Origin of the sequence: Nocardia vinacea (genome assembly GCF_035920345.1) — a bacterium.
Lineage (GTDB): Bacteria > Actinomycetota > Actinomycetes > Mycobacteriales > Mycobacteriaceae > Nocardia > Nocardia vinacea_A.
Window position 1 is genome coordinate 4,646,200 of the sequence record NZ_CP109149.1, and the last position, 230,686, is coordinate 4,876,885.

The following is a 230,686-nucleotide window of genomic DNA, read 5'->3' on the forward strand; positions in this document are numbered from 1 at the left end:
CGCCGTGTAAACGGTCGCTGGGGTCGGACGGCTGGGTGATCGGTAGTGATAGGCGTAGTGGGCCTGCTTCATCGATGACCTCTTCGGCGCGGGTGACCAGGAGTGCCTCGCCTTCGCGGATCATGCGGTGGCAGCCTGCCGAGGAGGCGGCGGTGACCGGGCCAGGGATGGCAAGGGCGGGTCGGCTGAGGCGGCGAGCCCATTTCACGGTATTGCGGGCGCCGCTGCGTAGTCCGGCTTCTATGACGAGGACGCCATCTGCCAGGGCAGCGATCAGACGATTGCGGGCCAGGAACTGATTCTTGTACGCACCCGTGCCCGGCGGGTATTCGCTGATTACCAAACCGGTTTCGGCGATCTCGGCCAACAGCCGCTCATGCTGGGCCGGATACGGCCGGTCGACACCACAAGCAAGAACGGCGATCGTCGGAGCACCGACGGCGAGAGCCGCGCGATGCGCCATACCGTCTATGCCGAATGCTGCACCGGAGACGATCGTCCAGCCCTGGGCAGCCAGATCACCGACGATCTCGCCGGTGACGTGCGCCCCATATCCGCTGCTGCACCGCGCCCCAACGACCGCGATCGCCCGCTCGCTCGACTCCGACAACGACCGCGGACCGCGCACCCACAGCACCAATGGGACCGCCCCGTCACGATCACGTCCGGGCTCGAGCTGGCGGAGCCCGAGCATCCGCCAGGCCGGCCACTCCGGATCATCCGGCGTCACCAACCGCCCTCCCAGCCGCTCCACCACCTCGAGATCCCGTGCCGCATTATCGATCTCCCGCCGCTGAGCGGTCGGCCCGAGTAACGACCCCGGCAGCTCACATTCCCGCACCGCCCGCGCCGCCTCCACCACCCCCACCGATTCGATCAACGACGACAACGCCGCACACGGCCCCTGCACAACCCGCGACAAATACGCCCAAGCCAACCTCCGCTCATCAGCATCCCCACTGGAAACCGTCGACTCCGAGCACCTCGAAGCCCAACCATCCAGATCCACAACCCCACGCCCCGAGCGGCGCGCACCACCACGCCCCGCCGCATCCAACCTGCTGACCACCAAGGCGACCGGATACGTAGACCGCAACGCACCCGCGGTTCCCGTCGTCCCACATGCCGAAGCACTGGATTCACCGCCTGCCCGTACTGCGCGCCCCGATGCAGCGTCCGAATCCCCTGTGGCACAGTGGTCGTCGCCCATCAAAGGGCTCGCTGCGGAATGCCCACCGCAAACGGCCTCAGTGTGGCCACCCGAGACACTATCCATCGACTCGGTAGCAGACCCGGCGGCGGCGGATTCCCCGCCTGCAGCAGCCTCTACGCGTTCCGGAGTAACGACCGCTTGCGTCGTGCAAGACCCGCAGCACACCGAAGTGCCAGCGGCGCCCACTGCGGGACAACCGCCACGAGCCGCCATGGCTGCGCAATCCGCGACGCTGCGCGGCGGCTCGCCCACACACCCGGGAGCGGAAGGACCATTGCCCATCAAGTCGTCCGCACGCCGGACGGCAGCAGAACCGCTACCCGCCGATTCGCTCGGACACCCATCACCCGCTGGCGCCACCGCGAAATCCACTGCGGCCGTGCCGATGTACGCCGTATCAGCGCGCCCCGAGGCGATTGCGCCGTCCACCTCTGGCACAGCGGCCCCCGTCGCGAAGATCGCACCGTCGATCGGGCGCTCGTCTTCGATTGCCCCGCTCACTGCGAGCCCCGTTGCCGGAAGTTCAAGGCGGCCAATACGTCTTGGGCGCTGGGTTGGTCGGCGTCGCGGAGGTCGGAGATGGTCCAGGCTACGCGCAGGGCGCGGTCGGCGCCGCGGGCGGAAAGCCGGCCCAGGCGGAGGGCGGCTTCGATGGGGGCGGTTGCTTCGTGGGGGAGTCGGAAGCGTTGGCGCAGGATGTGGCCGGGGACTTCGGCGTTGGTTGCCCAGCCGTAGTCCTTCCAACGCTGTATTGCGGCTTGCCTTGCGGCCGCGACTCTGCGGCGCACGACCTCGCTGCTCTCGGCTTCCTCGGCGGCGAACGATGCGCCGGAGTGGCCGTGCATCTGGACCCAGATATCTATGCGATCCATCAACGGTCCGGACAGCTTGCCCAGGTATCGGCGACGCGCGAGCGGGGCACAGATGCAGTCGACATCGCGGGCTGGGGCACATGGGCAGGGGTTCGCGGCCAAGACGAGTTGGAATCGGGCTGGGTAGCGAGCCACGCCGTCGCGGCGGGCGATGCGAACTTCGCCCTCTTCCAAGGGGGTTCGCATCGCTTCCAAGACCTTGGTCCCGATCTCCGCACATTCGTCGAGAAACAAGACCCCGCGATGGGCACGGCTGACGGCGCCCGGACGTGCGGTACCCGAACCCCCGCCGACCATGGCACTGGCCGAGGTCGAGTGATGCGGAGCGACGAAAGGCGGCATGGTGATCAACGGGTGGTCATCGGAGAGTGCGCCTGCGACGGAATGGATGGCTGTCACCTCGAGTGCTTCGGATTCTGTAAGCGGCGGCAGCAGCCCCGGAAGACGTTGCGCCAGCATGGTTTTTCCGATTCCAGGCGGCCCGGTGAGCAGCAGATGGTGTCCGCCGGCCGCGGCCACCTCCAATGCCCACCGCGCCTCCTCCTGACCGACCACCTCGCTCAGATCGCCACCGCAGCGGACGGTGTCGGGCAGCATGCCATCAGGCTCGACCAGACCGCCTTCACCACGCAACCAAGCGACGACAGTGCGCAGGGTCGTGGCCCCGAAAACCTCGATGCCATCCACCAGCCCGGCTTCGGCCAGCGCGGATTCCGGCACGATCACCCGCATCCAGCCCGCATTGCGTGCCGCGAGCACAGCGGGCAGGATGCCGCGCACCCGGCGGACGCGCCCGTCCAGCGCCAATTCCCCGAGCAGTACGGTCTTTCCGAGCCGATCGGAGGGGACCGCGCCCGCCGCGTCCAGTACCGCGATCGCGAGGGCCAAGTCGTAGACACTGCCGATCTTGGGCAGTGTCGCCGGGGACAGTGCCAGGATCACGCGGCCGTCGGGCCACTTCTCCCCGATATTCGCCACCGCGGCACGTACCCGGTCGCGGGATTCCTGCAGTGCGGTATCGGGCAGTCCGACCAGATGCACCGATGGCAACCCCTGCCCGATATCCGCCTCGATTTCGACCAGCTGGCCGTCCACCCCGCTGACCGCGACCGAATACGCCACCCCCAGCGCCATCAGAACACCGCTTTCAGGTGATCGATGACCGGTCGGTGGCCGCGGTGCAGCAGCACCGAGATGACATCGAAGCGGATATCGCGCCACGGGCCGTGCTGTTCGGCCAGCCACACCAGCGCCAACCGCCTGATCCGCTGCTGCTTATCGAAGGTGACCGCCTCGGCGGGCGCGCCGAATTTCGTTCCGGTTCGAGTTTTGACCTCGACGAACGCGGTAACGCGGCCGTCTCGGGCGATCAGATCCAGTTCGCCGTACTTGCACCGCCAATTCCTGCTGATGATCTCCATCCCGGCGGCCTGCAGGAATCGGGCCGCCAGTTCTTCCCCTTGTGCGCCGAGCGCCTGGTTGTCTGCCACCAGCTCAGCGTGCTCGGATCACACCCACACCCGATGACACCGAGCTGCGCAAACAGAAAACCTGTGGATACCCGCTCAGCTGTGGACAACCCGGGCATCCAACCCCCGTGCTCCGCCTAGTTGTCGGTGCCCAATGCTATTGGGCCAGCGGAAGATCAGCACCAACGCGATCGCGTCCGCGTTGATCAGCGCGCCTACTCGGGTAACCGCAGATCCGGCTTCTCCAGCTCCTCGATATTCACGTCCTTGAACGTGATCACCCGAACATGCTTCACGAAGCGTGCGGGTCGGTACATATCCCACACCCACGCATCGCTCATGCGCACCTCGAAGTACACCTCGCCGTCGGCGTTCTGCGGCCGCAATTCGACGGAGTTGGCCAGATAGAAGCGGCGCTCGGTCTCCACCACGTACGAGAACTGACCGACGATGTCCTTGTACTCCCGGTATAGCGAGAGCTCCATCTCGGTTTCGTATTTCTCCAGGTCCTCGGCACTCATCGGGTGGGACGTCCTCCTTCTCGCCGCACTGCGTCTGCTGACATCATCATCGCGCATGCGCCGCGTCGGTAGCCACTCGGCTATCCGGTTCGACGCCCTCCAGCAAAACCTCATCGGCCAGTTCCGCGTCGGCGTACTCCGCCGCGGCTACCGGCCGCAACCCCGCTGCCAAGCGCACATTGCGCCAGGATCGGCGGTGCTCACTGCTCGGTCCGAGCCGTTCCAGCGCGGCCGTGTGCTCGGGCGTGTTGTAGCCCTTGTGCGCGGCGAATCCGTAGCCGGGGAACCGCTCGTCCAGCTCGACCATCATCCGATCCCTGGTCACCTTGGCCAGGATGCTCGCGGCTGCGATGCAGGCCGCGGCCGCGTCACCACCGATGACGGGCAGCGACGGCACCGGAATCCCGGGCACCCGGAATCCGTCGGTCAGCACGTACCCCGGTGTCTGTCCGAGTCCGGCGACCGCGCGGCGCATGCCCTCGATATTGGCGACGTGGATGCCGATCGAGTCGATCTCCCAGGCCGGAATGACGACCACCTTCCAGGCCAGCGCCAACCGCGTGATGATCGGGTACAGCTGCTCGCGCACGGGTTCGGTGAGCTTCTTGGAATCGTCGAGTCCGGCCAGCCTGTCGTAGGCCTTGGGCGCGAGCAGGCAGGCGGCAACCACCAGCGGCCCCGCACACGGTCCGCGCCCGGCCTCGTCGACCCCGGCGACCGGGCCGAGTCCGCTGCGGATCAGCGCCGCCTCCAGCGTGCGCAACCCGCCGGCTCGACGCATGACGACACGCGGCGGCCACCCGTTGCCCGGAGTCGCGCCATTAGCCCTAGCCACTCGACCCTGCCCCACCATCCAATTATCCTGCGGCCCGCACCGATCAGTTCGTCTGGGGATCCTGTGCTTTCACCGGACCGATCCGGCTGGGCGGCCAGATCTTGAAGACCGTTTTGCCGCGCACATTGTCGATCGGGACGGTGCCCTGCAGGTTATCGCTGACGTGGGCGCGGGAATCGGCGGACTGGTTGCGGTTGTCGCCCATCACCCACAGGTTGCCCTCGGGCACCTTGACCGGGCCGAATACCCGGCCCGCCGGGTAGGTCGCATTCTGCTGACCCGGGTACCACGGGTAATCGTTCAGGACGTACGGCTCGTCCAGCGCCTTGCCGTCCACCATGACCCGCCCCTGCGCGTCACAGCACTGCACGGTCTGGCCGCCGACGGCGATCACCCGCTTCACCAGGTCGTTCTCATCCGGTGGCACGAGCCCGAAGAAGGAGAAGAAGTTCTGCACGCCGCGCACGGCGACATTGCTGGACCGGATCGACTGGTAGCGGGTATTCCAGGAAGGCGGGCCGACGAACACCACGACGTCACCGGGCTGCGGCTCGCCCCAGTAGTAGCTCGGCTTCTCCACGTAGATGCGGTCGCCGATGAGCAGCGTGTCTTCCATCGACTGGGACGGAATGACGTACGGCCGCCCGACAAAACTGACCATGAGTGCCGCGATGACCGCGGCGATGACAATGAGGACCGGCAGTTCCTGCCAGAAGGGGCGCTGCTTGCGCTTCGAGCGTCGTGAGCGGCGGCTCACGCCCTCGTCGTCCGAATCGGACACCGTCATCGACCCACTTTCGTCTGCCACGCGGAACAGATTAGCCCGGCACCGCGACTGACGTCCGATGCCGGGCTAGCTGAAGAACTTTCGTGCCGAGCGGGTGCCGCTACTCGGTCAGCGCTTTTCCTTGATCTTGGCGGCCTTGCCGCGCAGATCGCGCAGGTAGTAGAGCTTGGCGCGGCGGACATCACCGCGGGTCACGACATCGATGTGGTCGATGTTCGGGCTGTGCACCGGGAAGGTGCGCTCCACGCCGACACCGAACGACACCTTGCGGACGGTGAAGGTCTCGCGGATGCCACCGCCCTGACGCCGGATCACGACGCCCTTGAAGACCTGGATGCGCTCCTTCGAGCCTTCGATGACCTTCACGTGCACGTTGAGCGTGTCGCCCGGACGGAAGTCGGGGACGTCGCTGCGCAGCGACTTTTCGTCGACGAAGTCAAGGGTGTTCATTTCATCCTTCTGATGTTTGCGCGAGCAGAGGACCCTGGCGGCACTCGCGTGCTCGACCGGTTCATGCTCCGAATAAGGGGTGCTCCGTGGGCCGAATGCACCCAGGGCAACCTATGCATTGTGCCAGATCGGCGGGTCGCGGGAAAAATCGGGCCCGGCTCACCGGGTGGCCGCGCGATGTACGGCGGCCGCGAGGCGGTCGTTCTGCGGTGTGCTGAGTTCACCCACCCCGCCGGCTGCCATCCCCCTGAACCCGAAGGCCGCGCGCCGATGAGTGTAGCCATAGGCGACGGCGCCGTTTATCTCGTTGTCCATGATCGATTCCTCGCCCGTCGGACCGCAAGTGGCCTGGTCGGGCGCAGGGCCCACGACGCGAGGGTGAGCCCGGCGAAACCCAGTGGTCCGAGCCAGGCCTTCGGCTCGTCGCCGACGGCGATATGGGAGGCGGCCGCGCCGCCGTAGACGAAGGTCAGGCCCGCGTACGCCCATTCCTCGGCACGCGGGAAGCCCGGCGTCACGATCGCGGCGACCGCGGCGGCCTTGGCGACGCCCATGATGGTGGCGAAGTACATCGGGTATTCGAGTCGTCGGAAAACTTCGCGTACGTAGGAGATTCGCGCGAGATCCCAGTAGGACCCGACGACGGTTTCGGTCAACAGGATTCCGGTGGCGCCGAGGTAGGCCAGGCGAGAGGTCTTTCGTAGGTTCATATCTGTGTGACGGATGGCGACCCGACAAGGTAACGGGTTGTCACACTCACAGCCTCGGCGCCGTCATCTCTTCGAGCAACCTCGAGGAGATCCCTGTGGGCGAAAACGATTCTTTGGCAGACCGATTCGTGGCGCATCGTGCGCACTTGGTCGCCGTGGCCTATCGCATGCTCGGTTCGCTGAGCGAGGCCGATGATGCGGTACAGGATGCCTGGTTACGGCTGTCCCGGGTCGACACCGCCGAAATCGATAATCTCGGCGGTTGGCTGACCACTACCGTGGGGCGGGTCTGCCTGGATATGTTGCGGTCGCGCAAGTCCCGCCGCGAAGAGGCCTATCTGCCCGACCCGATCGTCACCGCCGATGACGCTACGCAGCCGGAACAGCAAGCGGTGCTTGCTGATTCGGTCGGGCTGGCACTGCTGGTCGTGCTGGACTCACTGAATCCCGCGGAGCGCGTGACCTTCGTGCTGCACGATATGTTCGCGGTGCCGTTCGACCAGATCGGGCCCATCATCGGCAGATCCGCGGCTGCGGCGAAGATGATGGCCAGCCGCGCCCGCCGCCGGATCCAGGGTCGAGCGCCGCGACCCGAACGGGATCTACCGCGTCAACGTCGCGTGGTCGAGGCCTTCCTCGCGGCCGCCCGCGGCGGTGAATTCGACGCACTGCTGGCCATTCTCGACCCCGATGTGGTGTTGCGCGCCGACGCCGGAGCCCGCTTCCCCGGCGGCATGCGCGTACTGCGCGGCGCCGCGACGGTGGCCGGTCAGCTCGATGCCTTCCAGCGCGCCGCCAATGCCTTCGCCTCGCAACCTGTCCTGGTCAACGGTGCGGCGGGGTTGCTCAATACTGCCAACGGCCGGACAGTCTCACTGATCGCCTTCACCATCGTCGACGACAAGATCGCCGCTATAGACCTGCTCTCCGACCCAGCCCGCCTCCCCCACGTCGCGCTGGACGCTTGATCACCATGCAATGGTGGAGGCAAACGTCGAGCGATCCTGCACCAGAGCGTTCTCGTGAGCTCGGGACACCGGGCTGACGTCTGCGGGGCGCTGCGGTTGCGCAGGGCTTGGGCGACGATCAATCGCGATGGGAGTGGTCGGACACTGAGGGCAGGTGCCAATGGGTGGGAGCGGGGGGTGCGGGGACGACGGTGCGGGCCAATTCGGCCTCCGCGGCCTCGCGGACGTGGACCACGTCGGGTTTTCCGGCGACCAGGTCTTGCACGAAGATCTTGGCGCGGATCACCGGGCGTCGGTAGCGACGTTCACGGACTATCGCCCGATACATGAGCCGTCGTCTGCCGGGGTAACGCCAACGAGCCCAGGGTGCGCCCGGTCTGCTCAGGCGGAATGCGCCGACGACGAGTAGGGGCAGGAAGAACATGCCGAACAGGCCGGTCCAGATCTTGCCCTTGGCGATGACGACTGCCGCCAAGCCCAGATTCACCACGGCGAAGCAGACGATGGAGATGCGGACTTCGGTGCTGGGGTCGCGGCGGAAGTCGTTGATGTCCAATAACCACAGCGGGTGGAATCCGAGCAGCAGCAGTCCGGTCACCGCGAGGGCGACGAAGACCGCATCGACCGAGGTTCGGCCCTGTTCCTCCCAGTACACATCGCGCAGGTAGAAGATCAGCGCGAATTCGTCGAGGGTCAGGGCCGCGCCGACACCGAAGCCGGCGGCGAGCAGGCTCGCGGTGAGTGTGGTGGCGCTCTGGTACATGGTGACCATCCCGATGCCGGACAGCAGCACCAGGATGACCCCGAACACCATGTGGTGGATGTGCACACCACCGGAGCGCACATTGCCCGGCCACCAGCGGATCTGCTTGCGGATCAACCGGACGCTGAGCCGGATCAGCAGGAAGCCGACGATGAACCCGAGGAGGAAGCACAGCAGCGGAAGGCGGCCGTGCCCGATCACATCGTCTTCGAGCCACCGTCGCATGGCCGCCTACAAACCTCCGCCCGTATCGTCCTACTGCCCGAAACCGGCCCGCCGCAGCGCATCCGCCATCGAACCACTCGGTGCGGGGGCGTTGCGCCGCTGGTTGCCCTGGTTGCGGCCCTGATTCTGCTGTCGACCCTGGCCCTGCTGCTTACCCTGTCCATTCTGCCGCTGTCCGCCGCGGTCCTGCCCGCCGCGACCTCCTTGGCCACGGCCGCGAGCGCCGTCGCCCTTGGTCGCCGTACCGGGCTCGTCGTCCAGCCGCAGCGACAGCCCGATGCGCTGGCGTGCGACGTCGACCTCGAGCACCTTCACCTTGACGACATCGCCGGACTTCACGACCTCGCGCGGATCCTTGACGAAGTTGTGCGACATGGCCGAGACGTGCACGAGTCCGTCCTGGTGCACGCCGATATCGACGAATGCACCGAATGCGGCCACATTGGTGACCACACCCTCGAGCACCATGCCCGGCTCCAGATCCGCGACCTTCTCCACGCCCGCCGCGAATTCGGCGGTCTTGAATTCCGGACGCGGGTCGCGACCCGGCTTCTCGAGTTCGGAGATGATGTCGGTGACGGTGGGGATACCGAACTTCTCATCGGTGAACTCGCCGGGCCGCAGCGAGCGCAAGGTCGTGGTGTTGCCGATCAGTTCCGCCATGCCGCGTCCGGTCGATTCCAGGATGCGCCGCACCACCGGATAGGCCTCGGGATGCACGGCGGAGGTGTCGAGCGGATCGTCGCCGCCGCGGATGCGCAGGAAGCCCGCGCACTGTTCGAAGGCCTTGGGGCCCAGGCGCGGCACGTCGAGCAGCGCGGTGCGGCTGCGGAACGGGCCGTGCTGATCACGGTACGCCACAATGCTTTCGGCGATCGAATTGGCGACACCGGACACCCGCGACAACAGCGGCACCGATGCGGTATTCACATCGACACCGACCGCGTTCACCGCATCCTCGACCACCGCGCCCAGCGAGCGGGCCAGCAGGGTTTCGGAGACATCGTGCTGGTACTGACCGACGCCGATGGACTTCGGGTCGATCTTCACCAGCTCGGCCAGCGGGTCCTGCAGACGACGGGCGATGGATACCGCACCGCGCAGCGAGACGTCCATATCCGGTAGTTCCTGCGAGGCGTACGCCGATGCGGAGTACACCGACGCGCCCGCCTCGGAGACCACGATCTTGGTCGGCTTGTTCTCCGGAATCCGCGAAATCAGCTCGGTGGCAAGGGCATCGGTCTCGCGCGAGGCGGTGCCGTTGCCGATGGCGATGAGCTCGACGCCGAACCGGGCGACCAGCGCGCCGAGTACGGCCAGGGACTTCTCGGTCTGGCCCTGCGGCTTGTGCGGGTAGATGACCTCGGTCGCGACGGCCTTGCCGGTGGCGTCGACGACGGCGACCTTCACACCGGTGCGGTAGCCCGGATCCAGGCCCATGGTGGTGCGGGTACCCGCAGGCGCGGCCAGCAGCAAGTCGCGCAGATTGGCGGCGAAGATGTCGACGGCGTCCTTCTCGGCGGCCTGACGCAGGCGCATGCGGGTATCGATGCCAAGGCTCACTTGGAGTTTCGTGCGCCACGCCCAGCGCACCGTGTCCAGCAGCCAAGTGTCGGCGGCCCGGCCGCGATCGGCGATATCGAACTTCACCGCGATGCGGCCCTCGTAGATCGACCGCTCGCCCGGTTCCAACTCCTCGGTGTCGGGTTCGAGCTGCAGCTGCAGGATCTCCTCCTTCTCACCGCGCAGCAGCGCGAGGATCCGGTGCGAGGGCAGCTTGCCGAACGGCTCGCTGAATTCGAAGTAGTCGGCGAACTTCGCGCCCGCCTCCTCCTTGCCCGGCCGCACGCTCGAGCTGACCTGGCCGCGGTTCCACATCAGCTCACGCAGCTCGCCGACCAGGTCGGCGTCCTCCGCGAAACGCTCGACCAGAATGGCGCGGGCGCCGTCGAGCTGTTCGGCGGTGTACTGCGCGGGATCGGTGGTCGGATCGCCGATCAGCGCATCGGCGACGGGCTCGTGACCGGCCTCGCGGGCGATCTGCGCCTTGGTGCGCCGCTTCGGCTTGTACGGCAGATAGATGTCCTCGAGGCGGGCCTTGGTCTCGGCCGTCATCAGCTGCCCGAGCAGCGCGTCGTCGAGTTTGCCCTGGCCCTTGATGGATTCGATGATCGCGCCGCGGCGCTCGTCGAGTTCACGCAGGTAGGTCAGGCGCTCGTCGAGCTGGCGAAGCTGGGCGTCATCGAGGCCACCGGTGACCTCTTTTCGGTACCGCGCGATGAAAGGCACCGTCGAACCCGCATCCAGCAGCTCGACGGCGGCCCGAACCTGGGTCTCGCGCACGCCGAGTTCATCGGCGATGCGCCGGCCCACACTGGCCAGAGCTGTGGTCGCGGCCGGTGCGGCGGCGGTCGTGTCGGTGTTCGTCGCTGAACTGGCGATCTCGGGCGCTGTCGTCACGCCCGAGAGACTACCGTTGTCGCCTGACAAACGGCCCATGCCCAGGTAAACCGGCATGCTCCCGCCTTCCCTGGCCTCGTGAGGACCTCGAAGACTACGGTCGCGGGCAGGCGGTCGAGCTGTTGGCAGAGTTTCGCCCGGCGAGTTACCGATGTGCTCACGAAATCAGTCGTCGCGGTCAGAAGATGCGAGCAGTTCTGCAGCCAACTCACGCATTTCGGCCTTGCGGATCTTGCCAGTGACGGTCATCGGAAACTCCTCGACGATGTGCACGTAGCGCGGGATCTTGAAATGCGCGAGTTTGCCGGTGCAGAAAGCGCGGATCGCGTCGGCGTCCAATGGTGTTGTGCCGTCCTTCATTCGGATCCAGGCCATCAGCTCCTCGCCGTATTTCGGGTCGGGGACCCCGATCACCTGAGCATCGAGGATGTCCGGGTGGGTGTAGAGGAATTCCTCGATCTCGCGCGGGTAGATGTTCTCGCCGCCGCGGATCACCATGTCCTTGATCCGGCCGGTGATCGCGAGATACCCGTCGTCGTCCATGACGCCGATATCGCCGGTGTGCATCCAGCGGGCGGCATCGATGGCCTCGGCGGTCTTCTCGGGTTCGGACCAGTAGCCGAGCATGACCGAATAGCCGCGGGTGCACAGCTCGCCGGGTGCGCCGCGCGGCACGGTCAAACCTGTTGCGGGGTCGACGATTTTGACCTCCAGATGTGGGCCGACCCGGCCGACGGTCGCGGTGCGGCGGTCGATGCCGTCGTCGCGACGAGTCTGGGTCGATACCGGGGAGGTTTCGGTCATGCCGTAGCAGATGCACACTTCGCTCATGCCCATGCGATCGATCACCCGCTTCATCACCTCGACCGGGCAGGGTGATCCGGCCATGATGCCGGTGCGCAGGCTGGAAAGGTCGACGTGTCTGCCCGAATCCAGTTCCGCGAGTATGGCGATGAACATCGTCGGTACGCCGTAGAGCGAGGTGCACCGCTCCGCGGCGACCGCATCCAGGGTTGCGACCGGGTCGAATGCGGGTGCCGGAATCACCACGGCCGCACCGTGGCTGGTGCTTGCCAGGTTGCCCATAACCATGCCGAAGCAGTGGTAGAAAGGCACCGGGACGCAGATCCGATCCTGTTCGGTATAGCCGCAGAGTTCACCGACGAAGTAGCCGTTGTTGAGAATGTTGTGGTGGCTCAACGTCGCCCCCTTGGGGAAACCCGTTGTGCCGGAGGTGTACTGGATATTGATCGGGTCGTCCATGGACAACGTTGCGGCGATCCGCGCAAGTCGTCCGGCGTCGATATCGGACTGCGCCATCGCATCCCATTCGGGAGTGCCGAGTACCAGGACCTGTTCCAGGCCAGGACAATTCGGCTGGACCTGCTCGATCATGGCGACGTAGTTCGAGGCCTTGAATTCCGGCGCGGCGATCAGCATGCGCACACCGGCTTGGCGCAGCACGTATTCCAGTTCGCTGGTGCGGTAGGCCGGATTGATATTGACCAGAATCGCACCGAGTTTCGCGGTCGCGTACTGGGTGAGAAACCATTCCGCACAATTCGGGGCCCAGATGCCGACCCGGTCGCCCTTGGCGATGCCGCGTTCGGCCAATCCGGTGGCAAGTGCGTCGATCGCGGCCGCGAGTTCGCGATAGGTCCAGCGGCGACCGGATGGACAGTCCACCAGGGCTTCTCGGTCCGCATAGGCGGCGGCCATGCGGTCGAAGTCATCGCCGATGGTGTCGCCGAGCAGCGGGGTTTCCGCAGTGCCGGATGTGTAACTCGCCAGTGCGGACATCACCGAACCCCCTGCTGCCGCAGGATGAAGCGCTGCACCTTGCCGCTGGGCGTCTTGGGCAGGGCGTCCACGAAATGTACCTTGCGTGGATACGCGTGCGCGGCGAACTTGCGTTTCACCAAGGTCTGCAATTCGGCCTCGAGTTCGGTATTCCCTTCGAAACCGTTGCGCAGCACCACGAATGCCTCGAGCACCTCGCCGCGCAAATCGTCGGGCATGCCGACCACCGCGGCCTCGACCACCCGCTCATCCAGCACCAGCACGCTCTCGACCTCGAACGGGCCGATGCGATAACCGGCCATGATGATCACATCGTCGTCGCGGGCCGAGAAATGGAAGAAACCGTCCGCATCCTGGGATCCGGCATCCCCGGTCAGATACCAACGACCGTCGGCGGTATAGCGTTGCGCGGTGCGTTCCGGGGCATCGAGGTAGCCGAGGAACCACAGCAGCGGACTGCGTTGGGTATCGATGGCGACTCGGCCCAGTTCGCCGACCGGCGCTTCGACGTCGGCGACGTCCGCGAGCACCGCGCAATGCCATCCGGGCATCGTCCGGCCCATCGAGCCCGCGGGTACGTCCACCCGCAGCGCGTCGTGCCAGGAATTGCAGATGAGCATGCCGTGCTCGGTCTGCCCGTAGTGGTCGCGCACCGCAACTCCGAGTGTTTCGACCGACCACGTCACCACATCCGGGGTGAGCGGTTCGCCCGCCGAGGACGCCCGCCGCAACCGGAGATCCGTTGGGGCGGTGGCACTATCGGCACGCAACGCGCGATACACCGTCGGCGCGGCGGTGAAGTTGGTTACGCCGAACCGCTCGAGCACCCGCCAGGTCAGCGGCGCAGAGAAGGCGGCATGCAGCAGCAGGCTGCGGATACCGGAGGCCAGCGGGCTCAGAATCGCCCAGTACAGCCCGTACGCCCAACCCGGATCCGCCGCATTCCAATAGACGTCCTCCGCTCGCACGTCCAGCGAAAACTCCTGGTACGCATGGAATGCCGCGAGTGCCCGCACCGGAATCGGCACGCCCTTCGGAGTGCCCGTCGTGCCGCTGGTGAACAACTGCACCAAAAGCCCATCCCCGCCGACCGCCACCGCGGCCGCGCGCGGGTCGTCGGCGGAGTAAGCGGCGAGCAGATCCGCAAACCGCAGCGGCGCCTCAGCGACTGCCCGGCCGTTCCCGGCAATGATGACGCGCCAGGGCGGATCGGCCGGGATGTCGTCGCCCGGCACCAACTTTGTCCCCTGATCCGCGTCGGCGATGACGATCGTCGTGCCGCTCGCCTCGAGCCGGAAGGCGATGGCCGGTGGGGCGAATGCGGTGAAGAGCGGGACGTGGACCGCGCCGCGACGCCAGATGCCCAGCAGTGCGACCACCAGGTCGGCGGATTTCGACATCAGGGTGGCGACGCGGTCGCCGGGTTCGACGCCCAGGTCGGCGAGGGCGACGGCGAAGCGCTGGGAGCGCTCGCGCAGCTCACCGTAGGTGAGGTCGGTCGAGGTCAGGTCGGGGTCGACGACGGTGAACGCGATGCGGTCGGCGGGGTGCCGGTCGCACAGCAGGTCCGCTGCGCTGACGTCGGGTCCGTCGTAGGTCTCCAGTAGCTCGCGCACGCGCGCGTTCAGGTCCGCGGTCATCTCGCCTCTCCTCATCGGTGATCCAGGCCACCTCGTCTCCAATAGGATGTGGGTCAGATCACGTTCGGCACTACCCCCGAAAAGGGGTGAGTCTTTTGACCCACACCACCGCGCTGCTGCGGCCGCGCGACGGCGATGCGCTGCGCGCCGAGATCCGCTGGGTGGCGAATAAGGCGGGCGTGCCGGTGGTTTTCGGCGGCGAGGTGCACGATGATGCGCTGCTGCTCACCGAATTCGTCGGCACCGTCACCAATGGCCTGCGCGGACTGACCGTGCTACGCACCTCCGGGCTGGGCGGCCGGGTGATGGATATGCGCCGCCCCGCCTCGGTCGCCGACTACCGCAATGCCGCCGAGATCACCCACCACTACGACGGTCCGGTCTCCGGCGAACGCATCCGCTCGGTGCTCGCGGTGCCCGTGGTGGTCGACGATCGCTCCCGCGCGGTGCTCTATGCCGCCAATCGTGGCGGCACACCGCTCGGCGACCGCACCGCCGATCTGGTCGTCGCGGCCAGCCGACGCCTGGCCACCGAAATCACCATCCGCGACGAGGTGGACCGCCGCCTGCGCCTGCTGGAAATGACCACTCCCGCGCCCGAGACCGCGCCCGCCGTCGCCGAGGAACTCCGCGAGATCAATGCCGAACTCCGCGGCGCGGCGCGCTCGGCCGAGGACGAACGCCTACGCGAACGCCTGCACTCGGTGTGTGAACGCCTCACCCGAGTCCTGGTCGGCGACCCACCCGCGGACGCTCCGCGCCTGTCCCGACGGGAACTCGACGTGCTGTCTCAGATCGCGCTCGGCTGCACCAATCAAGAAGCTGCCCAACGCCTTTCGCTCGGCCCGGAAACGGTCAAGAGCTATCTGCGCAACGCGATGACCAAACTCGACGCACACTCCCGCCACGAAGCCGTTGTCACCGCTCGGCGCTTCGGTCTGCTGCCTTGACTCGGGCCGTTGATCACCGGCCGCCGGTGCAAACCCCTTCGGGGGTGTACTGGCATGGGCGCTCGTTACGGCCCTTGTATTGCCCGTGATTGCTACTGCGGCCGCGCTGACCTGCGCCGTAGCCGCCCCGGCCGGCATCTGGATCATGCGTATCCCGATCTGCGGCAACTCTGGCTACGACGGGTTCCGGCGCCACCAGATCCGATAAGACCATCATGGCGCCACCGACGAGAGTCGAGGCCACCACTCGACGCACCATCCCGAACCGAGCCACTGTCACCATAGCCACCTACCGTTGTTCACCGTTGATTAATGTGCCGTTAATCAACGATACATTCGATAGGGCATCGAGTCTGTAGTTTCAGTCGTCAAGCAAGTCCGGGCGCCGTTCGCGCGTACGGGCAAGGGACTGTTCGCGTCGCCACGCGGCGACCTTGGCGTGATCACCGGACAGCAGAATCGGCGGCACTTCGAGGCCGCGCCAGGAGACGGGGCGCGTATAGCTCGGCCCCTCGAGCAGCCCGTCGGAGAACGAATCCTCTTGGTGGGATTGCTGATTGCCGAGTACACCGGGGAGTAGGCGGACCACTGCCTCGGCCATCACGAGGACTGCGGCTTCACCACCGATCAGAACGTAGTCGCCGATGCTGACCTCTTCGACACGGACCCGGCGGGCGGCATCGTCGAAGACGCGCTGATCGATGCCTTCGTAACGGCCGCAAGCGAATACGAGGTGCTGCTCGCTCGCCCAGCGTTGCGCGGTAGCTTGAGTGAAGGGTACTCCGGCGGGAGTCGGCACCACGAGCAGGGCGTCGTCGGGGCATACCTCGTCGAGGGCGGCACCCCAGACAGTCGGCTTCATGACCATGCCCGGCCCACCGCCGTAGGGTGAATCGTCGACGGACTTGTGCACGTCGTGCGTCCAGCGACGCAAATCGTGCACGTCGAGGGAGATCAGACCCTTGTCGATGGCCTTGCCCAGCAACGCCGTTCGCAGCGGCTCCAGATACTCCGGAAAAATCGTGACGACATCGAGTTTCATGCTGTCCTCTGTTTCCGGTGGATCGGCGATCCGCTACTCCGGATCGAGCAGACCCTCGGGCGGATCGATGACGACCAGTTGATCGGCCAGCGACACCGACGGGACGATCGCGGTGACGAACGGGATCAGGATCTCCCTGCCGTCGTCGGCGGCGCGCACCGAAAGCAGTTCTCCCGCAGCCGAATGCAGCACTTCGGTGACCTTGCCGACAAGTGTGCCATCGGTGAGCTGGACGGTCAGTCCCTCCAACTCGTGGTCGTAGAACTCGTCCGGATCCTCCGACGGCGGCAGCTCCGCACTGTCCACGACGAACAGCGTGCCGCGCAGCCCATCAGAGGCGGTACGGTCGGAGACCCCGACGAGTTGCACGAGAAGTCGGCCCGAATGCTCTCGGGCCGACTCCACGGTGAATTCACGAACTTCTTTGGATCGCGCCGCCCGCCCGCGCAGCCGCACACCGGGTGCGAAACGCGCGTCGGGGTCGTCGGTGCGTACCTCGACGACCAGTTCGCCGCGCACACCGTGCGATTTGGCGACCCGGCCTATAACGAGTTCCATTTAAGCGTCGGTATCGACCACGTCGACCCGGATGCCCCGGCCGCCGATTCCGGCGACGAGGGTGCGCAGCGCGGTCGCGGTACGACCGCCGCGACCGATCACCTTGCCCAGATCCTCGGGGTTGACGTGCACCTCGACGGTGCGTCCACGGCGGCCGGTGATCAGCTCGACCCGGACGTCATCCGGATTGGCGACAATGCCGCGAACCAGGTGTTCCACGGCATCGGCGACGACGGCGGACATTATTCGGCAGCCTCAGTCTCGGCGGCCTCGTCCTTCTTGGCGGCCTTCTTCTTGGGGGTGACGGCCTCGGCGACCGGCTCGTTATCGGCGGCGGCCAGCGCGGCGTTGAACAGGTCCAGCTTGGACGGCTTCGCGGGCTTCACCTTCAGGGTGCCCTCGGTACCCGGCAGGCCCTTGAACTTCTGCCAATCGCCGGTGATCTCCAGCAGCCGCTGCACGGCCTCGGTCGGCTGCGCGCCGACACCCAGCCAGTACTGCACGCGCTCGGAGTTGATCTCGATCAGCGACGGCTCTTCCTTCGGGTGGTACTTGCCGACGTTCTCGATGGCGCGGCCGTCACGACGGGTGCGGGCATCGGCGATGACCACGCGGTACTGCGGGTTACGGATCTTGCCGAGACGGGTGAGCTTGATGCGAACAGCCATGTGCTGATCTGCCTTTCAGTGGTTGGTCACGGCACAATTCAGCGACCCGCACGGTCTGCGAGCCCGGTTTTGCGCTTGGAGTGTGTGACCGCCGCGCGGTACGTAACCGGAGACGGGCTGACACTTGTCCAGGAAGGACGGTGCTCCATTGTGCCAGACCGGTCCCCCGCTCCTGAAATCGCGTCGTCTGTAAACGAACGGCCGCCCAGCTCGGATAGTCACAACATGGGGATCTTCAGGAGACGACGTCGCCGCAGGCGGGGTGAGGTTGCCGAACCCGCTACCGAAATCGGCGGTGACGCGGCCATGGAATTGCTGGCGCCCGGTCTCGCGCGGGCTGCTGTCGGCGGTATTCGCGGCGTGATCAGCGGGATCGTGAACCTGCTCAACTGACGATTACGCGGTTCGATAGCGCAGCAGCACGACGCCGGAGCGGAAGTTACGGCTCTCGGTCAGCAGCACCTCAGCGTAGATCCGCCGTGTCAACGGTGATCGGAACGGGGCCCGGAGCCACGACCGTCTCGCCCGCCGCAACGTATACCTCCTGACGGTATCCGCTCTCACCGAGCCGATAACCCCAGAAGCGAGCTGGCTTGTTTCCACGGTAGCCCGGACCATTGTCATCGCTGGCGATGCCGCGGTACCGAGAGAAAAACGCCGCGCCAGCTGATACAAGGACTCGTGGGGGTTTTTAGTGTGAGCGCCCATTTTCGAGCACGATTCGCGGGAACCCCGGATTCGGCCAGGAAATGGGCGCTCAGTTCAACCGCTCAGCGGACCAGCGGGGCGAGGGTGCGTCCGGCAAGATCCACGGCACCCGGTTCGTGGCCGTTCGTCACCATGTTGACGATGAGACCCTGCACGCCCTGGTCGAGCACCCTGGTCTGCAGCTGCTCGGCGACTTCGGCTGGGCTGCCGACGAATTGGCGGTCGGCGATGGTTTGCTTGCGCTCGTCCTCCGAAAGTGTGGACAGGTCGACGCCGATGCCGCGCAGTAGATCCTGCTGTTGTTTGCGTGCGCGGTCGCCGTCTTCATCGATCATCAGGAAACAGAGGTAGCTGACCTCCAAAGTCTCCGGGTCGCGGTCGATTTCGGCACAGCGCTGGTGCAGTGCCTCGATCTTGCGGGGCAGTTCGGAGGCATTGCAGATGATATTGATGTGGTCGGCGAAGCGGGCCGCCAGCGCGAAGGTCTTCTTCTCGCCGCCGCCACCGAGCAGAATAGGCAGGTCATTGCGCAGCCGCGGCTCATTCATGGCGTTCTCGGTGTGGTACCACTTGCCGTCGAAGGTCGAGTGTTCACCGCGCAGCATCGGGGTAATGATCCGCAGCGCCTCGTCGAGCCGCTGGAATCGTTCGGTGAAGGTGCCGAATTCGAAACCGTAGGACTGGTGTTCGAGCTCGAACCAGCCGGCGCCGATGCCGAGCACGGCCCGTCCACCGCTCACCAGATCCATGGTGGTGACGGTCTTGGCGAGCAGGGCGGGATTGCGATAAGTGTTGCCGGTTACCAACGCCGACAACTGAATTCGTTCGGTAGACGCGGCGATTCCGGACAGTGCTGTGTAGGCCTCGAGCATCGGCTCACTCGGCTCGCCGAGACCGGGCAGCTGGTAGAAGTGATCCATGACGAAGACCGTGTCGAAACCGGCGGCTTCGGCCTCCCTGGCCTGCGCGACCACGGTCGGAAAGAGTTCGCTGACGGGCTGGCCATAACTGAAGTTGGGCATCTGATAACCGAGGCGAATGGTCATAACCCGACCCTACGCGCGCCCGGTCCCCGCCCTCCCGACCTTGGCCGCATCAACCCGCTGACCTGGGAGTCTGCCGCACACCGACTGCCCACCTAGCGCAAGCTATGGCCCTGCGCGATGCGGTGGGTCAGCGGTGGCCGGTGACCGGATTGTGGGTCTTGACGAGGCGGCCACGAAGAATGACGTACTGGGGCTCGGTGAGCGCGGCCGGGTTGATGCGCGGATCTTCCTGGTAGACAACGAAATCCGCTGGCGCACCGGCCTCGATGCCCGGTCGGCCGAGCCATGTGCGGGCATTCCAGGAGGCAGCGCCGAGTGCGTCGTGGTTCGACAACCCCGCCCCGGACAGGGCGGCGATTTCGTCGGCAATGCGGCCGTGACGGATGGAACCGCCCGCATCGGTGCCCGCGAAGATCGGAACGCCCGCATCGTGCGCATTGGCGACGGTGCGGCGGACGCGCGCGTGCAGATCGCGCATATGTGCGGCGTAGATGGGGAATTTTCCTGCGCTGTCGGCGATTCCGGGGAAGGTGTCGATATTGATCAGCGTCGGGACCAGCGCGGTGCGGTGTTCGACCATCAACTCGATGGTGTCGTCGGTGAGGCCGGTCCCGTGTTCGAGGCAGTCGATGCCCGCGTTGATCAGGCCGGGCAGGGCGTCCTCGCCGAAGACGTGTGCCGTCACCCGCGCGCCGTTCGCGTGCGCGGCGTCGATCGCCTCCTTCAGGATCGAGTCACTCCACAGCGGCCGCAGATCGCCCACCGACCGGTCGATCCAGTCGCCGACGATCTTCACCCAGCCGTCGCCGAGCCGAGCCTGTTCGGCAACGATCTCCGGCAGATCGCGCTCATCGTCGAGTTCGATGCCGAGTTCCCGGATATACCGCCGCGGTCGGGCGATATGACGGCCCGCGCGAATGATCCGCGGTAGGTCCTCGTGCTCATCGATGAAGTGCGTATCGATCGGTGACCCCGCATCGCGCAGCAGCAGCGCACCTGCGTCCCGCTCGGTCTCGGCCTGGGTGATCGCGCCCTCGCGATCCTCGTGCCCTCCGCCGTACCGGATTCCGACGTGACAGTGCGCATCGACGAGTCCGGGCACGATCCACCCTGTGCCGCACAGTGTTTCGGCCCCCGCGACGGGCTCGAACGACACCAGCCCGTCCCGTACCCACAGGTCACGCACCTCGTCCTCAGGGAGAACTACACCCCGCAGATGCACACCAACCTCCTCGACCGTCGTCGGCACCTAACCTACTGCCCGCCCCCTTTGACGGTCACCCGCCCGCACGCGACAGTAGCTCCCAACCGACGTTCGTCAGCCGGGCATGGCGGACTGGCCGTTGCCTTGCGCCGCAACGCGTTGCGGAAGGCGGAGCCGCCTACTTCTTGGGGAAGTTCAGCTTCGACAAGTCGAAACCCTCGAGTCCAGGCGGCAGCTGGTCCAGCCCGGCGGGCATTCCGGACAGATCCGGCATGCCGGCGGGCATGCCGGGCATGCCGGGCAACCCACCGCGCATCTTCGGCGGTGTCGGTCCGCGGCCGCCCTTCTTCCCCTTCTTGCCCTTCTTCGCATTGCCGCGGCGCGAACCGGGCAGGCCCATCTGGCGGCCCATCATGGCCATCATCTTCTTGGCCTCGAAGAAGCGGTCGACGAGCTGGTTGACCTCGGAGACCTGCACGCCGGAGCCGTTGGCGATGCGCAGGCGGCGAGATGCGTTGATGATCTTCGGGTTCGCGCGTTCGGCCGGGGTCATACCGCGGATGATCGCCTGCACCCGGTCGAGCTGCTTATCGTCGACCTGGGCCAGCACATCCTTCATCTGGCCCGCACCGGGCAGCATGCCGAGCAGGTTGCCGATGGGGCCCATCTTGCGGATCGCGAGCATCTGATCGAGGAAGTCCTCGAGCGTCATCTCGCCGCTGCCGATCTTGCGGGCGGCTTCCTCGGCCTGCTGCTGGTCGTAAACCTGTTCGGCCTGCTCGATCAGGCTCAGCACGTCACCCATGCCGAGGATGCGCGAGGCCATCCGGTCCGGATGGAAGACGTCGAAGTCCTCGAGCTTCTCACCCGTGGAGGCGAACATGATCGGCGCACCGGTCACATTGCGGACCGACAGCGCGGCACCACCGCGGGCGTCACCGTCGAGCTTGGTGAGTACGACACCGGTGAAGCCGACGCCGTCGCGGAAGGACTCCGCGGTATTGACGGCGTCCTGACCGATCATCGCGTCGAGTACGAACAGCGTCTCGTCGGGCTTCACGGCATCGCGGATGCCAGCGGCCTGCGCCATCAGCTCGGCGTCGATACCGAGGCGACCGGCGGTGTCGACGATGACCACGTCGTATTGCTTGCTGCGCGCCTCCGCGACACCGGCCTCGGCTACCGCGACCGGATCGGCCGCCGAAATGCCCAGCGGATTCTGGCCGCCGCCGATGGAGGTGCCGGGATGTGGTGCGAAGACGGGCGCACCCGCACGCTCACCGACGACCTGGAGCTGGGTCACCGCGCCGGGGCGCTGGAGGTCGCAGGCCACCAGCAGCGGCTGATGTCCCTGTCCCTTGAGCCATTTCGCGAGCTTGCCCGCCAGGGTGGTCTTACCGGAACCCTGCAGACCGGCGAGCATGATCACCGTCGGCGGGTTCTTGGCGAGGGTCAGCCTGCGGGTTTCACCGCCGAGGATTCCGACGAGTTCCTCGTTGACAATCTTGACGACCTGCTGGGCCGGATTGAGGGCGGCGGAGACCTCCGCGCCCTTGGCCCGCTCCTTGATCTTCGCGATGAAACCGCGCACCACGGGCAGCGCGACGTCGGCTTCGAGCAGGGCGAGGCGGATCTCACGACAGGTGGCGTCGATGTCGGCCGGTGACAGACGCCCCTTACCGCGAAGATCCTTGAGGGCACCGGTAAGCCGGTCGGACAGGGATTCGAACACCGATCGCGCTCCTGATCTCGTGGGACGTCACTTGGTATCCCAGGGTAATGGGACTGCCCACCTGTTCGCGCAAGCGGTGCTCGCTTCGTGGCGTTATTCCAACCCGCGGCGGCGCGGCTTGGCGGTTTTGCGGTAGTCGTGGTTCTCCAGAGCGACCATGAAAACCGCCTCCCGACCGGTGAGACCGAGCTCGAGGGCCAGGTCGTCGAGCATGGCCCAGTCCGCGCCTGTCGGCATATCGCGGGTAGCAACGGTGGTGGCAATCGTCATAGCGGTCACAGCCTGCTGACCGGACAGTGTCCGGCCGGGCAGCCAGGAGACCACCCACCGATCACCGCCGACGCAGCGCGCCATATGCGTGGTCTCGTCACTCGTCATCATCGACGCCGAAACGACTTCAATTGCCACCGACCTGCTCCCCTCATGCTCGCGATAGCCAGACGCTCTGATAGTAGGGTGCGTCCGGCCCGCTGCATACGCTTTCAGCAAATCATGCGCAAATGTCAATCACCCTGGTCAGGGAGTCGAGCTCGTACCGGGTGGTCCGACTCCCTCCGGAGGCTTCGGAGCGGGCCGCGGGACCACGGCCAGAACCGCCTTTTCGACGGTTTCACGACGCTCCGGGATGTCCACGCCGAGGTCGAGACTGAAGGCGTCGACCACCGCGGAACCCATGGTCACCACCTTCGCCCAGCGCACATCGGCGCCGCATTCGGCAAACGCTGCGGCCAGACGGCTGAGCAGGCCGATCCGGTCCTCGGCACGCAATTCGAGGACCACCTGGCCTGGGGTCGCCGCCGCCGACCAGATCACCCGGGGCTGCGCCTGCGCGTACGGGCTCGGGCGAGTGCCGGTGGCCTCGTGCTCCCGCTTCGCCAACAGCGCGGACAGATCCAGATCGCCCGCGGTCGCCCGGATCAGCTCCTGCCGCAGCAGTCCGCCGTCCGGCGGATCGCCGAACTTCGGGGAGACCACAAAAGTATTGATGGCCGAGCTACCTTCGCTGCCGACGGTCGCCGAGAGCACCCGCAGCGAATGCAGGGCCAACACCCCGGCGGCATCCGAGAGCAGTCCCGGCGTATCCGGTGCGATCACGGTGACCGTGTAGGTGTACTTGCCCTCGCCGGGCCGCAGATCGACGTGCACGCCACCCGCCGCGGCCTTGGCCAGCAGTTCCGGTGCGATCGGCTCCGGCTCCGGCAGCTGATCCCCCGCCATGACCAGGCGGCAGCGCCGCACGAGTTCCCCGATCAGCGAGGCCTTCCAATCACCCCACACGCCGGGTCCGGTGGCCAGCGAATCGGCCTCGGCCAGGGTGTGCAGCAGTTCGAGCAGTTGCACGTCGCCGCCGAGGGCATCGACGACGAATTGCACGGTGGCGGGATCGGCCAGATCGCGGCGAGTCGCGGTGTCGGGCAATAACAGATGGTGGCGCACGATCGCGCTGAGCGTCCGCACATCCGATGGCCACAGGCCAAGACGCCGTCCGATATGGGTGGCCAGTTCGGCTCCGACAATGCTGTGGTCACCGACGCGCCCCTTGCCGATATCGTGCAGCAACGCACCGAGCATCAGCAGGTCGGGACGGGCGACGCGGGTGCTCAACGCGCTCGCGTAGGCCACCGTCTCCATCAGGTGCCGGTCCACGGTCCAGGTGTGCAGCGCATCGCGCGGCGGCAGGTCGCGCACCGCACCCCATTCGGGAAGGAGCCTGCCCCACAAGCCCGTTCGGTCCAGCGCCTCGACCGCATCGATGGCACCGCGACCCGCGCCCAGGAGAATCAACAGGTCGTTGAGCGCATCCTTGGGCCAGGGTTCGCGTAACTCCGGCGCATCCTCGGAGAGTCGATTGAGCGTGGTCGCGGACATCGGCAGCCCGGTCTGCGCCGACGCCGCCGCCACCCGCAGGATCAGTCCGGGATCGCGCTGCGGCCGCGCATCCCGCGCCAACACGACCTCCCCCGCGTGTTCGACCACGCCCTCATCGAGTGGTCGACGAACCGGCATGCGACGCAGTCGCGCGAGGCCACGGCGGGGCAGCGCATTGGCGGCGGTGCGCAGACCGACATCGACGGAGTAGCTCACCGTCCGCGCCGAATCGCTCAGCGTGCGAGCGAGATCGAAGCGGTCACCGATGCGCAAGGCCGCGCCGATCTCGTCGGCATCCTGGGCTCGCAGTTGATCGCGCGCCCGGCCGGCCACCCGATGCAGCTCCGTGCGAACATCCAGCAAACGGCGACGCGCGTGCTTCACCCCACCGCCCGGCACATCCGGCCCGAGACCCGGCATCGCATCCGTCAACTGGGCGATGGCCAGCGCGTCGAGCAGTTGGATATCGCGCAGTCCGCCGCGCCCGTTCTTCAGATCGGGTTCGGCGCGATGGGCGATCGCGCCGCTGCGCTGCCACCTGGTTTCGGCCTGTTCGAGCAATTCGTCGAAGCGCGAACGGATTCCGGTCCGCCATTCCCGGCGCACCCCGCCGATCAGCAGATTGCTCAACTCGATATCGCCAGCGATGTGCCTGGCCTCGAGCATGCCGAGGGCCGCGATTAGATCGTCGGAGGCCACGCGCAATGCCTGCGGCACGGTACGCACGCTGTGGTCGAGCTTGATATGCGCGTCCCACAGCGGATACCAGAGCTGATCGGCCACCTCGGCCACCCGCGCCGGATCGACGTCATCGTGCAGCAACACCAGATCCAGATCGGAATACGGCAGCATCTCCTTTCGCCCGAGTCCGCCGACGGCGACCACGGCGAGACCGCTGTCGCGGCCGATGCCGAGTTCGGTGCCCTTGGTGGTCAGCCACAGTTCGAACAGATCGACCAGCGCCGAACGCAGCGATTCCGCGTCCAGCCGCGGATTACGGGGCAGTCCGCCCTCGAGCAATTGATTACGTGCCCGGACCAGGTCGGTCGCGCCATTGGAGACGTTCGAGCCGACATTCTCGGTTACCTGTCTGCCGTCTCGCTCGTGACTACCCACAAACCACCGTCCATCCAAATGCGTACGGCCCCGCCCCGACCGGGCTATCCGGTGGGAGCGGGGCCGCCGCTCGATTTCGATTTTCCGTTTACAGAGCGTCGGTACCGCGTTCGCCCGTCCGCACCCGGATGATCGATTCCACCGGCGTCACCCAGACCTTGCCGTCACCGATCTTGCCGGTGCGGGAGGCCTCGACGATCACCTCGACGACCCTGTCGACCGTTGCATCGTCCACGACAACCTCGACCCGAACCTTCGGAACGAAATCCACGGAGTACTCGGCGCCGCGGTAGACCTCCGTGTGCCCCTTCTGGCGGCCGTAGCCCTGCACCTCGCTGACGGTCATGCCCAGCACACCAGCCTGCTCGAGCCCGGATTTGACGTCCTCGAGAGTGAACGGTTTGACGATTGCGGTGATCAGTTTCATGTCGTCATGCCTCCTTGACGGCGGTACGTGCCGTGCCACCCACAGCAGCGAAATCGTATGCCGTTTCAGCGTGCTCGGACTCGTCCATGCCCACCGACTCGGCTTCCTCGCTGGCGCGCAGCCCAATGGTGAACTTCACGATATAGGCAATGATCAGGGTCGCGATAAAGGAGAACGCAAGTACCGCACCGGCGCCGACGGCCTGACGCCACAGCTGGTCGAACCCGCCACCGTAGAACAGGCCGGTCTTGCCCGCACCCGCCTCCGGCGCGGCAACGAAGCCGACCATCAGGGTGCCGATGATGCCGCCGACGAGGTGCACGCCGACAACGTCGAGCGAGTCGTCGAAGCCGAACTTGAACTTCAGGCCGACCGCCAGCGCGCAGACCGCACCGGCGACAAAACCGATCGCCAGAGCGCCGAGCACGTTGACCGAGGAACAAGACGGGGTGATCGCGACCAGACCGGCCACCACACCCGAAGCCGCACCCAGCGAGGTGGGCTTGCCGTCGCGGAACTTCTCCACCAGCAGCCAGGCCAGCATCGCGGCGCAGGTCGCGAGGGTCGTGGTGATGAAGGTCGAACCGGCCAGACCACCGGAGGTGACCGCAGAACCGGCGTTGAACCCGAACCAGCCGAACCACAGCAGACCGGCGCCGAGCATCACGAACGGCAGGTTGTGCGGACGGAACGGAGTGCTCGGCCAACCCTTGCGCTTACCGAGCACCAGCACCAAGGCCAGGCCCGCCGCACCGGCATTGATATGGACCGCGGTACCACCGGCGAAGTCGACCGCGAGCAGTTTGTTCGCGATCCAGCCGCCTTCGTGCACGACATTGCCGTCGGCGTCCTTGACGTCGAAGTCGAAGACCCAGTGCGCGACCGGGAAGTAGACGACCGTCGCCCAGATACCGGCGAACAGCAGCCAGGAGCCGAACTTCAGGCGGTCGGCGACCGCACCCGAGATGAGGGCAACCGTGATGATCGCGAACATCAACTGGAACGCGACGAATACGGTCGCGGGGATGGTGCCCGCGAGCGGAATGTTCACGGCCTCGGTGGTGATGGTGCCCGCGGCGTCCTTGACCTCGGCAACCGAATTGCCGCCGATCAGACCCTTGAGACCAAAGAACTGCGCCGGATCACCGATCACGCCGAACTTGTTGTCGCCGAACGCCTCCGAGTATCCGTATAGCGACCACAGCACGCCGACCAGACCCATGGCGCTGATACTCATCATGATCATGTTGAGCACGTTCTTGGAGCGGACCATGCCGCCGTAGAAAAACGCCAGGCCAGGCGTCATCAACAACACGAGCGCTGAACTGGCCAGCATCCAGGCGGTGTCACCGGTGTCCGGTGCACCGGTAAGGGGAAAAGCCACCTTAATGTCCTCCTCATCTCGGGCCCAGCCGACTCCGGCAATTGGACCTGCACAGAAGGGTCCTCATTCGGTGTTTCATCCGTGATGATGCCGTGTTTCGCCTAAGTGAACGCGTGGTGCAGTTGTGTTGCTACCACGTTTCCTGGCGTACACAGACGTTTCATCGCGGGTGTGCGATATGTGTCGGAGCAAACCGACAGCTGTTTCCGAGGAGAAGGATTCGGCGGCCGTGGAACTAGCCGAGCAACGCGTCCACGAAGGCTCCGGGCTCGAAGGGAGCCAGGTCGTCGGCGCCCTCACCGAGGCCGACGAGTTTCACCGGAACGCCGAGTTCGTGCTGCACCTGGAAGACAATGCCGCCCTTGGCGGTTCCATCCAGTTTGGTGAGCACGACGCCAGTGATATCGACCACATCCGCGAAGACGCGCGCCTGCATGAGGCCGTTCTGTCCGACGGTCGCGTCCAGGACGAGCAGGACCTCGTCGACCGCGGCCTTCTTCTCCACGACGCGCTTGACCTTGCCGAGCTCGTCCATCAGACCGGTCTTGGTGTGCAGTCGGCCCGCGGTATCGATCATGACGACATCGACGCCGTCCTCGATGCCCGCGCTGACGGCGTCGAAGGCGACAGCGGCGGGATCCGCGCCCTCCTTGCCTCGGATGGTATCGGCACCGACCCGCTCACCCCAGGTCTGCAGCTGATCGGCGGCGGCGGCGCGGAAGGTGTCTGCGGCGCCGAGCAGGACCCGGCGGCCGTCGGCGACCAGTACGCGGGCGAGTTTGCCGGTCGTGGTGGTCTTTCCGGTGCCGTTTACGCCGACGACCAGCAGGATCGACGGGTGATCGTCGTGCGGTAGCGCGCGCACCGAGCGGTCGAGTTCGGGACGTAGCGCCTCGACCAGTACCTCGCGCAGCACGACGCGAGCCTGTTCGGTATTGCGGACACTACGCGTGGCCATCTCCTCGCGCAGGCGATCCACCACCGCGGCGGTGCTCGCGGTGCCGAGATCGGCCAGGACCAGGGTGTCCTCTACCTCTTCCCAGGAATCGTCGTCGAGGTCGCCGCCGCCGAGCAGGCCGAGCAGGCTCTTGCCGACAGCGTTCTGCGAGCGGGACAGGCGGCCGCGCAGGCGGACCAGGCGGCCGGCGGTCGGCTCGATTTCCTCGAGGGCGGGGGTGGTGGCCGCGTCGGCGGCGGTGGGTTCGGGCGCGGTTTCTACGGAGTTCTTGTCCGGGGTCGGCGCTGGTGCCTCGGCTGCGGGCGGGGCGGCGCTCGTGGGCGGGGCTGGTTTGGTGCCCGTCGGTGCGGCGGAGTCCGTCGGCGCGGCGGTGTCAGTGGCGGCGGTGTCGGTGGACGCGGCGGGGTCTGTCGGTGCGGCGGTTCCGGGGTCCGCAGCGGTAGTGGGGTCCGCAGGCGCGGTGTCCGAGGGCGCGATGGCATCGGCGCTGGTGAGCGGGGCCGTTCCGGGTTCGGTGGTTACCTCGTCCGATTCGACCGCAGTATCCGAATCGACCGTGGCCGTGGCGGATTCGGCCGTGGTGCCCGCGCCATCGGTTTCGACCGGTGCGGATTCCGCGGTATCGACATCACCCTCGGGCAGCGGCACATTGGTGATGCCGCGCTTCGGCGCGTCACGCGGAATCGCCGCGTCGTCGCCGACGTGGGGTTGTCCCTCGGTATCGGTTCGCTCGATTGGAGCGGGCTCCGGGCGTGTCGCGGTGGCCGTGCCGCCCTGGCTGAAGTTGAAGCCACCGGAGGCCGCGTATCCGCCGGACCGGTCGGTCAGTTCTTTCTCGGCGGCGGGTGGCGTCAGTGTGACGCGACGGCGCTTGTACAGGACGAATCCGGCGACAAACGCCACCACCAGCAGGGCGGCGACAGCGGCAATCAGGATCCAGGCTTCGGAGCTCACGCCGACCATCCTTGCAGAACCAGGTCCTTCGCCTTACCACAGCGTCCTGGACCCGACACACAACCCCCGAGATTTCTTGTCCTGCGGAACTTCTCGCGACGGGACAATAGTATCGGCGACGTGACCGATCGAAACGTGCTTGGGGGGCCGCTGGAAGAGTGCGGCGCCGATCCTCTCACCGGCTTCTACCGGGATGGCTGCTGCAGTACCGGGCCGGAGGATCTGGGCAGCCATACTGTGTGCACCGTCGTCACGGCCGAATTTCTCGAACACCAGGCGTCCATCGGCAACGATCTGAGTACGCCGCGCCCGGAGAACAACTTCCCGGGCCTACAGCCGGGAGACCGGTGGTGTGTGGTGGCCGTGCGCTGGTTGCACGCCCACGAGGACGGTGTCGCCGCGCCCGTGGTGCTGGCGGCCACCCATGAAAACGCCCTGGAAGTGATCTCGATGGACATCTTGCGCAAATACGCCGTCGACGTGCCGGACGACGTGAGCGACCTGCTCTAGCTCCCCCGCCGATTGCCGACCGTCGATGCCCAGAGCGTTCCGGGCAGACGGTCGCCTGGCGGAATCCGAACATTCTGTCGTGTCATCGCAGCGCGGCCGCCTCAGCCCGCGCCGCGCGGGTGGTTCGTTGGCGGTGTGCCTTCTGACGGCAGGCCGCCGAGCAGTATCGGGCCGGGCGACCGGTGCCGGTGGGGTGGATCTCGGTGCCGCAGATCGGACAGGTTTCGTTACGAGGGCCAGTTTCGTTACCGGACTTGGCCTCGGCATCGGGTTTCGTTACGGCGCGGATTCCGGGATTCGCACGCATGGCATCGAGCATGATCACGACAGCCCGAATCAGCGGTCCACCGGGGCGCTGACGTCGTTGAACCGCGACGCATCCGGTGAAAATGTCCAGCACATCGGCGATTTCGAGATCAGAGCGGACCGTGCCTTGGCGCTGCGCCGCCGTCAACAGCGCGCCGAGCGCCTGATGAAAGCGGTCGCCCGCGCCGCGTAGCAGTGCCTTCGGCCAACCGTCATCGGACTGGACGACATCGCACAGCGCCTGGCTGCCCGGGGCCGAGAAGACCACCTCGCTGCAGACCGCGAAGAACGCGCCGCCCGGATCCGGCGCGTCGAGATATTCGGCGGCCAGTGTCGCGAGTCGGTCGACGCGCTGCTGCATAACTGCTTCCAGCAGATCGGTTTTCGTGGGGAAATGCCGATAGACGGTGCCCGCGCCCACCCCGGCCCTGCGGGCCACCTCGGCCAGTGAGACCGAGGTGCCGTGTTCGGCGAAGGCGCGTTGCGCGGCCGCCAGCACCAGCGCGCGATTGCGGCGGGCATCGGCCCGCGCGGCGACCACGGATGGCGCCGGAGTGGACAGCGAAGCAGACATTTCGTTACGGCCTTCCGTTCCTGGACCTGGCCAAGCGGGTGAGCACACCCATATCGTCGGAATGCGGGTTATCCGACCCGATTATATCGAGCAGAGAAGGCGAGCATGTCCCTTCAGCAGAACCCCATCCTGGTCACCGGCGCGACCGGCAAGCAGGGCGGCGCGACCGCGCGCCGACTGCTGGCCGACGGTATCGCGGTGCGTGCACTGGTCCGCGATCCGCAGGCGCCCGCGGCCCGCGCATTGGCCGACGCCGGTGCGGAATTGGCAACCGGTGACTTCGACACTCCCGCAACCCTGGACGCCGCCGTCGCCGGAGCACGCGGCGTATTCCTCATGCCTCCAGCCGCATTCGGACCGAACGGTTGGCAGGCCGAGTTGGAGGCCACCCGCGGCATCGCGACGATCGACGCAGCCAAGCGCGCGGGGGTCGAACAAATCGTCTTCACCGGTGTTGCTTCGATGACCGATGACGCAGCCTGGGGCCAGGCCGGAAAGAGCAGCATCGAGGAGGCCGCCGCGGCCAGCGGTCTGCGCTACACCCTGTTGCGTCCGGTGCGCTTCATGGAGAATTACGTCCTGCGTGGCAGTCCGGTGGACGGCATCATCGACGGCGTGCACAAGCATCTGTTCCCGGCGGACCAGCCGCTGCAGATGATCGCGATCGACGATATCGCTGCCTTCGCCGCACTGGCCTTCGCCGACCCGGATAGCTTCCACGGCCGAACCCTCGAATTGGCCGGTGATGCAATAACTCCTGTCGCGGCCCTGGCGGCGATCAGCCGGGCCACCGGATATCCGGTGCGGTACCACGAGCTCACCGAGGCCGAAGCAGATGGCCTCGGCGAACAGATCGGCAACACCTGGCGGCTGCTGCGCGAGTCCCCGGGGTGGCACGCCGATATTCCGGCGCTCCGGGAACTCTACCCCGCCCTCACCACCCTCGAATCCTGGCTCAACACAACCGGTGCCGCCATGATCAAGTCCCAGCAGGACAGCGACCGGCTCGCACCCTCGCACTGACCGACGTCGTCGGGATCCGCACTGGGCGCGCACGAGAAGTGCGGGTCCCGAGGAGACCGCGAGGGTTAGGACTGGGGTTTTCCATTGGGGCAGGCGGCTCGGGTACGACGAGTGTCGGGGTGATCGGGACCCAGAACACGAAGCTGGTCCGCTAAGAGTTCTATGTATTCGGTTGCGGCGGTATCGGTATCGCCCGCCGAGGCGCGGGCGTGCGCCAGGTGGAAGCGGGTGCTGAGCGTGCGCGGATGGGACCTGCCGAATATTCGATATTCGTCGGTGAGCAATTGCTCGAAATCGCGCACAGCGGATTGCGGATCGCCGGATTCACAACGCCAGCGGGCCAATTCGTTGCGGTTCAGCAGCGTATCCGGATGATCGTCGCCGAGCACTCGGACGCGATCGGTGAGCAGCAGCTCGAGACGCTCGACCGCGATGGCCGGATCACCCTGCGCGCCAAGCCAACACGCCAGGTCGTGGCGGGTGCGGAAGGTGTTGGGGTGTTCCGGGCCGTGCACCCGGATGCGATTCACGAGTACATACTCGAATTCCGGCAGGGCCGTGGCGATATCGCCGCTCTCCGCCCGATAGTGCGCGAGATTCGCGCGGGTGCGCAGGGTGTCGGGGTGATCCGGTCCGAGTACGCGCTCCCGGTCGACGAGCAGATGCTCGAATTCGATGACCGCCGCGGCCGGATCACCGCTTTCACCGCGCCAATAGGCGAGATTGTGCAGGGTCGTCAGCGTGTCATGGTGATCGGCGCCGAGAATGCGCCGCCGGTCGTCCAACAGTTCCGCGTATTCGGCTATGGCGGTGGCATATTGGCCCGCCTCACCGCGCCACTTCGCCAGATTGTGTCGGGTGCGCAACGTATCGGGATGATCGGGACCGAGGATGCGCAGCCGCACCGGTAGCAGCTCCTCGAGGTCGGCGAGCGCTACGGCGGTATTGCCGCTCTCACCGCGCCAGAGCGCCAGGCGGTGCCAGGTGTGCAGGGTTTCCGGATGCAGGGGGCCGAGTACCTTGCGTTCATCGTCGAGCAGTTGTTCGTATTCGGTGACGGCCGCGCCGATCCGGCCGCTCTGGCCGAGGAAGAATGCGAGACAGTGCCGGGTACTGAGGGTTTCCGGGTGCCGCGGGCCGAGGATGGCCAGTTGGTCGCGCAGCAGCAGCCGGTACTCGGCGACGGCCGCTGCCGGGTCGCCGCTCTCCCCGCGCCAGTAGGCGACCGCGTGGCGGGTGCGCAAGGTGTCTGGATGATCGATCGGTAATACCCGCTGCCGGTCGGCCAGCAGCTGCTGGTACTCCAGCACCGCGGTGGCCGGATTACCGCTCTCCCCGCGCCAGAAGGCGAGTTCGTGGCGTGTACGCAGGGTATGCGGGTTATCGGCCCCGAGGACCCGGATCCTGGCCGGAAGCACCTGCTCGAATTCGGCGACGGCGGTGGGGTAGTGACCGATTTCGCCATACAGGTGGGCGAGGTTGTGGCGTGACTTCAGGGTGAGCGGATGATCCAGGCCGAGGATTCGGCGCTCGTCCTCGATCAGTTGCCGGAATTCGCCGATGGCCCTGCGGTGTTCGCCGCTTTCGCCGCGCCAATAGGCAATGCTGTTGCGAGTGCGCAGCGTATGCGGATGATCCGGACCGAGAATGCGGGTCCGATCGGTCAGCAGCTGCTGGAATTCGGCGATGGCGCGCACGTGATCGCCGCTCACACCGCGCCAGCGCGCAATATCGTTGCGAGTGATCAGGGTATGCGGATGATCGGGTCCGAGCACCCGTTCCTGTTCGGCGAGCAGTTGCTGGAATTCGGCGATGGCGCGCACGTGATCGCCGCTCTCGGCGTGCAATTGGGTCAGGTGGTGGCGGGTCTTGAAGAAGGCCGGATCGGCCGTGCCGGAGATGCGTTGCTGATCGACGAGTAGTTGGTGCAGCTCGATGATGGCGGCATCCAGGTCGCCACTCTCACCGCGCCAGTAAGCGAGTTCATAACGGGCGGTGAGAGTGTCGGGATGATCCGGTCCGAGAACACGCAGCCGGTCGGCGTGCAGCTGCTGGAAATCCGTGATGGCCTGGGCGGTTTCCCCCTGTTCGGCACGAAAATGCGCGAGGTCACCCCGGGTGCGCAGCGTCGCCGGGTCGTCGACGCCCAGCAGACGGGTCCGGTCGGCGACCAACTGCGCGAATTCGGCTACGGCGGTGGGGAAATCACCGCTCTCGCCATGCCAGCGGGCGAGATTGGTTCGAATGGTGAGGGTGCCCGGATCGTCCGCACCGAGCGCGCGTATCCGTTCGGCGAGCAGCTCCTCGTGTTCGGTGATGGCAGTGGCCAGATCGCCGCTTTCCCCGCGCCAGAAGGCGAGATTATTGCGGGCGGTGAGGGTGTCGGAGTGATCGGGGCCGGCCGCGGATTCGAACGACGGTATCCAGGCGGCCCACAGATCGCGATTATCCGCTGCTCTCGGGGTGGTCAACCGTTCCAGGAAAGCCATCGCGGCAGCCGAATCGCGGTAGCCGAGATAGTGGCGCACCGCCGATCGCCGCGCGTAATCGGTGATCTGCGGTGCGGGTGTCGACGAGCCCGCATCCAACTCGATCGCATCGGCCAGCGCCCGGTGCGCGTCGCGCCGCCACTCCGGCTGCCCAGCGACCATCAGGGAGCGCCGAAAGGCGTTGTGCGCCAATCCCAGCGTCTCTCCTTCGGTGCCCGGTCTGCCGCGGCTGACCAAAACCCCCAATCGGACAATCAGATCGCGAACCCGGTTGGTGCTCAACTCGATACCGAGGAATTCCATACCGCGTTCCAGCAACTCCAGCGGCAGCACCGGCCCGGCACCGGCGGCAACCAGAATGCCGAGCAATGCGTATACAGCTGCGCCCGTGGCGGAATCCGCGTTGTCGACGATGTCGCGGACCCGTCGCGACACGAGTGTATCGATGCCGATTCCCCGTTCCAGATCGGAAGAGGTTATATCGGAACGGATTTCCATCAGCAGGCGCGCCAACAGCCAACCGCCCGTCGGCGTCTGGTGCAGCAGACTGTCGATCCACTCGCGCCAATTCGTATGCGCGGTATGGCCGCGTGCCGCCGCGACGGTATTGGCGATATCCGGAGTCGTCGGCGCGGGCAGTTCGATGCGACACATATGGGCGAGTCGCGGCGAATTCTCGATGCCGGTGCCCTCACGGATCCCGACGATCAGATGGACGTGCGCGAGCTGCGGGCGACGGGTCAGCTCGGCGACCGCATACGACAGCAGCGCACGGCTGCCGCGCTTGGGCTGATCGAGTCCGTCGACCAGAATGTGCACCGACTTCGAGTTGCGCAGCCGCGCCAGCGGCTGCAGAATCCTGATCTCGAACAGATCGAGCCCACGACTGTCCTGCTCGGCCAGATCGAATTCGACCATGCGCGTCGCGGCCTTGAAACCGTCGAGCCTGCTGCCCAACTGCTGTGCCAGCTCGGCGGTGAACGATTCCATGGAGCTGGTGACATCGAGAAATATCGCGGCCGTGACGTATTCGGCCTTGATCGGCAGCGTATCCACCCAGCCCGGGCGAATCAGCGTGGCGAGCAGGGTCGACTTGCCGCAGCCCGCCGGACCGAGCACACCGCGCAGCCGTGCCTCGCCCGCGTCGACCACCTGGGTCAGCCGCTCCCGCAACGGCTCCGAGATGACCAGACCGTTGATCAACTGGTCGATGAAACCGGCCGCGGCGGTGCCGCTGACCGCGTCCTCACGGCGGGCGGCATTGGGTACCAGCCAGAGCCCGGGATCGCTACTGGCTGTGCGGATTCCGGAGGTGTAGGAGAACGACTGCGGCTCCAGCGCGGGACAATGGCGCAGCGGCTGCACCAGATCCGAGGGCAGCAGACTTTCGCCGCCGTGCGGTACCCCTTTGCCGAAGGTGGTGATGATCGTCCTGGTGAAACAGCCGAAGTAGGCGGGTCCGTTGCCGGTGGCGACCAGCAGTTCGACGCGTCCGTTCGGGCCGGAGGCCTCCGGCCAGCGCCGGGCGGCACCGCGCACACCCTCCCCCGTCTCGCAGGCGTCGATCAATACGATCAATCCGTCCAGCGTCGCGGCACTGTTCAGTCGCTCCTGGATTTCCTGCGTCAGGTGAAAGGCGTTGCGCAGCTTGGGCAACTGCGGTGAGTCATGGGCGAGCAGGTAGAAGTTCTCCGCGGCGGTGGTGATGCCGTGGCCGACGAAGCTGATCAGCAGTGTCGCTTGCCGATTCGACGCGGTGTCGAAGGCTTCGTCTACGGCGCAGACCAATTCGTCGATCGTCGGATCGAGCAGCGGGCCATCGGTGCCGGTGGCCGGTTGCCAGCCACCGAGTTCGCGCAGTTCGGTGTAGAGGCCGGTGGCGAGGTCGTCGGTGAAACCCAATCTGGGCAGCGCTGCGCACTCCGAGCCGACTACCAGCGCTACCCTCCCACCCATATTTCGCAACGTACTCGGCGGGCGTACGCGCCGGGCAACAACGCGGAATCGAAAAGGCCACGATCACAAGGGAATTCTGAAGGGGCCTCAGGTTCAGGCCGCGCCCACCGGGGTCAGGGTCTCTCCGCGCAGCCGCTGACTGATCACCTGGGTGATGCCGTCGCCGCGCATGCTGACGCCGTAGAGCGCGTCGGCGATCTCCATGGTCGGCTTCTGGTGGGTGATGACGATCAGCTGACTCTTCTCGCGCAGCTGCTCGAACAGGCCGATGAGGCGGCGCAGGTTGGTGTCGTCCAGCGCGGCCTCGACCTCGTCCATCACATAGAACGGCGAGGGGCGGGCGCGGAAGATGGCCACCAGCAGGGCAACCGCGGTCAGCGATTTCTCGCCACCGGACAGCAGTGACAATCGCTTGACCTTCTTGCCGGGCGGGCGGGCTTCCACCTCGATACCGGTGGTCAGCATGTCCGACGGATCGGTGAGCACCAGCCTGCCCTCGCCGCCCGGAAACAGTTTCGCGAAAACGCCGACGAATTCGCGCTCGACGTCCTCGTAGGCCTCGGTGAAGACCTGCAGGATGCGCGCGTCCACCTCAGCGACCACTTCCAGCAGATCCTTGCGGGCGCTCTTGACATCCTCGAGCTGAGTGGCGAGGAAGTTGTAGCGCTCCTCGAGCGCCGCGAACTCTTCCAGCGCAAGCGGATTCACCTTGCCGAGGGTGGCGAGGTCCTTCTCGGCGCGCTTGGCGCGGCGCTCCTGGGACTTGCGGTCGAACGGCATCGGCGCGGGCGCGATGACCTGCTCGCCGCGCTCCTTGGCCTGTTCGTACTCCTGCCACTCCAGATCCGATGGTGGCATCGGCACATCCGGACCGTATTCGGCGATCAGATCGGCCAGTGCGATGCCGAACTGTTCGGCGATGGTCGCCTCGATCTGCTCGATGCGCAGTGCCGCTTGGGCTTTGGCGACCTCGTCGCGGTGCACGGCGTCGGTGAGTTGGGCCAGCTGGGTGGTCAGCGCGCGGGCCCGCTCCTTGATCTGCTCTACCTGGGTGGCGCATTCGGTGCGGCGGCGCACGAGTTCGTCACGGCGCGCACCCGCTTGCGCCACCACGGATTCCAGTTCGGCGGCGACCTTGGCACCGGATTCGGCAACGGCGGCAGCGACTTCGGCGGCCTGCCTGCGCGCGGCCTGTGCGCGTTCGGCGCGGGCCCTGGTCTCCCGTTCCGCGCGTGCGGCCCGACGCAGCGAATCCGCTTTGCCGCGAACCGATTCCGCGCGTTCCTCAGAGGTGCGCACGGTCAGGCGGGCCTCGACTTCCAAGGAGCGCGCCTCGGCCAGCGCGGCGGCGGCCTCCTCACGATCGCGGCCGGCGGATTCGGTGCCCGCCGCACCCATGCCGTCGTCGTCGACCTCGGATTCGAGCTCGGTGCGGCGCAGCCGCTCTTCGAGATCGGCCAGCGCCGCCAGCGCCTCTTCCCGACCCGACTCGGTTTCCGCGCGCTGGCCGGTGAGCCGGTCGATATCGGATTGAGCGGTGCGCGCCACCTCGCCGAGCCTGCCCAGGCGGTCGTAGATCACGACCATGGCCTGATCGGATTCGTGCAGTGCGAGCAGTGCCTGGTCGACGGCATCCTTGCGGTCGGCTTGTTCGGCAAGTGCACCGGACAGGGCCGCCTCCAGCTCTTCGGCGCGGCGTTGCGCGGCGACCAGATCGACCTTGGCGGTATCGATATCGGCCTGGATCTCCAGCTGACTCGGTGCACGATCGGATCCGCCGAGCACCCAACCGGTTCCGGTGAGATCGCCGTCGCGGGTGACCACGCGCAGTTCCGGCCGGGCCCGGACCAGCTCGGTGGCGGCGGCGAGATCGTCGACCACGGCGACACCTGCGGTCAGCGCGGCAACGGCGCCGCGCACGTTGGCCGGTCCGTCGACCACGTCGACCAGCCAGCGCGCCCCGCCGGGCAGCACACCGTCGGACGTAGGCGGCGCGGCAACGGCATCGAAGACCAGCGCGGCCCGACCGCCGTCGGCCTCCTTCAACGCCCGCACCGCGGCGTGTGCGGAATCTCCGGTATCGGCGGCGACGGCATCGGCGAGCGGTCCGAGGGTCGCGGCGACCGCGGCCTCGAAACCACCGTGCACCCGAATCAGCCCGGAGAGCGGACCGAGTAGGCCCTGTGCGCGATTCTCGACCAGCCAGGCCGCGCCGTCCCTGCGCGCCAAACCCATACCCAATGCTTCGATGCGGGCGCTCAGCGAGGCCACTCGCTTACTGGCGTCGCGATCCTGTTCCCGCAGTTCCGTGACGCGCTGATCGGCCAGTGCGAGGGCCTGCACCGCATGCTCGTGCTGGGCGTCCAGACCGGTCTCACCGGCCTCGAGTTCACCGAGTTCGCCCTGGACCGTATCGAATTCGGCCTGGGCCGCCTCGCCACGCAGGCGGGCCTCGCCGATCGCGACCGTGAGCCGGGTGATCTCCGCATCCACCGACTGCGATCGGGTGCGCAGGGTGTCGACCTGACCGGACAGCCGGGCCAGTCCTTCACGACGGTCCGCGATGGCGCGCACCGCGGCCAGATGTGCCTGCTCGGCGGCCTTCGCTGCCTGCTCGCGTTCGGCGAGCGCCTCGCGCGCGGCCTCCAGGGTTTCGGCCGCAATCTCGACTGCCTCGCGCAGTTCGGCCTCCTCGGCCTCCACGCGTTCGGCCTCGGCCTCGAGTTGCTCCGGATCGCGGCCGCTGCCGACGGGCATTTCGGTGTGCAGGTTGCGGGCTCGGTCGCCCGCGATTCGGATGGTGGCATTGACGCGCTCGGCCAGCGCGGACAGCTGGAACCAGATCTGCGCGGCGGCTTCGGCGCTGGGGGTCAGCCGGGACAGCTGGAATTCCTGCTGTGCCAGTGCGGCATTCGCGGCGTCGAGTTCGGTCTGCACCGTGATCTGCTGTTCGCGCGCGTACGCCTCTTTGCTCTGCTGGCTCTCCAGCTCATTGCGCCGGGTGACCAGGTCATCGGCGGCCAGACGCAGGCGCGCGTCACGCAGGTCGGCCTGGACGGTCTGGGCGCGGCGAGCCACCTCGGCCTGCCTGCCGAGCGGTTTGAGCTGGCGGCGAAGTTCGGTGGTGAGGTCGGTGAGGCGGGCGAGGTTGGCCTGCATCGCCTCCAGTTTGCGGACCGCCTTCTCCTTGCGCTTGCGGTGCTTGAGCACACCGGCGGCCTCTTCGACGAAGGCGCGGCGGTCCTCGGGACGCGATTCCAGGATGGCCGAGAGTTGACCCTGTCCGACGATGACGTGCATTTCCCGGCCGATGCCGGAGTCGCTGAGCAGTTCCTGCACATCCATCAAGCGGCAGGAGCTGCCGTTGATCTCGTATTCGCCCGCGCCGTCGCGGAACATGCGCCGGGTGATGGAGACCTCGGCGTAGTCGATCGGCAGCGCACCGTCGGAGTTGTCGATGGTCAGCGTGACCTCGGCGCGACCGAGCGCCGCGCGTCCGGTGGTACCGGCGAAGATGACGTCCTGCATCTTGCCGCCGCGCAGCGCTTTCGCACCCTGTTCGCCCATCACCCAGGTGAGCGCATCGACGACATTCGACTTACCCGAGCCGTTCGGGCCGACCACACAGGTGATGCCCGGCTCGAAACGCAAGGTCGTCGCGGACGCGAAGGACTTGAAACCCTTCAACGTCAGACTCTTCAGGTGCAAATTCGACGACCCTTCCCTGCGCGGTGGTCTGAGGCGACCAGCCATGGTATCCGTCGAGCATCGGTTACCCCGTAAGCGGGCGGCCACCGCCCCCGTAGGTTATCGACTCCGCGCTCGTTGTCCCGCATTTCGGTGTGCTCCACATTTGCTGGCCGCGCGTCAGTTTCGCATCCCTTGTCCGTGTTCGCACCCCGGACGGGCGCTCCGACTCGACGGGACTGACCGGTTTGTCCTTGCGGTATCGCCGGACTGCCGGGGCGCATACGATCCACTCTGATTGGCCAGCGGACCGTTAGTTCGGGAGTGCAGAGCATGTCATCGGACAAGACCAGCAATGTGCTCGGTCCAGCCCGTCATGCAACAACACTGCGGCTCTCACGCATCGCGACGCTGGTCGCGGGCAGCTTGGTATTTCTGTATGCGTGTGAGGTCAGCCGGAAGAGCGATCTGTCCGATGTCTGGGTGCAGGTCGCCGTCGCCGCCGTACTCGCGCTTACCGGCTTGACCACGGCCTGGTTCGAGGTGAAGGCCGCCGACCACGCCGCCGCCCGCGCCCGCACCGACATCCGCGGCTTCCTCATCGAATCCGACGGCATAACGGTGCGGGCCCGCATCACCCGCGGCGGCGATCTCGTCTTCCACGGCCACGACACCAGCGGCACCTACCCTGCCTATGAATGGGATTGGGCCTTCCGCGCCACGACCTTCCCCGCCATCCGCACCGCCCTCGGTGGCGGCAGGGGCGACCTGCTCGACCTCCTGGAACACGCGGTTCCCGACCTGGACCGCCAAGACCGCTACGACCCCGGCGCCTGGCTGCACAACCAGGGCATCCCCGCCGCCTTTCGCGAACGTGGCGACACCTCCCACCGCATCACCCGCGAGCTACCGGTGGTTACTTCCGAAGCCCCTCGACGAGATTCGTCCCGCGAATCCACTGGGGAGCACAAGCTGTCGAGCAAGCGTCGCAACGCACCCGACCCCGCAGACGCGCCTCGACCCGGCCGATCAAGCCGCCGCGACCCATCCCCCGACCAAAGCGCTCCAGCCCGCACCCGACGCCGGGCCTCGAACTCCCAACGCTCCCAAGATCCTCCGAACTCAGCCGAACGCCACGACGAACCGCCGACCCGTCGCCGCGAGCAGCCGTCGAACACGCGCCGAAGAACGAGCGATCGGCGGGAGGCACAGTCGGACAGGCCTGCCGATAGACAACCGAGGGACCGTTGGGACAGCCCACAAAGCGACCATCGCGACTCACCACCGAGTGATCAATGGAACGCACCGCCAAGCGATCAGTGGGACGCACCACCAGCACGCCCCGCTCGACTATCGGGCGCACCCCGCTACGAACCATCGCCCGATCACCGGATCGATCCATCAACTGCACGCCGGGGCGCGCCACCGACCCCGCACCACGATCAGCCACCGTACGAACCAGGCACACCACACGCCCACCGCAGAACCCCAGCGGATCCCCGGCCGTCCGAGCCCTCGAGTGATCACTGGAATGAACCACCAGCCGCCCGATACCGGGAACAAATGGACTACCGCGAACGCACCGGCCGGACCCGGGACGAAAGTTCCGGCGCGCACCGGCACGTGCTATCCGGCGCACACCCCGGCGAACCGCAGCAGCGCGAATTGCGGGGGCGGCGGGACGAGTCGCCTGACCGGCGTCACCGCAGGTCATAGGCGGTAGCTGACACCCACCGGCCCGACATCGGACGAGCCGGACGCATCGAACATGCCCCGGAAACCCCTGCGGATCCAGGGCAGTTCGAGCCGTCGCTGGAGCGAACCGCCACCTCCGCCGACACGGGCAATCTGGTCGGCGTAACCACAGGTCAGCGGCCACGCGGCCGATTCCGCACCGCCTCCCGCATACGCCGCCACACATGGGTTGACATTCCACATTGGACGGTGCATGCTGGTTTCACCTTCCAATGTGGAATATGGATCTAGCCGTTAGGAACCGGACATGGAAATCTCGCCTGGTACTCGGGCCTCCGATGCGGAGCGCGAGAAGGTTGTACGCCTGCTCGGCAGGCATATGGCGGATGGTCGGATCGACCTTGCCGAATACGATCAGCGCGTCGCCCGCGTCTATGAGACCGGCGTTCGCGACGATCTGCAGCTGGTGCTCTCAGATCTGCCGAAGTTGCCGAAAGAGTCTGCCGGACAGAAGAATTCGATGAGCCGCTTCCCGATCTGGCAGCAGATCGAAGGTACCTCGTGGCTCGGGGTGAGCGTGCTGGTACTCGCCATCTGGGCCGTGATCTCGATCAGCGTCGGAGAATTCACCTACCCTTGGCCGATCTGGGTTATCGGCCCCTGGGGTGCAGTGCTGGCCTTCCGCATGCTGGCCGGTTTCGAATCGGGCCGATTCGGGCGTCAGACCAACTGACGTGTCGTCATCGCCGACGATCCAGTCCTACTCGGATCAGTGCTGGATGCACCGCAACGGTATCCAGCACTCCGACCGACACAGCATCGCCGACCCGACTTCCCGGCACACCCAAGATCGACCTGACGCGTTCTTTACGGCCGCGGCCTCGTAATTTGCTGCGGCATGGGTGTGCACCCCGTAGCGGACGCCGATGATGTTGGTACACACCGGGTTTGCGAATCGATCTTTGGTGGTATAACGGAATCGTGAGGGCTTCAAGGCATTTGGCCTCGCTCGTGAGTGTGCTAGTGGCCAGTTTCGCGATTTCTGTCCTGTCCGTTCGCCCTGCCTCGGCGGCGCCGCAAGTGGTCGGTGAGACGCCGCTGGACGGTTCGGTCTCGCAAGTGGACGTCTACTCTCCCGCGATGGATCGGGTGGTGAGCAACAGGGTGATTCGAGCCGCGGGTGGTCCCGCGCCGACGCTGTACCTGCTCACCGGAATCGGTGGCGGCACCGATGGCATCTCGTGGTGGGACGATACGGATGTCCGGCAGTTCTTCGCGGATAAACATGTCAACGTGGTGATGCCGATCGGCGGCGCGTACAGCTTGTACACCGACTGGCTCAACGACGACCCGGCGGTCGGCCGCAACCGGTGGCAGACGTACCTCTCGCGGGAACTTCCGACCGTTCTCGATATCCGGCTCGGCAGCACCGGCCGCAATGCGATCGCGGGTGTGTCGATGAGCGCGGGGTCGGCGGTGGATCTGGCGATTCAGGCGCCCGATGTGTACAGCGCGGTGGCGGCCTACAGCGGATGTCCGTGGACGTCGGATGCGCTCGGGGTGGCGATGGTCAGCGCGCAGGTCATCCGCGGTGGGGCCAACCCGGTGAATATGTGGGGTGAGCTGGGCCAAGGGATCTGGCGCAGGCACGACGCGTTCGCCAATGCGGGTGCGTTGGCGGGTAAGACGATCTATCTATCCGCCGCCACCGGCACGCCCGGCGCGATAGATGAAGGCGGACTGGGCTTCCCGCCGGTCGAGGCCATCGCCAGCTCGTGCACGGATGCGTTCGCCGACCGGCTCGGCGAGCTCGGACTCCCCGCCATCCATGTCAACCGCCCCGAAGGCTCACACACCTGGGGCCAGTTCGAAACCGACCTACACGATTCCTGGCCCCACCTGGCCCGAGCCCTGGGCGCGTAACCGAACCTCGCCCGTTGCGCTCTCCGGTTGCGGCGGGAGCTCGCAGGTGACACTACGGTGGGGTGCCATGGACACCGTCGCCGTGCTGGAGCGCGCCGATGTCGCGCCTGCCCGGATGCAGGGAACGGCGCGGGCTGTTCTCGTTGTGGCGTCGTGTCTCGTGCTGGTGCAGTTGGTGATCCGGTGCTGGGTGGCGGGGAGTGGGTTTTTCTACTGGGACGACCTCATCTTGGTGGGGCGGGTGGGTAGCCATTCGCTGTGGTCCACGGATCTGCTGCTGTACAACCACGATGGACATTTCATGCCGCTGGCATTCGCTACGGCCTGGGTGGTGACCGCGGTTGCGCCGCTGACGTGGGCCGGGCCGGTGGTGTCGTTGCTGCTGCTGCAACTGGCGGCGTCGGTGGCGGTGCTGCGGATGCTGGTGGTGGTTGTCGGGGTGCGGTGGGTGATTCTTGTGCCGCTGGGGTTCTATCTGTTCTGTCCGCTGACGCTTCCGGCATACGTATGGTGGGCCGCCGCGCTCAATGCGCTGCCGCTGCAATTCGCGCTCGCGTGGGTGATCGGTGATGCGGTGCGGCTGGTCGAGACGGGGCAGCGGCGGTATGCGGTATCGGGGGTCGTGGCGCTGGGGGTCGGGCTGCTCTTCTTCGAGAAATCGGTGATCGTTCCGTTCGTGGCATTCGCTGTCGCGGTCCTCGCTCGGCACGTCGATGGTCCGGGATCCGCGATGCGGGTGGTGGCGAGACGTGGGGCGGCGCTGTGGGGTGGATCCGGGGTGGTGATCGTCGGTTGGCTGGCCGGATATCTGACGGTGGTGGATGTTTCGGCGGTGCACACCAGTCCGGCGGAATTGCGTGACTTGCTGCCCGGCGCAACGTCGTTGGGGATTGTGCCGACACTGTTCGGCGGACCGTGGAGTTGGGAGCGCTGGTTGCCATCGACGCCATGGGCGGATCCGCCCAGCTGGGCGGTGGTGTCGGCGTGGGTCGCATTGTGCGCGCTGGTGCTGCTGTCGCTGCGTGCCCGGCTTCGTGTGGGGTCGGTGTGGCTGACGGCGGCAGCGTACGTACTCGTCGCCCAACTGCCGGTCGCGTTGGCCCGCAGCGGACCGAACACCGCCGCCGAACTGATGCAGTCCCTGCGCTATTTCGCCGATATCGCTGTGGTGTTGACCGCAGCGGGTGCGCTGATCTTGCGTGCTAGACCGCGCGACCATGCTCCGGCGTTGCTTCCGGGCTCGTACGGATTACTTCCCGGCTCGCGGATCACGGCCGTATCGAGTGCGGCCTTTCTGGTGAGCAGTCTTTGGACCACCGCGTCTTTTGTGCAGTCTTGGCGGGTCAACCCGACGAAAACGTATGTCACGAATGTGAAGTCGGCATTGGCGGATTCCGATGGGGTGCCGCTGTTAGAGCAGGAGGTGCCGTGGAATGTGTTGAATCCGACGGCATATCCGCAGAACCTGACCAGTCGCGTGCTCGCACCACTCACGAAGCCGACAACCTTTGGCGACTCGACTCCGCACTTGCGGATGATTACCGACACCGGTGAGATCGTCGAGGCGGCCGTTTGGTGGAACCGCAGCATCCTGTCCGGGCCAGAGCCCAACTGTGGCTATCGAATCCGCGGTCCGCAGCCGACCGATATTCCGCTCGACGGTCCGATGCTCGAACACGAATGGACCGCACAACTCAACTACCTCGCCAACGAAGACGGACGGATCACCGTCTCCTTCGAACACGGCGAGCCCGTGGCCGCGCCGGTCCGCAAGGGTGTGAATACCGTCTACATCCGCGTCGTCGGCAGCGGATCCCATCTCCGAATCAGCCCCCGCACAGCAGGACTCGACCTCTGCCTCGGCGTCGGGCCCGTCGGAGTCGCCTCCTACGACAACTGATTCCCCGGACACCGCTGAGCCGATCATCGGATACAACGCCGCCCCAGAGCGACATCAGTTGCTGAAGCCGCCTCGGCCGACGTTCGGGCGCGACCGCACCCGAGGACTACAGAATGGCAAAGGCGACAACCAGACCGAGCGCGAAATGCGCTGCGGCCACCACGAGAACCTCGGTGGTATAGACATCGGATTCCAGCGCCGCGCCGATATCGATGCCGAGTGCGCGCTCGATAACTCGCACCGAGATCACCTGCGCGATGATGCCGACCAAACCGTAGACGCTAGCGGCGATGAGCCCCTCGGAGAGTTTGCCCGCCGAGGCATAGGTCGCCAACACCACGATCAAGGCCATGCTGACCATGCCCGCGGCCGTGACGATGATGGCATTGGGTTTACCCGCGGCGACCAGCGCGCGCAGCTTACCGGGTGTGGTCAGATCGATGGCGTAGAAGCCGACGAGCATGAGGGCCAAGCCGACAATGGCGTAGAGAACGATGGCTCCAACGCCGGTGCCGAGCGAGTTCCAGTAACCCGATTCGAGGGCAACTGCGGTCATCGTGATCCTTCCGAGGTGAGGTCGCGTAGTTACTGCGTAATGCGGTGCGGGACAAAGGCCGAGCCGTCGTCGGTGATCAATCCGGCGGTTTCACGAATCCCGAGTCCAGCCGCGTTGTCGCCGACGATCCAGGCGCCGAGGACCGGGCGCATATCGTCGAATTCCGGTAGCGGGTCGAGCAATTGGTAGACAAAACCCTCTTCGCCGTAGACCCCGCCGGTGGCCGTCTCCAGGCCGGCGCCGACGATGGTCATATTCGCGCCCTCGCGCCCGAGCTTCGGCTTGCGAATGTATTCGGTGAGCTCATTGGGCTGATCGAGGTAGGCGGGCAATAGATTCGGATGCCCGGGATACATCTCCCACAGGATCGCGAGGATCGCCTTATTGCTCAGCAGGGTCTTCCACAGCGGCTCGACCCACATGGTCTGTGGCAGGCTCGCGACCACGCGCTTACCGAAATCGTCGTCGAGCACCCACTCCCACGGATAGAGCTTGAAGATCGCATCGATCGAACCCTCGGCCAGATCGACGAAACGCTCCAGCTCACTGTCGAATCCGACCTCCTCGATCGGTAGCGCGATGGTGTCGAACCCGGCCTCGGCCGCGGTCTCCTGCATATACGCGGTGGTGACATTGTCCTCGCCGGTTGCATCCGCACCGGACCAGGTGAAATGCAATTGCGCCGAGGGCAGGATGTCGCGCAGCTCGGTCCAGCGCTCGACCAGCTTCTCGTGCAGGGAATTCCACTGATCGCCGTCGGGATAGAGCGCGGTGAGCCAGTGCCACTGCACAATCGCCGCCTCCAGCAGTGAGGTCGGCGTATCGGCGTTGTACTCCAACAGTTTCGCCGGACGGCGCGCGTCATAGCGCAGATCGAAGCGCCCGTAGACGTACGGGTCATTGCGCTTCCAGGATTCCGCGATCGGCCCCCAACTCCATTCGGGCAGACCGAAATCCTTGTACCGCTCGGTGAGCACCACATGCTCGACGGCATTCAGACACATCGAATGCAGCAGTTCGACATCGGCCTCCAGCGCGAGGATCTCCGACATCTCGAACTCGTAATGCACCGATTCATCCCAGTACGGCCGGGGCAGACCGCTTGCGTCACGGCCGGGTGAGCCGTAGACCAGCCCTTGGCCCTCGATGATCTGCTGCCAGCCGGGCCGCGGCGTACCGCGCACGCGCCGCATTACGAACCCCCGCTGCTCTTGCTACTGGTCCCGAGACCGCCGCGGGTAACGGTGCTGCCGCTCTTGGTCGAGATCTGAGCGCCCTTGGGCTGCACCGTGGTTCCGCCGGTCGGCGGTTTGCCGACGGTGTTGTTGCCGCCGTAGTAATAGCGGTATTGCGTCCCGTTGTAGATGAAGATCCCATTGCTGCCGGTGTACGCCCCCGTCGTGCCGGATCCGACGGCGGTCGAGGCGGTCTGGCACTGGTCGTCGGCTGCGACGACCTCCTGACCGTTCTGATCGATCACGGTGCAATACGCGGTCACCTGATCGGGTTTGGTGAGTGCCCGATAGGCGAGGTAACCGCCGCCGACCAGACCCGCGACACCTACGATGGCGACTCCGCCGATGAGCACACGCTTGCGGGTGCGCTTTTTGTGCTCGGCGGCGGCGGTGGCGGCCCGCTGCGCATCCTCGGCGCGCTTACGTGCCTTGTCGCGCGCCCGCGCCTCGGCCACCGTTGGCGGGCGTGGCTGGGTGACACCGGGCTCTTGGCGCTGGACGCTGCCCGCGCGCGGTGGCGTTCCGAACCGACGGGGCTCGGTGCCCGGTGGAACCGGTTGCGGCGGCTCGGATTCGAAGCCCGCGTCGCCGGGAGCGGCGCTGGACTCGCCCGTCCCCGGTCCTGATTCCGGCGGGGCTTGTTCCGCCCCGGCGGGCGGCGGCCCAGCGGCGTGATCTGGTGCGGAAGTACCCGGGCCGGATTCCGGTGCACCCGACCGCGATCCAGCGGCGTCGGCACCGCGCGCACCCGACGCTGGATCGGCCCCGTGCTGATCCGCGTTATCGCCCGCGCCCGGACCCCCGGTACTCAACAATCACATCCCTCGGCCGTCGAAACCACTACCGCTCCTCGAATCCGGACAAATCTCCCCGCGCGGGCTCCCAGCTTTCCACAACAAGGTCGACCCGACCAGGAGTATCTCCAGAACGCAGAAGATCCAGCAACATTTCGCAGGCGGGTCGCGGACCTTCGGCCACCACATGCACCCGACCGTCACGGGCATTGGTGGCATGTCCGACCAGTCCGAGCGCCAGCGCCCGCGAGCGCGTCCACCAGCGGAAGCCGACGCCCTGCACGTAGCCGTGCACCCAGGCGCTGAGCCGAACCGATTCCGGCATCACGCGTCGATGGCGTCGATATCGAATGTCAGCGTGACCTTGGTGCCGGCCTTCAGCGTCCGGCCGACGGTGCAGACCTTGTCGATGGCGCGCTGCACAGTGACCAGCAGTCGCTCGCGGGCCTCCTCGTCCAATTCGCTGAGGTCCAGCTCGAATACCTCGTCGAGCTGCGGGTACACCTCGTTCTCGCGGTCGGCGTCGCCGGAGACGCGGATGGTCGCGTCGAAGGCGTCGCCGAGCTTGCGCGAGAGCGGGAAGTCCGCGCTCAGTCCGGAGCAGCCCGCCAGGGCGATCTTCAGCAGCTCACCCGGGGTGAAGGCCCCGGGTACGCCCTGCGATGCGATCAATACCTCGGCCCCGCGCGAGCTGCGGCCGGTGTACGCCCTGGTCCCGGTGCGCTCGACCCACAGTGCGGTCGGCTCGGTCGCGGCGGCGGTGGTGGTCGCGGATGCGGTGGTCTGGTCAGCCATGGTCACGATCCTGCCATTCTCGAAACGGAACTCTCACCCCCGCCAACGCCGCGCGACCGCGAGCCCTTCCGCGAATGGCCACCTCAACCGGTGATCTCCGAGACATCACTCCTGGAAGCGGTACCCCATTCCGGCCTCGGTCAGCAGATGCTTCGGATTCGAGGGATCGATCTCGAGCTTGCGCCGCAACTGCGCGAGATACACCCGCAGATAATGCGTTTCGGTGGCGTACGACGGCCCCCACACCTCACGCAGCAGTTCGCGCCGCCCGACGAGTTTGCCGCGATTGCGCACCAGCATCTCGAGCATGCCCCACTCGGTCGGGGTCAGGTGCACCGTTTCACCGTTCTTGGTGACCTTCTTCGCGCTGAGGTCGACGGTGAACGAGGACGTCACCACCACCGGATCGGAGGCATCGGTATCGGTCGCGCCACGCCGGACCGCCGCCCGCAGCCTGGCCAGCAGCTCATCCATGCCGAACGGCTTGGTGACATAATCGTCCGCGCCCGCGTCCAGCGCCTCCACCTTGTCGGTCGAATCGGTGCGCGCCGAGAGCACGATCACCGGGGCGGCGGTCCAGCCGCGCAGTCCGGCCAGCACCTCGATGCCGTCCATATCGGGCAGGCCCAGATCCAGGATGACCACATCGGGATGTTTATCGGCCGCCGCGCGCAATGCCGCCGCGCCGGTGCCCGCGGTAATCACCTCGTAGCCGCGCACCGACAAATTGATGCGCAGTGCGCGGACGATCTGCGGTTCGTCATCGACCACGAGCACCTTGGTCGACGGTGCTTCCTGCTTCTTGTCGGTCATCACGACTTCCTGTGCGGTCCGCGGTGTCAATGTGCTCATCATCGGCTGCTCACCTCGGTTTCATCGGCAGGCAGGTCCACGATCATCGTCAATCCTCCGCCCGGTGTCGGTTCGGCGTGCACGGTGCCGCCCATCGCCTCGACGAAACCGCGCACCACCGACAGGCCGAGCCCGACACCCGTGGTGTTGTCGCGATCGCCGAGCCGCTGGAACGGCTCGAATAATTGCTCCTCGGTGCCCGGTGGCACACCGGGACCGACGTCGACCACGGCGATCGACACCCGATCGCCGTCGTGTTCCGCGGTGACCCGCACGGGCGTATCGCGCGTCGAATGCCTCAGTGCGTTATCGATCAGATTGGCCAGCACCCGCTCGAGCAGGCCGCTGTCCGCACGCACCGAGACCTCGCCGACCTCCACCTTCACCCGATCCATTGCCGCGCGCCGCAGCCCGCGCGCGCCCATCCCGACGCTCACCAGCGCCTGGTGCACGACCTCGTCCATATACACCCGACGGAACTGCGGCTGCACCACACCGACCGCCAGCCGCGACGAGTCGAGCAGATTGCCGACCAGTGCGGTCAGCTGATCCACCGATTCCTCGATGGTTTCCAGCAATTCGACCGTGTCCTCGGGCGAGAACTCGATGTCGTCACTGCGCAGGCTGGAAACCGCGGCCTTGGCACCGGCCAGCGGCGTGCGCAGATCATGGCTCACCGCGGACAGCAGCGCCCGGCGCAACCGGTCGGCCTCGAGCAGGGCCGCGGCGGCGCTGGCCTCCTCGGCCAGCCGGGACTGGCGGACCAGCCCCGCGGCCTGATTGGCGACGGCGTTGAGCACCGGACGGTCGGTCGTGGCGAGGGGACGTCCGGCCAGCAGCAGCCAGCTCGTCGCATCGCCCGCCTGAATCGCGGTCTCGGCCTCGGACGCTCGCTGCGGCGGACTCGTGCCGACCGCAGCGATCACCTCGTCGCCGAACTGCATGCTGACCGCGCGCAGCCCGTAGGTCTCGCGCACCTGTTCCAGCAGCTTGGGCAGATCCGCACCGTGCAGCACAGCACCGGCGAACAGGGTCAGCAATTCGGCCTGCTGGGAGGCCCGGCGCGCCTGCCTGGTCTGTTTGGCGGCCACATCCACCAGCGCCGCGACCGCCACCGCGACGATCAGCAACACCACCACCGTGACGAAGCTGTCCGGTTCGGCAATGGTCAGGCTGTAGCGCGGATCGACGAAGAACCAGTTCAACAGCATGCCCGACAGCAGCGCCGAAAGCGCCGCAGGCACAACGCCACCGAGCAACGCCACGGCGACGACGCCGATGAAGAACACCGCGCTGAGCCCGCCGAGCTGCAGATATCCGTCCAGGAAGGCGGAGCAGACGGCCGAGACCACCACCGGAACCAGCACCGCCGCGAGCCATGCTCGGATCGGCTGGCGCGGCATCAGCGAATAGCGGCGCAGCCCACGGTTGGCCTCCTCGTGCGTGACCATGTGTACATCGATCTTGCCGGATGCCTGCACGACGGCGGAGCCGATGCCCTCGTCGAGCATGCGCGCCCAGCGTGAGCGCCGGGACGTGCCGAGCACCAACTGGGTCGCATTCACCTCGCGGGCGAATTCCAGCAGCGTATTCGGCACATCGTCACCGGTGACGGTATGCAGCGCGGCATCCAGACTCGCGGCGAATTCCCGCAGCCGGGTCAGCCGTTCCGTCGATACCCCGGCAAGTCCGTCGCCGCGCACCACGTGCAGCAAGACCAGGTCGGCGCTGGATTTGGTGGCGATGCGGCTGGCCCGGCGCACCACGGTCTCCGATTCGGGACCACCGGTCACCGCGACAACCACGCGTTCGCGCGCCTCCCACAGCTCGGTGATCTTGTGGTCGGCCCGGTATTTCGCCAGTGCGGCATCGACCTGGTCGGCCAGCCACAGCAGCGCCAATTCGCGCAGGGCGGTGAGATTGCCTGGCCGGAAGTAGTTGCGCAGCGCCGCGTCGACTTTGTCAGCGGCGTATACGTTTCCGTGAGAAAGCCTGCGCCGCAACGCCTCCGGCGTGATATCGACCAGTTCGACCTGGTCTGCGCTGCGCACCACGGCGTCGGGCACGGTTTCCTTCTGCTGGATGCCGGTGATCTGCTCGACGACATCGTTGAGGCTCTCGAGATGCTGCACATTGACCGTCGAGATCACGTCGATGCCCGCGGCCAGCAAATCCTCGACGTCCTGCCAGCGCTTGCCATGTTTGCTACCCGGCGCGTTGGTGTGCGCGAGCTCGTCGACCAGCACCACGGCCGGTACGCGGCGCAGCACCGCTTCCACATCGAGTTCAGGCAGCGTGGTCCCGCGATACGCCACCATGCGCGGCGGAATCCGATCGATGCCCGCGAGCAGTTCCGCGGTCTTGGCGCGGCCGTGTGTCTCCACTACCGCAGCTACCACGTCGCGGCCGCGTTCGAGTCGGCGATGGGCCTCGCCCAACATGGCGTAGGTCTTGCCGACCCCCGGTGCCGCACCGAGGTAGATGCGCAGTTGCCCGCGTTTCACTCGTCCATCATCGCGCGATACGGTGTGTCGCCGAAGATCCGTACCCGTTCTGTCGCGATCTCCGAATCCTGCCGCTGCCCCATTATCGACAGCGCGCGAATGATCAGCGCGCAACAGACGAATCCGATGAGCACCGCGACCGTGACAGCCGACATGACGATCCTTTCACCGACCAATAGGACCCCGGTCGCGCTGGCATCCCCCGCATGGCCGGTCGATGAATTTCTACTCCCGTATCGGCCGCCTATCTGGATCTTTACGGTGTGTTGACGGGTTGACCCCCTACCTTGACGGCATCCTTTCGCTCAGCGCCCGAGCCGTACCCGTAAACGAAGCGTCAATGCTCGTCAATGGGCCGCCAAGAACTCGTAAACAAGCTCCGCACCAGCTCGAATGACCGCTTGACTCGCCATGTCGCGCGCCGTACCTGGAGCGCCAATGGAGGTTGGGTAAATGTCTGTCGTGGTGTTCACGGTGCTCACCGTGGCGATCTTCGCGCTACTGGGCCTGATCCAGCGTGGGGTGGAAAAGCTGTGATCGCGAACCTGATCGGTCTGGTCCTCGCCGTCCTCATCGCCGTCTACCTGGTGGCGGCGCTGCTCTTCCCCGAGAGGTTCTAGTTGAACACGACCACCGCGGGGATCGCGTTCATCGCATCCCTGGTCATCGCGCTGGCCCTGGTGCATGTGCCGCTCGGCGACTACATGTTCCGGGTGTACAACGCCGAGAAGCACTCCCGCGCGGAGCGGGTCGTCTACAAGGCCATCGGTGTGCAACCCGAGGTCGAACAGACCTGGGGCGTCTACGCCCGCAGTGTGCTGGCGTTCTCCGCGGTCAGCATTCTGTTCTTGTTCTTCCTTCAGCTGATCCAGGGCAAGCTGCCACTGCATCTGCACGATCCGGCGACCGAGATGACCCCGGCGCTGGCTTGGAATACCGCGGTCAGCTTCGTGACGAATACGAACTGGCAGAACTACTCCGGTGAGTCGACCCAGGGTCACCTGGTGCAGATGGCCGGGCTCGCAGTGCAGAACTTCGTCTCCGCGGCCGTCGGCATCGCGGTGGCGGTCGCGCTGGTGCGCGGCTTCGCGCGCAGGCATACCGGCGATCTGGGCAACTTCTGGGTGGATCTGGTGCGCGGCACCATTCGCATCCTGCTGCCGCTGGCCTTCGTCTTCGCGATCATCCTCGTCGCCGGTGGCGCGATCCAGAACTTCCACCTGCACGATCAGGTCGCGCAGACGCTGAACGGCAGCGAGCAGACCATTACCGGCGGGCCGGTGGCCAGCCAGGAGGTGATCAAGGAACTCGGCACCAACGGTGGCGGCTTCTACAACGCGAACTCCGCGCACCCCATCGAGAATCCGACGACCTGGACCAACTGGGTCGAAATCTTCCTGCTGCTGGTGATCAGCTTCTCGCTGCCGCGCACCTTCGGTCGCATGGTCGGCAGTAAGAAGCAGGGCTACGCGATCGTCGCGGTAATGGGCACGATCGCGCTGATCAGCGTCACCTTGCAGAACCTCTTCCAACTGCAGCACCACGGCACGGTGCCGACCGCGATCGGCGCATCGCTCGAGGGTGTCGAAACCCGTTTCGGCGTGGCCGATTCCGCGACCTTCGCCACCGCGACCACGCTGACCTCCACCGGTGCGGTGGATTCGTTCCACGATTCCTACACCAGCCTCGGCGGCCTGATGACGATGTTCAATATGCAGCTCGGTGAGGTCGCGCCGGGCGGTACCGGCTCAGGTCTGTACGGCATGCTCATCCTCGCGGTGATCACCGTCTTCGTCGCGGGTCTGATGGTCGGTCGCACACCGGAATATCTGGGCAAGAAGATCACGCCACACGAAATCAAGCTCGCCGCCTCATATTTCCTGATCAGCCCGCTGATCGTGCTGGTGGGTACGGCCGCCGCGATGGCCATGCCGGGGCAGCGCGCGGGCATGCTCAACTCCGGACCACATGGGCTCTCGGAAGTGTTGTACGCCTTCACATCCGCGGCGAACAACAACGGTTCCGCCTTCGCCGGGCTGTCCGGCAATACCGAGTGGTACAACACCGCGCTGGGCCTGGCCATGGTGTTCGGCCGCTTCCTGCCGATCATTTTCGTACTGGCCCTCGCCGGTTCGCTGGCCCACCAGGGTCAGACCCCCGAATCGATCGGCACGCTGCCGACGCACCGGCCGCTGTTCGTCGGCATGGTCGTCGGCGTGACGGTGATCCTGGTCGCGCTGACCTTCCTGCCCGCACTCGCACTCGGGCCGCTCGCCGAAGGAATCCACTGATATGTCCACTACGACAGCCGAACCGGTCCAGCACAAACGTGGCGTCCGCAAGGGTGTGCTCGATCCGAAGATGCTGCTGACCTCCATTCCGGACGCGGTGCGAAAGCTGGACCCGCGCACCATGTGGCGCAATCCGGTGATGCTCATCGTCGAGATCGGCGCGGTCTGGTCGACGGTGCTGGCGCCGGCCGATCCGACGTTCTTCGCGTGGGCGATCGTCGTATGGCTCTGGCTCACCGTCATATTCGCCAATCTGGCCGAGGCGGTCGCCGAGGGACGCGGTAAGGCGCAAGCCGATACGCTGCGGAAAGCCAAGACCGACACCATGGCTCGGCGTCTGGTCGACTGGTCGCCTGGTGCGCGGATCGTCGAGGAGAGCGTCGGGGCTCCGGCGCTGCGGCGCGGCGATTACGTCATTGTCGAGGCGGGCCAGGTGATTCCGGGCGACGGCGATGTCGTGGAAGGCATTGCTTCGGTGGATGAATCGGCCATTACCGGCGAATCCGCGCCGGTCATTCGGGAGTCCGGCGGCGACCGCTCGGCGGTCACCGGGGGTACCACCGTGCTGTCCGATCGGATCATCGTCAAGATCACCCAGGAGCCGGGTGCGAGCTTCATCGACAAGATGATCGCGCTCGTCGAGGGCGCGTCGCGGCAGAAGACGCCGAACGAGATCGCGCTGAATATCCTGCTCGCCGCGCTGACCATCATCTTCGTCTTCGCGGTTGCGACACTGCAGCCGATGGCGATCTTCTCGAAGTCGAACAGTCCCGGGGTGGCTGATACTTCGGCGCTGGACGTGCACGGTGTCACCGGCATTGTGATGGTTTCGCTGCTGGTGTGCCTGATTCCGACCACCATCGGCGCGCTGCTGTCGGCCATCGGCATCGCGGGCATGGACCGCTTGGTGCAACGCAATGTGCTGGCCATGTCCGGCCGTGCGGTCGAGGCCGCCGGTGACGTGAACACCCTGCTGCTGGACAAGACCGGCACCATCACTCTGGGTAACCGGCAGGCCTCGGATTTCGTACCGATGCCCGGCATTCCCGATGACGAATTGGCCGATGCCGCACAGCTTTCCAGCCTCGCCGACGAAACCCCCGAGGGGCGCTCCATCGTGGTCTACGCCAAGCAGGCGTTCAACAAGCGCGAACGCACCCCGGGTGAGCTGACCGGTGCGACGTGGGTGGAATTCACCGCCCAGACCCGCATGTCGGGTGTGAATCTGCAGGACGGGCACCAGCTGCGCAAGGGTGCCGCAAGCGCCGTCACCGAATGGGTTCGCGCACAAGGTGGGGACGTACCCGGCGGTATCGGCGTGATCGTCGACGGGATCTCCGCATCCGGCGGCACACCGCTGGTCGTCGGCGAGGTCAACGACGGTAAGGCCCGGCTGCTCGGCGTCATTCACCTGAAAGACGTTGTGAAGCAAGGCATGCGGGAGCGTTTCGACGAAATGCGCCGGATGGGCATCCGCACGGTGATGATCACCGGCGATAACCCGTTGACCGCCAAGGCGATTGCCGATGAGGCCGGTGTCGACGACTTCCTCGCCGAGGCGACGCCCGAGGACAAACTGGCGCTGATCAAGCAGGAGCAGGGCGGCGGACGCCTGGTCGCGATGACCGGTGACGGCACCAATGACGCTCCGGCCCTCGCCCAGGCCGATGTGGGCGTCGCGATGAACACCGGCACCTCGGCAGCCAAGGAAGCCGGAAATATGGTCGATCTGGATTCGGATCCGACCAAGCTCATCGAAATCGTGGAGATCGGCAAACAGCTGCTCATCACCCGCGGTGCGCTGACCACCTTCTCGATCGCCAATGACATCGCCAAGTACTTCGCGATCATTCCCGCGCTGTTCGTCGCGCTGTTTCCGGGCCTCGACCTGCTGAACATCATGCGGCTGGCCAGTCCACAGTCGGCAATCCTATCGGCGGTCATCTTCAACGCGCTGGTCATCATCGCGCTGATCCCGCTGGCGCTGCGCGGTGTGCACTACCGGCCGAGCAATGCGTCGAAGCTGTTGAGCCGCAACCTGACGATCTACGGTCTCGGCGGCATCGTCGCACCGTTCATCGGCATCAAACTGATCGACCTCGTCGTCCAACTCCTCCCCGGGATGTCCTGATATGCGTATGTCAACTTGGATCCGGCAGCATCTGGCCGCGTTGCGTGCGTTGCTGGTGCTCACAGCGATCACCGGAATCGGCTATCCCGTCGCGGTTTTCGTGGTCGCCCAGATTCCTGGCCTGCACGATAAGGCGGACGGGTCGCTGATCACGGTGGACGGCAAGGCCGTCGGTTCCAGCCTGATCGGGCAGTCGTTCACCGATAAGGACGGCAAGGCGCTGGTGCAGTACTTCCAGAGCCGTCCGTCGGCGGCGGGCGACGGCTACGACCCGCTGTCCACCGCGGCGTCCAACCTCGGCCCGGAGAGCATCGTCGACACGCTCGACGCCGATCCGGCGAAGGTGGAGTTGAGCCTGCTGTCGACCGTGTGCGCGCGCAGCAAGGCGGTCGGCGACCGCGAGGGGGTCGACGGCAGCCGTCCGTTCTGCACCAAGGACGGTGTCGGCGCGGTGCTTTCGGTGATCGGACCACGCGACGCCGATGGCGAGGTTGCGCATCCGGTGCTGGTCGTGAGCGTCAACGAGGCGTGCCCTGCGAAGCCGTTCCTGTCCACCTACAACGGAATCCAGGTCGAATGCGCGAAGCCGGGCGAGGACTACTCGATCGGCCGGATCGTCCCGATCATCGGCGCTGCCTCGACCGACACACCGGTGCCGACCGATGCGGTCACCGCCAGCGGCAGTGGTCTGGACCCGCATATCTCACCGCAGTACGCGGCCATTCAGGTCGCGCGAATCACCAAGGCCCGCAATATCTCCGAGGATCAGGTGCGGCAGCTCGTCGACGCGCACACCGACGGCAGGACCCTCGGCTTCCTCGGTGAGCCGCGTGTGAATGTGGTCGAGCTGAATCTCGATCTCGACAAACGGTATCCGTTCCGCGGCTAGCGAACCGAGCGCTCGTTCCCGAACGGGAATGGGCGCTCGGCCGATTCGTTCAGTTGTCCTCGACGCAGGCGAAGCAATACGCCGACGCGGCGAGATACTGGTGGCAGTCCGGACCATGACCCGCATGCGTACTGCAGATGAAACGCGCCAGGTCCAGATCGAGATCCATCGGCTCGGCACTGCAATCACGGTGCTGAGTGCTCCACAGATCCCGGCGATCCAGTGATGTCTGCATTGTGCACCTCCAGCCTGTTGGTATTCAGTGGAGAAGCGAACCAATGTCCTTACATTGGTGGTGGATTACCCGATCCGGCGCCGTTCATCGCAGGATCTGCCAATCATCGGGCAGCCGCACCGTGGTGACCTGATCGCCCGCCGCCTCGAGATCCACGGTCGCCGAACCCAATCGCAGATCGCTCAGCGTGACCGTGCCCCACTGCGGCGGCAGTTGCGGTCTGACAGTGAGCGTGCGCGACGGCGCGGCGGGATCCAGTCCGAGGAACGAGCGCACCAGCAATAGCGGTGCCGCGCTGGCCCAGGCCTGCGGTGAACAGGAGGTGGGATACGGGACCGGAACCGCGAACTGATCGCGCGGAAATCCGCAGAACAGCTCGGGCAGCCGACCACCGAAAGATGCCGCCGCATCGAGTAATCCACCCGCCAGCCGGGTGGCGAGCTCGACCGCGCCCGGCACCTGCCGGTAGCGCAGCAGGCCCGCGACGGCGATCGCGGTATCGTGCGGCCAAACCGATCCGCAGTGATAGCTCATCGGGTTGTAGGCGCCCATCGACGAGGCGAGGGTGCGCAGCCCGAAGCCGGTGTCCATTTCGGGACCGGAGAGCCGCCTGACCATTTCGGCGGCGTGCTCGTCACTGGCGATGCCGGTCCAAAGACAGTGCGCCACATTGCTTGTCAGTGCATCGACTTGCCGTTTGCCGCCGTCGAGTGCGACCGCGTACCACCCCTGCTGCGGAAGCCAGAACTGTTCGGCGAATTTGCCGCGCAGTTCGGCGGCCCGCTCACGCAGCCGGGTCGCCGCACGCTGATCGTCGAAGGCCTCGGCCAACTCCGCCCGGGACAGCAATGCGGCATACGCATAGCCTTGCACCTCGCACAGCGCGATCGGCGCCTCCGCGAGATGTCCTGCGGCGTCGTTGATTCCGTCGAAACTGTCCTTCCAACCCTGATTGATCAGGCCGCGATCGGTGGCACGGCGGTATTCGACGAAGCCGTCACCGTCACGATCGCCGTAATCAGTGATCCACCGCACCGCGGCGTCGGCGGCGGGCAGCAGTTCCCTGATCACCTCCGAATCCGCACCCCATCGATGACATTCCGCCAGCAACATGATGAAAAGCGGTGTGGCATCGGCGGTTCCGTAATAGGTACTGCCGCCGAGTACATGCCCGCTCGCGGGGCCGCGCCGCATCTCGTGCATGATCCGCCCCGGCTCCTCCTCGGTGAGCGGATCGATGCGCTGCCCTTGCGATTCGGCCAGTTGCTGCAGTGTGCCCAGCGCGAGATCCACTTCCAAAGGCAGTGCCATCCACGCGGTGAGCAAACTGTCGCGACCGAACAGGGTCATGAACCAGGGCGCACCCGCTGCCACGAACGGGCGACCCTCGCCGGATTCGTCGTGAATCTGCAACGCCCCCAAGTCGCTTTCCGAGCGGCGAAGCACTTGGGTGAGCACCGGATCCGCGGAAGTGATCTTCGTCGCGGTGTGTCGCCATGCCGCCATCTTGCGGCTCGGTGCGCTGAGCCCATGGTGCTCTCCCGGCGCCAGCGGTGCCTGGACGCGCTGATTGCCGAGGGTCGGCTGGGCCACGATCTCGGTCTGCCAGCGTTCGCCGGGTAGCACGACGACCCGCCAGAGCAGTGTGCCGGGCAGAACAGCGGGCTCGACGGTCGCCGAAACCGTGAGCCCGCGCATCCGATCGGTGCGGTCGTGCAACAGCAACTCGCCTTCGGCCACGGTGACCTCGGCCCGGCTGTGTGCGACGCGGCCCTCCTTGACCGCGAACAGATCGACGAAATCCGCGTCGACATGCAATTCCAAGGTGACCGCAGTTGCCTCGCGGCCCATATTCTCCAGGGTCAGAATCTCGTGCATGCCATCGGCGATGAGGCGTTCGCGCACCAACAGCAGGCTGCTGTCGGCCTGTCCGGCCTGCGGTGGCCGGCGCAGCACGAATCTGGCGGCGAACGCCTCCGGGCTGAGCACCGACAGCGATTCGGCGGGTTTGCCGTCCACCAGCAGTTCCCAGCGGGAGATGACGCGGGCGTCGCGGAAGAACAACCCGTGCGGATGTCCCGGTTCGACATCGCCGAGCCGATTCGACAGGCAGAAGGTACCGCCCTCGACCAAGGTCACCGAATTACCGCAACCGCCGAGACCGGTCGGCTCACCGGAATTCAGCGGTGCGGGATTCGACGCGGCGCCGGCGTCTGCGGTCATACTCGTTCGCTGGCGGGAATACGGACCGGCACCGTCTCGTCGAGCAGCAGTGCCGCGCGCGCATGGCGCCGCGAACGCAGGAGCTGGTGATAGACCTGCTCATAGCCGCGCCCGAGCGTGCCCGCGCCGAAGTTCGCCTCGACGTGCGCACGGCACGCGGCCGGATCGTACGTGCTCACCTCGGCGATCGCGGCGGGCAACTCGGCGGGATCGTCACAGATCCGGCCGGTCACACCGTCGACGATGACCTCGGCAACCGCACCGCCGCGCAGTGCGACCACCGGTGTGCCGCAGACCATGGCCTCGATCATCACCATGCCGAACGGCTCCTCCCAGTCGATCGGGAACAGCAGGCAGCGCGCACCCGCGAGCAGTTTGCGCTTGGCCGAGGCATCCGCCATTCCGAAAAGGTGATCCCGCTCGGTGATCAGTGGGCGCACCTTTTTTTCGAAATACGCCCGCTCAGGGGCTTCACTGCACTTACCCGCGAGCACCAAGGGAATACCGGCCTCGTGCGCGGCTTCCACTGCCAGATGCGTCCCCTTGGTTGCGGTGAAACGGCCGAGAAACAGTGCGTAGTCGCCTTTTTCGGTTTGGTACGGCCACTGGTCGACATGCAGCGCATTGTGTACGCGACCAGCCCAATTCAGATCGGGCGCCAATTCGCGCTGCCGATCACTGATGGCGACCAGCGATACTTCCTGGCCCAATTCGCGGTAGTAGTGATAGCAGTCGCCCTCGTCGACCGGCCCGTGCACGGTCACCACTGTTGGTAAACCCAAGCCCATATACGCCGGGGCATTCAGTGGTCCGGCAAAGGTGTGGTCGTGCACCAGATCCAAGCCGGAGGTGGCGGCGACCTGTTCGATCGCCCTTCGCACCTTCAGAGCGTGCACGACCTCGGGAAACGGCTCGCCGAGCCGTTCGGGTAATGCGCGATCCCACACCGGAACGAATTTCGCCGTGGTGCCGGGTTCGCCGGCGCCGAACAATGTCACGTCGTGCCCGCGTGCGACCAATGCGTCGACCAAATCGGCGACTACGGCCTCGACTCCGCCATAGGCCTTCGGCGGTACGTCGAAGTAGGGCGGAACAACCATCGCAATGCGGAATCGTTCGCCGACGTGATCGGTAGACAGCAAATCCGAAGCGGCAATGGGCGCCGAATTCGGCGCGATCAGACCTGCGCTCATGACCATCCTTCCAGGGACAACCTTGTGCACATCCACCCAGCACTTCGGTGCGCTGGGCGCCGAACGTGTTGGCCGCCGCGGCGGAGGTGGAGACTGGTGCCTGCACCGCCGTCCATGAAGGCTTGGTTGGCCTGGTCACGCCGATTGGCATGAACAGGGGGGCCGCACACAGACGTACCTTATTTCTGGTTGTTCAAACCACGCAGTCGGTGTGAAATCTCAGCATTTGGGATGAAATGGCCTATTATCCGCCCTTGATATCAAGGGGGCTTACCCGACTTTTGACGGTTCCGAGATAGGTGAAGCGAGCAAACGAATCCGATATTTGATCGCCCTACCGTGCCGTTATACGCATACATATAATATGCGTATGTTCGATCCTATCACTCTTGCCGTCGGGGCCGGAATCGCCGGTGTCGGCTGGGCCGTCGGGCGGTTCGGCAGGCGCTCGCCCGCTGGAGCCGCGGTTGCCCGGTGCGGCTGTGGCCACGACCTGGCGCTGCACGATCCGGAGGCGGGCACCTGCCATGCCGAGCTGGTCCGCAAGACGTACGCCGGGCCCGTATGGGTGCAGTGCGGTTGCCGACGCTACACCGGTCCGGTCCCAGTCGAGGACTACTTCAGCAGACCGATCATGCCCTCGGACGACTGACTCACGACTCGGCCGCCGCAGCGGGCTGCATGCGCAGCGGCACCCCGATCCGATTCCACAGGTTGATCATCGCGGTGACCGCGACCAGACCGGCCCGCGCGCCCTCCTCGAAGTTCTTCTCCACCTCGGCCCAGATCTCATCGCTGACACCGTGTTCACCGAGGCTGGTGACCGCCTCCGCGTAGGCGAGGGCGGCTCGTTCGGCCTCGGTGAACTTCACCGACTCGCGCCAGGCATTGAGGTAGTAGATCCGCTGTTCGGTCTCGCCCGCCATGCGCGCGTCGGTGGTGTGCATATCGATGCAGAACAGGCAGCCGTTCATCTGGGAAACGCGGATCTTCACCAGCTCGCGCACCGTCGAATCCAGTGGCCCGCGGCGAATAGCCTGTTCTGCGGCATACCAGGCCTTGTAGATCTCGGGCGCCACCTCGGCCAGTTGCATGCGTGACATTGGTCGTCCTCTCTCGAAATCGCTTACCCGAGTAGGACGAGATAGCCGCCGAATCTGTGACAACGTCACGAAGACGGCAGGCAGCGGGCCCGATCGGGTAGCTCACCGCACGGCTCGTTGCCATGCTCGCGCAGCACATCCTTACCGGTCAGATCGGTCAGGAAGTGCAGGAAGCTCGCGCCGAGCGAATCGCCGGCGAGTTCGCCGAAGCTGTAGGCGTATTCGACGCCCCAAAACGGATAGCTGCGGTTGACGGCGGCGTCGCGACCCGGTGTTACGCCATTGATGGTGAGGGTCGTGGCTCCCGCCTTCACCGCCTCGGAGAACTCGCTGTAGCCGATCGCGCCCGGGATGTCGCCGACAGCCTTCTGCATATCCTTGGTGACCTGCACATCGCAATATCTGGCCGTCGCGGGCGCGCCATCCTTGATCGCGACACAGCTGACATGCGGCCGATCGGGGTGTGGACCTCCGAGTACCCTGCGCTCCAACGTATTTCGGGTGCCCGATCCCGGTATCCGATTGACCAGTACGACGGGCAGGTCGGCACCGCCGACATCGCGCCAGTTGGTGATGCGGCCCTGATACAGATCCTGGATCTGTGCGACAGAAAGGTTGATGACGCCGACATCCTTGTGCACGATCATGGTGAACAGCGACAGCGCCAGCGGACGGTCCAGCAGCGTTTGGTAGCCATCACCTTTCGGGCCGTCGCTGATCGTGAGCAGATCGGGATCGTCCTTGCCCTCCTCGGCGAGCCGGTCGAGGCCGCGTTCGGTGCCCTCGAAGCCGAAGGTGAATTCCGCTCCGGTGCAGCGCTTCCCGTACTGCGCGGCCGCATCGCGAATGACCGGTTCGAAGGCCGATGAACCGACCACCGTGAGTTTGCCCGCGGCACAATCCAATGGCGTCGGATCGGGCGCCAGCGCAGAGACCATGAGCTGGATGACGATCACCACGACCAGAAAGGCCGTGAGCGCCACCATCACTCGCGAAATGCCGGTGCGGCTCTGGGTTTCGATGATCCGCCCACCCTTGAGGCCGCCGCTCAGCACCGGAGCCGGATACTCCCCCGTGCCCTCCGAACGTTGCAGAATAGCCAGGATCTTGTAGTGATCACCGCGATTGAGCGGCACCCTCGGCAGGTCGATGGCACCGATATGTCCGTCCGTATCCTCGCGAACCGCGATACCCGAATCGCGCCCCAGCGAATCGGCCAGGCCCTCGTCGCTCAGCTCGGTCACCGCCATGCCGATGACCCGGCGCCGCGAAAAGTTCAGATGCAGGCCGACCTGTCCCGCCTCGGGCGCCTGGTAGTCGTGTGTGTCGATCGGTGTCGCACCGCTGTTTTCGATGCGGACCAGCACCACCGACAGATCCTTCAGTGGCGGACTGACACCTTCGTGCGCGGGCCGCAGCTGCGGCAGGACACCGGGAAAGACCGATTCGATCTCACCGGTGACCGGCGTATCCATCTGCACCCGATAGCCGAGTTCCTTGCGTCCGACGAAGACGAACTCCCATAGGAACGCGACGATCGGCACCGCGATACCGATGAGTGCGAGCACGATTTCGATCGGAAAACCACCCACCGGCGCCGCCACCCCCAAGAGATCTGTGTGTCAACCATTCTCGAACGTCATCGGGCATCCTCCCAGATCCCGCACGAGTGTTCGGCAACAGTTAACCGGGCGGTCAGCAGCTGCCGCCGAAACAGCCGAAATCGCCTCCGAACAGGTCGGCCCGCTCGTGCTGAAGCGACGATCAAACCACGTCCCCGGCTGCTGATTTGGTCCAGGCCAGCAGCTTCTCGGCTGGCCAGGTGTTGATAACCCGTTCCGCCACAACATCGTTCGCGACAGCGCGCTCGCAGCCGTAACCCAGCCAGTCCAACTGACCAGGGGCATGCGCATCGGTGTCGATCGAGAAATAGCATCCCATCTCGACCGCCATCCGCAGCAGTCGCGACGGCGGATCGAGCCGTTCGGGACGGCTGTTGATCTCCACCGCCGTGCCGTAACTCCGGCACGCCTCGAAGACGAGCTCGGCATCGAACGTCGACTCCGGCCGCAGACCCCGCTGCCCCGCGATCAGTCTGCCGGTGCAGTGGCCCAGCACATCCACGTTCGGATTCGCCACCGCGTACACCATGCGTTTGGTCATCGCCTCGCTGTCGGCGCGCAGGTGCGAATGTACGCTGGCCACAACGATATCGAGTTCGGCGAGCAGATCGCTCCGCTGATCCAGGGTCCCGTCATCGAGGATGTCCACCTCGATCCCGGTGAGAATCCGGAACGGCGCCACTCGTTCGTTCAGCTCCGCGACCACATCCAACTGCCGCCGCAACCGGTCCGCCGAAAGCCCGTTGGCGACCGTCAACCGCGGCGAATGATCGGTCAGCGCACAGTATTCGTGGCCGAGCGCGGCCGCGATGCCCATCATCTCCGCGATCGGACTGCCGCCGTCGGACCAGTCGGAGTGGGTGTGCAGATCGCCGCGCAACTGAGCCCGCATGGGTTTGCCAGGTGCCCCGATGGGCTGCGCGGCCTTGCGGAGTTCGCTCAAATACTCCGGTACCGCACCGGAATACGCCTGTTCGATGACGGCGGCGGTCTTCGGCCCGATCCCCGCGAGTTCTTGCCAGCTGTGCGCAGCGCGATGGGTCGCTTGCTCGTCCTCGGACAGCTGGTCAACGATATCGGCGGCCCGCCGGTACGCCTTCACCCGATGTGTTTGCGCCCGTGCGCGTTCCAGCCAGAAGCCGATCTCGCGCAGCGCCTCCACCGGCCCCGGAGCGTTCCCCGGATCCGGAGCGACGATCGAATCGTCTTCCGCCACAGCGGTTATCGAATCCGGCTGTACTTCACGAAGGCGACGCCGTCCTCGAACACCCGGCTGGTGATCACCCGGAAGCGGGCCGCCTCGGGCAGGCGCGAACCGGAACCGAACAGCGGGCGGCCACGGCCGAGTACGACCGGGTACAGCTTCAGGAAGATCTGATCGATCTCCGGCAGCAACTCCTGCGCCAATTCCCCGCCGCCGCACAGCCAGATCCCGAGCCCGTTGTCCCGCTTCAACTCTCGCACCGTGGCGAGCGGATCGGCCGAGATCAGCTCCACCGAAGGATCCGGACTCTCCGGCAGCGTCGTCGATGCGACGAATTGACGCAGATGCGAATACGGGCTGGACGTTCCGGTCCGCACGCCGAAGTCGTGGGTCTTACGACCCATCAGCACCGTGTCGAAGTAACGGTTGCGCTTATCGATGCCGAGGGCCTCCCGCACCTTCGTCGGCAGGGTCTCGGGGTACTGCGCGGTGATCGCCGGGCCGTGATCGCCACCGACCGGGAAGAAGTCGACCGACCCCTCCTCGGTGGCGATGAACCCGTCGATAGTCGAAGCGACGTAGTAGGTGAGCTTGCGCATAAGTCCTTCCTCCGCAGCCGGTCGGCTCCCGAGCCGCCTAGAAGAACGGTAGCTCGCCGACGCCGATTTTTTTCGAGCTACCTGCAAGCAGTCGCTAGGGGAATCGGCGACGGGCCTTCGGTTGGCAGCGCGGGCAGGAGTAGGAAGAACGATTCATGAACTTCTCCCGCAGAATGGGTGCACCGCAGCGACGGCACGGTTCGTCCTCGCGACCGTAGACCGCGAGCGAGCGTTCGAAGTAGCCGGATTGGCCGTTGACGTTGACATACAACGCATCGAACGAAGTGCCACCGGCCGCGAGCGCCTCCCCCATCACCGCGCCGACCTCGGTGAGCAGAGTGCGCACGGCGGGTCTGGTCAGCCCGGACGCGACCCGGTTGCCATGGATCTTCGCCCGCCACAAAGATTCGTCGGCATAGATATTGCCGACGCCGGAGATCACGGTCTGATCCAGCAGCACCCGCTTGATCTCGGTCTGTTTGGCACGCACCGCAGACACCACGACCTCCGGGTCGTAGCGCGGGTCCAGCGGATCCCGGGCGATATGGGCGACAGGTTGGGGCACCAGAGTCCCGTCGACCTCGACCAACGGTGCGAGCGCCCAGCCGCCGAACGTGCGCTGATCGACGAAGCGCAATTGCGCACCGTCGTCGAGGGTCGCGAGGATATGCGCGTGCTTCTCCACCGGAGCATCGGCCGGCTGCACCAACATCTGCCCGCTCATGCCGAGATGGACGACCAACGAGGTGTCCGGATCGTCGAAGGTGAGCCACAGATATTTGCCGCGCCGCTCGGCGGCGCCAACTCGCAGACCCTTCATCCGAGCCGTCAGATCGTCCGCACCTTCGAGATGGCGGCGCACCGACCTGGGATGGCTCACCGTCACGGATTCGACCACCCGCCCGACAACATGTGCGGCGAGTCCGCGCCGGACGACCTCGACCTCGGGAAGTTCGGGCATCAGCACTCCTATCGACCACGCGCGAGTCTTACGAGCGCCGTTCGCGGTGCCGCAGGCGCCGCAAATCAGATACTGTCGGTCAGCGCCCGATAGGCGGCGCCCGCGGCCTTCTGCTCGGCTTCCTTCTTGGAGCGGCCGATGCCCTGACCGTACGGACGACCGCCGATCACGGTGGTCGCGGTGAATTCCTTGTCGTGGTCGGGACCTGTCGAGGTGATCTCGTAGCTGGGTACGCCGAGGCCACGTTCGGCGGTGAGCTCCTGCAGGCTGGTCTTCCAGTCCAGTCCGGCGCCCATCCGCGGTCCGCGCTCGAGCAGGTCGGCGAACAGCCGCAGCACCACCTCGCGCGCGACATCGATACCGTGCTCGAGATGGACCGCGCCGAGCAGCGACTCCATGCCATCGGCGAGAATGCTCGGCTTATCCCGGCCGCCGGTGAGCTCTTCGCCCTTACCGAGCAGCAGGTGCACGCCGAGCCCGCCCGCGCCGAGCCCGCGCGCCACCTCGGCGAGCGCGTGCATATTCACCACGCTCGCCCGCAGCTTGGCCAGTTCGCCCTCGGACTTGTCCGGGTGCTCGTGGTAGAGCCGCTCGGTGATGCTCAGGCCGAGGACCGAGTCGCCGAGGAATTCCAGACGCTCGTTGGTCGGCAGCCCGCCGTTCTCGTATGCGTACGACCGGTGCGTCAACGCTAGCCGCAGCAGATCGGCCCGCAAGTCGACGCCGAGCGCCGCGAGCAGGCTCGCATGTTCACCGGACGCGCCGGATTCGTCCTTACTGGCGGTCACGTCGATACGACAGGTCGAACGATCAGACAGCAGCGGTGACCTGGCGGCCCTTGTAGGTGCCGCAGGAGGGGCACGCGATATGCGGCAGCGTCTTCTCGCCGCAGGCGCGGTTCGGGCACGTGATCAGGGTCGGCGCGGTGGCCTTCCACTGGCTGCGCCGCGACCTGGTGTTGGAACGGGACATCCGGCGCTTGGGAACGGCCACGACTACTTCTCCTCTTGTCCTATTGCTTGCCGGTACGGCAGCACTGTCTCGGTCTTAATGGTCTGTGTTGGTTGCACCCGAATCGGGGCTGCCATTGCCGGGCGACTCAGCGGCGAACTTCGCCAACCCGGCCCAGCGAGGGTCAAGTATCTCATGCCCATGGTCGGAACCCGCAATCGCCATCCGGACACCGCATTCCGGGCACAGGCCCGCGCAGTCCGGAGTGCACAGCGGCTGCAGCGGCAACTCCAGGCCGATCTGGTCCGTGATCACCGTTTCCAGGTCGATCGTGTCGTCCACGATGCGGTAGATCTCATCGTCCTCGGTGGTCTGCTCGGTGGCGCTGTCCGGATAGGCGAACAGTTCCGTGAGCCGAATCTCCGCCGTGCCGGTGAACGGTTCGAGGCAGCGCGAGCACTCCCCTGCCGTGGACGCGGCGACCGTCCCGGTGACGAGCACACCTTCGGACACCGCCTGCAACTGCAGATCGAGCTCCACCTCGGCGCCCACTGGAATGGCGATCAGGTCCAGCCCGATCCGCTCTTCGGTGGTGACCACGCGATGCAGCTCTTTCATCGTGCCGGGGCGACGGCCCAGGCTGATGACATCCAGCACGAAACCCGCGTCCGGCGTGCGGCGCGAGGCCGTACGAGGACGCGAAGCGGGACCGGAACCGGCGGACATCACGAACTCACTTCACATTCGAGGGGAAATGGGCAACCAGTCCACAATACGCGAGGGCACGGTGAAGACCCAAACCGTCTGGGTCGTTCCGACCGCGCCGCCCAGCGACGTTCGACAAACGGTGCGGTTGTCGAGGTGCCGCCCGGATGGAGCGGGCCGTGTGGGGTTCAGCGACGATAGTCGGCCGCGTAATCCGGAGCGCCCGCACCCGAGCGCAGTTGGTGACGCCCGCCGCGCACGGTCCGCAGAGTGGAGTTGAGGGTCTCCTCGAAGTCGGCGAGCCTGCTGTCGACGTAGTGGTCGCATTCGTCGCGCATCCGATCGGCCTCTTCGTTCGCACCGTCGATCAACCGGGCCGATTCGGCATGCGCGGCACGCACCACTTCGGTCTGCGTGACCAAGCGGTCGCGCTCGGCCTCGCCCTCGGCGACCGAACGGTCATAGGAGGCCTTGCCGGCCTCGATCATCCGCTCGGATTCGATGCGGGCCCGACCGGTGACAGCCTCGAATTCGGCATTGCCGTCGGCGACGATGCGGTCGGCCTCGGCCTGTGCCGTATTCACCAGGTGGTCGGCGTGCGCGCTGGCCTCGGCGACCATGCGGTCGGCGTGCGCCTTGGCGTCGGCGAGAATCCGGTCGGCCTCCTCGCGGGCCGATCCAATGGTCTGGTGCGCCTGGTCGTTGGCGGTGGTCACGGTCGTCTCGGCGGTGGTGCGAGCGTCGGAGACGATCTTGTCGCGATGATCGAGCACATCCTGGGCGTCGTCGAGTTCGCCGGGCAGTGCATCGCGTACGTCGTCGAGTAGTTCGAGCACGTCACCGCGCGGCACGATGCAGCTGCGGGTCGGCGGGATGCCGCGCGCTTCTTCGACGATGGCGACCAGCTCGTCGAGAGCTTCGAATACGCGATACATGCTCCTACCCCACTCTCGTGCAGACCTACGGCGAAACTTTCCGCCGTAGGCCCAGTGTGCCCCTCGTCACGGCTCGTGCCGAGTCATCCACCGGTGTGTCGTGTAGGTGTCTCGCACGCCACAAAAACAAGTGGAGGATATGTCTCCACTTGGTGTTACATTTATCGAGAAGGTCGCAACAAGATCTTCTTAAGTAGATCGCAGGCCCTGACCGGGACTGTGGGGTTAGAGGAGGCCGACCGGGCGGATTGCGATGACCATCGCGGTTGTCCGTACCGAAGGCTCGTGTGGGATCGGAAAGACAATGACCGTACTGGAACTACCGCGGACGGCGGTTCTGCCGACAAGCAGCCTGTACACGCCGTGGGTGGGGCCCTACCCCATACTGCAGCCGGGGACGGCTGCTCGGTTCGGCCAGTTGATGCAGTATCTGCGTGGCGACCGCGCACTGGCTCAGCTGATCCGATTCGCCCTGGTCGGCGGTTCCAGCAATGTCGCCTACGTACTGCTCTTCTTCGCGATGCACGGCGTCGGTCCCCTGGTCGCCAATATCGCGGGCTCGGCCGTGAGCACCGTGATCGCCAATGAAATGCACCGTCAGCTCACCTTCCACGCCGCAGGCCGGGTCGGCTGGTTCACCGCACAGTGGGAGGGCGGCGGGCTCGCGCTGGTCGGACTCGGGATCACCACCGCCGCGCTGGCCGCGCTCGAACTGTGGGCACCCGGCATGGGCGGTACGTTCCAGGCCGCGGCTGTCCTGGCCATCACCGCTGCGGTCGGCGGTATGCGCTTCCTCGCCCTGCGCGGCTTGGTCTTCTGAGCTTTCATCACGAGTCCGCCCCGGTTCTTCGGAACCGGGGCGGATTTCGTTGGGGGCGTTCAGCCTTTGCGTTCGGCCAGGCGATCGAGCAGGCGCTTGTGGACGGCGGGTGGGAGCATGTCGGTGACATCGCCGCCGTAGGTTGCGACTTCCTTGACCAGTGAGCTGGACAGGAAGCTGAAGGTCGGATTGGTGGCGATGAAGAAGGTGTCGACGCCGCTGAGCTTCTTGTTCATCTGCGCCATCTGCAGTTCGTAGCCGAAATCGGTGGCATCGCGCAGCCCCTTGACAATCGCGCCGATCCCCTCCTGCTTGGCGAAATCCACCAGCAGACCCTGCCAGGAATCCACCCGGACATTGGGCAGGTGCGCCGTGGCCTCGCGCAGCATCTCCATACGCTCCTCGACGCTGAACATGCCCTGCTTCTTGGGATTGACCATGACGGTCACCACGACCTCGTCGAATTGAGCCGCGGCCCGCGCGAAGACGTCGATATGTCCATTGGTCACCGGGTCGAACGAGCCCGGGCACAACGCTCCTGCCATGAACAGACGGTATCAGGAGGCCGGATCCTCACCTCGAATGCCGCGACGGCGGAGTTACTCCGGGGCGAATTCGGCTAGTTCGATGCGGGTTTCGCCGTACTTGCGCGCCTTGGCGGGGATATAGCCTGCGGGCCAGACGATCTCGGGTGAGCGGATGGAACGCTCCACCACGACGAGGGCGTTTGGTGCCAGCCAGTCGTGTTCGGCGAGGGCACGCAGGTCGGCGGTGACCGTCGCGGTGTCGACGTCGTAAGGCGGGTCGGAGAAGACCACATCGTATTTGCCCGCACCGCCGCCCGCCAGGACAGTGGCGACGGAGCCGATGCGGAGTTCGGCACCCGGCAGGCCGAGGTCCGCGATATTGCCGCGGACGATGGCTGCGGCTTTGCGGTCGGATTCGATAAGCAGGGCATGGGTGGCGCCGCGTGAGAGGGCTTCCAGACCCAGTGCACCGGATCCGGCGTAGAGGTCGAGTACACGGAGGCCGTCGAAATCGATGCGGGCGGCCAGGGCGCTGAACAGCGCCTCACGCACCCGATCGGAGGTGGGCCGGGTACCCGCGGGCGGGACACGTAGCCGCCGCCCGCCCGCGGTACCCGCGACGATCCGGGTCATTCGGCCGCGGACTCGCGCACCGTGAGTTCGACCAGCAGGTCACCGCCTTCGACCTGCTGCACCTTGCCGATCGCGACCCGGCCGACGATGCCGGCGCGCGGCGCGGTGATCGCGGCCTCCATCTTCATCGCCTCGATGGTGCCGACGGTATCGCCCGCCGCGATCGAATCGCCTTCGGACACAGCGAGTGTCACCACACCGGCGAACGGGGCGGCGATATGGCCCGCGTTGTTCTTATCGGCCTTCTCGGCGGCCGGGATATCGCTGGCGATGGAGCGGTCGCGCACGGCGACCGGGCGCAGTTGGCCGTTCATGATGCACATGACCGTGCGCATACCGCGCTCATCGGGTTCGGAGATGGCCTCCAGTCCGATGAGCAGGGTGACGCCCTTCTCCAGTTGCACACGGTGTTCATCGCCGCGGCGCAGTCCGTAGAAGAACTGGTTGGCCGACAGGCCCATGGTGTCGCCGTACTTTTCCCGGTGTGCGAGGAATTCGGTGGTGGGACCGGGGAAGAGCAGGCGGTTGAGCGTGGCGCGGCGCAGTTCGGAGGAACCGGCGAGTCCGGCCTCGTCCGCGGGGGTCAGCGGGGTCTCCGGCTTGGCCGGTCCGCGCCCGGCCAGTGCCCGGCTGCGGAACGGTTCGGGCCAGCCGCCCGCCGGATTGCCGAGTTCGCCACGGAGGAATCCGATTACCGAATCCGGAATGTCGTAGCGGCCCGGATCGGCGGCGAAGCTTTCGATATCGACGCCGGTGCCGACCAGTGCGAGCGCGAGGTCGCCGACCACCTTCGAGGACGGGGTGACCTTGACCAGGCGGCCCAGAAGTCGGTCCGCCGCAGCGTATTTCGCCTCGACCTCTTCGAAACGGTCACCGAGGCCGAGCGCGATGGCCTGCTGACGCAGATTCGACAGCTGACCGCCCGGGATTTCGTGGGTGTACACCCGGCCGGTCGGCGCGGGCAGCCCGGATTCGAACGGCGCGTAAACCTTTCGCAGCGCCTCCCAGTACGGCTCCAGATCGCAGACATTCTGCAGGTTGAGACCGGTGTCGAATTCGCTGTGCGCCGCGGCCGCGACGATCGCGGAAAGTGCTGGCTGACTGGTGGTTCCGGCCATGGCGGCACTCGCGCCGTCGACCGCGTCGGCACCGGCCTGCCAGGCGGCGAGGTAGGTGGCCAGCTGACCGCCGGGGGTGTCGTGGGTGTGCACGTGCACCGGCAGGTCGAAGTTGCTGCGCAGCGCGGAGACCAGGGTCGCGGCGGCCGGAGCGCGCAGCAGGCCCGCCATATCCTTGATGGCCAGCACATGCGCGCCCGCGTCGACGATCTGCTCGGCGAGCTTGAGGTAGTAGTCGAGGGTATAGAGGTTTTCGTCCGGGTTGGACAGGTCGCCGGTGTAGCTCATCGCGACTTCCGCGATGGCCGTACCGGTTTCGCGCACCGCATCGATGGCCGGACGCATCTGGTCGACATTGTTGAGCGCGTCGAAGATGCGGAAGATGTCGATGCCGGTGTCGGTCGCCTCCTGCACGAACGCGCGCGTCACCTGCTCCGGGTACGGCGTGTAACCGACGGTATTGCGTCCGCGCAGCAGCATCTGCAGGCAGATATTCGGCACGGCCTCGCGCAGTGCGGCCAGCCGCTCCCACGGGTCCTCGAACAGGAAGCGCAGTGCCACATCGTAAGTCGCGCCGCCCCAGGCCTCGATGGACAGCAGTTCCGGTGTCAGGCGCGCGACATGTCCGGCCACGCCGAGCAGACCATTGGTGCGCACCCGAGTGGCCAGCAGCGACTGGTGTGCGTCACGGAAGGTGGTGTCGGTGACGCCGACGGCCTTCTGCTCACGCAACGCCCGCGCGAAGCCGTCGGGGCCCAAGCGCAGCAGCCGCTGACGCGAACCGTCCGGCGGCGGCACGCTCAGATCGATGGCGGGCAGCTTGTCGTGCGGATACACCGTGGTCGGGCGCTCGCCGTGCGGCTTGTTCACGGTGATATCGGCGAGGTAGTTCAGGATCTTGGTGCCGCGGTCGGCCGAACCACGCAGGGTCAGCAACTGCGGGCGCTCATCGATGAACGAGGTGGTGACCCGGCCCGCCTTGAAGTCCGGATCGTCGAGCACCGCGAGCAAGAACGGGATATTGGTGGTGACGCCGCGGATACGGAATTCCGCGAGCGCGCGACTGGCCCTCGCCACGGCGGCGTGCCAATCGCGGCCGCGGCAGGTGAGCTTGACCAGCATCGAGTCGAAGTAGGCGCCGATCTCCGCGCCCAGGTTCGCGCCACCGTCGAGGCGGATGCCCGCACCGCCGGGGGTGCGGTAGGCGGTGATGCGGCCGGTGTCGGGTCGGAAGCCGTTGGCCGGATCCTCGGTGGTGATCCGGCACTGCAGGGCCGCACCGCGAATGGCGACCTCGTCCTGGCTCAGACCGAGCTGTTCGAGGGTCTCCCCCGCCGCGATGCGCAGCTGAGACTGCACCAGATCGACATCGGTGATCTCCTCGGTCACCGTGTGCTCGACCTGGATGCGCGGGTTCATCTCGATGAAGACGTGGTTGCCGCGCTCGTCGAGCAGGAATTCGACGGTGCCCGCGCAGCTGTAGCCGATCTGACGGGCGAAAGCGACCGCGTCGTTGCAAATACGTTCGCGCAGTGCGGGATCCAGGTTCGGTGCGGGCGCGAGCTCGATCACCTTCTGGTGGCGGCGCTGCACCGAACAGTCGCGCTCGAACAGGTGCATGACATTGCCGTGCTGGTCGGCCAGGATCTGCACCTCGATGTGGCGCGGGTTCACCACGGCCTGTTCCAGGAAGACAGTCGGATCACCGAAGGCCGACTCGGCCTCGCGGGACGCGGCCTCGATCGATTCGCGCAGTTGTGCGGGATCGGCAACCCGGCGCATGCCGCGGCCACCGCCGCCTGCGACGGCCTTCACGAAGATCGGATAGTCCAGGTCCGCGGATGCGGCCAGCAGTTCGTCCACATCGGCGGAGGGGGCGCTGGAGCGCAGCACCGGCAGACCCGCCGCCCGCGCCGCCTCGATCGCGCGGGCCTTATTACCAGCCAGTTCGAGCACTTCGGCCGACGGACCGATAAAGGTGATGCCCTCGCGGGCGCAGGCCGCGGCAAGGTCCGGGTTCTCGGACAGGAAGCCGTAACCGGGGTAGATGGCGTCGGCACCCGCGGACTTGGCCGCCGCGATGATCGCCTCGATCGAGAGGTACGCCCGGACCGGGTGTCCCTGTTCGCCGATCTGATAGGACTCCGCGGCCTTCAACCGGTGGACCGAGTTGCGGTCCTCGTACGGGAAGACTGCGACCGTCCCGATGCCGAGTTCGTAGGCCGCGCGGAAGGCGCGGATGGCGATCTCGCCACGGTTGGCAACCAAGACTTTCGAGAACATTGAACTAAGGTACCCGGCCCGGAATCGTGGCCTGACAGGGAAGTCCCCTTCGCGGAATCTTCACAACGAGTCCTAGCAGAGTTGCGAAGTTGTGTTCACCTCGCCGACACATCTCACCGTCCGTCGCGGTCACAAGTGCGGTCGGGTGCCAGCGGCGCCTCGAACGCACCTGGCGACAACTTCGCAAACCCGCTATGCATCGGGCACTGCGAAAATCCGATTGTGCGGCCGCCTATGCTGGTTGACGCAGCTGGTTCGCCGTGCGCAGACGAGATGGAGCCCCGACGTCGCGTTACGGAGTCGAGTTCGCGGATCGGGAAACCGGTGCGCGGATGAGAGGGAACCCGGTGAGAATCCGGGACTGTCCCGCAGCGGTATGCAGGAACGACCGCCGTCATCAAGCACTGGGCAACCACCCGGGAAGCGACGGCCAGTAGGTGAGCCCCTTACGGGGTCGGCCAGAAGGCCCGTGCCCGCAAGTCCGAAGACCTGCCAGCCGTGTCGGATACGCCGTATCCGGCGGCCACCGCCTCGTGGATTGGGCGCGCGGACCTCTGTGCGATTGTCGGGCTCCATCGGTGCACCGGCACGTCACTCGGTCTCCGCTAGCTCGTAGGGCGATGGTCTTCGATCTCAGCACTGGAGAAATTCGTGACTGTTACGCATAATCCGTTCACCGCGACGGTTCTCGGTCTCCCGCGGGTGGGGCCGCACCGTGAGCTCAAGCGCGCCACCGAGTCCTACTGGGCCGGACGCATCGACGCGCAGCGACTGCACGCGATAGCCCGCGACCTGCGGCGCGACCAGCTGACCAAATTACAAAGCGCCGGAATGGATTCCATCCCAGTCGGCACCTTCTCCTATTACGACCAGATGCTCGATACCGCCGTGCTGTTCGGCGCGCTGCCACCCCGGGTAGCCGGTATCGCCGATCCACTGGATCGCTATTTCGCAGCCGCACGCGGCACCGATACGGTCGAACCGTTGGAGATGACCAAGTGGTTCGATACCAATTACCACTATCTGGTGCCGGAAATCGGTCCGGAGACGGTGTTCTCGCTGGATCCTTCGAAGGTGCTGGATGAGTTGCGGGAGGCGCTCGCGCTCGGGGTGCCCGCGCGGACGGTGGTGGTCGGACCCATCACCTTCCTGAAGCTGGCGAAGGCGACCGGCGGTGCGGCGCTGGATCGCCTCGACGAGTTGGTGCCGCTCTATCAGGAGCTGTTGCGGCTGCTGGCCGTGGCGGGCGCGGAGTGGGTGCAACTCGACGAGCCGGTCTTGGTCACCGATCTATCCCTTGATGAGGTCGAACTCGTGCGGCGGACCTACGCCGAACTGTCGGCCGCGACGGATCGTCCCGCGCTACTGGTGGCCACTTACTTCGGCAAGCCAGGTGCTGCGTTGAGTGCCTTGGCCGAGACCGAAATCGAAGGCATCGCACTGGATTTCACCGTTGACGCCGATCTCTCCGGTGTGCCGGCGCTGGCGAACAAGCTGCTGGTGGCAGGTGTGGTCGACGGTCGAAATGTCTGGCGGACCGATCTGGAAAAGGCTTTGGCGACGCTCGGCACGCTGCTGGGGTGCGCGAAATCCGTTGCGGTGTCGAGTTCCTGCTCGCTGCTGCACGTGCCCTACACCCTGGCAAGCGAAACCGGCCTCGATGAGCGGCTGCGTTCGTGGTTGGCGTTCGGTGCGGAGAAGGTCGCCGAGGTGCGGTTGCTCGCGATCGGACTGAGTGCGGGGCCCGGGGCGATCGCCAACGAATTGGCTACGGTCCGTACCGCTCTCGCCACTAGGCGCACCGATCCTCGGTTGGACAATTCGCAGGTGCGGGCGCGGCTGGCCACGCTCGGCACGGATGCAACTCGGCGGGCACCCGCGGAACAGCGGCGGGCATTGCAAGCCGAGCGGCTGCGGTTGCCATCGCTGCCGACGACGACGATCGGTTCGTATCCGCAGACCTCGGCGATCCGGCTGGCGCGTGCGGCATTGCGCAAGGGTGAGATCGATCAGGCCGAGTACGTGCGGCGGATGCGGTCCGAGATCGCGGATGTCATTGCGTTGCAAGAGAAGCTGGGCCTGGATGTACTGGTGCACGGCGAGCCGGAGCGCAATGACATGGTGCAATACTTCGCCGAGCAGCTCGACGGATTCGCCGCCACCGACGCGGGCTGGGTGCAGTCCTACGGCACCCGTTGCGTGCGCCCGCCGATTCTGTTCGGCGATGTGGCGCGGCCCGCGCCGATGACCGTGGATTGGATCGGCTATGCGCAATCGTTGACCGATAAGCCGGTCAAGGGCATGCTGACCGGCCCGGTGACGATTCTGGCCTGGTCATTCGTCCGCGATGACCAACCCTTGGCGGATTCGGCACGTCAAGTGGCGCTGGCGATCCGGGACGAGACGGTCGATCTGCAGGCCGCGGGCATTCGGATCATCCAGGTCGACGAGCCCGCGCTGCGGGAGCTACTGCCGCTGCGCGCAGCCGATCAGGGCGAGTACTTGGAGTGGTCGGTCGGCGCGTTCCGGTTGGCGACCTCCGGGGTTTCGGATGCCACCCAGATTCACACCCATCTCTGCTATTCGGAATTCGGTGAGGTCATCGATGCGATCGCCGGATTGGATGCCGATGTGACCTCGATCGAGGCAGCGCGCTCGCATATGGAAGTGCTCGACGATCTGAATGCCGCAGGCTTCGATCTCGGCGTCGGACCGGGCGTGTACGACATCCACTCACCGCGGGTGCCGAGTGTGGAGGAGATCACCGCCTCCCTGCGCGCCGCACTGAAGGCCGTTCCCGCCGAACGGCTTTGGGTCAATCCGGACTGCGGATTGAAGACCCGTGGACCGGTAGAGGTCGAGGCGTCATTGCGCAATCTGGTCGCTGCCGCGGCAGCGGTGCGCTAGCGGGATCACGCGCTCGCCCTCTCCAACGGGAGGGCGGGCGCGCCCGCATGTGTGCGCACTGTCTGGCGAACCCAATTCCAACAGCATCGACGCCGCCCGGCGCGAAACCCCGACGTCGCGAACGCCCGCATCCGCACACGATTGCGCGAAAGAGCGCGCAGCCCGATAGCGCGGTTTGGTCACCGCGCTATCGGGCTGCGTATCAATGAGATTCGGCCCCGGGAAAAGGCCGGAGCCGACGACGCGGCGTGTACCTCTCACAACTCTCGCCATTGCGGACCATCGGCCGCAGGCGCGACCGTGCGCTCAGTCCCCGCCGCCAGGCCGTATGACATTCCGAGCAACGATCCATGCGTAACCCCTCCTCATACGTCGCCATCAGATATCACCCCCGATGTCCTATTCGACGCATGGCCGACCGATTCGGTTCCGCCGATTCCCTCGATTATTCGGCCGCCGGCTCGGTTCCGAAGGCGCGGTTGATGGCGGCCATATCGAAGTAGTCCCGCCAAGCGGTGATGGCGCCGTCGGCGACCTCGAAGACGCCCACTACCGGTAGCGGTGTGTCTTTGCCCAGGCCGCGCAGGATATCGGTGCGCTCGTTCATGACAATATTCCCGGCGGCGACCTGGTGGTGCACGTCGAATTCAATGGATTCGAAGGTGCTGAGGAAACCGGCGATGAAATCGCGGATGGCGGCGCGGCCGTTGATGGGTTCCATCGGAATATTGTGGTAGACGGCGTCTTCGGCGAAGAAGGCGCTGATCTGGTCCGGGTCGGGATCGGCCCAGCTGCGGCACATGGCGGTGACGATTTCGTCGGGGCTCGGCATTCGGTTCGCTCGCTTCCTTGCGCCGATACGATCGGGCACATCGGTCGATTCGATCGCACCGATTACACCAAACAATCGCTTGGTTGCGCCAGGATCAGCCGGCGACCAGCAGTTCGCGCTGCGGCACCCCGACGTATTCGGACAGCGGACGGATCAGGGCATTGGCGGCGGACTGCTCGACAATGTGGGCGGTCCAGCCGGTGATGCGGCTCAGCACGAAGATCGGCGTGAACATTTCGATGTCGAATCCCATCAGGTAGTAGGCGGGTCCGGCCGGGAAGTCGAGGTTGGGTTTGATGCCGGTGGCCTCGGCCATGGCCTGCTCCAATGCGGTGTACATGCGCAACCAGCGCTGGCCGCCGGTCACCTGCACGACTTGCTCCAGGGCTTCGCGCATTGTCGGCACCCGCGAGTCGCCGTTCTTGTACACGCGATGCCCGAACCCCATGACCTTCTGTTTGCCGGATAGCTCGGCGCGCAACCACTCGGCGGCCAGCTCGGACTCACCGATGTCCAGCATCGTGCGCATGACGGCTTCATTGGCACCGCCGTGCAGCGGACCCTTGAGCGCACCGATCGCAGCGGTGATCGCGCTATACATATCCGACCGGGTCGAGGTCACCACACGCGCGGCGAAGGTAGATGCGTTGAAACTGTGCTCCGCGTACAGGATCAGCGAAATCTCGAAGGCCCGCACAATGCGCGGATCCGGCACCTTGCCGAAGCACATGTTCAGAAAGTTCTCGGCGAAGCCCAGATGTGAGTGTGGCGCAATAGGATCCAGCCCGCGACGACGTCGCATGTCAGCGGCGACGACCGTGGGCAGCACCGCGGTAAGCCGTAGCGCCTTCGCCAACAGTGCCCGGTCGCCTTGTGCGGCATCGAGTTCCGCATCCTCCGCGCCGAGGTAGCTGACCACAGTCCGGACCACATCCATCGGATGACAGTTCTGCGGCATCTTATCGATGAGCGACAGGATCGAGCGATCGATGCGCCGCTGGGCGCGTTCACGTTGACACAACAGTTGGAGTTGGGCGGCGTCGGGCAGTTCGCCGTACCACAGCAGATAGGCGACCTCCTCGAAACCGCAGTGCCGGGCCAGATCCTGCACGGCATAGCCGCGATAGGTCAGCGAATTCGTTTCGGGCACAACCTTGGAGATGCTGGTGGTATCGACCACCACCCCGGCCAGGCCCTTCTTGATTTCAGTCATCGTTTACTCGCTCACTCCTGCGCCTCGCTGGCGCTCGGCTCCGTCGTGCGTGAAGCGCGCTGTGCTTATGGTTCGCTCGCGACGCTCGCTCACGGTGAAATCGAAGATTCCGGAATCGAAGTCGTTGTACTGCTGGTAGTCGAGCAATTCGTAGAGTCGCGCCCGGTGCTGCATCTCGCCGACCAGCTCGGATTGCGTTCCGGTGGCGGCGATTTCACGCAGGCCGCGCTCCACCGCGAACATCGCCAAGCGCAGCGTGGTCACCGGGTAGATCACGGCGTTGTAGCCGAGATCCGCCAGGGTCGGAGCTGATAGCAACTCCGACTTGCCGAACTCGGTCATATTCGCAAGCAGTGGAATATCCACTGCTGCACGGAACTTCGCGAATTCGGAGGCATCGGCGAGTGCCTCGGTGAATATGAGGTCGGCCCCCGCGTCGGCGTACGCCTTGGCTCGATCGATCGCCGCATCCAGCCCCTCGGTCCCGCGCGCATCGGTCCGCGCGCAGACGACGAAGTTCGGGTCCCGTCGGGCGGAGACCGCGGCACGCAACCGACGGACCATCTCGTCGACCGGAACCACGGCCTTGCCGTCGAGATGCCCACAGCGTTTGGGATTCACCTGATCCTCGATATGGCAACCCGCGAGCCCGGCATCCTCCAGCAGGGTCACCGTGCGCGCCGCATTCATCGGCTCGCCGAAGCCGGTATCGGCATCGATCAGCACCGGCAGATCGGTCACCCGCGCGATCTGCTGTCCCCGCGCGGTCACCTCGGTGAGGGTGGTCAAGCCGATATCCGGTAGTGCGAGTTCGGCCGATACCACCGCGCCGGAGACATAGACGCCCTCGAAGCCGAGCTCCTGAATCAGCTTGGCCACCAACGGGTTGAATGCTCCCGGCCAGCGCTGGATTTGTCCGGAGGCCAATCCGGCCCGAAGCGCCGCACGTTTATCGGCAGCGCTCGTGGCGGCGGCGAGCAGTCCTGTCATCGCGACCACCGTCCTAGGCTGAGCACATGAGTGCAGCATCGCGCAGCGATTCCATGAAGGGTGGCGGCCGGGAGACGGGTGGGCCCGAAGATCGTCCCCTGCGCTATCGGCTGATCACCGGCGTCGACGACGCCACCTTCTGCGAACGGATCAGCGGCCTGCTCGATCAGGGCTACCGACTGCACGGATCGCCCGCCGTCACCTTCAACGGCACCGATGTGATCGCCGCGCAGGCGCTGCTCTGGGGCGGAGAGTAGAGCGTCATCAGAAGATCCCCTCGCGCACTTGCGGTGCCCGCCCCATAACCTCGGGCGACACGGTGAACGTCAGCTGATCCAATTCCCCGGCGGCCAGCTCCGGCGTGCGCTGCACCGCGTCGAGGAAACGGTCCTGCTCCGCGGGTTCGATCACCCCCTCGGCAAGCGTGCGGAACTTCGCGATGTACTGCTCACGCGCGAACGGCCGCACACCCAGCGGATGCGCATCCGCCACAGCGAGCTCATCGACAATCGTCTCGCCACTCTTCAGCGTCACGACCGCCCGTGCCCCGAAGGCCTTTTCGTTCGGATCGGTGGCGTGGTAGCGGCGCGTCCATTCCGGATCCTCGACCGTCGAGATCTTGCGCCACAGCGCGACGGTATCCGCCCGACGTGCCCGCTCGGGTGCGTAGGACCGCTCGTGATGCCAACTGCCGTCCTGTAGCGCGACCGCGAATATATAAGGAACGGAATGGTCGAGAGTCTCGCGGCTGGCATGCGGATCGAACTTCTGCGGATCACCGGAGCCCGTGCCGATGACCACGTGCGTGTGGTGGCTGGTATGCAGCACGATGGTGGCGATCTGATCGAGATCGCCGATGCGCGCCCGCATTCGACGCGCGAGATCGATGGGCGCTTGGCTCTGGTACTCGGCCGAATGCTCTTTGGTGTAGCTGTCGAGAATGGCCCGCTTCGCCTCGCCCGGACTCGGCAGCGACACCTGATATTCCGCGTCCGGCCCACCGAGCAGCCAGGCGATTACGCCGTCCGCACCCTCCCAGATCGGTGCCGGAGCACCCTCGCCGCGCATGGCCCGGTCGACTGCCTCCACCGCCATTTTTCCCGCGAATGCGGGGGCATACGCCTTCCAACTGGAGATCTCCCCCTTGCGGGACTGCCGGGTGGCGGTGGTGGTGTGCAGCGTCTGCCCGATCGCCTGATAGATCGTCTCGGTGTCCAGGCCGAGGAGCGTCCCGATGCCGGCGGCGGCCGATGGACCGAGATGTGCGACGTGATCGATCTTGTGTTCGTGCAGGCAGATTCCGCGCACCAGGTCGATCTGGATCTCGTAACCGGTGGCCAAGCCGCGGATCAGCGCGGCGCCACCGCGACCGGTGTGCTGGGCGACGGCGAGGATCGGCGGAATATTGTCGCCCGGATGCGAGTACTCGGCGGCCAGGAAGGTGTCGTGAAAGTCGAGCTCGCGCACCGCGACTCCGTTCGTCCACGCGGCCCACTCCGGCGATACCCGGCGCTGCGGCGACAAGCCGAAAACGGTGGCGCCGGACCGATCGGACCGCGGCGCATGCGGCTGTGCGAGTGCCTGTGCCCGCGCATTCGTCACGGGGCGGCGGACCAGCGCGGCCGCCGCGACGGCGGCATTGTCGATGATCCGGTTCACGATCATCGCGCTGACCTCGGCGGTCACCTCGACCGGATCGGCGGCGACCTCGGCAATTCTGGTGGCCAAATGTTCTGCGCGCGGAAAGTCTGCGGCGGCGGCGCGGGCGCGTACGATGTGGGTTTTCATCCATCCTCCGGTTCCAGACGGGCCAGCGGCCCTACTTCGCACGCTACGCAGGATTGATCTTCGGCAAAATCCCTTGCAACAGCAGATTTCTGCGGGCGAGAATCCTCCATTTTGCGATGATTGCGAATTCCGAGGGCTACCATCTTGCGGTGCGCAAGATGTACGCGGGCGCCCGACTAAGACGGTTGCGCGAGGAACGGCGAATGACCCAGGCTGCACTGGCGAAATCCCTGGATCTATCGCCCAGCTACCTCAACCAGCTCGAGCGCGACCAGCGACCGCTCACCATTCCGGTGCTGCTGAAGCTCAACTCCACCTTCGACCTCGACGTGCAATTTTTCGCGGCCGACTCCGATGCCCGGCTGGTCTCGGATCTGCATGAGGTACTCGTCGATGCGGCGGGCGGTGACAGTGCGCCACTGACCGAGGTGGAGGAACTGGCGACGCGACTGCCGGAGGTGTCCCGAATCGTCGTCGCGATGCATCGGCGATTGCGCGCGGCAACAGATCAACTCGATCTGCTCTCCGCACGGGTGGCCGCGCCGACCGGCGGACCCGGCGTGCCCATGCCGTATGAGGATGTGCGGGATTTCTTCTACGACCATCACAATCACATCGGGCAACTCGATCATGCGGCCGAACAGCTCTTCGAAGAGTGCGGTCTGAGCATCGGGTCACTCGATCGGCAACTCGCCAGGGTGGCCGAGGAGCGCGCCGGGGTCACCGTGCTGGTGCGCGGTGACGGCGCGGATCCAACCATCCCGAAACGGCATTACGATCCGGACAGCCGCACGCTGACGCTGGCGCGGCGGCTGCGTCCCGGACAGCGCGCATTTCAAATCGCCACCACCCTCGGTTTTCTGCTGTACGGCAAGGATTTGGATGCCGTGCTTGCCGAAACACCGTCGCTCACCGGTGAATCCAGGACGTTGGCGCGCATCGGGTTGGCCAATTACTTCGCGGGCGCGCTGGTACTTCCGTACGGCCGCTTTCTGCGGTCCGCCGAGGAACTGCGCTACGACATCGATCTGCTCAGTCTGCGTTTCGAGGTCGGCTTCGAGACCATCTGCCACCGGTTGAGCACCCTGCAGCGGCAGGGGCAGCGCGGCGTTCCGTTCTTCCTGGTCCGCACCGACCGGGCCGGCAATATCTCGAAACGCCAGTCCGCCACGGCATTCCATTTCTCCCGGGTCGGCGGTAGTTGCCCGCTGTGGGTGGTGCACGAGGCCTTCGCCAATCCTGGTCGCATCCTGACCCAGATGGCGGCGATGCCAGATGGTCGCCGCTACCTCTGGATCGCCCGCACCGCGCTGGCGGGACCACACGGATTCAGCACGGCGACAAAGGATTTCGCTATCGGCCTGGGTTGCGATATCGAATACGCCGACCGACTTGTGTATTCGAACGGCCTACAAGTCGACAGTCCGGCCGCAGCGGTGCCGATCGGCGCGGGCTGCAAGGTCTGCGAGCGCCCCTCCTGCCCGCAGCGCGCCTTCCCCCAGATCGGCAGCCCCCTCGCAGTCACCGAGCACACCAGCACGGATCTGCCCTACCCACGAGTCCTGCGCTGATGCTGGACAATTGATCACCATGCGGGTGCGGGCAAACGTCAAGAATGCCTCTCCACCAGTGCATTCTCACGACTTCGCCAGGTACTCCAGGCGTTCGGCGTCCACGGCGGCGTGCATCATGGTGGCTAGGCCAGGGTGGTGGTGGAGGCCTGGGTCGGATTCGACTACTTGGCGGGCGAGGTCTTGGGCGGCGGTGATGACTTCGAGATCGTCGAGCAGGGAGAGCAGGCGCAGCGAGCGGGCGGTGCCGGATTGGGCGGCGCCGAGGACGTCGCCTTCGCGGCGTTGGCGCAGGTCGAGGACGGCGAGTTCGAAGCCGTCGGTGGTGGCGGCGACGGCGTCGAGGCGGGCCATGGCGGTGCCGGTGGGGCCCGCGTCGGTGATGAGCAGGCACAGGCCGGGGTGTTTGCCGCGGCCGATGCGGCCGCGCAACTGATGCAGCTGGCTGACACCGAAGCGGTCCGCGTCCACGATGACCATGACGGTCGCATTCGGGACGTCGACGCCGACCTCCACGACCGTTGTGCAGACGAGCACATCGATGTCGCCATCGTTGAATGCGCGCATCACCTGGTCTTTTTCATCGGTCGGGAGCCTGCCGTGCAGCAGGCCGACCCGGACGCTCGCGAGCGGACCGGTGCGCAGCATGTCGAAGACCTCGAGAGCGGCGGCCGTGGTCGGGCCTTCCTTCTCCTCGGCCTTACCGGACTTCTTGCCGTTGCGGGCCTTGCCGTTCTCCTCGTCGTCGCCGATGCGCGAGCACACCACATAGGCCTGCCGACCGGCGCCGACCTCCTCGAGAATGCGTTCCCAGGCCCGGTCGACCCAGTTCGGATGCTGTTTGCGCGGCACCACCTTCGACACGATCGGCGAGCGGCCGCGGGGCAGCTGGGTGAGGGTTGAGGTCTCCAGATCTCCGAGGGTGGTCATGGCGATGGTACGGGGAATCGGGGTCGCGGTCATGACGAGCAGATGCGGGCTGGTGCCGGATTTCGCCTTGGCGCGCAACGCATCCCGCTGCTCGACACCGAACCGATGTTGTTCGTCGACGATCACCATGCCGAGATCGAAGAACTCCACCGCGTCCTGGATGAGCGCGTGCGTGCCGATCACGATGCCCGCGTCGCCGGTCACCACATCCAGTAGCGCGGCCTTCTTCGCCGACGCCGACATCGAGCCGGTCACCAGTACCACCTTGGTCGCGTTGTCGGCGGCGCCGAGTTCACCGGCGGTGCCGAGATCGCCCAGCATGGCGCGCAGCGACCGATAGTGTTGGGCGGCTAGTACTTCCGTGGGCGCGAGCAGCGCGCATTGCTGGCCGGCATCGACCACCTGCAGCATGGCGTGCAGTGCGACGATGGTCTTGCCCGACCCCACCTCACCCTGCAATAGCCGGTGCATCGGATGACTGCGTGCGAGATCGTCGGAGATCTCCGCGATCACCTGCTGCTGCCCCTCGGTCAGTTCGAAAGGCAGGCGGGTGTCGAAAGCCGCTGCGATACCGTCGGATCGGGGCGGACACGGCCGGGCCACTCGTGCCTCCGCGTCGTGTCGCCGCTCGGCGAGGACCAGTTGTAGGGCCAGCGCCTCGTCGAAACGCAAACGCTCCCTGGCCTGTTCGATATCGGACTTGCGTTCGGGCAGGTGGATCAGGCGCAGTGCGTCGGAGATCTTCATCAACGCGCGGTCGTCGCGCAGATCGCTCGGCAGCGGATCGTCGATCGGGTCGAGCTGGTCGAGTACTTGCCGGACACAGGCGAGCAGATCCCAGCTCTGCACTTTCGCGGTCGCGGGGTATACCGGGATGTATTCCCGTTCGAAGAACGAGACATCCACTCCCCCTTTATCTTTCGCGCTCTGCGCCAATCCGCGCAAGGCGCCGCCGCCGCGCACCGAGGTGAGGTTCTCGATCGAATCCTCTTCCTTCTCGGGCAGGATCAGATAATCGGGATGTGAGAGGTTCCAGCGGTCCGGGCGCCACCAGTGCACGGTGCCCGACATCATGGCCCGGACTCCTTCGCGGACAAGGTAACTCACCTTGTCGCCGTTGAAGAAGGTGATATCGATGGGGGCGACCGAACCGGTGTCGAGGGCGACCTTGAGCAGTCGCCCCCTGCGGTTCTTCATCGGGCGCAGTTCGGTTTTCGTCACCCGGCCGATGACGGTAATGTGCGCGCCCTCCTCCGGTTGCTCCTGGGTGAGCGGCTGGCCCTGGGTGGCGTAGCGCAATGGGTAGTGCCGCAACAGATCCTCGACGGTGTGCATGTCGAAGGCATCGGCGAGCGGCTCGGCCGCCTTCACGCCGAGCAGGTGGTCCAGCCGATCGCTGAGTGTCGCCATATCCCTATTCCACCCCTATCTGCACCAGATCCGCTTGCTGCCCACCGGAATACACAATCACCTCGACGCCGGGGAAACCGTTCGCGATATGCGCGGCCAGTTCGTCCGCGAGTCCAGCAGGGGCCGCCACACCCATGAGCAAAGTGACCAGCTCACCGCCGAAGGCGAGCATCCGGTCGAGCAGGGTCCGGCCCGCGGTCGGCACATCCCGGCCGATCACCACGACATCGTGACCGACCAGCCCCAGCCCATCACCGGCCTCGCAGGTGCCGACCATGGTGAGCGCCCGTTCTGTCGCGGCGCGCAATGATCCCCATCGGGTCGCGGCCGCCGCTTCCGACATGGCGAACGCATCGTCCACCGCGATCCGGCCGCAATCGTGCACCGCCAGCGCCGCCAACCCCTGCACCATGGACCCGCTCGGCAACAACAACACGTCCCGATGCACGTCACGCGCCGCAACACCGACCGCAACCAACTCGTGCGCGGGCAGCGCGCCATTCGGCAGCACCAACACCTCCCGATTCGGCAGCCGGCGAATCGCCGCAAGCAGCGCCGCACCGGTCACCGGCCCGTCACCGCCGAGCACCACCGCACCCCCGGCCTCGAAAAGCGCCGCCGCGCCATCTCCCGATGCGACAGCCAGGACGGCGCGGTCCGCGGGACCGTCATGATCGGGTCCGATGGGCGGTGTTGCAACGGATCCGATGGTCGTGCGGGGAGCTTCGGCACGCGCGGGCGCATCAGGGTGTGCAACGCCTCCATGCTGTGCGGCGGCATCGGCGCGACCCGCACCATCGGCCGGGGCTACATCGCGGTGCCCAGCAGCATCAGTACGTGCGGGCTCGACCGCGCGTCCGACACCACCACGCTGCCCTGCGGCACCAGCGCGACCCGCAACGTCGGCGGGGGCTGTATCAGGGTGCCCGACGCCCTCAGCGTGGTCGGCAAAGTCGGCGTCCGGGATTTTGCCCGAGTGCGCGGCCGCACCCGAGTGCGCGGCCGCATCGGAGGGCGCAGGTGTTGGGCGGGCGGTGATGGTGAAGCTTTCGATGTGGATGGCGCTGAGGGTGCCGGTGGCGATACCTGCTTCTACGGCGGCGCCCGCGTCGGCGCAGTGGACGTGCGCGGACCAGGAGCCCGCACCGTCGCCGACGACCACCACCGAGTCGCCGAGGTCGGCGAGACGATCGCGGAGGCGGGCGATTCGTCGGTCGTCGGTGTCCGACAGGAGGTACATCACCTCGAAGTGGGGTTCGGCACTGTTCAGGGTTTCGGCACAGCTGCCGTGCGGTTCGGCGTCGGCCCGCGGTGCGGAATCGGCAGCCGGTGCGGCGGTGGCACGATCAACTCCTGCCTGGTCACCAGCGAATACGAAGTCGCCGCGCACGTACGCCGGCCGATCGGGTGTCTCGCCGAGGGTGACCGCGACCAGACTGTCGAGCAGCACGACCAACCCGCGCGCACCCGCATCGACCACCCCTGCCTCGCGCAGCACGCCGAGCTGGGCGGGCGTATCACCGAGCGCCTCGGCAGCACCGTCGGCCGCCGCCACCGCCACCTCGGCCAGGGCGGATTCCGGAGAGGCCGCAGCACATTCCGCTGCCCGCTCCAGGACGGTCAGGATGGTCCCCTCGACCGGCACACTCAGCGATTCCCGAACCAGCGCCGATGCCGTGGCCAGCGCGTAACGCAACGTCCGCGCGGTCAGCGGCCCCCCGCGCGCCGCCTCGGCAATTCCCCGCAGCACCTGCGACAGAATGATCCCGGAATTCCCGCGCGCCCCGAGCGTCGCCCCCCGCGCCATCGCCGCAGCCACATCGTGCGTCGAGAGCGAGTCACCTGGTTCGTGATACCCGCTCGCCACCCCTGCGCTGGAGGCATTCCGCGAACTCCCGTTCCCCGCAGTACCAGGCGGAGTCGGGCGATCGACACCGGTCGTGGCAATAGCTCGGTCCGCGAACTCCCCCGGCGACGTCGCAGGGGGGTGCGATATTGCGGCACCGCCGTCCGATTTCGCGCCATTGCGGACCGCCCCAGCATCTGCTGCATAACCGTCGGCCACGAAACCATCCGATCGCTCGGACCCGCGCGCCGATATCACCGCGGCATCCGCGGCCTGCATTGCCGCTCGCATGGTGGCGAGCATGTTCGTACCGGTATCGGCGTCGGCGATGGGGAAGACGTTGAGGGCGTTGATCTCCTCGCGACGCTGCTGTAGGCCTTCGAGGCAGATGCGGCCCCAATGCAGCAGGGCCGGGCCGTTCAGTTCATTCGGACCGGCAACGGCAGGCAGACCCGCGTCAGGGCCATCGCCCATCATGTCCCGCACTCCGGGCACCGCCACCTCTCTCCGCGATCGTTCACACCGCCGTGCCACCCGCACCCAAGCGACTGCTGGCAGATCGCTCGAAAGGTTCTGCCACCGTTGGCCAGGTTAGCTGGCGATACCGACAGTCGATCGGCGACACCGATCCACTACCATCGGGTGTGCCCACGGGTCGTCGGTTCATGACCCGGTTTGGCGGATCCGGGCGCCGCCAGCTACCCTTGCAGGGTTGCCTAGCGCGGCCGAGAGGGTTCGCGCTGGCCGACGTCAGTCGGCAGGGCATTAAGACATTGTTTCCGGACATGCTGCCGACGTGCGGCGGTCCCCACATGACATGAAGGAGTTCGCGACTATGGCTGCCGTCTGCGACGTCTGCGCCAAGGGCCCCGGCTTCGGGAAGTCGGTCTCGCACTCGCACCGGCGTACCAACCGTCGTTGGAACCCGAACATCCAGACCGTGCGCGCACAGGTCGCGCCGGGCAACACCCGCCGCATGAACGTGTGCACCTCCTGCCTGAAGGCGGGCAAGGTCGTTCGCGGCTGATTCACCCAGAGACCGACATACGCCCCGACACCACTAGGTGCTCGGGGCGTAGTCATCTGCGGACGCTGGTCATCGATGACCGCCCTCGGCAACGATGGTCTCCATGACCAGGCCCGCCTGGCGCATAGCCCCACTCGTCGCCGAATACGTCCACGGCCTCGCCGAATGCCATATCGCCTGCTGGCGTGAGGCCTATCGGGGCCTGGTCCCCGACCACATCCTGGATGCGTTCGAGGTCGACCGCCGCGCGGAGCAGTGGGAACGCGTCCGGGTCCGCAACCCGGGCAGCGCCTATGTCGCCCTCGTCGACGACGAGGTGATCGGCTTCTCGTGTGCGACCGCGTCACGCGACGAATCGCCGGTCACCCCAACCGAACTCAACGCCCTCTATGTCCGCGCCGCCTGGTACGGCACCGGCGTCGCCCACGATCTCATCCGCGCGGCCGTAGCACCCGACATCCCGTGCTCTCTCTGGGTCTTCGAGAAGAACCCACGCGCCCAGGCCTTTTACCGCAAACACGGCTTCGAACTCGACGGCACCAGCCGCATCGAGGCCTTCACCCCTGCCATCGAAGTCCGCATGGTCCGCCTCTGACCGGAAGACGACTCGGGGCGGGAAGCTAATGTGCTGGCCATGACTTCCACGCACACCGAGTACGTCACCGTCGTCGACGGCGTACTACAGATCACCATCTCGACCGCCGCGAACGGCACCTCCCTGGACTTCGCGGGCATCAATGCGGGCACCGAGGCATTGCGGTCGGCCGACCGCGAGATCGGAGCCGTCCTGCTGACGGGCGCCGGACCGAACTTCTCCGCGGGTGGCAATGTGCGCGGTTTCGCGGCGGCCGAGGATCGGGCCGGTCATATCTATGGCCTCGCGACGGATCTGCACGAATTCGTGCGCGCGCTCGACGAGACCATCGTGCCCGTCGTCGCCGGGGTGCAGGGGTGGGCGGCCGGAGCCGGGATGAGCCTGGTGTGCGCGGCGGATATCGCGATCGGCGGCCCGAGCACCAAGCTGCGCCCGGCGTATCCGGGCATCGCGTTGAGCCCGGACGGCGGCATGTCGTGGACGCTGCCGCGGATCGTCGGTGCTGGCCGCGCCCGCGAAATCCTGCTCACCGACGCGATTCTCGACGCCGAAACGGCGCTGCAGCTCGGCATCCTGAGTCGGCTCGTCGATGACGAGCAGGTACCGGCCGAGGCACTGGAGGTGGCCCGAACCCTCGCCACTGGACCGCGATCCGCCTACGCGAGCATCAAATCGCTACTGGCACGGTCGAATTCGTCGACGCTGAGCGACCAGCTCGACTACGAGCGCGATGCCATCAGCGCCGCGGCGAACAGCCCGGCCGGGCGCGAGGGCGTGGATGCCTTCGTCGAGAAGCGCAAGCCCGACTACCAGAACCGGTAGCTAACCGCGCACCTGGAGCACGAATTTCGCGACCGCGTCGGTGAACGAGTCATTGTCGTCACCGGCCGCGGTATGCGCCGCTCCGCCGATCTCGATCAGCTGCGCATGCGGCACCAATGCCTGGAATTCCGCGGCGCCTTCCGGCGTCACCACATCGGATTGCATGCCGCGCACCAGCAGCACGGGAATGGTGAGGGCGCGCGCGGCGGCTTCCAGCTGCGGGACCATTTCGCTCGCATCCTCGACGCGGTCGCCGAGCATATCCGGATCCCAATGCCAGTACCACCGGCCGTCGCGCTGGCGCAGATTGCGCAGCAGGCCGTCGGTGTTCTTGGGCCGTGGCCGATGCGGCATATATTCCGCGACCGCGTCGGCGGCCTGCTCGAGGCTGTCGAAGCCGTCGCGATGTTTGCCGAGGAAGTCGATCACCCGCGCGACACCGGCGGGTTCGGGTCGGGTGACGATGTCGACGAGCACCAGTGCGGTGATCGGCGCGCCGCCCGGATCCGCGGTGGTGAGCAGGCCGGTGATCCCGCCCATGCTCGCACCGACCACGACCGCGGGGGCAGCCAGCTGTTCGAGGACCGCCACCAGGTCCGCGACCATCGTGTGACGCCGGTAATCAGCGGTCGGCGACCATTCGCTGTCGCCGTGGCCGCGCGCGTCCAGCGTGACGACCCGCATGCCGGCGGCGGCCAGCTTCGCACCGGTCTGCTTCCACGAGTGTCTGGTCTGACCACCACCGTGCAGAAACAGGACGAGCGGGCCGTCCGCCGGGCCGAACTGGTCGGCGGCCAGCTCGATCCCATCCGAACCGCGCAGTCGCAGCCGGATCGGACCGAGAAGGTTGTTCGCATTACTCACGATCCGAGGATCGCACAGTTACCGCTGGGGCTCATGCGAGCCCCGGTTAATGGGACTTCAGCAGTCCCACTTGCCCTGCGCGCTGATGGTGTTCTGCAGCAGGCACGCGACCTTGGCATTCACCGAGGACGAGATGGTCGAGGAGCCATTGGAGGTGAATTCCTCGCCGACCGGAGCGGCGGTCTTCGGCGCGGAGGTCTCCGTGGCGGGCTCGAGCGGCAACCCGGCCGCATTCGCCGCCGCACTGCCGCCGGCCAGGGCCGCGCACAGGGCCAGCGTGGCGGTGGTGCCGCGCAGTGCGCCGCGAACGGTCTTGTTCTGCATGAAATTGTGCTCCTCTACTGTGTTTTAACCTCGACGCCCGAGATCTAGGGCAGGCGCCAGTCAACAGGCTCGGCACCCAATTCGTCGAGTAGTTCATTCACTCGTGAGAAGGGTCGCGAACCAAAAAAGCCGCGCGAGGCCGACAGTGGTGACGGGTGCACGGATTCGATATAGGGCACCTCGGCCGCGGCCAGCTGCGGTTTAAGTGTCTGCGCATCACGACCCCACAGGATCGCGACCAGCGGCTCGTCCCTGGCCACCAGCGCGCGAATCGCCTGATCGGTCACCGCCTCCCAGCCCTTGCCACGGTGCGAGGCGGGCTGTCCCGGCGAAACCGTCAGGACTCGGTTCAGCAGCAGTACGCCCTGATCCGACCACGGGCTCAAGTCGCCGTTGGACGGCGTCTGGTGGCCGAGGTCCTTGCTGTATTCGGCGAAGATATTGGCGAGGCTACGCGGCACCGGCGAAACATCGGGGGCGACAGAGAAACTCAGGCCCATCGGATGTCCGGCCGTCGGATACGGATCCTGGCCGACAATCAACACGCGCACCGCATCGAAGGGACGCTGAAAGGCGCGCAGCACATTCTCACCGGCCGGTAGATAACCACGGCCCGCCGCATTCTCCGCGCGCAGGAATTCGCCCATCGCCGAGATCTGCTCCGCAACCGGTTCGAGAGCCTTTGCCCAACCCGGATCCATGATTTCCGTCAGTGGTTTCGCGCCCATGACCGCACAACCTATCGTGGCTCGGGCTCGGATGCCGAGTCCACCCCGCTGAACGATTCCCAGCCCCCACTGCCCGGATGCCGCGCACCGTCGACGGTGACACCGTGACCTGCCAGCACCCGTCCGATCGGCACCCAACCGGGCGGCAGCTCCCGGTGCGCGGGCCAGGTTCCGGCGAACGCGTGATCCTCGCCGCCGGTCAGAATCCATTGCGCCGCATCGGCATCCAAACGCTGCGCGATCGTCGCCAGAGCCGGATCGCGCAATGTCTTCAAGTGGATATCGATGGCGACACCGGACGCCTCGGCGATATGGCCCAGATCCGCGAGCAATCCGTCCGAAATATCGGTGAGCGCGGTGGGTATCGCGGGCACTTCGGTGGCAGATCCGATGATGCCCTCCACTCCGAACTCCACCGCGTGCTGATCCGACACCCCGACGCGCTCCGAGCCGAGTACGCCTTCCGCTGGGGACACTCCCGGGTTGTCTACTCCGGCAGCGGAATCGGCGACTACAGCGAGCACAGCTGAATAGGGCGGCTGTGGGACCCGATGGGCCGCAAGCGCTTCGGCGGAGAATTCGTCTGCCGGATCGAATCCTGCGGTCAGCACTGCCAACCCCGCTGCGGACCAGCCGAGGCGACCGACCACCGCGACCGTATCCCCCACGCGTGCACCGGCTCTGGTGATCGGCGCGCGGCCGTCCAGATCACCGAAAGCGGTGACCGAGATGACCAGCTGCGGGCTGCGCACCACATCGCCGCCCGCGATGGAACCGCCCGCGCGACGCGCCTCGGCCCACATCCCGTCGGTGAGCGCATCCACCAGCTCGAGCGGCGTATCGGCCGGACAGCCGAACGCCACCACGAATGCGGTCGGCACGGCACCCATAGCGACCACGTCGGCGGCATTCTGCGCGATGGCCTTGCGCCCGATATCGCGCGGACCGGACCAGTCGAGCCGGAAATGTCGATCCTGGATCAGCATGTCGGTGGTGACCACGAAACGGCCGTCCGGCGCGGCCACCAGGGCGGCGTCGTCACCGGGGCCGAGCAGCACGCCGGGCGCCTGCACCCGCCCCGAGTTGATCCGCTCGATCAGCGCGAACTCCCCCAGCTCACGCACTGTCTTCGGCCGTGTGCTGTCGCTGATGACCTGGTCCCTTCCCGGCGTCGTGCTGGCTGAAATCGCCCCGAGGGTACCCTTTCCAAGGCAATCGTGTACGACCAGGCCGGTGCGCGGCATCCATCCCCCAGGTGACCGGGCCCCACCAGCGCGAACAGGAAGGGATCGGTGAGCATGGCGGCGGAATCGTCGGACCGCGATTCGTCGGAGGCGGAGTCGTCGAAGGCCGAGCTGTCTAACGGAACGGCCGATTCGGCTGCGGACAGCGCTGCGGCAGAACCCACACCCACCGTAGATCACAGCGAAGCCGAGAGCCCTTCCCCAGCCGCCGATGCCGAGCCCGAACCAGCTTCAACCAGCGCCGAGCCTGCGGACTCCGACAGCACCGAATCCGCCGAGCCCACTGCAGCTTCAACCGATGCCGAGCCCGCCGACTCCGCAACAGCCTCAACCAGGGCCGCCGACGCGGAGCCCGCAACAGCTTCAACCGATGCCGTCGACGCCGAGCCCGCAGCTTCCGACAGCACCGAATCCGCCGACGAGCCCGCGCCCGAATCCAGCGGCTACCCGCCCGCGCTGATCGCGACCGCAGTCGCACTCCCGGTCGTGCTGGTAGTCGCCGTTCTGGTCGCCGCAGTTCTCGCCCGACGCGCACCGATCGAACGCGAACCGCTGGTCCTCGGTCCGGTTCCCGCGCCCGCCGCGGACGGACCCGCATGCATCGCGCTGCTGCCCGCATTGCCGGTCGATCTCGGCGACTACTCCAAATCCACGCTGGTGGAACCGGCTCCCCCCGCGACCCGCGCCTGGCAGCGCAAGGACGGCGGCAACGCCATCGTGCTGCGCTGCGGTTTGGAACGACCGTTGGAGTTCAACCGCGCCTCACCGCTACAGATCGTCAATGGCGTGCAATGGTTCGAGGTCCGCGATGCGGCCGCCAAGGCGAGCACCTGGTTCGCCGTCGACCGCGCAACCTATATCGCGCTGACCGTTCCCGACGGCTCTGGACCGACTCCGCTACAAGGAGTTTCGGACACGATTACCGCCAACATACCGGCCCAGCCGATTGATCCCGGCCCACTACCGAACTGACGTTCTCACCCCGCGCCGTTGCGCCACACCCGCAGTACTGGGTGCGCACTTGCGACACCGCGGGTCCTGGCCGAAAGCCGAGCGTCGATCACCGCAACCCGGTACCCCGTGCGAGCGCCGTCTCGATCAGTGTGGAAACCAGTGCCCGGTAGTCGATTCCGGTCGCCTCCCACATCCGCGGATACATGGAAATCGAGGTGAAACCGGGCATCGTATTGATCTCGTTGATCACCGGCCCCTCCGCCGTAACGAAGAAGTCCACGCGCGCCAAACCTTGGCAGTCAAGCGCTTTGAACGCCCGTACCGCGAGTTCCCTGACGCTGTCGGACACTTCGTCGTCCAGTTTGGCCGGAACATCGAATTCGCAGACATCGTCCAGGTATTTGGTGTCGAAGTCGTAGAACTCCGGCGCCGCGGCATCGGCATCCGGCATCCGAATCTCGGCGACCACACTGGCCCCGACCCGCCCGTCCGGAAATTCCAGCACGCCACATTCGACTTCGCGGCCGACTATGCCCGCCTCCACGATCACCTTCGGATCGTGTTCACGCGCCGCCGCGATCGCCGCGTCCAACTCGCTCCAATCGGTGACCTTGGTGATGCCGATCGAGGAACCACCGCGCGCCGGTTTGACGAATACCGGCAGGCCCAGCAGCGCGCGATCATCCGCGTCGAGCGTGTCGGTCCCGCGCCGCAGCACCAGCTGCCGCCCGATCGGCAGCCCCTCCGCGGCGAGCAGCTTCTTGGTGAATTCCTTATCCATCCCCGCGGCGCTGGCCAGCACCCCCGGCCCGACATACGGCACCCCGGCCAATTCGAGCATGCCCTGCAACGTGCCGTCCTCACCGAACGGGCCGTGCAGGATCGGGAACACCACATCCACCGACCCCAGTGCCGCACTCGGATCATCGAGCGCGACCAACGAGCCGGACCGGCTCGGATCGGCGGCCAGCGTGAGCGCGGTGCCGCTGCTGTCCACAGCGGGCAGCGCGTTGTCCTTGAATCCGAGCGACGCCACCTCGGAACCACCGAGCACCCAGGCGCCGTCGATGGTGATGCCGATGGGCACGGCCTCGTACTTTTCCGGATCGAGGTTGCGCAGCACGCTGCCGGCCGACACACACGAGACGGCGTGCTCGTTACTGCGCCCGCCGAACACCACAGCAACCCTGATCCGGTTCGTCATGAACGGAACCGTACCCGTTATGGGTGCCGAACCAACCTCGTGCCTGTGCGCTTATAGCGTTCGCCCCTATTCCGGTTTGATCCGCCGACCCAGCAAATTGCCGACCGCCTCGCGCACCGAAACGCCCTCATGACATACCTGGTGCACCGACGTGGTCAGCGGCATCTCGACATTGTGCGCCGCGGCCAGCGCCCGCACCGATGTGCACGACTTCACACCCTCGGCGACCTGACCATGGGTGGCCTCCTGGGCCGCCTCCATGGACCCGCCGGCCCCGAGCACATGCCCGAACGACCGGTTTCGCGACAGTGGCGAGGTACAGGTGGCGACCAGATCGCCGACCCCGGCCAGTCCGGCCAACGTGACCGGCTCCGCGCCCAGTGCGACCCCGAGCCGGATGATCTCGGCCAGCCCTCGGGTGATCAGGCTGGCAATCGAGTTGTCGCCCAACCCCATTCCCGAGGCGATGCCGCAGGCGAGCGCGATGACGTTCTTACAGGCGCCACCGATCTCACAGCCGATCACATCGGTATTGGTGTAGGGCCGGAAGTAGCCGTTGGCGCAGGCCTGCTGCAGTGCGACGGCCCGCGCGGCATCGGTGCACGCGATCACGGTGGCCGCGGGCTGCTCGGCCGCGATCTCCTTGGCCAGGTTCGGACCGGACAGCACCGCGATGCGGCTCTCGTCGGCACCGGTCACCGCACCGATGACCTGACTCATCCGCAGCAGCGTGCCGGTCTCGATGCCCTTGGCCAGGCTCAGCAGCGCGGCATCCGGCCCGATCGAGTCCCGCCACGTCTCGAGATTCGCGCGCAGGGATTGGGACGGAACCGCGAGCACGACGATATCGGCGCCGTCGAGTGCCTCGGCGTGGTCATGGGTGGCCGTCAAGCTGGGTAATTGCACATCGGGCAGATAGAACGGATTGCGATGTTCCGTGGCCAAAGCCTTGGCCACCTCGGGCCGCCTGGCCCAGATCGTGACGTCGGTTCCCGCGTCCGCCAACACCTTCGCGAACGCGGTCCCCCATGATCCCGCGCCCAGCACTGCCGCCCTCGTCATCTGCCCAATATGCCACGGAACCACTCATGGAAGGATTAGCACCATGCGTCCGCATGCGTTGCACGCCGTGATCGCGGTGAAGAGCCTCGATCGGGCCAAGAGCCGGCTGGCCGATCGGCTGCGCCCGGAACACCGGGCCCGGCTGGTGCTCGCCATGCTCGCCGACACCGTGTCCGCTGCCGTCGCGGTTCCGCGGATCGCATCGGTCACCGTGGTGACCCCGGATCCGGTCGTCGCCGAGCTGGCACGCAGGCTCGGCGCGGTCGTACATCCCGAACCCCACCGCGAGGTCATCGACGCGACCGATCCGGACGGCCTGAACACCGCGCTCACCGACGCGGCCACCGCATTGCGACACCGGCACGGCCCGGTCGAACTGCTGGCCCTACAGGCGGATCTGCCCGCCTTGCGCCCCGACGAACTCTCGGACATGCTGACCACCGCGCCGGTCGGCGTTCGTTCGGTCATCGTCGACCACGCGGGCAGCGGCACGTCCGCGTTATTGGTCCGCGATACCGTCGCCCCGCTGGATCCACGCTTCGGTCCCGGCTCGGCGCGTCGACACATCGACGCGGGTGCGGTCGACCTGCACGGCGACTGGCCCGGATTGCGGCTCGACGTCGACACCGCCGACGATCTGGACCGCGCCATCGAACTCGGCGCGGGCGATTCGACAGGTGCTGTGCTGCACGACATCGGTTGGCCTATTCGCGTTCACGAGCGGGTACGCCGGGTGTGCTAGCGGGTCGCCACATCCGGCGTGATACGCACGGCAATGATGACGTCGGGCTGCACACGGCCCGGTTTGTAGGGGATGATCGTTGGCGTGAGTGAGCGAAGCAAGCTATTTCGGAACCAGCGTGCGTCGCGCATGTCGGTGCCGCGTGCCAGCGAGGCGCGGGCATGAGCGAAATCGAAACCGTCAAACAACAAGTGCTGCCGACCGCACTGCCCGCCGCGACAACACCGGCCGAGGATGCCGACGAACAGCGGTTGCCACGTGATCGCTACCTGAACCGCGAACTCAGTTGGCTCGACTTCAACACCCGAGTTCTCGCACTTGCCGAGGACGCATCGCTGCCATTGTTGGAGCGCGCGAAATTCCTGGCGATCTTCGCCTCCAATCTGGACGAGTTCTATATGGTCCGCGTCGCCGGCCTCAAACGCCGTGCGGAGACCGGACTTTCGGTGCGTTCGGCCGATGGCCGTTCGCCCACCGAACAATTGGAGCTGATCGCGGCGCGCGCCCAGGAGATCGCCGACCGGCACGCGCGCGTCTTCCTCGACTCGGTACTGCCTTCACTGACCGCCGAGGGTATCGCCGTCATCGACTGGTCCGATCTGGATGACGATGAGCGCCAGCGCCTCTCGGCCTACTTCCAGGATCAGGTTTTTCCGGTCCTCACCCCGCTCGCGGTGGATCCGGCACACCCGTTCCCCTACATCAGCGGCCTGAGTCTCAACCTCGCGGTGACGGTGAAGGATTCCTCCACCGGCGGCGAGCATTTCGCCCGCGTCAAGGTGCCCGACAACGTCGATCGCTTCGTTCGAGTGCGGCGCACCGATTCCGGGTCCCCGGTCGCGGCCTTCCTGCCGATGGAAGCACTGATCGCCGCGCACCTCGATCTGCTGTTCCCGGGTATGAAGGTGGTCGAACACCACTCTTTCCGGATCACCCGCAATGCCGACTTCGAGGTCGACGAGGATCGCGACGAGGATCTGCTGCAGGCGCTGGAGCGCGAACTCGCTCGCCGCCGCTTCGGTTCGCCGGTCCGACTAGAGGTCTCCGACGATATGACCGAGCACATGCTCGATCTGCTGCTGCGCGAACTCGAGGTCGATCCCGGCGATGTGATCCAGGTGCCCGGCCTGCTGGACCTGTCCTGCCTCTGGCAGGTGTACGGCGTGGACCGGCCCAATCTCAAGGACGCACCGTATGTGCCCGCGACGCCGCCCGCGTTCGGCGAGCGCGAAACCCCGCGCAATGTCTTCCAGGCGCTGCGCGAGGGCGATGTGCTGGTGCACCACCCCTACGACTCGTTCTCCACCAGCGTGCAGCGCTTCATCGAACAAGCCGCCGCCGACCCGCAGGTGCTCGCGATCAAACAGACCCTGTACCGGACCTCAGGTGACTCCCCGATCGTGAACGCGCTCATCGACGCGGCCGAGGCGGGTAAACAGGTCGTCGCGCTGGTCGAGATCAAGGCCCGCTTCGACGAACAGGCCAATATCAAATGGGCCCGCGCGCTGGAACAGGCGGGCGTGCACGTGGTCTACGGTCTCATCGGCCTCAAGACGCACTGCAAGACCTGCCTGGTGGTGCGTCGCGAGGGTTCGACCATCCGCCGCTACTGCCATATCGGCACCGGAAACTACAACCCGAAGACCGCGCGTCTGTACGAGGACGTCGGGTTGCTCACCGCCGCACCGGAAATCGGCGCCGATCTGACCGATCTGTTCAATTCGCTGACCGGTTACTCACGAAAGGCCAACTACCGCAACCTGCTTGTCGCGCCGCAGGGTGTGCGCGCCGGAATCATCGAGCGGATCCAGCGCGAGATCGAGCTGGCGAGTCAGGGCGTCCCGGCGCGAATCCGGATGAAGGCCAATGCAATTGTCGACGAGCAAGTCATCGACGCCCTCTACCGAGCTTCTCAGGCCGGTATACCGGTGCAGATCGTGGTGCGCGGCATCTGCGGTCTGCGACCCGGCGTCGAGGGGATGAGCGAGAACATCGAGGTTCGCTCGATTCTCGGTCGCTTCCTGGAACATTCGCGGATCATGCACTTCCAGGCCCAGGACCAATACTGGATCGGCAGCGCCGACATGATGCACCGGAATCTGGACCGGCGCGTGGAAGTCATGGCACAGGTGAAGGATCCGAAGCTGTGCGAGCAGCTGGGCTCGGTCTTCGATTCGGCGCTGTATCCGACGACGCGCTGCTGGGTACTCCAAGCCGATGGCAGCTGGCACGCCGCACCCGACGGCGCCGATCGCAACGGCGTCGAGGTACGTGACCACCAGCAATTCATGATGCGAGTGCGGAGACCGGAGCAGCCGTGAGCGAGCGGCAGCGAATGAACCATCTACACAGCGCACACTCGCGCACGACGGAGACCGAGCCCAGCGAGGCGCAGTCGTGAGCGAGCATCAGCGAGTGAATCGTCAACACAGCGCACACTCGCGCGCTACGGAGCCGAGGTCCAGCGAGGCGCAGTCGTGAGCGATACGACGGGATATGAGATGGACGGGGGACCGTTCTGGGATCCCCGGGTAACAGCCAACATTCACGCCGCCGGTGCGGTGCTGTGGCGCAGAGCGGCCGCTAAATCCGGCGCCATCGAGATCGCCGTGGTGCACCGCCCCAAGTACCAGGATTGGTCGCTGCCGAAAGGCAAACTCGATCCGGGCGAGACGCCGGTGCTCGCCGCCGTCCGCGAGGTCCGCGAGGAAACCGGCCTCGACTGCCGGCTCGGCCGCTACCTCGGGCACGTCACGTATCCGATTCCGGGTCATCGGAAACTCAAGCGGGTGGACTATTGGGCCGCCGAGGTTTCCGGCGGGGAATTCAGCGCCAATTCCGAGGTAGATGTGCTGTCCTGGTACACCTTGGACCGGGTGATGGACCAATTGTCGTATCCGATGGACCGGCAGGTGATGCGCGCCTTCACCCGCCTGCCCGCCGCCACCAGCACGCTGCTTGTGGTGCGGCACGCCAAGGCGGGCAGCAGGGACCGATTCGACGGTCCGGACGAGCAGCGCCCGCTGGAGCGAGCCGGTCGGGCCCAAGCCGATGCGTTGGTCTCGAATCTGCTGGCATTCGGTGCGTCCGAGATCTTTTCGGCCGATCCGCTGCGCTGCGTCCAGACGATGGAACCACTGGCGGAGAAACTCGGCACGACCATCGACATCGAACCGGATTTCTCCGAAACCGCTTATGCCGCAGCGCCGGACAAGGCTCGACAACGCGCCCTTTCACTCGTGTCGAATCGTGCGGTGCGCGTTCTGTGCAGTCAGGGCAAGGTAATTCCCGATCTGCTGCGGTGGTGGGCCGATCGGGACGGCATTGCGCTGCCGTCCGCGCGTAACCGCAAAGGCAGTGTGTGGGTGCTGTCGTTCGCCTCGGGTCGATTGGTCGCCGCCGACCACCTCGACCGGTCACTCTCGGACGCCATCGTCAAGTCCTGACGCCGCAGTAGGGTTCTGACGCCTGGAGGGGACCACAACCGTCATACGGTCACTTCTCGACACCAAATCCAGGCGCAGACAGCCGAAACGGCCCCGAGGCGAACCTCGGGGCCGTTTCGAGTCGGTTTGCCGGTGATTCCGCCTAGCGGAGCCGAATCACCCGGTGGCAGTGCACCTTCAGCGTCAGCGCGCGCGACGGGCCGGAGCCTTCTTGGCCGCGGTCTTCTTCGCGGGCGCCTTCTTCGCGACCGTCTTCTTGGCGGCGGTGGTGGTCTTCTTGGCCGCTGTCGTCGCCTTCTTGGCCGCTGTCGCCGCCTTCTTGGCGACGGTCTTCTTGGCAGGTGCCTTCTTCGCGGCCGTCTTGGTGGCAGTTGCCTTGCGCGCCGTCGTCTTTGCCGGGGCCTTCTTGGCCGCCGTCTTCTTCGCGGGCGCCTTGGTGGCGGTTGCCTTCTTGGCGGCGGTCTTCTTGGCCGCCGTCTTCTTTGCGGCCGCCTTCTTGGCTGCCACCGGTGCATTCGCTCCGCGCTTTACCGCAGGGCCGCTCGCGGTCAGCTTCTGCTTACCCGCGATGACGGCTTTGAACTGCGCGCCCGGACGGAACGCCGGCACCGAAGTGGGCTTAACCTTCACGGTTTCGCCGGTACGCGGGTTCCGTGCGACGCGAGCCGCACGCTTACGCTGTTCGAACACACCGAATCCGGTGATTGTGACGCTCTGACCCTTGTGCACCGCGCGCACGATGGTGTCGACCACATGCTCGACTGCCGCGGTGGCCGTGCGCCTGTCCGTACCCAACTTTTCGGTCAGAACGTCGATCAGTTCCGCCTTGTTCATTGAATCCTCCGCAGACTAATGGCCCGTCGTCGGACCGACTAGGTACCACGGTAAACCCACTTTGAGCAAGAGTCTATGTGCCACGCCAAAATTCATGTGGTTTAGCACACGTCCAGCTACCGCCCCAAGGTGAACTCAGCTATCGCTACCGGGTGATTACGCCTGCGAAATATGCGCCGGAAGGGTTGTGGGTTTCCAACTTGGCCTTGCCTTTTCGAACTCGCCGATGACGTCACTACGCCGCAGTGTCAGCCCGATGTCGTCCAATCCTTCGAGCAGACGCCACCGCGTGTAGTCATCAATATCGAACGGCAACACGACGGTTCCGGCCGTGACCGTGCGTGCCTCGAGGTCTACTACCAATTCGAGACCCGGCTGTTCCTCGAGCAACTTCCAGAGCATTTCGACATCGTTCTGTGACATCTGCGCGGCCAACAGTCCGCCCTTACCCGCATTGCCGCGGAAGATGTCGGCGAAGCGCGAGGAGATGACGACGCGAAAGCCGTAGTCCGACAGCGCCCATACCGCGTGTTCGCGCGAGGATCCGGTACCGAAGTCCGGACCGGCCACCAGCACACTGCCCCGGTTATAGGGTTCGGTGTTCAGAATGAAGTCCGGATCCGATCGCCATGCTGCGAACAGTCCGTCCTCGAATCCCGTTCGCGTCACCCGCTTCAGGTAGACGGCCGGAATGATCTGATCGGTGTCGACATTGGATCGGCGCAGCGGCACTCCGATCCCCTTGTGCACGGTGAAGGCATCCATTTGCTGATTCTCCTGGGTCATTAGACGATTTGGGCTGACCGTTTCGAGCGACCTGCAAGCAGCCGCTACGGCAGTCGTTTCGAGCGACCTGCAAGCAGTCGCTAGCGGCCGGAACACGAATCGGCGCGGACACAACGGCGTCCGCGCGCCGATCAGTCCAGATCCGCGGGCGAGGACAGGGTGCCGCGGACCGCCGTTGCGGCCGCTACGAGCGGGGAAACCAGGTGTGTACGGCCACCTTTGCCCTGCCGACCCTCGAAGTTACGGTTCGAAGTCGAAGCACAACGCTGGCCCGGCGCGAGCTGATCGGGATTCATTCCCAAGCACATCGAGCAGCCCGCCTGACGCCATTCGGCGCCCGCCGCGGTGAAAATCTCGCCCAGTCCTTCTTTTTCCGCCTGGGCGCGCACCCGCATAGATCCCGGTACAACCAACATTCGCACGCCGTCGGCGACGCGGCGTCCCTTCAAAATCCCGGCCACGGCACGCAAATCCTCGATGCGTCCGTTGGTGCACGAACCGACGAATACGGCGTCGACCGAAACATCACGAAGTGGAGTACCCGGCTCCAAATCCATGTATCGCAACGCTTTCTCCGCGGACTCACGTGCCGTCTCGTCGGTAATCTGCGCGGGATCGGGCACCTGCTCGCTCAGTGGCGCACCCTGGCCCGGGTTGGTGCCCCAGGTGACGAACGGAGTCAGCGCGGCGGCGTCGATGTGCACCTCGGCGTCGAAAACGGCGCCCTCATCGGTCTTCAGCGCCTCCCAGGCGGCCACTGCGGCATCCCAGTCGGCTCCCTGCGGCGCGTGCGGGCGGCCTTTGAGGAATTCATAGGTGGTTTCGTCAGGAGCGATCATGCCGGCCCGCGCGCCCGCCTCGATCGACATGTTGCAGATCGTCATTCGCGCCTCCATCGACATGGCGCGAATGGCCTCGCCGCGATACTCGAGCACGTAGCCCTGACCGCCGCCGGTACCGATCTGGGCGATGACGGCCAGAATCAGGTCCTTACTCGTGACACCGGGCGGCAATTGGCCGTCAACGGTGATCGCCATGGTCTTGAACGGGCGCAGCGAGAGCGTCTGCGTGGCAAGGACGTGCTCGACCTCACTGGTGCCGATGCCCATGGCCAGCGCGCCGAACGCGCCGTGCGTGGAGGTGTGGCTATCGCCGCACACCACCGTCGTCCCCGGCTGGGTCAAACCCAATTGCGGCCCGACGACGTGCACGATGCCCTGATCCAGGTCCCCCATCGGATGCAGGCGCACACCGAATTCCGCGCAATTGTGGCGCAGCGTCTCGACCTGGGTACGCGAAATGGGGTCGGCGATCGGCTTATCGATATCGATCGTCGGGACGTTGTGGTCCTCGGTCGCGATGGTGAGATCGGGACGGCGCACCGGACGGCCCGCGGCGCGGAGTCCGTCGAACGCCTGCGGGCTGGTCACCTCGTGCACGAGGTGCAGATCGATGTAGATCAGATCGGGTTCCCGCGAGGCGCCCTCGCCCGCTCCGTGGGCGACGACGTGCTGCTCCCACACCTTCTCGGCCAGTGTGCGGCGCTCGGCCATTCTCGATCACCTTTCCGACGAGCAACCGAGGTACGCGATCCGGGCTGAGGCGCGCTCACGGCTGCACAAGTTTTGGCTGTTCCGACGCGTCCGGAGCGAGCAGACCGTTAAGTGGCTTTCTCAGTATCCGAGACGCTAATATCGTTCTATGAGACAGCATAGCGGTATCGGCGTCCTCGACAAAGCGGTGTCTGTGTTATATGCCGTCGCGGAGCATCCATGTGGTCTCAACGAACTGTGCACCCGCACCGGACTACCCCGGGCCACCGCCCATCGCCTGGCTGTCGGGCTCGAGGTACACCGGCTGCTCGCCCGCGACAACAACGGTCTGTGGCGGCCCGGGCCGGCCCTCGCCGAACTCGCCGCCGGGGCCACCGATCCACTGCACGAGGCCGCTGCGGCCATTCTCCCGCGTTTGCGCGAGATCACCGGCGAGAGCGTCCAGATCTACTGCCGAGACGGCAATGCGCGGGTCTGCATCGCCGCCCTGGAACCGCCCGTCGGCCTGCGCGACACCGTGCCGATCGGGGCGCGCCTACCGCTCACCGCCGGTTCGGCGGCCAAGGTGCTGGTCGCCTGGGCGGATCCGGAACTGCAGCGCATCATCCTGGCCGATGCGGTATTCGGTGAGCGGGCGCTGGCAGAGGTCCGCAAGCGCGGCTGGGCCCAGAGCGCCGCCGAGCGGGCCAGCGGTGTGGCCAGCGTCTCCGCGCCCGTGCGTGACGCCGCGGGCCATGTCATCGCGGCGGTCTCGGTGTCGGGCCCGATCGATCGCATGGGCCGCCGACCGGGCGCCCGCTGGGCGGCCGACTTGGTCGCCGCCGCGGACGCCCTCCACAAGAGACTGTAACACGTTCCATTTTCGAGCCTCTAAAGTTGGTGCGCATGGGAGTAAACCAACGGGCGCAGATCGTCATGTCCGACGCCGAGATTTCCGAATTCCTGCAGCGCAGCCGCATCGCGACGCTGGCCACCATCGGCCCGAACGGTGCGCCGCACCTGACCGCGATGTGGTACGCGCTCATCGACGGCGAGATCTGGTTCGAGACCAAGGCCAAGTCACAAAAGGCAGTGAACCTGGGCCGCGACCCCCGCGTGACCTGCATGGTCGAGGCAGGCCAGACCTACGACCAGTTGCGCGGCGTCTCGATCGAAGGCCACGCCGAGATAATCGATGATCCGGACAAGCTGTTCGCCGTCGGCGTGAGCGTCTGGGAGCGCTACACCGGCCCCTACAGCGAAGAAGTCCGCCCGCTCGTCGAACAGATGCTCAACAAGCGCATAGCGGTCCGCGTAGTCCCGGATCGCCTCCGCAGCTGGGACCACCGCAAACTCGGCCTCCCCCAACTCCCCCTCGGCGGCACCACCGCCCAACCCCTCGACTGATCGCGCCACGCGGGCAAAATCCGCCTGACACGCCGGGTGCGGCACAGTAGCGTCAACCCTGTTCGACCCGAATCGGCAGCGCGGCGACGCCCGTGGCGCGCCACCCGGCCGCGACGACGAGGAGCAGACATGGCGGAAGCGGATAGTTCCAACGGCAAGGCGGCACCAAGCACCGAAGACGTCAAACGCAAGTTCAAGGAAGCCCTGGAGCGCAAAAACCAGCACCACGCCAAGTCGAACGACCACCTCGACGGGCGCTCCAAGGCAACCTCCCCCCACGGGAACGCCAGCCATAAGCGGGAGTTCCGCCGCAAGAGCGGATAAGAAGAACCCACACCACTCGAAAGGCCTTCCAGCCGAACCTCTGGAGGGCCTTTTGCATATCCCGAAGCTCTCCCCAACCAGACAACTCCGGTCACATGCGGGCATCGACCACAGTGCTCACGCCCGCGCCGCCAACAGCACCCTGACGGCTCAGTCACACAGCAACGACAAAGTGCCCACAGCAGCGAGGAAACAGAGCCCCACCTACCCAACGACCCACTGACCTGCTGTTCCGGGGCGAAGCCCCCGGCCAGACTCGGGTGTCCGGGGGCGAAGCCCTCCGGGTGGGGGTGTGGGGGTTTCACCCCCACAAGACAATGCGAAGCAGAAAAGGCCCATGCTCGCCATGAGCATGGGCCTTCCATTCTGCGTAGCCCCGACGGGATTCGAACCCGCGCTACCGCCTTGAGAGGGCGGCGTCCTAGGCCGCTAGACGACGGGGCCAGGACTCGATCTCCCACATTTCGGGTGGGTGATCTTTCCGGTTGATCTTTACGATCAGTGGAAGCTCGGTTAGCTTAGCCGACCGAAGCTCGGCGACCAAATCGCCGGATGCTGAACAACTTTCGGTCGCGCACCGAGAGACGAACAACATTCTCCGCTGGGGTACCAGGACTCGAACCTAGAATGGCTGAACCAGAATCAGCTGTGTTGCCAATTACACCATACCCCAATGACCAGGACGTTCGACCTCGTGTCCGGCTGACCCGAGGCCCTGTTCCGAGCCGAGAAGTAGAGTACCAAACCGCATACGGTCTACTACAAATCGCCTGGTCAACGTCCTGTTTTTCGGTCAAAGGCGGATTTTCAGGCCGACACCGTCCAGTCCCGCGCCGAGCGCAGCCGAGCCAGGCTCGTCTCGCGGCCGAGCAGCTCCAGCGATTCGTACAGCGGCGGGCTGATATGCGAACCCGTCACCGCCACTCGCACTGGTGCGAACGCCTTACGCGGTTTGAGCCCCAGATCATCGAGTAGCGCGGTTTTGAGCGCATCCTCGATAGCAGGAGTGGTCCAGGCCGTCAGCGGCTCCAGCGCGGCAATAGCGGCATCCAATACCGACGTCGCTTCGGAACCGAGGTTCTTCGACCCCGCCGCCGGATCAATCGCGAACTCTTCCGCGGGCGCGAACAAGAAACGCAGCAGATCCCACGCGTCGGACAACACCACGATCCGGGTTTGCACAAGTTCGGCGGCCGCGGCGAACAACTTGTCGTCGATGTCGGCGCCGATGTGGCCGTGTTCGGTGAGGAACTCGCGCAAGCGGTGCGCGAAATCACCCGGCTCCAGCAATCGGATGTGTTCGGCGTTGAGCGCGTCCGCCTTCTTCTGATCGAAACGAGCCGGATTCGAATTCACTTTCGAGATATCGAACGCCGCCACCATCTCGGCCATCGAGAAAACGTCGCGATCATCCGCGATGCCCCAGCCGAGTAGCGCCAGGTAATTCAGCAAACCCTCCGGGATGAATCCCCTATCCCGATGGACGAACAGATTCGACTCCGGATCGCGCTTGGACAACTTCTTGTTGCCCTGCCCCATCACGAACGGTAGATGGCCGAACTCCGGAGTGAACTCCGCTACACCGATCCGGCGCATCGCCGCATAGAGCGCGATTTGGCGGGGAGTGGACGAGAGAATGTCCTCACCGCGCAACACATGGGTGATCTTCATCAATGCGTCGTCGACCGGGTTAACCAGCGTATAGAGCGGATCGCCATTACCGCGAGTGAGTGCGAAATCGGGCACGGTACCCGCTTTGAAGGTGGTTTCGCCGCGCACGAGATCGTGCCAGGTGATGTCTTCGTCGGGCATTCGGAGCCGGATTACCGCAGGGCGTCCGGCGGCCCGATGGGCCTCGATCTCCTCGGGGGTGAGATCGCGGTCGTAGTTGTCGTAGCCGAGTTTCGGATCGCGGCCCGCGGCACGATGGCGCTCCTCGACTTCCTCGGGCGTGGAGAAGGATTCGTACGCTTCACCGGCCGCCAGCAAATTCCGCACGACTTCCATATGCAGTTCGCGTCGCTGCGATTGCCGATAGGGCGCGTAGGGCCCGCCGACCTCCGGCCCCTCGTCCCAGGTGAGGCCGAGCCAGCGCAGCGCATCCAGTATCGCACCGTATGATTCTTCGGAATCGCGTGCGGCATCGGTATCTTCGATGCGGAAGACGAACTTGCCGCCGGTGTGGCGGGCGTACGCCCAATTGAACAGCGCCGTCCGGACCAGGCCGACATGCGGCGTTCCGGTCGGTGACGGGCAGAAGCGGACCCGTACTTCAGTCATGGCTCTCTTTCGACTAGCGCTTGGCGGCAACAGGATTGGTGAGGGTTCCGATGCCCTCGACGGTCACGGAGACGTTCTGCCCGGCCTGTAGCGGGCCGACGCCCTCCGGGGTGCCGGTGAGGAGCACATCGCCGGGCAGCAGCGTCATCACCGTGGTCACCCACTCGATGACCTTCGGAATATCGTGCAGCAGAAGCGAAGTGCGGCTGCGCTGGCGGACCTCGCCGTCGACTTCGGTGACGATCTCCAGATCCGAAGGGTCGAGCGAGGTTTCGATCCACGGGCCGAGCGGGCAGAAGGTGTCGTAGCCCTTGCCCCGAGTCCACTGGCCGTCGTGCTTCTGCTGATCGCGCGCGGTCACATCGTTGGCGACGGTGTAGCCGAGCACCACGTCGAGTGCGCGGGCGGCGGGCACATCCTTGCACGGACGGCCGATGACGATCGCGAGTTCGCCCTCGTAGTCGACCTGGGATGAGCTGGGCGGCAATACGATCGACGCGTTCGGGCCGATGATCGAGGTGCTCGGCTTCATGAAGATCACCGGATCCGCCGGTGCGACCCCGCCCATTTCGGCCGCGTGCGCGGCGTAGTTCTTACCGATGCAGACCACTTTGCTGGCCAGAATCGGCGCGAGCAGGCGCACATCGGCCAGCGGCCAACTCCGCCCGGTGAATGTCGGAGTACCGAACGGATGTTCCGCGATCTCCTTGGCGACGCTCTCGCTCCCCTCCCCTTCGATGCTGACGAAAGCGACTCCATCGGGACTGGCGATTCGACCTAGACGCATGCACCGCAGTCTATCGACCGCCCTCGACCTGCTCGAACGCGCCCGACCGAGCGGTCCGGAACCGCGTGCGGCGGCGGGTTCGGCGGCTCGCGATGTGAGCAGTTCGATAGAACCACAGCGGAATCCACTTGCCCACTGGGTGTACGGTGAGACTCGATGTTCACCCAATGAGAATTCATTCCCATATTTTGAGATTCCGAGGTGAGGCCGATGGCTACGACCGTGACCCAGATGCGCGACATCCGACGGTGGTCCATGCTCGGCCTCGGCGTATTCGCGCAGGCCTCCAGCGCCGTCTTCATCCACGGGGTTCCGTTTCTTTTGCCCGCACTGACGGCCGATGGCATGCCACTGGCTACCGCGGGTCTGCTCGTGGCCATGCCGACCCTCGGCCTGGTATGCACGCTGATTGCCTGGGGATATGTCGTGGACCGGATCGGCGAGCACAAGGTACTGGTCGGCGGACCACTGCTGATGTTCGGCGCGGGCGTTGCGGCGGCTACCGTCACCGATCACATGCTGCTCGGCGCACTGCTGCTCCTGGGCGGCGTCGGCGCGGCGAGTACCAATGGCGCCAGCGGCCGGGTGATCGTCGGCTGGTTCCCGCCGCGGCGACGTGGACTGGCGATGGGCATTCGACAGACCGCACAGCCCATCGGCGTCGGCATCGGCGCGCTCAGCATTCCGGCCGTTGCGGCCGCGCATGGAGTCTCGGCGGCGATTCTGGTGCCCGCTGTGATGGCGGGTGTCGCCGCGCTGGGCTGCCTGATCGGGATCGTCGATCCGCCTCGACCCGCGGGCGCGGCGGCGGATCGAGCCAACCCGTATCGCGGCGATTCCACGCTATGGCGCATCCATGCGGTGTCGGTGCTGCTGTGCATTCCCCAAGGGACCGTATGGACTTTCGCATTATTGTGGTTGCATAGTGACGTTGGCTGGTCGCTGCCCGTAGCAGGCGCTCTGGTGACCGGAACCCAATTCCTCGGCGCCATAGGACGAATCGGCGCGGGCGCATGGTCCGATCGCGCCGGCAGCCGACTGGGACCGCTGCGCACCGTCGCCATCGCCGCCGTAATCTCCATGGCCGCCTTGGCTTTGGCCGCATGGACGCACGCATGGTGGGCCGCGATTCCACTGCTGATCGCCGCATCGGTCATCACGGTCTCCGATAACGGTTTGGCCTTCACGGCGGTCGCCGAGATCGCCGGACCGTTCTGGAGTGGACGTGGACTCGGCATCCAGAACACCGGCCAGAACCTCGCAATGGCCGCCATCCCACCGGTTTTCGGCGCACTGATCACCGCCAGCGGTTTCCCCGCCGCGTATATGTTGGCCGCTGTGCTGGCGATGGCCGCGGTTCCGCTCGTTCCCACCGATCGACGATCCGAATAACGGCCCCTTCGGAATTCGCGCCTGTTCCGGTCCGCCGGGGCGGGCGCGATGCGTGTGCGCCCGACAGTCAGGACCACCTCCGCATGGACTCGCTGATTCAGACGTCGCGCTGCACCGCGGGATCGAACCTGAATGGATTCCTACCTCGGATTGATGTCCGCCAATTACACAATGCCGAGCGCGGCATACTCACGAACCTTGCAGACCCCGGCCGGTCCGCCACATTGGGCGAGCTTGTCGGTGGAGCGTGCCGGACTGGACCTATCACCCGTTGTGCCGATGGCGGATGCTCTGGCCTGGGAGCGCCGCGCCAACTCGCACCTGCTGCCGTTTCGGTGCTGATCGAATGGCCGATGTCGTCGATCGTGTAACCGAGCAGCATCCACCACACCGACACTGCCGGGCCAGATCGCCTCGCACAACCCACGATGTAAACCCAACCTTGACAAGGCGTCGTGTGTCAAGTCAGGCTTTACATATGCCCGATGAACAGCAGCGCGTAGACCCGCAGGACGAGCGGGCGATGCTCGGAAAGTTGTTGTCCGCCAATGCGGAACTGGTCGTGGGTGTGCTACGCCCGGAGGAGGGCACGCCCAGCGTGCCGGTGCTCGCAGCGCTCACGGCGACCCGAAATCTCAGTCGACTCGTCGACGACATCCTGCACACCCTGGCCCGGCAGGCCCGCGAAGAAGGCCACACCTGGGCCGAAATCGGCGATCTCCTCGGCACCTCCCGCCAAGCGGCCTTCCAACGCTTCAGCGGCCCGATGCCCCCGATGGGCCCGTTCCCCACACCCCCGATTCCGCCCACACCCCCGATGCCGCCCAACCCTCCCGTTCCCCCGACACCACCCGGATTCCCCACCCCGCCAACCGGATTCCCCGCACCACCCCGCATGCCCATGCCACCCGGCCCACCCCCGATGCCCACCCCACCTGACATGCCGAAGCCCCCGACCCCGCCAACCCGTTGATCCCCGTCGAACCGAATTCCCTTACAAACAAAGGAGATAACTGTGTCCCAAGACCCCAACTCCGTCCCCCACCCGCCCGACGCGCCGGCACCGCCAAGCCCCGCAGCACCGCCCAACTTGCAGACGCCCAACCTTTCACCACCCGGTTGGCCGCCTCCGCCACCCGACTGGCAGACGGCGCCCAACCTTTCACCGCCACCCGGTCACCCAACACCTCCACCGCCCGGCCCCGCCCACGGTTGGCCGACCCCGCCGCCGCCCAACTGGGCAACACCTCCGATATTCCCTCCGGTGCCGCCAAGCCCACCGACCGCACCGAATTGGCCACCGCACTTGCACCCGCACGGCTGGGCGGCACCTGGCTCAGCGAGTTCTCCTACCGCACAGCACATTCCTAAAGATTGGCCTGCTCCTCCGCATTCGCCGAACACACCAACACCACCCGGCCCGACACCACCGCTTGGCGGCCCGACACCACCGCACGGCGGCCCGACACCACCGAGCCCCGCAGCATCGCCCGACTGGCAGACGGCGCCCACCCTTTCAACGCCACCCGGTCGGCCAACACCTCCGCCGCCCAGCCCCGCCCACGGTTGGCCAATGCCTAACTGGGCAAAACCTCCGGTGCCCCCAAGCCCACCGGCCGCACCGAATTGGCCTCCGCATCCGCACCACCCACACAGCTGGGCAGCACCTGGCTCAGCGAGTTCTCCTACCGCGCTGCTCCTTCCCGGCGGATGGCCCGCTCCGCCGCCACCTGGTCAGCACACTCCGCCGCCATCCCTTCGGGCGACAGGTGCGATGCCGTCCGATTTCGCTGCCGCACAGCACGTGCCGGGCCCGCCGATCGCTGCCATGCAACCTGGTCAGCCCATGTCGTTACCGGGTCCGATGCCGCCATCGCAGGCGAATCCAGTTGCAGCGATCGAACTTCCGCACGACCACGAGTCCAGTGCCGAGCCGCAGGAATCCGACGACGCAACCGGGCGGCCAGGATGACCGCACAATCACAATCCACCGCTGAGCAGCTGACCGAGTTAGGACCAGCCGTCGCCGAATCCGTCAGTGCGGCAGCCACTGTCGTCGAACAGCAGCATCGAGCGGTCGCCGGTGCGGTTTTCGATGCCATCGGGCCGATCGGCGAGCCCGCGGCGCGAGTCCACGACGTCATCGCGGGGCGCTGTCTTCGACTCGATTCGTGGCATTGCCACGGTGGTCGGCAGCGCACTTACCGAGCGCGAATAGGTCAGATCTCGACCAAAGCGGCCGGATCGAAACTCACCCGAATCGGTGGATCGGCTCGGATCGCCGCGGTGAATACTGTTCCTGCCGCAACCGTTGGATGGGCGTGAAAGGCGCCGTCCGCGAGCAGCATTCGGTGTATCCGGACCTCCGGATGGTGCTCGACTATCCAGTACTGGGGAATGTCGATGGCCGCGTACTCGCGAACCTTCCTGACCCGATCGGTGCGTTCACTGCCGTCGCCCGGCGCAATGATCTCCACGGCGAGCAGCACCTCCGTACCGGAAATCAGCCGGGGCGTTTCGGCGATAATCGCGGCCCGCGCAACATCTCTCGGGATCACCACGATATCGGGCTTGCGAATGCCGCTGGGCGTGTTGACTTCCCAACCACCGCCGATACATACGTGCACCGCGGCACCCCCGGCCGCGATATCGATGAGCCGCCCGAGCCGCTGCACCACGAAATCGTGACGCGCACCGCCCGCAACCGCGATCAACCAGCCGTCCTCGAGCTCGAAACCCTTACCGCCGTTCGGTAAACGGCGCAGATCCACATCGGTATACGGTCCGCGATGCTCACTCATCGGACTCCCGCGCGTTCCTGCGAAGCCGAAAGGCCCGCGCTCGAACGCGCTCGAGCGCGGGCCGTCAAGCAGAACATGTCAGACCGCCGCGGCGATCCGATCTCCGATCTCGACGGTCGAGGCCGCACCGGTGCGCGACGCGAGATCCTTGGCGACCGCCGCTTCGATGCGCGCGGCGCCTTCGGTGTTTCCGAGGTGGTTGAGCAGCAATGACACCGACAGAATCGCTGCGGTCGGATCAGCCTTGGACTGCCCCGCGATATCGGGGGCACTGCCGTGGACCGGCTCGAACATGCTCGGGTTGGTGCCGGAGGCGTCGATATTGCCGCTGGCCGCCAGGCCGATTCCGCCGCTGACCGCGGCCGCGAGGTCGGTGATGATGTCGCCGAAGAGGTTGTCGGTGACGATCACATCGAAGCGGCCCGGATCGTTGACCATGTGGATGGTGGCGGCATCGATGTGCTGGTAGGCGGTCTGCACCTCCGGGAACTCCGCCGCGACCTCGTTCACCGTCCGCTGCCACAGCGAACCGGCGAAGGTCAGCACATTGTTCTTGTGCACCAGCGTCAGGTGCTTGCGCCGGGCCTGCGCCTTGGCGAAGGCGTAGCGGACGACGCGCTCGATGCCGAAGCGGGTATTGGTGCTGACCTCGGTGGCGACCTCGTGCGGGGTCTCCACCCGGATCGCGCCGCCGGTGCCGGTGTAAGGGCCCTCGGTGCCCTCGCGCACGACTACGAAGTCGATATCCGGATTGCCCGCGAGCGGACTTGTCACGCCCGGGTACAGCTTCGACGGACGCAGGTTGACGTGATGATCCAGCGCGAACCGGGTGCGCAGCAGGAGTCCGCGCTCGAGCACACCGCTGGGCACCGACGGATCGCCGATCGCACCGAGCAGGATCGCATCGTGCTGCTTCAGCTCGGGCAGCACCGAATCCGGCAGGATCTCACCGGTCGCGTGGTAGCGCCGCGCGCCGAGGTCGTATTCGGTCTTCTCGACGCCCGGCTGCACCACGTCGAGCACCTTGAGCGCCTCCGCGATGACCTCGGGGCCGATCCCATCACCCGCGATAACAGCAAGCTTCATAACAACAAGGCTCCGTTCAGTATTGCCGACCGCCACCGTACTTCGTCCCACACCGCACGCCGCTGTCGGGCAGACAGCGCAGCCCGGCAGTCACCATGCGCGGCGTGACATGTCATGCCCGGCACAGGTGACGGCGCCGCGCACGGTCGACGTGCGCGGCGCCGGTAGTGGTCAGAACAGGTCGACCAGGACGATCTTGGCCGCACCGACGGATTCGGCGATCGCGGCCTGGACGTCGGCGGGGACTTCGCGGGCCACACGTAGAACCACGGTCGCGCCCTCCTTGTCGACATCCTGGCTAAGCTGTGCGGCGAGGATGTCGATCTCGGCCTCACCGAGCTTCGTGCCGATCCTGCCGAGCGCGCCCGGCTTGTCCTCGTAGTTCAGCACGGCAAGGTTCAGGCCTTCGGCGCGCATGTCGTAGTTGCGACCGTTGATGTTGACGATCTTCTGCACCTGCTGCGGCTCGGTCAGCGTGCCCGCCACATTCAGCGTGCTGCCGTCGCCGAAGACCGCGCGCAGGTCGACGACGCTGCGGTGGCTCGGGCTCTCCGAAACCTTGGTGACCTCGGCGGTAATGCCGCGGTCCTTGGCCAGCGCGGGGGCGTTGACGAAGGTGACCTGGTCCTCGACCAGCGCGGAGAAGATGCCGCGCAGCGCCGAAAGCTCCAGCACCGCAACATCTTGCGCGGCCAGCTCGCCGCGGACCTGCACCTCGACGCTGACCGGCAGCTCGTTGGACACCGCGCCGAGCAGGTGCCCCTGCTTACGCACGATCTCCAGCCACGGCGCGACCTCGTCGCCGACGGTGCCACCGGTGACGTTCACCGCGCCCGGCACGAATTCACCGGCCAGGGCCAGCAGTACGGACTTGGCGACATCGGTGCCCGCACGGTCCTGCGCCTCGGCGGTGGACGCACCCAGGTGCGGGGTCACCACGACCTGCGGCAGGTCGAACAGCGGGCTGTCGGTGCACGGCTCGGTGTCGAATACGTCCAGACCGGCGGCACGCACGTGACCGGACTTGATGGCGTCGGCGAGCGCCTGCTCGTCGACCAGCCCACCGCGGGCGGCGTTGACGATGATGACGCCCGGCTTGGTCTTGGCGATGGCTTCCTTGCCGATGATGCCCTTGGTCTCGGGGGTCTTCGGCAGGTGCACCGAGATCAGATCGGCGCGCTCGAGCAGCTCGTCCAGGGGCAGCAGTTCGATGCCGAGCTGGGCGGCGCGGGCCGGGGAGACGTAGGGGTCGTAGGCGATCACCTTGGTCTCGAAGGCGGCGAGACGCGCGGCGAACAGCTGGCCGATGCGACCGAGGCCGACCACACCGACGGTCTTGTCGAAGATCTCGACACCGTTGAACTTGCTGCGCGCCCAGGTGCGCTCGCGCAGGGTGGCATCGGCGGCCGGGATCTGGCGGGCGGCGGCCAGCAGCAGCGTGACAGCGTGCTCAGCCGCGGTGTGGATGTTGGAGGTGGGCGCGTTGACCACCATGACGCCGCGCTCGGTGGCCGCGGGCACATCGACATTGTCGAGGCCGACACCGGCGCGGGCGACGATCTTCAGGTTCTTCCCGGCCTCGAGCACCTCGGCGTCGACGGTGGTCGCCGAGCGCACGAGTAGGGCATCCGCCTCGGGCACCGCGGCCAGCAGCGCGGGACGGTCGGGGCCGTCGACCCAGCGGACCTCGACACCGTCACCGAGCGCGTCGACGGTCGACTGGGCGAGCTTGTCGGCGATCAGAACAACAGGACGGCCTGCTTGGCTCACTGTGGGGTACTCCTGGAAGGAAAGGGGGTCGGCAATTACCGCGCACCAGCTTAGTTGGCCGGAATCCGCCGCGGCCTACCCCCCGGTAGGCGGGTGCCTCAACATGAAGGAAGGCCCCGCACCAACGGTGCGAGGCCTTCCCTCGTCGTACGCCGTCACAGCGGCGTCCGCGCGGTCGAAATTATCGACCGAGACAGCGCTATCAGCCGCCGAACGAACCCGTCCACAGGGTGTTGAAAATGCCGTGCAGAGCAGCGCTACCGGTGGAGAACAGGCCGTCCAGAGCCGCGGAACCGGTGTCGATGATAACGGGGATCATGAAATTTCCTCTTCGTCGAAAACAAATCCAGTCGAACTGGCTGACACATGGCACATCGGGGCATGCACAAATCCGGTTACGGAATTCTGGCGGATTGTGACGCAGACTACATATCGCACTTCGTTGTGATCTGGACAACTGACCAAAAGATCTCTGATCAGGCCATACGTGCATGAATGCAGGTCGGGAGCGCTTTTTCGAAGATGTAATTAGGTCCGCAAAGGAAGCTTTCTAAGAAATCTCTGAGAAAATATGCGCCACCCTCCGAGATCTATCCGAGATAGGTGCAATGGAATGCTGGCAACTTTCGGACACAGCAGACCGCATTACCGCAATATCGCGAGTCAGCGGTATTAGTCGGCGCGATACATCAGATACGGGCGCGCCAAGATCAGCGCGACAGCAAGCATGGCGCTACCGAAATACACCGGGAGCAGATGGACGAACGCGGTGTAGTGGATGAAGAAGTGGATGACCAGCGCGCCGGCCGAACCGGCGACGGCGGCACCGAGCAGCGTCCACCACACCCAGGCCTCACCCTGTCGCCAACCCCACAGTCCGGGCAGCACGATCGCCACCGCCGTTGCCATCAACGCGCCGCCGAAGCCGGCCCGATCGTGGGCGATGAACGGCAGCAGGTGCGCGTTGGCGGCTTCCAGCGTGGCGGCATCGGTGTGCATGAACTCGAGATCCGTCGGCACGAACACGAAGGTGAGTCCGACGGTCGAGATGACAACGCCGCCGATGAATACGCCCACCCCGGTCGCGACCAGCAGCAGCTGGCCCACGAGCGCGCGCCGCCTGATCCACTCGGGACACTCCGGCGGCACCGTCCAATGCGCCGTGGTCGGCTTGCGCCACACCGCGAGCAGGAACATCGGGAACAGCACCGCCGCCGCTGTGACGTGCAGTGGCTCAACGAACCCGATCACCAGGAAGTAGAACAGCGTCGGAAATCCGATGAGCCCGGAGAGCAGATACGCGTTGCGAGCCCAGACGCGCCCCAGCCGTATGCCGCCCCAGGCCAGGCCGGTGTACAGCACGCCGATGGCGATCATATTGCCCGCCATGGTGATTCGATCATGCTGCAGGAAATGCACCAGGTGGTGGTTGATTTCGTGCAGTCCGTCCACGTCCGTGCCGAGGTAGTCGCGGTCATACCAGAGCAGTACGGGCCCCAAAGTGATTGCCGCCGCACCGATTCCGGCGACGATCATGCCGATGCCGACCAGCAGGCCCCAGCACCACGCGGGCCAGCGGCGGGGGTCCAGCGGAACGTCGCGCAGGGTCGGCGGCGGTGCGGTCGGTTGCGCGGCCTCGATGACGCGGTTGAACCAGCTGGGTCCGGCGGCGATCAGCACCGCGGGGGTCGCGAGCACGGTGGCGGTGGAGTCGGCCAGGGCCGTCACCGCTGCGGCGATATCGGGTTCGGTCAGGTAGTGCCGATCGGCGGGTTCGCCGACGATCACCTGATCGACGTGCGGCTCCAGTTCCGCGCCCACCTCGGGGTCGTCGACCAGCGCGATCACCCGGCACCGGCGATCCAGGACGGCGGCACGCACTGCCCGATATCGTCGCGGCCCACCGGCCCGACCTCGACGATTCCGGCGCCCTGCACCGGCAGCACCCGGATGGCGTCTCGCGCGACCTCGACCGGAACCCGCGCACCGAATCGATCGGCCCATTCGGCGGGCAACTCGGGATGGTCGAAAACGCGCTCGATCGCCCGCCCGCCGCCCGGCAGCGCGATCAAACCCGACAGCAACCGCAATGCCAATAGTTGCGCGCGATGCTCCCCGACCAGGGCATTCGCCATCGGGCGCAACGGGTGATAGGTCCAGTCCGGCATGACGGTCATCGTCACACACCCTCAGTCGTCGCGGCAGTACGAAAACGGTTGGTCCGCTTGGTCCCGGCCGAACTACGATCACCGACCATGTCCCTGCGCGCGATTCCGGCTTCGATGGACCCGTTTGTGGTCGGGTCGATCGATGCCGAGCTCGATCGGATCGAGCGCGCGCATCGGGTGTCGGTGCTGCTGGCCATCGAAAGCGGTAGCCGGGCTTGGGGATTCCCCTCGCCCGATTCCGATTACGACTGCCGGTTCGTCTATGTCGCGCATATGGACATCTACCTGTCGCCATGGCGGACAAGGGATGTCATCGAGACGCCGCTGGTCGACCTGCTCGATGTGAACGGCTGGGATCTGGCCAAGGCACTACGGCTGCTGGTGAACGGCAATGCGGTGCTGATCGAATGGTTGATGTCGCCGATCGTGTACCGCGGCGACGTCCGGTTCCGTACCGAATTGCGCGCGGTCGCAGCGGAAGTCGCCGATCGGAACCAAGTGGCCCGGCACTACCTGCATCTGGGCAGCAGGCAGTGGGCGCTGTTCGATCACCATCGGTCGCTGAAGAAGGTGTTCTATTCGCTGCGGCCCGCGATGGCCTTGCGTTGGCTGCGTGAGCATCCCGACGCGGTGGTGGCGCCTATGCATCTGCCATCGCTGCTGGAGCAGTGCGAGTTGCCCGGCGAGCTGGTTTCGGCGATTGCCGCGCTGACCGAGCTGAAGTCGCGCACCCGTGAAATGGGTAGCGGCGCAGTGCCGGTCCCGATCGCCGAGTTCATCGCGGCCGAATTCGACCGTGCGACAGACGCTTTCCCGAAGACTCCGAATCGAGATATGGATCGGGCTCGCGCGGTGACCGCCGCCTTCTTCCGCAAGGAAGTCCTGGCCGCTGGAAATGGGCGGTAGCGCGACCGGATCAGCTCCGCATCACACCTCGGCCACCGCGGCGGCGTAGGCGCGCGCCAACCGGTCGGTGGCGGTCGGTGCGTCCGGATCGGGACGCGGAATTCCGAGGTGCGACTCGCGCAGTTCGTCCATGAACTCGGCCCAGAGCTGCGGCCCGCCCTCCTCGAGGAGTTCGGCGCGTACGCGCAGGCGTTTCGTCGTCGGGCGATGCCGGAGCCCCCATGCGCCCAACTGCGCCATGATCGGCACCAGTTGGATCGCGGGCTCGGTGAGCCGGTACTCGGCCTTCTGACCGGGGCGGGTGTCCTCGCGACTGAGCAGTCCGGCCGCAACCAGGCGCTTGAGCCGGTCGGACAGGATATTGGACGCGATCCCCTCCTCCGATCCGGCCAGCAGCTCGCGGAAGTGGCGGCGATTGCCGAACATCACGTCGCGCAGGACCAGCAGCGTCCATCGATCGCCGATCACCTCGATGGTGGCGTTGATCGGGCAGCCCGAACGTCCCTCGTCGCGCATGCGGCACTCCCTCCGTCGAAGTTACTGCTTGCATTCTACAACCAGTTGCACTTAGGCTGTCCACAAGCGATTGCAAAATGCAAGCAGATCGGGAAAAGGGAGAATCATGGCCAAGTTGCGCGTACACAACATCGCGATATCGCTCGACGGCTACATCGCCGGACCGAATCAGGGACCCGAGAATCCGCTCGGCGAGGGCGGGCTGCGGCTGCACGATTGGGTGTGGGCCACGCGCTACGCACACCAGATGGACGGGGCGGACACCGGCGAGACCGGCGTGGACAACGATTTCCTGGTCGCGGGCGATGCCGGTATCGGCGCAACGATCATGGGGCGCAACATGTTCGGCCCGATCCGCGGCCCATGGGTCGATCACGAATGGCAGGGTTGGTGGGGCGACAACCCGCCCTACCACCACGACACCTTCGTGATGACCCATCACACGCGACCATCGCTGCCCATGACGGGTGGCACGACGTTCCATTTCGTGAACGAAACGCCGGAAGAGGTTCTGCGCCAAGCATTCAAGGCCGCGGACGGTCAGGATGCGCGGCTCGCGGGCGGCTCATCGGCAATCCGGCAGTTCCTGCGCGCCGGTCTGGTGGACGAGATGCATCTCGCGGTAGTCCCGATTCTGCTCGGCGCGGGCGAGCGGCTCTACGACGATCTCGGCACCCTGCCGGGCTATCAGATCAGCTCGGTGGTGCACTCCCCCGCGGTCACCCATGTCACCTTCACCAAGACCGCCTGAATATCCCCCGGAAACGACGAGAGGCCCGCACCCCTGCCGGGTGCGAGCCTCCTAAGTCACGCTTGATCAGATAGCGCGGACGTCCTGGGCCTGCGGACCCTTCTGGCCCTGGCCGATCTCGAACTCCACGCGCTGGCCCTCTTCGAGGGACCGGAAACCCGAGCCGGAAACGGCCGAGTAATGCACGAAGACGTCAGGGCCGCCTCCGTCTTGGGCGATAAAGCCGAAGCCCTTCTCGCTGTTGAACCACTTCACACTGCCTTGAGCCATGTTCTTTACTTCTTACTTCCTGTTGATGAGCCGAGCAGATCACTTCGATAAGCCCGATCTCTCGATCAACAATGCCATCATCCGACGAATTCGGCCACATCCAGCAGTGGTAACTGTGAGCAAGCCGACGTTGGCGCAGCGCTGTGGCCGCGGACGCAACACCGGTTGCGAAGGGCTGGCTATCCTGAGCGTAAAGCGTTCGCGGCGCATAGATCAGCCGGTCAGCGCACACTTTCGGCTATCCGCGCGAACACTGCCGGAATCCCAGCAACCACACTGGACACAGACGTAGGACCGAAGCTGAGAATTCGTAAAGAAAATACGTGACTTCGGGCTTGAATGTGCACTCAGTGGTCGGTTTTCAGTTATGCGACCGTGACCAAGTGTGCCACGAGATCGTCATATTGATGGAATTTCATGCCCGACTACTCCGCTGATTCGGCTCTGTTCAGGTAACGCACCTGCGCCGCCTTGGCCTCGTCGTATGCCGCGCGGCCCGCCAGATGCTCCGGCACACCGACCTCCCACCACGCGCCCGCATCGGTCCAGGCGGACGGCTGGGTGCGCACGACCACGACGGCCGGACGGGACTCGCTCAATGCCGCTGCCCTGGCCCGCGCGTATGCGCCGCGGAACTCGGTCAGGTCGGTCGCGGTGAACACCGCGCAGCCCAATGATCTTGCGTGACTTGCGAAGTCGACGCGGGGCGGTTGTGGGTGGTTGGTGCGGCAGTCGACGTAGAAGTTGTTGAAGGGGTCACCGCCCTGCCCCTCCTGAAGCCGGGCGATCACCGCGTAGCCGTCGTTATCGCAGACGACCGCGACGAACCGATGACCCGCGAAGGCCGCGGAGAACAGTTCGGAATTGAGCATCAGATAGGAGCCGTCGCCGAGCATGGTGGTGACCAGGCCGTGCACATGCGCCATGGCCGCGCCCCAAGCGCCCGCGAGTTCATAACCCATGCAGGAGAATCCGTACTCGACGTCCATGGTGGGCACGGTGCCGATGGCCCGCCAACCGCCGATCAGCTCGCCGGGCATACCGCCCGCGGCGGTCATGACGTAGTCGTCCGGTGCGCTCAATTCGTTGACGACGCCGACGATTTGGGCGTAACTCGGGGTGCCCGGTGTCGGCGCGCGCAGCTTGTCGATGTGCGCGTCCCAGGTGGTACGGAGTCCTTCCGCACCGTCGGACCATGCGGCATCCACCTGCCAATTGACAAGGAGCGCAGCCAACTCCGATACCGACGCGGCGGCGTCACCAACGACCGCGAGCGCGCCGTGCTTCACCGCGTCGAACCGGGCCGTGTTGATGGTGATCAACCGGACGTCGGGCGCGAAGACGGTCCAGGACGCCGTGGTGAAGTCCTGTAATCGGGTGCCGATGGCCAACACCAGATCCGCCTGTGCGGCAAGGGCATTGGCCGATGCGGAGCCGGTTACGCCGAGCGGGCCGGCATACAGCTGGTGGTCGTACGGTACGAGGGTGCGGCCAGCGGTCGTTTCTGTTATCGGAATCCCGTGCCGCTCCGCGAATTCCAGCACCAGCCGACCCGCACCCGAATAACGCACACCGCCGCCGAGGACCAGCAATGGACGCCGGGCCGATCGCAGTGCCCGTGCAGCCTCGGCCACCACCCGGGAGTCGGGGCGCGAACGCGTGATTCGGTGTACGACCGGCTCGAACAGGGCATCAGGGAAGTCGTAGGTCTCGGCTTGGACGTCCTGCGGCAGTGCCAGTGTCACCGGGCCTACATCGGCCGCGTCGGTCAGTACGCGGGCCGCCTGGGGCAGGGTTGCGATGAGTTGTTCCGGGCGGGTGATGCGGTCGAAGTAGCGGCTCACGGAGCGGAATGCGTCGTTGACGGTTATTGTCGGGTCGCCGAAGTGTTCGACCTGTTGCAGCACCGGATCCGGTGCGCGGCTGCTGAAGGTGTCCCCCGGAAGCAGCAGCAGCGGAAGACGATTCGCATGGGCGACACCGGCGGCCGTCACCATATTCAGCGCGCCGGGTCCGATCGAGGACGTCGCGATTCCGACCTGGCGGCGGTGCGTTGCCTTGGCCAGGCCGATGGCCGCCAGGGCCATCCCCTGCTCGGTATGCCCGCGCCAGACCGGGATTTCATCGCGACGCTCAGATAGTGCGGTACCGAGGCCGAGCACATTGCCGTGCCCGAATATCGCGAAAGCGGCCGGGAACAGCGGTACTTCGCGACCATCGAAGGTCTCCGAGTGCTGGGCGACCAGCCAGCCGACCAGTGCCTGCGCCGTTGTCAGCTTCACGGCGTCACCACACGCTGCAATTCGTGCTGCAGCGCGTCCAATTCGGCGCCACCGGCCATTTGCCGGGTCAGCTGCGGCAGGTCGATCTCCGACTTCTCGTATGAGCCGAGCATCGCGCCACGTTTGAGCAGCAGGAAGCGGTCGCCGACCGGATAGGCGTGGTGCGGGTTGTGGGTGATCAGGATGACCCCGAGCCCTCGATCCCGCGCCTGCACGACGTACTTCAGTACGACACCGGCCTGTTTCACGCCGAGCGCTGCGGTCGGTTCGTCGAGGATCAGCACTCTGGCCCCGTAGTGCACCGCCCTGGCGATCGCGATGCACTGGCGTTGCCCGCCCGACAGTGTGCCGACCGGCTGTTCCATATCGCGGATCTCGATCCCCATGTCCGCCAACGCCTCTCGTGCGATATCGCGGCCCTTACCTCGGTCGAGCAGACGCAGCGGACCGTATCCGACGGTCGGTTCGGAGCCGAGTACGAAGTTGCGCCAGACGCTCATCAGCGGCACCACCGCGAGATCCTGATAGACGGTCGCGATGCCGTGGTCCAAAGCCGCACGGGGCGAGGACAATCGAGTCGGCTGGCCGTCCAGCTTCAGTTCCCCGCGATCGTGCTGATGCACGCCGGCGAGAATCTTGATCAGCGTCGACTTGCCCGCACCGTTGTCGCCGAGGATGCAGGTGACCTGTCCCGCATTCACCACGGTCGACACGTCGCGCAGTGCGACGACACCGCCGTAGCTCTTGCCGATATCGATCGCTTCGATCAAGGGTGGCCCACCCGTCACCGGACCACCACCCCTCATCGAATCGCTACGCGATGCTGTGTTCATCGGCGTACCCTTTCGGCTCGCTTCTTGAATATGTTGTTGACCAACACCGCGGCCAGCAGCAGCACGCCGAGGAACAGCATGAACCAGTCGCTGTCCCATCCGGCGAAGACGATGCCCTGCCGCGCCATGCCGAAGATCAGCGCACCGATCGCGGCGCCGATCGCCGAACCGAATCCGCCGGTCAGCAGGCAGCCGCCGACTACGGCCGCGATGATGTAGTGCAGTTCCAGCCCGACGCCCTGATTCGCCTGCACGCTGGAGAACCGGAGAATGCTGCATGATCCGACGACCCATCCGGCGAAGGCGGTGGTCATGAAGAGCAGGATCTTCGTCCGATCGGCCGGGACGCCGACCGCCCGCGCGCTCGGCAGCGCACCGCCCACCGCGAAGACCCAGTTGCCGAACTTGGTGCGCACCAAGACAAGTGCCGCGATCGCGGTGAGCACCACCCACCACACGACCGACGCCTGCAGGTGTGTATCGCCGATGTCCAGTGTCGAGGCGAAGACCCAACCGGCCGAGTTGTATCCGTCGGCGCTGCGAATGCCCGACACCTGAACCGTTCCGGTGACCAAACGGGTCACGCCGAGGTTGAGGCCTTGCAGCGCAAGGAAAGTGCCGAGTGTGACGATGAAACTCGGTAGCCCCGTTCGCATTACGATCCAGCCATTGAAGGCACCGACCGTCAGCGCGAAGAGCAGCGAAACCAACAGCGCCAGCCAGACATTCCACCCCGCGTGCACCGCGAGCAATGCGGTGACCAGTGCGGTGGAAGCGGTCATGACACCGGCAGACAGGTCGAATTCGCCGCCGATCATCAGTAGCGCGACCGCGACCGCCATGATGCCGAGCGTGGACGAATCGTCCAGCCAGGTCGCGATGCCGAGCGGGCTGAGAAAGCGGTCGGTAATGATCGAGAAGAATACGAAGACGAGTGCCGCGCCGAGCAGTGCGCCGATCTCCGGTCGCACCACCATCCGCTGCAATAGCGACGGCCCGTCCGGCGGAGTGCTCGGAGTGACCTCGGAAGTCTTGGTGGCAATAGTCATTTCATCCACTCCCTCAGCGCATGCCCAGTGCCACGCGGGCCGCCACGGCTTCGACATTGTTCTTGTCGACGAAGGCGGGACCCGTCTGCACCGGTGCGCCACCACCGACCGAGTTCAGATTCGTCCGATACAGCTGCAGCAGGACAATCGGCAGATAGCCCTGCTCGTATTGCTGCTGGTCCACGGCGAACAGCAGCTTGCCCGCCCGAATCGCCTCGACCACATCGGTATTCAGGTCGAAGGTCGCGACTGTCGCGGACGATTGCGATTCCTTCACTCCGTCCACCGCGCGGGCGGCGACCTGTGAATTCAGCGTCAGCACGGCGTCGATGGACCTATCCGCCTCCAATGCGCCCTTGATGCGGGACTGGGCGTCGGTGGGATTGTTGATATCCACCTGCAGCGTGGTGCCGTTGCCGAAAGCCTTGGTCGCGCCGTCACAGCGCTGATTGGCACCGATATTGCCCGCCTCGTGGATCACGCACAGCAGCTTCTTGCGGCCGGCGTCGGCGAGGCGCTTACCCGCGGCCTGTCCGGCCAAGGTTTCGCTTTGCCCCACGTGGCCGATCGCACCGAACTTAGCGCTCTCGCTCTCGCCCGAGTTGATGGTCACCACCGGAATGCCCGCCGCGACCGCCTTTTCGATCGACGGCCGCAATGCCTCCGGATTCGCCATTGATACGACGAGACCGTCCACACCCTGTGCGACAGCGTTATCGATGAGTTTGGCCTGCTGGCCGGGATCGCCCGAGGAGTTGTATGCGACGCGGACGCCGAGATCCTTGCCCGCTGCCTCCGCGCCGTTCTTGACGACGTTCCAGAAGGCGTCACCGGGGCTGCCGTGGGTCACCACGGCGACGGAGCCCAACTTGCCCTGGGCAACCGGGGATTGGGTCGGTGCCGGAACATCCGCACCCGGACCGGTACACGCGGCGAGGAGGGTGGCCGCGGCCAGCCACGGCAGCACGCGGCGGGATCGCCGCCACCATGCCGTGCGTATTTCGAGCGACATCGTTGTCATCACTTCCCATCTAGATTCGGGCCCAAGGGGATCGGGGTGAGCCCAGCGCGGCACCTATGCCCGCAAGGTGGATCAGACTGCGGGCGGCGTCGCGGCTCGGCTGTGCTGCCGAATCGTCGGGGCGCAATGCCGTGTCCTGTTCGATGACATACCAGCCGCGGTAACCTGCGGCGTGCACGCTGCGCACCAGGGCCTCGATGTCGATATCGCCCTCGCCGAGCGGGACGTAGATGCCGCGGCGGACGGCATCGCTGTATTCCATTGCGCCGCTGCGCACTCGGTCGGCGATCGCGTGGCGCACATCCTTGAGATGGATATGTCCGACGCGATCCGGATAGCGCTGCGCGAGGCGCACCGGATCGGTGCCGCCGATGAGCAAGTGGCCGGTATCCAGGCAGAGGTCGAGATCGGAATCGACTAGGAACCTGTCGACTTCGGCTTCGCTCTCGACGTAGGTGCCGACGTGCGGATGCAGGGTGGTGCGCAGTCCGAATTCGGCGGCGACATCCCGGATGGCGGCGGCGGTTTCGATCAGGGTCCGCCACTCTTCGTCGGAAAGCGCTGGGCGAGTGTCGTATCCGGCCAGGCCGGTCGCGGCCGCGAGGACGATCACCTCCGCGCCCGTCGCGGCGAACAGCGCGGCGTTCTCGCGGGTGGTCTCGATTGCCCGCTCCGGGTGGCGGTGCAGCGGGAGGGCCAGGAAGCCACCGACCGAGGTGATGTCGAAATCATCCAGCAGCGAGCGCAATTCGGCTGGATTCCGCGGTAGGTAGCCGGGTGGGCCCAGTTCCGTCGCGGAGATGCCGAGGGCGGCCATCTCGGTGAGGACGGTCCGCGCATCGAGCACATGACCCCAGCCGGGGACTTCGCAGACTCCCCAGGAGATCGGCGCGGCCGCGATGCGCAGCGGATAGCGAGGTTGGGTCATCCGGGCTCTCCGACCTTCGTGTGTCGATCGACGTTTGGCGCTATTGGAGCGCTCCAACTATGTAACGTAGGTCATACTGTGTCAAGTACTGCATCGGTCGCTGTTTTATCGCTGCTACCTGCGAAAATTGACACTTCCAGCGGAAATGCCCGGCGCTCGCGGTGGGAAAAATGTCGGATTAGAGCGCTCTATTGATTAGGTCTGGCCGACCTTGTAACGTCCGACACTGCAGGAGCACGGTGGATGCGGAATGGAGGCGATATGGCGCGACCGACCATGGAGGACGTCGCCGCCCGCGCCGGGGTGTCCCGCGCGCTGGTCTCCCTCGTCATGCGCAACTCCCCCAAGGTCAGCGAACATCGTCGCCGCGCAGTGCTCGCGGCCGCGAAAGATCTCGGCTATCAGCCGCACATCATGGCTCGTTCGCTGGCCAGCCGGACCTCCAACATCATCGGCGTCATGGTCTCCGACCTGCGCAATGCGTTCTTCGCCGATGTGGTGGAGGGTATGGACGCGGCCGCGCAGGACGCGGGCGTGGAGTTGATCCTCAATACCGGACGCCGCAGTGCCGTCCGTGAACGCACCGCGCTGGAGAGCCTGCTGTCCTTCCACCCCGGCGGCATCATCCTGCTCTCACCCGTACTACCGGTGGCAGCCATCCGCGACGCCGCCCAGAAGTGCCCGATCGTGCTCATTTCGCGCAGCTCGACCATTGCCGACGTCGATACCGTCAATGACGATGGCGAGGTCGGCGCCGCACTCGCCGTGGATCATCTGGTCTCGCTCGGCCACCGCCGGATCGTGCATCTCGACGGCGGCGGGGCCTTCACCTCCGCCTTGCGCCGTCGTGGTTACCGTGCCGCGATGGCGCGAAATGGGTTGGAGCCCATGACTATCGCCAGCGAGCACACCGACTCGGCGGGTATCGCAGCGGTTCAAAAACTGCTGAATCTGTTCTCGCGCGACAACTTTCCCACCGCACTGGTGTGCGGCAACGACTTCAATGCCGTCGGCGCGATGTCGGCACTGGAAGAGGCCGGTCTTTCGGTACCGCACGATGTTTCGGTCGTCGGCTACGACAACACATCGCTCGCCGCGCTGCGACATGTTTCCCTGACCACTATCGATCAGCCGCGAATTCAGATGGGCCGCTTGGCAATCGAAGCGCTCGTCGAACGGCTGCGCGACGGTCGCACCGAACCGGTGCGCCGCCGTCTGGAACCGGCCTTGGTCGTGCGCGCGACGACCGCAGCACCCCGAAACTGAAGCATTACCCACCCGCTATTTCACCAGAAGGAGAGTCGATGACATCTGCACTCACCGTGGGCCTGGCCGGCGTCGGCCGCATCGGCACCTCCCATGCCGAAACGCTGAAACACCTGCCCGGTGTCGACACCGTCATCGTCGCGGACGCCGACGCCGAACGCGCCCACGTCGCCGCGGGAAAGCTCGGCCTTCAAGCCGTCTCCGATATCGATGCCCTACTCGCCGCACCCCTTGACGGCCTTGTGATCGCGACCGCCACCGACTCCCACCCCGAACTCATCACCCGCGCCGTCGACGCGGGCATCCCCGTCTTCTGCGAAAAGCCGGTAGCCGCCGACATCCAAGGCACCCTCTCCGTCATCACCCACATCCAAAACTCCACCGTCCCAGTCCAAATCGGCTTCCAGCGCCGCTTCGACGCCGGCTACCGCGCCGCGCGGGATGCCATCGCCTCCGGGGCACTCGGCTGGCTACACACCCTGCGCGCCACCACCCTCGACCCGGCACCCCCACCCGCCGAGTACATCCCCCGCTCCGGAGGTTTGTTCCGCGACTGCGGCGTCCACGATTTCGACATCATCCGCTGGGTGACGGGGCGCGAAGTAGTGGAGGTCTACGCAACCGGAGCCAACCGCGGCGAACAATTCTTTGCCGACGCGGGCGATGTGGACACGGCAGCGGTGCTGCTGCGCCTGGACGACGGCGCTCTTGCCACAGTCTCACTCGGCCGCTACAACGGCGCAGGCTACGACGTCCGCTTAGAAGCCCTCGGCTCCCGCGGCAATGCCATCGTCGGACTCGACGACCGGTCACCGTTGACTTCCGTCGAACCCGACTACGCCCCTTCGGGTTTGCCCGCCTATCCCGGATTCATGGAACGCTTCCGCCGGGCGTACACCGACGAACTCGCCGCGTTCCTCTCCGTGGTATCCGGCGAACTCGCCAACCCCTGCACACCCGCCGACGCACTCGAAGCGTTCTATATCGCTGAGGCATGCGAACTTTCACGCCACGAACGTCGACCAGTTGCCCTGACCGAAGTCCGCCGCTGACCAACCCGCCTCGGCACCAGCCGCACCAGGTCCCAGCCAACTGGACCGACGATCACGGGGAATCCATGGCGGCATCGCCCGAGTAGGACCGCCACCAGTTCCCCATGATCTTGATCCGGTGAGGCGCTCGGGCGGCGACTTCCTGCGGCAATACTGTCCTCGGCCCCGGTCGCGTGTAATTCGGTGCTTCTGCGACGGTGGCCGTCGCGGGCTCAGGGCTCAGGGCTCAGGGCTCAGGGCTCAGGGCTCAGGGCTCAGGGCTCAGGGCTCAGGGCTCAGGGCTCAGGGCCGAGAAAACCACATGCTCATGCCGAGCGGCCACCGCTATCCTCATCCCATGAGGAGGACTCCGCGGCAGAAGAAGCAGCTCAGCTATGCCAGAGACCGCCGAAACACGTACGGCGAGAACGACAAGGCCTCCCGCAAGAACCTCCCCCGCAAGCGCGCCCGAGCCCACCGCGCCAACCGCCACTTCGACGCCCGAACTCTGTTGAAGTCAATCGGCCCGGTAGACCCCGCCCTCGCCGACATTGCCGAACAAGAGGTCAGGAACCACCGCCGCCGCGCGTGCCGCAAATGGCCGGACACACCACTCGGCGAGTACGTGAAATGGAAACTGGCCAAACGCATTACACAAGCCGAGCGGTAGACGGCCCCCGCTTCGACCCGGCACGCTGCACCGCGACCACCTGATTCGAATCCTCATACAGGATCTCCCCTGGCGCATCGGAATCCAACCGCACCCACCCCACCCCATGCGCATCAAGGATCGCGAGATACCCCTCCACCCGCCCGATCATCCCCACAGCCGCCGCCTTGAACCACGACGCCGCTCCTGGATGAACAGCACGGTCGTAGATCCCAGGATCCACCTCACTCGGATCAACAAGGTTCGCGTTGTACCAATCATTGTTGCCCCGCCGAAACCGCTCCTGCTCCCCCGTCAACGCCCCCGTCCGCGCCAACCCATTGACCAGCCCGAACACCCCCGGATACCGCCCATGCCGGTTCGCTTCCGCAGCTTCGAACCGCACAAACCGACGCCCGCTCACAAACCTGTTGTACCGCAAAAGATGTCAGACCCTCCTGCAACACTTCTTGTAGTCAGCGCGACCACCCACTGACCTCTAGAAGCCGGGGGATCTCATGCCATTCGCCGCACTCACCACCATCTCGATCCTCTGCATCACGGCCGCAGTCACCGCCCTGACCGCATCTGTAGTCACCGACTCCCGCGCCACCAAAGCCACCCAAGCCGCCAAGTCCTGCTTCATCGGCGACAACCTCCCCACCGACGCCTACTTCACCACCCGCTCCCGCTCCACCCGCCTCTCCCAAATCTCCACCCGCCTAATGACTTCCGGTGTCCTCCTTCTTCTACTGGGAGTAGCCGCCCTCGCCCTGGCGGCCTGGCAGCACAAACACGCCAGCAACTAGGTCGAGCTCTCGGTATCACGCCCTGCCGCCGCGCACCCCGCGAGAGTGGTCCGACACCAGGAGCCGTTTTGGTCCAGACGTCGTTCGAGAAGTTGGTGCTGCCGAGCCGCTAAAGACGACGTCAGCGGATCGTCACGCGATGATGTCGCCCGTACGGGTCACATATCGGCAGCCACCCCAGCTTCCGGCTGGGACGGATCCGGCTGCTTCGGCGCCGCCGGTACCCATCCACGCAGCGGCTGAATCACCGCCCCGTAGAACGAGTCGGTCGCCGAGGTGACGCTAGTGATGAAGCTCGCCGCCGTCCCGGATCGCCGGTTGCCCATCGGGAAGGTCTGCTCGAGTGAGAAGGACACGATAGTGCCGACGCGACCGCCCGTAAGCACCTTGGCATCCGCGCGCACCTTTTCGAGGTGCTCACACGCTTCATTGCCTCGCTCCGAGAACACCGCTTCGACCTGAACATCGCCTGGTGCGTCCACGAGTTGCTTGAGCAACCACGACACCCGCCGACCAGACGTCCCTTCGTTCGGCGCGTCGAGGGTCGTACGGCAGCGAACCTTGTTGGTTCGAATGTCCGCGACCACGACCAGATCCCCTGCAGTGTCAGGAATCCGCAGCACAGCCTCGAATGTTCCGTCGGCAGCCAGCCGCTCTGTAACGGCTGCGCTTCGGGCGACCCGATCGGTGAGGTGTCGCCGGGACAGCACGTGCTTGACTGTCACACCGAGTTCAGAGGTGAGCCGCAGCGCCAGATGGCGCGACAGGGACACCCATGTATCGGCGACCGTCAATGCCTTCTGGTCACTCGCACGCAATGTGCCCGCCGTGACCGCGTCGCGAACAGCAACCCAGTGGCGCCCCATGTCGACGAACTCGACGGCACCCGACCGAGGATGGTCAAGGTATCGCAGGAACTCGCTCGAGATCCACACCTGCAAGTCGTCCTCGATACCACCGTGCGAGAGCAACATTCGCGCCTCATGCGCCACTTCTGCCCACGACAAATGACGCAGGGCGACCTTCGTCAGTTTGCGGCGGTCGACCTCTACGGGAAGTTCACCCGCGCTGGCCGGTACATCGTTCGACAGGCTGACCACCGCGTCGTACTTCTTCCGACGCGCCACGTCGAGGTAGCTCTCGAGTTGATCGCGCCTGAGCTTGCCGTTACCGGTCTTGACCTCGAGCAGACCAGTCCATATCCGACTTCCCCGAACCACCTTCAGCACCGCGTCCGGGATGACCTTCGATTCGCCCCGCTCGTACTGCACTTCGACGTATCCCTCGAAAGCGCCTACCGGAGCACCTATCCTCGCGCACAGCGCCCGAGCGAATGGACGCACGACCTGCATCGTGGCGATTAACGCCGAGGTAGCGCGCTTCTCCTGCTCCTCGCCCGCACCGACTCCGAACACTGAAAACAATCGAGCCGGCTGCCAGTTGTCGCCCTCAGCGAGCTTGAACTCTATCGGCTTGGCCTTCTTCGCCACCCGTTTGGCGGTTCGCACACCGCGAGTCCGCACAGTGGTATTCGGCTCGTTGTGTGGTGCGCGCTCGTGGATCGGCGCAGCGACGTCGACGGAAATGACATGCTGCGCGATAACCGGCTCCGGTTCGCTTGCCGGTGCCGCATCCAGCGGCGTAACGGACGGATCGGTATCCTCATCTTCATCGATATCGACACCGAAATCCGTTGCCAGGCCCGCTAATCCAGAATCCCAGCCTTGCCCTACCGCCCGCACCTTCCACTCGCTGCCCCGGCGGTACACCTCACCGAACACAAACGCCGACTCCGAAGTGGCATCAGCCGTGACGTAATCAGCCAGGATCTTGCCCGCTGCATCAACGACCCGGAGCGCAAGTTTGCCGAGGTCCCCGAATGTTCCACTGCCGACGCTACCGGCAAGCGCCACTGTGTGTACATTGTCCGGAACTGCAGATAAATCGATCGCGATCCTGGCCTGCGCGCCTTCCTCAGTCGCGCTCGTACCCAGGAATCGCACCGAACCGTCCGACGATTCCGGCTGGTTGTAGAAGACGAAATCACTGTCGGAGCCGACCTTTCCGCCGACGCCTAGCAGTAGCGCGGACGCATCGACTTCAATCTCCGACTCCACCCACCCGATCACGACATCGACCCGGACGACGTCCTCCGGCAACGGCATATTCTGGCCCTTGATCAGGATCGGAGACGTCACAGCGTTCACCCTTCGACATTCGGTACGCACAGTCACAGATAGAGCTGGGGTCAGCCGGTAACGATGCTGTCCCCCATTGCAATCGACGCTGCAGATCCGCGGCGATGCTGTGCTTTTCGGCCGGGGCGAACCACCTGTTACATGCGTCGGCGGACGCGGTGGCGACATGTCGATGAGCAGCGTGTGAGCGTGCGCCGCCCGCAAAAGGAACGGTTCCGGCGCTCGTACACGCACGCGTTGGCAGCGTTCCTGTCAGTCGTTTCGTGCGATCTCAAAACCTGTGCACCGCAATGGATGCCCTCGAAGCGTTCTACATCGCAGAGGCGTGTGAGTTGTCACGCACCGAGCGCCGCCCGGTCTCAGTGGCCGAAGTCCGGCGCTGATCGCTCCGTTGCATCGGGCTGCGCTACCTGCGACCCGACGCTCGTTGTCCTCCACAGGACCGTCGACCTTGTTATCGTGTCCGAGCACTCACCGTGCGTCCCACCGCCATGGCCGCGCAGGCAAGCAACTTAGTGCTTCGCCTGCGACGCCGCCGTGCGGCCTCCGAGCACGCGACCGCGGATCCAACTCATCGAATTTCTCACTAGGACAACGGAAGCCGCGGGAACGAGACTATTCGGCTGGGCGCATTCGGCTCATTTTCGTAATCGTCCCTCGCCATGCCCGACACCGCCCTTCCATCGAGCATCGCCAGGCTGTAGGCCGCGCAGCACTCCTGACGATTTGGGTCACGCCACCAGCAGTGCCCGAGCGCGCTCGTTGAAGTCTGCGACCAAGGGGTGCGGCCCGAATGACCTCATGCGCTGTTGAACGTCGCGGACCGCTTCCACCGAGCGAGACGACTTCACCTTGCTGGAGAGATCAACCGTCCGCACACCTGCCGCGTAGGCGGCATCAAGGTCGCGCTTCTGAATGTGCGTGACGGCCAACGCGGCATGAGACAACGCACCTCGCCGCGCACGATTCTGCGTGCGGGCGTGGGCGATCGACCGTCGGGCGTGTGGTGCGGCGTCCTCGGGTTGTCCGAGGTCTCGGAAGGCGTTGGCCCACTCGCCGCAGATGTACGCCTCATCGATGAACTTTGCCCACTCCGGCTCGTGATCGGGTTCCACGCGAGTGAACGCGTCCTCGGCGGCGTTGACCGCCTGCGCCGTCCCGACTTTGTCGCCTAGGACCGCCAGGGCGCGAGCTTCGAGCGTCCACAGGTCCGCGAGACATGCCGGGGAGTTCAGCTTCGAAAGCCCTTGGCGGCCCGCTTGGGCCAGTCGACGGCCCTCCTTGGGGTGGCCGAGCAGGGTCGCTTGATCGGCCATTCCGGCAAGCACGTGGGCGCCGAGCGCTGGGTCTCGCGATTCCTCGGCAAGGCGCAGTGCCTGGATCAAGTACCGCTGCGCGGTCCCGTGCTCGCCATTGTCGAACGCCATCCATCCGAGCAGATAGGTCTGTTCGGCAGCCGCTCCGCACAGTGCCAGTCGAACCTCGGCGGTGAATGTCCGGCGAAGCAGCGGGTAGACGTGCTCGTTCATGTACGCAGCCAGCACCAACCGACCCGAGCCGCCACCTTGGAAGATGTCCATCTCCTGGAAGGTGGCGAACATATTCTTGACCGCGGTGACGTCTTCGAGTCGCACCCGTTGCCGTTCGTCAGGCAACTGGTCAAGGGTGTTGAGCAGCCAGTCACGGGATGGTCCGATCGCCGCGACTATCGCAAACGGCGCGGTGACAAGCAACTTTCGCCGGTCCACGTCTGCCCTCCCAAGATCTGCGACGGCTTCTACCGTCTCGGCCAACGATGGGTTGTATGTGAGGGCGCGGTCAACAGACGGTGCGTCACCCAGACCGAGGTCATAGGTAGTCACGCGAAATCCGAACCGCACGGAGAACAGATCCGCGAGCATCGCCGGAACCGGCTGCCGTGGGGCTTCCCCGTCGTCCGTCCAGCGCCGCACGCTCGAGGCGTCCGGCCTGACATGAGGTTCGTTCCACTCGATCGCGAGGGCGCGCACGCGGCGCGCCAACTCCTTGTTGCTCCACCCGGAACGGGTGAGCCACTGCGAGAGCTGCGTGTTCGGAGCCTTCATCACATCACCCATTTGGTCAGCGACGGTGGGCTTTCCACCACCCTTCAACACCTCCGACGACCTTACTACCAGCACCGACACAGTGTGTGCTGGTTATACGCCCGAAGAGAACACTCTCAGGAGTTGTTTCAGGGCACCGGGCGCAACCCACAACCGTCGAGGTCCTGGAGGTCTGCACATGCCGAGCCGAGAGCTTCCAAAACGCAATCCGTACGTCGGGCCGCCAGCCATCTACAGCGGAGCACCGGCCGACATGGTCGAGCGGTTCGCGGACGCGATCCGCTCATGGGCGGGCCAGCCCATTCCCACAGAATCGTCTCGGTGCCGGGGTGTCGAGGCCCCCGGCACTGGGCGCACCAACGGCGGAGCAGCATGATGCGCCGAGATGTGTTGCGGACCACGCAAACCCAGGCCGGCCACAAGGTCGCGGTGTGGCAACTGGTCGGGAGTTCTGCGCGCATCCTGCGCGTGCAGTTCCCGCACGAGTCGTTCACCGCCTGCCGCTGGCCGTCCCGAATACAGCTTCCGGACGCGCAACCGGGAACGATCATGTTCGACGCCTACCCCGATCTGACCGACGCGCGACACATGCTTCCGAAACACAGCGATCTGTGGGACGCCCTGAAGCACGACTACTGGGCGGCGCTGCTGAATCCTGCCGACATCGGCCGCAGAACGCCGTGAGCTCGAGTCCGATGCCCGAGTTCCCCTGTCCACCAAACGCGGTCGCGCCCTCCGTAAAGGCACTGCTTGCCACGTTCCACGCGGACACCGCCGAGAAGCTGCAACAGGCACCTTCGGACAGCCGGCCGGTACTCCATCGGGCGGACGGTTCGTGGTGTGAGGTCGGCGAGGATGGCTGGCCGATATCCAGCGGCGACACCGACCAATACAACTATCGCCATCCTGCCGCTCTGAGCTGCTGCGGGCGGACTTCGTACACCTTGACATCGACGCCTTACACCGATCTGGAGGAAAGATCCAATGATTGCTGACGCTTTGATGAACTGGTTGACCCGGCGCCGCATGATTCCACATGTCGAGGTAGTCATTGTTCGAGATCCCGATGGGCCGACTGAAGCACAGGTATTCGTCAACGGAGTCGAGTACGAAGCAACCATATTCAACATCGACGCAGGTGCCGGATGGCACTGGAGCGACTGGAAGAGCATCCGAGACTCAAACCTCTCGGCTGCGTCTCCGATAACTCGAGCGAACTTGCTGACCGGGTACGCAAATCCGCCCGGCGGCCATTACATCGAGCGCGACAACAATATCGACTGGCTTGACGATCTCCCTCCAAACTCCGTGCAATAGACACGCTACCCCGGAGCGAGCTAGTTCTGGATTGAGCCACCAGGGCAGCGGGATACCTCGCACCTACTTATGGAGGATCGTGCGCACCAACGTGTCGATGGTCTTCAGCAGAGCATTTGGAGGCAGGGACAGATCGAGCGCGTGGCAATGGATGGTGATGTTGCAGGTCTTGATGGCGTGTTTGACTGCGGGCTCGTTGCCTTTGGCGTAGATCAAGTGGCCCTCTTTCAAACCGAGAACGGAGCAGTATGCCAGCATCTGGTAAAGATCGGCTTCGGGGAATCCCTTCGGCTTCTCGGCCTTGTACTTCGCGTCCACGACCGCCAGCGGGTCGCCATCAGCGTTGTACCAGACAAGGTCCGGGATGAACTTTATCCTCGACGACGTGTCCATGTAATGGTCTTCTTGCGTCTTTGGATGCCCCCCGAACTGGCGCATAGCCATGCTGATCGCACCAGTGACGAAGTCCTCGTAGATCTTCCACATATCGAATACGAAGCCCGAGACAGCGAGGGGTCCGCGCTGCTGGCCGAACGAACTGTTATCGAGGATAACTTCGGACAGCCGGAGAATATCGTGGTAGCGAAGGTTGAGTCGGTTCAATCCGTAGTCCGGTCTTCGTTCACGAGGTGAAACGATTGTTATCTCGTCCAGGATCGTTCGTATGCGACTGAGCTGCTGCCGCGCGCCGACGCCGATATCCGGCATGCCGAGCAGGCGCAAAGCGGCGAGTAAGATGACCCGATTTTCCGGAACATCCGCCGTGAAGTCGTCGTACTCGACGGCGATCGGGACCGGCAACCCGTAGTTTCTAGTGATCTGCTCCTGGAATCGAACCCGCCCACGTACCACCGACAGCGAGTCTGCAGTAGAGCGGTAACCGCGCAACAATCCACGCCCGAAAGCGTCGGATGCCAGGCGGACAAACGATTCCGCGACCGCCGGAAAGAGTCCGTCAGCCTTTGCGAGTCGAACGAACTCGTCTCGCCAGATCGCAGGATTTGAACTGTAGCCTATGAAGAACAGAATTCTATTCAGTTCGGCGATCTTCGGACGGATGTTGATCTGCACAGCACCCAGCCGGACCGAACCAACCTTTTGCCCAGGTTTAATTCTGTACTTCCCTTGTGAGATAGGAGTTATCCCAGCAATTTTGACTCGGCGAAGGGCTTCACACTGGTCGTCCGAAAGATCGATCGTTCCCGGCCGACCATGCTCGACAAGATCGACTGTGAGTGTCACGGTTGGGTGTCCGGTTCAGCGTCTTGGGAAGCCACACGCTCCTCAATCTTGGCCAAGCCATACATATCGTGCACGTCGACATCGGTGTCGTTGAAGTGATACTCCTCCATCAGCGGGAGAACGGTGGTGCGCCATGCAACATCCATCCCGATCTTGGAGGTGGCACCTGGGCGCATGAAGTAAGAAGGGCCGATCTTGAAGTCTTCATCGCCGATGGATTCGTTCAGCTCATCTACGATGTCAGCGATCACCTCGTTTTCTCCATGGTCCTTCAGCCAGTTCCGCAGTACGCTCCTCGTCGGTTCCTTCGACGGATGCAAATGCACAAAGGCGAAACGGCGTCGCATCGCCGAATCCACCAGCGCGACAGAGCGATCGGCTCGATTCATCGTTCCGATGATCAGCACATTCTTCGGCAGGCTGAACATTTCTATTTTGTCGGAGTAGAGCAGGTTTATACTCTCATCCCGATATTCCAGCAAGTAGTAGAGCTCGCCGAAGATCTTCGATAGATTGCCTCGGTTGACCTCGTCGATGATGAGGACGTACAGATTCCCTGGATCTTTCCGTGCTGTAGAGGCCAACTGACGTAGCGGACCCCGATGGATGTCGTAGGCGATCTGACCGTTCTCCGTCTCGACCGGACGGAACCCTTCGAAGAAGTCCTCGTACGAATACGACGGGTGGAACTGCACCATCTTGACGTGCTCGGCACCGGCCAGATGCTTCGCGATAGCCTTTGCGAGATAAGTCTTTCCGGTGCCCGGCGGACCATAGAAGATCAGTTGCGGTCGGTCCCGGAGCAGGTCGATGCACTCCTGCAGCCACTCTTTCGGCATGTACAACTGCGCGGCGAGCTCGTCGGTGGCGTCGGGGAAATCGAGCTCAATGTGGCCCTCGACATCGGTTTCAGGCTGATCCTCCACGATGGCCGCATGCCTAGGCCGCCAAGCGAACCCGAATGCTGCGCTCAATATGGAGATCAGCTCTGCGGCATTCTGGCGGTTGAGCTGAATCGACTGACTGCTCTTGGGTGGAGATTCGCGCTGTTCGGATCCGAAGGTCGACAAGTGGACCAGGGTTGCACCGTCGCCATCCTCGATCACCTTGTACTGACAGCTGACGGCGTCGTCGAGCTTGTGCGCCCGAACGTTCTGGGTACTGGGAACAATCTCGCGAATACGGGCCATCTGTCAGCTCTCCCCTAACGACCTTGCCGAACCCCAACCTTTGCCGCGATCGGAGCACCGGGCGTGTACCAATCACTGACTCTCTCCCACTCACAAGATCCGCGCAACGCACGCGCCAGTGATCCGGGTAGCAACCGAGTCAGAACAGCGTTCGAGTCACACGCATTCTCAGGGAGACGCGGGAAGCGATTCGCACTGTCGGCCATAGGGACAGCCGCCGCTTGACTCGGCGACAGCGCGCTCATAGCGGACGGCTGCGGTACGTCCCGCTACGGGCGGCGCCGCAGGTCCGGAGTTGGATTATCGGGCCGCATCGTGCAATCGACGCTGTCGTCGCGCACATGTCGATGTCGCATGCCGACGCGCAGATTTCCGACACGGTGGATCTACGAGCCGCCGCGTTCTCAGCGTCATCTGAGCCCGCCCGGCGTTTGGCGCGGCGCTGCCCACGACCGAATCAATTGTCGACACGGTTATGCCGATTCTCGGCTGACCACGGTCGCGCAAACGGTTGCGGCAATACACGCCGTGTCGCCACGGTAATGTCCAACCACGGAGCCGGGCGGTCAGGCTGGCAGGAGTCGGGCGATTACCTCGGCCAACTGCTTGACGTTGCGGCATTCGTGCATGGTGATCTGCTCGGCGTAGGTGTGGGCGGCGGAGTCGCCGGTGGACCATGAGCGGGACGGTTCGGGGTTGAGCCAGTAGGCGTGTTTGGCTCGGTTGGTCATTGCTTGCAAGGCAGTGAGATTCGGGTCGGTGCGGTTGGTGCGGGCGTCGCCGAGGATCAACAGGGAGGTGCGGGGGCCTAACGCGTCGAGGTAGTTGTCGACGAAGCCTTGGAAGGCCTCGCCGTAATTGCTGCTGCCGAAGCGGGCGACGTTGGAGTTGCGGATTATTCGGGCGGCGGTGCCGGGGGCGGGAGGTTCGCCCGGGGTGAAGAACCCGGTGATTTCGTCGCAGGTGTCGATGAAGCCGAAGCTACGGACCTTGCTGAATTGGTCTTGTAGCGCTTGGACGAGTTGCAGGGTGAATTCGGCGAAACCCGTTACTGAGCCGGATAAGTCGGCGAGTACGACGAGGTCGGGGCGGCCGTGTTTGCGGGCGCGTAGGACCGGGTCGATCGGCACGCCGCCGGTGGCCATGGAGCGGCGCAGGGTTCGGCGCATATCGATCTGGCCGCGGACTGCTTTGCGGCGGCGGGCGGCGAGGCGGGTGGCTAGTTTGCGGGCCAACGGGTTTACCAGGCGGCGCATTTCGGCGAGGTCCTGGGTGCGGGCGCCGAGGAAGTCGACCTGGTCGGTACTGGATTCGATGCCGCGGCGGGCGATGTATTCGGTGCCGCGGAGTTGGGCGGAGCGCAGGCGCGCCTCGGATTGGACGGCGGTGCGGAATTCGCGGAGGCGGCGGTCGGCTTCGATGGTGCGGACGGTGGTGTCGAGATCGGTGCCGATGCGCTCGACGATGCGATCGATAAGTTCTTCTGGCCGTAGGGATTTCATGGTCAGATAGGAGGACCAGCCCGCACCCGATGCGGTGGTGACCGGGCGCGAGGACTCTCCGGTGCCGACTCCCCCGTAGCCGCCCAGTGCGGTGAGGGCCTGCCGGGCGAGTTCGGTGACGGCGGTGCGGTCGTCTCGGGCGAGTGCGTCCACCAGGCGGTCGCGCAGATCGTCGATGGATTCGGAAGCCGACGGGGTTGCCGGTTGCTCGGCGGTGAGGAAGTAGAGATCGAAGAGCTGGTCGAAGACGGCGCGCTGGCCGTTGCGGCGCAGTAGGCAGGCGGCCATACCGGAGCGCAGGCGGTTGCGGTCGGATAGGCCGAGCGCGAGCATTGCCTCGGCGGCGTCGATGGTTTCGCTCGGGCCAGCCGAGATTCCGTGGTCGCGCAACAGTCCGACGAACTCGACAAGGCGATCGGTCATCGTGTCCGCGGGTTGCCGCCCAAGTGATGTCACCACTCGTCCCCCTCCCCCGGCAGCCACAGCCGGGATCCTTCGAGAGCGCCCGCAACAGATCCCGAGAAGGAATGTGTCAGTTGACGTACCGCTACACCGGGTGCCCGCACTTCTCGGCGCATATTCAGTGCGCCCGCCATCCCCCGATCGTCGGCCCCACATCGAACCGCCTCGACCAGCAGCCGAACCCGGGTTCGGCACCCGTCGAAGCTGCCCGCAACAGATCCCGAGTAGCAGCGCGGCGATCGGTGGGCGCAGCCTCCTCGGTGCCTCCGATATCCGTCTGCATGGCGCGGGTGTGCGGGCCGGATCGGGACAGGGGCGATCATGACGGTCTGCGTTCGCCGGGGTCGGCCGCGGGGAGTTCTAGGCGATCGATGGCTATGCGATGGTCGGATTGGTTTTTGAGGAGTACGCCGAGGGTGGATCGGACGACGGTGCCGGTGAGGTTTCGGGCGCCAAGAGCTACGAGAGTCCTTGCCCAGTCGACGGTTTCGGCGATCGAGGGAGGTTTGCGGAGGGAGAGTTCGCGGAGGGCGGCGACGGTTCTTACTACCGGCTCACCCAGGGTTTCGTCGAGCTCGGGAACCTTCATGCGGACGATCGCGCGCTCCAATTCCGCTGTCGGATAGTCGATGTGGAGGTAGAGGCAGCGGCGCTTCAGCGCTTCGGAGAGGTCGCGGTTGGCGTTCGAGGTGACGATGACGAAGGGCTTGCGGACGGCGGTCACGGTGCCGAGTTCGGGGATGCTGACCTGATAGTCGCCGAGGACCTCGAGGAGCAGTCCTTCGAGTTCGATATCGGCCTTGTCGAGTTCGTCGATGAGCAACACGGTCGGATGCGGATTCCGGATCGCGGCCAGTAGCGGGCGTTGCAGCAGGAATTCTTCGGTGAAGACGTGGTCGCGGGTGCTGTCCCAGCTCGCGTTGTCCGTGGCGGTGATGCGCAGCAATTGCTTGGCGTGATTCCACTCGTAGAGCGCGCGGGCCTCGTCGATGCCCTCGTAGCACTGCAGGCGCACGAGGTCGGAGGTGGTGGCGGTGGCGATCGCCTTGGCCAGCTCGGTCTTGCCGACCCCCGCCGGACCCTCGATCAGCAGGGGCTTGCCCAGGTGACCGGCGAGGAACACCGCGGTGGCGATGTCGGTGGAGGGCAGGTATCCGGCGTCGGTGAGCCGCCGCGTCACCTCGTCGACCGAGCCAAAGAACTTACTCATCGGTAACAGTCTAGAACCAGCGGATTTCCGCTCCATCCCTGAGGCCGACACCCACCGCCTGGGGGACTCGTCATACCAAAGGATGAATCTTCCTGAAATCGTGTTCGCACCATTGCCATTCGACCGGACGCGGCCGAGTGTGGACGTGCAAATCGTTGCGTCACCGGGCATCCCCTGCATCCGGCGAGTAACGACGGCGTCTTCGCGGACGCGCAGATAGAAAGGATCCACGGTGTTCTCGAGAACGACTCCCCGCCGATTGACCCGGGTGGCCATGGCCGGCGCCCTCGCCGCAGTCCCGTTTACCGCACTGGCCACTCCAGCCTCGGCCGCCCCGGCCACCAGCGAACCAGGCGTGACCGAGGTGCGGCACCCGCACAACAACGATTGGGATTGCGACCGCCCCGGCTTCTTCGACGACTGGAACCACAGTCCCGGCCGTTGGGACGACTGCGATCTCCCGGGCCGCTGGAACGACCCGTGGAGTTTCCCCCGCCACCTGTTCCCCCGCGGCACATTCGGCAGCAGCTGATCGAGAGAAACGGCCCGGCGTCACAGGCGCCGGGCCGTTGTCATAGATCGGGTACCAACCGCGATCAGTCGCATCCCGCAGGCCAACCGGGAACTCGTGCCGAGAAACGTTTGGCGGCAACCGACTTCGGAGCGACTCGCCTCGGGGATAGCCCCTACTCCAGTCCCATCCGGGCTCATACTTTCGACTGAAATTTCCCTGAATCCGATTGTGGCAGGAGATTTTTCGGCGCGTGCACGCAAGAGTGGAAGAATGACAATGACGCCTCGTCGGATGCTGGCCCAAGCGGCCGTGGCGGCCGCTCTTATCGCTGTTCCCCTGACCGCCACGGCAATTCCAGCATGGGCCGCACCGGAAACCGGTTCGGCCGGATCGGGACAGACGGTTGACTGCGAAAGTGCCGAGCACCGGGACGAGTGCGAGCAGGCGTGGCGGGACGAGCAGGCCCGGCGAGACAGGGAGGCCCGCGACTGGGCGAACAACCTGAACAATCCGGCCAACCCCATGAGCCCCTTGAACCCGAACAACCCGGCCAACCCGAATAGCCCGAACAACCCGCGGTACCAGTGGGAGCACAGCCTCAACAACCCGGCCAACCCCATGAGTCCGCTCAACCCCAACAATCCGGCCAACCCGAACAGCCCACTGAACCCCAACAACCAGCACAGACCGAACAACAGCTAGTGCCCCGCCAGATAGGTTGCCGCGCTATCAGGTCCGGCTCGCTCGTCGAGCGCAGTCGAAACGCTGCACGACACGCCCCGCGGCACCGCCACATGGTCGACGGATCTCGATACCGCACAAGCTATCTGGACGCGGCATGGCCCGTGCCGCGGTGGTCCGGCCTCAGACCGTCCGGACCACCGCACTGTCACCTGGACGATCCGGCCTCATCCAGGCCGGACCACCGCAACGGGAAGCCGGACACCAGGCCCGCTACAACGTGTCACGGCATCGGCACCCGGAAATGGTTGGGTTCGGCATCCGCCGGCACGTCGGTCGCCTGCGTGAACCGCTCCACCTCGGCACGCAATTCGACGAGATGCCGCGCATGCGCATCGAGCGCCTGATCCTCAGCGGAAACCGGAACCCACTGGCGCACCGGTCGCGCCTTACCGTTCTCGTCGACCGCGACGACGACCGCGAGACCGTGCGCGGCGAGCGCAGGTTCATCGGAGTGCGTATCCGTTGACGTCACATGCACGCTGACATGCATACTCCGCGGCCCGGTGTGAATCAGCCGCGCACTCACTTCGACGATGTGCCCGATGACAATCGGCCGATAGAACCGGATCCCGCCGAAGTACGACGTGATCACATGCTGCCCAACCCAATCGGCACCGCAGACATACGCGGCCTCATCGATCCACTGCATGGTGCGACCGCCGTGCACCTTGCCACCCCAGTTGATATCCGAAGGCGCGGCCAGGAATCGCAAAATCGACGTCGGCGCTGTACCCGTCGCTGTGTACTGCTGTGCGGCCATCGCCTCCTCGATCCGCTTCCGAACCGAAACCCGCGCCCGCGCCTGCCGATGCCGCTCCAGTTCCAGAATCGACGTCGGATTCCATTGCGGCACTTCAACGGTCCGCCGGTTGTCGTCGATCGCGACGAAGATCGTCAGGCACTGCGCCGTCTGCACCGGCTTGCGTCGCGTGGGATCGGTCGAATAGACGCTGACGAGAATATGCATGCTGGTGCGCCCGGTGTGCACGAGATTCGCATGCAGTTCGACCAATTCACCGACCACGATCGGACGGTCCAGGTGAATATTGCCGACGTAGGCGGTAACGCAGTAGCAACCGCTCCACTGAGCTGCCGCCGCATAGGCGACCTTGTCGATCCATTCGAGTAGCTTGCCGCCGTCGACCGAACCCGCGATGCCCGCATCGGCCGGTTTGACGAGAAATCGGTGGATGGCCTCGGCACGTCGACCGGCCGATGCCGGGCTCGGTACGGAAGTGGGGACAAGTGTGGTGGATGAGATGCTCACGACTCGCGATCTGTTCGGCAGACAATGGTTCCGACTGCGTTGTCCCCGAAGACGATAGGCAACCGCGCCGCTACGGGCGAGTAGCCGGCTCCGCCGATGCGGCGGTCAGTGGTCTCCGGCGCAAGCGAGTGTAGATGCGGCGACGTCTGGTTCGAGGTTTGGTGTTGATGAGGTTGATATCACCGCCGTAATGGGCCAGGACACGACGGTCCATGACCGCGCGCCAGATCGGCGGGATGGCGGCCAACAGGATCATGCTTGCGTAGCCGGCAGGTAGCTGTGGCGCCTGCTCAGAGCTGCGCAGGGTCTGGTAGCGGCGGCCCGGATTCGCGTGGTGGTCGCTGTGGCGTTGTAGATGGAACAGGAATAAGTTCGTGACCAAACGGTCACTGTTCCAGCTGTCACGCGGGGAACAACGCGCGTAGTTGCCATTTCGGCCGCGCTGGCGAAGCAGTCCGTAGTGCTCGACGTAGTTCACCGTCTCGAGCAGCCCCGCGCCGATCAACGCCTGCAATGCCAGAAACGGGATCACCGCAGGCCCGAAGAGGACGATCAGCGTGCCGAACAGTGCGGCACTCATCGACCAAGCCTGCAGCAGATGATTGTCCAAGCAGAGCCAGCGTTTTCCCTTGCGGGAAAGGCGTTCACGCTCCAAAGCCAGAGCCGAGCGGAAGCCGCCGAGCATACTGCGTGGCAGGAACTCCCACAGTGATTCGCCGAATCGGGCACTGGCCGGATCTTCCGGCGTCGCGACGCGCACGTGATGGCCGCGGTTGTGCTCGACGAAGAAGTGCCCATATCCCGATTGCGCCAGTGCGATTTTCGCCAGCCAGCGTTCGAGGTGCTCGACACGATGGCCGAGTTCGTGTGCGGCGTTGATTCCGATGCCCGACACGAAACCGAGTGTCACGGCCAAACCCAGCTTGTCGGAAATGCTCAGCGCCGGTCTGGCCCAGAGATATCCCGCGATCAACAGACCGATGAACTGTAGCGGCAGGAAAAGGTAAGTGCACCACCGATAGTAGCGATCGTTGGACAAGGCCTCGTAGTCCTCGTCGCGCGGATTGCTCCCATCGTTCCCTATCGCCGTGTCCAGCAGCGGGATCACCGCGAGCACAATGATCGGGCCGATCCACCAGAATATTTCGAGGCCCGTATGGACCACCAGTTGTGAAGGAAGTACCGAGCAACTCGGAGCGATCAACCCCAGTATCCACAGATACCGTTTGGGGTCGCGCCTTTCCGTATTCTCGAAGATCGACATAGGTGCCTCGAGCCTCCAACAGAACAGCACTGACAGGGGGTGGGGCCGCCGAAATCCGTTGCGGTAAAACTGTCGCTCCAGAATAGCTGTGCCCGCGCCGACTGCCAGCAATCTGTCGAAATCCACCTTCTGACCTAGCGAATTTCCTCAGCCGAGTTGGGTGCATCGTCACTGCGGCCGGGAGATCGAACGGCGGTACTCGATCAACCGGCGGCGGGTTTCGGCCTGGAACCGGCCCGCCGCCGGGCATTACGCACCGAAAATCACAGTGCTACGGCAGCGCCGCACAGTTGGTTGGGGCGGGCATGCCCGCGAGCCGATCGGTCAACCACTGCTGCGAGGACACCAGTGACGGGAAGAAGGCAATCACGTGGGTGCCAACGAGTCCGGATGCGGGGGGAATTTCGGAGTTCGATTCCAGCTGAACGGGCACTCCGCCACCACACCAACCGGCGGCCACTTCGCGCACCGGCACAAATGGCGCTCCCTGGTCGTTCATAGCCGAGGCGGCAAGTATCGGAACGGCCGGGGCGCGTGTGCCGATACGCTGCTCGGCGAATGCCGACTGCAACGCCGGGGACCGATCGATAACGGCGGTAAGCGGTTGTCCGCTGGTGGTCCACTCGGACGTGTTCCCATGCTCCTGGGCAAGTCCGACCGGGACCGCGCATTTGCCCTGGGATTCCTGCAGGATCGCCTTGCCGAGGTCGTTGAGTTCGGCGTCGAGCACCTGGCGAGTTTCCGGGTAGTTAGCGGCAATGCCGTTGAGTATCCAGGCGAATGACGGCGCGAAATCGGCACGGCCGTCGTTGAATCCGATGAAGTATTCGTCGTCCACCACCGGCCCACCGACGTAGGCGCCGCGCACATTCAGATCGGGTGCGTAGCTCGATTGCAGTTCGGCCGCACCGGCTGAGGCCATACCGCCCTGCGAATACCCGTAGAGAATGACCGGCGTGCCGGGGTTGAGGCCGGAGCCGGGCAATTGCAGCGCGGCGCGCGCGGAGTCCAGTACCGCGTAGGCTTGCGACTTCCGGTTGAGATAGTCGTGCACGTCGGGCGTGCCGAGGCCGTGATAGTCGGTCACCACTACCGCCATACCACGGTTGAGCAGCGACCGGATTGCCACCAGATCGTATTCGAAGATTATGTCCAACGGAGGCTGGAGCTGGACGATCTGTGTCATCAGCTTCGAGGACGCGCATTGATCGCCCTGGCCCTTGGTACCGCCCGCGTATGCGACCAGCGGCCGCTCGCCCGGGCCGGTCCACGGCACATTCGGCTGCAGATACGTGCCCACAACCGCCGTACGCGCATCGTGGGTATCACTGCTGACGTACATGAGGCGTGTCGCCACCGCGGGGACCATTCCCGGCTGCCCGGGCGCCGACATTGCCACCGCCGCCGGTTCCGCGCGAACGATAGTGCCCGGCCCGTCCGGTAACGATGGCGGTGGAAGGTAGAAATCAGCCTCCGCGACCGGTTGCTCCCCGGCCGGTTGCGTCCATGCGTGTGGAGCGGTGACGGTCCCGCCTCCGACAACGATGAGGGTTCCCGTCAAAGCTGCGGCCAATCCAAATATTCGGCTGCGCACGATTTCGATCCTTCCTGCGATTTTGGGGGTACCCATGGCATCTAGAATCGGATAGTGAGGGTATCGCCTGAAGTGGCGGTTTTCCGCAAATCCCGACGAGAATCGCCGATCTGCGACGGCCTCGAATCCCGTAAACACCGAGATCCATTTCGGCGTCGGTTCGAGACTCCTCGATTGCGATCTCCGTTCGAGGCTGATCTCGCTCAGGTACGCGGCAGCAGCAAATGCGCGGCCGACCCGCCGAAACAACAGTGGCCCACCCCGACGAATCGGGATGGGCCACTGTGGGTATTCGCGCGTATTACGCGGTTTCGGTGATCGGCCGGTCGACCCAGCTCATCAGGCCGCGCAGCTTGGCGCCGGTGACCTCGATCGGGTGCTCGGCGTTGGCCTTGCGCAGCGCCTCGAGCTCCTTGTTGCCGCCCTCGACGTTGGCGACGAGGCGCTTGACGAAGCTGCCGTCCTGGATGTCGCGCAGGATGTCCTGCATGCGCTTCTTGGTGTCGGCGTCGATGACCCGCGGACCCGACAGGTAGCCACCGAATTCGGCGGTGTCGGAGACCGAGTAGTTCATGCGGGCGATGCCGCCCTCGTACATCAGGTCGACGATGAGCTTGAGCTCGTGCAGCACCTCGAAGTACGCCATCTCCGGCGCGTAGCCCGCCTCGACCATGACCTCGAAACCGGTCTTCACGAGCTCTTCGGTACCACCGCAGAGCACGGCCTGCTCACCGAACAGGTCGGTCTCGGTCTCTTCCTTGAAGGTGGTCTTGATGACGCCCGCGCGGGTACCGCCGATGCCCTTGGCGTAGGACAGCGCCAGCGCCTGGCCCTCACCCTTCGGGTCCTGCTCGACCGCGATCAGGGCCGGAACGCCCTTGCCGTCGACGAATTGGCGACGCACCAGGTGACCCGGGCCCTTCGGCGCGACCATGCCGATGGTCACGTTGGCCGGGGGCTTGATCAGGCCGAAGTGGATGTTGAGGCCGTGGCCGAAGAACAGCGCGTCGCCGTCCTTCAGGTTGGGCTCGATGTCGTTGGTGAAGATCGACGCCTGGGCGGTGTCGGGGGCCAGCACCATGATCACGTCGGCCCACGCGGAAACCTCCGCCGGGGTGCCGACGGTCAGGCCCGCCTCTTCGGCCTTCGGCCGCGACTTCGAACCCTCAGCGAGGCCGACGCGGACCTCGACGCCGGAGTCGCGCAGGCTCAGCGAGTGCGCGTGGCCCTGGCTGCCGTAGCCGATGACAGCGACCTTGCGGCCCTGGATGATCGACAGGTCGGCGTCGTCGTCGTAGAACATCTCGACTGCCACTGTAGGTTCCCTTCTTGTTCTTCTTGTCGAAAGTTGTTTAGTTTCAAGCGGTTCAGCTGGCCAGCCCGCTTTTGGGGTGGCCCGAAACACAGCGCGGCGAGCGTCAGCGAGTCGCTGTGATCGACTTGGGCCCACGGCCCACGGCGACCACACCGGACTGCACGATCTCCCGGATGCCATACGGCTCGAGCATCCGCAACAGCGCGTCGAGCTTGGACCGGGTTCCGGTCGCCTCGACGGTGAGCGCGTCCGGCGAGACGTCGATCACCTTCGCCCGGAAGAGCGTAACCGCCTCGATGACCTGGGTCCGCACGCTGGCGTCCGCACGCACCTTCACCAGGATCAGTTCGCGGGCGACCGAGGTGTCGGCGTCCTGCTCCACGATCTTGATGACGTTGATCAGCTTGTTGAGCTGCTTGGTGACCTGCTCGAGCGGCAGATCCTCGACCGTGACGACGATGGTCATACGCGAGATCTCCGGGATCTCGGTGCCGCCGACCGCCAGCGATTCGATATTGAAGCCGCGGCGGGAGAACAGCGCCGCGACCCGTGCCAGCACGCCCGGCTTATCCTCGACCAGCACGCTGAGGGTGTGAGTCGTGCTCACTGTTCGGTCCCCTTGCTCTTGTCGTGCGACATCGCCTCGTGGATGACGGCGGGCTCGGCGGCCTGCTCGTCCTCGTCGAAGAGCGGGCGGATGCCGCGCGCGGCCATGATCTCGTCGTTGCTGGTGCCCGCGGCGACCATCGGCCACACCTGGGCGTCCTTGCCGACGATGAAGTCGATCACCACGGGACGGTCGTTGATGGACTGCGCCTCGCGGATCGCGGCCTCCACGTCTTCCTCACGCTCGACCCGGATGCCGTGGCAGCCCAAGGCTTCGGCGAGTTTGACGAAATCAGGGATGCGCAGGGTGTGCGTGCCCAGATCGGTGTTGGAGTAGCGCTCCTCGTAGAACAGGGTCTGCCACTGGCGGACCATGCCGAGATTGCCGTTGTTGATCAGCGCGACCTTGATCGGCACGCCCTCGACGGCGCAGGTGGCCAACTCCTGGTTGGTCATCTGGAAGCAGCCGTCACCGTCGACCGCCCACACCTCTTTGTCCGGCGCGCCCATCTTGGCGCCCATGGCGGCCGGGACGGCGTAGCCCATAGTGCCCAGACCACCGGAATTCAGCCAGGTGCGCGGCTTTTCGTACTTGATGAACTGCGCGGCCCACATCTGGTGCTGACCGACGCCCGCGCAGTAGATGGCGTCGGGTCCGGCCAGGCGGCCCAGCGCGTCGATGACGAATTCCGGCGACAGCGAGCCGTCACTCGGCGTCGTCCAGCCGAGCGGGTAGCTCTTGCGGATGCCGTCGAGGTACTGCCACCAGTCGGTGAGGTTCAGTTTCGGCGCGCCGGAGGGGTCGGCCTTCAAGGTTTCGATCAGTTCGACGATCACCTCGCGGCAGTCGCCGACGATCGGGACGTCTGCGTGCCGATTCTTACCGATCTCGGCCGGGTCGATATCGGCGTGGATGATCTTCGCGTCGGGCGCGAAGGAGTCCAGCTGACCGGTGACGCGGTCGTCGAAACGCGCGCCGAGGGTGATCAGCAGATCGGACTTCTGCAGGGCGGCGACGGCGCCGACGGTGCCGTGCATGCCCGGCATGCCCATGTTGAGCTGGTGGCTGTCCGGGAAGGCACCGCGCGCCATCAGGGTGGTGACCACCGGGATGCCGGTCAGTTCGGCCAGCTCCAGCAGCTGGGGCGAGGCGTCGGCCTTGATCACGCCGCCGCCGACGTAGAGCACCGGCTGCTTGGACTCCGAGATCATCCGCGCGGCCTCGCGCACCTGCTTACCGTGCGGTTTAGTCACCGGACGGTAGCCGGGCAGCCGCATCTCCGGCGGCCAGCTGAAGGTGGTCTGCGCCTGCAGCACATCCTTCGGGATATCGACGAGCACCGCGCCCGGACGACCAGACGAGGCCAGGTAGAAGGCCTCCGCGATCATGCGCGGGATGTCGATGCCATCGGTGATGAGGAAGTTGTGCTTGGTGATCGGCATGGTGATGCCGGAGATATCGGCTTCCTGGAATGCGTCGGTGCCGATCAGGCCGCGCCCGACCTGGCCGGTGATGGCGACGATCGGGACCGAGTCCATCTGCGCGTCGGCGATCGGGGTGACCAGGTTGGTCGCGCCCGGACCGGAGGTGGCCATGCAGACGCCGACCTTGCCGGTGGCCTGCGCATAACCGGTGGCCGCGTGCCCCGCGCCCTGCTCGTGCCGGACGAGGACGTGACGGACCTTGGTGGAATCGAAGAGCGGGTCGTAGACCGGGAGAATCGCGCCGCCGGGAATGCCGAATACCGTGTCGACGCCGAGCTCCTCGAGGGAGCGGACGACGGACTGCGCGCCGGTGACCCGCTCGGGCGGGACCTGGCGGCGGTTCGCCGCGTTCGTCGGACCGCCAGCGGGCGCGGCCTGCTGATTCGCCGAAGGCGCCGGCCTGCGGGCCGAGGGCCCGGGCCGTGCGGTTGGTGCACTCACCGTCTTCGTTCCTAACTGTTCGTACTAGACCCCGGACAACTGTGCTTGCACGTGGTGCCTTGCGAAGCGGCCACATGCCAGGACTTTTGTCCCGAACACAAAAAAGCCCCCGACAGCGCATGGCTGTTCGAGGGTGGCGCGTCGCAACGCGAGCTGACGTATTCGACTCAGGTAGTCAGGCTCAACGCTGGACGCGCCGGCCGATTACGAGCAACTCGTTTCGATTCACGCGCATGACGGTATGTGTGCGCGAGTCGATCAGTCAAACAGGTCTCATTATGTGAGACCCAGCGGGTGCTCGAGTCCGTTCACCATGATGCGAGGATGGTGGTGTGTCATCACCGCATCAGTCCGTGCCACCGGCTAAATCGTCCCACACGCCCGCGGCGGGATCGGAGACGGGTAGTTCGCCGGAACCGACCGAGCCGAAGCAGACGGCGCAGGTCATCCGCATTACGCAGATGGCCTACCTCGGTGTGGTCGTACTGCTGTTCTGTGTCTTCTTCGCCTTCGTCGGCTGGCCGATCGGACTGTGGTGGCTGCTACTGCTCCCGGTCGCGGCGGCGGTGTGGATCGAACGCACGCGCACCACGGTGTCCGAGGACGGGCTGGATCTGCGCACGGTTTTCGGTTCGCGGCACCTCGACTGGGCACAGGTCGCGGGGGTCGGCATTCCGAAGCGCGGGTTCGTGCGTGCCCATCTCACCGATGACACCGAAGTGAAGCTGCCCGCGGTGAGCTATGACCGGTTGCGTGATCTGATCCGCGCGTCGAACGGTCGGATTCCGGATCTGTTCGCGGCGGAGGCGGCGGCGCGGGAGGCGGAGTACGCGGCGCGCGAGGCCGAGACCGAGTCGGCCGACACCGGGAGCCACGAGGCCGAAACCGAGACGGCCGAAACCAACGAGCGCTCAGACGCGACGAAGACCGACACCGAGGCACCTGCCACCGAGACCGAGGCGAGGACGGCCGACACCGAGGCGCGCGGGGCCGAGACGAAGAAGGCCGGAACCAACGGTCGCGAAGCCGAGACGAACACCGAGGCCAAGCCACCTGCCACCGAGACCGAGGCGCGCGACTCCGATTCGTAGCGGTTTACCGGTGGCGGGGATATCGACCGACGCCGGTAAGCTCGCCGACGGATGCGCGATCTGGTGACCGCGCCGGTCGGACAATCCCCCGCCCGCACTCACCAGACCTGTGGATACCGACGGTGCCGGAACCGACACGATGACACCGTCCGCGCCGACGACCACCCTCGCGGCGACATCATCCCGAACCACAGACCGATGGCGATCTGCGCCGTCGACCGCCACGAAAGGCCCGCCCGCGCGCAGGAGTAACGTGGTCGGTCGCTGAATTTGCTCATCGAGCGAACTCCGCGCAGTCGCACATCAGCCCCCGCGACCTCCCGAGGATTTACATGCCACCGCTTCGTTCACGGACAACCACCATCGGCCGCAATGCCGCGGGCGCACGCGCACTCTGGCGCGCCACCGGTATGACCGACACCGACTTCGGTAAGCCGATCGTCGCCATCGCGAACTCCTACACGCAGTTCGTACCGGGCCACGTGCATCTGAAGAATGTCGGTGAGATCGTCGCGGACGCGGTGCGCGCCGCGGGTGGTGTACCGCGGGAGTTCCACACCATCGCGGTCGACGACGGCATCGCGATGGGCCACGGCGGCATGCTCTACTCGCTGCCCTCGCGCGAGATCATCGCCGATTCGGTCGAATACATGGCGAACGCGCACACCGCCGACGCGCTGGTGTGCATCTCCAACTGCGACAAGATCACACCCGGCATGCTCAATGCCGCTATGCGCCTGAATATCCCGGCCGTCTTCGTTTCCGGCGGTCCGATGGAGGCCGGTAAGGCCGTTGTCGTCGGCGGTGTCGCACAGGCACCGACCGATCTGATCACCGCGATCGCGGCCAGCGCCAATATGGACGTCAGCGAGGACGGCCTGTCCGAGGTCGAGCGCAGCGCTTGTCCGACCTGCGGCTCCTGCTCCGGCATGTTCACCGCGAATTCGATGAACTGCCTCACCGAGGCGCTCGGACTCGCCTTGCCCGGCAACGGATCCACGCTGGCCACCCATGCCGCCCGTCACGCCCTGTTCGAGCGGGCGGGCACCGTGATCGTCGATATCGCGAATCGCTGGTACCACGAGGACGATGCGTCGGTGCTGCCGCGGAACGTGGCCGATGCCAAGGCCTTCCGCAATGCGATGGCGCTGGACGTCGCGATGGGCGGTTCCACGAATACGGTGCTGCACACCCTCGCGGCCGCGCAGGAGGGTGAGATCGACTTCGAGTTGAGCACCATCGACGAGATTTCTCGCAAAGTGCCGTGCCTGTCGAAGGTCTCCCCCAACTCCGACTACCACATGGAGGATGTGCACCGCGCTGGTGGCATCCCGGCGATCCTCGGCGAGCTGCGCCGCGCCGGACTGCTGGAGACCGACGTCACCACGGTGCACACCAAGAGCTTCGACGAATGGCTCGACACCTGGGATATCCGCTCCGGCAAGGCATCCGATGAGGCGCTGGAACTGTTCCACGCCGCGCCCGGTGGCGTGCGCACCACTGAGCCCTTCTCCACGAACAACCGCTGGTCCGCGCTCGATACCGACGCCGAGGGCGGCTGCATCCGCGACAAGGCGCACGCCTACACGGTCGAGGGCGGCCTGGTTGTCCTGCGCGGCAATATCGCCCCCGCCGGCGCAATCCTGAAGACCGCTGGAATCGATGAGGAGCTGTTCTCCTTCCAAGGCCCGGCCGTCGTGGTCGAATCCCAGGAGGAGGCGGTCTCGACGATCCTCGGTAAGAAGATCAAGCCGGGCGATGTGATCGTGGTCCGCTACGAGGGCCCCAAGGGCGGGCCGGGCATGCAGGAAATGTTGCACCCCACCGCATTTCTGAAGGGTGCGGGACTCGGCAAGGTGTGCGCGCTGATCACCGACGGCCGCTTCTCCGGCGGGACCTCCGGCCTGTCGATCGGTCACATGTCGCCCGAGGCCGCGGCGGGCGGTGCCGTCGGACTCATCGAAGACGGCGATCAGATCCGCATCGATGTCGAAACCCGGACCCTCGAGGTGCTGGTCGACGACGCGATCATGGCCGAGCGCCGCGCGAAAATGGATGCCTCCGAACGGCCTTGGCAGCCGGTCGACCGCATCCGCCCGGTCACCACGGCCCTGCGCGCCTATGCCGCGCTCGCCACCTCCGCCGACAAGGGTGCCGTTCGCCAGGTGCCGTAGTCCCGTCACGAAAACCAACGGCGTCCCTCGTGGCCACATGGGGGACGCCGTTTCCGTTCCATCCCAACAGCATTGCGGCGCAACGCATGTGCCTGCGTGCCCTGGTCGGCGTTCGCCACATGCACTTTCGTCGAGCGGGCATACGCACCAGCGCGATGCGAGGGCGTACGCGTCTTTGCCCGCTGATGGATGACAGTCGGGGGTGTGACGGTGTCTATCGGCAGAAACGTGGCATCCCTTGTACCCCAAAAAATATCGCCCAAAAACGAACGGCGCCCTTCGATACCGAAGGGCGCCGGTTGTGTGGACGGGTTACTTGAACGGGCCGATCCCGGTCAGCGGGTTGCCACCGTGCAGCCAGTACCAGGTGCCGATGGCGGCGGCTATGGCGAGAATGAGGACTACGAAGGAGCCGTAGGCGGGGCGGGTGGCCCAGCCGCGGTTGCGGTCGAAGGACAGGCGGCCGGGTCCGGTCAGGAGCAGGACGACGGCGGTGCCCGCGAGGATGGACTCCAGTTCCACACCGCTCTTGACCGAGGACTTGTACTGGAAGCCGGGGGTCATGCCCTGCTTCCACAGCCACGCGTCGATGATCACCGCCAGCACCGCACCCGCGGCGAGCGGCGTGGCCAGGCCGAGGACCAGCAGTCCGCCGCCACCGACTTCACCGGCGATGACCAGGATGGTCGAGAGGGTGGCGTGGTCCCAGCCGCCCGACGCCATCATGTCGCGGGTGTTGTCCAGCCCCTGGCCGTGGAACCAGGTGGTGAGCTTCTGCAGGCCGTGGTAGATGAAGGTGCCGCCGACGACCAGGCGCAGCACGAACAGGCCGAGGTCGAGGGTGCCGCGGCGGGCCTCGCCAGTGCGGCGGCGCAGCGGGCGGCTCGGCTCGCCGCCGGACGCGTTCGGGGCGGGCGGGATGCTGGCGTAGGAATAGGCCGCGGCTTCGTTCGCCCTGGCCTGCTCACCGACCGAGGGGATCTCCGGATCGAGCCCGAGTTCCTCCTCGGTGCGCGGCACATCCTTGGCTAGATCAGGGCCGCTCGGGGCGGTATCGGAGGACATTCTGGGCAGCACGCCGGTGGGTGAATCGTAGGGACTGGTCACGCCACGACCGGTGGACGACACCGCCGACTGCTCCTCCGTGGGCGATGCCGCGCCCTCGGTTCTGGGCGCGGATGTGTCTTTGGGCTCTTCGGTCACGGTCGATACCCTATGCGGCCTTGCGCCCGCGTGGGCGGTCTCGAGGCGACGGCGTGTCCGTTTATCGACCCGAAGCGGCACATCGGCCGCGGTTTCCGTAACGTCTGAACCATGAGTTTGGTTGTCGCGGGGCGTATCGCCCTGAGCCTGGCGCTCGGCTCCGTCCTGCTGGTCGGCTGCGCTCGGTTCGACGATTCCGCCTCCAGCCCGTTCACACCCGAACCGACCTTCAACCCCGCCGAACCCAAATCACCGCAGCAGAACCCCTCGCAGCGCCCACGTCCGACCGGCCCGTGCATCGATCCGGATCCGAATGTGATCACGACCTGCCTGGATTCCACCGCGGGCATCATCTCGCTCGGCGAGGATGCGCTGGTCACCGAGCGGCGCACCGGACGCATCTACAAGACCGTCGCGGTGGATCCGAGCGATCCGCAGTCGCCGCCGATTCTGGTCGGTCAGGTGGATGTGGACGGCTCCGGTGACGGCGGCATCTCCGATATCGCCCTCTCGCCGACCTACCGCGAGGACGGACTCATCTACGCCTACATCACCACCGGATCCGATAACCGGGTGGTGCGCATCGCGGAGAACGGGCCGCCGAAGACCATTCTCACCGGAATTCCGAAGGGGTCGGTCGGCAATCACGGTGCGCTGGAATTCATTTCGCCGACCGAACTGTTGGTGCTGACCGGCGATGCGGGCAATCCCGGTCTGGCAAGTGCGCCGTCGTCGCTGGCGGGCAAGGTATTGCGGATCAAGTCGCCGTCACCGGGCGCCAATGCGGAGGTCGTGGCGTCGGGCCTCGGCACGGCGGGCGATCTGTGCGACGACGGTAAGGACAGCGTCTGGATCACCGATCGCACCCCGACCGAGGATCGTCTGCAGCGCCTCGGTCGGGACGGATCGATCACCACCGCGTGGACTTGGCCGGATCGGCCCGGCGTGGGTGGCTGCGCGGCCGGACCCGATGTGGTGGCGATCGCGATGTCGGGGGCGAAGGCGCTGGCGATCGCGAATCCGGATGCGAACACCCACGCGATCACCGCGGCGCCGACGTTCACCGTGCAGGACAAATACGGCAGGCTCGGCGGTGCGGCGGCCGGTGCGGACGGCACCATCTGGGCAACCACCGTCAACAATGACGATAACCACGGGCCGTTCGACGATCGGGTGATCAAGGTCCCGCCGCCGTCGCAGGGTACCGGGCCGGACTAACCGCGCCGATAACCAAGTGGGCGGGTCCTTCAGGACCCGCCCACTTCACGTTGGCATCGTTGGAAAACCGCCGGTGCGGACCGAACTCAGGCGCAGGCCTCGAGCACGAGCTCACGCACGCGAGCCGCGTCGGCTTGGCCGCGCGTCGCCTTCATGACGTCGCCGACGATCTTGCCGGCGGCCTGCACCTTGCCCGAGCGGATCTTCTCGGCGATATCGGGATTGGCCTCGAGCGCCTTCTGTACCTCCGCCTGCAGCGCGGTCTCGTCGCTGACCATGCCGAGGCCTTTGGTCTCGACGATCTTCGCCGGATCACCCTCGCCCGCCAGCACGAAGTCGACGACCTGCTTGGCGACCTTGTTGTTCACCGTCTTCGATTCGACGAGCTTGATCACCTCCGCCACCTGGGCGGGCGTGATCGGCAGTTCCTCCAGGGAAACCTCACGCTCCTTGGCCTTTTCGGTGAGGTAGGCGACCCACCACGAGCGGGCCTCGTTGACCGGAGCGCCCGCATCGACGGTCGCGATGATCAGGTCGAGCGCTCCTGCGTTCACCAGGTCGCGCATGACCTCGTCGGACAGCCCCCAGTCGGACTGGATGCGCCCGCGGCGCAGCCACGGGTACTCCGGGATCGTGCCGCGCAGCTGCTCTACCCAATCCTCCGCGGGCGCAACGGGTTCCAGGTCCGGCTCGGGAAAGTAACGGTAGTCCTCGGCGGTCTCCTTGCGGCGACCGGGCGAGGTGGTGCCGTCGCTCTCATGGAAGTGCCTGGTCTCCTGCACGATCGAACCGCCGTCGACGAGAATGGCGGCCTGGCGGCGCATTTCGAAGCGGACCGCGACCTCGACGCTCTTGAGCGAGTTGACGTTCTTGGTCTCGGTGCGGGTGCCGAATTCCGTTGCGCCGATGGGCATCAGCGAAACATTGGCATCGCAGCGCAGCGAGCCCTGCTCCATTTTGACGTCAGAGACCTGGAGCGACTTCAGAACTTCACGCAGCGCGGTCACGTAGGCGCGCGCCACTTCCGGTGCCCGCTCCCCAGCACCGGTGATCGGCTTGGTGACGATCTCGATGAGCGGCACGCCGGCCCGGTTGTAGTCCAGCAGCGAGTGACTCGCGCCGTGGATGCGGCCGGTCGAGCCGCCGATGTGGGTGGACTTGCCGGTGTCCTCCTCCATATGCGCGCGCTCGATCTCGACACGGAAGGTGCTGCCGTCGTCGAGGACCACGTCGAGGTGACCGTTGGTGGCGATCGGCTCGTCGTATTGGCTGATCTGGTAGTTCTTCGGCTGGTCCGGGTAAAAGTAGTTCTTGCGCGCGAACCGGCCCCACGGAGTGATCGCGCAATTCAGGGCCAGCCCGATCCGGATCGCCGACGCGACGGCCTGCTCGTTCACCACCGGCAGCGAGCCCGGCAGACCGAGGCACACCGGACACACCTGGGTGTTCGGCTCCGCGCCGAACTCGGTCGGACAACCGCAGAACATCTTGGTCGCGGTGTTCAGCTCGACGTGAACCTCCATCCCGAGCACCGGCTCGAACCGGTCGATGACATCGGCATAGTCCATCAAGTCGACGGTGGGTGCACTCATAGCGATCAGTCTATTGACCCGCCCGCCGCCCCCGCCAAGCGGTCAGCACCCGCCGTGTCTCTCGCGACCGCATCGGCCCGGTGACTGCAGAGCCGTCGCATAACCGGTGCGCTCCTCGCAGAAGGTGGAGCTTCTGCGAGGAGCGCACCGGTTATGCGGTAGCGCTCTGGCCGGGCGGTTCAGTCAGCGGGGTTGGGTGTGTTGGGTGAGCCAAGTGGTGGTGTAGGTGAGGACGTCGGGGGCGATGGTGGTTTCGATGGTGGTGTATTCGCTGGGGAGGCCGGAATTGGCGGGTTGCATGAAGTGGTTGAGGTCGGGGAAGACGTGGACGGTGGCGTCCGGATCGGCGCCTAGGCGGTCCCGCATCGGTTGTTCGTTCTGGGTGGCGAGGACCTGCATGTCTTTGGTGCCTAAGAAGGCCAGAACCGGGATGCGCAGGGCGGAGAGCGCGGCGGCCGGGTCGTAGGTGATGAAGGACGCCATGTACGTGGTGTTGTAGGCGTCGAGGGTTTCCGCGGAGGCGCGCTGGTTCGGCGGAAGGGATTCGTTGTGGCGGTAGGCGAGGTCCTTGGCGGCGGCCAGGTCACCGGAGCGGATCAGGTTGGTCCAGTCGGTGATGTAGGTGACCTGATCATCGATTCGGGACTGTGGTGCGCCTGCCACGCTGAGCAGTGCGCGGTTCTGCTCGATCAGCACCTCCCAGCCGGGTACAGAGGGGCCCGCCATCAGGATCGCGAAGGCGACTCCGCTGTCTGGGCGGGATGCCACCAGGGGCGCGAGATAGCCGCCCTCACTGTGGCCGAACAGTCCGACGCGGGCCGGGTCGATATCCGGGCGGGCGCGTAGGAAGCGCACGCCGGCGGCCGCGTCCTCAGCGAGATCGTTGTAAATGGCGTCGTCGAGATTGCCGCTGGTACCGCCGACGCCGCGGTCATCGGTACGCAGTACGGCATAACCCGCACGGGTGTAGGTGTCGGCCAGCAGCAGGAAAGGCTTGTGGCCCATGAGTTCTTCGTTGCGGTCCTGGGGGCCGCTGCCGGAGATCATCAGGATTGCCGGGAAGGGGCCGTTGCCCTCGGGCAGGGTCAGTGTGCCCGCGATGGTGATATCGCCGTTGCGGTAGGTGACGTCTTCGGAACGGTAGGGGTACGGCGGTTTCGGCTCCTGCGGATGCGCGGACGTCCCGATCTTGCCGGGCTCGAGCGTCAACGGCAGGCTCTGGCCAGCTTGCCGGAACTCACCGCTGATCCGGTTGGCCCCCTTGTCGAATTTGCCCTCGAACACCGCATCACCCGGAGTGTTCGGAATCGCGAACGCCACCCGATCCGGTTCGGCGGAAACACCTTTCAGCTCCGCGCCGTTCACACCTTGCGACGGGATGTCGATGGTGGCGCTGCCGTTATCGGCGAAACGCACCCCCACCGCCAACGGCGCGTCGGGCACCTCGATGGACCCGTGCCAATCCCCGGTCAACGACCGGGTCTGGCCCTTATCCGATGACGAACACCCCACCACCAACGCAACGATCAGGACCAGAACCGAGACGAACCATCGCCCAGTGCGCATGCCGCAACACTACCGATCCGCGCGCCCATATCGGGCGAACTCGGGCACACATTGCGGCCCCGGCATTACTGCCGTCCTCCGATAGCGCGGTCGCGCCGCCTCGAAGTATCCAGCAGCATCGTGGGCGATTGCCGCCCACGAGCGCATGACTGCCCAGCGACCCGACATGAGCCACGGCCGAGCCTGTTTCGAAGATCGAACGTCGGTCAGTTATTGCGATCAGCAATCCTGGGCTCGCACCGGCGTTCGGATCGCCAGACGCGAACCGAGAACGATGGGCGGCTATCCGCACCCCTGTGCGCGTGCCGAACCAGACGGATAGTCGCTGCCATTCGGCCCGGTCAGCATCGCCTCAGCAGGTGAATTGCCCTCCGCGCCAGCGGAATGCGGGGCGATCCGCACGCCGTGCGCACCGCCCCCGACAATCGCCTCTCTCCGCCTGGACAATGACCGTTCCAGCAGTCCAATCGCTCCCCGAGCCAGGGCACCGCAGGGGGCCGACCTTCACGCCCCGCGGGCGTATCGGACTGCGGCGGCGATCGCGTCCATATCGAGTTCGAGGGTGGGGTCGTCTTCTTGTGCCTCTTGGAATTCCAGCATTGCGTCCGACACACTGCCGCGGCGCGCGATGGCGAGGAGTTCACGGCGGACGTAGGCGCCGAGCGGGAGTTCGGCGGCGCGGGCGCGCCGGCCGAACATGCCGAGGGCGTCGGCGGGCAGATCGTAGACCTGGATGAGGGTTACCGCATCGGAGTCGAATTGCGGGGTCAGATCGCGGCCCTGGGCTTCCAGGAATTCCACGATCGTGTCCACGGAAGTTCGCCGATGCGCCATTGCGATCAGTTCCTGACGGACCTGAGCTTCGATCGATATGCCCGCGATGCGAGCACGGCGGCGGAATACGGCGACAGCATCGGTGGGCAGGTCGGATACCTGGAGTTGAGCCACGACGACCAGAGTAGCTGTGCACCAAGGAATTCGGCAGGTCTCGATTGCGCAACAACCGCCGGAATCAGCCGAAGAATGCCTCGGCTTCGCGGTAGCGCTCCTCGGGCACGCGCTTGAGCTGCTTGGTGGCCTCGGACAAGGGAACCAGATCGATGGAAGTGCCGTGCAGAGCAACCATTTGGCCGAATTGTCCGGCATGTACGGCTTCGGCGGCATGCAGACCGAACCGGGTCGCCAGCACCCGGTCGTACGGGGTCGGGCTGCCGCCGCGCTGGACGTGACCGAGCACGGTGGTGCGGACCTCTTTGCCGATTCGGCGTTCGATCTCGGTGCCCAGCTGCTGTGCGACACCGGTGAACCGTTCGTGGCCGAATTCGTCGATACCGCCCTCGCGCAGCGCGAATCCCGAATCGGGGGCCGGGTGCGCGCCCTCGGCAACCACGCAGATGAAGTGCTTATCGCCGCGCTGGAAGCGGCGCTTGATCGTCGAGCACACCGCGTCCACGTCGAAGGGCACCTCGGGAACCAGCGTGAGGTGCGCGCCGGCCGCCATGCCCGAGTTGATCGCGATCCAGCCCGCGTGGCGGCCCATCACCTCGACCAGCATGACGCGCTGATGCGATTCCGCGGTGGTGTGCAGCCGGTCGATGGCCTCGGAGGCGATGGACAGCGCGGTGTCGTGGCCGAAAGTGACATCGGTGCAGTCGATGTCGTTATCGATGGTTTTCGGGACCCCGACCACCGGGACGCCCTCGTCGGACAGCCAACTCGCGGCGGTGAGCGTGCCCTCGCCGCCGATCGGGATCAGTGCCTCGATCCCGTTGTCGTCGAGGGTGCGTTTGATCTGGTCCAGTCCGGCACGCAGTTTGTCGGGATTGGTGCGAGCGGTGCCGAGCATCGTGCCGCCCTTGGTGAGCAGGCGGTCGGTGCGATCGTCGTTCAGAATGGTGATCTTTCGGTCTTCGAGTAGACCACGCCAGCCGTCCTGGAAGCCGATGATCGCATCCCCATAGCGTCCGTTCGCGGTGCGAACGACGGCACGGATGACCGCGTTCAGTCCTGGACAGTCGCCGCCTCCGGTCAAGACTCCGATACGCATGGCGCATATCTTGCACCGCTTCGCGCGATCGCGCGGTCGCACCCCCGTGAACACCGCGTAACGGCTACGACTCAATACACATAGACGATGGCGTTCTCACCGCCGGTGCAGGTTGCGAATTGGTCACCGGCCGTGCAATTCATCTTGTAATCCCGATTCTTGATCGGGCTGTGCGCCATGACCGATCGATCGGTAATGCTGTTGTCACCGCCATTCGCGTACGCCTTGCGCACCTCCTCGGCGAAGGCGCAACTGGTGACGGTGGTGCCGATCGCGGACGAGGTGAAACGGCCGAGCGCCGGATACAGCTGAGCGCACGGTTTCGCACCGGCGGGCAGGTGTGCGGGCATGGTCGTGGTCGTCGGTTGGCCGGAATGTTCGCTTGCGTTGTGCACCTGCCAGCCGACAATCCCCCCGATCGCCAGGACCACAAGCAACGCGCCGATCCAGACGATGCGCATCGATCGACGCGCAGGAATGGGTGTCGGATCCGGTGGATATGGTGCGTCGGATTGGGGCATCGGCATGCCGACGGTTCTCGACAGTGCCTCGGTGGTCGCGTCGTGCGGTGGCATATCGCGGCGCATCGGATCCGATGAGTGTCGGCGCACGAGCGTCGGCTCGAGTCCGGTGATCTGCTGCGGTCCGCTCGCCGAGGCCGGACCGCCCGTCTGCCGCGGCCCGCTCGACTGCTGCTGGTCACCTGATTGGTGCGGCCCTCCCGACTGCTGTGAATCGCCCGCCTGCTGCACCCGGCCTAGCGACTGCGGACCAGCTGGCAGCTGCGACCCACCCGCCTGCAGCGGACCACCCGCCCGGGGCGGGCCACCTGCCTGCAGCGGGCCATTCGACTGCTGCGACGCACCAGACTGGTGCCCGCCTGTCAGCTGCGACCGGCCCAACTGTTGCGACCCACCTGCATGCTGTGGACCGGCCGACTGCGACCCGCCCGACTGCTGCGGCCGGCTCGGCGATTGGCGCGCGGCCGTCGATTCCGGTCCGAAGGTCGGGAAGATGATGGTCGCTGGGGCCGGTTGTGGGTGCTTGGAGATCTGGGCGGTGGGCAGGTCCGAGTTCGGCACGGAGGATGTGCCCGATACTGCGGCTCTGGCTGCCGAGGCGAGCGCACCGGCCGTTGGGTAGCGGTCGGCGGGTTCCTTGGCCATGCCGCGGGAGATGACCTCGTCCAGTGCGCCGGGCAGTCCGGCTCGTTTGCTGGTCGGGCGGGGTGGTGGTGCCGAAAGGTGGGCTCGGATGAGCGAACTCATTCCGTCGGCCGGAAAAGGTTGTGTGCCGGTGAGGCATTCGAACAGCACGCAGGCGAGGGAGTAGACGTCGGCGGTGCCGCTGATCGGGGCGGTGTCGAATCGTTCCGGCGCGATGTAGCTGTAGGAGCCGATGGCTTGGCCGGTCGCGGTGACGCTGGGGTCGCGCTCGGAGCGGGCGATGCCGAAGTCGGCCAGGTACGCGAAATCCGAAGGGGTGACCAGGACATTGGCGGGTTTGACGTCGCGATGCACCAAACCCTCGGCATGCGCGGCATCGAGGGCGGCCGCGACCTGTTCGATGATGCCGACCGAACGGGTGGGGCTCAGCGGGCCCTTGTCGCGCAGCACCGAGCGCAGATCGCTGCCGCGGACCAGCCGCATATCGATATAGAGCACTCCGTCGATCTCGCCCCAGTCATGAATCGGGATGACATGCGGTTCGGCCAGCCGTGCCGCAACCCGGGATTCGTGCCGGAACCGCTGCTGGAACCGTGGATCGCCGGCCAGCGCAACGGGCAGCAATTTTACCGCGACCACCCGGTCCTTGACCGTGTCGTACCCCTCGTAGACCTCCCCCATCCCGCCGCGGCCCAGCAACGCACGCAATTCGTAGGGTCCGAATCGCGTACCGGCCCGCGACTCCGTTTCGTCCACCCCGTTTACCTCCACCTTGCGGTCACGACCCGGCCGTGGTCCTGCGACCTCACCCGGTACGTCGGGATTCTCGGGTGCCGCCGTTACCCGGTCAAGTGTGCGCGCACGTCGCCTGACGGCGCTCAGGATCGACGGCCGATGCCGAGCGGACCGCGAACTCCTCGATCAGCGCCAGGCCGAGTCGCGCCGGTGGATATTTCGCGGAAGCTCCGCGCCCCCGATTGATCTACCCCGTTACCTCCACCTCACGGCCCGCGGCTGTGCGGCCGCACCCGATGAGTCCAGATTCGAGGTTGTGGCCGTTACCCGATCAAGGGTGCACGCACACCTGGCCGGACCACAGCCGGTTAGGAACAGCTGCCGCCGGAGAGTTCGTCGAGGTGCTGGGAGATGACCGTGGCCAACCGATCCAGGATGCTTATTCCGTCGGAGAGGGTGCCCGAATCGGGTTGGGTGGCAATGGCGACCGCGATCTGGCCAGCCGGGCCCTCGATCAGACCGAATTGGCGGACCAGATAGGCGCCGGAGGTGTCGGGACCCCAACCGCCCTTGAATTCCGCGCCCTTGAGGTCACCGAGGCCCCAGCGCTGACTCGACGTGATCTGTTCCATCAGACCGATCACGTCCGTGCTCTGCGGTAGGCATGGCAGCCGGGAGGCGAACCGAACCTGTTCGGTGAGCGCCCAATCCGCCTGGCCGAATGCGGAGACGTCCGAGCGCGTCTTGGTGGCGGGCACCGTGGTCTTGGTATCGCCACCCTCGCGCAGCACGGCCTCGACCGCTTTGGCCGCCTCTTGGCCGGTGCCGAGTGACTGCCAGAGCGTATCGGCCGCGGTGTTATCGGATTGGGTGATCGCCGCTGTCGCCGCGTAGCTCGAGCTCGCCGAACTCTTCCGCTGTGCAGCGATGACCAGCGGCACCTTCATCGTCGACCAGGCGGGTCCGCTGGTCCAATCGCCAAAGGTCACCATCTTCTGGCCGCCGACCGCCATGACCGCCATACCCAGCTTGCCGCGCGCACTCAACTGCAGTTCCTGGAAACCAGCGGCCAGCGTGCCCGGCACGGTGAACGATAGCTGCTGCTGGTCCGTATGTGCGGCGGCCGCGGTGATGCTGGGCTCCGCGGAGTGCTTGTCGGCGTCGGTGCCGCATCCGGCCACAACGAGGAGTCCGGCCAGCGCAGTGCCGGCTACCGCTTTCCGCAGGCGCCGGGATAGCTCAAAATACATACTTCGACACATTCTCGTTTCGAACTCGCCCAGGTTCCGATGTCAACACGGCATCCAGACACCGTACTTGGCATCGACACCGAGCGCCCACCGCAACCGCGGCGGCACCGCCGAACCCCGAACAGTGACAACGGCTTACAGCGTGGTCAACAGGCATGTACACCGTCAAGTGCCCGCTCGCTGCGGCTGGCCGTCCAGGACTGCGTACCGCCGCCCTCATCCGCGAACTCCTTGTGATCATCGCCTCAGAAAGTACTCGACGAACCCCGACACAACCCACTTTTCCTGGTACCAGGGGTACTGCACGTCTTGAAGGGATGGGCGTGTCGCCCTGGCGCACAGACTCGAACGCGGCGCAGGATAGTTCGATGGAGCTGACTTCGGTACACATCGATAAGCCGGACGATCTCAATGTCATCATCGGACAGGCCCACTTCATCAAGGCGGTCGAGGACCTGCACGAGGCATTGGTCGGGATCAGTCCGCATCTGCGTTTCGGGTTGGCATTTTGTGAGGCTTCCGGGCTGCGGCTGGTCCGGACCTCCGGCAATGACGACGAGCTGACCGAGCTCGCCACCAAGAATGCCGCCGCGGTCGGCGCGGGGCATTCGTTCATCGTTTTCCTGCGTGAGGGTTATCCGGTCAATGTGCTCAATGCGGTGCGGCAAGTCCCTGAGGTCTGTGGAATCTTCTGTGCCACAGCCAATCCGGTCGAGGTGTTGCTCGCCGTGACCGAATCGGGGCGCGGAATCATCGGAGTTGTCGACGGGGATACTCCGCTCGGCGTCGAAGGCCCCGGCGATAAGGAAGACCGCAGACAGCTGCTGCGCCAGATCGGTTACAAGTTGTAGCAGGACGCCGTCGGTCAGTGACCGGCGGCAGGGGTGGGATCGACCCGCAGGACACAGCGGGTGGTGGTGTAGATAGTCGGCATGCATTCGTTGCAGTGGATACATGCCGATCGGGTGCTCTGGTCGGCTTGGATTCGGAGCAGGAGGTCTGGTTCGCGTAGGAGGGCGCGGCCCATGGCGACGAAATCAAAGCCCTCGGCCATTGCCGTGCGCATTGTGTCGAGGTCGGTGATGCCGCCCAATAGGATCAATGGCATTGATAGTTCTCTGCGGAATTGACGGGCGCGTTCGAGTAGGTAGGCATCGCGGTACGGGTACTCGCGGAGGAATGCGCGGCCCATCAGGCGGAACCCCCAGCGTGCCGGAGCGGGAAGGACTTTCGCGAATTCCTTGCGCGGAGCGGCGCCGTGGAACAGGAGCATCGGATTGAGCAGGGAGCTGCCTGCGGTGAGTTCCAAGGCATCCAGTGCGCCGTCCGATTCCAGCCAGGCGGCCACCCGCAGTGACTCCGGGAGTGAAAGGCCGCCGCGCACACCGTCTTCCATATTCAGCTTCGCGGTGACGGCCAAGCGGCCGCCGACAGCTTCGCGCACCGCTACCGCGACCTCGCGCGCGAGCCGGGCACGGTTGGCCGGGGAACCGCCGTAACGATCCTTGCGCCGGTTCAGTAGCGGACTCAGGAAGGAACTCACCAAATAGTTGTGGCCGAAGTGGATTTCGACCGCATCGAAACCCGACTGCTCGGCGAGCCGCGCAGCATTCGCGTAATCGGCTATGACCGTGGCGATTTCGGACAAGTCCGGAACGTGCATCGGGCGCATACCGAGTGGGCTGAACATTCGGCTCGGCGCCAGTGCCGGTGCGCGATTGGATGCGGCATTGGCCACCGGTCCAGCATGGCCGATCTGGGCGCTGACGGCGGCACCTTCGGCGTGCACGGCGTCGGTGAGTTCGCGCAGTCCCGCAACGGCTTCCGGGCGCATCCAGATCTGGTGCCGGTCGGTGCGGCCACCCGGCGATATCGCGCAGTAGGCGACCGTCGTCATACCCACGCCGCCGGCGGCGATTTCGCGATGGAAGTCGATCAGTTCGTCGGTGACCAGTGCGTCCGGTGTTCGTCCCTCGAACGTCGCGGCCTTGATCACCCTGTTGCGCAATGTGATCGGGCCGAGTGTGGTCGGTGCGAATACTTCGTTCATCATTTCTCTCCTGGCGCGGTCAGTCCGGCGACCACGAAATCCCGCAGCGTGCGGACTGCCTCGTCCGACAGCTCACGCTCCTCGCTGCCGACACCACCGAACTGCACGATGATCAGGTCGAACGCCAATCCCCAGCGCCGCCGACTCTCGCGTTCGCTCAGCTCCGGCAGCAAGCCGACCCAGGCGTCCATGCGGAACCAGTGCCGACGCCACATCGTCGGGTGCCGACCGAGGACGAATTGGGCCAACAGCCGCAGGTGCAGCCGCCCGACAGGATCGGCCGCCAATCCGACGAACGGCTCGATCACCGCATCCACCAGCGCCGACACCGAACCGTGCGCGGTTGTCACCTCGGTCAGCCGTTCGGCCCACAATGACCCGAGCCGATCCTCCAGCAATGCCGCGACCAGCGCTTCCTTCGAACCGAAGTGATAGTGCACCGCAGCGGGATTTGCCCCGGCCGCCGCGCAGATCGCCCGCACCGAGACATCGTCGTACCGCTCGGTCAGCAAGAGACGCTCGGCCGCCAGCAATAGCCGCTCGCGCGTGCCCGCCGCGGCTGCCTGTTCCACCATGACTGAAGTCAACCACGTTCCCATCATCGATTCAATCATTGATTGAATCGATGATTGCCGACTGCGCGAGGCCTAGCATGGGAGCTACCTCCAGAGCTCCACGCGAGGAGAAGTGACCAGCTCAGGACGGGAGCATGATGAGCCAGCACGTCACCTACCGGAGAATCTATGAAGCGCCGATTCCGTCGGACGGCACCCGCGTGCTCGTCGATCGGGTCTGGCCGCGCGGGATCCGCAAGGAGGACGCGCACCTCGACGAGTGGATGCGCGATATCGCGCCGTCGACCGAACTGCGCAAGTGGTACGGACACCAGCCCGAGCGGTTCGTCGAGTTCCGTCGCCGATATCTGGCCGAGCTGCGCGATACTCAGCACCGCGCCGCCGTCGCGCAGCTACGCGACATCGCCCGCGAACATCCGGTGACGCTGTTGACCGCCACCCGCGACGTCGACCACAGCCAGGCCGCCGTCCTCGCGAACTGGATTGCGGCAGGGGCGAATTCGCCGGACTGATGCGTCGGGACCTAGCCGGCGTTACGGGCGGTGCCGCGGTGAGCGGGCACGCTGGTGGGATCCTCCGGCCACGCGTGCTTGGGGTAGCGACCGCGCAGGTCACTGCGAACCTGCGGCCAGCCGGTACGCCAGAACGACGCCAGATCCGCGGTAATCGCGACGGGGCGTTGGGCGGGTGAGAGCAGGTGCAGCACGATCGGCACTTGCCCATCGGCCAGCGACGGTGTCTGCGTCCAGCCGAAGACCTCCTGCGCCTTGACCGCGAGCACCGGCGGGTCAGTCGAGTAATCGAGACGGACGCGACTGCCGGATGGCACCGGCAGACGCTCCGGCGCGAGTTCGTCCATGCGCGCGGCATCGGGCCACGGCAGTAGGCGACGCAATGCCTGTCCCGCGTCGATACGTTCGAGGTCGGCGCGGCGGCGCGCCGTCGCGAGTTCGGGGCCGAGCCAGGCGTCGGCATCGGCCAGCAGTGATTCGTCGTCGACCCGCGGCCAGGGGGCACCTAGTGTGCGGTGCAGGAAGTCGAGGCGTTGACGGAGGGCGACCGCGTCGGAATCCCAGTGCAGCAGAGTGAGTCCGGTCGAATTCAGGCCGCGTCGCACTGCCGCGCTGAGCAATTGGCGATCAGGATCACGAATCTGTAACTCCGACAACACGATCGCGCCCAGTCGTTCGACCCGCCGGGCAACGACGTCATCGTCGACCCAATCCACCTCGTCCACAATCTCCAGCAGACTCGATCCCGCACGTCGGGCGAGCTTTTCGTCAGCGACCGCGGCCGACCGGATCCGCCCGTCGGAATGCCCCGGATCGCGTGTCGCCACCGCGACCGCCACCCATTCCGCATCACCCAATCCGGAACCCGGCGGCAGGGTCACCGCCGTACCACCCGCCATCAGATAGCTCGCCGAGCCAGGACTACGTCGCCGTGCCAGCCGCTCCGGATGTGCCAATGCGACAACGAAAGCCGGATCGTCGTCGCCATCCGTCGCGTCGACCAACCGCGACAGACGCTCGACCTCCCGCCGCCAGCGCGGCGGCCGCTCACGCCGCAACGCGCGCAGACCGGCCACGAGATCGACGCCGGGCACGAGGGTGTCATCGTCGAGGACCGCGACAACTTCCGCCGCCGCCCGGGTGCCGACCTCGGCGGCACCGTCGAGCAGCGCTCGTGCCAATCGGGGATGCAGTCCGACTCGTGCCATGTGTCGCCCGCGCTCGGTGACTTCCCCCGCTGCGGTCACGGCTCCCAACGCGCGCAACACATCTCGGCCAGCGGCCAATCCGCCCTGCGGCGGTGCGTCCCACCACGCGAGGCCATCGCCATCGGGTGTGCCCCAACACGCGAGCTCCAGTGCGAGACGCGTCAGATCCGCCGTGCGAATCTCCGGCACCGGATAGGCAGGCAGGGTGCCGTTCTCGTACTCCGGCCAGCAGCGCCATACCTTTCCCGGAGCCTCGCGCCCCGCGCGCCCAGCCCGCTGCTCGGCGACGGCAGCCGAAACCCGTACTGTCGCAAGGCCGGACAACCCACGTCCCCGATCGATGCGCGGCACCCGAGCCAGCCCCGAATCCACCACGGCGCGCACCCCGGGCACCGTCAAACTGGACTCGGCCACCGCGGTGGACAACACGACGCGCCGCCGCGAACCCGGCCGCAACGCGATATCCTGCCCGGCGGCGGAAAGCCTGCCGTGCAGCGGAACCAGATCCGCATCTACATCGGCCAAAAGATCCATGGTCCGGCGGATTTCGGCTGCTCCGGGTAGGAAGACCAGCACATCGCCGTCGGCCCCGACGAGCGCCGTCCGCGTGGCGCGGGCCACCTGCGCTTCGCTCCGTTCCCGCGGCAACGACGGGACATATGTCGTCTCCACTGGATAGGCCCGCCCCCGCACCGCCAACACCGGCGCACTACCCAGCAGCACCGAAAGACGTTCGGCCGCAACAGTTGCCGATGTGGCGAGCACCCGCAGATCCGGCCGCAAGCCGGCCCGCGCATCCAGTAGCAACGCCAACAGCAGGTCCGCGTCGAGGTGCCGCTCGTGACATTCGTCGAGGACAACGACATCCGCGCCCGCCAACTCGGGATCGCCCTGCAACCGCCGCACCAGCAACCCGGACGTCACAACCTCGATCCGGGTCCGGGCACCGACCCGCCGATCTCCCCGGACCGAATACCCGACCGTCTCCCCTACCGACTCACCCAACAGCGCGGCCATCCGCCCCGCCGCCGCTCGCGCCGCCAAACGCCGAGGCTCGGCCACCACCACCCGCCCGAGAGTCTCCAACGCCAGCGGCACCAATGTCGTCTTCCCGGTTCCCGGCGGCGCGACCAATACGGCGGCGCCACGCTCGGTCAATGTCGCGACAATGCGGTCGAGCGCGCCACGCACAGGCAGATCAGGAAGCTCGGGCAGTTTCATTGCCAACCAGTCTGCAGCCCGGCACGAAGAACCTGAACCTCACCCCGTGATGGCAATCTCCGGCGCGCGGGCGGTGCCGCGCTGACATCGGTGCAGACGACTCCGATCGGGAACCGGGAATTCTCAACGTGAGCACCTGCGCTAACGAGCACCCGCTGACCAAGTACGCGCCTACAACGTGTTGTGGGTGCCCTCAGCAGCCAGGCGACCACATTCGGCCGAGCTGGATCCCGTACCGACGCCCACGTCACCGCTCCGACGGCGCGTTTTGGCCCGCTTCTGATGAAATGCCTTGTGCGGCACTAATACCCACGCTCACGTAGGGTTCGCTACGATGGAGATGTGCGGATCGGAGTAGGGCTCTCCACCGCGCCCGGAGCGTGGCAGGCAGGAGCGGAAGCCGCAGCGCACGCCCGCGATCAGATCGCGGGCGATACGCCGTCGCTTGCTGTGCTGCTGGCATCACGAGCACATACCGACGATGCCTCGGCCGTACTCGCCGGAGTCCACCAGACGGTCCGGGTGCCCGCACTCGTCGGATGTGTGGCGCAGGCGATCGTAGCCGGCCGCCGTGAGATCGAGGACGAGCCCGCAGTGGTGGTATGGCTGGCATCCGGATTGCCCGCCGCCGAGACATTCCAGCTCGACTTCGTCCGCACTGCGACTGGGGGGCTACTCGCGGGCTACCACTTCGACCAGGCCACACGCGACTTCCATCTGCTGCTACCGGACCCGTTCTCATTCCCCGCCGACATTCTGCTCGAGCACCTGAACACCGATCTGCCCGGCATCACCGTGATGGGCGGGCTGGTCAGCGGCACGCAGGGGCCGGGCGGCTGCCGGCTGTTCCGCGACCACGATGTGGTGACCTCCGGCGCGGTCGGCGTGCGAGTTCCCGGACTGCACGGTGTCCCCATCGTTTCGCAGGGCTGCCGACCGATCGGCTATCCGTATATCGTCACCGGCGCGCGTGGCGCGCTGATCACCGAATTGGGCGGCCGACCGCCGATCGTGCGGTTGCGCGAGATCGTCGAGGTGCTGCCACCCGACCAGCAGGAACTGGTGACACACGGGTTGCAGATCGGCATCGTGGTCGACGAGCATCTGGCAGTACCCGGACAGGGCGATTTCCTGATACGTGGCCTGCTCGGTGCCGACCCGTCGAGCGGCGCGCTCGAGATCGGTGAGCTCGTCGAGGTCGGCACAACCGTGCAGTTCCAGGTCCGCGACGCGGTGGGGGCGGACGAAGATCTGCGGGCGGCCCTCGTCCGAGTGGGTTCGGACCTGCCAGGACACCCGGCGGGTGCGTTGCTGTTCACCTGCAACGGACGGGGTCGCCGGATGTTCGGGGTCGCGAACCACGACGCCGCCCTGATCGAGGACCTGCTCGACGGCATACCGCTCGCGGGCATCTTCGCCGCGGGCGAGATCGGTCCCATCGCCGGCCGCAATGCGTTGCACGGATTCACGGCATCGATGGCGGTATTCGTCGAATGAGGGTCGACCTGCGGGTCTACGCCGAGCTGAACGATTTCCTACGGCCCGACGAGCGCTACACGGTGCTGCGTCGACCGTTCCGTCCGCACCAGAGCGTGAAGGACGTCATCGAGGCGGCCGGTATCCCGCACACCGAGGTCGACCTGGTTCTGGTCAACGGGCAACCGGTCACCTTCGGCCAGCGCCCCGGCGACGGCGATCGGATCACCGCCTATCCCGTATTCGAGACCCTGAACATCGGCCGGGTTACCAGGGTGCGTCCACACCCACTGCGCGAGCCGCGCTTCGTCGCCGACGTCAATCTCGGCAGGCTCGCCAAGCTGATGCGGCTGATGGGCCTGGACGTGCACTTTCGGTGGGACGCCGACGACGCCGCACTCGCTGAGCTATCGGCGACCGAGCACCGGATCCTGCTCACCCGCGACCGTGGACTGCTGAAACGGCGCAACGTAACTCACGGCATGTACATCAGATCGGACCAGCCGGTCGATCAGATCGTCGAGGTGATCCGACGGCTGGATCTCGTCGAGCGCTTGGCGCCGTTCACCCGCTGCCAGCGCTGTGGTGGCGCTGTTGTCGCGGTCGACAAAGCCGAGGTCGAAGATCGGCTGCAACCGCTGACCCGCCGCCATTACGACACGTTTCGGAAGTGCCGCACCTGCGGGCGGATCTACTGGCAGGGCTCGCACCAGGTCCGACTCAGCGCCACGGTGGAGGCGATCCGCACCCGCCTGAACCAATCCTTTCTGTGTCAGTAGAAGTATTTCGGCTGGAACTTGCGATATGCCACCTCCGAGAAGTCCGGAGTCAGTGTTAACGCTAGGGAGGCGAGCGTCTCTAGGGGTGCCCGAGCTCGTCGTCCCGTTCTTCGAGCGTCTCCACGAGGGCCGAGGCGATGAGGGCCACGGCCCGATCATCGTCGTGGGCAAGTTGCTGCAGGGTATCCAGCGCGATGGTTCCCGGCATCTCGGCGAGTGCCTGGGTCAGTCGTATCCGCACCGCCGAGTTCGCTGGGTGTGCGGTGAACTCGTCGACCAGCGCTCTCATGATCCGGTCCGCCCACTTCGCGTCCCGCGCCAACATTCCCAAGAGCTCAGCCGCCTCGACATCGTTCGGACCCTCGACCACCGTGCCGACAAGTTCCGGCACAGCCCGGGTCACACCCCGCGCACCCAGTGCGAGAGCAGCATGTCTACGGACCGTCGCGTCCGCGTCCCCGAGCGCGTCCGTGAGCACCGCGGTCGCCTCGTCGCCCGGTAGCTCGGCGAGTGCCAGGACGGCGCGCCGCCGGACCACTACATCCTCCGAGACCATGCCGGATGCCACGCGGGCCACACCGTCACCGCCAGCCCGTGTGAGGGCCCACCGCAGGGCCCCGGCAACGTTCGGATCGGATTCGATGAGAACCGCCTCGGCAAGCAGCTCGGCGGGCACCGACACGTCCTCGGCCGAGGCCAGGACGGCCTGCTGCCGCCGGGCGGCACTCTGCGAACCGAGTCCGTGCAGGAGCTCGACGATACGCAAGACGTCTTGCCAGTCGGAGGGCTCGGCCGCATCGACCGTACGGAGCCGCTCGAGGAGTTCTCGCTCCCGGTTCAGTCGTTCCTCGGTCTTTCGGATGAGGTCGCCGACCAGTCCGGACGGGGTGAATCCGGGACCGTCGAGAGCGCGTCCGATCTGGCTCAGTGACAGTCCCAGGGATCGCAGCCCCTCCACATGGAAGATCCGCCGGATGTCTTCGGCAGAGTATTCCCGGTAGCCACCCACAGTGCGGCCCGTCGGTCGTACCAGCCCGAGGGAGTCGTAGTGCCTGAGCATCCGGGCGCTCACCCCCGAGCGGCGCGCCACCTCACCGATCAGCACGCAGTTGTCTCCTCCCGGTCCGGACCGAGCGCAACGACCCGTCTCGCCGCACCGACGGCGAGGTCGAATCCGGCATCCGGGTCACGCATGAGCCGTTCCGTGGCGCTCACATGCGCACGCACCGTCGGGTCATGACTTGCCATCGCCTTTCGGAGGACCGGCTCGACCACATCTCCGAGCGCGACGAAGGCACGGCTCAGACTCAGTCGGACCTCCCGGTCACCGCGGCCGAATTGCGAGGCCAGCTCCTCGGCCAGCCCTTTCTTCTCCCCGTCGGGCACGAGAACGACAGCAGCGCGCCATGCACTCCGCACGACCTCGTCGTCGGCGTCGTGCAGCAATGACCGCGTGATCGCGGGCCACGCGTCCCTGTCCCCGATCTTGGACAGCGTGTGCAGCGCTTGGCTCCGGGCCTGTGCGCGTTCGGAACGGAGTTCCGCGCGGAGTTTCGGAACCGTGATCTCCGATGGGAGACGGGTCAGCGCCCACGTGAGCATGTCGCGCACATAGAAGTCCGGCTCGATCGCGCACCGTTCTACGAGCGCATCGACGAAACCGGGCTCGGGATGCGTGCCGACTGCCAGAGCCGCCTCGAGCCGCGTCGACGAGTTCTCAGCCGCCAATGCGTCGAGCAGTCGCATGTCCTGTGGATTCCTGTGTGTCGAGTTAATGGGGACCACCTCCGACAGCCAGTGAAGGCCTTCACACGGTGACAATGTCAAGCGCACGGGCGACACGTCGTGGACATCGCTGTACGCCACCGTCTCATTGGTGGCCCGATGCACTCTTCTGCCGCTGGGCACTCGATCCCTGGACGGTGCAGCGGACGCGGGCAGCGGGGCAGCACGTCGGTGCGTTAGCAGTGGGGCGGCTCGGAGGTGCGTTATCGTCGGCTTCCTAAGGGACATGCCAGCTGCCCGACGGACAGTCTGCCCCGCCGTTCAAAGCTGATCTGCAGTGGGTATCAGGGAGGAATTGTGGACATTACCGAGCTGATCCTTGATGACCACCATGAGCAGCGGCGGCTGTTCGCAATCCTGGAGCAGATCGACAGCGCGGAGACCGGGGTGCTTTCCGCGATCTGGGACAGGCTGGCCGCCTTCCTCGAGCTACACGCGCAAGCGGAGGAGGAGATCTTCTACCCCGCGTTGCTGCAGGCGGGTATCGCGGCCCGGCGCGCAGGCGGGGTCGAGGACGAGACACTCGACGCTATCCACGACCACAACCAGATCAGGGACGCGATCGCCGAAGCGGCGCATCATCAGGTCGGCACCGATGGCTGGTACGCGGCCGTCGCGGCAGCGAACACGGCCAACAGCGATCACATGGCCGAGGAAGAACGCGAGGGCCTCACCGACTTTCGCCGGCTGGCCGGGCTGCCGCGCCGCCATCAGCTGGCAGTCGCGTTCGCCGCTTACGAGGCGCGCAACTACGCCGGCGTCCAGCCCGTGGACAAGGATCCCGTCAGCTACGTCCGCGAAGCAGAGAAGAAGGTGCGGACCGCTGCGAGCGGATCGCTGAGTGTCGGCACCCTGAAGCGGAACTGACCCGGAAGACAGTCAGTACCGCAACATTCCTCAACGCCGCATTCCGCGCTGACCGAACCGGCGAACGCGGGACGCCCGAACAGCAACGCGCCGAGGCCATCTCGGGCCGTTGCAGTGGCCGACTAGCACTCGCAAGAGTGGCCACTGTTCCCACTGGCCGGCGTGGCTGTGCGACTACTACTCCGCGAGGCGTTCACCGCAGCGGGCGGCGTTCATGAGGACCGGGACGACAGTCTCATGAGTCGGTCGTACCCGTTGGAGAGCTCTGCTGTCTCACCGGAGTCCGAGCGCTGCCGAACATCCTGCCCAAGGGCCCCAACCCTGAGCGGAGAGCACCCGCTCGGCGACGGCGATCTGCTGCTCACGGGTAGCTCTATCGGCAGTCTGCCCATACGCGGCACCGCCATATGCGGCCCAGGTACCCGGCGCGAACTGCAGTCCGCCCTGAAACCCGTTGCCAGTGTTGATACTCCAATTACCGCCCGACTCACACGCGGCGAGGCTGTCCCATTCCTGATCGGTAGCGGCGGAAGCTTGGCCAACATATGCCATGCCGGCCCCGCCGATGATCGCGCTGGTGGCGACGATCTTCTTGAGTGGGGTGCCCAGAGCGCTCATATCTCAGTTCCTTTCGAGTCAGCAAACCTATACAGGTGTCCAAGCATGAAAGGTGATAACTGGATCTTTTGGAGCCGTTCGAGTGTGTGCAGGACGCGGTGAGTTCGAGCGACAGTCCTCGATATCGTGTCCACATCGAAATACAAACCTATGCCGTGCGTGAAACTATTGGCAGCCGTCGGTCGGTCGAAAACCCGATCAATCGGCGACCACGTCCTCGCCGAGGAATCCACCCGACTGGTACCGCCACAGCTGCGCGTATGTTCCTTCCGCAGAAAGCAACTCCTCGTGTGCCCCCTCCTCGACGATTCGCCCGTGGTCGAGCACCACCAACCGGTCCATTCCGGCCACAGTGCTCAGCCGATGCGCGACGACCAGCGCCGTACGCCCGTGCATCAACTCCCAGAGCGCTTGCTGCACAAGCAATTCGCTTTCCGAGTCGAGAGCGCTGGTGGCCTCGTCCAAGAGCAGGATGGGCGCGTCCCGCAGGATGGCCCGAGCCAGCGCGACCCGCTGACGCTGGCCGCCGGACAGTTTCACGCCGCGCTCGCCGATGAGCGTTTCCATACCCTGCGGCAGCGCGTCCGCGAACTCGGTGACGTGCGCGGCCTTGGCGGCCCGCAGGATCTCCTCTTCCGTGGCCTCCGGGCGCGCGAACCGGATGTTCTCACTCAGGGTCCGGTGAAACATGGCCGGATCCTGTGGCACGTAGGCGATCAGACTGCGCAGATCCGCCTGCCGCAGCCGGGCCCCCGCATTCCCGCCGCTCAGACCCAACGCGATCAAGAGACCGATCACGTTGGTGAGCGCCACCAGCGGCGCCACCAGCGTATCTATCCGCAGGTTCGCGTAATCCCAGGAGCGCAACGACTTTCGCTGCGACGAGGCCACCCGCCGCTGATGCTCGGCCGCCTCCTGTGGTTCGGCAGCGAAGGCACGCACCACCTGCATATTGGCCAGGCTGTCGGCCAGATGCCCGGAAACCAGCGCAATGGCGGCCTCTCGGTCGTCCACCAGCTTCTGGCGGCGCTGGATCAAGGGCATGATGACCAGCGCGGTCACCACGATCATCCCCATCAGCGCGGCGACCAGCACGGGGTTGTAGCGCCACAACACAACCGAGGCGAACAGCAGCGGCACCAGTGCCGCCAGAATCTCGAAGGCGAGGGTGTCCACGAACTGTTCGAACCGAGCCGCGAAGCTGAGCGAGCGCTTCGTCAGCGAACCGGCGAAGTTGTTGTGGAAGAACGCCGCGTCCTTGGCGAGCAGCTCGTCCATGGCAAGCACATACAGGTGCTCGATTCCGTAGGCATCGACTCGGTTCAAGCAGTGAATCCCGATGCGCCACAGCAGTTCCGCGAGCAACAGGGCGCCACCGAAGGCGAGGGTATACGAGGCCAGAGCCCCGAAACTCGTATCCCCGGTTACCGCGACTCGACCGACCATCATCGCGACGATCAGCGGTGCGATGTACAGGTTGCAGATGTTGCCAAGTGCCGGCGCCAGCAGCGCCGGAATCGTTGTAGCCTTGCGAGAGTTCATTTCTCGGCCATAAAAACGCAGTACCAGCTTCACCGCCGTCGCGCGTGAACTCGCGTGAACTCATGCTCCCCTCGTCTCGAATTGAACGAGCGACTCAGGTGAGCAATGATCCCGCGTCCAGGCGGATTACAGCCAGCGAATATTCGCCAGGAAGGGTCGCACGACCGAAATGCGGAGCCCAAGAAGACCGAGACAGGGCTGCCGTAGGGCACAGCAGCTGTGAAGGTGGCGTCAAAATTGGCTGATACCAACATTTTCCGCGCGCTGTGATGTCAAATTTCAACTGCATCAATGGTGTAGAAGACCGATGCCACTAGTCAGGAGTGTGTGCGTGCCCCGTGAGATCGATTCCGCTGTCTTCCCGCACCTGGATGCGGACCTGGACCGTGTCCGTGACGTTCTCGGGCCCATACAGTTTCGTGGCAGACCCGAGCTGACCGCACTCACCGACGAGGGCCCGGACACGTCTCGTCGGATGGTGCGTCCGACGCTGACGTTGCTGTCGTACTACCTGCTCAACGATCCCGCGACCCCGGCCGACGACCGGGCGGTACGCGCCGCTGCCGGGGTGGAGTTGCTGCATCTGGGGTCGCTGTATCACGACGACGTCATCGATAACGCCGACCAGCGTCGCGGCCGCCCCAGCACCAACGCGGTGTGGGGTTCGCACCTCGCCGTGCTAGCCGGGGACTGCGTGACGACCTCGGGCACGCGCATGCTGGTCGAACTCGGCCATCGCGAGGTCTCCGCGGGGGCGATCGCGAGTGAGCAGATGTGCGCGGGCATGGTGATCGAGGCCGCCGATGAGTATGTGGCTACGCGCAGTGAGCAGTCCTACCTGGACGCGATCGACGGTAAGACGGCGGCGTTGTTGTCGTTTGCGTGCCGGGTCGGCGCGATGCAGGCCGGCCGCCCCGAGGATGTAGAAGAGGCGTTGGCCGAGTTCGGCCGACAGTTCGGGCTGGCCTACCAGTTGTATGACGACATCCTCGATTTGACCTCGACCGCCGAAGAAATGGGCAAGCCGGTCAACACGGATCTGTTCGAGGGCATCTACACATTGCCCGTGATTCGTGCGGCTGCCCGCGACCAACGTCTTGCCCGCCTGCTGGGCCAGCGAATGACGCGGGAGCAAGCCGCACGTGCCCGTGAGCTCGTAATCGACTCGGGCGCTGTGGAGGAAGCGCGGGCGATGGCCGATGATTTCATGGACCAGGCTGCCGGTCGACTTGCCGATGTACCCGTCAACCCACGCGTTCGCCACGCGATGATCGCCTACGCCCGGTCGGTACTCGATCGGCGAACTTCCCGCCCGGTCGTTTCCGGACCCTCGACGCCACCATCCCAGGCCGGCGGCGAGTCGGTCTCGCCGCAGGCCACGGAATGGCTGAGGAGCTGGATGGTGGACACCGGCCTGATCGACTCCTCGGCCGATTTCGACCACAACCACCGGTGGGTGGGAGTGTTCCGGTCTCCTGCGCAACAGCTCTTGGCCCCGGCGGACGCGGCCCGTGAACAGGCCTTCGTCGGTATGACCACGCTGCTGGCCGTGTGGGATGACCTGTTCGATGATCCGCAGCTGAGGGACCCGGAAGCTGTCACCGCGCTGAGGCGTGGGCTGGTGGCTGTGCTGCACCAGGATCCGCAGGTACCGCGGCGATCCGGCGCGATCGCGACGGCGTGGGCGAGTGTGTGGCCGCGAGTGCGCGAGGGCCGCACCATCGAATGGCAGGAGCGGTTCCTGGGAACCGTCGGAGAGTGGTTCGAAGCCTGCGAACGCGAAGCGCACCACCGCATCAACCACTACGTCCCCACCACGGCCGACTGGCTACCGCTGCGGAACTCGACCGGTGGGTTCGACATCGCTGCCGCCGTTTTGGAGGTACACCAGGATTGGGAAGTGCCGTCGACGCTGCGGAACCACCCGGTGATCCGCCGTCTCGAAGAACTCATCTCCTGGGTGGCCATGGTGGAGAACGATCTGGTGTCACTGGATCGGGACGAGGCCGACCATATCCCCTACAACCTGGTCAGGGCCATCCGTCAGGAAACCGGGTGCACCCGGAGTGAAGCCATCGAGCAGGCGCAGCGCCGGGTGACCGAGAAACACGCCCGGATCGACGCGGTGATCCGCTACCTCCCCGCTCTCCTCCGCGTATTGCCCGGTCTATCCGGCCGAAGGAAGGAGTACATCTCGCTCTACGAGAGCCTGAGGGATGTGGCGTTCACGGCGCGTCACGCCGATCGATACGCGCAAAGCTCGGCTTCCTCAGCGCCGCACTTGGAACGCTTGCGCCGTGATGTCTACTACTACCCCGCCGCTGATTCGGCTCCTAGCAGGCCGTAACCCCGTCTCACCAAAGAAGGTTGGTGAGACATCGATCAACGCGCGGTCGCGAGGTTGTCGGCCACGTGCGCGGAGCTCACCGTGCCGCGAATTGGCCTTCCCGGCACGGGTTTTCGTCGCTGCTTGGTAGCATGCGAACGGATGCCGGGCCACCGCATCGGCGGCAGGCAAGGGGCGATGATGGAAGTGGAGAACGTCCACCACTCATACGGCAGGCGGTCGGTGCTGCGTGGCATCGACATCATGCTGCCTGCCGGGACGCTGGTGGGCATCGTCGGTGAGAACGGGGTGGGGAAGTCGACGCTGTTGAAGGTCCTTTCCGGAGAGCTGCGACCGGACCGGGGAACGATCCGGCACCGTGGGCGGTTCGGCTACTGCCCGCAGCAGGTGGTCCTGAACGACGCCTTCACAGTTCGCCAACACCTGGACTTCTTCGCCGCCGCTTATGCCGTTCCGGATCTGCGGCGGGCCGAGGAGACCATGGAGATCCTCCGGTTCTCCGAGTACACCGGTGAGCGGGTCGCGACGCTGAGCGGCGGCACCCGGCAGAAGCTCAACCTGACGTTGGCGGTGATGCACGACCCGCAGGTTCTGCTGCTCGACGAGCCATACCAGGGTTTCGACTGGGAGACGTATCTGCGTTTCTGGGATCTCGTCACAGCGTTCCGTGACACCGGCCGGTCGGTTCTGGTCGTCTCCCATCTGGCCCACGACACCGACAAGCTGGATCAGGTGTGGCGGTTGCACGACGGGGTCCTACAAGACAGACAAGAGAAGGCTGGATGAGCAACGGCATTCGACTGTTCTTGATCGCCACCCGCTATGGCCTCATCGAGCACGCACGTAACCGGTTCGCCATGGTGTTGGTGGCCGCCTTCGTCCCTATATTGATCACTCTGGTGCGCGTGGCCGTCACCGACATCGAGGTACCGTTCCGGCTTCGAGACACCGGTCTCGTTCTGCGCGCAAACGGCAATGAGCTCGCTCAGATCAGCGGCGCCCTGATGGCGGTCTCCCTGATCATCGGGTTCATGATGTTCGCGGCGACGTTCAGCAGCGGAGCATTCGACCGGCGACTGTCGATGGCCGGATATCCCCGGGTCGCGCTCGGTCTGGCGAAGATCGCCTGCCTGGTGGTGGCCTCCGTGGTGGTCTGCGCGTACGCCACCGCTGTCATCTGCTGCTACTGGTCGCCTCGGCAGCCGGTCCTGCTCACTGCGGCGCTTTTCGGCGCGGCGATGACCTACGGGGCGCTGGGTGTCGCCCTCGGCGCGCTGCTGCGCCGCGAGGTGGAGGGCATGTTCGCCATCGCGATGATCAGCTGCTTCGACATGGCCGTGCAGAACCCCATCGCCAGCATCGGGGCAGACAGCGAGCTCGTGCGCTGGCTGCCCTCCTACGGGGCCATGCAGGCTTCGACCGCGGCCGGTTTCTCCGAGACCACGCCATTCGCGGGCTTCGCCGTGCAACTGGCCTGGTTCACCGCGAGCGTCCTCGTCGGACTGATCGCTTTCCATCTGCGCACCCGCTCATCTCTTCGGCCCATGTTGTGGATCCGCCTCCTCGGACCTCGTATCCCGGGACCGACGAAATCCGGACATCTGACGAAGCATTGAGGGTGTGTCCCGCCCCATCACCACGGTGGATCGGGCGGGGCACACCCTGGCTTTGTCAGGTGTGGGGGCTTACGGCGCGGTAGGAGCCGGTTCGGCCGCCTGGTAGTAGATCTCACGGCGCAAACGTTCCAAGTCCGGCGCTGCGGAAGCGGAGGTCGGCTCGTACCGATCGCTCTCACGTCCCCAGAGCGCCACATTCGTGATGTTCGCGTATATCTGCGCGTAATCCTTCCTCTTACCCGACAGGCCGGGAAGCACGCGGATGAGTCCGGGAATGTAGCGGATCACCGCCTCGAGCTGGGCGCGATGCTCCGCCACCTGGCGCTGCACCTGCTCGACGGCTTCGCTACGGGTGCAGCCGGTCTCGTGACGGACCGCCCGCACCAAGTTGTAGGGGACTTGGTCGGCCTCGTCCTGATCCAACCCCACCAGGTCGTTCTCCACGAAGGTCACCCAGAAGGCGAGTTCCTCGAACCGTCGGATCACGGGGTGGCTGCGCAGCTTCGACGGCAGTTCCCCGTCCTGGTACACCTCCATGCAGGCGAGGGCGATTTCGATCCCACTGGTCGCGATCCGCAGCGGCAGGTAGTCGGCCGTGGCGGGTACGTAGCCGTTGATGCGATGGTGCGCTTCACGTTCGGCCGCTTCGAACCACTCCTCGAGGCCGTCGAGGAACCGCTCCTGCCAGCGGGCGGTCCGGCCCTCACGCAGACGCGGCCACAAACTCGCCCAGGCCGTTGAGATCGCGCCGGGCCGTGACGGCGCCTGCGGGTCCTGGCGCACCATCGCCACCATGCCGCGCCTCAGCGCGGTGACGGCCTGCGGATCCTGCAGCTGCGGATCCTCGAAGAGGTCGTCCAACGCAAGGACCAGCACGGCCATACCGTAGGTCGTCTGTTCACGTGCCGCGTCCGCTGCCGGGGTCAAGGTCTGTGCCGGGACCTGGATCGCTCCTGTCCACCGGTGGTAGTCGGCCTCGGCAGGAGTGAGGGCAAGCCCGGTGTCCACCAGCCAGCTCCGCAACCATTGCGCGACGTGCGGCGGGAGCCCGGCGCCCTGAGCTCGGGGCGACTGCGTCGCACGCGGGGCGGCCGCGGTACCGGGAGTTCGCCGGTCGAGGATGGACCTGGCGTAGGCGATCATCGCGTCGCGGGCGCGTGGGTCGGCGGGCACATCGGCAAGTCGACCGGCAGCCTGGTCCAAGAATTCATCGGCCATCGCCCGCGCTTCGTCCACGGCGCCGGAGGCGATGACGAGCTCGTGGGCCCGCGCGGCTTGCTCACGCGTCATTGCTCTGCGTAGCAGTCGGACAAGGTTCCCGTCGCGGGCGGCCGCGCGAATCACGGGCAGCGTGTAGATGCCCTCGGGCAGATCCGCGTTGACGGGCTTGCCCATTTCTTCGGCGGTCGAGGTCAGGTCGAGAATGTCGTCACACAACTGGTAGGCCAGCCCGAAATATCGGCCGAACAGGGCCAACGCCTCTTCTGCAGCCTCTTGGCAGCCGGCCTGCACCGCGCCGACCCGGCATGCCAGCGAGAGCACCGCCGCCGTTTTACCGTCGATCGCGTCCAGGTAGGACTGCTCGCTGCGGGAGGCCACATAGAGGTCGGCGGCCTCGATCACCATGCCCGCGCACATCTGCTCACCCGCGATCGCCCCCGCGAGAACTTCCCGCCGGCCGAGTTCGGCCAACATGCGCACGCTCGCGAGCATCACCGAGTCCCCACCCAGTACCGCCATATGCGAACCCCACACCACGTTGGCACTGGGACGGCCGCGACGCTCGTACGCGTGATCGACGACGTCGTCGTGGTAGAGCGAGCCCAGATGCAGCAACTCGACGGCAGCGGCTGCGCGCACCACCCGATCGTCGGCCGGGGTCGCGGGATCGGTGAGCAGGTAGTACGACAACAGGGTCAAAGTGGGACGAACCAAACGGCGAGAGGTGTCCGGCCCATCGTCGGTGAGTGCGGTCAGTTCAGGCCTGCCCTCCAGTCGAACAGGTCCGAGAACGTCACGGACGCGGTCCAAGTCCGCATCCAGATGTGGGAAGACAGCCGAATCGATTTCACGTGACACGAGGGCACTCCTGACTGGTTACATCGGTCATCTGCAACACCATTGATCATTGGAATTGGACACCAACTTCGCACGGAAGATGTTGGTATCAGCCAATTTTGATGCCTCCCCAACGTGGGCGATGCCAAGTGGCGAGCGCCGTCGCCGGCGAGTGCCTCGGCGACGCGCTGGTTCGACAGGAGGTCGTGATGGCGGCTGGTCGGCGCGCATGATGAGCGCGGTGGTGCTGACGAGCACCCTCGTGTGTGGTCTCAGCTGGCATCGGCAGCCATCGCCGATCTCGAAGTGATGGCGGCCTCGAGGTCCACCTCATACCCGTAAGCCGTATCAGTACCGACCAAAGACAGTCTGCGAGTTCATGTTCGAGGCCTTCACGGCCTCCCGGCATGGACCCTGTTCCTTCGGCTGCCATGAGAGCTTCGCGAGGTCACCGACATCGCTTCCGAGACATGGTCGGCGGCATGCGGTTTCGGTTGCCGGCATGCGAGTCGACCGCGGCGACCATACCGTGGAATGCAGCTGTGGACCGTTGTGCCGTCGATCTTGCCGGGTGTTGCAGTAGCTGGTTGCGGTTGGCATTATTGGTCACCGTATGCCGTTGGTTTCTGATTCCGCGTCGCACAGCCTCGAGGGTTTGTCCGTTGGTGATGCGTTGGGTGCTCAGTTCTTCGTGCCCGGCAACTCCGTCGCTGATCTGCTCGCCGGGCGAGTGCCAGCGACCCCGTGGCAGTGGACCGACGACACCGAGATGGCCTGTTCGGTGTACTCGGAAGTCCGCGGCCGCGGCTGTGTCGACCGGGACGCGCTCGCAGGCGCTTTCGCCGATCGCTGCGAACCGTATCGTGGCTATGGCGGCGGCACAGTCGTTGTGCTGCACGAGATTCGCGACGGGCGCCCCTGGGAGGAAGCGGCCGCAGCTGCTTTCGACGGGCGCGGATCATGGGGAAACGGAGCTGCGATGCGGGTCGCCCCGCTCGGGGCGTACTTCGCTGGAGACCTGCGCCGAGCGGCAGCGCAAGCCGCGCTGTCCGCCGAGGTCACCCATCGGCACCCGGAAGCGATCGTGGGTGCCATGGCGGTCGCCGCCGCGGCGAGCCACGCTGCGGCGACTCGCGGAAAAGGCTGTGTACCAAGTGAATTGCTGCACGTGGTAGAGCCGTATCTGGTTGATGGTCGGACCGCGGACGGTGTCCGGCGAGCTCGAAAGCTACTCGGCCGATCGGTAGCCGAAGCAGCTTACGAGCTCGGCAACGGCGCACAAGTCAGCGCCCAGGACACGGTGCCGTTCACGCTGTGGGCAGCCGCCACCTTTCTCTGTGACTATCCGGCCGCCGTCACCGCGTGCATCGAGGCCGGCGGGGATGTGGACACGACGGCCGCGATCGTCGGTGGAATCGTGGCAGCACACACCGGGATCGGAAGCCGAGGCACGATACGCGGAATACCGGAACAGTGGTTGTCGGCACGTGAGCCCCTACCCGCATGGGCGACAGACTGACGCCGATCATCAGCGAGGCGAGCCAGCCGGGACACGTCGGCTGCTGCTGCCGCAGACGCAACACGCGATAATGCCGATGGGCTCCCGCATCGTCTACCTTCGCTACCAGCGCATGCGCTGAGTTGGTTTATGCCAGGCCGCCTCGGAGAGAGTTTCGAACCGTCCCATCCGGCAGTAGTTCCTCGTCTCCCTGTCGGCAACACCGACAACGAAGGACCAAGCATGCAAGCCATCATCGTTGGGAATCGTGACGCCGGTGTCGCCGGGATGACCCTGACTCACGACCTGCCTTACCCCCACGCCGCCGAGAACGACGTGATCGTGAAAGTACACGCCGCCGGGTTCACCCCTGGCGAGCTGGACTGGCCCGGCACCTGGACCGACCGCGCCGGCCGGGACCGGACCCCGAGCGTGCCTGGCCATGAGTTGTCGGGCGTGATCGTCGAGCTGGGGTACGGCACCACTGGTTTGACTGTCGGCCAGCGGGTCTTCGGTCTGGCCGACTGGACCCGCAACGGCACACTTGCCGAATACACCGCGGTGGAAGCCCGCAACCTCGCTCCCCTGCCCGCAGATATCGACTACATCGTGGCCGCCGCGCTGCCGATCTCGGGGCTGACCGCGTGGCAGGGCCTATTCGACCACGCCCGCCTCACCACCGGTCAGACCGTCCTGATCCACGGCGCCGCCGGCGGTGTCGGCTCGATCGCGGTGCAACTCGCCCGCGAGGCCGGGGCCCGAGTCATCGGCACCGGCCGGGCCCGCGACCGCGACCGCGCGCTCACGTTCGGCGTGCACACCTTCCTGGCCCTGGACACCGAGCCGCTGGAGCAGGCCGGCGAAGTCGATGTGGTATTCGACGTGATCGGCGGAGACGTCCTGGATCGCTCGACCACCCTGGTACGCGCCGGCGGAACCCTGGTCACCATCGCCATGCCACCCACGATCCAGCCCGACAACGGACGCGCCGTCTTCTTCGTCGTCGAGCCCGACCGGACCCAACTCACCGAGCTCGCCACGCGCCTGCGCGACGGCCGCATCAAGCCGGCCGTCGGTGCCGTCCGCCCACTCGCCGAAGCACCCGACGCCTTCAATCCCGGCAGGCACAGCCCCGGCAAGACGATCATCCGCGTCAGCGAAGAATGAACACACACCGCCGTTCAAGCTGATTGCGATCGGACGCCGAGTCGGAGACCTGGGCCCCGATCCCACGCCGATGCATTCCGACTGCAGAGAATACGAGACAGCAACAGCGCGCCGGCTGCAACCAGAGCGAGTAGCCGCTGGGGGCGCGGTCTCAGTCAAGCGCCGTCAGTGCTGAATCAAGCCGCCAACCGGGACGGGAGCGACGTGGCCGGTTGCTGGAAGGCGCTGAGCCAAGGCGAGGCCGATCTCCACGAGGGATGACCGGCGCAGGCAGGCGATGTCCGGGATCGGAGTCCAGACCGATTCAGCGGTCTCACCGTTGGGCTCAGGTCGGAGCTGACCGCCGGTGACACGGACCTGATAGAAAATGCCGACATTCTGGTGTTCGGCTCCGGCACGCGCGGCTGCCGCGGGTATCACCCTCGAATCCACGCCGAGCAGGCGTTCGACAATCCCGTGGCAACCAGTTTCTTCAGCGAGCTCCCGGGTCACCGCATCGAACGGATCCTCGGCGTGCTCGACCTGACCACCTGGGAGAGTCCAGCGGGTCTCGCCGCTCTGCGGTACGTGATGGGCGAGCAGCAACCGCCCGTTATCGATACAGACGGCGTACGCCGCCAGCCTGAAACTCATTCCCCAAAACACCCCGCCGGGGCACTTCGGGAGGACGCGGCACCGTCGGGGTCTGAGATACCGAAGACGTGGTAGGCGCGGGTCCGCGGCGGCGTCGTGCGCACCATAGAAACCAACAGCGCCCCGCTCGCCTCCAGCACTTGCAGCAGGCCGTCGGGCCCAGCCGCACGGTCTGCGTTCGCTGGGCCGCCGGCTCGTCGACTCTCCCAGCGGAACGGCACCTCGCCGTCCAAGGGCGGCGTTGTGGGGGCTAGTTGAACGGCAAGGTGGAGGTCTTCGGCAGTGACCCGGGCCCGGGGAGAGCCACTCTCAGCTGATCGGGACATCACCGAACCATACCCACAATCGAAGGGGCACACCGCAGTTGACTCATACGCTGTGCCTGCGCCCTGGGCGTGGCCGGTCCGGCCGACTGGTCGGGTTCGCCTGGTATCTGTTGACCGGCATATCCGCACATGCCGCTTGCGACGCGGTCAGCCGTGCCTACGCGGAAAGCACCCGTAGGAGTCCCATTCCGACCTTCCGGTCGAGCCACAACCATTGAGCGGCAGGCAATCTCGCGCGACGCCCGCACACGCCGATTACGAGGCATCGCGCCCACGATGTCAGGTCTTGTCGAACTCGGGTGCAGGCAACCGACGGCAAGAGGCGGGTGCGATCTTCGGTGCCGGCTAATGGCGAGGCAGCGCCGATCTTGTCTGCAGAGCGGCACGGCTATGCCGCTGGGCGAGTGGTCGCGCGCGAGAAGTGTTGGGCTCAGAGCATGCCGGATTAGCCGGTTGCATGCTGTCGCCGGAGCTGCGCGGCAATTCGGTCGATGAAATCCCGCTGATCTGCGGGTTTGAACGGCAGAATGTCGCCATGCGTATATTTGCCCGATTGTTGCAGTCTGCCGTCGCCGGCGCGCTGGTCGTGGCGGCCGGTCATTGCGTCGCGGCCGCGCCCGCCGCGAGCGACACCCATATTCAGTTGCCATGGCTGACTGCTGAGCCGGACGGCGTGCAGGCGCCGGGGGCAGCGCTGGCAGACGGAATCACCGGCACGGTGCTGTGGTCGCGACAGGCGAACACCCCGGTCCCGATAGCCAGCATCACGAAGGTGATGACGGCACTGGTCGTGATCAATGCCGGCGACCTCGACCGGACTATCACCGTGCCGCAAGAAATCATCGCCTACGGCGCCAAGTACGACGGAAGCAACGCAGGCCTGATACCCGGCGAGGTGCTCACCGCGCGACAGCTCCTGTACGCGATGATGCTGCCATCCGGCTGCGATGCCGCCTATACCCTTGCCGAGGCGTACGGGCCCGGCCAAGACGGCTTCATCGCCAAAATGAACGAGACCGCGCGTCAAATGGGCCTGGCGGGAACATATTTCACCGACCCCAGCGGGTTGCCCGCCCCCACCGACCACTCGACCTACTCCACACCGGCGGACCTGGTTGCGCTCGGCCTGCGGGCGATGAGCCTGCCGGTGTTCCGCGACATCGTCAGGTCGCGGAGCTATCACCTGCCCGCCGGCCCGGGCAACCGCGATCATCTCTGGCAGACCACGAACTCGCTGCTGCGTGACTATCCCGGCACTATCGGCATCAAAACCGGATCCACCGACGCTGCGGGAACGTGCCTGCTGTTCGAGTCGGTCAGGGCAGGAATACCGCTGATCGGTGTGGTCCTGCACAGCTCACCCGACAGCAACGTCGCCGCAAAGGAGGACGCCGAGCGCATGTTGAACTGGGCCTACAACCCGATCCTGAGCGCGCTGCCGATCAGTTAGCACCGAATGCGGCAGGCTGCCTGCGGATCCCGGTGCGCACCAGGACGATCCGCGGCCACAGGACGACCGTGTCCGCCAACCTGGCCACCGCCAGGTAGGCACGCATGCCGCGATCGGGGTGGTGAATAGCTCGCCGATCGCGGTCATCGTGAGGCATCGAGGCGCTGCTGACTGCTGCGGGGGACTCCGCCCACCTCGGCGATTTCGCACTCGTGACGATGCTTGGCTTGTTGGGGTTGCGGATCTTCGAAGCCTGTCACTCCGACATCGAAGACCTCGGCGAGGAACATGGCCACCGCGTACTACATGTGGTGGGCGAAGGCGCCGAAGTCGTTCTGGTGCCCTGCCTCCGGCAGTCGGCCGGGCAATCGACCGATCGCGTGGTGACCGGTTGTGCGGCTGCGGCCGATCCTGCTGAACACTCGCATCCGACGGATGGACCCGGCCGTTCATGTCGTACAACCCAGTTCGAGTTCGACCGCTGCGGGGTTTTGGCGGCGTGGCGATATAGCGTCGCCGTGCCCGATTTCAGCGGTGGACGTGTCGTCGCGATTATGTGGACGCATTTACTCCGTGGTCCAGTACGCGCACGGGCATCAAATGTGACGAAGTCCAACCGAGGAATGTGAAGCAGGTCATTGCCCGAGAAGGCGTGGTTGGGCATCGTCAGCAATTCGTTTTTGGAAAGAACCTGGTTGGAGATGCCTGAATGGCCGACCACGATTTTGCTTACGACCTCACGCTGGACGAGGCACGACGGCGCAGCGCCGTCGTCGCGGCGCTCGGTGACGACTGGGATCCGGTCGCGGTGCTCGCCGAGGAAGACCTGGCCTACGACATGCTGTACTCGAATCTCGACGATGAGCAGCAGCGGATCTATGAGGAACTCGTCCGGGCCGGGATCCTGCCGGATCGGGCCACGCGCCAGATTGCCGACTGATCTCACCACCGAGTCATGACTGGTGATCGTCGTGTTGCCTCCGGCGAGTCGTGACCTAGCTACTCCGGCTCTCGGCTGAGTTTCGTGGCAGTGGATCCGAAGCAATGCCGCCTATCGTGCGTTTCTCTACGGCCACGCGGCCGCACCCTGAGGTTCGACGGTCGGTGGCCGCAGTGATCTTGCGGGCCATCGCAACCACGGCGGGACTGGACTCACCCTTGCCGGACCCGGCGGCGGCTTCGACGGCGACCAGGACGGTGTGGCGGATAGCGTCATTCGAGTTCGCGTCCGGCCAGCCATAGTTGTTCGAAGTGCCCGATCGCGGCCCGGACGAATGTCGATTCGTCGATGCGGAATCCGCTCAGCTGTTGGGTGGTTCCGGTGGTGAAGGCGAGGAAGGCGACGGCGTCGTCGAAAATTTATCCGGTAGCGCGCCCGATGTACCTCGGCGAGCATCGCGGCGTAGAACTCGCTGTCGGACAACGGCTTCAGCGTCGCACTCGCGAGCGGCGCGCGACCGCTGAGGGCGGCACTGTCGATGCCGCGCGATCGGTCGGCTCGCATCCAGCGCTGCTTCCACTCCGAGCTATCGCCGCCGCACCCTTCGACGAACGCCTGTGTCTGCTCCCAGGATGGGAACCGGTGCCCATTGAGTATCGCGGACACGGTAGCGGAACTTGCATTGATCGCAGCGGCGAGCACTCGATATTTCGGACGGCCCGCGGCGCGGTGTAGTTCCCTGAGCGACAAGGCGAAGCTGTCGGTCGGCCGGTCCCGGTGTGACAAGCGGCCTGTACCGCAATGCGAGGTTTATCCATGCCCACCCGGACGACGCCACGCACGGGACCGACGAACATAGGTGGTTCAGTGTGCGGTGGCGGTCAGCACTGTACGTCCACATCAGGGGCATTCGCGGCGAAGGATACGTGCACGTGGTCGTAGTGATTTGCGGTCGGGCTCCCTCTGTCTTCCATGTACGACCAGCCGTTGCCGTCGTTGTATCGCTGCCGCCAGATCACGTAGGTCACACCGAAACGCTGCTGATTGGCCAGCACGAATTCGGCGATCGCATCGCCGTGTGCGGAATCAGATGTCATGAAATCGACTGCCAGGCCGGCGCCGTGATCGCCGTCGCCACGGCTCAAAGCACCGCCGATGTCGGTGATCCCGAACATCTTTCCGAGGAAGTTTCCCACCTGTGCAACATGCGGTCGGGTGCCGGCGAGTTCGGTCGAACACGGGACGCGTAGGTGTTTGATGTATTCCTCGGCCGACGGTGGTAGTTGCTCGGCCGCAGCTGCCGGTGCCGGCTGTGCCGTCGACGGCGCGGCGGCAGGGGCTGCTTGGACCGCGGCATGCTGAGCGGTCGGGCTCGCCACCCACAGCACGACCGCGACAATGGCAGCGATGCCACACGCAGCCACAACCACAGCTAGCGGAGTGCGCTTGCGGCCTACCGGACGTCTGCGGTGTTGACCAGGCATAATATTGATTACTGGCTATCGTTGGGGACACGTCACCGATACATTACGAAATGATCTCGGAAATGTCACGCGGACATGGCCAGGTGCCGCCGACGTGGAGGACCCATCACGGTGGTCCGTCCATCGGCTTCAGCCCGAACGCGATCACACCCGCCTGACCTCCAGACCCGATCCAGCACCCGGCTACCGTGCGGTGAATTCACTCTTCTGGCCGCCTATTGCGCGTTTCTTAACGGCCACGCGGTCGCACCCTGAGATTCGACGGTCGGTGGCCCAGTCGCGGGGTCCGGACAAAGACCCCGCGACCAGCTACCAGCTGCGCCGACCCCGCACCCGTCAGGCGGCGTCGAGGGCCGCGGTGATCTTGCGGGCCATCGCAACCACGGCGGGACTGGACTCACCCTTGCGGGACCCGGCGGCGGCTTCGACGGCGACCAGGACGGTGTCGCGGAAGTTGTCGGCCTCGTCCGGATGCTGGGTGCCGAGCAGGCTCATGGCCGCGGTCAGGCTCGGCAGCACCTGGTCGGCGAGTTCGGCGACGGACTTGCCCGGCAAGTGGATGTCCTTGGACTTGGCGGCGAGCACATGCCCGACCAGCCCGGTCGCCGAGGTCAGGGCAATGGAGCCGTGCGTGATGCCTTTGTGCGGCGCACCGGAGGCGGCCATCAGCGACACTGCGCCGTAGGCGGCGGTGCGCAGGGTGCTCTTGTCCTGGTCGGTCAGGGTGATAGTGATGGACATGTCGTGTACTCCTCGAAATCGGTTGTGGCACTGTGTCGGTGCCGGTCGTTTTGTTCGATGTACACACTTTCGCCATGCTGACTGACAGCGACCTGACACACACCTGACACCCCCACTGACACCGCGACCGGCATCAACACACCAGCCAACCCGCTGACGATCACACAGGCCGAGACCCGCTGTGGCTCAGGACATCCTGCAATTGCGACCCAGCCATAGCTGGCGGCGGATACGCAGCAAAGTAACGGGCACGGCCCACTGCCGCATTGCCGATCTCGCGAACGCACTGAAATCAGCGTAAGTCGTTTTGTGTCAAGCGGTCCGGTCGGTGCCCTGTGGTCTGTCGTCGTCCCGGCATAGCGGTAATGGGGTTGATCCCGGCAGCGTGTAATCGGGTTGTGTGACGACAGGTCGGGGCTGCCCATGATTTCCGGCGAGATCACCAGGTGTCTCGATGCCGCGTGGGGCTCGCCCCGACCGACCGCTCGACGATCCGCCTGTTCAGGCGGCGGTCGAGATCATGGCGGCCTCGGTTGTGGTGGTGCCGTGGGTGGCGATGTGCGGGTTCCAGGGTTGTCTGGTGGTGACCACGGCGTGGAGTTGGCGCAGGATCGCCGCGGCGATCACGGCCTGAGCCTGGGTGGGAGTGAGCGGGTTCGTCTCTCGGGTGGTCAGATGCCGGTAGCGGGCGGCATAGACGGGGTTGGCGCGTTGGGTGCCCCACACGCCTCGCCAGGCAGCCAGCCGCAGTCCTGGGCGCCCGGCTCCGGTGAGCCGGGCGCGGCCGGTGAAGCTCCCGGATTTCTTCTCCCGGGGTGCAAGACCGGCGTGTTTGACTACCGCTCGCGCGGTCCGAAACCGTGCGGGGTCGCCGGTTTCGGCCAGGATCGCTGCGGCCCCCACTGCGGACAGTCCGACGATCGAGGTGACCAGCTCGGTGAGCCGGAGCTCGTCGAGCACGCTAACCATGCGGGTTTCGGTGTCGGTCAGGCGTCGCTTAGTGTCTGCCCAGTCTTCGAGCAGCAGGTGCACTCGTTCCAGCGCACCGCGCCGGTGGGCGAGCACTCCGGCCGGATCATCCAGTGCCGCAAAGAGTTTGCTGGTGATCCGAAAGCACGGTCGCTTCGCGCCCGCGCGGGTGACCTCGCCGCGGACGAGGCGTTCGAGCCGGTCTCGGCCCAACCGGCGGGTGCGGGCGAAGTCGGCGCCGCCGCGGCCGCAGATCACTCGCAGTGCTGCCATCCAGGTCCGGGATTTGAACGGCTGCTGGGCGGCTTCGAGCGCGGTCGGCCACACGCATTCGAGCAGGGCCCGGATCTGCTGGACTTGCGCTACCAGCTCGACCAGCAGTCGTTCGCGACGGGCACCCAGATGCCGCAGCCGACCCCAGGTTTCATCGACCGGCTCAGGTGCATAGCAGCGCAATTGCGCGGTCAACCGCGCGATCAGCACCGCGTCTTTGTCGTCGGTTTTGTCGGTGGTGAGATCCTCAGCACGACGCGACCAAGCGGTCATCGCTGGCTGCACACACGAACAACATGTTCCGGTCGGCGGCCAGCTGTCCCAGCACTCGCCACCGATGTCCGGTCGGCTCACACGCCACCGTCGCCCCGGTGAATCCCGCGGCCCCGGCACGGGCGCCGGCCCAGTCCAAAGCAGCACCCATATCCCAGGCACGGCAACGGAACGTCTTGCGGGCCAGCACTTTCGAGTCATGGTCACAGACCACGACCATCTGTTTGCGGTCGGCCAGATCAATCCCGACGATCGCGTTCTCGGGCGGCACCAACGCCCGCAGCCCGCTCATACGCATGTTGCGGTTGCGATCACCCCGGGACACACCGCTACCGTTACTCATGCAACGTCCTCCTGCTCTTTGCGATGGGACACCAAGCCCGACAAGCGCATCAGGAGGACGTTCCCCACGTCCAGGAAACCGACGCACTAAACGTCTTTCTATGCCGCGTGCCGGTCGTGCGTGAACCACAGTGGTTGAGGCACAAGCGATCTCGTCGAACGTCTTTCTATGCCGATATGCGCGCACTGATGCCGCCCGAAGCAGCCAGGGGCGGCCGCTCGATCCTGTGGGCGGGAGCGTGCTGCGTGCTAGCGGGTGGCGCCGAACGGGATTGTGTTGCGTGCGTTGCGCAGGATCGATGGCAGTCGTGAGGCGTGTGTGATCGCGCGGAACTGCCAACTGTCTTCTGCGGGAACGATTCCTGCCGACTGCATGGCGTCGAGTAGGTCGAAGAGGGTCTCGCCCTCGTACATGCGGCCGTCGGGGGTGAAGTGGTAGCGGTCGACGGCGGTGCATTGGACGAAGGTCCCGACACCATGGATCGCGGGCGCGGACTCGTCGTAGGGGTAGAACCGCAATGGTCCGTCGTGGTGTCCACTGCCGATGTAGCGGATGACTATTCGGGTTTCGCCCTCCGGTGTGATGTCGATGTAGACCTGCCCGGGCAGCGGGTCGTAACGCCAGTCCGGGATGGCGTCGAAGAACGCGAAGTTGTATGTGACGAACTCCTCCTGGCCGACCATCACACGACCGAAGGTGGTCGGATCCTTGTATCGGAGGTCGTCGGTGTACAACTCATTGTTGCGCGACATGTCCCGTGCCAGCCAACTCCACCAGTACTTCTTCGCCCATTCCAACATCCAGGCGATATCGACACCGAAGGTCTTGTAGTGCTGGATCTTTCGTTCGAAGTCGACGAACCATTGACGGGTCATGGCATTGAGCTCGTCCTCGGTGAGCACCGGGACCCGGCCGCCTGCGCGGTTGCCTGCCAGAAACTGCGGTAGCGGCTGCCGCAGGCGCGGTTTCGCCAGTGCCTGCTCGAACAATGCTTCGTCGAACATGTGCCGGCTCCTTCTTCATCAGGTGAACCGCCAACAGGAAACGGCCAATTCTAGTTCATGATGGCATGGCATCATTCTAGAATCAACCGTTTCCAGTTGGCGTTCGGGAGTCGAAGTGACAGAAGAAGGACCAAGCGGCGGAGCCGATATGTCGTCGCCCCCTACTGCCAGGCAGTGGCGCGGCCAGTCCTTGGCCGACCGCTCGCTCGTCCGCCGGCGGCAGCTGTTGCAGGCCGGATACGAACTGCTCGGCGTCGGCGGAGTCGCCGATGTCACGGTGCGGGCGGTCTGCCGACATGCCGAGCTGAGCCCGCGCTATTTCTATGAAAGCTTCACCGACACAGACGAATTGATCGTCACCATCTACGACGAATGCAATAGCGAACTCGCGTCCACTATCGCCGCTGCGGTGCCGCGGGCAGATCTGGCGGAGTCTGTGCGGACCGCGATCGATGCCGCGGTCCAGTATTTCGAGACCGACATTCGTCGTGTCCGGGTTCTGCTGCGGGAACCGTTGACCAGCCAATTGCTCGCCACGCGGCGAGCGGCCGTGGCACCGGCTTTCCTGACCTCTATCATGGCGGCCGCTGGGATGACCGACTTGTCACCGCTCGGCGACGCCGAACTCGCCATGTCCGCCAGTGCGCTGTCCGGCGCGCTGGTATCGCTGATGCTCGACTACACCGACCAGCGTCTCGCTGTCACCGCCGCCCAGGTCGCCGACTATGCGACCCGACTCGTCCGGGCCACCGTGCTCGACCTGTCGTTGCCGAAACAGACCGCGGACCCACATGGCATCGGCTGCGACGAATGACGGATCGAGCCGCAAATCATCCGGTAGTGCCGCCCGCGCGGGCGATTCGGTCGAGCCACAACCATTGAGCGGCAGGCAATCTCGCCGGAACGCTCGCTCATGCCCAGAATGCTCTGGGAGCTCACAGTCTGAACAGCCGACCGACCATGTCGGTTAGGTCATCCTCGGACATCGCGGTGCCGACCTCGATAGCAGGCAATTGCAGGCGGGCGGTGTCCTTACGAAGACGGTCGGTGAACATCCGGTCGCGTTCGAGCAGGTTCCGTGCGGCGCGCTCCGGGTTGCCTGTTCTGCTGGGGATTTCCCAGCCGCGCCGGTCGAACGAGGCCCGGCGGAACTCGGGCGTGGGCAGCAGCCACACGCTGTGGTCAACGGTAGTGAGCAGGGGCTCGACCAACCGTGGCAGCAGGCGGAATCCCTCGGCGATGACACCGGTTTCGGTGGACAAACCCAATAGGTCCTCGGCGATGAAATCGAAACCTTCGCCTCGGAACCAGTGGAATGTTTCCAGCATTGTCTTCGGCGGCCGGTTCACCCAGCGTTCGTCCATATCCATCGCGAGAAAGCTGCTGAGCGCGGGAGCGTCCTCCGGCGTGCTGCGCGCGGCATGGTCGCGCATCGCGTCGTCGGTCGAGTACACCTGCAGGCCGTACCGCGCCGCGAGATTCCGGGCGATAGTCGTTTTGCCGGCGCCGCTGCCCCCACCGATCCACCAGACGTGTCGTAGCCGTGCTCGCAGCTCAGCCGCAGTGCTAGATCGGGTGCCCATTCGACCGAGTATCCACAACCGGATCTGCCCGAACCAAGCACCATCGCGGCCATCAGCTCATGCTGCTCATCGAGCGCTTCTATGACAGCATTCGGCAGCCGACTTCAGCCTGCCTGCCCAGGACGTGTGGGATAACAGCCGGACAGGTCGACCAGGTGGCGAAGTCGTCGAAGGTTTCCTGGGGAGTAGGCAGAATCTGCGTTTTCGGTGTCAGTAGATGTAGACCACCGCGTTTTCACCGCCGGTGCAGGTAACCAATTGTCCGTCGGCGACGCAGTTCATTGTGTAGCTCCGGCCGGTGACTGGACTTGCCGCCACTACCGAGCGCGATGAGCGCGAGACGTTCGTGGCGGCGGATTCGGCGTAGGCCTTGCGAACCGCTTCCGCGAAACCGCAGCTGGTGACCGAGGATCCGGTAGCCGACTGGGTGAAGCTGCCTGCGACGGGTTGGCCGTTCGTGCAGTTCGTCGCGCCCGCGGGCAGGGTGACCGAGGTGGGTGCGGCCTTGGTGGTCGAGGTCGACGGCGACGTGGTCGAACCGCCGGCGGTGCCGATGGCGGCCGTCGTGGTCACCTGCGCACCCGCCTGCACATTCGCATCCCCGGATTTACCGGAGCCGAGCACCTGCCAGCCGATGGCACCGCCGACCGCAAGCACCACGATGACGAAGACGGTAACCATGATCGGCAACATGACCGATCGATCCCGCTGATACGGATCCGCGGGATCCTGCGCGTAGTAATCATTTTCGTAGTCGGGTTCGGCATAGCCCTGCGGCGAATACTCGGCCGGTTGCGGCGACGGCCGGTACGGGTTGGGCGCCGCATGGGCGGGACCTCGCGGCGGCTCGAATGGCGGTGTGCCGGAGAAGGGTTCCGGCAACGGGACCCGGCGCGTTTCCGGAGCGGACGAATCCTGTTGCGCGCCATACTGTTCTGGATACTGCCGCGCCGGGTATCGAGCCTCCGGGTACCCCGCTTCGGGGTAATGCGACTCCGGATACCGCTGAGTCGTCGGAGCCGCCGGATCACCCGGGTACCGCGGTGACGGCAAGTGCTGTGGAAACTCCGGTGGCGACTCCTCGTACAAATGCGCATCCGGAAACGGCCGCACCGGCCGACCGGGCGACCCGAACGGCGGACCGGCGGGCTGCTGCGGCGGCAACGGCGTGAACTGCAGATCGGCGGGCGAGACCACCGTCGGCCCGGTCGGATGGATCACCGCCGGAATCGTTCCCGTCGACTCCGCGGGCGACGCCGGACTGCGGTGCACCACAGCCTGATCCGACGGCCCGCGCGACGGATCGGGCGGCCGCACGATCAAGGTCGGCGTATTCGCTGCGGGCGCGGTGCCGAGTGCGGCCCTGGCCGCGCGCGCCAGATCCGTCGCGGTCGGGAAACGATCGGCGGCCTCCTTGGCCATGCCGCGGGCGATCACCTCGTCCATCGCCGCGGGAACTCCCGGTCGCTGCACGCTCGGTCGCGGCGGCGCCTCGGTGAGGTGCGACCGGATCAGCAGACTCATGCTCCCGGCCGGGAACGGTGTTGCCCCGGTTAGGCATTCGTGCAGTACACAGGCGAGTGAGTAGATATCGGCGCGCCCGGTAACCGGTCCGGAATCGAATCGCTCGGGGGCCATGTAGGTGTAGGAGCCGATGGCCGTACCCGCCTGGGTGACCGCGCTGTCGCCCTCGATATGGGCGATGCCGAAGTCGACCAGGTAGGCGAAATCCGCCTCGGTGACCAGGATGTTGGCCGGTTTCACATCGCGGTGCACGAGACCGTCGGCGTGCGCGGCGTCCAAACCGGCCGCGATCTGCTCGATGATGCCGATCGCACGCTCGGCGCTCATCGGCCCCTGATTGCGCAGGATCTCACGCAGATCGGTGCCGGGCACCAGCCGCATATCGATGAACAGCACACCGTCGATCACGCCCCAGTCGTGGATCGGGATGATGTGCGGTTCGGCCAGCCGGGCCGCCGCCTGCGATTCGCGACGGAAGCGCACCTGGTAGACCGGGTCCCTGGCGAGTTCGTCGGACAGCAGTTTGACCGCGACCACGCGGTCCTTCACCGTGTCGTACGCCTCGTAGACCTCGCCCATACCCCCTTTGCCGAGCAGCGCTCTGAGCTCATACGGCCCGAACCGACTGCCGACTCTCCATCCAGGTCCGTCCACCCCGTCACTCCTCCACATCCCGGGCAAAGATCGCCCATCACCAGCTCCGGGTATGCGCGATCCGGCTGCCCGTCAGCCTGTGGATTGTCCTGGTGCGACCACCCCGTGGTCAAACGCAAACACGATCGCGGCAGCCCGATCCCGCAGCTCCAGTTTGCCGAATATATGTCCGACATGGCTCTTGACGGTGACTTCCGAGATCCCGAGATCTCGTGCGATCTCGGCATTGACGCGCCCACGCCCGATCAATTCGAGCACCTCGTACTCGCGTGCCGTGAGTTCGGAGAGTCGGCTGGCGTCGCGAGTGACGGCAGGGCGAACCGTACGGTATGCGGAGAGCACTCGACCGGTGACCGACGGGTCCAGCCAGGCCCCGCCGACGGCAACCGTGCGGACGGCCCGGATGAGATCCTCGGCGGGCGAATCCTTCAGGATGAATCCGGCCGCCCCGGCCCGCAGCGCACCCGACAGCAGCTGGTCGTCGTCGAAGGTGGTGAGCACCAGCACCGGCGGCGCACCGTCGCGCGCACGCAGCATGCGGGTCGCGTCGATGCCGCCGACGCGCTTCATGCGCAGATCCATCAGCACGACATCGGGTCGGTTGGCCGCGATCGCGGCGGGCACTTCATCGCCGTCGGCACATTCGATGACCACGAAACCGTCGCGCCGCCGCAGGATGCGCCGCAGCCCGCCGCGGACGAGTTCCTGATCGTCGACGACCAGCACGGTGACCGTCTTCTCGCCACCGGCCGCAGCCCCTGTCGTCACGCGCCCTCCCCCACCGCACCGTCGCGCCGCATGTCACGCACGGCACTCGCGGCCCCGTGGATCACGTCGGGCAGACCGCACGACATCGACCAGGCCCGCGCGCCGCTGAGCGGGAATTCGGCTCGCACCATCCAGCCGTCGTCGTAGGGACCGGTCTTGATGCGGCCACCGAGCAGTTCGGCGCGCTGGCGCATACCTGACAGTCCCATCCCGCCGCCCAGATCCGGCGGCAATCCCTTGGGCAGCGAATTGTTCACGATGAGCCGGGCCACCGACGAGTCCACCTCCAACAGCACGGTCGCGGTCGCGCCGGGCGCGTGTTTGATCACATTGGCCAGGGACTCCTGGCCGATCCGATAGAGCGCGAGCCCGACCGCTGCGGATACCGCGGACAGATCCTCGGTACGGGTGTATCGAACATCCAATCCTGCCCCGGCGAAATCACCGACCAGATCATCGATATCGCGGATGCCGGGCTCCGGAACGAGTTTGGACGGCCGGGCATCGAGCAGACCGATGGTTCGGCGGATATCGGCCATAGCCTGCCTGCCGAGTCGCTCGGCATCGACCAGTGCGTCTACCGCTTCGTCCACGTCGCGGTCGGTCTGCAGCGCGTGCCGGGCGGCGGTCAGATGCAGCAGGGTGATGCTCAGCGAATGCGCGATGACATCGTGCACCTCGCGGGCGATCCGGCTGCGCTCCGCGTCGGCGGCGCGTTCGGCCCGGATCTGCTGACTCTCGCGTTCCTGATAGAGGAATTTGCGCTGGTACTGCAGCATCACGCCGACCAGCCAGCCGAGCGCGATCCCGACGATGTACATCTGCAGGCCCTGCAATCGCTGACCCGACACGCTCCACATCAGGTGACCGGCGGCGTCGAAGGCCATCAACTCGAGCACCGCGACAACCGCGAACAAGGCGCTGAAACGTTTTCGCACGATGGCCGCGACCTCGCCCACCATCACCACCAGGATGAACGGCGAGAAGTCGGACGACACCGGCTGGGTGAGCATGATCGCCGTCGCGACCAGGCCGGAGACCGCGAGCAGAATCGGGCTCGGCGTCACACCGAAGAAGCAGAACAGCGGCACCGAGAGGAAGACCAGGACGAGCGCCAGAATCGGCAGCGCGGTCGGAAAATATTCGTGCCGCTGAACGACCGCGCCGACACCGACCACCAGCAGAGCCGCATCGGCGCTGATCATTACCGAGGGCGGGTAGTCGAACGGCAACTCTTCGAGATTGCGGCGCAAGACCGCGACCGGGTTGCGTACGAAGGCAACGAACCGATCCCGGACGCGCCCACTCTCGCGGAACGGTATCGCCGGTTGGGCGCCCGCCGACGACGCGATGGCGTGGGTCACATCCATCCTGTAAGGCTAACCGCCAGGTCGGGGCCGGTGCATCGTGCTCGGAGCGGGCCGCGGCTCCTACCGCGGTAGGAGATCGATTCGCGTCCCTGGCACGAAGACACCGTATTTCGTTGTCCGTAGCGTGAGATCTACCAAAACACGGAAGGGCATATGCCATGTCCGATCATTTCGAGCGACCTGCAAGCAATCGCTACGGCCATCATTTCGAGCGACACAACAGTCGCAATGGATGGGAAGATCATCACCGTCGAACCGAGATCGTGCGCACCGTGCTCACCCGCGCGGCTATCGATCCGGCCAGTCCCGACCTGTTCGCGGAGATCCCGGAACTGGACCGGTTGTTCGGCGGAGCGGAGGGCCTCTTGCTCGCGTTGCGATATCGGTGGAATATCCATCTCGACGCGAAATTGGACCAGGCGCTGGTGCAGGGCCAATCCGCGGTCGAGGCCTATCTCGAACTCGCCGCCGAACAACCGGTCCTGCGCGCCGTGCTCGACGCGCAATATCGCCGCCGAGTTCAGGCAACCGAGGCGATGGCGCGGTAGCGCGCCGGTGCGACACTGCGGTGCGACACAATCGACCGAGATCGAATAGTTGAGAAAGAGGGTGGGGGACCGCCATGTCGGACCAGGCCATGCTGGAACTGACGGATATCACCAAGGAATATCGCGTCGGCGAACAGGCGGTACGCGCACTGGACGGCATCAGCCTGCGCATCGAATCCGGTGAATTCACCTCGATCATCGGGCCGTCCGGCTCGGGTAAGAGCACGCTGTTGCATCTGCTCGGCGCACTCGATACCCCCGACTCCGGGTCGATCCGCTTTCGGGGTGAGGAGATCGGCGGCCTCGACGACGAGCGGCAGTCCGAATTCCGCCGCCACCGTGTCGGTTTCATCTTCCAGTTCTTCAATCTGCTGCCGACCCTCACCGCTTGGGAAAATGTCGCGATTCCGAAGCTGTTGGACGGCACCGGATTGCGTAAGGCCAAGCCGCGCGCACTGGAACTGCTCGACCTGGTCGGGCTGAGCGAGCGGGCAGCCCATCGGCCCGCCGAATTGTCCGGCGGTCAGATGCAGCGCGTCGCGGTGGCGCGGGCATTGATCATGGATCCGCCGCTCATCCTGGCCGACGAACCGACCGGCAATCTGGATTCCAAGACCGGTGCGTCCGTCCTGAAACTGCTCGGCGATATTGCGGGCAACGGAAATTCGGTGGTGATGGTGACCCACGATATGGGCGCCGTCGAATACTGCGACCGGGTGATCACGTTGCGCGACGGGCAGATCGGCTCCAATGACAAGGTCGATATCGCCACGCGGACGGTGCGCGCATGATCGGCGCGGCATGGGATCGGCTGCGGCTGTTCAATATCGGTGAACTGCTCGCCCACCGCGGCCGCACCCTCATGTCACTGACGGTGATGTCCATCTCGGCATCGCTGCTGGTCGCGGTGTTCAGCATCTCCGGTTCGGTCACCGGTTCGGTGGACCGGCTCACCCGCAGTCTCGGCGGCAAGGCGGTATTGGAGGTCACCGGGATCACCGACGCGGGATTCGATCAGCAGGAACTGCAACGCATCGCGACCACACCCGGCGTCGACAAGGCGGTGCCGATGTTGCGCGCGCAGGTCGGATCGGGCGCCGATAAGGCGCTGCTGATCGGCGCCGACACCAGCATTACCGCACTCGGCAGCGATCTGGGCGGGCCGATGGCCGCGCAGGCGAGCAAATTGCTCGGCGTGCCGAACGGTGTCCTGGTCGGATCCGGGATGGGACGCGCCGAGGGGGAACAGTTCGCGCTCGGTTCTGGAACCGTCACTGTCGCAGCGGTTCTCGACAAGAAGACCTCCAAGCAGCTCAACGGTGGCCACATCATTGCCGCCCCGCTCGGGCTCACGCAGAAACTCACCGACCGCGTCGGGCGGCTGGACTCGATTCAGATCATCGCGGCCGATGGCACCGATGTCGGCCAGTTGCGCGAGACGCTGACCAAGGTGGTCGACGGACGCGCCGTGGTCGCCGATCCCGGGCTGCGCACCGCACAGGCCGGTGGCGCCATCCAGATCGTGCGGTACTCGACGCTCATGGCCTCGGCGGCCGCCCTTATCGTCTCGGCATTCCTGATCTACAACGCGATGAGTATGGCGGTAGCCCAGCGCAGGCCGGTGTTGTCCATGCTGCGGGCGATCGGCGGCAAACGCGGGCCGATGGTGCGTGATCTGCTGGTCGAGGCGGCGCTGCTCGGCGTGCTCGGCGGGCTGGGTGGCGCGGTGGTCGGCGCCGCCATGGGTGGTGTCGCGATCGACAAACTTCCCACCGCCATCATGCAATCGGTGGAGGCGCGCACCGAATATATGGTGCCCGGGTACGCGATTCCGGTGGCGATCGGCGCCTGCGTGGTGGCCAGTGTGCTGGCGGCCGCCATCGCGGCGCGCCAGGTGTACAAGGTCGAACCGATCGAGGCGCTGGCGCCGGTGGGGGTGGCGCGCACCGATACGACGAGTGCGGCACTGCGCTGGACCTCGATCGTGCTCGGCGTCGGCCTCATCGTCGGCGCGATCGTCATTGCCGAGGCCGATCTGGGCCGCATGTCGCTGGCGTCGATCTCGATGTCGTTCGCCGGGGCGGTGACGCTGTGCTTCGCTGCCACCGGACCGATCGTGCGGGCCGCCGCGGCAATCGCCGGACGCTTCGGCGCGCCGGGCACGCTCGGGGCCACCACCGTCGAACGCGCACCGCGGCGGGTCTGGGCCACCGCGATGACGGTGATGATCGGCGTAGCCGCCACCGTCGCGATGGGCGGGGGCTCGCGCAATATGGTCGATTCGGCCACCGCCTCCTTCGCGGGCTTCAGCGACACCGATCTGTTCGTCAGCACCAGCTCGATGGAGCAGTTCCCGACGGGTCCGTTGCTGCCCAATGGATTACGCGAGAAGATCGCCGAGGTGCCCGGGGTCGAGGAGGTCGGGCCCGCGCAGATGGCCTTCGCCACCCTCGGCACCGGGCGGGTGATGTTGCAGGGGTATCCGAGCGACGCGGACGAATCCGAGACCGGCTCGGTAAGTCGAGAAGTCATGGTCCACTTGGCCGCCGGGGACGGCGTGGCGATATCTCGGGATGTCGCGCGATCGCTCGGCGTCGACGCAGGGGCCGAATTGACCCTGCCGACCCCGACCGGCAACCACACCGTGCGGGTGCTGGACGTGATTCCGTATATCTCGGCCATCTCGGGTGTGGTCGTGATGAATCTCGACCAGATGCGCGCGTGGTATCAGCGACCGGGAGAAACCGTGCTCGCGGTGCATTTCCAACCGGGCGTGGACAAGTCGGCGGTGCAGGCTGCCGTGCGGCGCGTGGTGCCCGCGGATATCCACGTCGACACCGGCGCGCAGGCGGTCGTCGCCATCTCCTCCAGCCTGCGGCAGGGTTCGGCGATCAGCTACGCCATTCTGTGGATCGTGGTGTTGGTGGCCACCGTGGCACTGCTGAACACCCTGATGCTCTCGGTCCTGGAACGCCGCCGCGAACTCGGCGTACTGCGGGCCATGGGCACCAGCCGCAAATTCCTGCTGCGCTCGGTGCTCGCCGAGGCCGTCGGCATCGGATTCATCGGCGCGGCAATAGGTCTCGCGGTCGGCGCGGCGATCCAGTATCTGGCGACCGTCGCCGTCGGGCGCGCGCTGACAATCGACATCACGTACCAGCCGAGCCCGATGCTGCTGGTATACGGCACCGTCGCACTGGCATTGGCGCTGCTCGGATCGATCCCGCCCGCGTTGCGTGCGGCCCGGATGCCGATCGTGGAGGCGTTGGCGGTCGACTGAGTTCGATCGGGCTGCCGCATCACATGCGACAGCCCGATTGGTTTGTTCGGCAAGCGATTACAGCGGTGCTGCGTCCCACCATGCGGTGAGTGCGTCCTGGGCCGTGGGGGTCGGCGGGACGGTTTGTACCCCTCCGGCGGTGCCGTGGTTGCTCACGTACACCAGGAAATTCGAGCGGACCGGGTCGGATTCGAAACTCACTACCAGTTTGGCTGTGTGGTAGAACGGCTGGAGCGGGCCCGGCGGATCCTCGACGACCCAGCGGTGGGTGTTGACCGGGATTCCGCTTTTCTTACCGGCTGTTGCGACATTCGCGGGTAGTGCCTGGACCACGGCTCGGGCGTCGGCGGCGGAGGCGTATTCGAGGATGGTGTAGCTCATCTGCGTGGCGGCCAGGGTTTCGCGATGGCACTCCCATGCGGTGATCCAGGGGCTGGATTTCAAGAGTTCGTCCTCGATCCCCAGCGGCTCTCCGGCCTCCGAGGCCATGCAACGCGCATCTTGATAGGCCTCGCCGAAATCGTCTTTGCCCTGCGGCACCAGATTCGGAAAAAGCCTGCGGCTCTTGGCAAGTGCGTCGGACGGAGCTGCCGCTGTCATGGAGGTAACGGGTGGCGGCACGGCGGCATCGGGCGGGCCTTCCGACTCCCAGCCGACGACCACGAGCGTGCCCATTACGGCGATCACCGCGACCACGATGCCGACGACGATCCAGCCGACCAGCACGGCCGTACTCCGGCCATGGTCCGGAGTCGATTGCGGGCCAACGGCATTCGGCCCGAATGAGGGTGGCGCGGCACCGGGCGGCATCGCGGACGGCGGCTGCTGCGTCGGCTGGCCCTGTATCGACGGCCCCTGAGTCGGCTGGCCCGGAATCGGCGAGCCCTGCACCGCTGGGGCCTGCATTGGTTGGCCCTGTACCGGCGCGCCCTGCATCGGTTGGCCCTGCGCCTGCGGTGGCCCCTGCTGAGGCGGAGCTGCCTGCTGCGGTGCCGCCGGATACGCCGCAGCTTGCGGTGGCCCCTGCGTGGCCGGTACACCAGGCTGAGGTGGAGCCGCCGGATACGCCCCAGCCTGTGGTGGCCCCTGCGTGGCCGGTACACCAGGCTGAGGTGGAGCCGCCGGATACGCCCCAGCCTGTGGTGGCCCCTGCGTGGCCGGTACACCAGGCTGAGGTGGAGCCGCCGGATACGCCCCAGCCTGTGGTGGCCCCTGCGTGGCCGGTACACCAGGCTGCGGCGCAGGTGCCGCCGGATATCCCGTCGGCACCCCCGGCTGCTGCGCCTGTGGATAGGCCTGCGGCGCACCATATCCAGCGGGCCCGACCGCCTGCGCGGACTGCGCCGAGGCGGCCTGATCCGCACCGAATCCTGGTGCGGGCGGGGCGGATCCAACCGCCTGCCCCGGGTACACCGGTGGAAAGCCGGGATTCCCCTGCACGGCGGCAACCGGCGGCGCGGTCAATGCCTTGCGGGCCGCGGCGGCGAACTCGGCACATGTCGCGTACCGATGTTCGGGACGTTTGGCCATCGCCTTGGCAAGCACCCCGTCCAGCGCGGGATTCAAACCCTGGCGTCGAGTCGCCAATGGCGCGGCGACATGTTGCAGATGCCCACGGATGATGTCGTTCGGATCGGGCGCGTCGAATGGCGCCATGCCGGTGAACAGCCAGTACAGCGCGCACGCCAACGAGTACTGATCGGTGCGGTTGTCCAGCTTGGCGCCGGTCATCTGCTCCGGCGAGGCATAGGACAGGGTGGCACTGAACATGCCTGTCTGGGTCAGGTGCGTGGAGTCCTCACGCAACCGGGCGATACCGAAGTCGGTCAGGAATACCCGCTCGCCCTGCCCACCGCTGGAACGAGCCAGCAGGAAGTTGGCAGGCTTCACATCCCGATGCAGCACACCCATGCCGTGCGCGTAATCCAGTGCCGCCGCGACACCCTCGATGATCTGCACCGCCCGCTCCGGCGGCAGTGTCATCGGGTCGACGGTCGCCGCGTCGACGCCGTCGATGTACTGCATGGAGATCCAGAGCTGATTGTCCTCGGAGCCGCGGTCGTAGACGGCGACGATATTCGGGTGGTCCAGATGCGCGGCCAGATCGGCCTCCCGATCGAAGCGCGCACGCACCTCGGCGTCGGTGAACAGCTCCCGATTCAGCAGCTTCAGCGCCGTCTGCTTACCGAGGCGAGGGTGTCTGGCCAGGTATACCGAGCCCATGCCCCCCTGGCCGAGCAGCCGCTCCACGGTGAACCCGGCGAACACCTCACCGCTGTTCAGCAACGCGACCCCCTTCAGGTGACTGCGGCCCTCGGACATCGGTCGTCCGAGCGCGTAAACAGAGTTGTGAGCCTACCGGGTAGCCCCTTGGCCACGCTGTTTCGAATTCTCCGGGAAAATCGGCGAAACTATCAACAGGGCGTCAGCACCGTGTCGGCTCCTGGCATGACTCGGTGCTGATCGCGCGACGTCCGGTCACCGACCGGACGGGTGTGACGAGGATGTTTTTCGCACCGCCGATGGAACAACGGGTGTCAGGTTGTGGTGGTGGGGAGAACGCGGCGATGAGGTCTACAAGAACGATGGTGAATTATCGGGTGGCGCTGCGCGGCGCGGCACTCACGGTTTTGGTCACACTCACCTCCTGTTCCCTCTTACCCAGCACCCACGACGCACCCGCGGAACCGACGCTCCCCGTCGAACGGCCCGGTTCCTGGCATCCCGGCTGGTCGATCTCGCGGCCCGATTCGCTGGCCGCCGATTTCACCCAGCTGCAGCCCAATCTGCTCGGGCAGGTCGGGATGGCGATCATGCCGGTCGGCGGCGGCCGGATGACCATCTTCGGCGACTGGACCAGCGGCGTCGCCTGGTCCACCATCAAGGTGCCGCTGGCCATCGCGGCGCTGCGGCACGATCCGACCGGCGTCGTCGAATACGCGCACGAGGCGATCACCGTCTCGGATAACGATGCGGCAGAAGCGCTCTGGGAATCACTCGGCGACGGCGAAGAGGCCGCGCGGGCGGTCCAAGGGGTCCTCGACGAGGCCGGTGACGCGCTGACCAATGTGTACGGACCGAAGACCAGTCTGGACTACAACGCATTCGGCGCGACCGAATGGACACTCGCGAATCAGGTGCGCTTCGCCTCACAGCTGCCCTGCCTCCCCGAGTCCGCCACGGTGGTCGAGCTGATGGAACAGATCACGCCGGAACAGCGCTGGGGCCTCGGCACCATCGAGGGCACCGAATTCAAGGGCGGCTGGGGGCCCGACGACGAAACCGGCGTCTACACGGTCCGCCAGTTCGGCATCGTGCCGACCCGATCCGGCGGTGTCGCGGTCGCGCTTGCGGCACAGGCGGATTCGGGCACCTTCGAGGATGCGACCGCCCTGCTCGATCGGCTGGCCCGGCTGCTGTCGCGACACCTCGACGATCTCAACGGCGGTAAGTGCCAGCAGCAGCCGCGCTAGCCCGGAGTGACCAGACCTGATTCGTAGGCGAGTACGACCGCCTGCGCGCGGTCACGCAGATTCAACTTCGAAAATACCTTGGAGACATGGGTTTTCACGGTCTGCTCGGCGACGAACAGCGCGGTGGCGATCTCGGTATTGGACATGCCCTTGGCGATCAACTCCAGCACCTCGCGTTCACGCGGAGTCAGTGACGCCAGCGCGGGTGTGGGTTTGACGCGGCTCGCGGTGCGTCGGCGGGTGACATCGGCGATCAGGCGGCGGGTGACCGTCGGGGCGAGCAGAGCCTGGCCGTCGGCGACCACGCGCACCGCGCGCACCAACTCCTCGGCGGGCGCGTCCTTGAGCAGGAATCCGCTGGCGCCGATGCTCAACGCCTCGTAGACGTAATCGTCGATATCGAAGGTGGTCAGCATGAGCACCCGCACCGGCGGGTCGAAACCGGCGGCGAGGATGGCACGCGCGGCGTCGAGTCCGTTCATCTCCGGCATGCGCACATCCATCAGCACCACATCCGGGCGCAGCCGCTTGGCCTCGGCGACGGCGACCTTTCCGTCCGGCGCGTCACCGACCACGCTGATATCGGATTGGGCGGCGAGCAGGGCGCCGAAACCCTGACGCACCATGGCCTGGTCGTCGGCGATCAGAACGGTAATTGCCACCAACAGAGCCTATCCGCCTACTCAGGCCAGACAAGTTGGGTGCCACCTGCGTCGCGTTCAGGCGCACGGCAAGTTTGGGCGTACCCGACGAGATAGCCATGTCCATTCGAAATCAATTGCCCTGCGGAAATTTTCAGGAAGCAGGATGCTCAGATGTCTTCGGCGGCAGTCACCGTGGTGATCATCGCCGAGTCCAGCGCAGCGCCGGACGCCGGAGCGATCGGCAGCCGGGCCCGGACCTCGAAACCGCCGTCCGCACGCGGACCCGCCGCTACCTCGCCGCCCACCGCGAGTGCACGTGCACGCATGCCCGCGATGCCGTGACCACCGTTACCGACCGGGCGGGCCACGGTGGCGCTCAGGGCATTGCCGACGCACAGCTGCAGCGCGTCGGCGCCGATCACGATCGCTACCTGCACGGGTGCGCCCGGGGCATGCCGGGAGGCGTTGGACAGCGACTCCTGGACGATCCGGTACAGCGCGAGGCCGACCGTATCCGGGACCGGATCCAGCAGTCCGTCGACGGTCCAGTCGATGCGCACACCGGCGCGGCGGGCGCCCTCGAACAGGCCGAGCACATCGGCGGCCTTCGGTTGCGGTGCGTGTTCGGGCAGTTGACCGTCGCTGCGCAGCACACCGAGCATGCCGCGGATCTCGTTCAATGCCTCGCGGGCGGTCGCACCGATGGATTCGAATTCCGCGCGAGCGGCGGGAGTCACGCCCTCGACCCGATAGGGCGCGGTCTGGGCCTGCACCACGACGAGGGACATGTGGTGGGCTACGACATCGTGCAGGTCGCGGGCGATGCGAGCCTTCTCCTCGAGGATGGCGCGCCGGGCGCGCTCCAGTTCGTTCTCCTCCTCCTGGGCCAGCAACTGTTTGCGCGACTGCATCAGCCAGCGCACCAGCATCGCGAACAGCACGACGGCGGCGAAGGCGATCGGCCAGGCCCACGCGCCGCCGGAGATGTCACCGTCGCTGGTCATCGTGGTTGCCAGCAGCAGCGAGGTCGCACCCCAGGCGACCGCGACGATCGGGACCGCGGCGCGCAGGGCCACCGCGAACAGCAGCGCGAACAGGCACAGGATGTGCACGACCTGGATCGGGATCTCATTGTCCGGCTGATTCGGGATGGCCAGGGCGATGAGCAGGGCCGAGCCCGCTGATATCGCCCAGCCCAGCGACGGGTTGAGCCGGATCAGCAGGATAGGGAACGCGGCGAGTGCGGCGATGAACGGCTGCACCGCGACCGGTACGTCATGGGTGAGATGCAGGGTCGGCCACGCGACGGCGTAGAAGATCACCGCGAGCAGCACGGTGAACGCGTCGAACCACATCCGCGCGTTCATCCCCTTGATCCAGCTACGACGTTTTTCCCTCATGGCTACGACAGTAGGAAGCCCGAGCGGTCGGGTCCTCATACCCACGGGTGAATTCCGGTCCAGTACCGGAGTGGGAGGACTCGCGTGCGCTCCCCCGGCGGCACGGGCCGGGAAACCGCTCCGCGGCGTGAGGTGGCGTTGCGGGATGGATTCCTACAGTCGAGCACCATGAGCACACCGACCATCGATGCCGGCGCCCGAACTCAATCCATCGCACGACGCTGTGCCGCACTGACAGCGGCCGCACTGACCACCATGGCGGCCACCATCATGCTGGCGCCCGCGGCGCATGCCGTCACCGTCGAGCGGCCGGCGGAGAATGCGTCGGCCGGCGCCGCTGTGGTCGGCCTGACCTCGGGCGAGCCGGGGTCGGTCGACGTGATTCCCGCCGATTTCGCGGAGCGGTTCGGTTATCGGCCTGCTGTTGTCGATGGGCTGCTGGCCAATCCGGGTGGGGAGTGCTCGTCGCCGGTGACGTTGCCCGGCGAGTTCGAGACCGCTTGTAAGGCACATGATTTGGGGTATGACCTGCTGCGCTATGCGGACGCGCAGGGTCAGCCGCTGGGCGGGTGGGCCAGGCAGGCGCTGGATGCGACGCTGGCTGTGCATATGCACGAGGCGTGCGTGGCTCGGGAGGACGGGTTCTCGCGGGCTCGGTGCAATGCGATGGCGAGCATCGCGAATACGTTCGTCGACCTGAATTCGCGGCGACAGGACTATGGCGTGCCGGTTGTCGAATCTGCGTTCGAGGCAGAAGATTCCGGGAATAGCGGGTGGATCGTCGGTGGCGGTCTGGTCGGGCTCGGGGCGGCCGGGTTCCTGCCGTCCGTCAGGCGGCGGCTTGCCGATGCGCGGGATCGACGTCGTTCTTCGGTACGAGCTTCGAATCGCATTGGTGCTCTGGGGGTTCAGGCATGAGCACGTTGACCGCGACCAGACCGGTTTCTACCCGGAACGATGCGGGCAGCCCGAGCATTTCACCTGGACCAGGGAATAGATGGAAGACGCTCGTCACCAAAGGGTTTCGCTATGCTGTGCGGCCGCGAATTGGCACGACGCTCGGAATCGGTATCGGCACCTCGATATCCCTGGCCCCCAGCCTGCTTCCACGCACACCGAGCGCCCAGGCGATATTGACCGGGCTGCTTGCCGCAGTTGCGCTGGCCGTCGCGGGAGTTCTTCGCTTTGCGTCGCGGCACTGGGATTTCGATATCAATCGTCGAATGGATCGATTCCGCACGCTGTTGCTCGGTTCGGCCGTGCTCGCGGTCGTCGGCATGGTCGTGCAGGCAACCCACTGGCAGAACCGGTTGCGTACGGCGATGGATACGGCGTTGATCGGTCCGGATTATTGGCTGCGCTGGGCGCTCGTATCCGTAGCGATTGTGGGCGTTGTCGCCGGAGTCTTCCGCGCGACCGGATGGTTCGCCCGAAAGCTGGGTTTGGCGCGCAGTATCACGGTCGGCATGGCGGCCGTGTCGGTGCTCTACCTCGTCGGGGTACCCGCGGTTGTCGATTGGCGACGCAGTGCCTATGCCGCCACCAATGCGACGATCGACCCCTCACTGGTGCAACCGGTTTCGTATGTTCGGTCCGGGAGCGCCGAATCTGCGGTCAGCTGGCCTTCATTAGGCGCGGAGGGACGCAAGTTCGTCACCGGATCGCCCGCCGGACCGATCCGGGTGTACGTCGGACTCGACTCCGCACCCGATCTCGATTCCCGTGTGGCCCTGGCCATTCGAGAGCTGGAACGGTCCGGCGGATTCGAGCGGTCGAATATCGTACTCGCGGTGCCGACCGGGTCCGGATGGATCGATGCGAATGCGGTTCGCGGGTTCTTCGAACGCTTCGGCGGTGACGTCGCACTCGTCGGGATGCAGTATTCCTACGCCCCCAGTTGGGTGACCTTCGTCTTCGGGCGCGACGATGCGGTCGCGTATGCGCGAGCGCTGTTCGATGCCGTGGAGCGCCGCGTCGACACGCTCGACCACAAGCCCGAGCTCTACGTCTACGGGCAGAGTCTCGGCGCGCTCGGTGGGAGTTCTATATTCGCCGACGACACCGACCAGGACCGTCGGACCTGCGCGGCGCTCTGGGCGGGTCCGCCCGCCGGTCAGGTTCATCGGGCGGGCGCGACGGTATTGGCCAACAGCTCGGATCCGGTGGTGCATTGGTCGCCGTCGCTGCTGTGGCGCGCACCCGAGCTCCGCGACGTTCGAGTGGATGCCCCTGTGCCACAATGGCTTCCGGTGATCAGCTTCCTGCAGACCAGCGCGGATCTGCTCGCTGCACTGAACGCGCCGCCGGGCCACGGTCACCGCTACGGCACCGATCAGGGCACCGCCATGGGCGCGTGCTGACCCGCGACTCTCCTGCTGAGAGGCTTGATCAGCTATAGAACATGTTCTAATTTGCTAACCATGCCCTTTGTCATCGATGCCACCGTCGAAATCGACGCCCCCGCGGAACTGGTGTGGCAGGTGATCACCGACCTGCCCCGCTATGGCGAGTGGAACCCCTTCTGCATCGAATGCCGCAGCACCCTCGTCCCCGGCGAACCGATCGATATGCTGGTCGCGCTCTCCGGCTCCAGCCCGCGCCGCCAGCGCGAATGGATGGTCTCGCACACCCCGGGCACCGAACTCAGCTACTCGATGAAGCCGGTCCCCCTCGGCGCCCTGCACAGCCTGCGCTCACACCGAGTCACCGCACTCGGCCCCGACCGAACCCGCTACGAATCCCACTTCGAACTCGGCGGCTGGCTGCGCCCCCTGGTAGTAGCCGCCCTCGGCAAAAGCCTCCAACGCGGCTTCGCCGGCATGACCGAAGGCATCCAGAAGCAAGCCGAATCTCTCCGCGCCCACTGATCGCCCACCTCCCGTACCAGAATCCCAGCGCGGCTGCCGCACACCTGTCCTCGAGCGTCATCTCGCCGCCGATCTTGCGGGCGGCTTATCTTCGGGTAAGCGTGCTCGCGATCACCCAGGTCAGGGCGCGAGGTGCGCGAGCGCCGCTTCGAGGGTGGCGTCGGCATAGGAGTCGGTAAGACCGGGAAGGCCTAGGGACCAGCGGGATTGGATCGGACCGAGGAGCAGATCGGTCGCGAAGTCCGAATCGAGATCGGAGCGCAACTGTCCGGCTCGAACGGCAGCGGCCAAGCGTTCGGCGATGGCGGCACGCTGTGGGAGCAGGAGTCGCTCACGGTAGGCGCTGGCCAGTTCCTGATCCTGTTGGATCTCGATATACATCGCCCGCAGGAAGGCCTCGAAACTCGGGTCGGTGAGCTCGGCGATCGCGCCGCGGAGCAGTTCACGCAGGTCCGCGCGGATGTCGCCGGTATCGGGAAGCACGAGACCATCCGGGCCCGAATAGAGTTCGAGCATCGCGTCCAAGACGACGGCCCCCTTCGATGGCCACCAACGGTAGATCGTCTGCTTGCCGACCCCGGCGCGGGATGCGATGGCCTCGACGCTCAACTTCGCGTAGGGCAGCTCACGGATCAGTTCGGTGGCGGCGCCGAGAATCGCAGCGCGGGCACGTTCGCTGCGCCTCGCTGCGCTGGGTGTTTCGGCCATGACGAGACTGTACCAAAAACGAGACGAACCGTCTCGTCTTGACAAGACGGAATCAGATTGGCATGGTCGTCAAACGAGACGGAGCGTCTCGCGACGAAAGGATCGACAATGACCAGAACCTGGTTCATCACCGGTGCGAACCGCGGGCTGGGGCGAGCGTTCACGCTCGCCGCGCTCGCCGGTGGCGACCGCGTTGTCGCGACCGCTCGCGACCCACGATCTATGGCCGATATCGACGACGGCCGATTGACGGTGCTGCCCTTGGATGTTCGCGACCGCGACCGCGCGATCGCCACGGTGGACAAGGCATTCGCGATCGCGGGCAGCATCGATGTGATCGTGAACAACGCCGGATACGGTTTGGTCGGTGCGGTCGAGGAACTGACCGAAGCCGAGATCCGCGCCCAGATGGATACCAATTTCTATGGCGCACTGTGGGTTTCGCAGGCCGCAGTGCCGCATCTGCGCAATCAGGGCGCCGGGCATATCGTGCAGATCTCGACCGTCGGCGCGGTCGGCAGCCTGCCGCTTTTCAGCATGTACAACGCGAGCAAATGGGCGCTAGAGGGTTTCGGCGCGTCACTCGCGGATGAGTTGCGGCCCTTCGGAATTCACGTCACGCTGGCACAGCTCGGCGGTTTCGATACCGATTGGGCGAAGTCGAGCATGAAGTTCGCGACGGCGCTCCCGGCGTACAAAGAACTGCGCACCGGCATCCTGGGCATGCCGGACTCCCCGGACCCGACCGCCCCACCGCCGGAAACAGATGCCGAGCCCGAGTGGGTGGAAGCCGCCCCGGAAGTCGCTGCGGCGGAACTGATCGCGCTCGTGAATATGCCGAACCCGCCGGTGCGCAAGGTAATCGGCCCCGGCGCGCACCAAATGGTCGCGATGGCATTGGATCAGCGGCGCCAGGACTACCTCACCGACCCAGAGTTCGTCTGGCCCGCGTAAGGATGTCCTGAGCGCCCGATCCTGTCGAGTTCACGCGGAGTCCCGCATGATCGAAACCGGAATGGGCGCTCAGGTCAAAACTTCTCAGGCGACCGGACCCCGCGCGGCCTCATACGCCGCACCGACGCGATACAGCCGATCATCGGCAAGGGCGGGAGCCATGATCTGCAGACCCACCGGCATCCCGTCGTCCTTGCTCAATCCGGACGGCACCGACATCGCCGGATGTCCCGCCAGGTTCGTGGGCAGGGTGCACAGGTCGGAGAGGTACATCGCCAGCGGATCGTCGACCTTCTCACCCAGCTTCCACGGGGTGAACGGGCTGGTCGGGGAGACCAGGACGTCGACCTGCTCATAGGCCTTGTCGAAGTCGCGAGCGATCAGCGTGCGCACCTTGAGCGCCTGACCGTAGTAGGCGTCGTAGTATCCGGCCGACAGCGCGTAGGTGCCGATCATGATGCGGCGCTTGACTTCCGGGCCGAATCCGGCGGCGCGGGTCGCGGCCATGACCTGCTCCGCGCTGTGGTTGCCGTCGTCGTCGACGCGCAGTCCGTAGCGCATGGCGTCGAAGCGCGCCAGGTTCGAGGACACCTCGCTCGGCAGGATCAGATAGTACGAGGCGAGCGCGTATTCGAAGTGCGGACAAGACACTTCGACAACCTCGGCGCCCAAATCCTTCAGTACGCCGACCGCCGCATCGAAGGATGCGATGACGCCCGGCTGATAGCTGTCGGAGTGCAACTCCTTCACCACACCGACTTTCACGCCGCGCAGATCGCCGGTGGCGCCCTGGCGTGCCGCAGCGACCACCGGCGGCACCGGCACATTGCGGGAGGTGGAGTCGCGCGGGTCGTATCCGGCGACGACCTCGTGCAGCAGCGCGGTATCGAGCACCGTGCGCCCACACGGACCACCCTGATCCAGCGAAGACGCGCACGCGACCAGACCGAACCGGGAGACGGTGCCATAGGTCGGCTTGGTGCCGACGGTCGCGGTCACCGCGGCGGGCTGCCGAATCGACCCACCGGTATCGGTGCCGATCGCCAGCGGCGCCTGATGCGAAGCCAGTGCGGCCGCCGATCCACCACCCGAACCACCCGGAATCCTGGTGGTATCCCACGGATTCCGAGTCGGACCGAAGGCCGAGTTCTCGGTGGAGGAGCCCATCGCGAACTCGTCCATATTCGTCTTGCCGAGGATCGGGATGCCCGCGGCGCGCAACCGGCTGGTCAGCGTCGCGTCGTACGGTGCGACCCAGCCCTCGAGAATCTTCGAGGCACATGTGGTCGGCATATCCGTGGTCGTGAAAACATCCTTGAGCGCCAACGGAACTCCGGCCAGCGGCGAGGCGGGCGCATCGCCCGCGGCGAGCGCGGCATCCACCGCGGCGGCCGCGCGGAGCGCCTCGTTACCGGCCACGTGCAGGAATGCGTGGTACTCGCCGTCGACGGCGGCGATCCGATCCAGATGCGCCTGGGTGACCTCCACCGAGGTCACCTCGCGGCCGTGGATCTCGGCCGCCAACTCGGCGGCAGACAGCGCGGTCAGGTCGCGCCCACCCGTCGCCCGACCGCCACCCCCCACGGAATCACTACGCGATGCTGAACTCATTCGCCCTCTCCCAGGATCTGCGGAACCAGGAACCGCTGGTCCTCGACCGCGGGGGCACCCGAGAGCGCCTCGCCCGGGGTGAGGCACGGGACGACCTGATCCGGACGCGTCACATTGGTCGCCGGATTCGGCGACGCGGTCGCCGGTACATCGGCGGCGGCGACCTCGGAGATGGTCCGCACGTGACTCAGGATCGAATCCAACTGACCGGCGAACTGATCCAGTTCGGATTCGGACAGGGCGAGCCTGGACAGCCGGGCGAAGTGTGCGACCTCGTCGCGGGAGATGGCGGGCACCGCGGACCCCTTTCGGCATGATTGAGCTTGGTGAACGGCCACCGAACAGCCTAGCGACTCCCCACTCCACAACTTTCACAGGAGCCGCGCATGCAACGACACACCCCACCGGCTAGCGTGACACGCCGCTTCCGCGCGAATTCGCGCTGTGGCATCCGTCACTGGCCGCACTTCGAGTCGATAACCGGGACTTGTGGGTGTAAGTATTGCGTGACCCGGGTATTCGTTTCAGAGCCTCGGCCGCCAAGGAAAGGAACGCGCGTGTCTTACCTGCTCCGCGTGCAACTTCCGGATCGACCGGGAAGCCTCGGTGCGCTCGCGCTCGCACTGGGCTCTGTCGGCGCCGACATCCTCTCCCTCGACGTGGTCGAGCGGGGCGCGGGATTCGCGGTCGACGATCTCGTGGTCGAGGTGCCGCAGGGTGCGCTACCCGACACATTGATCACCGCCGCCGAATCGATCGGCGATGTGCACGTGGACTCCATCCGCCCGTACTCCGGTGTACTTGACACCCATCGCGAACTCGAGCTGATCGATCAGGTCGCGAGTGCGCGCGACGATCGGCTACAGGTGCTCGTCGACGGAGTGCCGCGAGTGCTGCGCGTCGGCTGGAGCACCATCATCGATATGGGGCCGCAGGGCGCCCACCGCGTCGTCGGCAGCCAGAGTGCGCCGCAGACGCAGGCGGGTTCGGCGCCGTGGATGCCGTTGGAGAAGCCCGCCGTCCTGGATCCCGAGGGCGACTGGGTGCCGCAGATCTGGCGCGATATGGATACGAAGCTGGCCGCGGCGCCGCTCGGAAATACCGGCAAGGTGCTGCTGCTCGGACGCCCCGGTGGGCCCGACTTCCGCCCGTCCGAGGTGGCGCGGCTCGGTTACCTCGCGGGGATCGTCGCGACCGTACTGGGCTGAGGACGCCCGAATTTCTGACCGCGCCGGTTGCCGTTCGGCCGATACCGGTCGGCGCTGTCGGATAATCAGGCTGGGAGATCCAGTCGTAGCACTGACAGCCACTCACCCGCATCGGTCTTCCAATCCCGTTCCGGCGCAGGGACGAAACCGAATCGGTCATAGATCCGCCGCGCGTCGACCATGGCGGGCATCGTGGTAAGCACCACGGCGGCAAAGGATTCGGCCTGTGCGGTCTCGATGACGGTGCGCACCAACGCCGTTCCCGCACCGAGCCCCCGCGCCGACTTCGACACGGCGAGCATCCGGAATTCCAACTCCCCCGGTCGGGCAATCTCGGCGTATGGCGTTCCCGGCCGAGCCACCGCCAGCGAACCGACCACCCGATCGTCGTGCACCGCGACCAGCACCTGCGCCGCACCCGCGCGATGGGTGATATCGGCGAGTTCGGTGACATACGGGCTGCCGGGACGCACGAAGCCCTCGCCGACATAGACCTCGACCGTCAGGTCACCGACGGCGTCGTATTCGTCCGGGCGAGCGTCGCGAACGACAACCTGGGAGTCCTGCACATCCATACCGGCATACTCCCACCGCTCGAGCGGCCACTCCCAAACAACCCGGTCGGTCGACCGGACTCGCCGCGGAGGCCGTTCGACTCGATGCAGGACCACCGCGGAGACACGTCCCCGACCGACGAGACTCGCCACGCAGGCCCGCCGACCCGACACAGGACCACCGCCGCGACACGACCCCGACCGACGAGACTCGCCACGCAGGTCCGCGGCCGAGACACATCAGTCGGGCCGCCACGCAGTGGCATGTCGTAGACCGCAGGCACGGACTCAGGTCACCCGGCTGCGCTCCGGCACATGACAGCCAGCGGAGGATGGACGTGTCACTGACCCCGCTGTGCGCGACGACATCGACGTCGGTCAGGAACCGAGCCCCGGACGCGCGCCCGGGTGCGAGATCTGCCAGCGTTCCGGTTTGCCGGATGGGTAGACCACCGGGATCAGATCCCCGATGGCAGGCCAGTTGTTCACGTCCCACACCAGGCGGCCGTACACCACGGTGCCGGGCACCGACGGGCCGGTCAGATTGCCGGTAATGGTCACGTACTGCTCGCCGGTCGCGTCGGGCCGCGGACTCACCCCGGTGACGTACAGCGTCCCCGACTCCGGATTCGACAGCCGGAAACCATTGCGCCCACGCAGGTAGAGCATGACCATCGCCACCACCGCGCCGACCATGATCACCAGCATCGCGAACTGCACCATGGCACCCATGCTATTGGTCCGGGCAGGCAAGTCGGGGCGCTGCTCGTGCCGCGTCCAGATAGCTCCTGCCGTATCGGGCATTGGTTCGAGGGTCCGTCGAACGCAGTCGAATGGTGGTCGCCCACGCCGCATTGACTGCCAAATGACTACGCTCGGCGAGCAGCCGGAGCGGGTGGCGCAGCAAGATCTGGACGAGGCACTAGATGCCGCGGCAACCGACGCCAGCGCAGCACGCTCACCAATACCGCGGACCGCACCAGGCCACCAATGCTCGGTCCGGGCACCTAGACCGCAGCAGTGCTCGGAACCGCAGCACCGGACGCGCACCGGCGGCGACCGATGGCCTCATGTGACCGATGCAGCTGACTACAGCGAGGCGAGTTCGCTGGTGCCGTGATCGGTGCGGCGGATCTGCCAGACCGCGGTGCGGGTGCGCTGGGAGCGACCGTTCGCGCGATCGATCAGCGACCGATTGTTCGTGGTGAAGATCAGTTGGGCGCCACGGGAATTGGTCTCCGGATTCTGGAAGAGCTGGATCAGCCGATCGGTCTCCTCGACCGGCAGGTGCGCGCCGATATCGTCGATCGCGAGCACCCGGCCGGAGTCCAGTGCGTCGAGCATGGTCGGGAGCAAACGCAGCATCGAGAGGGTTGCGGCGGATTCGTCGGTGATGTCGAAGGCGGAGTCGATGCCGGCGTGCACCAGTCCGAGGCCGACGCCGCGACGCTCGACCATCCGGGTGTAGAGGGCATCGCGCGCGGCCTTCAGATTGCTCAGCTCGCGTTCGAGCATGACCTCGGTGATGCCGTTCTCCCGCAGCAACTGGTCAGCATGCGCCGGTGAGGTCGCACACAACTCCACCTGTTTGCCGGTCCCCGCGATATCGGCGTCGAGTTCGCGCAGATAGTCTGCGTACATCGGGTCCGGCTCGGCGATCAGCAGATCGGTAATGCCGAGTTCGGCGGTGCGCAGCAGCATGAGCAGCCGCACCGCATGGTCCGGTGCCGCGGACAGATGACTGCCGAGCCGATGCGCGACCGCCGTCGCATCCGTCGCGCCGTGCTGCACCTCGAGCATCGCGGAGAACCACCGATACGCGGGCACCAGCGCCTCGGCATACATCTGCCCGGCGAGACTGAGCAGCAACGCATTCGGCCGCACCAGCGGCAACAATGCGGCGATACCGTAGCGGGCGGCCTCGAACATCGGACCGATCTTGATCTGTTCACCATTGCGCTCGAACACAATTCGCTTGCGCGAGCGCGGATGCGTATAGAGCCATTCGGCCGTCACATCCGCGTTGTCCAGGCGGAACCCATAGGTGTACGGCACACCCTCCGCGACGAAGCTCGCCACGAATTCCGAAGGGCGATCCGGGAATCCGCGGTGCGGTACGCGCACCGGTCCCGCGTAGGGATCCCAGCCGGTCACCGAATGCAACACCGCATCGCGCATCTGCCCCAGCGCATCGATCAGGCTCGTCTTGCCCGCGGCACTCGCACCGTGCACCGCCGTCACCGGCACCGCGACCGGTCCGCTCCCCCGGCTCAAACGCAAGTCCTGCCGTTCGGCCAGCGATCTGTGATTCGTCACCTGAAAACTGCGCAGCATCCCGCCATCCTGTCGGTTCGCCCGGCGCACCGCGACACCGCACCCGCTTCACAGGCCTGGACAGACGTCGCTCAGCAGGCTTCCGCCGGACAAATGCGCACGTCACGCGTTATCATGCAGGCGCCGCGGCTACCCGCTGGCATCTGCCGGAAATGTATTGATGAGGGATTCAACGATGGAACTGACGATTAGTCGTCTAGTGGCCCGCAGCTCCGTCGCGGCCGCGCTCGCACTCGGCCCGCTGGTCGTGCTCGGACCGCCGCAAGCTGCCGCCGAGGCACCCTGTCCGGACGGCACCGCCCGGATCTTCTTCCACGACGAGACCAACACCTGCCAGAGTGGCGGCACCTACAGCTTCGACGGCTCGCCCGCGCTCGTGAAGGTGTGCTCGGTGGGCAAGGTCCAGGTCATCGTCGACACCACCATCCAGAAGAGCCGGACCAAGACCAGGAACGCGCATCTCGATCTCAGCAACGGTAAGTGCGGGCGGATCGAGGTCGGTGGCCAGCTCGACTCCACCGTGAGCATCAGCCCCTCCTAGCGCCGGGGCCGAATAGCAACGCACTGTCACCGAACTCGTGCCAGAGATATCCGGTATCGAGTGCGGTTGCATACGCCTCGTGGACGCCGGCCTCGCCCGCGACCGCAACGAGTAGCTCCAGATGCGATGCGCCGGGTGCGTGCCAGCCGGTAATGATGCCATCGACCACCCGGGCGGGGTGTTGCGGACCGAGGACCAGTTCGGTCCACCCCCGGGCCGGATGCACGATTCCGTTGTGATCGGCGGTGGTCTCCAATGCTCGCGTCACCGTGGTGCCTACCGCGATGATGCGGCCACCCGCCGCCTTGGTGTCGTTCACCAGACGTGCGGTCGACGCCGGCACCGCGAACCGCTCCGGGCTCGGAGGTTCGCCCCCCTCGGGTGAGGAGACCCCGGTGTGCAGGGTGATCGGCGCGATCGCGACGCCTGAAGTCACCAGATCGAGCACCAGCCTTTGCGTGAACGGCCGTGCCGCACTCGGCATTTCGGCACTGCCCGGGATCCGACCGAAGACGGTCGTGTAGTACGAAGGCGACCAGCGTTGTGGCACATACGAGTAGGTGATCGGATAGCCGTGGGTCGCCAGCAGCCAGGTGGGATCGGCGCTGAGTTCAGCGATCCAGAGTCGGCGGGCACCCGGCAGCCAGGGTTCACGCAGGGTGGCGGTGGCACCCTGCGGCAGCTGAATCTCGTTGCCCGGGTGTAGGTCACGTGGATAGGGCGTGCGTTCGCGGGTGCGCACCTCCACGACCCACAGTCCGTCGCAACCGCCGAAGGTGTCCGGTGGCCCGCTCGCCCCGTCGACGGGCGCGTTGAGCCAGGTGGACAAATGCAGCGTGACCGGCAAGCCGTCTAGGGTGCCGTCGACCGCCGCGGCCAGTGTCGCCGAATTGTTCACCACCACAAGGTCACCAGCGTGCAAATGCTGTGGCAGTTCACGGAAGGTGTTGTGGGTGAGGCGATCCGCCGCCACCAGCATCCGTACCTCGTCGCGAGCCAGTCCGCGCGCCTCCGGCGGAGCGGCGGCATTGCGCTCGGGTGGCAGAACATCGGGCCATTCATTCAACGCGGTTGTCATCTACCGACCCCCGCGGCGAAATCGGCGGCGGTATAACGGTCGTTCTTGGGTCGCTGCTCGATCAAGCGCAGCAGCGCGGGCACGACGGTCTCGGGCTCGGGACGATCGGAGATATCATCGCCGGGAAATGCCGCCTGATGCATTTCGGTGCGCATATCGCCGGGATCGAAGGAGTAGATCGACAGCTCCGGATGTTCGGCGGACAGGATGGCGGTGAGTTGATCCAGGGCAGCCTTCGACGAGCCGTAGCCGCCCCAGTCCGGGTATGGTTCGACGCCCGCATCGGAGCTGATATTCACCGCGACACCATCCGGATCGAGCAGTGGCAGCGCGAACTGCAGAACCGCGAGCGGGGCAATGACATTGGTCCGATACACCAGCTCGAGCTGATCGAGCGGATAGTTCGCCAGTCGCGGCATCGGACTGGGCCCGAGCCTGCTCGCATTGTTCACGAGCAGGTCGAGATGTCCGAATTCGCCCGCGACCTCGGCCAGCTCGGCGCGGTGCGCCGGATCGGTGATATCGCCCGGCACCGCGAAAAAGGCTTCGCCGAGTTCGGCCCTCGCCCGGGCCAGCCGGTCGCCCCGGCGGGCGGTGCCGATCACTCGCCAGCCGCGCCCGATGAGCGAACGCGCGAGAGCCAGACCGAATCCCGCCGAAGCACCGGTGATCAGAGCGGTAGAGCGGTGAGTCATATCGAATCTCCTGATAGTTACCTACCAGTCGATCGTCATACCTGAAGCCAGGTTCAGGTCAAGGAGTATTCGCCGACGGCATATCTACTCCTCGGCTTCGGCGTCCTCCGCGGCCGTCTCCGGCGTGACCGCCGCCGGACCCTGCTCGAGCAGCTTGCGGAATCCGTCCTCGTCGAGGATCGGCACACCGAGTTCCTCCGCCTTGTCGGCCTTGGAGCCCGGCGAATCACCGATCACCACGAATGCCGTCTTCTTCGAGACCGAACCCGCGGCCTTACCGCCGCGCACCAGGATCGCCTCCTTGGCGCCGTCGCGGGAAAACCCTTCCAACGACCCGGTTACCACGATCGATAGACCCTCGAGGGTGCGCTCGATGGACTCGTCGCGCTCATCGGCCATCCGCACGCCCGCGGCACGCCACTTGTCGACGATCGCGCGATGCCAATCGACGGTGAACCATTCGGCGACCGCGGCGGCAATGGTCGGGCCGACACCGTCGGCGGCGGCCAGTTTCTCGACCGCGGCATCCTGGATCCGATCGAGACTGCCGAATTCCCTGGCCAGCACCCGCGCCGCAGTAGGCCCGACATGCCGGATGGACAACCCGACCAGCACCCGCCACAGCGGCCGATTCTTGGCGGTCTGCAAGTTCTCCAGCAGTCGCTTGCCGTTGGCGGACAGGCCGCCGTCCTTGTTGGCGAACAGCGTGGTGGTGAGCAGTCGGGCCTCGTCGAGGTCGAACAGATCGCCCTCGTCGGTGATCGCGCTCGACTTCAGCAGATCATTGGCGGCTTCGTAGCCCAGCGATTCGATATCGAACGCACCGCGACCGGCCACATGGAACACCCGCTCGCGCAGTTGCGCCGGGCAGAACTGTTGGTTGGGACAGCGGATATCGGCGTCGCCCTCCTTCTGCGGTGCCAGCTCGGTGCCGCATTCCGGACAGTGCGTCGGCATGACGAATTCGCGCTCGTCGCCGGTGCGTGCGTCGACCACCGGGCCGAGCACCTCCGGAATCACGTCACCGGCCTTGCGGATGGTGACGGTGTCACCGATGAGCACGCCCTTGCGCTTGACCTCGGATGCATTGTGCAGGGTGGCCATGGCGACCGTGGAGCCCGCGATGGAGATCGGTTCCATCACCGCGAACGGGGTGACCCGGCCGGTGCGCCCGACGTTCACCTCGATATTCAGCAGTTTGGTTGTGGCCTCTTCGGGCGGGTACTTGTAGGCGATCGCCCAGCGCGGGGCGCGCGAGGTCGAGCCGAGCCTGCGCTGCAGCGCCATCTCGTCGACCTTGATCACCTGTCCGTCGATTTCGTGCTCGATATCGTGACGGTGCTCGCCCCAATAGTTGACGCGCTCGATCACCGCATCGATGCCCTGCACCAGTTTGGTGTGCTCGGAGACCGGCAGACCCCATGCGGCAAGTGCGCGGTAGGCCTCGTGCTGTGAGGTCGGGGTGTAGCCCTCGATGCGTCCGAAACCGTGGCAGATCATCCGCAGCCGCCGCCGCGCGGTGACCGCCGGATCCTTCTGGCGCAGCGAACCCGCCGCGGTATTGCGCGGATTCGCATACGGCGGTTTGCCCTCGGCCACGATCGCCGCGTTGAGGGTCTCGAAATCCTCCAGCCGGAAGTAGACCTCGCCGCGCACCTCGAGCAGCTCCGGGATCGGGAACTCCGCGGTCGCGGTCAGCTCGCCCGGAATGTCCTCGATGGTGCGCGCGTTGAGCGTGACGTCCTCACCGGTGCGGCCGTCGCCGCGGGTCGCGCCGCGCACCAGCCGCCCCTTCTCGTACACCAGGTTCAGCGCGACACCATCGATCTTCACCTCGCACAGATAGTGCAGATTCGACCCGGTCTCGGCCTCGACCCGGCCGGCCCAGGTGCGCAGCTCGTCGAAGTCGAAGACATTGTCCAGCGACAGCATTCGCTCGAGGTGGTCCACGGCGGTGAAATCCGTCGCGAATCCGCCGCCGACCAGCTGGGTCGGCGAATCGGGCGTGCGCAGATCCGGATGTGCGTCCTCGAGCGCCTGCAGTTGCCGCAGCAGCTTGTCGAACTCACCGTCGGAGATGATGGGCGCGTCCCGCACGTAATACCGGAACTGGTGCTCCCGAACCTCGTCCGCAAGCCGCTGCCACTCCACCCGCTGCTCCGCCGTTGCCGGCTCAACCGCAATGTCGCTGTCACTCACCCAACGCACATTAGTCGAGCCCACCGACAAGTCACCGCCACATTCCCGCACGTCGCGGCGGACTATCAGGGCAGCGGATCCTGTCCGAGGTGACGTTGCCCGTCGATAGCGCCCGCCCGCACCGCCGCGAATCCGTAGCCGATCATCTCCGTCTCGTACGGGCCTGCCACCGCCCCTCTGCTGCGGCGGCGGCACGACAAACTCGACTGGCGCGACGCCGAGGTAGGTGCGCTCCGGACCGGTGATCGCGGTGAAGACGCCGAACATATTGTCGTCGAACAGATCCCGTGTGCGGTCGGTGAGCGGCACCGCGCCGTACAGCTGGCGCACCCCGGTGTCGACGATCCGCGCATACACCCGCACCAGATGTGGCGGCAGCAACCGAGCCAGGGCATCCCTGCCGTGGCTTGTCGATACGGAGCCGATAGCCCTGTCGACGGGCGGTCCGCGCCGAATCGCGGTACCTGGTGTCAGGAGAAGTCGAGAGACTCCGGCTCTTCGGCGTAGGCGCGGGCTACTTCGGTGGAGAGCCGGAGGGCTCGGCGGGCCCATTCGAGTGGGGCATCGGCCAGGCCGCAGGCGGGGGCGACCAGGATCTGGGTCGCCAGGACAGTGCGGCGCAGGCCGAGGCGGTCGATGAGGCGGACGCCGGGTTCGGCGATATCACGCCAGGTCGGAGGTTTGCCGGGCGGCGTGGTCGGAACGAGGCCGAGAGCAAGTTGCTTTCCCGCGTCGAGGGTTTCGCCGATATCGTCGAGTGCACGGGTGGTAATGGTGTCCATGTCGAAGCCGATGGCGGTGGCCGCGCTGCTGCGGAGGAAGGATAGGGCGGGCTCGTCGGCGCAGGTGTGGACCAGGACCGGGACGGCCTGGGCGGTGATGACCGCGTCCAGCACCGCGAGTGCCTCCGGTTCGGGGACCGCGCGCACCGTGTTGAGCACGCTGACGCCGCGGAGGAAGCCGTTCAGCACATCGGTCAGTGATGGTTCATCCAGTTGCAGAACGACTTCCGCGCCGAGACGTTTGCGCACCTCGTCCACGTGCTGGGCGAGACCTTCGGCCAGGGATTCCGAAAGATCGCGCACCGCACCGGAATCGGTGAGGACCCGGTGTCCGACGGGGAGTTCGAGTTGGGCCGCGAGGGTCAGCGGTCCGGTGGCCTGTAGTTTGACCGTGCCTACCGAACCCGTTGTCGCCCATGCCTCTTCGAGTGCGTCCAGATCCGACCTGAGCAGATCGCGCGCCCGCCGCGAGACGGCGCCGGGCCGGGCTGCCAGCCGATACCCCCGCGTGGTGGTGTCGAATCGCATATCCACCAGAAGTGCAGAGACGCGGCCGATCATGTCCGAACCCACACCGCGCCCGGGCAATTCGACCAGATGCGGCAGATCCGGCAACTCACCGATAATGGTGGCCGCGGCCTCCCGCGGATCCGTACCCGGCCACGATCCGACACCAGTTGCGATCCCGCCGCGAATCCGCACCGGTTCCTGAGCCTCGATTTCGCCCGCTTCCTTGGCAATTTCGCTCACGACTGCGCCTCGCCGACGCTCGGCTCCGTCGTGCGCAATCGCGCACTGTACCGATGGCTCACTCGCTGACGCTCGCTCACTGCGTTGCCCCTATGCGGGGTATGCACCCCATTTGTGTGGTGGATCCCGGTCTGCGCCGGGACGAAGCGATCTCGATTGCCACGCCGCTCGATGTCGGCGTCACTCACTGCCTTGTGCTCGCGCCCGCGCTGCTCACAGAATCCGACGCATCGCGCGCGGTACCGGTGATGGTGCCGCTGCCGATCACCTGATCTCCCAACGTATCCGGGCGATACAGCACGACGGCCTGGCCGCGGGCCACACCGGTCAGCGGCTCGCGCAGGCGCACGATCAGCCCGTCGTCGACGGCCTCGGCCACGGCTGGTGCGGTACCGCCGTGCGCGCGCACCTGCGCCACGCACTCGATCGGACCCTCCGGCATGGCACCGGACGTCCAGATGGCACGGTCGGCCTGGATGGTCCACACCTGCAGTTCCTCGGCCGAACCGACGCGGACGGTGCCGGAGTCGGGATCGATCTCGGTGACATAGCGCGGCTTACCATCGGCGGCCGGACCTGAGAGCCCGAGCCCCTTGCGCTGACCGATCGTGAACCCGTGCACGCCTTCGTGATTCGCGAGCACCTGCCCGTCGGCGTCGACAACCGCACCCGGCCGAATGCCGATCTTCGCGCCGAGGAAGGCCCTGGTGTCACCGGACGGGATGAAGCAGATGTCATGGCTGTCGGGCTTATTCGCCACCGCGAGCCCGCGCTCGGCCGCCTCGGCGCGGATGTGCGGCTTAGCGGTGTCCCCCACCGGGAACATGGCCCGCGCCAGCTGCTGCGCGGTCAGCACCGCGAGCACATAGGACTGGTCCTTGTCGGCATCGACGGCACGGCGCAGCACACCGTCCTCGAGCCGGGCGTAATGGCCGGTGACCACGGCGTCGAAGCCGAGGGCCACCGCACGGTCGGCGAGGGCGGAGAACTTGATCTTCTCATTGCAGCGCAGGCACGGATTCGGGGTTTCACCCGCGGCGTAGGCGGCGACGAAATCGTCGATCACGTCTTCCTTGAAGCGGTCCGCGAAATCCCAGACATAGAAGGGGATTCCGAGCACATCGGCGGCCCGCCGGGCATCGCCCGCATCCTCCTTCGAGCAGCAACCGCGCGAACCGGTGCGCAGGGTACCCGGTGTCGCGGACAGCGCCAGATGTACGCCGACCACCTCGTGACCAGCGTCGACGGCACGTGCCGCCGCCACGGCCGAATCCACACCACCACTCATCGCGGCGAGTACCCGCATCAGACACCTCCCTTCGCACCGGCCAGACCCGCGGCCATGGCCCTTTCCACAATCTGGGGCAAGACATTCAGCACCGCGTCCACATCGGCGCGAGTCGAGGTGTGCCCCAACGAAAAGCGCAGTGAACCGCGGGCCTGCCACGGCTGCACGCCCATCGCGATCAACACGTGACTCGGGGTGGCCACACCCGCATTGCAGGCCGACCCGGTAGAGCATTCGATCCCCGCCGCGTCCAGCAGCATCAGCAGCGAATCACCTTCGCAGCCGGGGAAAGTGAAGTGCACATTGCCCGGCAACCGACGCACACCATCCGGACCGCTCAGCACCGCATCCGGGACCGCATCGCGGATGCCCTTGATCAACGCGTCCCGCAGCGCGATCAATTCCATTGTGCGCGTCGGCAACTCGGTCACCGTGTGGTTCAGTGCGGTGGCGAGTCCGACGGCCGCGGCAGTATCCGAAGTCCCGGAACGCAGATCGCGCTCATGCCCGCCGCCGTGCAAGAGCGGCACACACGGCACCTGCCTGCCGAGCAGCAGCACGCCGACACCATGCGGCCCGCCGACCTTGTGCCCGGCGAAACTCGCCGCCGAAAGCCCACTCGCCGCGAAATCGATCGGCAGCTGCGCGGCGGCCTGGATCGCGTCACTGTGCATGGGTACGCCGAATTCCTGTGCCACCGCGGCCAATTCGATGATCGGCGCAATGGTGCCGACCTCGTTGTTGGCCCACATGATGGTCACCAGCGCGACCTCGTCGACATGTTCGGCCAGCGCCGCGCGCAGCACCCGCAGCGACACCACACCGTCGGAGTCGACCGGCAGCCAGGTCACCTGCGCGCCCTCGTGCTGCTCCAGCCACTCGACGGCATCGATGACGGCGTGATGTTCGGTCGAACCCGCGATAATCCTGGTCCGGCGCGGTTCGGCATCATGGCGGGCCCAGTAGATGCCCTTGATCGCCAGATTGTCGCTCTCGGTCCCGCCGGAGGTGAAAATCACCTCCGATGGCCGGGCGCCCAGATCGGCGGCGATCGACTCGCGTGCCTCCTCCAGCATCCGCCGGGCCGCACGTCCCGAACCGTGCAGTGACGAGGCATTGCCCGCCATCCCGAGGGCAGCCGTCATCGCCTCGATCGCGGCAGGCACCATCGGAGTGGTCGCCGCATGATCGAGGTAGACCGTCTGGGGCGCCCCGTGGACCGGACCCGCAAAAGCCGACTTCATGACCGTCAAAGCCTATCCCACCGTTGACCTGCACATCTTCGGGGTATCCCGCCGCTTTCGCCGATTTGTCCGCGACTCACCCATGATGCGCAACCCGATGACCACCTTCCGGTATTCCCCGCCCCGGCGCGTCCTCGATGGTCAGCGCCTGGTCCCACGGCAAATCCGAGCGAGGGGATTCGCTTCCTGAGTAGTCTTTGGGTCGTCGATCGATGCTTCGGAACCCAGCCGCCGGTGTGGAAACGGGAACCCATGGTCACTCATCGCAGGAGGCCGATTGTCACGATCGTTGCGGTCGCCGCGTCGATCACATTGCTGATCGCAGCGTGTACGTCCGATCGGTCCACGACATCGGGCGGTGGTAACACCGGTCCCCATGCCGCCCCGGTCGCGTACCGGGAGCCGGTCGAGCTGACGAGCAAGGACGGCGTGCTCGAAGTGCGGCTGTCGGCGCATCAGGGCACTGTCGCCCTCGACACGGTCTCGAAACCGGCTTCGAATTTCCTGGTCTTCGGTTATGAGCTCATCCGAGGCACCGCCTCGGACGGCTCGGTCAAGGGGGACAACGGCTACCCGGCGCCGACGCTGCATGTCGATCCGGGCGAACGCTTGATCGTGCACTTCGACAATGATCTCCAGGGGCTGACGATCAGGGACTATTACAACCCGGCCTTCACCCCTGTCGGCGGGGATGTACCGATCTACCCGCCTGCCCTCACCGCCTCGCCCCTCAACCTGCACACCCACGGACTGCACGTGAGCCCCGACGGCAACGCCGACAATGTCCTGCTCGACATCCCCGCGGGCAAGGGCAACGTCTTCGACTATGCGGTGCCGAAGAGCATGCCGAATGGCATGTACTGGTACCACAGCCATCGCCACACGGTCACGGCGCAGCAGACCTACAGGGGGCTGGCGGGTCTGCTGGAAATCGGGCGGCCCGACGGCAACCTGCCGCTGGTGACGCGGAACCACATCCCGATCCGCGATATGGCGCTGCAGTACAACTTCGTCTTCGACCGCAAGGGCCGCGGCCACCAGCTGAACGACCCGAACTGGCCGCAGTATGTGAGCACACTGCGGCCGCCGGAGGGAGCGCAGCTCGCCGACGGCACCTACCGGCCGAGCCTGGCCCCGGTGAACTTCGCGGAGACGACCGAGGGCTCCCGGTACGTCACCAATTGGCACAGCGGGCCGCTGTCGCCTGCCAACCATCGGGGGCAGACCCAATTCGTACCGAGCAACCTGCAGAGCTTCACCAGCGAACCGGCGACCCAGCCGCCCATCGCGGTACCGGCGGACCCGACGCTGCCCGACAATCAGCGCGATGTGCAGTTCACGATCAACGGACAGTTCCAGCCCTCGTTGCAGTTGAGCCCGGGGCAGACCGAGATCTGGGTCCTCGCGAATATCAGCGACTTCGCCTACATGCCGGTCACGCTGACCGAGACCGCGACGGGCAGCCATCCGAAGTTCGCGATCGTCGGCCAGGACGGCGTTCCCTTCTCGGAGGTCCACCCGCCGGTCGACGGCGACGGCACCCGTCTCGTCATCCCGCCGGGGTCGCGGTACGCGATCGCGGTGACAATGCCGACAACCGGTGATCTCGTACTCGAGATGCCACCCCTGCCGCGCGCCCGCCCGGTCACGAATCCCGGTGTGCTCTATACGAATAACGGCACCGACAACCCTCCGGCCGTAGTGGGCACACTCGGTGTCGACCCCTCGTTCATCAGCTACGAGGACGGCTTCTTCATCTTCCCCACCCAGAAGCTCATTCAGGTGCGGCCCGACGACGGCACGGGCAAGACCACCCCGTTCGTGCCCGGCCAGCAGCTCGACGCGTACACCTCGTTCGTGGACACGTCG

The 230,686-nt window shown here is 65.8% G+C and carries 201 protein-coding genes, 2 tRNA genes, 2 pseudogenes and 1 riboswitch (2 of these 206 running past the window's edge); of the genes and pseudogenes, 70 read left to right on the forward strand and 135 right to left on the reverse strand.

Annotated features, from left to right (window positions below):
- The 9 genes from dprA to OIE68_RS21380 all read right to left on the reverse strand — a co-directional run.
- Positions 1-937 carry the 5' portion of a DNA-processing protein DprA gene (gene dprA / locus OIE68_RS21340; RefSeq protein WP_327101116.1) on the reverse strand. It extends 182 nt beyond the left edge of the window, so 937 of the gene's 1,119 nt are visible here — the first part of the coding sequence; it begins with the start codon at positions 935-937; the stop codon falls past the left edge of the window.
- A gap of 773 nt (positions 938-1,710) precedes the next feature.
- Positions 1,711-3,219, reverse strand: a complete 1,509-nt coding sequence (locus OIE68_RS21345; protein WP_327101117.1) for a YifB family Mg chelatase-like AAA ATPase — start codon at positions 3,217-3,219, stop codon at positions 1,711-1,713.
- Positions 3,219-3,575, reverse strand: a complete 357-nt coding sequence (locus OIE68_RS21350) for a YraN family protein (protein ID WP_327101118.1) — start codon at positions 3,573-3,575, stop codon at positions 3,219-3,221. The genes OIE68_RS21345 and OIE68_RS21350 overlap by 1 nt, the downstream gene beginning before the upstream one ends.
- Before the next feature lie 194 nt (positions 3,576-3,769).
- On the reverse strand, positions 3,770-4,075 hold the full coding sequence (locus OIE68_RS21355) for a DUF2469 domain-containing protein (protein ID WP_011210678.1): 306 nt from the start codon (positions 4,073-4,075) through the stop codon (positions 3,770-3,772).
- A 46-nt stretch (positions 4,076-4,121) separates the two neighbouring features.
- Positions 4,122-4,928 carry a ribonuclease HII gene (locus OIE68_RS21360; RefSeq protein WP_327101120.1) on the reverse strand — a complete coding sequence of 269 codons (807 nt, stop codon included), beginning with the start codon at positions 4,926-4,928 and terminating at the stop codon, positions 4,122-4,124.
- A gap of 25 nt (positions 4,929-4,953) precedes the next feature.
- Positions 4,954-5,697 (reverse strand): signal peptidase I, encoded by a 744-nt coding sequence (gene lepB, locus OIE68_RS21365; RefSeq protein WP_040693263.1) that lies wholly within the window; start codon positions 5,695-5,697, stop codon positions 4,954-4,956.
- Positions 5,698-5,805: 108 nt separating this feature from the next.
- On the reverse strand, positions 5,806-6,147 hold the full coding sequence (gene rplS, locus OIE68_RS21370) for a 50S ribosomal protein L19 (RefSeq protein ID WP_011210681.1): 342 nt from the start codon (positions 6,145-6,147) through the stop codon (positions 5,806-5,808).
- Between the two features lie 159 nt (positions 6,148-6,306).
- Positions 6,307-6,462 carry a hypothetical protein gene (locus OIE68_RS21375; RefSeq protein ID WP_327101121.1) on the reverse strand — a complete coding sequence of 52 codons (156 nt, stop codon included), beginning with the start codon at positions 6,460-6,462 and terminating at the stop codon, positions 6,307-6,309.
- Positions 6,447-6,857, reverse strand: coding sequence for a DoxX family protein (locus OIE68_RS21380; RefSeq protein ID WP_327101122.1), 411 nt, complete (start codon positions 6,855-6,857; stop codon positions 6,447-6,449). Before OIE68_RS21380 ends, OIE68_RS21375 begins: the two co-directional genes overlap by 16 nt.
- A gap of 95 nt (positions 6,858-6,952) precedes the next feature.
- Here OIE68_RS21380 and OIE68_RS21385 point away from each other — a divergent pair, with 95 nt between their 5' ends.
- On the forward strand, positions 6,953-7,825 hold the full coding sequence (locus OIE68_RS21385; protein WP_327101123.1) for a sigma-70 family RNA polymerase sigma factor: 873 nt from the start codon (positions 6,953-6,955) through the stop codon (positions 7,823-7,825).
- Between the two features lie 118 nt (positions 7,826-7,943).
- Here the strand turns inward: OIE68_RS21385 and OIE68_RS21390 are convergent, their stop codons facing one another.
- From OIE68_RS21390 to OIE68_RS21405, 4 genes are all read right to left on the reverse strand, one after another.
- Positions 7,944-8,813 carry a hypothetical protein gene (locus OIE68_RS21390; protein ID WP_327101124.1) on the reverse strand — a complete coding sequence of 290 codons (870 nt, stop codon included), beginning with the start codon at positions 8,811-8,813 and terminating at the stop codon, positions 7,944-7,946.
- 30 nt (positions 8,814-8,843) lie between these two features.
- Positions 8,844-11,255: a Tex family protein gene (locus OIE68_RS21395; RefSeq protein WP_419150780.1), complete on the reverse strand. Its 2,412-nt coding sequence runs from the start codon at positions 11,253-11,255 to the stop codon at positions 8,844-8,846.
- Positions 11,256-11,438: 183 nt separating this feature from the next.
- On the reverse strand, positions 11,439-13,073 hold the full coding sequence (locus tag OIE68_RS21400) for an AMP-binding protein (protein WP_327101125.1): 1,635 nt from the start codon (positions 13,071-13,073) through the stop codon (positions 11,439-11,441).
- Positions 13,073-14,713 carry an AMP-binding protein gene (locus tag OIE68_RS21405; RefSeq protein WP_327101126.1) on the reverse strand — a complete coding sequence of 547 codons (1,641 nt, stop codon included), beginning with the start codon at positions 14,711-14,713 and terminating at the stop codon, positions 13,073-13,075. The genes OIE68_RS21400 and OIE68_RS21405 overlap by 1 nt, the downstream gene beginning before the upstream one ends.
- 95 nt (positions 14,714-14,808) lie before the next feature.
- Between OIE68_RS21405 and OIE68_RS21410 the strand changes: the two genes are divergently transcribed.
- Positions 14,809-15,663, forward strand: coding sequence for a helix-turn-helix transcriptional regulator (locus OIE68_RS21410; protein ID WP_327101127.1), 855 nt, complete (start codon positions 14,809-14,811; stop codon positions 15,661-15,663).
- 361 nt (positions 15,664-16,024) lie between these two features.
- Here OIE68_RS21410 and trmD read toward each other — a convergent pair whose 3' ends face one another.
- From trmD to rpsP, 4 genes are read right to left on the reverse strand one after another with little or no spacing between them, the layout of a single operon-like run.
- On the reverse strand, positions 16,025-16,705 hold the full coding sequence (trmD, locus tag OIE68_RS21415; RefSeq protein WP_327101128.1) for a tRNA (guanosine(37)-N1)-methyltransferase TrmD: 681 nt from the start codon (positions 16,703-16,705) through the stop codon (positions 16,025-16,027).
- Positions 16,706-16,738: 33 nt separating this feature from the next.
- Positions 16,739-17,263: a ribosome maturation factor RimM gene (rimM, locus tag OIE68_RS21420; protein ID WP_327101129.1), complete on the reverse strand. Its 525-nt coding sequence runs from the start codon at positions 17,261-17,263 to the stop codon at positions 16,739-16,741.
- Complete coding sequence (locus OIE68_RS21425) at positions 17,264-17,506, reverse strand: RNA-binding protein (protein WP_327101130.1); 243 nt, start codon at positions 17,504-17,506, stop codon at positions 17,264-17,266.
- Positions 17,506-17,931: a 30S ribosomal protein S16 gene (gene rpsP / locus OIE68_RS21430; protein WP_327101131.1), complete on the reverse strand. Its 426-nt coding sequence runs from the start codon at positions 17,929-17,931 to the stop codon at positions 17,506-17,508. The genes OIE68_RS21425 and rpsP overlap by 1 nt, the downstream gene beginning before the upstream one ends.
- Before the next feature lie 225 nt (positions 17,932-18,156).
- On the opposite strand from rpsP, the gene OIE68_RS21435 reads away from it, so the two are divergent.
- A complete protein-coding gene (locus OIE68_RS21435; RefSeq protein WP_327101132.1) occupies positions 18,157-18,324 on the forward strand; it encodes a hypothetical protein in 168 nt (55 codons plus the stop codon).
- Between the two features lie 377 nt (positions 18,325-18,701).
- Here the strand turns inward: OIE68_RS21435 and OIE68_RS21440 are convergent, their stop codons facing one another.
- The 8 genes from OIE68_RS21440 to ftsY all read right to left on the reverse strand — a co-directional run bounded on the left by OIE68_RS21440 (position 18,702) and on the right by ftsY (position 29,329).
- Complete coding sequence (locus tag OIE68_RS21440) at positions 18,702-19,685, reverse strand: LLM class F420-dependent oxidoreductase (RefSeq protein ID WP_327101133.1); 984 nt, start codon at positions 19,683-19,685, stop codon at positions 18,702-18,704.
- Positions 19,686-19,812: 127 nt separating this feature from the next.
- Positions 19,813-20,907: an amidohydrolase family protein gene (locus OIE68_RS21445; RefSeq protein ID WP_327101134.1), complete on the reverse strand. Its 1,095-nt coding sequence runs from the start codon at positions 20,905-20,907 to the stop codon at positions 19,813-19,815.
- Between the two features lie 160 nt (positions 20,908-21,067).
- Entirely contained in the window at positions 21,068-22,621 is a 1,554-nt protein-coding gene (ffh, locus tag OIE68_RS21450; protein ID WP_327101135.1) for a signal recognition particle protein, read from the reverse strand.
- Positions 22,622-22,714: 93 nt separating this feature from the next.
- Positions 22,715-23,029 carry a hypothetical protein gene (locus OIE68_RS21455; RefSeq protein ID WP_327101136.1) on the reverse strand — a complete coding sequence of 105 codons (315 nt, stop codon included), beginning with the start codon at positions 23,027-23,029 and terminating at the stop codon, positions 22,715-22,717.
- Between the two features lie 108 nt (positions 23,030-23,137).
- A complete protein-coding gene (locus tag OIE68_RS21460; RefSeq protein WP_419150781.1) occupies positions 23,138-25,531 on the reverse strand; it encodes a [protein-PII] uridylyltransferase in 2,394 nt (797 codons plus the stop codon).
- 163 nt (positions 25,532-25,694) lie between these two features.
- On the reverse strand, positions 25,695-26,033 hold the full coding sequence (locus tag OIE68_RS21465) for a P-II family nitrogen regulator (protein ID WP_327101138.1): 339 nt from the start codon (positions 26,031-26,033) through the stop codon (positions 25,695-25,697).
- Between the two features lie 4 nt (positions 26,034-26,037).
- The gene (locus OIE68_RS21470; protein ID WP_327101139.1) at positions 26,038-27,417 is read right to left on the reverse strand and encodes an ammonium transporter; all 1,380 of its coding nucleotides are present in this window, start codon (positions 27,415-27,417) and stop codon (positions 26,038-26,040) included.
- 235 nt (positions 27,418-27,652) lie between these two features.
- Complete coding sequence (gene ftsY / locus OIE68_RS21475; RefSeq protein WP_327101140.1) at positions 27,653-29,329, reverse strand: signal recognition particle-docking protein FtsY; 1,677 nt, start codon at positions 29,327-29,329, stop codon at positions 27,653-27,655.
- A 120-nt stretch (positions 29,330-29,449) separates the two neighbouring features.
- Here ftsY and OIE68_RS21480 point away from each other — a divergent pair, with 120 nt between their 5' ends.
- On the forward strand, positions 29,450-29,839 hold the full coding sequence (locus OIE68_RS21480) for a DUF2237 family protein (protein WP_014987060.1): 390 nt from the start codon (positions 29,450-29,452) through the stop codon (positions 29,837-29,839).
- Positions 29,840-29,921: 82 nt separating this feature from the next.
- Here the strand turns inward: OIE68_RS21480 and OIE68_RS21485 are convergent, their stop codons facing one another.
- Positions 29,922-30,719 (reverse strand): TetR/AcrR family transcriptional regulator, encoded by a 798-nt coding sequence (locus OIE68_RS21485; protein ID WP_327101141.1) that lies wholly within the window; start codon positions 30,717-30,719, stop codon positions 29,922-29,924.
- Between the two features lie 105 nt (positions 30,720-30,824).
- Between OIE68_RS21485 and OIE68_RS21490 the strand changes: the two genes are divergently transcribed.
- Positions 30,825-31,742 (forward strand): NmrA family NAD(P)-binding protein, encoded by a 918-nt coding sequence (locus OIE68_RS21490; protein ID WP_327101142.1) that lies wholly within the window; start codon positions 30,825-30,827, stop codon positions 31,740-31,742.
- 65 nt (positions 31,743-31,807) lie between these two features.
- Here the strand turns inward: OIE68_RS21490 and OIE68_RS21495 are convergent, their stop codons facing one another.
- Complete coding sequence (locus OIE68_RS21495; RefSeq protein ID WP_327101143.1) at positions 31,808-36,187, reverse strand: tetratricopeptide repeat protein; 4,380 nt, start codon at positions 36,185-36,187, stop codon at positions 31,808-31,810.
- 93 nt (positions 36,188-36,280) lie between these two features.
- Complete coding sequence (smc, locus tag OIE68_RS21500; protein ID WP_327101144.1) at positions 36,281-39,895, reverse strand: chromosome segregation protein SMC; 3,615 nt, start codon at positions 39,893-39,895, stop codon at positions 36,281-36,283.
- A 312-nt stretch (positions 39,896-40,207) separates the two neighbouring features.
- Here smc and OIE68_RS21505 point away from each other — a divergent pair, with 312 nt between their 5' ends.
- Positions 40,208-41,590, forward strand: a complete 1,383-nt coding sequence (locus OIE68_RS21505) for a hypothetical protein (protein ID WP_327101145.1) — start codon at positions 40,208-40,210, stop codon at positions 41,588-41,590.
- Here OIE68_RS21505 and OIE68_RS21510 read toward each other — a convergent pair.
- Entirely contained in the window at positions 41,585-41,824 is a 240-nt protein-coding gene (locus OIE68_RS21510; RefSeq protein WP_327101146.1) for a hypothetical protein, read from the reverse strand. The genes OIE68_RS21505 and OIE68_RS21510 overlap by 6 nt on opposite strands.
- A gap of 52 nt (positions 41,825-41,876) precedes the next feature.
- Here OIE68_RS21510 and OIE68_RS21515 point away from each other — a divergent pair, with 52 nt between their 5' ends.
- From OIE68_RS21515 to OIE68_RS21525, 3 genes are all read left to right on the forward strand, one after another.
- Positions 41,877-42,302 carry a DUF1707 domain-containing protein gene (locus OIE68_RS21515; protein ID WP_327101147.1) on the forward strand — a complete coding sequence of 142 codons (426 nt, stop codon included), beginning with the start codon at positions 41,877-41,879 and terminating at the stop codon, positions 42,300-42,302.
- A 248-nt stretch (positions 42,303-42,550) separates the two neighbouring features.
- Complete coding sequence (locus OIE68_RS21520) at positions 42,551-43,492, forward strand: alpha/beta hydrolase (protein ID WP_419150728.1); 942 nt, start codon at positions 42,551-42,553, stop codon at positions 43,490-43,492.
- A 67-nt stretch (positions 43,493-43,559) separates the two neighbouring features.
- Positions 43,560-45,392, forward strand: coding sequence for a hypothetical protein (locus OIE68_RS21525; RefSeq protein WP_327101149.1), 1,833 nt, complete (start codon positions 43,560-43,562; stop codon positions 45,390-45,392).
- Between the two features lie 106 nt (positions 45,393-45,498).
- On the opposite strand, the gene OIE68_RS21530 is transcribed toward OIE68_RS21525, so the two are convergent.
- The 8 genes from OIE68_RS21530 to OIE68_RS21565 all read right to left on the reverse strand — a co-directional run bounded on the left by OIE68_RS21530 (position 45,499) and on the right by OIE68_RS21565 (position 52,283).
- Entirely contained in the window at positions 45,499-45,948 is a 450-nt protein-coding gene (locus OIE68_RS21530; RefSeq protein WP_327101150.1) for a DUF350 domain-containing protein, read from the reverse strand.
- 29 nt (positions 45,949-45,977) lie between these two features.
- Complete coding sequence (locus tag OIE68_RS21535; RefSeq protein WP_327101151.1) at positions 45,978-47,141, reverse strand: glutathionylspermidine synthase family protein; 1,164 nt, start codon at positions 47,139-47,141, stop codon at positions 45,978-45,980.
- The gene (locus OIE68_RS21540; protein ID WP_327101152.1) at positions 47,141-47,995 is read right to left on the reverse strand and encodes a hypothetical protein; all 855 of its coding nucleotides are present in this window, start codon (positions 47,993-47,995) and stop codon (positions 47,141-47,143) included. Before OIE68_RS21540 ends, OIE68_RS21535 begins: the two co-directional genes overlap by 1 nt.
- 28 nt (positions 47,996-48,023) lie before the next feature.
- A complete protein-coding gene (locus OIE68_RS21545; RefSeq protein ID WP_327101153.1) occupies positions 48,024-48,302 on the reverse strand; it encodes an acylphosphatase in 279 nt (92 codons plus the stop codon).
- On the reverse strand, positions 48,302-48,772 hold the full coding sequence (locus OIE68_RS21550; RefSeq protein ID WP_327101154.1) for an OsmC family protein: 471 nt from the start codon (positions 48,770-48,772) through the stop codon (positions 48,302-48,304). The genes OIE68_RS21545 and OIE68_RS21550 overlap by 1 nt, the downstream gene beginning before the upstream one ends.
- A gap of 105 nt (positions 48,773-48,877) precedes the next feature.
- Positions 48,878-49,585 carry a response regulator gene (locus OIE68_RS21555; RefSeq protein WP_040693437.1) on the reverse strand — a complete coding sequence of 236 codons (708 nt, stop codon included), beginning with the start codon at positions 49,583-49,585 and terminating at the stop codon, positions 48,878-48,880.
- 38 nt (positions 49,586-49,623) lie between these two features.
- On the reverse strand, positions 49,624-52,128 hold the full coding sequence (locus OIE68_RS21560; RefSeq protein ID WP_327101155.1) for a sensor histidine kinase KdpD: 2,505 nt from the start codon (positions 52,126-52,128) through the stop codon (positions 49,624-49,626).
- Complete coding sequence (locus tag OIE68_RS21565) at positions 52,125-52,283, reverse strand: hypothetical protein (protein ID WP_327101156.1); 159 nt, start codon at positions 52,281-52,283, stop codon at positions 52,125-52,127. The genes OIE68_RS21560 and OIE68_RS21565 overlap by 4 nt, the downstream gene beginning before the upstream one ends.
- A 195-nt stretch (positions 52,284-52,478) precedes the next feature.
- Between OIE68_RS21565 and OIE68_RS21570 the strand changes: the two genes are divergently transcribed.
- Genes OIE68_RS21570 through OIE68_RS21585 form a run of 4 tightly spaced genes read left to right on the forward strand, consistent with a single transcriptional unit; the run spans position 52,479 to position 57,439 of the window.
- Positions 52,479-52,748 (forward strand): potassium-transporting ATPase subunit F, encoded by a 270-nt coding sequence (locus tag OIE68_RS21570; RefSeq protein ID WP_327101157.1) that lies wholly within the window; start codon positions 52,479-52,481, stop codon positions 52,746-52,748.
- On the forward strand, positions 52,749-54,419 hold the full coding sequence (gene kdpA / locus OIE68_RS21575) for a potassium-transporting ATPase subunit KdpA (protein WP_327101158.1): 1,671 nt from the start codon (positions 52,749-52,751) through the stop codon (positions 54,417-54,419).
- 1 nt (position 54,420) lies between these two features.
- Positions 54,421-56,550 (forward strand): potassium-transporting ATPase subunit KdpB, encoded by a 2,130-nt coding sequence (gene kdpB / locus OIE68_RS21580; protein WP_327101159.1) that lies wholly within the window; start codon positions 54,421-54,423, stop codon positions 56,548-56,550.
- 1 nt (position 56,551) lies between these two features.
- Complete coding sequence (locus OIE68_RS21585; protein WP_327101160.1) at positions 56,552-57,439, forward strand: potassium-transporting ATPase subunit C; 888 nt, start codon at positions 56,552-56,554, stop codon at positions 57,437-57,439.
- Positions 57,440-57,488: 49 nt separating this feature from the next.
- Here the strand turns inward: OIE68_RS21585 and OIE68_RS21590 are convergent, their stop codons facing one another.
- The 3 genes from OIE68_RS21590 to OIE68_RS21600 form a co-directional block, all read right to left on the reverse strand.
- Positions 57,489-57,674, reverse strand: a complete 186-nt coding sequence (locus OIE68_RS21590) for a hypothetical protein (protein WP_040693417.1) — start codon at positions 57,672-57,674, stop codon at positions 57,489-57,491.
- Positions 57,675-57,758: 84 nt separating this feature from the next.
- The gene (locus OIE68_RS21595; protein ID WP_327101161.1) at positions 57,759-59,897 is read right to left on the reverse strand and encodes a glycogen debranching N-terminal domain-containing protein; all 2,139 of its coding nucleotides are present in this window, start codon (positions 59,895-59,897) and stop codon (positions 57,759-57,761) included.
- Positions 59,894-61,090: a glycosyltransferase family 4 protein gene (locus OIE68_RS21600; protein ID WP_419150729.1), complete on the reverse strand. Its 1,197-nt coding sequence runs from the start codon at positions 61,088-61,090 to the stop codon at positions 59,894-59,896. Before OIE68_RS21600 ends, OIE68_RS21595 begins: the two co-directional genes overlap by 4 nt.
- A 370-nt stretch (positions 61,091-61,460) precedes the next feature.
- Between OIE68_RS21600 and OIE68_RS21605 the strand changes: the two genes are divergently transcribed.
- Complete coding sequence (locus OIE68_RS21605) at positions 61,461-61,742, forward strand: hypothetical protein (protein WP_327101162.1); 282 nt, start codon at positions 61,461-61,463, stop codon at positions 61,740-61,742.
- A gap of 1 nt (position 61,743) precedes the next feature.
- On the opposite strand, the gene OIE68_RS21610 is transcribed toward OIE68_RS21605, so the two are convergent.
- From OIE68_RS21610 to OIE68_RS21650, 9 genes are all read right to left on the reverse strand, one after another.
- Positions 61,744-62,193 carry a carboxymuconolactone decarboxylase family protein gene (locus OIE68_RS21610; protein WP_327101163.1) on the reverse strand — a complete coding sequence of 150 codons (450 nt, stop codon included), beginning with the start codon at positions 62,191-62,193 and terminating at the stop codon, positions 61,744-61,746.
- Between the two features lie 65 nt (positions 62,194-62,258).
- On the reverse strand, positions 62,259-63,785 hold the full coding sequence (locus tag OIE68_RS21615) for a PstS family phosphate ABC transporter substrate-binding protein (RefSeq protein WP_327101164.1): 1,527 nt from the start codon (positions 63,783-63,785) through the stop codon (positions 62,259-62,261).
- A 172-nt stretch (positions 63,786-63,957) separates the two neighbouring features.
- Positions 63,958-65,031 carry a PHP domain-containing protein gene (locus tag OIE68_RS21620; protein ID WP_327101165.1) on the reverse strand — a complete coding sequence of 358 codons (1,074 nt, stop codon included), beginning with the start codon at positions 65,029-65,031 and terminating at the stop codon, positions 63,958-63,960.
- 5 nt (positions 65,032-65,036) lie between these two features.
- On the reverse strand, positions 65,037-65,618 hold the full coding sequence (locus tag OIE68_RS21625; protein WP_327101166.1) for a dihydrofolate reductase family protein: 582 nt from the start codon (positions 65,616-65,618) through the stop codon (positions 65,037-65,039).
- A gap of 94 nt (positions 65,619-65,712) precedes the next feature.
- Complete coding sequence (gene mutM, locus OIE68_RS21630; RefSeq protein WP_327101167.1) at positions 65,713-66,579, reverse strand: bifunctional DNA-formamidopyrimidine glycosylase/DNA-(apurinic or apyrimidinic site) lyase; 867 nt, start codon at positions 66,577-66,579, stop codon at positions 65,713-65,715.
- Positions 66,580-66,644: 65 nt separating this feature from the next.
- On the reverse strand, positions 66,645-67,367 hold the full coding sequence (rnc, locus tag OIE68_RS21635; protein ID WP_327101168.1) for a ribonuclease III: 723 nt from the start codon (positions 67,365-67,367) through the stop codon (positions 66,645-66,647).
- 22 nt (positions 67,368-67,389) lie between these two features.
- Positions 67,390-67,572 (reverse strand): 50S ribosomal protein L32, encoded by a 183-nt coding sequence (rpmF, locus tag OIE68_RS21640; protein WP_014987105.1) that lies wholly within the window; start codon positions 67,570-67,572, stop codon positions 67,390-67,392.
- Between the two features lie 54 nt (positions 67,573-67,626).
- Positions 67,627-68,256: a DUF177 domain-containing protein gene (locus tag OIE68_RS21645; RefSeq protein ID WP_327101169.1), complete on the reverse strand. Its 630-nt coding sequence runs from the start codon at positions 68,254-68,256 to the stop codon at positions 67,627-67,629.
- A 167-nt stretch (positions 68,257-68,423) separates the two neighbouring features.
- On the reverse strand, positions 68,424-69,170 hold the full coding sequence (locus tag OIE68_RS21650) for a DivIVA domain-containing protein (RefSeq protein WP_040693429.1): 747 nt from the start codon (positions 69,168-69,170) through the stop codon (positions 68,424-68,426).
- Between the two features lie 304 nt (positions 69,171-69,474).
- Here OIE68_RS21650 and OIE68_RS21655 point away from each other — a divergent pair, with 304 nt between their 5' ends.
- Positions 69,475-69,990, forward strand: a complete 516-nt coding sequence (locus tag OIE68_RS21655) for a GtrA family protein (RefSeq protein WP_327101170.1) — start codon at positions 69,475-69,477, stop codon at positions 69,988-69,990.
- Positions 69,991-70,049: 59 nt separating this feature from the next.
- Here OIE68_RS21655 and coaD read toward each other — a convergent pair whose 3' ends face one another.
- From coaD to OIE68_RS21670, 3 genes are read right to left on the reverse strand one after another with little or no spacing between them, the layout of a single operon-like run.
- Entirely contained in the window at positions 70,050-70,535 is a 486-nt protein-coding gene (gene coaD, locus OIE68_RS21660) for a pantetheine-phosphate adenylyltransferase (RefSeq protein ID WP_327101171.1), read from the reverse strand.
- 54 nt (positions 70,536-70,589) lie between these two features.
- The gene (gene rsmD / locus OIE68_RS21665) at positions 70,590-71,150 is read right to left on the reverse strand and encodes a 16S rRNA (guanine(966)-N(2))-methyltransferase RsmD (RefSeq protein ID WP_327101172.1); all 561 of its coding nucleotides are present in this window, start codon (positions 71,148-71,150) and stop codon (positions 70,590-70,592) included.
- Positions 71,147-74,551: a pyruvate carboxylase gene (locus OIE68_RS21670; RefSeq protein ID WP_327101173.1), complete on the reverse strand. Its 3,405-nt coding sequence runs from the start codon at positions 74,549-74,551 to the stop codon at positions 71,147-71,149. Before OIE68_RS21670 ends, rsmD begins: the two co-directional genes overlap by 4 nt.
- 305 nt (positions 74,552-74,856) lie before the next feature.
- Positions 74,857-75,063, forward strand: a riboswitch (cobalamin riboswitch).
- A gap of 139 nt (positions 75,064-75,202) precedes the next feature.
- On the opposite strand from OIE68_RS21670, the gene metE reads away from it, so the two are divergent.
- On the forward strand, positions 75,203-77,458 hold the full coding sequence (gene metE / locus OIE68_RS21675) for a 5-methyltetrahydropteroyltriglutamate--homocysteine S-methyltransferase (protein ID WP_327101174.1): 2,256 nt from the start codon (positions 75,203-75,205) through the stop codon (positions 77,456-77,458).
- Between the two features lie 445 nt (positions 77,459-77,903).
- Here metE and OIE68_RS21680 read toward each other — a convergent pair whose 3' ends face one another.
- From OIE68_RS21680 to prpB, 3 genes are all read right to left on the reverse strand, one after another.
- Positions 77,904-78,290 (reverse strand): nuclear transport factor 2 family protein, encoded by a 387-nt coding sequence (locus OIE68_RS21680; RefSeq protein WP_040693478.1) that lies wholly within the window; start codon positions 78,288-78,290, stop codon positions 77,904-77,906.
- Between the two features lie 94 nt (positions 78,291-78,384).
- A complete protein-coding gene (locus OIE68_RS21685; RefSeq protein WP_327101175.1) occupies positions 78,385-79,503 on the reverse strand; it encodes a bifunctional 2-methylcitrate synthase/citrate synthase in 1,119 nt (372 codons plus the stop codon).
- 3 nt (positions 79,504-79,506) lie between these two features.
- The gene (prpB, locus tag OIE68_RS21690) at positions 79,507-80,493 is read right to left on the reverse strand and encodes a methylisocitrate lyase (RefSeq protein WP_327101176.1); all 987 of its coding nucleotides are present in this window, start codon (positions 80,491-80,493) and stop codon (positions 79,507-79,509) included.
- Between the two features lie 26 nt (positions 80,494-80,519).
- Here prpB and OIE68_RS21695 point away from each other — a divergent pair, with 26 nt between their 5' ends.
- Positions 80,520-80,750, forward strand: a complete 231-nt coding sequence (locus tag OIE68_RS21695) for a DUF1737 domain-containing protein (RefSeq protein ID WP_327101177.1) — start codon at positions 80,520-80,522, stop codon at positions 80,748-80,750.
- Between the two features lie 7 nt (positions 80,751-80,757).
- Here the strand turns inward: OIE68_RS21695 and OIE68_RS21700 are convergent, their stop codons facing one another.
- Complete coding sequence (locus tag OIE68_RS21700; RefSeq protein ID WP_327101178.1) at positions 80,758-82,281, reverse strand: MmgE/PrpD family protein; 1,524 nt, start codon at positions 82,279-82,281, stop codon at positions 80,758-80,760.
- Positions 82,282-82,430: 149 nt separating this feature from the next.
- Here OIE68_RS21700 and OIE68_RS21705 point away from each other — a divergent pair, with 149 nt between their 5' ends.
- Positions 82,431-83,852 (forward strand): short-chain fatty acyl-CoA regulator family protein, encoded by a 1,422-nt coding sequence (locus OIE68_RS21705; RefSeq protein ID WP_327101179.1) that lies wholly within the window; start codon positions 82,431-82,433, stop codon positions 83,850-83,852.
- A 66-nt stretch (positions 83,853-83,918) separates the two neighbouring features.
- On the opposite strand, the gene recG is transcribed toward OIE68_RS21705, so the two are convergent.
- Positions 83,919-86,192 carry an ATP-dependent DNA helicase RecG gene (gene recG / locus OIE68_RS21710; protein ID WP_327101180.1) on the reverse strand — a complete coding sequence of 758 codons (2,274 nt, stop codon included), beginning with the start codon at positions 86,190-86,192 and terminating at the stop codon, positions 83,919-83,921.
- A 4-nt stretch (positions 86,193-86,196) separates the two neighbouring features.
- Positions 86,197-88,512: a DAK2 domain-containing protein gene (locus OIE68_RS21715; protein ID WP_327101750.1), complete on the reverse strand. Its 2,316-nt coding sequence runs from the start codon at positions 88,510-88,512 to the stop codon at positions 86,197-86,199.
- A 361-nt stretch (positions 88,513-88,873) separates the two neighbouring features.
- Here OIE68_RS21715 and rpmB point away from each other — a divergent pair, with 361 nt between their 5' ends.
- The 3 genes from rpmB to OIE68_RS21730 all read left to right on the forward strand — a co-directional run bounded on the left by rpmB (position 88,874) and on the right by OIE68_RS21730 (position 90,482).
- Positions 88,874-89,065, forward strand: a complete 192-nt coding sequence (gene rpmB / locus OIE68_RS21720; RefSeq protein WP_011210730.1) for a 50S ribosomal protein L28 — start codon at positions 88,874-88,876, stop codon at positions 89,063-89,065.
- A 103-nt stretch (positions 89,066-89,168) separates the two neighbouring features.
- Positions 89,169-89,660 (forward strand): GNAT family N-acetyltransferase, encoded by a 492-nt coding sequence (locus OIE68_RS21725; RefSeq protein ID WP_327101181.1) that lies wholly within the window; start codon positions 89,169-89,171, stop codon positions 89,658-89,660.
- 39 nt (positions 89,661-89,699) lie between these two features.
- The gene (locus OIE68_RS21730) at positions 89,700-90,482 is read left to right on the forward strand and encodes an enoyl-CoA hydratase/isomerase family protein (RefSeq protein WP_327101182.1); all 783 of its coding nucleotides are present in this window, start codon (positions 89,700-89,702) and stop codon (positions 90,480-90,482) included.
- Here OIE68_RS21730 and OIE68_RS21735 read toward each other — a convergent pair whose 3' ends face one another.
- The 4 genes from OIE68_RS21735 to thiL are packed head-to-tail and all read right to left on the reverse strand — an operon-like array spanning position 90,483 to position 93,522.
- Positions 90,483-91,346 carry an alpha/beta hydrolase gene (locus tag OIE68_RS21735; RefSeq protein ID WP_327101183.1) on the reverse strand — a complete coding sequence of 288 codons (864 nt, stop codon included), beginning with the start codon at positions 91,344-91,346 and terminating at the stop codon, positions 90,483-90,485. It abuts the gene before it with no gap.
- Between the two features lie 57 nt (positions 91,347-91,403).
- Entirely contained in the window at positions 91,404-91,670 is a 267-nt protein-coding gene (locus tag OIE68_RS21740; RefSeq protein WP_040693471.1) for a hypothetical protein, read from the reverse strand.
- 44 nt (positions 91,671-91,714) lie between these two features.
- Positions 91,715-92,398 (reverse strand): uracil-DNA glycosylase, encoded by a 684-nt coding sequence (locus OIE68_RS21745; RefSeq protein ID WP_327101184.1) that lies wholly within the window; start codon positions 92,396-92,398, stop codon positions 91,715-91,717.
- 11 nt (positions 92,399-92,409) lie between these two features.
- Complete coding sequence (gene thiL, locus OIE68_RS21750) at positions 92,410-93,522, reverse strand: thiamine-phosphate kinase (protein WP_327101185.1); 1,113 nt, start codon at positions 93,520-93,522, stop codon at positions 92,410-92,412.
- A 174-nt stretch (positions 93,523-93,696) separates the two neighbouring features.
- On the opposite strand from thiL, the gene OIE68_RS21755 reads away from it, so the two are divergent.
- A complete protein-coding gene (locus OIE68_RS21755) occupies positions 93,697-94,614 on the forward strand; it encodes a DUF3515 domain-containing protein (RefSeq protein WP_327101186.1) in 918 nt (305 codons plus the stop codon).
- A gap of 88 nt (positions 94,615-94,702) precedes the next feature.
- On the opposite strand, the gene OIE68_RS21760 is transcribed toward OIE68_RS21755, so the two are convergent.
- Entirely contained in the window at positions 94,703-95,800 is a 1,098-nt protein-coding gene (locus OIE68_RS21760) for a D-alanine--D-alanine ligase family protein (RefSeq protein WP_327101187.1), read from the reverse strand.
- Between the two features lie 66 nt (positions 95,801-95,866).
- Positions 95,867-96,862, reverse strand: coding sequence for an NAD(P)H-dependent glycerol-3-phosphate dehydrogenase (locus OIE68_RS21765; RefSeq protein ID WP_327101188.1), 996 nt, complete (start codon positions 96,860-96,862; stop codon positions 95,867-95,869).
- A 43-nt stretch (positions 96,863-96,905) separates the two neighbouring features.
- On the opposite strand from OIE68_RS21765, the gene cofC reads away from it, so the two are divergent.
- The 3 genes from cofC (at position 96,906) to OIE68_RS21780 (ending at position 101,050) form a co-directional block, all read left to right on the forward strand.
- Positions 96,906-97,604: a 2-phospho-L-lactate guanylyltransferase gene (gene cofC, locus OIE68_RS21770; protein WP_327101189.1), complete on the forward strand. Its 699-nt coding sequence runs from the start codon at positions 96,906-96,908 to the stop codon at positions 97,602-97,604.
- A gap of 161 nt (positions 97,605-97,765) precedes the next feature.
- On the forward strand, positions 97,766-99,925 hold the full coding sequence (locus tag OIE68_RS21775; RefSeq protein WP_327101190.1) for an RNA degradosome polyphosphate kinase: 2,160 nt from the start codon (positions 97,766-97,768) through the stop codon (positions 99,923-99,925).
- Positions 99,926-100,105: 180 nt separating this feature from the next.
- Positions 100,106-101,050, forward strand: a complete 945-nt coding sequence (locus OIE68_RS21780) for a bifunctional NUDIX hydrolase/histidine phosphatase family protein (protein WP_327101751.1) — start codon at positions 100,106-100,108, stop codon at positions 101,048-101,050.
- 183 nt (positions 101,051-101,233) lie between these two features.
- Here the strand turns inward: OIE68_RS21780 and OIE68_RS21785 are convergent, their stop codons facing one another.
- The 3 genes from OIE68_RS21785 to leuC form a co-directional block, all read right to left on the reverse strand.
- Positions 101,234-101,884, reverse strand: a complete 651-nt coding sequence (locus tag OIE68_RS21785) for an HU family DNA-binding protein (protein WP_327101191.1) — start codon at positions 101,882-101,884, stop codon at positions 101,234-101,236.
- A 156-nt stretch (positions 101,885-102,040) separates the two neighbouring features.
- Positions 102,041-102,649, reverse strand: a complete 609-nt coding sequence (gene leuD, locus OIE68_RS21790) for a 3-isopropylmalate dehydratase small subunit (protein ID WP_327101192.1) — start codon at positions 102,647-102,649, stop codon at positions 102,041-102,043.
- A 152-nt stretch (positions 102,650-102,801) separates the two neighbouring features.
- Positions 102,802-104,223 (reverse strand): 3-isopropylmalate dehydratase large subunit, encoded by a 1,422-nt coding sequence (gene leuC / locus OIE68_RS21795; RefSeq protein ID WP_327101193.1) that lies wholly within the window; start codon positions 104,221-104,223, stop codon positions 102,802-102,804.
- Positions 104,224-104,371: 148 nt separating this feature from the next.
- Here leuC and OIE68_RS21800 point away from each other — a divergent pair, with 148 nt between their 5' ends.
- From OIE68_RS21800 to OIE68_RS21810, 3 genes are all read left to right on the forward strand, one after another.
- Entirely contained in the window at positions 104,372-105,073 is a 702-nt protein-coding gene (locus OIE68_RS21800; protein ID WP_063042901.1) for an IclR family transcriptional regulator, read from the forward strand.
- 35 nt (positions 105,074-105,108) lie between these two features.
- Positions 105,109-105,609, forward strand: a complete 501-nt coding sequence (locus OIE68_RS21805) for a pyridoxamine 5'-phosphate oxidase family protein (protein ID WP_327101194.1) — start codon at positions 105,109-105,111, stop codon at positions 105,607-105,609.
- Between the two features lie 129 nt (positions 105,610-105,738).
- Positions 105,739-105,933, forward strand: a complete 195-nt coding sequence (locus OIE68_RS21810; RefSeq protein WP_063042903.1) for a DUF5302 domain-containing protein — start codon at positions 105,739-105,741, stop codon at positions 105,931-105,933.
- A gap of 371 nt (positions 105,934-106,304) precedes the next feature.
- On the opposite strand, the gene OIE68_RS21815 is transcribed toward OIE68_RS21810, so the two are convergent.
- The 4 genes from OIE68_RS21815 to OIE68_RS21830 all read right to left on the reverse strand — a co-directional run bounded on the left by OIE68_RS21815 (position 106,305) and on the right by OIE68_RS21830 (position 109,000).
- Positions 106,305-106,377: transfer RNA gene (locus tag OIE68_RS21815), tRNA-Glu, on the reverse strand.
- A gap of 157 nt (positions 106,378-106,534) precedes the next feature.
- Positions 106,535-106,606, reverse strand: a tRNA-Gln gene (locus tag OIE68_RS21820).
- 134 nt (positions 106,607-106,740) lie between these two features.
- Positions 106,741-108,213 carry a glutamate--tRNA ligase gene (gltX, locus tag OIE68_RS21825; RefSeq protein WP_327101195.1) on the reverse strand — a complete coding sequence of 491 codons (1,473 nt, stop codon included), beginning with the start codon at positions 108,211-108,213 and terminating at the stop codon, positions 106,741-106,743.
- A 13-nt stretch (positions 108,214-108,226) separates the two neighbouring features.
- The gene (locus OIE68_RS21830; protein WP_327101196.1) at positions 108,227-109,000 is read right to left on the reverse strand and encodes a fumarylacetoacetate hydrolase family protein; all 774 of its coding nucleotides are present in this window, start codon (positions 108,998-109,000) and stop codon (positions 108,227-108,229) included.
- A gap of 210 nt (positions 109,001-109,210) precedes the next feature.
- On the opposite strand from OIE68_RS21830, the gene OIE68_RS21835 reads away from it, so the two are divergent.
- From OIE68_RS21835 to OIE68_RS21850, 4 genes are all read left to right on the forward strand, one after another.
- Positions 109,211-110,392: an MFS transporter gene (locus OIE68_RS21835; RefSeq protein ID WP_327101197.1), complete on the forward strand. Its 1,182-nt coding sequence runs from the start codon at positions 109,211-109,213 to the stop codon at positions 110,390-110,392.
- 478 nt (positions 110,393-110,870) lie between these two features.
- Positions 110,871-111,365 (forward strand): hypothetical protein, encoded by a 495-nt coding sequence (locus OIE68_RS21840; protein ID WP_327101198.1) that lies wholly within the window; start codon positions 110,871-110,873, stop codon positions 111,363-111,365.
- 146 nt (positions 111,366-111,511) lie between these two features.
- Positions 111,512-111,763: a hypothetical protein gene (locus tag OIE68_RS21845; RefSeq protein WP_327101199.1), complete on the forward strand. Its 252-nt coding sequence runs from the start codon at positions 111,512-111,514 to the stop codon at positions 111,761-111,763.
- A gap of 3 nt (positions 111,764-111,766) precedes the next feature.
- Positions 111,767-111,973, forward strand: a complete 207-nt coding sequence (locus OIE68_RS21850) for a hypothetical protein (RefSeq protein WP_327101200.1) — start codon at positions 111,767-111,769, stop codon at positions 111,971-111,973.
- 429 nt (positions 111,974-112,402) lie between these two features.
- Here the strand turns inward: OIE68_RS21850 and OIE68_RS21855 are convergent, their stop codons facing one another.
- The 5 genes and pseudogenes from OIE68_RS21855 to OIE68_RS21875 form a co-directional block, all read right to left on the reverse strand.
- Positions 112,403-112,570 carry a hypothetical protein gene (locus OIE68_RS21855; RefSeq protein WP_327101201.1) on the reverse strand — a complete coding sequence of 56 codons (168 nt, stop codon included), beginning with the start codon at positions 112,568-112,570 and terminating at the stop codon, positions 112,403-112,405.
- 41 nt (positions 112,571-112,611) lie between these two features.
- Complete coding sequence (locus OIE68_RS21860; protein ID WP_327101202.1) at positions 112,612-113,193, reverse strand: Uma2 family endonuclease; 582 nt, start codon at positions 113,191-113,193, stop codon at positions 112,612-112,614.
- 78 nt (positions 113,194-113,271) lie between these two features.
- Complete coding sequence (locus OIE68_RS21865; RefSeq protein WP_327101203.1) at positions 113,272-114,279, reverse strand: 3-isopropylmalate dehydrogenase; 1,008 nt, start codon at positions 114,277-114,279, stop codon at positions 113,272-113,274.
- A 171-nt stretch (positions 114,280-114,450) separates the two neighbouring features.
- The gene (gene serA, locus OIE68_RS21870; protein WP_327101204.1) at positions 114,451-116,049 is read right to left on the reverse strand and encodes a phosphoglycerate dehydrogenase; all 1,599 of its coding nucleotides are present in this window, start codon (positions 116,047-116,049) and stop codon (positions 114,451-114,453) included.
- A gap of 672 nt (positions 116,050-116,721) precedes the next feature.
- A pseudogene (locus OIE68_RS21875) lies at positions 116,722-118,217 on the reverse strand (hypothetical protein).
- 87 nt (positions 118,218-118,304) lie between these two features.
- On the opposite strand from OIE68_RS21875, the gene OIE68_RS21880 reads away from it, so the two are divergent.
- Positions 118,305-119,123: a nucleotidyltransferase domain-containing protein gene (locus tag OIE68_RS21880; RefSeq protein WP_327101205.1), complete on the forward strand. Its 819-nt coding sequence runs from the start codon at positions 118,305-118,307 to the stop codon at positions 119,121-119,123.
- A gap of 21 nt (positions 119,124-119,144) precedes the next feature.
- Here OIE68_RS21880 and OIE68_RS21885 read toward each other — a convergent pair whose 3' ends face one another.
- Positions 119,145-119,639 (reverse strand): helix-turn-helix domain-containing protein, encoded by a 495-nt coding sequence (locus OIE68_RS21885; RefSeq protein WP_327101206.1) that lies wholly within the window; start codon positions 119,637-119,639, stop codon positions 119,145-119,147.
- A gap of 106 nt (positions 119,640-119,745) precedes the next feature.
- On the opposite strand from OIE68_RS21885, the gene OIE68_RS21890 reads away from it, so the two are divergent.
- Positions 119,746-120,390, forward strand: coding sequence for a dihydrofolate reductase family protein (locus tag OIE68_RS21890; protein ID WP_327101207.1), 645 nt, complete (start codon positions 119,746-119,748; stop codon positions 120,388-120,390).
- A gap of 66 nt (positions 120,391-120,456) precedes the next feature.
- Here OIE68_RS21890 and OIE68_RS21895 read toward each other — a convergent pair whose 3' ends face one another.
- The 6 genes from OIE68_RS21895 to OIE68_RS21920 form a co-directional block, all read right to left on the reverse strand.
- On the reverse strand, positions 120,457-120,660 hold the full coding sequence (locus OIE68_RS21895; RefSeq protein ID WP_040693519.1) for a cold-shock protein: 204 nt from the start codon (positions 120,658-120,660) through the stop codon (positions 120,457-120,459).
- Positions 120,661-121,085: 425 nt separating this feature from the next.
- Positions 121,086-122,942 (reverse strand): 3D-(3,5/4)-trihydroxycyclohexane-1,2-dione acylhydrolase (decyclizing), encoded by a 1,857-nt coding sequence (gene iolD / locus OIE68_RS21900; RefSeq protein WP_327101208.1) that lies wholly within the window; start codon positions 122,940-122,942, stop codon positions 121,086-121,088.
- Positions 122,939-123,775, reverse strand: coding sequence for an ATP-binding cassette domain-containing protein (locus OIE68_RS21905; protein WP_327101209.1), 837 nt, complete (start codon positions 123,773-123,775; stop codon positions 122,939-122,941). Before OIE68_RS21905 ends, iolD begins: the two co-directional genes overlap by 4 nt.
- Positions 123,772-124,824 carry an ABC transporter permease gene (locus OIE68_RS21910; RefSeq protein ID WP_327101210.1) on the reverse strand — a complete coding sequence of 351 codons (1,053 nt, stop codon included), beginning with the start codon at positions 124,822-124,824 and terminating at the stop codon, positions 123,772-123,774. The genes OIE68_RS21905 and OIE68_RS21910 overlap by 4 nt, the downstream gene beginning before the upstream one ends.
- A 13-nt stretch (positions 124,825-124,837) precedes the next feature.
- Complete coding sequence (locus OIE68_RS21915) at positions 124,838-125,845, reverse strand: sugar ABC transporter substrate-binding protein (RefSeq protein WP_327101211.1); 1,008 nt, start codon at positions 125,843-125,845, stop codon at positions 124,838-124,840.
- Positions 125,846-125,855: 10 nt separating this feature from the next.
- A complete protein-coding gene (locus OIE68_RS21920) occupies positions 125,856-126,773 on the reverse strand; it encodes a TIM barrel protein (RefSeq protein WP_327101212.1) in 918 nt (305 codons plus the stop codon).
- A 261-nt stretch (positions 126,774-127,034) separates the two neighbouring features.
- On the opposite strand from OIE68_RS21920, the gene OIE68_RS21925 reads away from it, so the two are divergent.
- From OIE68_RS21925 to OIE68_RS21940, 4 genes are all read left to right on the forward strand, one after another.
- Positions 127,035-128,039, forward strand: coding sequence for a LacI family DNA-binding transcriptional regulator (locus tag OIE68_RS21925; RefSeq protein ID WP_327101213.1), 1,005 nt, complete (start codon positions 127,035-127,037; stop codon positions 128,037-128,039).
- Between the two features lie 38 nt (positions 128,040-128,077).
- Entirely contained in the window at positions 128,078-129,091 is a 1,014-nt protein-coding gene (locus OIE68_RS21930; protein WP_327101214.1) for a Gfo/Idh/MocA family oxidoreductase, read from the forward strand.
- A gap of 337 nt (positions 129,092-129,428) precedes the next feature.
- Positions 129,429-129,740 (forward strand): hypothetical protein, encoded by a 312-nt coding sequence (locus tag OIE68_RS21935; protein ID WP_327101215.1) that lies wholly within the window; start codon positions 129,429-129,431, stop codon positions 129,738-129,740.
- Between the two features lie 497 nt (positions 129,741-130,237).
- Positions 130,238-130,528: a hypothetical protein gene (locus OIE68_RS21940; RefSeq protein ID WP_327101216.1), complete on the forward strand. Its 291-nt coding sequence runs from the start codon at positions 130,238-130,240 to the stop codon at positions 130,526-130,528.
- 158 nt (positions 130,529-130,686) lie between these two features.
- Here OIE68_RS21940 and OIE68_RS21945 read toward each other — a convergent pair whose 3' ends face one another.
- Positions 130,687-132,726 carry a TerD family protein gene (locus tag OIE68_RS21945; RefSeq protein ID WP_327101217.1) on the reverse strand — a complete coding sequence of 680 codons (2,040 nt, stop codon included), beginning with the start codon at positions 132,724-132,726 and terminating at the stop codon, positions 130,687-130,689.
- A 731-nt stretch (positions 132,727-133,457) separates the two neighbouring features.
- The gene (locus OIE68_RS21950; RefSeq protein WP_327101218.1) at positions 133,458-134,885 is read right to left on the reverse strand and encodes a hypothetical protein; all 1,428 of its coding nucleotides are present in this window, start codon (positions 134,883-134,885) and stop codon (positions 133,458-133,460) included.
- A 297-nt stretch (positions 134,886-135,182) separates the two neighbouring features.
- On the opposite strand from OIE68_RS21950, the gene OIE68_RS21955 reads away from it, so the two are divergent.
- Both OIE68_RS21955 and OIE68_RS21960 read left to right on the forward strand, forming a co-directional pair.
- Positions 135,183-135,494, forward strand: coding sequence for a hypothetical protein (locus OIE68_RS21955; protein ID WP_327101219.1), 312 nt, complete (start codon positions 135,183-135,185; stop codon positions 135,492-135,494).
- Positions 135,495-135,794: 300 nt separating this feature from the next.
- Positions 135,795-136,127, forward strand: coding sequence for a hypothetical protein (locus tag OIE68_RS21960; RefSeq protein WP_327101220.1), 333 nt, complete (start codon positions 135,795-135,797; stop codon positions 136,125-136,127).
- Between the two features lie 63 nt (positions 136,128-136,190).
- Here OIE68_RS21960 and OIE68_RS21965 read toward each other — a convergent pair whose 3' ends face one another.
- The 4 genes from OIE68_RS21965 to OIE68_RS21980 form a co-directional block, all read right to left on the reverse strand.
- Positions 136,191-137,369, reverse strand: coding sequence for an McrC family protein (locus tag OIE68_RS21965; protein WP_327101221.1), 1,179 nt, complete (start codon positions 137,367-137,369; stop codon positions 136,191-136,193).
- Entirely contained in the window at positions 137,366-138,559 is a 1,194-nt protein-coding gene (locus OIE68_RS21970) for an McrB family protein (protein WP_327101222.1), read from the reverse strand. The genes OIE68_RS21965 and OIE68_RS21970 overlap by 4 nt, the downstream gene beginning before the upstream one ends.
- Positions 138,560-139,125: 566 nt before the next feature.
- The gene (locus OIE68_RS21975) at positions 139,126-140,484 is read right to left on the reverse strand and encodes a vWA domain-containing protein (protein WP_327101223.1); all 1,359 of its coding nucleotides are present in this window, start codon (positions 140,482-140,484) and stop codon (positions 139,126-139,128) included.
- 358 nt (positions 140,485-140,842) lie between these two features.
- On the reverse strand, positions 140,843-141,733 hold the full coding sequence (locus OIE68_RS21980; protein ID WP_327101224.1) for a MoxR family ATPase: 891 nt from the start codon (positions 141,731-141,733) through the stop codon (positions 140,843-140,845).
- Positions 141,734-141,965: 232 nt separating this feature from the next.
- Here OIE68_RS21980 and OIE68_RS21985 point away from each other — a divergent pair, with 232 nt between their 5' ends.
- Entirely contained in the window at positions 141,966-142,265 is a 300-nt protein-coding gene (locus OIE68_RS21985; RefSeq protein WP_327101225.1) for a hypothetical protein, read from the forward strand.
- A gap of 273 nt (positions 142,266-142,538) precedes the next feature.
- Entirely contained in the window at positions 142,539-142,949 is a 411-nt protein-coding gene (locus OIE68_RS21990; RefSeq protein WP_327101226.1) for a hypothetical protein, read from the forward strand.
- Positions 142,950-143,211: 262 nt separating this feature from the next.
- Here the strand turns inward: OIE68_RS21990 and OIE68_RS21995 are convergent, their stop codons facing one another.
- The 6 genes from OIE68_RS21995 to OIE68_RS22020 all read right to left on the reverse strand — a co-directional run bounded on the left by OIE68_RS21995 (position 143,212) and on the right by OIE68_RS22020 (position 150,963).
- Positions 143,212-144,183, reverse strand: coding sequence for an acyl-CoA thioesterase (locus OIE68_RS21995; protein ID WP_419150782.1), 972 nt, complete (start codon positions 144,181-144,183; stop codon positions 143,212-143,214).
- A gap of 145 nt (positions 144,184-144,328) precedes the next feature.
- The gene (locus tag OIE68_RS22000) at positions 144,329-145,522 is read right to left on the reverse strand and encodes an alkane 1-monooxygenase (protein ID WP_327101228.1); all 1,194 of its coding nucleotides are present in this window, start codon (positions 145,520-145,522) and stop codon (positions 144,329-144,331) included.
- A 271-nt stretch (positions 145,523-145,793) separates the two neighbouring features.
- Positions 145,794-146,879, reverse strand: a complete 1,086-nt coding sequence (locus tag OIE68_RS22005) for a lipase family protein (protein ID WP_327101229.1) — start codon at positions 146,877-146,879, stop codon at positions 145,794-145,796.
- Between the two features lie 538 nt (positions 146,880-147,417).
- Positions 147,418-148,419: a ketol-acid reductoisomerase gene (ilvC, locus tag OIE68_RS22010; RefSeq protein WP_174555227.1), complete on the reverse strand. Its 1,002-nt coding sequence runs from the start codon at positions 148,417-148,419 to the stop codon at positions 147,418-147,420.
- Positions 148,420-148,534: 115 nt separating this feature from the next.
- Entirely contained in the window at positions 148,535-149,038 is a 504-nt protein-coding gene (ilvN, locus tag OIE68_RS22015) for an acetolactate synthase small subunit (protein ID WP_062984804.1), read from the reverse strand.
- Complete coding sequence (locus OIE68_RS22020; RefSeq protein ID WP_327101230.1) at positions 149,035-150,963, reverse strand: acetolactate synthase large subunit; 1,929 nt, start codon at positions 150,961-150,963, stop codon at positions 149,035-149,037. Before OIE68_RS22020 ends, ilvN begins: the two co-directional genes overlap by 4 nt.
- Positions 150,964-151,295: 332 nt before the next feature.
- On the opposite strand from OIE68_RS22020, the gene OIE68_RS22025 reads away from it, so the two are divergent.
- Both OIE68_RS22025 and ilvD read left to right on the forward strand, forming a co-directional pair.
- The gene (locus OIE68_RS22025; RefSeq protein WP_327101231.1) at positions 151,296-152,054 is read left to right on the forward strand and encodes a PH domain-containing protein; all 759 of its coding nucleotides are present in this window, start codon (positions 151,296-151,298) and stop codon (positions 152,052-152,054) included.
- Between the two features lie 332 nt (positions 152,055-152,386).
- Entirely contained in the window at positions 152,387-154,228 is a 1,842-nt protein-coding gene (ilvD, locus tag OIE68_RS22030; protein WP_327101232.1) for a dihydroxy-acid dehydratase, read from the forward strand.
- Between the two features lie 312 nt (positions 154,229-154,540).
- Here ilvD and OIE68_RS22035 read toward each other — a convergent pair whose 3' ends face one another.
- Positions 154,541-155,431 (reverse strand): DoxX family protein, encoded by an 891-nt coding sequence (locus tag OIE68_RS22035; RefSeq protein WP_327101233.1) that lies wholly within the window; start codon positions 155,429-155,431, stop codon positions 154,541-154,543.
- 111 nt (positions 155,432-155,542) lie between these two features.
- Between OIE68_RS22035 and OIE68_RS22040 the strand changes: the two genes are divergently transcribed.
- The gene (locus tag OIE68_RS22040) at positions 155,543-156,649 is read left to right on the forward strand and encodes a PQQ-dependent sugar dehydrogenase (protein ID WP_327101234.1); all 1,107 of its coding nucleotides are present in this window, start codon (positions 155,543-155,545) and stop codon (positions 156,647-156,649) included.
- 86 nt (positions 156,650-156,735) lie between these two features.
- Here the strand turns inward: OIE68_RS22040 and gatB are convergent, their stop codons facing one another.
- The 6 genes from gatB to OIE68_RS22070 form a co-directional block, all read right to left on the reverse strand.
- A complete protein-coding gene (gene gatB / locus OIE68_RS22045) occupies positions 156,736-158,241 on the reverse strand; it encodes an Asp-tRNA(Asn)/Glu-tRNA(Gln) amidotransferase subunit GatB (RefSeq protein WP_327101235.1) in 1,506 nt (501 codons plus the stop codon).
- A gap of 183 nt (positions 158,242-158,424) precedes the next feature.
- Entirely contained in the window at positions 158,425-159,807 is a 1,383-nt protein-coding gene (locus OIE68_RS22050; protein ID WP_327101236.1) for an alpha/beta hydrolase family protein, read from the reverse strand.
- Positions 159,808-160,311: 504 nt separating this feature from the next.
- Positions 160,312-160,755 carry a hypothetical protein gene (locus tag OIE68_RS22055; protein ID WP_327101237.1) on the reverse strand — a complete coding sequence of 148 codons (444 nt, stop codon included), beginning with the start codon at positions 160,753-160,755 and terminating at the stop codon, positions 160,312-160,314.
- Positions 160,756-160,819: 64 nt separating this feature from the next.
- Positions 160,820-161,854 (reverse strand): ATP-dependent 6-phosphofructokinase, encoded by a 1,035-nt coding sequence (locus tag OIE68_RS22060; RefSeq protein WP_327101238.1) that lies wholly within the window; start codon positions 161,852-161,854, stop codon positions 160,820-160,822.
- A 71-nt stretch (positions 161,855-161,925) separates the two neighbouring features.
- Complete coding sequence (locus OIE68_RS22065; protein WP_327101239.1) at positions 161,926-163,776, reverse strand: serine/threonine-protein kinase; 1,851 nt, start codon at positions 163,774-163,776, stop codon at positions 161,926-161,928.
- A gap of 347 nt (positions 163,777-164,123) precedes the next feature.
- Positions 164,124-165,005, reverse strand: a complete 882-nt coding sequence (locus tag OIE68_RS22070) for a serine hydrolase (RefSeq protein WP_327101240.1) — start codon at positions 165,003-165,005, stop codon at positions 164,124-164,126.
- A gap of 368 nt (positions 165,006-165,373) precedes the next feature.
- Here OIE68_RS22070 and OIE68_RS22075 point away from each other — a divergent pair, with 368 nt between their 5' ends.
- The gene (locus OIE68_RS22075) at positions 165,374-165,856 is read left to right on the forward strand and encodes an adenosine-specific kinase (RefSeq protein ID WP_327101241.1); all 483 of its coding nucleotides are present in this window, start codon (positions 165,374-165,376) and stop codon (positions 165,854-165,856) included.
- A 14-nt stretch (positions 165,857-165,870) separates the two neighbouring features.
- Here OIE68_RS22075 and OIE68_RS22080 read toward each other — a convergent pair whose 3' ends face one another.
- A complete protein-coding gene (locus OIE68_RS22080; RefSeq protein ID WP_327101242.1) occupies positions 165,871-167,055 on the reverse strand; it encodes an NADH:flavin oxidoreductase in 1,185 nt (394 codons plus the stop codon).
- Positions 167,055-167,630 carry a TetR family transcriptional regulator gene (locus OIE68_RS22085; RefSeq protein WP_327101243.1) on the reverse strand — a complete coding sequence of 192 codons (576 nt, stop codon included), beginning with the start codon at positions 167,628-167,630 and terminating at the stop codon, positions 167,055-167,057. Before OIE68_RS22085 ends, OIE68_RS22080 begins: the two co-directional genes overlap by 1 nt.
- Before the next feature lie 134 nt (positions 167,631-167,764).
- Between OIE68_RS22085 and OIE68_RS22090 the strand changes: the two genes are divergently transcribed.
- On the forward strand, positions 167,765-168,142 hold the full coding sequence (locus OIE68_RS22090; RefSeq protein WP_419150730.1) for a DUF488 domain-containing protein: 378 nt from the start codon (positions 167,765-167,767) through the stop codon (positions 168,140-168,142).
- An 11-nt stretch (positions 168,143-168,153) separates the two neighbouring features.
- Here OIE68_RS22090 and hrpB read toward each other — a convergent pair whose 3' ends face one another.
- A complete protein-coding gene (hrpB, locus tag OIE68_RS22095) occupies positions 168,154-170,571 on the reverse strand; it encodes an ATP-dependent helicase HrpB (protein ID WP_327101244.1) in 2,418 nt (805 codons plus the stop codon).
- A 342-nt stretch (positions 170,572-170,913) separates the two neighbouring features.
- On the opposite strand from hrpB, the gene OIE68_RS22100 reads away from it, so the two are divergent.
- Positions 170,914-172,068: an FIST signal transduction protein gene (locus OIE68_RS22100; protein WP_327101245.1), complete on the forward strand. Its 1,155-nt coding sequence runs from the start codon at positions 170,914-170,916 to the stop codon at positions 172,066-172,068.
- On the forward strand, positions 172,065-172,826 hold the full coding sequence (locus tag OIE68_RS22105) for a Mut7-C RNAse domain-containing protein (RefSeq protein ID WP_327101246.1): 762 nt from the start codon (positions 172,065-172,067) through the stop codon (positions 172,824-172,826). Before OIE68_RS22100 ends, OIE68_RS22105 begins: the two co-directional genes overlap by 4 nt.
- 79 nt (positions 172,827-172,905) lie before the next feature.
- Here OIE68_RS22105 and OIE68_RS22110 read toward each other — a convergent pair whose 3' ends face one another.
- Positions 172,906-173,931, reverse strand: a complete 1,026-nt coding sequence (locus tag OIE68_RS22110) for a MerR family transcriptional regulator (protein WP_327101247.1) — start codon at positions 173,929-173,931, stop codon at positions 172,906-172,908.
- The gene (locus OIE68_RS22115) at positions 173,925-174,572 is read right to left on the reverse strand and encodes a HEAT repeat domain-containing protein (RefSeq protein ID WP_327101248.1); all 648 of its coding nucleotides are present in this window, start codon (positions 174,570-174,572) and stop codon (positions 173,925-173,927) included. Before OIE68_RS22115 ends, OIE68_RS22110 begins: the two co-directional genes overlap by 7 nt.
- 336 nt (positions 174,573-174,908) lie before the next feature.
- Here OIE68_RS22115 and OIE68_RS22120 point away from each other — a divergent pair, with 336 nt between their 5' ends.
- The gene (locus OIE68_RS22120; RefSeq protein ID WP_327101249.1) at positions 174,909-175,478 is read left to right on the forward strand and encodes a hemerythrin domain-containing protein; all 570 of its coding nucleotides are present in this window, start codon (positions 174,909-174,911) and stop codon (positions 175,476-175,478) included.
- A gap of 279 nt (positions 175,479-175,757) precedes the next feature.
- Here OIE68_RS22120 and OIE68_RS22125 read toward each other — a convergent pair.
- Both OIE68_RS22125 and OIE68_RS22130 read right to left on the reverse strand, forming a co-directional pair.
- Positions 175,758-176,096: pseudogene (locus OIE68_RS22125) on the reverse strand (transglycosylase family protein); the annotation flags it as partial.
- Between the two features lie 198 nt (positions 176,097-176,294).
- Positions 176,295-177,638 carry an ABC transporter ATP-binding protein/permease gene (locus tag OIE68_RS22130; RefSeq protein WP_327101250.1) on the reverse strand — a complete coding sequence of 448 codons (1,344 nt, stop codon included), beginning with the start codon at positions 177,636-177,638 and terminating at the stop codon, positions 176,295-176,297.
- A 331-nt stretch (positions 177,639-177,969) separates the two neighbouring features.
- Here OIE68_RS22130 and OIE68_RS22135 point away from each other — a divergent pair, with 331 nt between their 5' ends.
- From OIE68_RS22135 to OIE68_RS22145, 3 genes are all read left to right on the forward strand, one after another.
- Positions 177,970-179,985 carry a polyprenyl synthetase family protein gene (locus OIE68_RS22135; protein WP_327101251.1) on the forward strand — a complete coding sequence of 672 codons (2,016 nt, stop codon included), beginning with the start codon at positions 177,970-177,972 and terminating at the stop codon, positions 179,983-179,985.
- A 141-nt stretch (positions 179,986-180,126) separates the two neighbouring features.
- Positions 180,127-180,771, forward strand: coding sequence for an ABC transporter ATP-binding protein (locus tag OIE68_RS22140; protein ID WP_327101252.1), 645 nt, complete (start codon positions 180,127-180,129; stop codon positions 180,769-180,771).
- Positions 180,768-181,601, forward strand: coding sequence for a hypothetical protein (locus OIE68_RS22145; protein ID WP_327101253.1), 834 nt, complete (start codon positions 180,768-180,770; stop codon positions 181,599-181,601). Before OIE68_RS22140 ends, OIE68_RS22145 begins: the two co-directional genes overlap by 4 nt.
- 69 nt (positions 181,602-181,670) lie before the next feature.
- On the opposite strand, the gene OIE68_RS22150 is transcribed toward OIE68_RS22145, so the two are convergent.
- A complete protein-coding gene (locus tag OIE68_RS22150; protein ID WP_327101254.1) occupies positions 181,671-183,680 on the reverse strand; it encodes a polyprenyl synthetase family protein in 2,010 nt (669 codons plus the stop codon).
- Between the two features lie 592 nt (positions 183,681-184,272).
- Between OIE68_RS22150 and OIE68_RS22155 the strand changes: the two genes are divergently transcribed.
- Together OIE68_RS22155 and OIE68_RS22160 are read left to right on the forward strand one after the other, a co-directional pair.
- Positions 184,273-185,178: an ADP-ribosylglycohydrolase family protein gene (locus OIE68_RS22155; RefSeq protein WP_327101255.1), complete on the forward strand. Its 906-nt coding sequence runs from the start codon at positions 184,273-184,275 to the stop codon at positions 185,176-185,178.
- Between the two features lie 222 nt (positions 185,179-185,400).
- Entirely contained in the window at positions 185,401-186,324 is a 924-nt protein-coding gene (locus tag OIE68_RS22160; protein WP_327101256.1) for an NADP-dependent oxidoreductase, read from the forward strand.
- A 165-nt stretch (positions 186,325-186,489) separates the two neighbouring features.
- On the opposite strand, the gene OIE68_RS22165 is transcribed toward OIE68_RS22160, so the two are convergent.
- Positions 186,490-186,957 (reverse strand): NUDIX hydrolase, encoded by a 468-nt coding sequence (locus OIE68_RS22165; protein ID WP_327101257.1) that lies wholly within the window; start codon positions 186,955-186,957, stop codon positions 186,490-186,492.
- Between the two features lie 861 nt (positions 186,958-187,818).
- Here OIE68_RS22165 and OIE68_RS22170 point away from each other — a divergent pair.
- From OIE68_RS22170 to OIE68_RS22180, 3 genes are all read left to right on the forward strand, one after another.
- The gene (locus OIE68_RS22170; protein ID WP_327101258.1) at positions 187,819-188,733 is read left to right on the forward strand and encodes a D-alanyl-D-alanine carboxypeptidase family protein; all 915 of its coding nucleotides are present in this window, start codon (positions 187,819-187,821) and stop codon (positions 188,731-188,733) included.
- Positions 188,734-188,951: 218 nt separating this feature from the next.
- The gene (locus OIE68_RS22175) at positions 188,952-189,362 is read left to right on the forward strand and encodes a hypothetical protein (RefSeq protein ID WP_327101259.1); all 411 of its coding nucleotides are present in this window, start codon (positions 188,952-188,954) and stop codon (positions 189,360-189,362) included.
- 80 nt (positions 189,363-189,442) lie between these two features.
- Positions 189,443-189,673, forward strand: coding sequence for a DUF6400 family protein (locus OIE68_RS22180; RefSeq protein ID WP_327101260.1), 231 nt, complete (start codon positions 189,443-189,445; stop codon positions 189,671-189,673).
- Between the two features lie 881 nt (positions 189,674-190,554).
- Here the strand turns inward: OIE68_RS22180 and OIE68_RS22185 are convergent.
- The 5 genes from OIE68_RS22185 to OIE68_RS22205 form a co-directional block, all read right to left on the reverse strand.
- Positions 190,555-191,157 carry a hypothetical protein gene (locus OIE68_RS22185; protein ID WP_327101261.1) on the reverse strand — a complete coding sequence of 201 codons (603 nt, stop codon included), beginning with the start codon at positions 191,155-191,157 and terminating at the stop codon, positions 190,555-190,557.
- A 336-nt stretch (positions 191,158-191,493) separates the two neighbouring features.
- Positions 191,494-191,898, reverse strand: a complete 405-nt coding sequence (locus tag OIE68_RS22190; protein ID WP_327101262.1) for a hypothetical protein — start codon at positions 191,896-191,898, stop codon at positions 191,494-191,496.
- 501 nt (positions 191,899-192,399) lie between these two features.
- A complete protein-coding gene (locus OIE68_RS22195) occupies positions 192,400-193,413 on the reverse strand; it encodes a transposase (protein ID WP_327101263.1) in 1,014 nt (337 codons plus the stop codon).
- Complete coding sequence (locus OIE68_RS22200) at positions 193,388-193,756, reverse strand: hypothetical protein (RefSeq protein WP_327101264.1); 369 nt, start codon at positions 193,754-193,756, stop codon at positions 193,388-193,390. The genes OIE68_RS22195 and OIE68_RS22200 overlap by 26 nt, the downstream gene beginning before the upstream one ends.
- A 248-nt stretch (positions 193,757-194,004) precedes the next feature.
- Positions 194,005-194,760: a nuclear transport factor 2 family protein gene (locus tag OIE68_RS22205; protein WP_327101265.1), complete on the reverse strand. Its 756-nt coding sequence runs from the start codon at positions 194,758-194,760 to the stop codon at positions 194,005-194,007.
- Between the two features lie 148 nt (positions 194,761-194,908).
- Here OIE68_RS22205 and OIE68_RS22210 point away from each other — a divergent pair, with 148 nt between their 5' ends.
- A complete protein-coding gene (locus OIE68_RS22210; protein ID WP_327101266.1) occupies positions 194,909-195,574 on the forward strand; it encodes a TetR/AcrR family transcriptional regulator in 666 nt (221 codons plus the stop codon).
- Positions 195,575-195,695: 121 nt separating this feature from the next.
- Here OIE68_RS22210 and OIE68_RS22215 read toward each other — a convergent pair whose 3' ends face one another.
- The 4 genes from OIE68_RS22215 to OIE68_RS22230 all read right to left on the reverse strand — a co-directional run bounded on the left by OIE68_RS22215 (position 195,696) and on the right by OIE68_RS22230 (position 200,659).
- A complete protein-coding gene (locus tag OIE68_RS22215; RefSeq protein ID WP_327101267.1) occupies positions 195,696-196,343 on the reverse strand; it encodes an AAA family ATPase in 648 nt (215 codons plus the stop codon).
- Between the two features lie 210 nt (positions 196,344-196,553).
- Positions 196,554-198,521 carry a serine/threonine-protein kinase gene (locus OIE68_RS22220; RefSeq protein WP_327101268.1) on the reverse strand — a complete coding sequence of 656 codons (1,968 nt, stop codon included), beginning with the start codon at positions 198,519-198,521 and terminating at the stop codon, positions 196,554-196,556.
- Between the two features lie 72 nt (positions 198,522-198,593).
- Positions 198,594-199,247, reverse strand: coding sequence for a response regulator transcription factor (locus OIE68_RS22225; RefSeq protein WP_327101753.1), 654 nt, complete (start codon positions 199,245-199,247; stop codon positions 198,594-198,596).
- Positions 199,248-199,285: 38 nt separating this feature from the next.
- Positions 199,286-200,659 carry a sensor histidine kinase gene (locus OIE68_RS22230; protein ID WP_327101269.1) on the reverse strand — a complete coding sequence of 458 codons (1,374 nt, stop codon included), beginning with the start codon at positions 200,657-200,659 and terminating at the stop codon, positions 199,286-199,288.
- A 158-nt stretch (positions 200,660-200,817) separates the two neighbouring features.
- Between OIE68_RS22230 and OIE68_RS22235 the strand changes: the two genes are divergently transcribed.
- The 3 genes from OIE68_RS22235 to OIE68_RS22245 all read left to right on the forward strand — a co-directional run bounded on the left by OIE68_RS22235 (position 200,818) and on the right by OIE68_RS22245 (position 204,487).
- Complete coding sequence (locus tag OIE68_RS22235; RefSeq protein ID WP_327101270.1) at positions 200,818-201,207, forward strand: hypothetical protein; 390 nt, start codon at positions 200,818-200,820, stop codon at positions 201,205-201,207.
- Between the two features lie 74 nt (positions 201,208-201,281).
- A complete protein-coding gene (locus OIE68_RS22240) occupies positions 201,282-201,998 on the forward strand; it encodes an ABC transporter ATP-binding protein (RefSeq protein ID WP_327101271.1) in 717 nt (238 codons plus the stop codon).
- The gene (locus OIE68_RS22245) at positions 201,995-204,487 is read left to right on the forward strand and encodes an ABC transporter permease (protein ID WP_327101272.1); all 2,493 of its coding nucleotides are present in this window, start codon (positions 201,995-201,997) and stop codon (positions 204,485-204,487) included. Before OIE68_RS22240 ends, OIE68_RS22245 begins: the two co-directional genes overlap by 4 nt.
- 57 nt (positions 204,488-204,544) lie before the next feature.
- Here OIE68_RS22245 and OIE68_RS22250 read toward each other — a convergent pair whose 3' ends face one another.
- Complete coding sequence (locus OIE68_RS22250; RefSeq protein ID WP_327101273.1) at positions 204,545-206,809, reverse strand: serine/threonine-protein kinase; 2,265 nt, start codon at positions 206,807-206,809, stop codon at positions 204,545-204,547.
- A 245-nt stretch (positions 206,810-207,054) separates the two neighbouring features.
- Between OIE68_RS22250 and OIE68_RS22255 the strand changes: the two genes are divergently transcribed.
- The gene (locus OIE68_RS22255) at positions 207,055-207,960 is read left to right on the forward strand and encodes a hypothetical protein (protein WP_327101274.1); all 906 of its coding nucleotides are present in this window, start codon (positions 207,055-207,057) and stop codon (positions 207,958-207,960) included.
- Here OIE68_RS22255 and OIE68_RS22260 read toward each other — a convergent pair.
- Both OIE68_RS22260 and OIE68_RS22265 read right to left on the reverse strand, forming a co-directional pair.
- Entirely contained in the window at positions 207,957-208,622 is a 666-nt protein-coding gene (locus tag OIE68_RS22260) for a response regulator transcription factor (protein ID WP_327101275.1), read from the reverse strand. The two genes, OIE68_RS22255 and OIE68_RS22260, sit on opposite strands and share 4 nt — an antisense overlap.
- A gap of 149 nt (positions 208,623-208,771) precedes the next feature.
- On the reverse strand, positions 208,772-210,004 hold the full coding sequence (locus OIE68_RS22265) for a sensor histidine kinase (RefSeq protein WP_419150731.1): 1,233 nt from the start codon (positions 210,002-210,004) through the stop codon (positions 208,772-208,774).
- A 168-nt stretch (positions 210,005-210,172) separates the two neighbouring features.
- Between OIE68_RS22265 and OIE68_RS22270 the strand changes: the two genes are divergently transcribed.
- The 3 genes from OIE68_RS22270 to OIE68_RS22280 all read left to right on the forward strand — a co-directional run bounded on the left by OIE68_RS22270 (position 210,173) and on the right by OIE68_RS22280 (position 212,871).
- Complete coding sequence (locus tag OIE68_RS22270; protein WP_327101276.1) at positions 210,173-210,922, forward strand: hypothetical protein; 750 nt, start codon at positions 210,173-210,175, stop codon at positions 210,920-210,922.
- Between the two features lie 116 nt (positions 210,923-211,038).
- Positions 211,039-212,364: an alpha/beta-hydrolase family protein gene (locus OIE68_RS22275; protein ID WP_327101277.1), complete on the forward strand. Its 1,326-nt coding sequence runs from the start codon at positions 211,039-211,041 to the stop codon at positions 212,362-212,364.
- A gap of 60 nt (positions 212,365-212,424) precedes the next feature.
- On the forward strand, positions 212,425-212,871 hold the full coding sequence (locus OIE68_RS22280; RefSeq protein WP_327101278.1) for an SRPBCC domain-containing protein: 447 nt from the start codon (positions 212,425-212,427) through the stop codon (positions 212,869-212,871).
- Between the two features lie 120 nt (positions 212,872-212,991).
- Here the strand turns inward: OIE68_RS22280 and OIE68_RS22285 are convergent, their stop codons facing one another.
- Positions 212,992-213,579 (reverse strand): TetR/AcrR family transcriptional regulator, encoded by a 588-nt coding sequence (locus OIE68_RS22285; protein WP_327101279.1) that lies wholly within the window; start codon positions 213,577-213,579, stop codon positions 212,992-212,994.
- A 108-nt stretch (positions 213,580-213,687) separates the two neighbouring features.
- Between OIE68_RS22285 and OIE68_RS22290 the strand changes: the two genes are divergently transcribed.
- Positions 213,688-214,533 carry an SDR family NAD(P)-dependent oxidoreductase gene (locus tag OIE68_RS22290; protein WP_327101280.1) on the forward strand — a complete coding sequence of 282 codons (846 nt, stop codon included), beginning with the start codon at positions 213,688-213,690 and terminating at the stop codon, positions 214,531-214,533.
- A gap of 84 nt (positions 214,534-214,617) precedes the next feature.
- Here OIE68_RS22290 and gatA read toward each other — a convergent pair whose 3' ends face one another.
- Positions 214,618-216,144 carry an Asp-tRNA(Asn)/Glu-tRNA(Gln) amidotransferase subunit GatA gene (gene gatA, locus OIE68_RS22295; RefSeq protein ID WP_327101281.1) on the reverse strand — a complete coding sequence of 509 codons (1,527 nt, stop codon included), beginning with the start codon at positions 216,142-216,144 and terminating at the stop codon, positions 214,618-214,620.
- Entirely contained in the window at positions 216,141-216,440 is a 300-nt protein-coding gene (gene gatC / locus OIE68_RS22300; RefSeq protein ID WP_327101282.1) for an Asp-tRNA(Asn)/Glu-tRNA(Gln) amidotransferase subunit GatC, read from the reverse strand. Before gatC ends, gatA begins: the two co-directional genes overlap by 4 nt.
- Positions 216,441-216,701: 261 nt before the next feature.
- Here gatC and OIE68_RS22305 point away from each other — a divergent pair, with 261 nt between their 5' ends.
- Positions 216,702-217,352, forward strand: coding sequence for an amino acid-binding protein (locus OIE68_RS22305; protein WP_327101283.1), 651 nt, complete (start codon positions 216,702-216,704; stop codon positions 217,350-217,352).
- 65 nt (positions 217,353-217,417) lie between these two features.
- Here the strand turns inward: OIE68_RS22305 and OIE68_RS22310 are convergent, their stop codons facing one another.
- The 3 genes from OIE68_RS22310 to OIE68_RS22320 form a co-directional block, all read right to left on the reverse strand.
- Complete coding sequence (locus OIE68_RS22310; protein ID WP_327101284.1) at positions 217,418-217,927, reverse strand: GNAT family N-acetyltransferase; 510 nt, start codon at positions 217,925-217,927, stop codon at positions 217,418-217,420.
- A gap of 357 nt (positions 217,928-218,284) precedes the next feature.
- Complete coding sequence (locus tag OIE68_RS22315; protein ID WP_327101285.1) at positions 218,285-218,629, reverse strand: hypothetical protein; 345 nt, start codon at positions 218,627-218,629, stop codon at positions 218,285-218,287.
- 366 nt (positions 218,630-218,995) lie between these two features.
- Complete coding sequence (locus tag OIE68_RS22320; protein ID WP_327101286.1) at positions 218,996-220,240, reverse strand: ATP-binding protein; 1,245 nt, start codon at positions 220,238-220,240, stop codon at positions 218,996-218,998.
- A gap of 175 nt (positions 220,241-220,415) precedes the next feature.
- Between OIE68_RS22320 and OIE68_RS22325 the strand changes: the two genes are divergently transcribed.
- Positions 220,416-220,781, forward strand: coding sequence for a hypothetical protein (locus OIE68_RS22325; RefSeq protein WP_040693724.1), 366 nt, complete (start codon positions 220,416-220,418; stop codon positions 220,779-220,781).
- On the opposite strand, the gene OIE68_RS22330 is transcribed toward OIE68_RS22325, so the two are convergent.
- The 6 genes from OIE68_RS22330 to OIE68_RS22355 form a co-directional block, all read right to left on the reverse strand.
- Complete coding sequence (locus OIE68_RS22330; protein ID WP_327101287.1) at positions 220,768-221,859, reverse strand: S-adenosylmethionine:tRNA ribosyltransferase-isomerase; 1,092 nt, start codon at positions 221,857-221,859, stop codon at positions 220,768-220,770. The two genes, OIE68_RS22325 and OIE68_RS22330, sit on opposite strands and share 14 nt — an antisense overlap.
- On the reverse strand, positions 221,856-222,554 hold the full coding sequence (locus OIE68_RS22335; RefSeq protein WP_327101288.1) for an SDR family oxidoreductase: 699 nt from the start codon (positions 222,552-222,554) through the stop codon (positions 221,856-221,858). The genes OIE68_RS22330 and OIE68_RS22335 overlap by 4 nt, the downstream gene beginning before the upstream one ends.
- A gap of 84 nt (positions 222,555-222,638) precedes the next feature.
- Positions 222,639-224,738, reverse strand: a complete 2,100-nt coding sequence (gene ligA / locus OIE68_RS22340) for an NAD-dependent DNA ligase LigA (protein ID WP_419150783.1) — start codon at positions 224,736-224,738, stop codon at positions 222,639-222,641.
- Positions 224,739-225,223: 485 nt separating this feature from the next.
- Positions 225,224-226,276, reverse strand: coding sequence for a methionine synthase (locus tag OIE68_RS22345; protein WP_327101756.1), 1,053 nt, complete (start codon positions 226,274-226,276; stop codon positions 225,224-225,226).
- Positions 226,277-226,469: 193 nt separating this feature from the next.
- On the reverse strand, positions 226,470-227,591 hold the full coding sequence (gene mnmA, locus OIE68_RS22350; RefSeq protein ID WP_327101289.1) for a tRNA 2-thiouridine(34) synthase MnmA: 1,122 nt from the start codon (positions 227,589-227,591) through the stop codon (positions 226,470-226,472).
- Positions 227,591-228,817: a cysteine desulfurase family protein gene (locus tag OIE68_RS22355; RefSeq protein WP_327101290.1), complete on the reverse strand. Its 1,227-nt coding sequence runs from the start codon at positions 228,815-228,817 to the stop codon at positions 227,591-227,593. The genes mnmA and OIE68_RS22355 overlap by 1 nt, the downstream gene beginning before the upstream one ends.
- 252 nt (positions 228,818-229,069) lie before the next feature.
- On the opposite strand from OIE68_RS22355, the gene OIE68_RS22360 reads away from it, so the two are divergent.
- On the forward strand, positions 229,070-230,686 hold the 5' portion of the coding sequence (locus tag OIE68_RS22360) for a multicopper oxidase domain-containing protein (RefSeq protein WP_327101291.1). The gene runs 1,524 nt beyond the window's last position; only the first 1,617 of its 3,141 coding nucleotides appear in the window; the start codon lies at positions 229,070-229,072; its stop codon lies off the right edge, out of view.

What these genes read in the sequence shown, in the direction of transcription:
- OIE68_RS21345 (WP_327101117.1), bottom strand. Translation starts at nt 3,219, where the DNA reads ATGGCGCTGGGGGTGGCGTATTCGGTCGCGGTCAGCGGGGTGGACGGC.
- OIE68_RS21355 (WP_011210678.1), bottom strand. Translation starts at nt 4,075, where the DNA reads ATGAGTGCCGAGGACCTGGAGAAATACGAAACCGAGATGGAGCTCTCG.
- OIE68_RS21360 (WP_327101120.1), bottom strand. Translation starts at nt 4,928, where the DNA reads ATGGTGGGGCAGGGTCGAGTGGCTAGGGCTAATGGCGCGACTCCGGGC.
- lepB (WP_040693263.1), bottom strand. Translation starts at nt 5,697, where the DNA reads ATGACGGTGTCCGATTCGGACGACGAGGGCGTGAGCCGCCGCTCACGA.
- rplS (WP_011210681.1), bottom strand. Translation starts at nt 6,147, where the DNA reads ATGAACACCCTTGACTTCGTCGACGAAAAGTCGCTGCGCAGCGACGTC.
- OIE68_RS21375 (WP_327101121.1), bottom strand. Translation starts at nt 6,462, where the DNA reads ATGGACAACGAGATAAACGGCGCCGTCGCCTATGGCTACACTCATCGG.
- OIE68_RS21380 (WP_327101122.1), bottom strand. Translation starts at nt 6,857, where the DNA reads ATGAACCTACGAAAGACCTCTCGCCTGGCCTACCTCGGCGCCACCGGA.
- OIE68_RS21390 (WP_327101124.1), bottom strand. Translation starts at nt 8,813, where the DNA reads ATGCGACGGTGGCTCGAAGACGATGTGATCGGGCACGGCCGCCTTCCG.
- OIE68_RS21400 (WP_327101125.1), bottom strand. Translation starts at nt 13,073, where the DNA reads ATGTCCGCACTGGCGAGTTACACATCCGGCACTGCGGAAACCCCGCTG.
- OIE68_RS21405 (WP_327101126.1), bottom strand. Translation starts at nt 14,713, where the DNA reads ATGACCGCGGACCTGAACGCGCGCGTGCGCGAGCTACTGGAGACCTAC.
- trmD (WP_327101128.1), bottom strand. Translation starts at nt 16,705, where the DNA reads ATGAAACTCGATGTCGTCACGATTTTTCCGGAGTATCTGGAGCCGCTG.
- rimM (WP_327101129.1), bottom strand. Translation starts at nt 17,263, where the DNA reads ATGGAACTCGTTATAGGCCGGGTCGCCAAATCGCACGGTGTGCGCGGC.
- OIE68_RS21425 (WP_327101130.1), bottom strand. Translation starts at nt 17,506, where the DNA reads ATGTCCGCCGTCGTCGCCGATGCCGTGGAACACCTGGTTCGCGGCATT.
- rpsP (WP_327101131.1), bottom strand. Translation starts at nt 17,931, where the DNA reads ATGGCTGTTCGCATCAAGCTCACCCGTCTCGGCAAGATCCGTAACCCG.
- OIE68_RS21435 (WP_327101132.1), top strand. Translation starts at nt 18,157, where the DNA reads ATGGGGATCTTCAGGAGACGACGTCGCCGCAGGCGGGGTGAGGTTGCC.
- OIE68_RS21440 (WP_327101133.1), bottom strand. Translation starts at nt 19,685, where the DNA reads ATGACCATTCGCCTCGGTTATCAGATGCCCAACTTCAGTTATGGCCAG.
- OIE68_RS21465 (WP_327101138.1), bottom strand. Translation starts at nt 26,033, where the DNA reads ATGAAACTGATCACCGCAATCGTCAAACCGTTCACTCTCGAGGACGTC.
- OIE68_RS21485 (WP_327101141.1), bottom strand. Translation starts at nt 30,719, where the DNA reads ATGTCTGCTTCGCTGTCCACTCCGGCGCCATCCGTGGTCGCCGCGCGG.
- OIE68_RS21490 (WP_327101142.1), top strand. Translation starts at nt 30,825, where the DNA reads ATGTCCCTTCAGCAGAACCCCATCCTGGTCACCGGCGCGACCGGCAAG.
- OIE68_RS21495 (WP_327101143.1), bottom strand. Translation starts at nt 36,187, where the DNA reads ATGGGTGGGAGGGTAGCGCTGGTAGTCGGCTCGGAGTGCGCAGCGCTG.
- OIE68_RS21505 (WP_327101145.1), top strand. Translation starts at nt 40,208, where the DNA reads ATGTCATCGGACAAGACCAGCAATGTGCTCGGTCCAGCCCGTCATGCA.
- OIE68_RS21510 (WP_327101146.1), bottom strand. Translation starts at nt 41,824, where the DNA reads ATGCACCGTCCAATGTGGAATGTCAACCCATGTGTGGCGGCGTATGCG.
- OIE68_RS21515 (WP_327101147.1), top strand. Translation starts at nt 41,877, where the DNA reads ATGGAAATCTCGCCTGGTACTCGGGCCTCCGATGCGGAGCGCGAGAAG.
- OIE68_RS21525 (WP_327101149.1), top strand. Translation starts at nt 43,560, where the DNA reads ATGGACACCGTCGCCGTGCTGGAGCGCGCCGATGTCGCGCCTGCCCGG.
- OIE68_RS21530 (WP_327101150.1), bottom strand. Translation starts at nt 45,948, where the DNA reads ATGACCGCAGTTGCCCTCGAATCGGGTTACTGGAACTCGCTCGGCACC.
- OIE68_RS21535 (WP_327101151.1), bottom strand. Translation starts at nt 47,141, where the DNA reads ATGCGGCGCGTGCGCGGTACGCCGCGGCCCGGCTGGCAGCAGATCATC.
- OIE68_RS21545 (WP_327101153.1), bottom strand. Translation starts at nt 48,302, where the DNA reads ATGCCGGAATCGGTTCGGCTCAGCGCCTGGGTGCACGGCTACGTGCAG.
- OIE68_RS21550 (WP_327101154.1), bottom strand. Translation starts at nt 48,772, where the DNA reads ATGGCTGACCAGACCACCGCATCCGCGACCACCACCGCCGCCGCGACC.
- OIE68_RS21555 (WP_040693437.1), bottom strand. Translation starts at nt 49,585, where the DNA reads ATGACCGACAAGAAGCAGGAAGCACCGTCGACCAAGGTGCTCGTGGTC.
- OIE68_RS21565 (WP_327101156.1), bottom strand. Translation starts at nt 52,283, where the DNA reads ATGTCGGCTGTCACGGTCGCGGTGCTCATCGGATTCGTCTGTTGCGCG.
- OIE68_RS21570 (WP_327101157.1), top strand. Translation starts at nt 52,479, where the DNA reads ATGGGCCGCCAAGAACTCGTAAACAAGCTCCGCACCAGCTCGAATGAC.
- kdpB (WP_327101159.1), top strand. Translation starts at nt 54,421, where the DNA reads ATGTCCACTACGACAGCCGAACCGGTCCAGCACAAACGTGGCGTCCGC.
- OIE68_RS21585 (WP_327101160.1), top strand. Translation starts at nt 56,552, where the DNA reads ATGCGTATGTCAACTTGGATCCGGCAGCATCTGGCCGCGTTGCGTGCG.
- OIE68_RS21590 (WP_040693417.1), bottom strand. Translation starts at nt 57,674, where the DNA reads ATGCAGACATCACTGGATCGCCGGGATCTGTGGAGCACTCAGCACCGT.
- OIE68_RS21595 (WP_327101161.1), bottom strand. Translation starts at nt 59,897, where the DNA reads ATGACCGCAGACGCCGGCGCCGCGTCGAATCCCGCACCGCTGAATTCC.
- OIE68_RS21600 (WP_419150729.1), bottom strand. Translation starts at nt 61,090, where the DNA reads ATGAGCGCAGGTCTGATCGCGCCGAATTCGGCGCCCATTGCCGCTTCG.
- OIE68_RS21605 (WP_327101162.1), top strand. Translation starts at nt 61,461, where the DNA reads ATGTTCGATCCTATCACTCTTGCCGTCGGGGCCGGAATCGCCGGTGTC.
- OIE68_RS21610 (WP_327101163.1), bottom strand. Translation starts at nt 62,193, where the DNA reads ATGTCACGCATGCAACTGGCCGAGGTGGCGCCCGAGATCTACAAGGCC.
- OIE68_RS21625 (WP_327101166.1), bottom strand. Translation starts at nt 65,618, where the DNA reads ATGCGCAAGCTCACCTACTACGTCGCTTCGACTATCGACGGGTTCATC.
- mutM (WP_327101167.1), bottom strand. Translation starts at nt 66,579, where the DNA reads ATGCCCGAACTTCCCGAGGTCGAGGTCGTCCGGCGCGGACTCGCCGCA.
- OIE68_RS21645 (WP_327101169.1), bottom strand. Translation starts at nt 68,256, where the DNA reads ATGTCCGCCGGTTCCGGTCCCGCTTCGCGTCCTCGTACGGCCTCGCGC.
- OIE68_RS21650 (WP_040693429.1), bottom strand. Translation starts at nt 69,170, where the DNA reads ATGTATCGCGTATTCGAAGCTCTCGACGAGCTGGTCGCCATCGTCGAA.
- OIE68_RS21655 (WP_327101170.1), top strand. Translation starts at nt 69,475, where the DNA reads ATGACCGTACTGGAACTACCGCGGACGGCGGTTCTGCCGACAAGCAGC.
- coaD (WP_327101171.1), bottom strand. Translation starts at nt 70,535, where the DNA reads ATGGCAGGAGCGTTGTGCCCGGGCTCGTTCGACCCGGTGACCAATGGA.
- rsmD (WP_327101172.1), bottom strand. Translation starts at nt 71,150, where the DNA reads ATGACCCGGATCGTCGCGGGTACCGCGGGCGGGCGGCGGCTACGTGTC.
- OIE68_RS21670 (WP_327101173.1), bottom strand. Translation starts at nt 74,551, where the DNA reads ATGTTCTCGAAAGTCTTGGTTGCCAACCGTGGCGAGATCGCCATCCGC.
- OIE68_RS21680 (WP_040693478.1), bottom strand. Translation starts at nt 78,290, where the DNA reads ATGCCGAGCCCCGACGAAATCGTCACCGCCATGTGCCGCAGCTGGGCC.
- OIE68_RS21685 (WP_327101175.1), bottom strand. Translation starts at nt 79,503, where the DNA reads ATGACTGAAATCAAGAAGGGCCTGGCCGGGGTGGTGGTCGATACCACC.
- prpB (WP_327101176.1), bottom strand. Translation starts at nt 80,493, where the DNA reads ATGACAGGACTGCTCGCCGCCGCCACGAGCGCTGCCGATAAACGTGCG.
- OIE68_RS21695 (WP_327101177.1), top strand. Translation starts at nt 80,520, where the DNA reads ATGAGTGCAGCATCGCGCAGCGATTCCATGAAGGGTGGCGGCCGGGAG.
- OIE68_RS21700 (WP_327101178.1), bottom strand. Translation starts at nt 82,281, where the DNA reads ATGAAAACCCACATCGTACGCGCCCGCGCCGCCGCCGCAGACTTTCCG.
- recG (WP_327101180.1), bottom strand. Translation starts at nt 86,192, where the DNA reads ATGGCGACACTCAGCGATCGGCTGGACCACCTGCTCGGCGTGAAGGCG.
- OIE68_RS21715 (WP_327101750.1), bottom strand. Translation starts at nt 88,512, where the DNA reads ATGGGCGATGGCCCTGACGCGGGTCTGCCTGCCGTTGCCGGTCCGAAT.
- rpmB (WP_011210730.1), top strand. Translation starts at nt 88,874, where the DNA reads ATGGCTGCCGTCTGCGACGTCTGCGCCAAGGGCCCCGGCTTCGGGAAG.
- OIE68_RS21725 (WP_327101181.1), top strand. Translation starts at nt 89,169, where the DNA reads ATGACCAGGCCCGCCTGGCGCATAGCCCCACTCGTCGCCGAATACGTC.
- OIE68_RS21730 (WP_327101182.1), top strand. Translation starts at nt 89,700, where the DNA reads ATGACTTCCACGCACACCGAGTACGTCACCGTCGTCGACGGCGTACTA.
- OIE68_RS21740 (WP_040693471.1), bottom strand. Translation starts at nt 91,670, where the DNA reads ATGCAGAACAAGACCGTTCGCGGCGCACTGCGCGGCACCACCGCCACG.
- OIE68_RS21745 (WP_327101184.1), bottom strand. Translation starts at nt 92,398, where the DNA reads ATGGGCGCGAAACCACTGACGGAAATCATGGATCCGGGTTGGGCAAAG.
- OIE68_RS21755 (WP_327101186.1), top strand. Translation starts at nt 93,697, where the DNA reads ATGGCGGCGGAATCGTCGGACCGCGATTCGTCGGAGGCGGAGTCGTCG.
- OIE68_RS21760 (WP_327101187.1), bottom strand. Translation starts at nt 95,800, where the DNA reads ATGACGAACCGGATCAGGGTTGCTGTGGTGTTCGGCGGGCGCAGTAAC.
- OIE68_RS21765 (WP_327101188.1), bottom strand. Translation starts at nt 96,862, where the DNA reads ATGACGAGGGCGGCAGTGCTGGGCGCGGGATCATGGGGGACCGCGTTC.
- cofC (WP_327101189.1), top strand. Translation starts at nt 96,906, where the DNA reads ATGCGTCCGCATGCGTTGCACGCCGTGATCGCGGTGAAGAGCCTCGAT.
- OIE68_RS21775 (WP_327101190.1), top strand. Translation starts at nt 97,766, where the DNA reads ATGAGCGAAATCGAAACCGTCAAACAACAAGTGCTGCCGACCGCACTG.
- OIE68_RS21780 (WP_327101751.1), top strand. Translation starts at nt 100,106, where the DNA reads ATGGACGGGGGACCGTTCTGGGATCCCCGGGTAACAGCCAACATTCAC.
- OIE68_RS21785 (WP_327101191.1), bottom strand. Translation starts at nt 101,884, where the DNA reads ATGAACAAGGCGGAACTGATCGACGTTCTGACCGAAAAGTTGGGTACG.
- leuD (WP_327101192.1), bottom strand. Translation starts at nt 102,649, where the DNA reads ATGGATGCCTTCACCGTGCACAAGGGGATCGGAGTGCCGCTGCGCCGA.
- leuC (WP_327101193.1), bottom strand. Translation starts at nt 104,223, where the DNA reads ATGGCCGAGCGCCGCACACTGGCCGAGAAGGTGTGGGAGCAGCACGTC.
- OIE68_RS21800 (WP_063042901.1), top strand. Translation starts at nt 104,372, where the DNA reads ATGAGACAGCATAGCGGTATCGGCGTCCTCGACAAAGCGGTGTCTGTG.
- OIE68_RS21805 (WP_327101194.1), top strand. Translation starts at nt 105,109, where the DNA reads ATGGGAGTAAACCAACGGGCGCAGATCGTCATGTCCGACGCCGAGATT.
- OIE68_RS21810 (WP_063042903.1), top strand. Translation starts at nt 105,739, where the DNA reads ATGGCGGAAGCGGATAGTTCCAACGGCAAGGCGGCACCAAGCACCGAA.
- gltX (WP_327101195.1), bottom strand. Translation starts at nt 108,213, where the DNA reads ATGACTGAAGTACGGGTCCGCTTCTGCCCGTCACCGACCGGAACGCCG.
- OIE68_RS21830 (WP_327101196.1), bottom strand. Translation starts at nt 109,000, where the DNA reads ATGCGTCTAGGTCGAATCGCCAGTCCCGATGGAGTCGCTTTCGTCAGC.
- OIE68_RS21835 (WP_327101197.1), top strand. Translation starts at nt 109,211, where the DNA reads ATGGCTACGACCGTGACCCAGATGCGCGACATCCGACGGTGGTCCATG.
- OIE68_RS21840 (WP_327101198.1), top strand. Translation starts at nt 110,871, where the DNA reads ATGCCCGATGAACAGCAGCGCGTAGACCCGCAGGACGAGCGGGCGATG.
- OIE68_RS21855 (WP_327101201.1), bottom strand. Translation starts at nt 112,570, where the DNA reads ATGCCACGAATCGAGTCGAAGACAGCGCCCCGCGATGACGTCGTGGAC.
- OIE68_RS21860 (WP_327101202.1), bottom strand. Translation starts at nt 113,193, where the DNA reads ATGAGTGAGCATCGCGGACCGTATACCGATGTGGATCTGCGCCGTTTA.
- OIE68_RS21865 (WP_327101203.1), bottom strand. Translation starts at nt 114,279, where the DNA reads ATGAAGCTTGCTGTTATCGCGGGTGATGGGATCGGCCCCGAGGTCATC.
- OIE68_RS21880 (WP_327101205.1), top strand. Translation starts at nt 118,305, where the DNA reads ATGTCCCTGCGCGCGATTCCGGCTTCGATGGACCCGTTTGTGGTCGGG.
- OIE68_RS21885 (WP_327101206.1), bottom strand. Translation starts at nt 119,639, where the DNA reads ATGCGCGACGAGGGACGTTCGGGCTGCCCGATCAACGCCACCATCGAG.
- OIE68_RS21890 (WP_327101207.1), top strand. Translation starts at nt 119,746, where the DNA reads ATGGCCAAGTTGCGCGTACACAACATCGCGATATCGCTCGACGGCTAC.
- OIE68_RS21895 (WP_040693519.1), bottom strand. Translation starts at nt 120,660, where the DNA reads ATGGCTCAAGGCAGTGTGAAGTGGTTCAACAGCGAGAAGGGCTTCGGC.
- OIE68_RS21905 (WP_327101209.1), bottom strand. Translation starts at nt 123,775, where the DNA reads ATGAACACAGCATCGCGTAGCGATTCGATGAGGGGTGGTGGTCCGGTG.
- OIE68_RS21910 (WP_327101210.1), bottom strand. Translation starts at nt 124,824, where the DNA reads ATGACTATTGCCACCAAGACTTCCGAGGTCACTCCGAGCACTCCGCCG.
- OIE68_RS21915 (WP_327101211.1), bottom strand. Translation starts at nt 125,845, where the DNA reads ATGACAACGATGTCGCTCGAAATACGCACGGCATGGTGGCGGCGATCC.
- OIE68_RS21920 (WP_327101212.1), bottom strand. Translation starts at nt 126,773, where the DNA reads ATGACCCAACCTCGCTATCCGCTGCGCATCGCGGCCGCGCCGATCTCC.
- OIE68_RS21925 (WP_327101213.1), top strand. Translation starts at nt 127,035, where the DNA reads ATGGCGCGACCGACCATGGAGGACGTCGCCGCCCGCGCCGGGGTGTCC.
- OIE68_RS21930 (WP_327101214.1), top strand. Translation starts at nt 128,078, where the DNA reads ATGACATCTGCACTCACCGTGGGCCTGGCCGGCGTCGGCCGCATCGGC.
- OIE68_RS21935 (WP_327101215.1), top strand. Translation starts at nt 129,429, where the DNA reads ATGAGGAGGACTCCGCGGCAGAAGAAGCAGCTCAGCTATGCCAGAGAC.
- OIE68_RS21940 (WP_327101216.1), top strand. Translation starts at nt 130,238, where the DNA reads ATGCCATTCGCCGCACTCACCACCATCTCGATCCTCTGCATCACGGCC.
- OIE68_RS21955 (WP_327101219.1), top strand. Translation starts at nt 135,183, where the DNA reads ATGATGCGCCGAGATGTGTTGCGGACCACGCAAACCCAGGCCGGCCAC.
- OIE68_RS21960 (WP_327101220.1), top strand. Translation starts at nt 135,795, where the DNA reads ATGATTGCTGACGCTTTGATGAACTGGTTGACCCGGCGCCGCATGATT.
- OIE68_RS21970 (WP_327101222.1), bottom strand. Translation starts at nt 138,559, where the DNA reads ATGGCCCGTATTCGCGAGATTGTTCCCAGTACCCAGAACGTTCGGGCG.
- OIE68_RS21975 (WP_327101223.1), bottom strand. Translation starts at nt 140,484, where the DNA reads ATGACCGATCGCCTTGTCGAGTTCGTCGGACTGTTGCGCGACCACGGA.
- OIE68_RS21980 (WP_327101224.1), bottom strand. Translation starts at nt 141,733, where the DNA reads ATGAGTAAGTTCTTTGGCTCGGTCGACGAGGTGACGCGGCGGCTCACC.
- OIE68_RS21990 (WP_327101226.1), top strand. Translation starts at nt 142,539, where the DNA reads ATGCTGGCCCAAGCGGCCGTGGCGGCCGCTCTTATCGCTGTTCCCCTG.
- OIE68_RS22000 (WP_327101228.1), bottom strand. Translation starts at nt 145,522, where the DNA reads ATGTCGATCTTCGAGAATACGGAAAGGCGCGACCCCAAACGGTATCTG.
- ilvC (WP_174555227.1), bottom strand. Translation starts at nt 148,419, where the DNA reads ATGTTCTACGACGACGACGCCGACCTGTCGATCATCCAGGGCCGCAAG.
- ilvD (WP_327101232.1), top strand. Translation starts at nt 152,387, where the DNA reads ATGCCACCGCTTCGTTCACGGACAACCACCATCGGCCGCAATGCCGCG.
- OIE68_RS22040 (WP_327101234.1), top strand. Translation starts at nt 155,543, where the DNA reads ATGAGTTTGGTTGTCGCGGGGCGTATCGCCCTGAGCCTGGCGCTCGGC.
- gatB (WP_327101235.1), bottom strand. Translation starts at nt 158,241, where the DNA reads ATGAGTGCACCCACCGTCGACTTGATGGACTATGCCGATGTCATCGAC.
- OIE68_RS22050 (WP_327101236.1), bottom strand. Translation starts at nt 159,807, where the DNA reads ATGCGCACTGGGCGATGGTTCGTCTCGGTTCTGGTCCTGATCGTTGCG.
- OIE68_RS22060 (WP_327101238.1), bottom strand. Translation starts at nt 161,854, where the DNA reads ATGCGTATCGGAGTCTTGACCGGAGGCGGCGACTGTCCAGGACTGAAC.
- OIE68_RS22070 (WP_327101240.1), bottom strand. Translation starts at nt 165,005, where the DNA reads ATGTATTTTGAGCTATCCCGGCGCCTGCGGAAAGCGGTAGCCGGCACT.
- OIE68_RS22075 (WP_327101241.1), top strand. Translation starts at nt 165,374, where the DNA reads ATGGAGCTGACTTCGGTACACATCGATAAGCCGGACGATCTCAATGTC.
- OIE68_RS22080 (WP_327101242.1), bottom strand. Translation starts at nt 167,055, where the DNA reads ATGAACGAAGTATTCGCACCGACCACACTCGGCCCGATCACATTGCGC.
- OIE68_RS22085 (WP_327101243.1), bottom strand. Translation starts at nt 167,630, where the DNA reads ATGGTGGAACAGGCAGCCGCGGCGGGCACGCGCGAGCGGCTATTGCTG.
- OIE68_RS22090 (WP_419150730.1), top strand. Translation starts at nt 167,765, where the DNA reads ATGATGAGCCAGCACGTCACCTACCGGAGAATCTATGAAGCGCCGATT.
- hrpB (WP_327101244.1), bottom strand. Translation starts at nt 170,571, where the DNA reads ATGAAACTGCCCGAGCTTCCTGATCTGCCTGTGCGTGGCGCGCTCGAC.
- OIE68_RS22105 (WP_327101246.1), top strand. Translation starts at nt 172,065, where the DNA reads ATGAGGGTCGACCTGCGGGTCTACGCCGAGCTGAACGATTTCCTACGG.
- OIE68_RS22115 (WP_327101248.1), bottom strand. Translation starts at nt 174,572, where the DNA reads ATGCGACTGCTCGACGCATTGGCGGCTGAGAACTCGTCGACGCGGCTC.
- OIE68_RS22130 (WP_327101250.1), bottom strand. Translation starts at nt 177,638, where the DNA reads ATGAACTCTCGCAAGGCTACAACGATTCCGGCGCTGCTGGCGCCGGCA.
- OIE68_RS22140 (WP_327101252.1), top strand. Translation starts at nt 180,127, where the DNA reads ATGCCGGGCCACCGCATCGGCGGCAGGCAAGGGGCGATGATGGAAGTG.
- OIE68_RS22145 (WP_327101253.1), top strand. Translation starts at nt 180,768, where the DNA reads ATGAGCAACGGCATTCGACTGTTCTTGATCGCCACCCGCTATGGCCTC.
- OIE68_RS22155 (WP_327101255.1), top strand. Translation starts at nt 184,273, where the DNA reads ATGCCGTTGGTTTCTGATTCCGCGTCGCACAGCCTCGAGGGTTTGTCC.
- OIE68_RS22160 (WP_327101256.1), top strand. Translation starts at nt 185,401, where the DNA reads ATGCAAGCCATCATCGTTGGGAATCGTGACGCCGGTGTCGCCGGGATG.
- OIE68_RS22165 (WP_327101257.1), bottom strand. Translation starts at nt 186,957, where the DNA reads ATGAGTTTCAGGCTGGCGGCGTACGCCGTCTGTATCGATAACGGGCGG.
- OIE68_RS22170 (WP_327101258.1), top strand. Translation starts at nt 187,819, where the DNA reads ATGCGTATATTTGCCCGATTGTTGCAGTCTGCCGTCGCCGGCGCGCTG.
- OIE68_RS22175 (WP_327101259.1), top strand. Translation starts at nt 188,952, where the DNA reads ATGCTTGGCTTGTTGGGGTTGCGGATCTTCGAAGCCTGTCACTCCGAC.
- OIE68_RS22180 (WP_327101260.1), top strand. Translation starts at nt 189,443, where the DNA reads ATGGCCGACCACGATTTTGCTTACGACCTCACGCTGGACGAGGCACGA.
- OIE68_RS22185 (WP_327101261.1), bottom strand. Translation starts at nt 191,157, where the DNA reads ATGCCTGGTCAACACCGCAGACGTCCGGTAGGCCGCAAGCGCACTCCG.
- OIE68_RS22190 (WP_327101262.1), bottom strand. Translation starts at nt 191,898, where the DNA reads ATGTCCATCACTATCACCCTGACCGACCAGGACAAGAGCACCCTGCGC.
- OIE68_RS22195 (WP_327101263.1), bottom strand. Translation starts at nt 193,413, where the DNA reads ATGACCGCTTGGTCGCGTCGTGCTGAGGATCTCACCACCGACAAAACC.
- OIE68_RS22200 (WP_327101264.1), bottom strand. Translation starts at nt 193,756, where the DNA reads ATGAGTAACGGTAGCGGTGTGTCCCGGGGTGATCGCAACCGCAACATG.
- OIE68_RS22205 (WP_327101265.1), bottom strand. Translation starts at nt 194,760, where the DNA reads ATGTTCGACGAAGCATTGTTCGAGCAGGCACTGGCGAAACCGCGCCTG.
- OIE68_RS22210 (WP_327101266.1), top strand. Translation starts at nt 194,909, where the DNA reads ATGTCGTCGCCCCCTACTGCCAGGCAGTGGCGCGGCCAGTCCTTGGCC.
- OIE68_RS22215 (WP_327101267.1), bottom strand. Translation starts at nt 196,343, where the DNA reads ATGGGCACCCGATCTAGCACTGCGGCTGAGCTGCGAGCACGGCTACGA.
- OIE68_RS22230 (WP_327101269.1), bottom strand. Translation starts at nt 200,659, where the DNA reads ATGGATGTGACCCACGCCATCGCGTCGTCGGCGGGCGCCCAACCGGCG.
- OIE68_RS22235 (WP_327101270.1), top strand. Translation starts at nt 200,818, where the DNA reads ATGTCCGATCATTTCGAGCGACCTGCAAGCAATCGCTACGGCCATCAT.
- OIE68_RS22240 (WP_327101271.1), top strand. Translation starts at nt 201,282, where the DNA reads ATGTCGGACCAGGCCATGCTGGAACTGACGGATATCACCAAGGAATAT.
- OIE68_RS22245 (WP_327101272.1), top strand. Translation starts at nt 201,995, where the DNA reads ATGATCGGCGCGGCATGGGATCGGCTGCGGCTGTTCAATATCGGTGAA.
- OIE68_RS22250 (WP_327101273.1), bottom strand. Translation starts at nt 206,809, where the DNA reads ATGTCCGAGGGCCGCAGTCACCTGAAGGGGGTCGCGTTGCTGAACAGC.
- OIE68_RS22255 (WP_327101274.1), top strand. Translation starts at nt 207,055, where the DNA reads ATGAGGTCTACAAGAACGATGGTGAATTATCGGGTGGCGCTGCGCGGC.
- OIE68_RS22265 (WP_419150731.1), bottom strand. Translation starts at nt 210,004, where the DNA reads ATGAGGGAAAAACGTCGTAGCTGGATCAAGGGGATGAACGCGCGGATG.
- OIE68_RS22270 (WP_327101276.1), top strand. Translation starts at nt 210,173, where the DNA reads ATGAGCACACCGACCATCGATGCCGGCGCCCGAACTCAATCCATCGCA.
- OIE68_RS22280 (WP_327101278.1), top strand. Translation starts at nt 212,425, where the DNA reads ATGCCCTTTGTCATCGATGCCACCGTCGAAATCGACGCCCCCGCGGAA.
- OIE68_RS22285 (WP_327101279.1), bottom strand. Translation starts at nt 213,579, where the DNA reads ATGGCCGAAACACCCAGCGCAGCGAGGCGCAGCGAACGTGCCCGCGCT.
- OIE68_RS22290 (WP_327101280.1), top strand. Translation starts at nt 213,688, where the DNA reads ATGACCAGAACCTGGTTCATCACCGGTGCGAACCGCGGGCTGGGGCGA.
- gatA (WP_327101281.1), bottom strand. Translation starts at nt 216,144, where the DNA reads ATGAGTTCAGCATCGCGTAGTGATTCCGTGGGGGGTGGCGGTCGGGCG.
- OIE68_RS22310 (WP_327101284.1), bottom strand. Translation starts at nt 217,927, where the DNA reads ATGGATGTGCAGGACTCCCAGGTTGTCGTTCGCGACGCTCGCCCGGAC.
- OIE68_RS22315 (WP_327101285.1), bottom strand. Translation starts at nt 218,629, where the DNA reads ATGGTGCAGTTCGCGATGCTGGTGATCATGGTCGGCGCGGTGGTGGCG.
- OIE68_RS22320 (WP_327101286.1), bottom strand. Translation starts at nt 220,240, where the DNA reads ATGCTGCGCAGTTTTCAGGTGACGAATCACAGATCGCTGGCCGAACGG.
- OIE68_RS22325 (WP_040693724.1), top strand. Translation starts at nt 220,416, where the DNA reads ATGGAACTGACGATTAGTCGTCTAGTGGCCCGCAGCTCCGTCGCGGCC.
- OIE68_RS22330 (WP_327101287.1), bottom strand. Translation starts at nt 221,859, where the DNA reads ATGACAACCGCGTTGAATGAATGGCCCGATGTTCTGCCACCCGAGCGC.
- OIE68_RS22335 (WP_327101288.1), bottom strand. Translation starts at nt 222,554, where the DNA reads ATGACTCACCGCTCTACCGCTCTGATCACCGGTGCTTCGGCGGGATTC.
- mnmA (WP_327101289.1), bottom strand. Translation starts at nt 227,591, where the DNA reads ATGCGGGTACTCGCCGCGATGAGTGGTGGTGTGGATTCGGCCGTGGCG.
- OIE68_RS22355 (WP_327101290.1), bottom strand. Translation starts at nt 228,817, where the DNA reads ATGAAGTCGGCTTTTGCGGGTCCGGTCCACGGGGCGCCCCAGACGGTC.